The sequence below is a fragment of the Streptomyces sp. NPDC001108 genome, assembly GCF_053598535.1.
Window position 1 is genome coordinate 789,889 of the sequence record NZ_JBSFKL010000001.1, and the last position, 227,684, is coordinate 1,017,572.

The following is a 227,684-nucleotide window of genomic DNA, read 5'->3' on the forward strand; positions in this document are numbered from 1 at the left end:
CCGCCTCGCGCGGCGGTGGCGGAGGGCTGTTGTCGACGTAGCACTCCACCGCCACCGGCGGGCCCACCCGCTTCTTCACGATCTTCGACACGACCACGATCCGGTCGCGGCCCTCGTGCCGGAGCCGTACCTCGTCGCCGACGCGCACCGACTGGGCGGGCTTGGCGCGCTCGCCGGCGACCTTCACATGTCCCGCGCGGCAGGCGGCGGCCGCCTGCGACCGGGTCTTCGTCAACCGGACCGACCAGATCCAGGCATCGACCCGGACACTGCCCTCCGCCTGCGGCGCCTCACCGGAAACCATGGGTCCGACTCTAGAACGTCGGACCCCCTGGCGGGAGGATCAGCCGAAGTCGCTGATCACCTCGGACATGTTGTAGCTGTACACCTCGCGCTTGCAGGCCCCGCACTTGCTGCTCGGCGCGTGCTCGCTCAGCGACCACAGCTGCGGTGCGAAGCCGTCGCCGCGTCCGTGCGCCAGGTAGAGGTCCTCGGGGCCGAACGACGACGCCAGGGTCTTCGCGTTGCCGACGAGCTGGGACGTTCCGTCGACGGTGCCGGGCGTGGCCTGGAGCAGCCGGCCGTTGCTGTAGCCGTTGCTGCGGTGGAAGTACCACTTGCCCTCGTACCGGTTGACTCCCTGGATCTTGTGCCACAGGGCCTCGCCGTTGAAGGTGCCCCCGGCGGGCAGTCCGTACGCCAGGTCCGCCTCGGCGACGGTGCCGGGCGCGCCCTCGACCGCGGCGGTCAGCGCCGTCATCGGGTACGTGCCGACCCGGCCGGGGCTGGTGCCGCCGTTGTTGGTGTTGCAGTACTCGCCGAGGATCAGGTGGTCGGTACCGGTGCGGTCCAGCGAGATGTACGAGGCCTTGGGGCGGCCGGTCGCGTAGCACTGGTTGCCGCTGGTGGTCCCGCCGTTCTTGGCGGTGCTGAACTTCAGCGTGGCGACCTGCGGCATCACGTAGCGGTAGCCGTAGCCGTACCAGACGTTGTTCTGCCGGCCGATGCGCCGCTTGTCGACGACGTTGCTGGTGAGGCCGTCCGGCGTCTTGTCGTCGACGTCGGCGTTGTTGTCCGGGTTGAGGTCCATGATCTTGCGCAGGTCGAAGACGCGCATGCCGTTGGCGGTGTCGGCGACGTACAGGTAGTTCCCGTACCAGACCATGCCGCCCGCGTGGATGCCGTTCTGGGCGGCGCAGGACGGTGTCACCGTGCCGACGCACTTGCCCTCGCGGGCGTGCAGCGCGTCGAAGGAGATGTGGTCCTTGGAGTTCATGTACGGCCAGACCAGCAGGACATGGCGGTACATCTGGGTCGCCTGGTTGAAGAAGCTGACCCGGATGCCCTTCTCGTTGCAGGCGTCCGTCGTCGGGCTCGCCAGGCAGTTGCCGGCGCCGGAGGCGTAGTCGCTGCGGCCCGGGTTCTCCGCGTCGTAGGCGGCCACGGCGATCGGGTCGGAGTTGGACGTGCCCCAGTCCTCGTCCTCCTGCGCGTCCGAGACGCCGGTGATGGCCTGCGGCACCCACTCCGACGAGGTGGCGTCGTCGCTCTTCCAGCAGACGCGGTGGTTGACCGCCAGGTCGGGGCCGTAGATACCGGCGGTTCCGCAGGCGCCCTCCCATCCGGCGGGGCGGTTGGCCTGCTCCATCAGCTCGGTGAGGCCCTGCTTGGGCAGGGCGGCGTCGAGCTTGGTGACGAGGCCGGAGATGTCGCTGCCGGTGACCAGCTTGAAGTCCCCGGCACGGCCGGGAACGGGGGCGGCGGCGAGGGCGGCGGCGCTCGGGGCGGGGGTGGCGGTCGCGGCCCCGGCGCCCGTTCCCGTCCCCGCTCCCGCGAAGTCGTCCTGTTCGGACTCGGGTTCGTTCTCGAAGCCGTCGTCCGGCATGCCCTCGGTGGGCGTCGCGGGGTCCTCGGCGGCCCTGACCGAGGACGGCGTTCCGGAGACCGGTGAGGCCACCGCACCGGCGGCGGGGACAAGACCGGAAAGCATCGCTCCGGCCGCTGCTGCACAGACGACAAAACGTGTTCTACGGGTTGGTTTTCCCACGTGGAGGCCCTTCTTGGGGATGCTCTCGAACAACGGACAACGGTGTGCCCGCATTTGGATCGGACACACCGCGCGGTCACGTTAACAACGCATCTCACGACCGGATGAGCAGATTTGACCGACGCACATCAGGCCCGCACGCCATACGCACAGGACTTGTCCAGAGAGCCGCACCACCGAAGGGCCGGATCCGGCCGCTAACCTTACGTATCCGCCCTGGCCAGGGATCAATTCCGGCAGGTCGGACTTTTCCCCCACCCAACTGACGCGAAAGGCCTCGCCCATGGGCATTCGGAGCTTGCTGCGCAAGGTGTTCGGCCGTGACCGCGCGGAGCAGGACGCACCGACGGCAACGGTCCCGCCCCAGACCGAACGCATCGCGCCCACGGACTCGGAGCCGAAGGCGGAAGCGAAGGCGGCGGCGGCCGGACCCGCTGAGGACACGGCTGCCGGCACGACCGCCGATGCGGCTACGGCCACGGCTGACGAGCCGGCCGCCAAGGTCTCGGTACCGGCCCCGGCGGCACCGCGCTCCGGCGGTGACGACAGCGTCGTCGTCTCCGGCGACGTGGCCTCGGACCTGGTGGCGGCCGCCTTCGACCGGCCGTCCCTCGCCACGGTCCCGGCCCAGGGCTCGGCCCCGGAGCCGGAGTCGACGGAGCCGAAGGCGGAGAAGCCGAAGGTGGACGAGCCCGAGGCGGAGAAGCCGAAGGCCGACGAGCCCGAGGCGGAGAAGCCGAAGGTGGACGAGCCCAAGGCCGAGGAACCGAAGGCTGAGGAGCCCAAGGCGGAGAAGCCGAAGGCCGACGAGCCCGAGGTCGAGAAGCCCAAGGCTGACGAGCCCGAGGCCGTGGAACCCGTCGTCGAGCCGGAACCGGCTGCCGAGCCGGAGGCCGAGGCCACGCCCGCCGAGCCCGCGCCCGCACCCGTCGAGGCCGAGGCCGCCCCGGAAGCGACCCCGGAACCGGCCCCCGCACCCGTCGAGGCCGAAACCGAGCCCGTGAAGGAGCCCGCCCCCGAGCCGGCCCCCGAAACGCAGGCCCCGGCAGCCACCCCGGCACCCACCACCCCCGCAGCCGCCCCCACCAAGCCCGCACTCAGCCTCGCCAAGGTGAAGTCGCGCGCTCCCGGGCTGGCCGACGCGTACAAGGCCGCCCAGTCCGGGCTGAAGGCGCACGGGCTGACCGGGCTGCGCGCCACCGTCTACCTGGTCCTCGACCGCTCCGGCTCCATGCGGCCGTTCTACAAGGACGGCAGCGCCCAGCACCTGGGCGACCGGACGGTGGCGCTCGCCGCGCACCTGGACGAGAAGGCGGCCGTCCCCGTCGTCTTCTTCTCCACCGACATCGACGGCACCGCCACCGTCGGCCTCGCCGACCACGAGGGCCGGATCGACGAGCTGAACGCGGGCCTCGGCCGCCTCGGCCGTACGAACTACCAGGCGGCCGTCGGGGCGGTCGTCGCGCACTACGAGGGCTCCGGGGCCACCGGTCCCGCCCTGGTGGTCTTCCAGACGGACGGGCCGCCGGACGCCAAGCAGGCCGCCCGGCAGGCGCTGGCCGACGCGGCGCGGCTGCCGCTGTTCTTCCAGTTCGTCGCGTTCGGCGAGGAGGACGGCAAGGGCTTCGACTTCCTGCGGAAGCTGGACGCCCCGAACGCCGGGTTCTTCCACGCCGGCCCCGCCCCCCGCGAGGTCCCGGACGCCAGGTTCTACCGCGAGGTACTGGCCGCGCTCCCCGCCTGGCTCGCGGCCCGCGACGCCGACGCCGACACCGAGAGCGACGCCGGGACCGGCTCCGCCGCCGGGTCGGCCGAGACCGGCGCCTGATCCACCGGCAGCCGTACGGTCACGGCGAGCCCGCCCTCCGGGCCCGGCGCCGCCGTGACCGTACCGCCGTGCGCGACCGCGATGGAGCGCACGATCGAGAGGCCCAGCCCCGAACCGCGCCCCATCCGGTCCTTGCCCTCGCCCCGCCGGAACGGCTCGAACAGCCCCGGGATGTCCGCCGCGCCGACCACCGGCCCGGTGTTGCGCACGTCCAGCAGCGCCCCGCCCCCGGCCGTCACCAGGGACACGTCCACCGTCCCGCCCGGCACGTTGTACGTGACGGCGTTGGCCAGCAGGTTCGCCACCAGCTGGGCGAGCAGCATCCGGTTGCCGCGCACCACGCAGAAGTGCGTGTCGGCCCGCACGTCCGGGCGCCCCGGGCGGCCCGGATGCCGGGCGGCCTCCTCCTCCACGACGCCCGCCAAATCCACCACCTCCCGCTCGCCGTCCGCGAGCCCGCGCTCGCTGCGCGCCAGCACCAGCAGTCCCTCGATCAGCCGCTCGCTGCGCCGGTTGTTGTCCAGGAGCGTCTGCCGGGTCCGTACGAGGTCCTCCGGGGTCGGGTCGTCCAGGCCGATCTGGATCGCGGCGCGCTGGGTGGCGAGCGGGGTACGCAGCTCGTGGGAGGCGTTGGCGATGAACCGCCGCTGGCTGTCGAACGCCTTCTCCAGCCGGGCCAGCAGCGCGTCCAGCGTGTCGCCCAGCTCCTTCAGCTCGTCGTCCGGGCCGCTGGACGCGATCCGCTCGTGCAGATTGTGCTCGGAGAGCCGGCGCGCCTTCGCCGTCATGGCGTGGACGGGGCGCAGCACCCGCCCCGCCGTCCACCAGCCCACGCAGACCGCGCAGGCCGTCATCACCAGCAGCGCCGCCACGGACCAGATCATCAGCTGGTGGCCGGCCGCGTCGCTGACGTTGTCGGTGAGGTCGTAGACGGTGGGCGGGCCGAGGCTGCGCCGCGTGATCAGCGGGCCGTTCACCGCGTAGCCGGGCTGGACCACGGCCGCGGTGCGGGCGATGTCCCGCGCCCGGGAGTCCGTACCGGCGCGGGAGGCGAGGTTGACGGTGGTCAGCAGGGCCGTGCCGAGGATCAGGAAGACCCCGCCGTACACCAGGGCGATCCGGGCCCGGATCCGGGAGTGCTCCACCCCGGACAGCCGGTGGGCCAGCCGTTCGGTCAGCCGCTTCACAGGGCGTACCCCACACCCTGCACGGTACGGATCAGGGCCGGTTCCCCGAGCTTTCCCCGCAGCTTGCTCATGCAGACCCGGACCGCGCCGGTGAAGGGGTCGGCGTTGGCGTCCCAGGCCCGTTCCAGCAGCTCCTCGGCGCTGACGGTGGCGCCGTCCGCCTCCAGCAGCAGCTGGAGCACCGAGAACTCCTTCGGCGACAGGTCCAGCTCCCGCCCGTCCCGCGCGGCGGTGCGGCGCACGGTGTCGAGCTGGATGCCGTGCCGCTCCAGCTGCGGCGGGACCGGCCGGGCGCTGCGGCGGCGCAGCGCCCGGACCCGCGACACCAGCTCGGGGAACTCGAACGGCTTGCCCAGGTAGTCGTCGGCGCCGAGGTCGAGCCCGGCGACCCGGTCCTCCATGGAGACGGCGGCGGTCAGCATCAGGATCCTGGTCCGGGAGCCGGAGGCGACCAGTCCGCGCGCCACGTCGTCGCCGTGCACCCGCGGCAGGTCGCGGTCGAGGACGACCACGTCGTAGTCGTGCAGCCCCAGGTAGGCGACGGCGGCGTCACCGCTGTACACCGTGTCGACGGCGAAGCCGGCCCGGCGGAGCCCGGTGGCGACCAGCTCCGCCAGTATCTCCTCGTCCTCGGCGACCAGTACCCGCATCGTGATGTCCCCTGCCTCGTGCATGCGTGTCCACTCCCTCCCAGGATGCGTCTTTGCTACGGGAAGGGTTGTTTCGCAAAGGTCTCCGTGCCCCCGGGAGGGTTTATCGGTGTGATCCGGTCTCCCGGGGGCCGTTAGGATTTCGACCATGGCGGCCACTGGATCCGAGAAGCAAGGGGGCGACGACGTGAAGAGCTTCTACGTCTCGACCCCCATCTACTACGTCAACGACGCTCCTCACCTGGGCCACGCCTACACGACCGTCGCAGGCGACGTGCTCACCCGCTGGCACCGCCAGCGCGGCGAGAAGGTGTGGTACCTCACCGGCACGGACGAGCACGGTCAGAAGATCATGCGCACGGCCGAGGCGAACGGCGTCACCCCGCAGGAGTGGTGCGACAAGCTCGTCGAGGAGGCGTGGAAGCCCCTCTGGGAGCACCTGAACGTCGCGAACGACGACTTCATCCGTACGACGGAGAAGCGCCACACCGACCGGGTGCAGGAGTTCGTGCAGGACCTGTACGACAAGGGCGACATCTACAAGGGCGGGTACGAGGGCCCGTACTGCGTGGGCTGCGAGGAGTACAAGCTCCCCGGCGACCTCATCGAGGACGAGAACGGCGTCAAGCTGTGCCCGGTGCACAAGAAGCCGGTGGAGATCCTCAAGGAGGAGAACTACTTCTTCAAGCTGAGCGCCTACGGCCCGAAGCTGATGGAGTTCTACGCCGAGAACCCGGGCTTCATCCAGCCCGAGTCCGCCCGCAACGAGGTCGTGAACTTCGTCAAGCAGGGCCTCCAGGACCTCTCGATCTCCCGCTCGACCTTCGACTGGGGCGTCCCGGTGCCGTGGGACGACAAGCACGTGATCTACGTGTGGGTCGACGCGCTGCTGAACTACGCGACGGCGGTCGGCTACGGCGCCAACCAGGAGAAGTTCGACGCGACGTTCCCCGCCGACGTGCATCTGATCGGCAAGGACATCCTCCGCTTCCACTCGGTGATCTGGCCCGCCATGCTGATGGCGCAGGGGCTGCCGCTGCCCGGCAAGGTCGTCGCCAACGGCTGGCTGATGGTCGGTGGCGAGAAGATGTCGAAGTCGAACCTGACCGGCATCAAGCCGCAGGACCTGACCTCGCACTTCGGCGTGGACGCGTACCGCTGGTACTTCCTGCGCGCCATCGCGTACGGCAACGACGGCTCGTTCTCCTGGGAGGACTTCGCCGCCCGCTACACCTCCGAGCTGGCCAACGACTACGGCAACCTCGCCTCGCGCGTCGCCGCCATGGTCGGCAAGTACTTCGGCGGGGAGCTGCCGGAGGCCACCGCCCCGGGCGACGCCGAGAAGGCCGTCCAGGAGGGTCTGGCGAAGGCCGTCGCCACCGCCGACGAGAAGATCGGCGAGGAGCTGGACTTCCAGGCGGGCATCCTGGCGATCTTCGACTTCGTGAAGCAGGTCAACGGCTACATCACGGAGCAGGAGCCCTGGAAGGTCGCCAAGGACGACTCGGCCGAGGGCCGGGCCCGTCTCGCGACGATCCTCTACACGGCCGCCGAGTCGCTGCGCGGTGTCGCGGTGCTGCTGAACGCGGTGATGCCGGAGACCTCGCAGAAGCTGTGGGACTCGCTGGGCGCCGAGGCGTCCCTGGGCGCCCTGGCCGACCAGCGCGTGCAGGACGCCGGCACCTGGGGCCGTCTCCCGGCGGGCGCCACGGTGACGAAGGGCGCGGTGCTGTTCCCGCGCCTGGAGGAGAAGCCCGCGTAGGGCCGCTCACCCCCGGAGAAGCACGGCGAAGGGCCGGACCCGGCAGAGGGTCCGGCCCTTCGCCGTGGGTCAGCGGACCCAGTTCTTCAGCGGCTCGGTGTCCAGCTCGATGCCCACCGGGTCGGGCAGTTCGACAGTCTTCCCGTACGGCACCGTCACCACGCACTCGTACCGCACCCCGTCGGGCTGCGAGTGCACCTTGACCTCGCAGGTCTCGCGGTCGATGAGCAGGTAGACGGGGATGCGGGTCTCTGCGTACGCGCGCGGTTTCTCGACCCGGTCCCGGCGGTCGGTGTCCTCGTCGTACGACGTCACCTCGACGACCATCAGGACGCCGTTGGGGTCGGCCCATTCGCCCTGGCCGACGAAGGTGCCACTGACGGCGAGTGCCCCATCGGGCCGGGCGTTGCCCTTGCGGTACGTCTCGATGCGCAGGCCTTGTTCGGCGTAGAGCCAACGGCTCGGGTCAGCCTGCATGCATTGGCGGGTGAGCCATTCGATGATCCGCCCGTGGTCCCCGTCCGGCACTGCCTTGACCCCCATTTTCCCGTTCACGAACTCCAGACGCAGTGCCTCCTCGGCGCGTATGGCGTGGCGGGCGAGGTCCTCGAAGACCTCCTGGGTCAGCACATTCTCCTCAACCACGGTCATCACAGCCTCCTGGTACGGAAACGGGCTGCCATCAGCGTACGGGCCCGGTCCGTTACCCGTTGCCGGTTCAGCGTTCCAGGCCCTCGGCGTCGCCCATGACGACGACGGGCTTCTTCGCCGGGTCCAGGGCGGTCAGGAGTTCCCGCATGCGGTCGGCGGGGAGGGAGACGCAGCCCTGGGTGGGGCCGCCGTGGTCGACGTGGAGCCAGATGCCGCCGCCGCGTTCCTCGCCGAGCGGGCGGGTGCGGTCGAGGGGGGAGGTGCGCGGGGCGCGGTTGTAGTCGATGGCCACGACGTAGTCGAAGGCGCCTTCGAGGGGTTCGCCGTCGAAACCCTCGCCGTCGACCGTGAACAGCGGGTTGTGGTCGTAGGGGAAGGCGGTGCGGGGCGGGGCGAGGAGACCGCCCGCGTAGGTGAGGCCGTAGACGCCGACCGGGGAGCGGAGGTCGCCCTGCTCGTGGCGGTCGGTCCAGCCGTCCAGGGCGTTGTGGGCGGGCCAGGGGCCGGCGACGGGGCGCCAGCCCCGGGCCGGGTCGTCGCGGGTGTAGAGCACCGCGGTGGAGAGGCTGGAGTCGTAGTCGTCGCCGGTGACGACGAGGGCCTGCCGGGAGTCCGCCGGTATCCCGGCCCGGGTCCTGGGGCCCAGGTCGGGTATCTCGCGCGGGTGGGCGCGCGGTGCGTGCGGTACGGGGGCGGCCCGTACGCGGGCCCGGCCGGGTGGGCCGCCGACGCCTGGGGAGGCCGCGGTTCCGGGCCGTACGGCGGGGCGGGTGGCGGCGGGGCTGTCGGGCGGGGTGGTGCCGCAGCCGGTGAGGAGGAGCAGGGCGGTGGCACAGGTGCCTATGCCTATGCCCAGACCTGTGCGGGCGGGGGGCGGGGTGCGCCGGTGGACCGGCGGGCGGGACGGGGACACGGGGCCTCCTCGGCGTTCGCAAAGTGGCGGCGGGGCCGGGCCGGCGATCACCGTCGCCGCCCTGTGCCGCCACCGTCAGTCAACGCCGCGCCCCGCCGGGGCGAACCCGCACGAGGGCCATCCGGCGGTATCGCCCCGCCCTCCCCGGTGACGGCCTCTCACGCCGGCCCGCGCCCCGCCGTCGCCACCTCCCCGCCGTCGTCACCTCCCCAAAAACTCCGCGCATCCCAGCGGCCCCAGCGGCTCGCCCTCGGTCGGGCGGAAGGTGACCCGGACGTCGTCGGCCCGAACCATCGGGTCGAGCACCGACTGGGCACGGGCCAGGGTGCACACCAGTTGCCCGGTCGCCTGGTCGCGCCCCGACCCTCCGTACGGCCCCTCCGTCCGCACCGTGACCCGCTCGCCCGAGCCGGTCGCCGAGTAGCCGCCGAGGCGGACGAGGGAGACCAGCCCCTGGCCCGGGGGCGGTTCCGTCGCCCCGAGCAGCTTCAGCGCCCCGTTCAGGTCGTCGACCCGCCGGTCGATCAGCGGCACCGCGGTCAGCCCGCTCGGCGAGGCGAAGTACAGCCGCACTCCCCGGGTGAGTCCGGAGGCCGGCTCGCCCGCCGTCACCACCCCGGTCGGCTGGACCCCGCAGCCGGTCAGAGCGGCCGCGCCCAGCACGGCGGCCGCCACCGCTCGTCGCGTCCTCATTCCGTCCCCTCCTCGCCCGGCCCGGTATGCCGCAGCGGCAGCCGGAGCGTAAACACCGCGCCGCGCGGCGGTTCCCCGGCCGCATCCGCCACCTCGATCGTCCCGCCGTGCAGCCGGGCGTTCTCCAGCGCTATCGCCGTGCCGAGACCGCTGCCCTGGCCGCCGTCACCGGCACTGACACCCGCAGCGGCGTCGTTGCCGTCGCCGTCACCGTCGGTGGAACGGGTACGGGCCTCGTCCGCCTTGTAGAACCGGTCGAAGACCCGCCGTCCCGCGCCCGGCGGCAGCCCGGGGCCCCGGTCGGCGACCGACAGCACCGCCCACGGCGCACCGTCCGCCGCGCGGCACGTCCGCAGGGTGACCGTGACCGGCGGGGCGCCGTGCCGGAGCGCGTTGCCGACCAGGTTGGCGACGATCACGTCGACGCGGCGGCGGTCGACGACCGCCCGTACGCCCGGGGCCAGCTCCGTGCGGACCCGGTCCGTCCAGCCGCGCAGCGCCAGCGACGCCCGTACGGTGTCGGCGAGGTCGGTCTCCGCCGCGTTCAGCCGGGCCGCTCCGGCGTCGAAGCGGGAGATCTCCATCAGCTCCTCGACCAGCCGGGCCAGCCGGGCCGTCTCGGCGCCGACGGTCCGGGCGGCGCGGGCCGCGTCCGGCGGCAGCTGGTCGGCGTCCTCCTCCAGGACGGTCGCCACCATCGTCATCGCGGCGAGCGGGGTGCGCAGTTCGTGGGAGACGTCCGCCACGAAGCGGCGCGCCTTCGCCTCCTGTTCGCGCAGGTCGGCGTCGGACGCCTGGAGCGCGTCGGCGGTCTCGTTGAACGTCCGGGCGAGATCGGCGAGTTCGTCGTGCCCGGTGACGGCTACCCGGCTGCCGAGGTCCCCGGCGGCCAGCTCACGGGTGGCCCGGCCCAGTCTGCGCACCGGCCGCAGCACCGTCCCCGCGGCGAGCAGCGCCAGCACGGCGGCCAGCACCACCACCGGCACGATGCCCGCCCGCACCGAGTCCAGCAGGGCGGCGGTGTCGTCGCGCTCGGCGCGCAGATCGGTGATCGCGTAGACCTCAAGGCCGGAGGCGCCGCGGTCCCCGTCGGCGTACGCCACCGGCATGCCGACCACCAGATACGGCTCGTCCCGCCACCGCACCCGCTGGAACACCGCGTCGTCGCCGGCGCGGACGGCGGCGCGCAGCCCGGCGCCGATCCGGGACGCGGTGTCGGCGTACGGGTCGGAGGTGGCGGACAGGTCCCGGTAGCGGACGGCCACGATCCGGCCGCCGATGCCCTCGGAGACCCGGGCCGCGAACCGGTCCAGCGAGCGCTGGTCGGGCGGCAGGTCGAAGTCGACGGCCACCGCCCCGACCCGCGCCCGGACGTCGTTCACGGCCGTGTTCTGGGTGCGCTGGAGGACGGCGGTGCGGGCCTCCCGGTAGGCGAGCGCGGTCGCGGTGACGGCGCTGATCAGCGCGACGGCGACGAAGGTGGCGACCAGCCGGGTGCGCAGCCCGCCTACCGGATGCCGGGCGCGTGTCCAGGTTCGCTTCCGGGTCTTTTCCCCCGTCCGTTCCCGGTTCACAGCGGGCCGAAGCGGTAGCCGAAGCCGCGTACGGTCTGGACGTAGCGGGGCTTGGCCGGTACGTCCTCCAGCTTGGCGCGGAGTCGGCCGACCGCCGCGTCCACCAGCCGGGAGTCGCCCAGGAAGGTGTGGTCCCAGACGGATTCGAGGAGCTGCTCCCGGCTGAGGACCCGCCCCGGGGAGGCCGACAGCTCCAGCAGCAGCCGCAGTTCGGTGGGCGGCAGCGGGACCGGTACGCCGTGCTTGGTGACGGTCAGCCCGAGCCGGTCGATCACCAGCCCGGCGAGGTCACCGGGCCGGTGCGCCGGTGCCGAGGGCTCGGCGCGGCGCAGCGCGGCCCGGATGCGGGCCTCCAGGACGGGGGCGGTGACCGGTTTGACGACGTAGTCGTCGGCGCCCGCCTCCAGCCCCGTCACGATGTCGTGGTCGTCGCCGCGCGCGGTCAGCATGATGACCGGCAGGGTCGCCGAGCGGGCGCGGATGCGGCGGCACACCTCGAAGCCGTCCATGCCGGGCAGCATCAGGTCGAGCACGGCCAGTTCGATCCGGGCGCCTTCCTCGCCGGTGAGGGCGGCCAGGGCCTGTTCGCCGGTGGCGGCGGTCGACACCCCGTAGCCGTGCCGGCGCAGCACCAGCTCCATCCCGTCCCGTACGGACGCGTCGTCCTCGATGAGCAACACATGCGGCATGGGGCCGATTATGTGCATGCCCGGGGCCGTTCCGTCCGGGGTCCAGGGGGACGAACGCGCAGGCCGGGGGCATTGTTACGTTCCCATCATGTGGCCATGGACCGGTCATCATCCGCGACGGCCAACGTGCCGTGCATGAACCTTTCCCACCGGAAGACCACCCGGACCACCCGGACCACTTGGACCGGCAGGAGCCCCCGGACCACCGCCCGGCTCCGGGTCGCCGCGCTCGTGGCGCTGCCCGTGCTCGCCCTCTCCGTCGGCTGCGGCGGCGCGGACGACGGAGCGGACGGCACGCGGAGCGAGGCGATCGCCGATGTGCCGGACGGCCCGAAGGCCTCCTCCCCGCAGGAGACCGACAAGGCGAGCACCCCGCCCGCCGGCAAGAGCGCGTTCTACGACGCCCAGGTCAAGTACGTCCAGTGCATGCGCGCCAAGGGCGGTTACAAGGACTTCCCCGACCCCAAGCTCAGCGGGCACCTCGACTGGGACAAGGTCAACGAGATCGGTTCCCAGCCCGGCCGCAACGAGGGCATCAAGGGCGGCAAGGACGGTGCCTGCGTGCCCGAGCTCAGGGCCGCCCTGGACGCCGAACCCAAGCGCGACCAGCAGAAGTCCTACGAATCGATGCTGGCGCACGCCGCGTGCATGCGGGACCACGGCGTCTCCCGGTTCACCAACCCCACGATGAGCGACGGCAACGCCCAGCCCGGCGGCGACCCCAACCCGGCGTCCCCGAGCATCGACTGGGATTCACCGACGTACAAGAAGGCCCGCGAGGCGTGCCGGACGAAGCTGCTCGACGGCCTGGACGGCATGCAGTGAGGCGCTCCACCCTGCTGCTCGCGCTCGGCGCGGTGGCGGTGGCCGCCGCCGTCACCGGGGGGTGGCTGTTCCTCGGCGACGGCGACGGCGGTGCCCCCGGCCGGGCCGGCGACCTGCCGCCCGCCACCGCGACCGTGACCCGCGCGGACCTCGTACGGTCCACCACGGTCGACGGCACCCTCGGCTTCGCCCGGCGCCGTGCGGTCAAGTCCGCCGTCGAGGGCACCGTGACCGTGGCCGCCGCCGAGGGCCGCACCCTGACCAGGGGGCAGGCGCTGTACGAGCTGAACGACAAGCCCGTCACCCTGCTCTACGGACCGGTCCCGATGTTCCGCGAGATGAAGCTCGGCGACCGGGGCAGCGATGTGCTCCAGCTGGAGCGCAACCTGCGCGACCTGGGGTACGGGGCCGGGCTGTACGTCGACGTCCGGTACGACGCGGCCACCGAGGCCGCCGTCGAGCGGTGGCAGAAGTCGCTGAACCGGGAGCCCACCGGCCGGGTCGGCCAGGGGGACGTGGTCTTCCAGCCCGGCCCGGTCAAGGTGGTCTCCGCCGACGCGGCGCTCGCCGACCGGGTCGGCCCGGACGGGGCGGTCCTGACGATCGCCTCCACCGACCCGGTCGTCCGGGCCGAGCTCGACCGGAGCGAGGCCGCGCTCGCCGCACACGGCGCCCGGGTCGAGGTCACCCTGCCCAGCGGGAAGACCGAGAGCGGCCGGGTCACCGGAACGGCACGCCCCGGGGAGTCCGGGGAGGCGGAGGACCAGGGCGCCGGGGACGGCGTCGTCGTCGAGATCTCCCTGGACGGCGGGGCGCGTGCGGTCAAGGGCGAGGAACCCAGGGCCCCGGCGAGCGTGAAGTTCGTCAGCGAGGAGCACAAGGGGGTGCTCGCGGTCCCGGTCGAGGCGGTCGTGGCGCTCCGCGGCGAGAACGGCGGCTACGGGCTCCAGGTCGTCGAGGGAGCCACCTCACGGATGGTGCGGGTGGAGACGGGCATGACCGCCGACGGGCTGATCGAGGTCAGCGGGCCGGACGTGCGCGCGGGCCTGAAGGTCGGTGTGGCCGCCTCATGAGCCGCGTACCGACAAGCGGGCCGGTCCCCCCGTCCCCACCGGTCCCCGTGCCCCCGCCCGTCGACCCGTCGTCCGCCCCGGTCGTCGAACTGCGCGGCGCCACCCGGACGTATCCCGGCGGCGTCCACGCCCTGCGCGGGGTGGACCTCACCGTCGAGCGGGGCGAGCTGCTCGCCGTCGTCGGCCCGTCCGGCTCCGGCAAGTCCACCGTGCTCAACCTCATGGGCACCCTCGACCGGCCCACCACGGGCACGGTCCGGATCACCGGCCACGACGTCTCCCGGCTCGCCGACTCCCGGCTCTCCGCCCTGCGCTCCCGCCACATCGGCTTCGTCTTCCAGCACTTCCACCTGGCGGCGGGGCGCGACGCCGTGGAGAACGTCGCGGACGGGCTGCTCTACGCGGGCGTCCCGCCCCGGGAACGCCGGGCACGGGCCCGGGAGGCGCTGGCCCGGGTACGGCTGGACCACCGCCGCTCGCACACCCCCGACCAACTGTCCGGCGGCGAGAAGCAGCGGGTGGCCATCGCCCGCGCCGTGGTGGGGGCGCCCACCCTGCTGCTGGCGGACGAGCCGACCGGGGCCCTGGACACCGCGTCCGGCGCCATCGTCATGGAGCTGCTGCACGAGCTGAACGCGGCGGGCACCACGGTCTGTGTGATCACCCACGACAACGAGATCGCGGACGCGCTGCCGCGCCGGGTCCGCTTCAGGGACGGCCGGATCGTCTCGGACCAGCGCTCGGCGGCCGTGCCCGCGCCGCACCCATTTCAGAGCCCGCCCCCGCTCCAGAACCCGCCCCCGCGCCCCAGCCCGCACCCAAGCCCGTCCCCGAGCCCGGAGGAGGCCGCTCCATGAGCCAGAATCCGCGCCCCCTCATGAGACAGGACCTCCGGCCCACCCGCCTCGCCCCGGGCGACGTGCTCCGGGTCGGCGCGGTAGGACTGCGCGCCCGACGGGCCCGGGTGGTGCTCTCGGCGCTCGGTATCGCCATCGGGATCGCCACGATGGTCGCGGTGGTCGGGCTCTCCGAGTCGAGCCGCGCGGACCTGATGGCCCGGCTCGACCGGCTCGGCACCAACCTCCTCACCGCCGAGGCCGGCAAGGACGCGCAGGGCGGCCGGCTCAAGCTGCCCAAGAACGCGGTCGCGATGGTCGAGCGGATCGGCCCGGTACGCCAGGCCACCGCCTCCGCCGACGTGGACGCCCGTATCCGCCGCAGCGACGTGGTCCCCGAGGAGCGCACCGCGGGCGTCACCACCCAGGCGGTACGGACCGATCTGCTGGCCGCGCTCGGCGGCGAGGTGCGCACGGGCCGCTGGCTCGACCGGGCCGGAGAGCGGCTCCCGGTGACGGTGCTCGGCGCGGTGGCCGCGGAACGCCTCGGGGTCACCCGGCCCGGCGAGACGATCATGATGAACGACGTCCGGGTGGTCGTCGTCGGCGTCCTCGAACCGCTGGACCTCGTCCCCACCCTGGACCGGGTGGCCATGGTCGGGTTCCCCGCCGCCGAGCGCTGGTTCGGCTTCGACGGCCACCCCACCACCGTCTTCGAGCGCTCCACCGACGAATCAGTGGCGGACGTGCGGGCGGTCCTGGGCCGCACCCTCAACCCCGGCGACGGGGCGGGCGTCCAGGTCTCCCGCCCCTCGGACGCGCTGGCCGCCAAGGCCGCCACCGACGCGGGGCTGACCCGGCTGATGCTCGCCCTGGGGGCGGTGGCACTGCTGGTCGGCGGGGTCGGCGTGGCCAACACGATGGTCGTCTCCGTGCTGGAGCGCCGCCGGGAGATCGGCCTGCGCCGGGCGCTGGGCGCGACCCGGGGTGCGATCCGGCTCCAGTTCGTCACGGAGTCGCTGCTGCTGTCGGCGCTGGGCGGGACGGCGGGCGCGCTGCTGGGCTCGGCGGCCACCTTCGGTTTCGCCCGGGTCCAGGGGTGGACGGCGGTGGTCCCGCCCTGGGCCCTCGCGGGCGGGCTGGCCGCCACCCTGGTGATCGGTGTGGTCGCCGGGCTGTACCCGGCGGTCCGGGCCGCCCGGCTCGACCCGACGACCGCACTGAACGCGGCGTAGCACCCCGGCACGGAGCGGCACAGCGGCACCCCATGAGCGCCCGGCACCCGATACGCGAACAGCCCCCGGCCGACCCCGGCCGGGGGCTGTTTCACGTGAAACAGCGGGGTGACAGAGACCGGACTACTTCTCCGTCTTGGCCTCGTCCTTGCCCTTCGCCGCCGCCACCGGCTTGCGGAGCTGGATGTTCAGCTCGCGCAGCCGCGACTCGTCCAGTTCGGTCGGCGCGCCCATCATCAGGTCCTGGGCGTTGCCGTTGAGCGGGAAGGCGATCGTCTCGCGGATGTTGGGCTCGTCGGCGAGCAGCATCACGATGCGGTCGACGCCCGGGGCGATGCCGCCGTGCGGCGGGGCGCCGAGCCGGAAGGCGCGGAGCATGCCCGCGAACTCGTGCTCGACGGTCTCGCGGTCGTAACCGGCGATCTCGAACGCCTTGAGCATGACGTCGGGCTCGTGGTTCCGGATGGCGCCGGAGGACAGCTCGATGCCGTTGCAGACGATGTCGTACTGCCAGGCGAGGATGTCCAGCGGGTCCTTCTCCTCCAGGTCCTTCATGCCGCCCTGGGGCATCGAGAAGGGGTTGTGGGAGAAGTCGATCTTGCCGGTCTCCTCGTCCTTCTCGTACATCGGGAAGTCGACGATCCAGCAGAACCGGAAGACGTCCTCCTCGAAGTGGCCGGCCCGCTTGGCGGCCTCGACGCGGACGACGGACATGATCTTGGAGACCTCGTCGAACTCGCCCGCACCGAAGAAGACGGCGTGACCCGGCACCAGCGAGAGGCGCTCGGTGAGGGTCTTGACGTCCGTCTCGGTGAGGAACTTGGCGATCGGTCCGGCCAGCGTGCCGTCCTCGCCGACGCGGACCCAGGCCAGGCCCTTGGCGCCGTGCTGGACGGCGTAGTCGCCCAGACCGTCGAAGAACTTCCGGGACTGGCCCGCGGTGTCCGGGACCGGGAGGGCGCGGACGTGCTTGCCGGCGAAGGCCTTGAACTCCGAGTCGGCGAAGACGTCGGAGATGTCGACCAGCTCCAGCTTGGCGCGCAGGTCGGGCTTGTCGTTGCCGTACTTCAGCATCGACTCGCGGAACGGGATGCGCGGGAACGGCGAGGTGACGTGGCGGCCGCTGCCGAACTCCTCGAAGAGCTCGGTCATCAGCTTCTCGATCGGCTGGAAGACGTCCTCCTGCTCGACGAACGACATCTCGACGTCGAGCTGGTAGAACTCGCCGGGCGAACGGTCCGCGCGGGCGTCCTCGTCGCGGAAGCAGGGCGCGATCTGGAAGTAGCGGTCGAAGCCGGAGATCATCAGCAGCTGCTTGAACTGCTGCGGCGCCTGGGGCAGGGCGTAGAACTTGCCCGGGTTGAGGCGGGACGGCACGACGAAGTCACGGGCGCCCTCGGGGGAGGTCGCGGTGAGGATCGGCGTCGCCATCTCGTTGAAGCCGAGGGCCACCATCTTGGCGCGGATCGCGGCGATGACCGCCGAGCGCAGCATGATGTTGCGGTGCATGCGCTCGCGGCGCAGGTCGAGGAAGCGGTACTCCAGGCGCCGCTCCTCGTTGACCCCGTCCTCGGTGTTGATCGTGAAGGGCAGCGGGGCGGCCTCGCCCAGCACCTCGACCTCGGTGACCTCGATCTCGATCTCGCCGGTGGGAAGCTCCGGGTTGACGTTGTCGGCGCCGCGCGCCGAGACCTTGCCGTCGATCCGGACGACGGTCTCCTTGGTGAGCTTCGCCAGCGCCTCGTTGCCGGGGGTGCCCGGGCGGGCGACGAGCTGCACCAGACCGTAGTGGTCGCGCAGATCGATGAAGAGGATGCCGCCCAGGTCTCGGCGATTGTGCAGCCAGCCGCTGAGTCGGACGTCGGTGCCGACGTCAGAGGCGCGGAGCTCGCCGCAGGTGTGGGACCTGTACCGATGCATCGTCGTTCATCCAGTCTTCGCGGTTCGGGGTGGATTACAGCCATCCCAGGCTACCGCCCGCACCGGAACCGAATCATTGACATTGACACTTCAAGATCCTTCGGCGGCCCCCGCACGGGCACCCACGGTGGCACCCGGAGCGCAAATATTCTTAAAGTAGGGCAATGCGCACCGAGGATGTCCTGGCCACGACCGGTACCGGCCTGTGGAGCTGGGACAACGGCGCCGGGACCGTCACGCTCGACGCGGAGGCCGCCCGGCTGCTGGCGCTGCCCGCCGCGGCCGGTGTCTTCCGCGAGTCCGCGGTGCGCGCCCGTTTCCACCCCGTCGACTGGAACGAGATCTACGGCGTGGTCAGCCTCGCCCGCGCCGAGGGCACCCTCGCCGAGGCCCGACTGCGGATCGTGGACGCCGAGGGCCGGGTGCTGCGTACGGTTCGCAGCCGCTCCCGGCCGCTGCCCGCGGCCGACCGGGACTACGTGCTGGTCGGCACCCTCCAGGAGGTGCCCGAGCCGCAGTCCGGCACCACCGGCGCGCCCGTCCCCATCACCGGCGACTGGCGCCGTTCCCGCGAGGCGTTCCTGCTGGACGCCGGGCGGGCGCTGGCCGAGGCCCGGTCGACCGAAGAGGTGCTGCGGGTCGCCTCCTCGCTCTCCATGCCGGGCTTCTCGCCGGACGGGCTCGCGGTCTTCGGCATCGCGGGCGACCGGCTGACGATCGTCGGGCACCACGGACACGGCATCGGCGACGAGGGACCGTTCACCGACATGCCGCTGGAGACCGACTATCCGGCCGCCGAGGTCGTACGGACCGGGCGGGCGATCTATCTGCCCTCGCCCGAGGAGTACAGCCGCCGCTATCCGGTCACCTGGCCGCTCGCCAGCCGGTTCGGCCGCCGCTCCTGGGCCTTTCTGCCGCTGATCGTCGCGGGGCGCACGATGGGCGCCTGGATGGCCGGGTTCAAGCACCCGGTGTCCTTCTCGCCGGACGAGCGCTCGGTGCTCACGACCGTGGCACGGATGCTCGCGCAGGCGCTGGCCCGGGCCGGGGTCGCCGAGACGGAGCGGGAGCTGTCGCTGGGGCTCCAGCGCTCGATGATGCCGAGGCTCGGCCCGGGCATCCCCGGGATGACGGTCGCCGCCCGCTACATCCCGACCGGCGGCGGGCTCCAGGTCGGCGGCGACTGGTACGACATGATCCCGCTCCCCAACGGCCGCGTCGCCCTGGTCATCGGCGACGTCCAGGGCCACGACGTACGGGCCGCCGGGCTGATGGGCCAGTTGCGGATCGCCCTGCGCGCGTACGCCTCCGAGGGGCACCGCCCGGACGCGGTGCTGGCCCGCGCCTCGCGCTTCCTCTCCGGGCTCACGGACGCCTACGAGGACGGCACGGAGCCCGGCCCCCGCTTCGCCACCTGCCTGTACGCGGAGGTGGACCCGGCGACCGGCACCCTCGACATCGCCCGCGCCGGCCACCCCGACCCGGTGGTGACCACCGCCGACGGGACCGCGATGATCCGGCAGACCGAGGGCGGCCTGCCGCTCGGCGTCGAGGAGGACGCCGACTACCCGACGAGCCGGATCACCCTGGGGGCCGGCGAGACGATCATGCTCTGCACGGACGGGCTGATCGAGACCGGCGGCCACGACATGTTCTCCGGCTGGGACCGGCTGCGTCCGGTCCTGGAGGAGCACCCGGCCGATCTGGAGAAGCTGGCGGACGCCCTGGTCCAGACGGTGCACGGCCCCGCCTCGCACTACACCACGGGCCCACTCTCGGACCGCCGGGAGGACGACGTCGCGCTGCTCCTGCTGCGGCGGCACGGCGGCGGCACCGGCCGGCGGGCGACGGCCCGGCGCACCGCGCTGACCATCGCGCAGGCCCAGCCGGAACGGATCGCCGCGGCCCGGCAGCATCTGCGGGACCTGTTGCACGACTGGGCCGATCCGGAACAGGTCGACTCGGCGGTGCTGATGATCTCCGAGATGGCCACCAACGTCCTGGTCCACACGGACGGCGACGCGCTGATGCTGGCTCAGGCGACGGGGGAGCACGGCGAGCGGCTGCTGCGTGTGGAGGTGTCCGACGGCAGCGCCGAGCTGCCGCACAAGCGGCGCCCGGGGGAGATGGCCTCCAGCGGCCGGGGGCTGGTGCTGATGGAGATGCTCGCCGACGCGTGGGGAGTGGACCCGCGAGGGGCGGGCAAGTCGATCTGGTTCGAACTGCGGGAGTCGCCCCCGAGCACCGGACCGGCCGAACCGGAGGCCCAGGAGGCGCCCGAGGCCCCGGAGGCCCAGGGGACCCCGGGGGCCTGACCCGTCACTCCTGCTCCGGCGCGGCCGCCCCCCGGAACCCGTCGCGCAGCTCCCCGAGGATGCCGAAGGCCGCCGCGCAGAGCGGCACCGCGAGCAGCATGCCCAGCAGCCCGGCCACACTGGCCCCCGCGGTGAGCGCGATCATGATCATGGCTGGGTGCATCTGCACGGTGCGGCTCTGGATCACCGGCTGGAGCACATGCCCCTCCAGCACCTGCACCGCGAGCACCACCCCCAGCGCCCAGAGCGCGATCACGAAGCCCCGGTCGGCCAACGCGACCAGCACCGCGACGGTCCCCGAGACGAAGGCCCCCAGGTACGGGATGTAGGCCCCGACGAAGACCAGCGCCCCGAGCCCCACCGCACCGGGCACCCGCAGGACCAGCAGGCCCACGGTGATGCAGACGGCGTCGATCAGCGCGATGAACGTGGTGCCCCGCATGAAGCCCTGGACGGCCTCGAAGGCCCGCCGCCCCATCGCCTCCACCAGCTCGCCGGTGCCGCGCGGGGCGATCGCGTGGGCGAGGCCGGGGGCCCGGTCGGAGTCGCGCAGGAAGAAGAAGGTCAGCAGCAGGGCCAGGACGCTGGTGGCGGCGAGGGTGCCGATCAGGCTGATCCCGGAGAGCAGCCCGCCCGCGGCGCTCGCGCCGAACTTCTCGAAGAGCTTCTGCCCGCCCGCCGCGAGGTCGTCCACGTCGGTCTTCTTCCCGATCCCGAAGTGGTCGACGACCCAGTGGGCGGCGTCCTTCAGCGAACGGACGATCTGGTCGCCGCTGTCGATGAGCGCGGTGACGACGATGTACCCGGCGCCGCCGACCACCGCGACGAGCAGGACGCAGGTGAGCCCGGCGGCGAGCGAGCGCTGTACCCCCCGGTCGGTCAGCCGGCGATGCACCGGTCCGAGCAGCGCCGTTCCGAGCAGCGCGAGCAGCACCGGGGTGACCGCCGTCTTCAGCGTCACGCACAGCCAGACGGCCACCGCGGCGACCCCGGCGACCAGGAGCACCACACCGCACCAGGCGGCCGTGCGGCGCGCGGCATCGGGCAGGAGGGGCTTGTCGTTCCGCACCCTCCCACCCGATCACGGCACGGGCACTCTGTCCCGCCCGCGCCGCCGTACGAGTGACGAACCGTCACCCGCCCTCCGACTCACATCCCGTGGACCGCGGGCACGGTGCCGAGGCGGCCGGCCTGGAAGTCCTCGAAGGCCTGCTTCAGCTCGGCCTGGCTGTTCATCACGAACGGCCCGTAGTGCGCCATCGGCTCCCGGATCGGACGGCCGCCGAGGAGCACGACCTCCAGGTCCGGGGTGTGGCCGTCCTGCTTCTCGTCCGCCCGGACGGTCAGGGCGGAACCGGCGCCGAAGACGGCGGTCTGACCCAGGTGGACCGGGCGGCGCTCCGCGCCGACGGTGCCGCGTCCGGCCAGCACGTAGGCGAGGCCGTTGAAGTCCTCGCGCCACGGCAGGGTCACCTCGGCGCCGGGACGCACGGTGGCGTGGATCATCGTGATCGGCGTGTGGGTGATGCCGGGGCCCTCGTGCCCGTCGAGCTCACCGGCGATGACGCGGAGCAGCGCGCCGCCGTCCGGGGAGGCGAGCAGCTGGACCTGGCCGCCGCGGATGTCCTGGTAGCGCGGGTTCATCATCTTGTCGGCCTTGGGCAGGTTCACCCAGAGCTGGAGGCCGTGGAAGAGGCCGCCCGACATGACCAGCGACTCCGGCGGGGCCTCGATGTGCAGCAGGCCCGAGCCGGCGGTCATCCACTGGGTGTCACCGTTCTGGATGGTGCCGCCGCCCCCGTTGGAGTCCTGGTGGATGAAGCTGCCGTCGATCAGGTACGTCACGGTCTCGAAGCCGCGGTGCGGGTGCCAGGGCGTTCCCTTCGGCTCGCCGGCCGCGTACTCCACCTCACCCATCTGGTCCATCATGATGAACGGGTCGAGGTACTTGTAGTTGATGCCGGCGAACGCCCGGCGCACCGGGAAGCCCTCGCCCTCGAATCCGCTCGGCGCCGTGGTGACGGCGAGTACGGGACGGTCCGTCGCGTCGCCCGGGGCGGCGACCTTGGGCAGGGTCAGCGGGTTTTCGACAGTCACTGCGGGCATGGGGGCCACCTCCGGGGGAGTGTTCTGCCTTCAATTTAGTTGAATGGTGAACATCTTGCAAGGCCCGATCCATTCCCGGCCCCGTCGCACCGGCTCCCGGCACCCGTCACTCACCCGCCCGGAGCAACGCGAAGGGGCCCGCACCATCGGGTGCGGACCCCTTCCTGAGCCGGGGAGACCGGGGGCTCAGCCGTACATGCGACGCATCGCGAAGTCGACCATCTGCTCCACGGCCTTCGCGTCGAAGACCATGCGGTGCTCGCCCTCCATGTCGAGGACGAAGCCGTAGCCGGTCGGCAGCAGGTCGATCACCTCGGCCCCGGTGATCACGAAGTACTTGGACTCCTTGCCCGCGTACCGCCGCAACTCCTTGAGCGTGGTGAACATCGGGATCACCGGCTGCTGCGTGTTGTGCAGCGCCAGGAAGCCCGGATTGTCGCCGCGCGGGCAGTAGACCTTCGACGTCGCGAAGATCTGTTGGAAGTCCTCGGCGGAGAGCGAGCCGGTGGTGAAGGCCCGGACCGCGTCGCCCAGGGACGGCGGCGAGGGCTCGGGATACAGCGGCTGCTCGCCGTAGCCGCCACCCATCTGCTGCTGTGCACCAGGGTTCTGGTCGTAGCCGTACATGCCGCAAAGAGTAATCGGACACATCGGGGGCTTGAGGGGTTGCGCCTTATTACTGACGGGTAGCATCATCGTAGAGGTCAGCTGATATGCGCCTCGCAAGCTTGTCGCCAGCTCGTCGCCCGCCCGGCCCGCACCCCCTTCCCCGGGGGCCCCGCGCGCCACTGCTATTGATTACGGAGCCTTCCATGGGGCACTACAAGTCGAATCTCCGCGACATCGAGTTCAACCTCTTCGAGGTCCTCGGTCGCGACAAGACGTACGGCACCGGCCCGTTCGCCGAGATGGACGTCGAGACGGCGAAGAGCATCCTCGACGAGGTCACCCGTCTCGCGGAGAACGAGCTGGCCGAGTCCTTCGCGGACGCCGACCGCAACCCGCCGGTCTTCGACCCGGAGACCAACACGGCCCCGGTCCCGGAGACCTTCAAGAAGTCGTACCAGGCGTTCATGGACTCCGAGTACTGGCGTCTGGGCCTGCCCGAGGAGATCGGCGGCACCACCTCGCCGCGCTCCCTGATCTGGGGCTACGCGGAGCTGCTGCTCGGCGCGAACCCGGCCGTGTGGATGTACTCCTCCGGCCCGGCGTTCGCCGGCATCCTCTTCGAGGAGGGCAACGACGCGCAGAAGAAGATCGCCGAGATCGCCGTCGAGCGTCAGTGGGGCTCGACGATGGTGCTGACCGAGCCGGACGCCGGTTCGGACGTCGGCGCGGGCCGCACGAAGGCCGTCGAGCAGGAGGACGGCTCCTGGCACATCGAGGGCGTGAAGCGCTTCATCACCTCGGGCGAGCACGACATGTCCGAGAACATCATCCACTACGTGCTGGCCCGCCCCGAGGGCGCCGGACCCGGCACGAAGGGCCTCTCGCTCTTCATGGTCCCGAAGTTCCACTTCGACTGGACCACCGGCGAGCTGGGCGAGCGCAACGGCGTGTACGCGACCAACGTCGAGCACAAGATGGGCCTCAAGGCGTCCAACACGTGCGAGATGACCTTCGGCGACAAGCACCCCGCCAAGGGCTGGCTGATCGGCGACAAGCACGACGGCATCCGCCAGATGTTCCGCATCATCGAGTTCGCCCGCATGATGGTCGGCACGAAGGCCATCGCCACCCTGTCGACCGGCTACCTGAACGCGCTGGAGTACGCCAAGGAGCGCGTCCAGGGTTCGGACCTGTCGCAGTTCATGGACAAGACCGCCCCCAAGGTCACCATCACGCACCACCCCGACGTGCGCCGCTCCCTCATGACGCAGAAGGCGTACGCGGAGGGCATGCGCTCCCTGGTGCTGTACACCGCCACCATCCAGGACGCGATCCAGGAGAAGGAGGCCGCGGGCGAGGACGCCAAGGCACTGCACGGCCTCAACGACCTGCTGCTCCCGATCGTGAAGGGCTACGGCTCCGAGAAGTCCTACGAGCAGCTGGCGCAGTCGCTCCAGACCTTCGGCGGCTCCGGGTACCTCCAGGAGTACCCGATCGAGCAGTACATCCGCGACGCCAAGATCGACACCCTCTACGAGGGCACCACGGCGATCCAGGGCCAGGACTTCTTCTTCCGGAAGATCGTCCGCGACCAGGGCGCCTCGCTGAACACCCTCTCCGAGGAGATCAAGAAGTTCCTCGCCGGTGCCCAGGGCAACGAGGAGCTGGCCGGTGCGCTGGACTCGCTCGCCAAGGCCGCCGTCGACCTGGAGGCGATCGTCGGCACGATGATCACCGACCTCACCGCGACCGGTGAGGACGTCAAGAACATCTACAAGGTGGGCCTCAACACCACCCGCCTGCTGATGGCCTCCGGCGACGTCGTCGTCGGCTACCTGCTCCTCAAGGGCGCGGCCGTCGCCGGCGAGAAGCTGCGCGACGCCTCCCCGAAGGACGTGGCCTTCTACCAGGGCAAGATCGCCGCCGCGAAGTTCTTCGCCGCGAACGTCCTGCCGGGTCTCGCGACCGAGCGCGCGCTCGCCGAGTCCGTCGACAACTCCCTGATGGAGCTGGACGAGGCCGCGTTCTAGGACCTGGACCGCGCCCCGCCCTCGTACGTGTCGCCCCCGGAGACGTCTCCGGGGGCGACACGCGTTTCGGGTGCGCGGTGTGCCTCTTGCGACGGCGGTGAAGGCGGGCGGGCCGGTCTCGTTACAGTGAGGAACATGAGTTCCTCCCTCCGCTTCGACCGCGGGCACACCGACGACTTGATGGCCTTCCTGATGGCCTCCCCCTCCCCGTACCACGCCGTGGCCACCGCTGCCGCCCGGCTGGAGGCGGCCGGGTTCCGGCAGGTCGAGGAGACCGCGGCCTGGGACGGGAGCAGCGGCGGCAAGTACGTCCTGCGCGGCGGCGCGATCGTGGCCTGGTACGTGCCGGAGGGCGCGGCGGCGCACACCCCGTTCCGGATCGTCGGAGCGCACACCGACTCGCCGAACCTGCGGGTCAAGCCGCTCCCCGACCTCGGGGCGCACGGCTGGCGGCAGGTCGCCGTGGAGGTCTACGGCGGAACGCTCCTCAACACCTGGCTCGACCGCGACCTCGGCCTCGCCGGCCGGATCTCGCTGAGCGACGGCACGCACCGGCTGGTCAACGTCGACCGCCCGCTGCTGCGCGTACCGCAGCTGGCCGTGCACCTGGACCGGTCGGCCAACTCGGACGGGCTCAAGCTCGACCGGCAGAAGCACATGCAGCCGATCTGGGGGCTCGGGGACGTCGAGGAGGGCGACCTCATCCGCTTCGTCGCCGCCGAGGCCGGTGTCGACGCCGCGGACGTGACCGGCTGGGACCTCATGCCGCACGCCGTCGAGGCCCCCGCCTACCTGGGCCGGGACCGCGAGCTGCTGGCCGGGCCCCGGATGGACAACCTGCTCTCCGTGCACGCCGCGACCGCCGCGCTCGGCGCCGTCGCCGGACAGCCGGACGAGTCGCTGCCGTACATCCCGGTGATGGCCGCCTTCGACCACGAGGAGACCGGCTCGCAGTCCGACACCGGCGCGGACGGCCCGCTGCTCGGCACGGTGCTGGAACGCTCCGTCCTGGCCCGCGGCGGTACGTACGAGGACCGGGCCCGCGCCTTCGCCGGGACCGTCTGCCTCTCCTCCGACACCGGCCACGCGATCCACCCCAACTACGCCGAGCGCCACGACCCGACCCACCACCCGGTCGTCAACGGCGGACCGATCCTCAAGGTCAACGTCAACCAGCGGTACGCGACCGACGGCAGCGGCCGGGCCGTGTTCGCCGAGGCGTGCCGGAAGGCGGGCGTGCCGTGGCAGAACTTCGTCTCCAACAACTCGATGCCCTGCGGCACCACGATCGGTCCGATCACCGCCGCCCGGCACGGGATCCAGACCGTGGACATCGGCGTCGCGATCCTGTCGATGCACAGCGCCCGTGAGCTGTGCGGGGTGGACGACCCGTACCTGCTGGCCAACGCGGTGGCGGCGTTCATGGCGGGCTGATCCGCCCACCCCCGGGCAGTCCGGTGGGGCGCCGTCCGCCGTGGCGGCCGAGCGCCCCGCCGACCGGGTTCGACCCTTCGTCGGCCCCCCGGCACCCCCGATATCCTGGGACTTTCGCCGTGCCCGGCCCCGGGCGCATCCCGCCCGGAAGGGAATCCGCCCGTGGAGTTCCGGCTGCTCGGCACCGTCTCGGTCGACACGTTCACCGGACCGCTGCCGCTCGGCCCCGCCAAGCGCCGCAGCCTGCTCGCCGCGCTGCTGCTGTCGGCGAACACCCCCGTCTCCATCGCCAGGCTGATGGACTCGCTCTGGGACGACACCCCGCCCCTGCACGCCCGCAGCGTCATCCAGGGCCATGTGTCCCGGCTGCGCGCCCTGCTGGTCGGCGCGGACGCGGAGGCGTACGGGGTGGAGCTGGTCACGCTCGGCGACGCGTACGTGCTGCGGCTCCCGGAGACCCTGCTGGACGCGCAGCGCTTCGAGGAGCTGCTGACCCTGGCCCGGGAGCAGCGCAGCCCGGCCGACGCGGTGCTGATGCTGAAGGAGGCGCTGTCCCTGTGGCAGGGTCCGGCGCTCAGCGGCGCGTTCACCGGCCGCCCGCTCCAGGCCGCCGCGCACTCCCTGGAGGAGTCCCGGCTCGCGACGGTCGAGCAGCTGGCGAGCGCCTACGGCGAGCTGGGGGAGAACAACCGGGCGGCGGCGGTGCTGCGGGCGGAGGCCGTCGCGCACCCGATGCGGGAGTCGCTGGCCGCGGCCCTGATGACGGCGCTCTATCGGGCGGGGCGCCAGTCGGAGGCGTTGGACTGGTTCCACCGTACGCGGCGGCTGCTCGCCGACGAGCTGGGCATCGACCCCGGGCACGAGCTGGCCGACGCGTACGCGCTGATCCTGCGCGGCGACCCCGGTCCGGACACCGGCGCGGGGAGCGGCCGGAACGCGCCCACCGGGCAGGGCGCTCCGGCGCACGGACCGGTCCGGGGCGGCGGCCTCGCGAACGGCTCCGCGAACGGCTCCGCCGGAAACGGGGCCCGGGGGTCCGGGAACGGGAGTGCCCGGAACGGGTCCGTGCCCGCCGCCCGTCCGGACGCCTCGGCCCGCCCGGGCGCGGGGCGCCCGGTGCCCGACCGCTCGGCCGCCGACCGGCCGGTCGCGGCGGGCCCGGCCCCCGGCTCCGGACCGGCACCCGCGGCGGCTCCGCCCCCGTCCCCCGCCGGGTCGGCGATCCGGCCGCTCCCCGTGCCGGGCCTGGTCGGCGATCCGCACCCCACGGACCTGATGCCCCGCTCCCCCCGCGGCTTCCAGGGGCGGACCGCCGAGCTGGCCGCGCTCACCCGGGCCGCGGCGGGCGAGGCCCCGGTCTGTCTGATCACCGGCCCGGCCGGGGTCGGCAAGACCGCGCTGGCCCTCCAGTGGGCGCACCGCAACGCGGCCGCCTTCCCGGACGGCCGGCTCTTCGCCGATCTGCGCGGCTTCAGCGACACCGGCGAACCCGCGCTCGTCGAGGTGCTCCGCGAGTTCCTGCTGGCGCTCGGTGTCCCGCCGCGCCGCGTCCCGGAGTCGGCGGCGGCCGCCGCGGCCCTGTTCCGTTCGCTGACCGACCGGCGGCGGCTGCTCGTCGTCCTCGACAACGCCCGCCACTCCGCCATCGTCCGGCCGCTGCTGCCGGGCGGCACCGACTGCGTCACGCTGGTGACGAGCCGGAACCGGCTGGAGGGCCTCATCGCCTCGGACGCGGCCCGCCCCGTCCCGCTCGACGTGCTCGAACCCGCCGACAGCACCGCCCTGCTGGCCGGTGTCCTCGGCGAGGACCGGGTGCTGGCCGAACCGGTCGCGGCCCGGCGGCTCGCCGAGCTCTGCGGCGGGCTGCCGCTCGCCCTGCGGGTCACCGCGGCCCGGCTGGCCGGGCGCCCGAACCGGACGCTGGCCGGGATCGCCGACGAACTGGCCGACGAGCGCAGCCGGCTGGCCTATCTCGACGTGGACGACACCGGCGTCTCCGCCGCGCTCCGGCTGACCGTGCAGCAGCTCCCGCAGGATGCCGTCCACCAGCTCGCCCGGCTCGGCCACCACCCCGGCGGCCACTTCGACCCGTACACGGCCGCCGCTCTCGCCGGTACCGATCCGGTCGTGGCGGCGGCGGTGCTGGAGCGGCTCGCCACCGCCCATCTCGTCGCCGAGGTGGCGCCCGGCCGCTGGGTGCTGCACGACCTGATACGGCTCTACGCCCGCGCCATGGACCCGGAGGGCGGGGCCGCCTCGCTGGTCGGCGTGCTCGACCACTACATCGCCACCGCGCTCGCCGCCGCCGACACCGCCGAGCCGGGCGGCGAGCCCTGCTTCGTGCTGCCGGAGGGCTTCCGCCGCCCGCGCGCCGTGCGGGACTTCGTCGACCGGGCGGAGGCCATGGGCTGGCTGGCGGCCGAGCGCGACGAACTGGCCCTGGCCGCCGTCGCCGCCCGGACCGCCGGGTTCCACGACCGGGCGTGGCGGATCATCCTGCTCCAGTGGCCGCAGGTGGTGTGGCGGGTGCGGGACGGCTGGTCCCCGCTGCTGGAGCTGGCGCTGGACTCCGCCCGCACCGAGCGGGACACGTACGCCGAGTCGCGGGTGCTGAACCTGCTGGGCTGGGTGCTGACCGAGGAGGGCCGGACCTCCGAGGCCGTCGCCCTGCTGGAGCGTTCGCCCGGTCTGGCCCGGCAGGCCGGTGACCGGCTCGGCGAGGCGACCGCGCTGATCAACCTGGCCGTCGTGCAGGCGGAGCTGGGGGAGCTGGGTCCGGCCCTGGAGGGGTGCGAACAGGCCGTCGAGCTGGCCCGCGCGGAGCAGGACGCGCACACCGAGATGCTGGCCCTCCAGCACCTCGCCCGGATGCAGCTGACCGCGAACCTGCCCCGCGAGGCACTCTCGTCCGCCCGGACCGCGCTCGACCTGGGGCCGGAGCAGGAGGAGGTCGCCCGCCGGGTGCTGCTGCTGGCCACCAGCGGCGAGGCCCGGCTGGCGCTCGGTGAGGAGGACGAGGGCATACGGCTGCTGGACACGGCGGCGGCGGAGGCGGAGCGGACCGGTTACGACGAGGGCGCGGTACGGGCCCTCGAGGCGCTGCTGCGGGTCACGGCGGAGCCGGGGTACCGCAAGCGGCACGAGGAAGCGGTGCAGCGCCTCACCGAAAGCGGCTGACCGCCCGACGCCGCGACCGGCCGGCCCGCCTCCGGGCGCGGCCGGCCGGTCGCGGGTGGCGTGGCTCCGGCCCCAGGCCGGTAGGAGCGCGGGCCCGGGCCGGACCGCCTCAGCCCTGCTCGTCCATGCCCGCCAGTACGAGCGGGAGCCGGGAGACCCCCGCCGCCTCCACCGTGACCGGTACGCCCCAGTCCTGCTGGTGGACGTGGCAGGCCGGGTACTCGTTCGCCGGGTCGTCGTCGCAGGAGGCGGCCATCGCCGACACGTGCAGGACGCCCTCGGTGACACCGTCGGCGAGGACCAGGTCGCGGAAGAGGTCGCTGCCCGCGCCCGCGCCCTCGGCGAGCAGCTCCGGCGGGGTCGACGAGACCAGGAGCCGGGTCGAGGGCCCGTACCGGGTGTCGAGCTTCTGCCCGGCCGGCGCCTGGAAGACCACGTCGAGCCGGAGCGTGCCCGGGGCGATCCCGGTGGCCGCGCGCTGGGTGCGGTGGGCCCGGTCGGCGACGCGCACCGCCTCCTCGGGCAGCCGCAGCCGGGTCAGCCGGTGCCGGGCGGACTCGACGACCACGAGATCGCCGTCGACCAGCACGGCGCCGCTGGGCTCGCGCAGATCCGTGGCGAGGGTGGTGACCTCGTCGCCCACCGGGTCGTAGCGGCGCAGCGCGTGGTTGTACGTGTCGCAGACGGCGACCGAGCCGTCCGGCAGCGCGGTGACCCCCAGCGGGTGCTGGAGCAGGGCCTGACCGGCGGCGCCGTCGCGGTGCCCGAAGTCGAAGAGGCCGGTGCCGACGGCGGTACGGACGGCGAAGCCGTCCCCGTCCCGTTCGACGTACCGCAGCGCGGAGGTCTCCGAGTCGGCGACCCAGAGCCGCTCGCCGTCGGCGGAGACGGCGAGCCCGGACGGCTGGGCGAACCACGCCTCGGCGGCCGGTCCGTCGACCAGGCCCTCGTTGGTCGTGCCCGCCGCCACCTCGACGCGCCCGGTCCCCGGGTCGTACGTCCACAGCTGGTGGACGCCCGCCATGGCGATCCAGAGCCGGTCCGCGAACCAGGCCAGGTCCCAGGGCGAGGAGAGGTCCACCTCGCGGGCGGGCCCGGCGGTCGGCGAGCCCTGCCACCACTGGCGGCCGGTGCCGGCGAGCGTCGTGGTCTCCCCGGTGGCGGGGTCGAGGGCGCGGACGGCGTGGTTGACCGTGTCGGCGACCGCGATCCGGCCGTCCGGCAGCACGGCCAGCCCCTGCGGCTCGGAGAACCGGGCCTCGTCGGGGCCGCCGTCGGTGAATCCGCGGTCCCCCGTTCCGAGGTGGCGGCGGACCGTCTCACCGTCCCGTTCGATCTCGACCAGGCGGTGGCGGGTGGTGTCGGAGACCAGGAAACCGCCGTCCGGCAGGGACAGCGCCTTGCCGGGGAAACGCAGATGCGTGGCGACCGGCTCGGGCGGCACGTAGGGGCCGTCGCCGCGCCGCAGCGTGCCCTTCGCCTCGTGCTCCGCCTCCAGCTCCTCGACCAGCTTCTCGATGGCGTGCGCATGGCCCTCGCCCGCGTGCTGGGCGACGACATAGCCCTCGGGGTCGATGACGACCAGCGTCGGCCAGGCCCGTACGGCGTACTGCTTCCAGGTGGCCAGCTCCGGGTCGTCGAGGACGGGGTGGTGGACCCCGTACCGCTCGACGGCGTCGACGACCGCCCGGTGGTCGGCCTCGTGGACGAACTTCGGCGAGTGCACCCCGATGATCACCAGGGTGTCGCGGTGTTTCTCCTCCAGCTCGCGGAGCTCGTCGAGAACATGCAGACAGTTCACACAGCAGAAGGTCCAGAAATCCAGGACCACGATGCGTCCTCGCAGGTCGGCGAGGGTGTACTGCTGGTCGCCTGTGTTGAGCCAGCCGCCCTTGCCGACCAGCTCGGGGGCCCTGACGCGCGCACGTGTTGCCATGTGAACAGTCAACATCACCGTGGCATCCACGCATTCCGCGACCGGCTCGGGGAACCTGTGAGCCATGAGATTCCTGGTGCGTGAACGGCTCTTCGCCGTGGGTGACGACTACTGGATCGAGGACACGGAGGGCCGCAAGGTGTTCCTCGTCGACGGCAAGGCCCTGCGGGTGCGGGACACCTTCGAGCTGAAGGACGCGCAGGGCCGCATCCTCGTCGAGATCAAGCAGAAGCTGCTCAGTCTGCGCGACACCATGCTCATCGAGCGGGACGGCGAACGGCTCGCCACGATCCGGCGCAAGCGGCTCTCCCTGCTGCGCAACCACTACCGGGTCGACCTGGTCGACGGCACCGAACTCGACGTCAGCGGCAAGATCCTGGACCGGGAGTTCGCCGTCGAGTACGACGGCGAACTGCTGGCCCAGGTCTCCCGGCGCTGGCTGACCGTCCGGGAGACCTACGGCATCGACGTCGTAAGGGAGGACGCGGACGCGGCGCTGATGATCGCCGTGGCGGTCTGTGTCATCGTCCTGGCCGACAAGGAACGCGAACACGGCTGACCGCCGCCCGGGGCGGGAACGACCCGCCCGGTTTCACGTGAAACAGCCGCGGCCCGAAGACCGGCTCAGGAGCGGGGTCCTCCGCGGGACCCGTGGCGGACCGGCGCGGGCTCAGCGCCCCGGCGCGGCCAGGCCCAGCCGCCGGTCCTTGAGGGCCGGGAACTGCTCCCGGGTCTCGGCCACCTTCGCCGGGTCGAACTCCACGTCGAGCACCTCCTCGCCCGCGCCCGCCTCCGCCAGGACCTCGCCCCAGGGGTCGATGACGATGCTGTGCCCGGCCTGCTCGACCCCGGCGTGGGTGCCCGCGCAGCCGACCGCCAGGACGTACGACTGGTTCTCCACCGCGCGGGCGCGGGCCAGCAGCGTCCAGTGGGCGCGGCGCCGCTCGGGCCAGCCCGCCGCGACGACCAGCGTCCCGGCGCCCGCGTCGACCAGGCCCCGGAACATCTCCGGGAAACGCAGGTCGTAGCAGGTGGCGAGGCCGAGCGTGGTCTCCGGCAGGGCGACCGTGACCAGCTCCTCACCGGCGCCCATCATGACCGCCTCGCCCTGGTCGAAGCCGAAGCGGTGGATCTTCCGGTACGAGGCGGCCAACTCCCCGGCCGGAGTGAAGACCAGCGAGGTGTTGTAGAGGGTGCCGTCGTCGGCGCGCTCCACGAAGGAACCGGCGTGCAGCCACACCCCGGCGTCGGCCGCCGCCTTCGCCATGGCGTCGTGGGTGGGCCCCCGGAACGGCTCGGCCTCGGCCTCGAACGCCGTGTAGGCGAAGGCCCCGACCGGCCAGAGCTCGGGAAGCACCACCAGATCCGCGCCGCGCCGGCCCATGACCAGCGAGACCGCCCGCTCCCTGCGCGCTCCGGCGGATTCGTCCGGGTCTACTGCGATCTGGATGAGAGAGGCGCGCACACTACCACCGTCCTGGCATTCGGGCCCGTCAACACGGGCCTACGATCGTCACACGAAAGCACTGCCGGGGTGCCTGATCGCAGCGTAACTTAGCGATTGAACCTCCCACGCAGACCGCCGCCCGCGCCCAGCTTCTCCAGCCCATGCACCGCAGAACCGCACGAGGGGTCCAGTGACCGTCCATCCCAACCTTCAGACCTACGCCGATGCCTGGACCCACTCCATCGAGTCGATAGCCGAGCTGGTGAAGCCGCTCGCCGAGGCGGAATGGAACCGCCGGACGCCCTGCCCCGCCTGGTCGGTGCGCGACATCGTCTCGCACATCATCGGCATGGAGTCCGAGCAGCTCGGCGACCCGCGCCCGATCCACTCGCTGCCGCGCGACCTCTACCACGTACAGAACGACTTCGCCCGGTACATGGAGATGCAGGTCGATGTGCGGCGCCACCACACCGCACCGGAGATGACCTCCGAGCTGGAGTACACGATCATCCGGCGCGCCCGTCAGCTGCGCAACGAGTCGCGCGCCCCCGAGACCATGGTCAGGGCGCCGCTGGGCGCCGAGCAGACCCTCGAACTGGCCCTGCGGATGCGGGCCTTCGACGTCTGGGTGCACGAGCAGGATCTGCGCGCGACGCTGGGGCGGCCCGGCAATCTGGACTCCCCCGGCGCCACGGTCGTCCGGGACACCCTGCTGGAGGCGCTGCCGAAGGTGGTGGCCGAGGACGCGGGGGCACCGGCCGGTTCGGCGGTGGTCCTCGACGTGCACGGGCCGCTGGAGTTCCTGCGCACCGTCAGGGTCGACGCGGAGGGGCGCGGTTCGGTGGACGGCTCGCCCTCGCTCGGGCCCGTGGTGACGCTGGCGATGGACTGGGAGACGTACTTCCTGCTCGCCTGCGGCCGGGTGCGCGCGGCCTCGGTCGCCGAGCGGATCAAGATCGAGGGCGACGAGGACCTGGCCGGGGCGATCCTGCGCAACTTCGCCGTGACGCCCTGACCCCCTGCCCCCTGATGCCGCGACACCCCGGACCCTGACGCCCCGGGACCGGCGGCGCCCGTCGCAGGTACGAGGGACAGGCGCGCCGCCGGTCCGGCGCGGCGGAGGGCCCCGGACGGGTCCCGCACGGCTCACACCGGTACGTGCACGGCCTCCACCCGGCTGACCACGTGGTGGTCCCGTTCACGGTGCGCCGCCCTGGAGCGCAGCCGCAGGATCTGGACGATCCCGAGCGCCTCCAGCACGAAGACCGACGAGAACGCGATCCGGTAGTTGTCGCCGGTCGCGTCCAGCAGCACCCCGACGGCGAACAGCGTGGTCATCGAGGCGATGAAGCCGCCCATGTTGACGATCCCCGACGCGGTGCCCTGGCGCTCCGGCGGGTTGGCCGGACGGGCGAAGTCGAAGCCGATCATCGAGGCCGGGCCGCAGGCGCCGAGCACCACGCACAACACGATCAGCAGCCACATCGGCGCATGGCCGGGGTGGAAGACGGCCGAGGCCCAGAGGAGCGCCGTCGCCGCGACGGTGCCGAGGGCCAGCGGGGCGCGGGCCGTGTGGCGGCGGGCGATGACCTGCCCGTAGACCAGCCCGACGACCATGTTGGAGAGCACCACCAGGGTCAGCAGCTCACCGGCGGTGGACCGGCTGAGCCCCTGCGCCTCCACCAGGAACGGCAGCCCCCACAGCAGCAGGAACACCATGGCGGGGAACTGGGTGGTGAAGTGGACCCACATGCCGAGCCGGGTGCCCGGTTCGGCCCAGGAGGCGGCGATCTGCCGGCGTACGTAGGCGGCGCCCGCGTGCTCCGCGGGCGGCGGCTCGTGGCCCTCGGGGTGGTCCTTCAGGAAGAGCAGCAGCAGGACGAGGACGACGACCCCGGCCAGGGAGCTGCCGACGAAGGTGGTGGTCCAGCCGAAGCCGTGCAGGGCCCGGGCGATGAACAGCGTCGAGACGAGGTTGCCCGCCATCCCGAAGAGCGCCGCGATCTGGCCGATCAGCGGGCCGCGCCGGGCCGGGAACCAGCGGGCGCCGAGCCGCAGCACGCTGATGAACGTCATCGCGTCACCGCAGCCGAGCAGCGCCCTGGACGCCAGCGCCATGCCGTACGAGGGCGAGAGCGCGAAGCCGAGCTGGCCCAGGGTGAACAGGACGGCCCCGAGGGTGAGGACCTTCTTGGTGCCGAGCCGGTCGACCATCAGGCCGACGGGTATCTGCATGCCCGCGTAGACGAGCAGCTGGAGTATGGAGAACGTGGAGAGCGCGGAGGCGTTGACGTGGAACCGGTCGGCGGCGTCCAGCCCGGCGACGCCCAGGCTGGTACGGAAGATGATCGCGACGAAGTAGACGGCGACCCCGATGCCCCAGACCCACGCGGCACGTCGGCCGCCGGGCGGATCACCGGGCAGGGAGAGGGTGGGGGCGGCGGCGGAACTCACCGGTCCTCACCCCTGACCAGCACCTTGACCCGGCCGACATGGCGCCGCACGACCTGCGCGGCCCCCTCCGCGTCACCGGATCTGATGGCCTCCAGCAGCTCGGCGTGCTCGGTGATGTTGGCGGCGATCCGGCCGGGGTGCGCCTCCATCACGGCGACGCCCATCCGCAACTGCCGGTCGCGCAGCTGGTCGTAGAGGCGGGAGAGGATCTCGTTGCCCGCGTTGCGCACGATCTCGGCGTGGAAGCAGCGGTCCTTCACGGAGACGGCGGCCAGGTCCCCGGCCTCGGCCAGCTCCCGCTGTTCGGCGAGGAGCTCTTCGAGCCGGCCGATCAGCCGCTCGGAGGCGGGCACCGCCTTGCGGGCCGCGAACTCCTCGACCAGCAGCCGGGTCTCCACCACGTCCGCGATCTCCTGCGCGGAGACGGCGAGGACCAGGGCGCCCTTCTTCGGGTAGAGCTTGATCAGCCCCTCGACCTCCAGCCGCAGCAGCGCCTCGCGCACCGGCGTCCGGGACACCCCGACGGCCTCGGCGAGATCGCCCTCGGTGAGGAGCGTGCCGCCCTCGTAGCTGCGGTCCAGGACCGCCTCCTTGATGTGGGTGTACACCCGCTCGGCGGCGGGGGGCCGCTTGGCGGCCGACTTCGACGGCTTCACGGCCGAGGGCTTCACTACGGGGGGAGCGGCAGGCATGCACACAGCATAGATACAAGATGCGTGCATGACGAACCCGTTTCGCCATCCGGACGCGCCGGACCAGCACCGTTGCCCCCACTCCCGCCCCACCCGTGGCAGGAATCACCCACTTACCTGAAATTGCCTCGGAATTCGGCGCATCCATTCGCCGCCACCATGAGTCTCATCACCGAGCGGCACCTTCATGTGGCCGCATTCCAGGGGCATTTGGAGCATTCAAGTTGAAAATCGGCATTAAGGGCATAAGCCGCGCCACTGCCACGGCCACCGTGGCCCTCACGACCGGTGCCGTCATCGCGGGCAGCGTTTTCGCCTCCACCGCGCAGGCCGCCACGCCCGCCACCCCCAAGATCACCGCCGCCGGCGGTTTCACGATGAACAACGGCACCGCGAAGACCCTGTTCTCCAAGGCCGCGGACACCCGTCGTTCCACCGGTTCCACCACCAAGATCATGACGGCCAAGGTGGTGCTGTCGCAGAAGAACCTGAACCTGGATTCGAAGGTCACGATCCAGAAGGCGTACAGCGACTACATAGTCTCCAAGGGCGCTTCCTCGGCCCGCCTGATCGTGGGCGACAAGGTCACCGTCCGCCAGCTGCTGTACGGCCTGATGCTGCCGTCCGGCTGCGACGCCGCCTACGCGCTGGCCGACAAGTTCGGCTCCGGTTCCACCCGCGCGGCCCGCGTGAAGTCGTTCGTCGGCAAGATGAACGCCCAGGCCAAGTCCCTCGGGCTGAAGAACACCCACTTCGACTCGTTCGACGGCATCGGGAACGGCTCGAACTACTCGACGCCGCGCGACCTCACCAAGCTCGCCAGCAGCGCCATGAAGAACTCGACCTTCCGCTCGGTCGTCAAGACCAAGTCGACCAAGCAGAAGGTCACCACGAAGTCCGGCGGCTACCGCTACATGTCGTGGACGAACACCAACACCATGCTCAGCAGCTACAGCGGCGCCATCGGCATCAAGACCGGTTCCGGCCCGACCGCCAAGTACTGCCTGGTCTTCGCCGCGACCCGTGGCAGCAAGACCGTCGTCGGCACGGTGCTCGCCTCCACGAACGCGACGAACCGCACCGCCGACATGAAGAAGATCATGGACTACTCCTTCAAGAAGTAGCCCACCCGATCAGGGCGACACCCGGTCCCGGAAACGCCCGGTCACGGCGACATCCGACCGACGGCGAAGCCCTGACCGGCGCTGCGCATCGAGGGCCCCGCAGCCAACGCGGGGCCCTTCCGCGTTTCCGCGCCCCGGTCCGCTAACCGACCAGCTCCAGCCAGGCGTGGAACCGGCTGCCGAAGGGCTCCGCCCCCTCCCGCAGCGCCCCCGCGAGCCACTCCGCCGCCCCGGTGGCCCGCGCCACGACCTCCGGCGGATACCCGTACAGGACCCGGTGCGAGGCGAACTCGTCCTCGTCGTCGATGAACACGGCCCCCGTCTCCCGCAGCCGGCACACGTCGAGATCCAGGTCGACCATGGTGACCTCCGCCGGGCTCGGCCACTCGGACGGCGTGGTCACGTCGCAGTAGAACTCCAGCCGCGCGGGGGCCGCCAGGAAGAGCGCGGTCCACCAGGCGTCGCGGGGGAAGAGCATGACCCGCGCCTCCTCGGTCGCGTAGGCCGCCTCGGCGTTCCCCGTACCGATGACCGTGCCGGCCGGCGCCCCCAGCCACACCCCGTACGCGTCCTCCCCGAGCCGGACGAACGGCTGCTTCTTGTGCGGCCTTCCGTCGAACTTCCTTACGTCCAGAAGCACTTCAGAGCCTGTCATGCGCAGAAAGTTACCCCGCCGATTCCTCCGGCCACCGGACCGGACCGCGGATCGGATGCCTTTCCGCCCTGGGTACCGGGGCCGACTCCACCGCGTCGTACGGTTGCCGACGGCGCCGCGTACCGCTCCGCGTACATGCGCCAGCGCCAGGACGCCGGGTAGTCCGCCGGGAGCATGATGTCGTGGACTTGGACGAGCACCCCCGGCTGGAGACGGGGCAGCAGCTCGAAGAAGAACACCCTGACGTCGGAGCCCGTCCGGAGCCGGTGCGGGCCGTCGACGCGGGGACGACGCCCCGGACGCCGGTGATCCATTCCCGGACCCGGTCTCCGGTACCCGGGAAGTCAGCCGCGCGGGGACGGTTTCACGGAGACTTCGGTGACGGAACGCGTGCGGGTGGCGAACCGGGCCGTCCCGGGGACGGCGAGCACCCCGTACGTCGACACCAGCAGCACCACGGCCGCCAGCACCGCGAACGACGCCACGCCCACGAACCGGACGAGCACCGGCGTCACGGCGAGCGCGATGGGCTGGAGCCCGAAGCTGGCCAGCCCCTCCAGGGCGAAGACCCGGCCCTGCACCCGCTCCGGGAACTCGCGCTGGAGCGAGCTGTACCAGAGGACCATGAAGCAGCCGACCCCGGCCGACCCGGCCGCACCGGCCAGGCAGAACATCCACAGCGGCACGTCGACGGCGAGGCACACCGGTGTCAGCACGCACGGAGCCAGCGCGTTCATCGCCCACAGCCCCGGCCGGGACGAGGAGACCCGGCCGCCGAGCAGCGAACCGAGCACCGAGCCCGCGAGCGTGGCGGCACTGACCCAGCCGAAGGCGTTGAGTCCGTAGCGGGTCTGACTGACCATCGGAACCAGGATGTAGTTCGGCGCGAAGAGGAAGAACACCTGCACCGTGCCCTGGAGCATCAGCACCGACACCCAGGGCCTGCGACGTACCTCGACCAGCCCTTCCCGCGCCTCGGTCAGCATTCCCCGCAGCCCGCCCGGCTCGTCGTCCTGAGTGCCCCCGACGTCCCCCGCCTCTCCCGCGTCCACGGCGGCGCGGACCGGGGGAAGCCGCAGCCAGACCAGTGTGATCAGGCTGACCACGAACGTGGCGACGTCCACCAGCAGCGTCTTCGGCGGCGAGATACCGGCGAGCATGAGACCCGCCAGCAGGGCCCCGGCCATCGAACCGATCCGCTTCGTGGACACGTCCAGCGCGTACGCCTGCTGCCGCAGCTCCTCCGGCACCACCTGCGTGAGGGCCGCCCGGTGGGCCGGCTCGTACAGCGCCGCGCCCGCACCGGTGACCGCCGCGGCGACCAGCAGCGGCGCGAGCGGCCCCTCCGAGGCGAAGAGGAGAAAGCCCACGATCCCGGCCAGCCGGAGCACGTCCGCGACGGCCATCACCGTGCTGCGGGAGTACCGGTCGGCAACCACACCGCCGGCCAGCAGCAGCACCCCCATGACGGCGGACTCCACGGCCAGCACCAGGCCGAAGACGCCGGGGCCGCGATCCGGGACGACCAGGGCGGCCAGCACCACGACGGTGAGCTGGTTGCCCACCGTGCTGGTCACCTGCCCCAGCCAGAAGGCCAGGTAGCGCCGACTGCCTGACAGGGCACGCATGTCAGGTCGCACGACGTCTTCTCCCACCGTTCCCGATCCCGATCCCGATCCCAGAGAGGAGCAGGGCGTCGGCCACCGCTCCCCATGCCTCAACTCGCCTACGCCCAGATCGACTTCGGCGGTGCGGGAGTCTTCCGCACTTCCCACCAAGGGCACAACGTCTTTACGCTCCCGTCCCCGACGCCCGTGGCGCGGGGACGACGGCTTCCCTACGATGGGGCGAAACGCATCAACGCCCGTCCCCGGACATGAGCCGGACGGGCCGAGCGGGGGAAGAAAGGTGCGTGCCCGGTGTCCATCGGGCTCCTGTCCACGATCGCCTCCACGGTTGTCGCCGCGTTCTACGGGGGCACGGTCTCCGTACTCGCCCTGACCGCGACCTTCGCCCGCCGCCGCACCCTGCGCCGCGAGGCCCGCAGCACCCTCGCCCTGCTCGTACCGGGAAGGCCGGAGGAAGCCCGCGAACCGACCGGGTACCCGGGGGAGGTTCACCGGAGCGGGCCCCACGGAATGATCCCGTCATGACTGAGATCGTGCTGATGTCGGACCCGAAGGTCGCCGCCATACCCGTGGCCGAATGCGGTGAACGTCTTGTCGACGTCCGCCGGGACGGTTCCCTCCTGATCGATACGCGCGAGCAGGGGCCGGCGGATGCCTTCGCGTACCTGCGGGAGGGCGTGCTGGAACGGCTGGTCAGGGCCCAGACCTCGCTGCCCCGGGACGTACGGCTGCTGTTCGTCGAGGGGTACCGGCCGCCCTCTCTTCAGCGGGAGTACTTCGACGAGTACGCCGGTCAGCTGCGCGCCGCCCACCCCGGATGGTCCCCGGAAGAGATCCACTCGGCCGCGAGCCGGTATGTGTCACCACCCGGCATCGCCCCGCACAGTGCCGGGGCGGCTGTCGACCTCACCCTGGCCGATGCCGAGGGGCGCGAACTGGACCTGGTACCCGTATGAACGCGGATCCCGAGGAGAGCGAGGGCGCCTGCTACACCCACGCGGCCAACATCGGTGAGGAGGCCCGCGCCAACCGGAGACTGCTGTGCACCGTGCTCACGGCAGCGGGGCTGGTGAACTACCCCACGGAGTGGTGGCACTGGTCGTTCGGGGACCGTTACTGGGCCCTGGCCACGGGAAAGACCGCTGCCCTGTACGGTCCGAAGGAGGTTGCTCCCTCCGTCTGACCGCCCCCACCACGCGTCCAACCTCGCACCATGAACAGCCCTGCGGCGTCGGAGCGGGCGGGGTAGCCGTGGCCGTCCACCCACCGGATGCGCCCGTGAACCCCCGACAGGGCGCACGGGCGCACGGACACCGACCGGGTCAGTCGAGGCAGAACTCGTTGCCCTCGATGTCCTGCATCGTGATGCAGGACTCGTTCTCCTCGTCGGCGTGCTGCACCAGCAGGCAGACCGCACCGAGCTTCATCAGCCGGTCCCGCTCGGCCTCCAGCACGGCCAGGCGCTCCGCGCCGACGAGCCCGGCACCGGCCCGTACGTCGAGGTGCACCCTGTTCTTGACGACCTTGCCCTCGGGAATGCGCTGGAAGTACAGGCGCGGGCCCACCCCCGTGGGGTCGCTGCACGCGAACCACGCCCCCCGCTTCTCGGCCGGCAGCGAAGCGTTGTACTCGTCCCAGGTGTCGAACCCCTCCGGCGGCGACGGCGGCACGTACCCCAGTACCTCGCACCAGAAACGGCCGACGCGCTCGGGGTCCGCACAGTCGAACGTGACCTGAATCTTCCTCACCGATGCCATCCGGTCACCCTAACAGCGCCTATCCGCAGGTCACTTTCTCTTTACCCGCCGCGGCGAGCACGGGGGTCTCGCGGGTGCGCACGGGGGTGGCGAACCGGTCCGTGCCGGGGACGGCGAGCACGCCGTACGTGGACACGAACAGCACGACGGCGGCGACGGTCGCGAAGGGCGCCATCCCGATGAACCGGACGATCAGCGGCGTCACGGCGAGCGCGACGGGCTGGAGGGCGAAGCCGGCCATCCCCTCCAGGGCGAAGACCCGGCCCTGCACCTGCTCGGGGAACTCGCGCTGGAGCGAGCTGTACCAGAGGACCATGAAACAGCTGATGCCCGCGGAGCCCGCCGCACCGGCCGCGCAGAACACCGACAGCGGCACGTCGACGGCGAGGCACACCGGCGTCAGCACACAGGGAGCCAGCGCGTGCATCGCCCACAGCCCCGGGCGGGCCACGGAGACCCGGGCGGCCAGCAACGAACCGACCACCGAGCCCGCCAGGGTCGCCGCGCTGACCCAGCCGAAGGCGGCCACGCCGTACCGGGACTGGCTGACGATCGGCACCAGGATGTAGTTCGGAGCGAAGAAGAAGAACACCTGCACGGTGCCCTGGAGCATCAGGGCCGACACCCAGGGCCGCTGCCGCACCTCGACGAGCCCCTCCCGCGCCTCGGCCAGCATCGCCCGCAGCCCGCCCGGCCCGGCGTCCCGCGCTCCCCCGGCGTCCGCGGCGTCCAGGGCGGTGCGGACCGGCGGCAGACGCAGCCACACCAGCGTGGCCAGGCTGATCGCGAAGGTGACGATGTCCACCAGGAGCGCCTTCGGGGGCGCGATCCCGGCGAGCAGGACCCCCGCCAGCAGGGCCCCGCCCATCGAGCCGAGCCGCTTGGTGGACGCGTCCAGGGCGTACGCCTGCTGCCGCAGTTCCTCCGGCACCACCTGAGCCAGGGCCGCGCGGTGGGCGGGATCGTACAGCGCCGCCCCCGCGCCGGTGAGCGCCGCGGCGACGAGCAGCGGCCCGAGCGGCCCGTGCGAGGCGAAGAGGAAGAAGCCGACGATCCCGACCAGGCGGAGCACGTCCGCGACGGCCATCACGGCGCTGCGGGAGTACCGGTCGGCGAACACCCCGCCGACCAGCAGCAGGACTCCTATGACGGCCGACTCCACGGCCAGCACCAGCCCGAAGGTTCCCGGGCCGCGGTCCGGCACCACCATGGCGGCGAGCACCACGACGGTGAGCTGGTTGCCCACCGTGCTGGTCACCTGCCCGAGCCAGAAAGCCAGGTACTGCCGACTGCGCAGCAGCGCACGTATCTCGGGTTGCGACATGGTCCTTCTCGCGGGAGCGCAGGAGGCCGGAGATCTTCACGGCGACGCGGGATCTTCACGGCGACGCCGGGGATCTTCACGGCGATGCCCGGATTCTGTCGCACCGTCCGATAGCGCACCGCCAATTTTCGACAGCACGAAAAGGCCCGTTCACACCGCTTTTCGACGGCTCCGAAGAGGCGCGGTCAGCCCGTGTGGCGCCACCAGAACGAGGCTGGTCGGAAGTGGTCGGTCACGCCGGTCCGGCGCCAGAGCGGGGCGAGAATTCGCCGTAGTTCCGGGTCGGCGTGGACGAAGGCGTTCGGCAGTTGGACGTCGAAGCGCTGCGGGGCGGCGGTGAGCAGCGCGGCCAGGAGGTACTGCTCCGAGTACATGCGCCAGCGCCAGGACGCCGGATAGTCCGCCGGGAGCATGATGTCGTGGACCTGGACGAGCACCCCCGGCTTGAGGCGGGGCAGCAGCTCGAAGAAGAACACCATGACGTCGGAGCCCATCTGGAGCCGGTGCGAGCCGTCGACGAAGAGGATGTCGCCCGGCTCCAGTTCGGCGAAGACGCCGAAGTCGGCGTCCTGGAGCGGTAAGCGGACCACCTCGTCGCAGAGGTGGTCGATGTGGGCCCGGGGCTCCGGGTCGATGGACGTGATGCGAGTGCTCAGGCCGAGGTCCTGGATGGCCCGACGGGCGAACTTGGTGGAGTTCCCGGAGCCGATCTCGAGGTAGCGGGCCGGTTTCCCGGCGGCGAGGAAGCCGTAGAGCGAGGCGGCGTCCAACGGGGGCAGCCAGGTGTTGCCCCAGTAGGCGGTGGCCCCCTTCTCCACTCCGTCGAGGGGAATCCCGGCCAGGTGGTCGGCGTATCCCAGCAGGTCGGTGAGGTGCGAGGCGTACTGCTCCCGGTTCTTCTCCAGGAGTTCGCGTACGGCACCGAGTTCACCGCGCGGCTCGGGCCTCACCACATGGTCCAGGAAGACCGGCTTGGCCAGTCCGAAGGCCCACATGACCAGGCCGAACGCGGTGGGCCTGCGCTCCAGCCGGTCGAGCCCGCGGCGCAGTGCGGGGAGCCGTTCCAGCAGGGTGGGAGTGGGTTCGGGCATGGTGCTCGGGGGGTGCGTGCGCACGGCGGGAGAGCCTTTCGATCGGTGGGACGGCCGAGAAGGGCGAGCCATGGTTTCCACAAGCGCTGTTCGGCCGGAGCTGTCGGAGCCGGTGGATCGTCGGACGCGGGCGGGGCGCCGGACGCCGGTGATCCTTTCCCGGATCTGGGCTCCGGTACCTGCGGAAACCGCCGGGCGGGGACAAAAGGCCGGTATTCGCAGTGGGGCGACGCGGGGACCCGGGATCCACGGCGAAGCCGTACCCCGCCGACCGGCAGGGCAGTCCAGTGCGACGCGCGGCATCCGGCCCGGGCTCCGCCGCACGCTTGTCCTCGCCGTCTGCCTCCCCGTGCCCCCGACGGGCTGACCGCCCCCGAAGCGTCCGACCGGGACACGAAGGGCCCCGGGCACCGTGATGGCAGCAGGGGAGGACGTCACCGGCCCTGGGGTTCGGTCCCGCGCGTCCGGACGGCAGGCCGTCGCACCTCGTAGAAGAAGCACCCGTGCTCCAGCGCCCGTACGTGCACGAGCACCACGTCCGGGTCGCCGAACGCGTCGTCGAAGGCCGCGTCGAAGCCGTCCGTGGCGTCGGCCGGGATCTCCAGGAACCGGCCACCGGCGATATGGCCCCGGGCGTCGTAGCGGCGCACGGTGCGCAGCGCGCCGGCCCGGTCGAAGGGGTACCCGGCGCCCGGGGTGAACCCGGGGCACTCCTCGGCGTGGACGAAGACCGGGCCCTGCTCGTCGTACGCCCCCGGACGCGCCCCGGTCGCGGCGGCCCAGCGCCGCAGCGGGGCGTACGAGACGAGGGCGATCCGCTCACCGGTGGCGACGGGACGCAGACAGCAGCGCAGCGGGGAGCCCGCGTCGTCGTCGGTCGCGGTGTACGGGTCGCAGGGGCGTCCCGCGTCGTCGACGACCTGGAGTTCCTTGAGGACGGCGGGGTCGAGGGGGAGCACGGTGTACTTGGTCATGTCGCCATGCTGGTCCGGCGCACCTGCCCGTACCGGCGGAAATCGGACGTCGCGTTGGCGCGTACCGACGTGGGGCCGCAGCACCGGTCCGCCCTGCCCGCGCGGTGCTCCCAACTAGGCCCGCACCGCGCCCCTTCGGGCCTTGTTCCGGACACCGCGCGTGCCGTACCCAGGAAGCAGTAGCTGCTACGACACCGACGTGAGGGCCCCATGCGCGCACACGAACCGACGCGGACGCCGGACACGGGCAGGGCGCGCGCCAACTCCACGAGCCGGGCCGGAAGGCCTGCCGGCCCGGCCCGGCAGACGGAGGAACCCGCTCCGCTCGCGGGGGACCTCTCCCCGTCGGCCCTGCGCTCGCTCCAGCGCAGCATGGGCAACGCCTACGTCACCGGGCTGATCCAGCGCGAGCGGCACCGTCACGGGCCGGACCGCGACGACGACCGCGAAGGCGTCCCCGAGGGCGCCCGGCGGGACGGCTCCGCGGGCGGCCCGGTGGCCGGACCGGCCGTACAGCGCTCGACCACCGTGCACGAGGTGCTGCGCGGCAGCGGCCGGGCCATGGACGCGCCCCTGCGCCAGGAGATGGAGACCCGTCTCGGCGCCGACTTCTCCGACGTACGGCTGCACACCGGCGCCGTCGCCCAGCGGTCCGCCGCCGAGGTCGGCGCCCACGCCTACACCTCCGGGAACCACATCGTCCTCGGCCGGGGCGGGGACTCCAAGCACACGCTCGCGCACGAGCTCACCCATGTCATCCAACAGCGCCACGGCCCCGTCGCGGGCACCGACAACGGCTCGGGCCTCTCCATCAGCGACCCGTCCGACCGCTTCGAGCGCGCCGCCGAGGCCAACGCCAGCCGCGTCATGGCGAAGGCCCCCGGCGAACTCGCGGACCCGGCCCCCGACCCGCACGGCCCCGCACAGCGGCCGGGCGGGGCGGCGGCCGTCCAGCGCGTCATCCACCAGGAGCCCAGCTACCAGGCGAAGGTCGGCGACAGCACGTCGCTCACCAACCGCGGCGACATCGACGTCGAGGAGCACGGCGGGGAGCAGTTCGTCCGCGTCTACCAGACCGTCTACGCGCCGGTGACCGGCGGCGGCAACTTCAAGGACACCCAGCAGCGCGAGGACGGCTCGATCAACCTCATGCACCAGAAGGAGTCCGCCTGGCTGAACATGGGGAGGCCCTGGCGGTCCATGCACTACATGCGCACCTACCAGGACCAGAAGAACCGCAAGGCCCCCGACGGCAACGCCTCCCCGGCCGCGCAGGACTCCTCGATGGTGCGCTCGTTCCTGGTCCCGCTCTACACGTACCAGCGGGTCACGAGCAACGCGGTCAGCGAGAAGCAGATCGGCTCGGTCCTGGACCCGGAGAACACCAGTCAGAGCACCGACAAGGCCAAGGACACCGACCAGTACGAGATCCGCGGCGTCTGGCGGGACGAGGTCGCGGACACGGCCGTCCCGAACTCCCTGATCACCTACGTACGGGACGACCTGGTCGGGCAGCTGAGCGGCGAGACGGCCTACGGCGAGGTGCGCCCCATCAGCGACATGCTCGGCAAGCTGAGCATGCCGGACCTGAAGGACTTCCCGGAGTACCGCCCCGCCGACCAGCGCGACGACGGCCTCGTACTGCCCCTGAACAAGGGCAAGATGCCCGGCGCCCGCGAACAGGACGCGCACATCGACCGCCTCGCGGACCTGGTCGCCAAGGCGTACCCGAAGAACGGGGAGACCCATCTGAAGGACGCGAAGAACGCCCGCAAGGAACTGAAGAAGCTCGCCGGCCTCGACGCGGCCAAGGACCGGGACATCGACTGGGACGCCCTCAAGGAACGCATCCACCGCGCGATGAACTACGCGGGCGTCCCCGCCGTGCTGGCCGAGATCTACAACGCGGCGAAGGGCGCGTCCGGGGACGAGTTCAAGACGAAGCCCTTCGGCAGCAACAAGTAGCCGCGGCCTCACGCCGGACTACAGCCGGGGCTTCCCCACCTGCGGCCCGTGCCCGGCGAGGTACAGCCGCATGGCGCACTGGTCCTCGGCCTCGATGAACACCCGCTGCCCCCAGTAGTCACCGAGGCGGTGCGCGACATCGACCAGCCGCCGCCGCTCCTCCGGCGAGTACGCGGGAAACCGCACCCAGCCCCGTTCGGAGACGGCACGGCCCAGGTCGTTGAACAGCACGGTCCGCGCGCGCCGTTCCTCCTCCTCGGTCAACGGCGTGGGACCGTCCTCCGCGGGCTGCGACCGGACGTTGTACAGGTCTCGGACCATTGGCCAGTCACCTCTCGTCGGGTCTGTTCCGGGTTCCCGGAGAGACTCCGGAAAGGCTATCGGCGCCGCCCCGAGGCCGGTACCCGGCTCGAAGGCCCCTCAGGTCCCCGGGGCGGACGTACGGCGCGGGCGTCAGCGCAGGCCCACGAATGAGACGATCCACCCCATGCCCGGATGGATACGCCACGCGCCGCGCTGGGTGGTCGCACTCGTCTGCGTCATCGCCGCCTTCCTGCTCCTCGTCGGCACCTCCTCGCACACCGTCGACCTCGTCCGCCACGGCCTGCGCCCGTACGACTGGGCTCCTGGCTGGCTGAACCTCTACTGGTCGTCGCTGGCACTGTTCGACACGCTCGCCGCCATCCTCCTGCTCCTGGGCCGACGCCGGGGATTCGACCTCGCCTGTGCCGTCGTGGCGACCGACACCGCCGCCAACTGGTACGCGGTCCACGCCATCCAGCACGGCCACTTCGCCGCCGAACCCGGCCTCCAACGCCTGACCGTCTTCGCCGCACTCGTCCTGGGAACGGCCCCGTTCATCCGGCCGCGTTTGGCGAGTCGGACAGGCGGCCTTGTGCGGTCACGTCGCTTCTGACAACGCGGCCAGTTCCGTCGCGGAGGGCCTGTCTCCGGGAGAGGGCACCAGGCACATACGGATGGCGTGTTCGAACGGGGGAAACGACCACGGGCGGATCTCGTCGAGCGGAAGTGTCGTACCCGCGGCAATGGCTCGGAGTTTGTCCCCGCGCGGGACATCGTCCGCGTAGAGCACCGGCCGGTGCCCCGTCCAGCACCACATCAGTGATGCGCCCACTCCCCAGATATCGGCGGGCGGCTCCGCCCGGACATGGACGTCGGAGGCTGTGGCGAGGACAGCGGCGGCCGTTTCAGGCGCGGTGGTGTGGGTGAGCGCGCCGCGGTAGGGAAGCCGTGGCCCCTCGTCGGGGCCGCAAGCCAGCGCGTAGTCGATGCCCTCGGCCCGGCCGTCGCCCGTGATCAACGTGTTGGTGGGCTGCACATCCGCGTGGGCCCAGCCTGCGGCGTGCAGCCGCGCCAGCTGTCCGGCCCACGTCCTGGCGACGTGCAGAAGCCATGGGCGGATCTGCGCGCTGCCGCCTTCGGGATCGCGGGCCGGAGCGAACGCCCGCCACATCGGCACGCCGTCGATCCACCGGACCGCGAGCCACCGACCGACCGCCCAAGGACCGGCGCCGACCCGGTAGCCGGGATCCAGCGCTCCTGCGGCAGCCAGCCGGACGAGGTGGGTGTTCTCCTGCTCCATCTCGGCGGTCTTGTCGCGCGCGGTGTCGACATCGGGGTTGTTCGCCTTCAACGCGACGGCTCCGGCCGGGCCCGCGACCTTCCAGGCGCGCGAGCCACGCCGGTCGGTCAGGAGTCGGGTCGTGCGCGGCTCACCGACGTAGTCCCTGAGGAAGTCGAGGGCTTCGCCGGGAGGAAGTGCTTCGCCCATGTACGGATCTCCGTCCAGTCGCGGGAAAGTACTCGAAGACGTCACGGTCGTCGTCGATCATCGCGCCGAGCACGGCTGCCGGAGGCGCGGCCCACGCCGACGGATGGCGGTTCTCACGGAGAGGAACGAGAGCCGAGCGGCAGGCTCCTCCGAACCGCTCCAATGAGATGCTGCGCTTCGGCGCCGTACACGGCGGATCTCTTCAATGTTTCCCACGTACGCAGATACGTGCCAACGCTCGACTCGTCGTCGATCCACAGCTCCGCATGCCAGTTCTCGACGATGACCTGGCAGTCGTCGTAGATCCAGAACGCCGTGGCCGGAGGAATCCTGAGCTGAGCGGAGAGCGGGACGATACCCAACTCCACCGTGTCCAGGCCGATGACTCCCACGAGTCGGTCGAGTTGGGCCGCCAGCACGGACGGCGGGCAGATCAGAGCGTGGAGCGCGGCCTCCCACAGGACGAGGTGGAAGCGTTTCGACGAGTCGTACAACTCCTCCTGCCGCTTCATACGGGACCTGACCGCTTCCTCCGTGTCGGATCGGGTCCGTTGCAGCTCCGTGTACCTCGTGAAGATCGAGCGGGCATAGTCCGGGGTCTGGAGAATCCCGAAAACCATCGACGACTCCCAGCCCCGGAAGACGGAGGAGTCGGCATGGGCCGCCAGATGAGTGTCCTGGACCGCTTTGTGCCCCGAAGCCAGTTGCCGCCGCCACGATCGGATGTGGGACTCGAAGCCGCGTAGGCGTGCCAGCAGTTCGTCACAGGACTCGGGCCGCCCGGTCGCCCTCGCCCATGTGCCCAGATCATCGGGGGTGGGGGTCTGCCGGCCGTTCTCCAGCCTGCTGACCTTGGACTTGTTCCAGCCGCACCGCTCCGCGAGTTCCGTACCGGTGAGCCTGCCACCGGCAGCCGCGAGTCGGAGTTCACGCAGTCGTACCCCGAGTGCTTCTCGCGCCTGCTGGTAGTCCGTGCTCACTGGTACGTGCCCCGCCTACTCGTTTCGCGCGGCCCGTCCTGCCGCGAACTCCTCGTACGGCACAGCGTGGTGCAGCGCGGCGTCACGCGCCATGGCGTAGCGCAGCACGGACGCCGGTTCGGTGATCAATTCGACGTCGACCAGGTTGTCGGCGTCGTCGAAGTTGAGCAGCGCGACGAGTCGGGAGTCGAAGATCCAGAAGTCTTCGTCGGGCAGCCGGACCCGCTCGGCATCGGATCGTCGGAGGCCGAGGATCGTCTCGCCGACGGCGCTGTTGCGACGCGCGTTGTCGAGCAGATAGAGCTGTCCGGTCGTGGGCGGGGTGTCGATGACGCGGACGCGTTCGAAGCGTTTGCCGAGGGCTGTCTGCGCACGGCGCTCCGCGCACCACTCGGCATCTCTTCCCTCCCAGTCGACCGGGCGCCCTGCAATGAACTCGGCATAGGTGTCGGTGATTTCGTCGGACGCGTATCGGCGTCGGGTCTCCAGACGCCATGCCGTGTGCGCGAAGCGCGTGAAGAGCCGGTCGAACTCCTCCAGCGTGATGATGCTTCGTGCGCGGTCGGACTTCTTGGGCGCGAAGTCGACCAGAAGTTCACGCGGCACCACGACGGGCACTTCCCCCTCGCTCAGGTGCCGGAGCTGGGAAAGATCGTCCGGATCGGTGAGCACGGGACCATGCACGATCACCTCGCCGGTGTCGAGATCCTCATGAATGGACGGGCATCCGTTGACACCACTGCCTGTGCCGTTGAAACGAAGCCTCCTGGCCATCCTCATGTCCTTCCCTCGGGGCCTGGCCCCTCAAGCTTCCAAAGCATTGGATCCCCGCGCCTCGGGATGCGCCGGGTCGGATCAGCAACTTCGAGCAACCCTCGCCTCAACTGCCGCAACTCTGCGCAACCTCTGTGGCTGACCGGTGCGACCACTCCCTACCGTCACGTTGACCCAACGGCACAGCCTGCATCCGAAGGAGTGGCTCATGACTGTCGCCCTCGACCGGCCCGTTCGCCCGCGCTCCCGCACCCGTGATCCGAAGGAACTCCTCAACGCCGCCCAGCCCCACATCAGGCACCTGACGATCAACGTGCTGGACAGCGGAATGACGCTCTGGGAGCGCGAGGTAGCCCTGCTCCTGCGGGATCACACGATGGTCCGCGACATGGCAGAGCGCATCCTCGGCAACGCCGTCATGTACACCGTCGCGTGCATGGAGCACCCCGAGACACACCTCGGGGTGGGCAGGATCGTCGATATCGGCGTCCACCAATTGATCCTCGACACGCCCGTGTGGTGGGCGCTCTGTGACGCGTACAACGAAGGCCGGTACAAGCACCATGCCCCATTTATCGAACGGCGCCGCGACGGTCTGTGCCGACGCACGGCGGATTTCCTGAAGTCCATCGGCTTCGACATCGACAAGGAGCTGTGGGCGATCGACGAGCCGGAGTGCTCGCCGTGCGACAACAAGGTCCCCGACAGCCACTGAACACTCTCTGCCCGGCCGCCCGTCCCGGACTCCGAAGGACCGGGACGGGCGGCCCCTCCAGCGAAGGAACCGCCTTGCCCGCGCACCACGACATCGCCGCCGAGACCGAGCTCTGGAACACCTACGCCGCCTCCGCCTTCAAGAACGACATGGAGCCGGTCTTCCGCTGGACCCAGTACGCCGACCACGGCCCCGGGCCCGAGCTGCTCGGCGACCCGCGCTCGGTGCTGGAGATCGGCTGTGGCACCGGCCGCGCGCTCGCCCACCTGGCCCGGCAGGGCGTCGCCGCCCGGGGCGTCGACCTGTCCCCGGTCATGGTCGAGAAGGCCGCCGCGCGGTGGACCGGCAACGGTGCCGAGTTCGTGTGCGCGGAGGTCCTGGACCACCTGAACGCGGACCCGGACAGGTACGACGCCGTCTACTCCGTCTTCGGGGCCGCCTGGTTCACCGACCCCGGCCGCCTCTTCCCGCTCGTACGTCGACGACTCAACCCCGGCGGCGTCTTCGTCTTCTCCCAACCACCGGCGATCCCGGGCGCGTACGGCCCCCAGGGCATGTACAAAGGCGGCTTCGCCGGCCGGGCACTCTTCACCTACCGCTACAGCTACCGCCCCGCCGTGTGGGAGCGGCTGCTCACCCGCGCCGGTTTCGCCACGGCCCACGCCCGGGTCCTGGACGCCCCGCAGCCCGGGCACATCGGCACGTTGCTGGTACACGCCGTCGCGGGGCCGGACGCCTGACGCCCACGCTCACGCTCACCGGAAGGCGGCGCTGTTCTCCGTCGCCCACTGCCGGTACGTCCTGGCCGCGGCGCCCGTGACCCGGGAGACGGTGTCGCGGACCTTCAGCAGCTCGTCGTTGGTGTCCCCGCCCATCAGGTCGAGGACCGCGCTCGCGCCCCCGTCGCCCATGAACGAAGCCATCTCCCGGTGGGCCTCCTCGCGGCTGATCTCGTCGAAGGAGAGTTCCCGCCCCAGCGCCTCGGCCAGGGCCGCGAGCTGCTGCCGGGGTGTGACGCGTTCCGGCCCGGTCAGCGCATACGTCTGCCCCTGGTGCCCCGGTTCCGTCAGCGCCACGCGAGCCACGGCGGCGATGTCCGCAGGGTGGATGGTCGGCAGGCCGACGTCCCCGTACGGCGCCCGGACCACGCCCTGTTCGCGGATCGAATCCGTCCACCACAGGGTGTTCGAGGCGAACTGCGTGGGCCTGAGGACCGTCCAGGCCATGCCGCTGTCCTGGAGCGCCCGCTCGACGGCCAGGTTCGCGCCGGCCTGCGGGAGATGGGGATGGGTCTGCACGGTGATCGACGACACGAGCACCACATGCTCCACGCCCGCCTCCCGGGCCGCCGCCAGCACCTCCGCGTCCGCGCCCCTGCCCGCCGGAAGAAACAGCGAGCGCACCCCGCCGTCCAAGGCGTCCTTCAACGACTCCACCCGGGCGAGATCTCCCTCGACCGCTTCGACGCCCTCCGGGAACGAAGCCCGGCCCACGTCCCGGGTCAGCCCTCGCACGGGTACGTCACCTGCCTGGTGCAGTTCCTCCAGCAGAGCCCTTCCGATGTTCCCGGTCGCGCCGGTCACGAGGATCATCGCCATTCCTTCCTGCCGCCTGCCGTCGACTACGTGCACGCAACGCTAGGACCCCAACTCCGGTTGAGGTCAAGGAAGTAGGCGTCTCCGCCGATCAGCCCGACCGCCCCGGATCGACCGGACGCAGATACCGCGTCCAGGGCGACATCCACCCACCCGTCTCCGACAGAACCTCCAGGCGGGTGCGGTACGCGCCGACGTCCGGGCTGATGCTGTCGAACCAGTGGGTCACCGAGCGCCAGGCCGGGCGCGCCGGCTCGCCCTCCGCGATCAGCCAGACCGGCGGATCCGCCATGCCGAGGTCGGCCCCGTCGACGACGTGGAACGCGTACGCCTGGTGCGCGACCAGCACCAGCAGACCGGCCGGATCCCGGAGAGCAGCGCCGCCTCCGGGCACCAGGGCGGCCTGCGCGTACCGCTTCGCGTCCCCGCCCGACCGATAACACGGCGGCAAGGCTTAAACCGTGTCCTACATGGTGATCACTCGACGTGGAGCTGGATTGCTCCGGACGGGCTGTGGGAGATCGCGAAGCCGTTGATCCCACCGCCGACGGTGCGTCCGCAGGGCGGCGGGACACGGGACACACCTGATGAGACGCGGTACGCCCGCGATTGTCTACGTGCTGGTGAGCGGGTGTGCCTGGCGGGCCCTACCTCGCCATCTGGTCCAGAGCCGGTGTCTGGGGCCGCCTGCACGAAACGGTGCTCGCCCGCATCGACAAGTCCGGCCTGCTCGACCTGACCCGCGTGGTCCTCGACTCCGCCCACGTAGGGGCAAAAAAAGGGGCGCACTCACAGGCCCCAGCCCCGTGGACAGGGGTAAACCGGATTCCAAGATGCACGTCCTCCCGGACGCGGACGAACTGCCCCGGGTCGTCGGCATCTCCGCCGCCAGCACACGACAGCCAGGGCCTGAAGCCCATGATGGCCGGTCTCCAATCGAGACACGACCCCACCGCGGCTGGCTACCTGGCCTTCCTCGGCCTCGCCGCCGCCCTCTGCTGCTACAAACTCCTCCGCCGACTCACCACATAGGACACGGTCTCAGTCTTCGATCTTGATCACTTTGTAGGTGAGCACGTAGTGCGCCTCGTCGCTCAGATCGAATGTGAGCTCAACACCTGGTGGGGATTCCCTCGGAATATCCGCCCCCCCAAGCCGGTCATCCTCTCCGAAAGTGGTATCGCCGTAGAGGAAGACACTCATCCAGTCGCCGTGGAACGTATACCTCTCGTTGATGTCGCGGCTGTCACCTATGGCCATCGTGACGTAACCTTCCGGGTCCCCCGGTGGCCACCTCTTCACACCATCGATTTGCATTTTCACGTCATCGGTCGCGCCGCCAGCGGTTTGGACGCACTGAAGTCGCACGACCTTGAGGTCGTATGATGTCATGACCCAACTCCTCATTCCCGGTAACTTCCAGTGGACCCCTTCGGTTAGCAGCAGGCAAATGGACCTTGCTTTGCGCCTGCCGCCGAATAGGTCGAACTGCTCCGCTTCGTCGGGCACGGCGGGAAGGGGCGGCAGCTGCACCGGGCCCTCCCCGAGCCTCAGCACCCATCACGGGTTGCCGGTAGGAACGCTGTTCGCCGCTGTAGGTGGCGACGGCGTCCTTCCACGCCCCGGCGGCCGCCGGATACACGTCCAGCATCTTGGAGTCGACGAGCGTCCACCGCAGCTCATGGCGAGCGCTGCCCACCTGGTGCCCTTGGTTGCGGTGACGGCGCTTGCAGGCGTACCAAGCTCGGCGTCGACGGGCCCGCGAGTTCCCGTTCAGTCTTCGATCTTGATCACTTTGTAGGTGAGCACGTAGTGCGCCTCGTTGCTCAGATTGGCAGTGAACTCAACACCTGGTAGGGATTCCCTCGGAATATCCGCTCCCCCGAGTCGGTCATCCTCCCCGAAGGTGGTATCGCCGTAGAGAGACACATTCATCCAGTCGCCGTGGAACGTGTACCTCTCGTTGATGTCGCGGTAGTTGCCTACGGCCATCGTGACGTAACCTTCCGGGTCCCCCGGTGGCCACCTCTTCACACCATCGATTTGCATCTTCACGTCATCGGTCGCGCCGCCAGCAGTTTGGACGCACTGAAGTCGCACGACCTTGAGATCGTATGATGTCATGACCCAACTCCTCATTCTCGGTCACTTCCAGTGGACCCCTTCGGGAACCAGCAGGCAAATGGACCTTGCTTTGCGCCTGCCGCCGAAAGGACGGACCCTTCCCAGGGCTTTGAGAAGTGCCAAGGTGGGTGGGTTCGCTTGTTGAACACGGGGTGTGACAGCTTGTTGACTTCTGCCGAGCGGTGACCCTGGACGCCGAACAGGCATGGCCGCTGGTGATCATGTACTGGCATGGTGCGTCTGCCAAAGTCCGGCACACGAAACACACCGGGCTGCTTCCAACGGCTCGGTACGGTAGTCCTGGCCCACGCCGGAGCTACCGTACCGAGTCGGCCTACTGCAATGGGCAGTCCAGTGTCGGCAGGGTCCGATTCGAGGAGCAGCACACCAAGGCCAGAGAAAGGAACAAGGGTCGCTCCAGGTAGTACCCGTGCGACACATCCCCGCCCCAACCAATGCGCTCGTAAGCGGATTTGGTCATTTCCGTCATGCGGGCACTTTCGCGGTCCGGTGCGAAGGCGAAACGGGACTCGAACTCGGCAAGCCGTTGCCCGAACCACCCTGCTGCTTCCTCGGGCCGCTTCCAGGTTCCGCGCACCAGTTTGCTCGGCTTGATCAACCAGTGCGCCGTTTCAAGCGGCGGGAGGTCTACGACGGGAAACTCGGTCGCCACTTCCTTGTACCGCTGAACGAGCTCGGACTTGCCATGCGCCGGGGGTGGACCAGGATGAGGAGGCCGCCGAAGGGCCTCATCGTCGAAGCGGTGCTTGGAGCCGATCCAGAGATAGCCGTGATAGTGCAAACTACCTCCGCCCCCTCGCAAGTTGAAAGAGAGCCGCACAGAGACGTGGCACTCCTCAGGGCGTAATCGTGAATCGGGCCGGGTCGATGCCGGCGGCGTCCAGTTCGGCGGTGGTGAACCTCAGCGGCTCCACCCCGGGCTTCTTACTGTCACCCAGCGCCCATGCGTCTGAGCCGATCTTCGCCAGCGTGGCGCAGGACTCGCCGTCCGGATGCGTGTTGCCTCCACACGCCTTGAGGAACACAGCTTCAGTGATGGGCAGGTCGTACAAGTCTGTTCCGGTCATGAGTGTGCCTTCCCACTCCGTCGGTGACGCACCAGATGTGCCGATCGGCACGAAAAAATACTCGGACGATCGATGCCACAAATCCAGCTTTATTCACGTTACCGAATAAAGATCACCGCCTGAAAGACCAGTCCCACTCAGTCAACACGACTCGCGCTTCGTCACCAAAAAGAGAAAACGACTCGTACCCGGAGAATCTGTCCATGAGCAGGCGGACATATTTGGGGCTTCGGAACACTGCCGCGCCAAGGTCCGTCTCAATGGTTGCTAGGCGGTCGTCGTAAACAGTGAAAGTACTCAACGGAACATTACTGAATTTCACCCGCATGGGCAGCACACCGATCCGAATGTTTGGCTGGAGGGAAAGCGAAATAAGTCGGTCAACCTGCATGGCCATTGCGTCCGGCGCCAATAGCGGATACCTGACCGCTTGCTCGGTCAGGAGGAACGTGAACCGCTTGGTGCGATCAAAAAGAACAGTTTGACGCTCCAACTTCATCCCCACTGCCTTTGCCTGCTGCTTCGGCGGGGCATGACTAATGCTCTCCCTGATATATTCCGGCGTGGCCAGCAGACCGGTATTCATGGACAACAGGAAGTACCTAAACTCCTTGGTCACTGCTTCCAAGCCGGCCAGCTCGATTTGCTTTTTATCCAACCCTTTTCGATGCAGAGCCTTCCGGTCCTGCCATTCTGTCTGCGCCATTCGGGCTACGGCCATAACTTCGGACGCAACGTCCGGGGAGGCTTGGACTCCTGCCAGGATCTGCTCGACGTCCACCAAGGACGGTCGGATCTTGTTTCCTTCAATCCTGCTGCTCTTGGACTGGGAGATATTGCAACGCACAGCAAGCCGGGCTCCCGAGAGCCCGGCTTGTTTGCGCAGGTTCTTGAGCATGACCGCCAGTTCCAAACCGGACCGGTCAAGCCGGTCAGGCTCGAAGGCCACCGTTCATGTACTCCTCGAAGGGGACAGACTCAGTTATCGCGACTCTTTGATATTCGATGAATGAGGAGACATCCCCTTCGAACACCTCGCGACTGATCTGCCTCCCGTCTTCCTCATAGTTCATGAGCACGACTTCATTCTGGTCGAACATCCAGAAGTCCCGAACGCCTCCGAGAGGATTCGGCCGGTTCGTCACATCGAGAATTCGGATGTCGTCCCCCGCCCTGCTGTGTACCTCGTAGTACCGGACGAACTCGAATCGCAGGTAGTCGGAGAGCGGTTGCGTGACAATATGCACCCGCCCATTTCGCTTGCCTTCTGCACGTTGACGCGAAACTCGTTCCGTGTACGCGGAAGTCGCGTACGGAGCGATCACTCGACCCTCACGAAAGGCCGCGAACTCTTCTGCCTCGTGTGCCACAAGGTATTGCTGCAGCGTCTCGAGCCGCCAAGCCTCCTGCTTGATCTCCACAAACCGCCGACGCCACTCGTCACCATCCAAGAGCACGTACGGCCTCCTTCAGCACTTCTTCCGGAATCTCCGCCAATACTTCTCCGGACGGCGGCGTGAACGCCTTGGAGACGCTTCCCTGAACGACCAGAGTGCCATGCGACGTCCGATAGATGTTCGGGCAGTCCTCGTCGCCACAGGTGCCATTCCCGTTGCCAGTGAGCCGGGTCAGTTCCTCACGCGCCATAGCTGCTGAGCCCCCTTGCCTGGCCCCCTGCGGGCCGGTCGTCACGAAGCTACGGCGGGGCGGAAGGATCGTCCACATACAGGCGTGCCTTATGCGCGTAGTCGCATAAAGATCACTCCTGATGGAGCGCGTGCGCGAGTGCCGACCCCAACTTGGCGGCCCCAGCGTGGGCACGTGCAACGCCGGTGGGCCCGCACATGCGATGTGCGGGCCCACCGGCGTAAAAGGTGGAACGAGGAGTGCTACGCCCAGGTGATCAGGCGCTTCGGGTTCTCCAGGATGGCGGCGACGTCGGCCAGGACCTTGGAGCCGAGTTCGCCGTCGACCAGGCGGTGGTCGAACGACAGGGCGAGGGTGGTGACCTGGCGGGGCTTCACCTTGCCCTTGTGGACCCACGGCTGGAGCTTGATCGCACCGACCGCGAGGATCGCGGACTCGCCCGGGTTGAGGATCGGGGTGCCCGTGTCGACGCCGAAGACGCCGACGTTGGTGATGGTCACCGTGCCGCCCGCCATGGCGGCCGGGGACGTCTTGCCGTCCCGGGCCGTGGCGACCAGCTCGCCCAGTGCGGCGGCGAGCTGCGGCAGGGTCATGTCGTGCGCGTCCTTGATGTTCGGCACGATCAGGCCGCGCGGGGTGGCGGCGGCGATGCCCAGGTTCACGTAGTGCTTCTGGACGATCTCCTGGTTGGGCTCGTCCCAGGCGGCGTTGATGCCCGGGTTCCGCTTGATCGCGACCAGGAGGGCCTTGGCGATGAGGAGGAGCGGGTTGACCCGCACCCCCGCCATGTCCTTGTCCTCCTTGAGCTCCGCGACCAGCTTCATCGTGCGCGTCACGTCGACGGTGACGAATTCGGTGACGTGCGGGGCCGTGAAGGCGCTGCCCACCATCGCCTGCGCGATGGCCTTGCGTACGCCCTTGACCGGGATACGGGTCTCGCGGGCGCCCGCCGGGGCGGCCGCCTCCGCCGCGAAGGCGTCCACAGCGTCCGCGGCCTCGACGGCGGGGGCGGCGGGGGCCTGGACCTGCGCCGGTACGGGGGTGGCCACAGGGGCGGCCGCCGCGTGGACGTCCTCCCGGGTGATGATCCCGTCCTTGCCGGTCGGGACGACGGTCGCCAGGTCGATGCCCAGGTCCTTGGCCAGCTTGCGGACCGGGGGCTTGGCCAGCGGGCGCTCCTTGGGAGCCTCCGGCGCCACGGCCGTGGGCACGGGTGCGGCCGCGGGCGCGGCGCCGTGGCCGTTCAGCTCGGCCTGGACCGCGGCCGTGCCCTTGCGGGCCCGGCGCTTGGTCGAGCTCTCGGAGACGCCGTAGCCCACCAGGACCGGCTGGCGGCCCTTCGGGGCCTCCGGCTCCGCCTCGGCGGAAGGTGCGGGGGCCGACTCCGCGACGGGAGCCGGGGCCGCGGGGGCGTCGCCGCTGCCCGGGGCCACGTCCACCGCGATGATCACCTGGCCGACGTCGACGGTCGTGCCCTCGGGGAAGCGCAGCTCGTGCACCACCCCGTCGAACGGGATCGGCAGCTCCACGGCCGCCTTGGCCGTCTCGACCTCGCAGACGACCTGGCCGTCGGCGACGGTGTCGCCGGGCTGGACGTACCACTTGAGGATCTCGGCCTCGGTCAGTCCCTCGCCCACGTCGGGCATCTTGAACTCACGGAAGCGAGCGGCGTTGGAAGTGTCGGTCATCGTTGTCACGTCCCAGTCCTCAGTACGCCAGCGAGCGGTCGACGGCGTCGAGCACCCGGTCGAGCCCCGGCAGGTACTCGTCCTCCAGACGCGCCGGCGGGTACGGGGCGTGGTAGCCGCCGACCCGCAGCACCGGTGCTTCCAGATGGTAGAAGCAGCGCTCCGTGATCCGGGCGGCGATCTCGGCCCCGGAGCCGTAGAACACCGGCGCCTCGTGGACCACCACGAGCCGGCCGGTCTTCTCGACCGAGGTCTGGATGGTGTCGAAGTCGATCGGGGCCATCGAGCGCAGGTCCAGGACCTCGATCGACTTGCCCTCCTCCTCGGCCGCCGCGGCCGCCTCCAGGCAGACCTTCACCATCGGGCCGTACGCGGCGAGCGTGAGGTCCGTGCCGGTACGGGCCACCGAGGCCCGGTGCAGCGGGCCGGGAATGGCGTCGGTCTCGACCTCGCCCTTGTCCCAGTAGCGCCGCTTCGGCTCGAAGAAGATCACCGGGTCGTCGCTCTGGACGGCCTGCTGCATCATCCAGTAGGCGTCGCTCGCGTTCGACGGCGAGACCACCTTCAACCCCGCGACGTGCGCGAACAGCGCCTCGGGCGACTCGCTGTGGTGCTCCACCGCGCCGATGCCGCCGCCGTACGGGATGCGGACGACGACGGGCAGCTTGATCTTGCCGAGCGCACGGGCGTGCATCTTCGCGAGCTGCGTGACGATCTGGTCGTACGCCGGGAAGACGAAGCCGTCGAACTGGATCTCCACGACCGGGCGGTAGCCGCGCAGGGCCAGGCCGATCGCGGTGCCGACGATGCCGGACTCGGCGAGCGGGGTGTCGATGACCCGCTCCTCGCCGAAGTCCTTCTGGAGCCCGTCGGTGATCCGGAAGACGCCGCCGAGCTTGCCGACGTCCTCACCCATGATGAGGACCTTGGGGTCCGTGTCGAGGGCCCGGCGCAGCGACTCGTTGAGAGCCTTCGCGATGGACATCTTTTCCATGGCCATGGCTACTTGCTCTCCTCGGCGGTGTCTGCGAACGATGCCTGGTAGGCGGCGAACTGGGCGCGCTCCTCGTCGACGAGCGGGTTGCCGTCGGCGTAGACGTTGTCGAAGATCGCGATCGGGTCGGGGTCGGGCATGGCCCGTACCGCCTCGCGGACCCGCTTGCCGAGGGCCTCGCTCTCCTCCTCCAGCGCGGTGAAGAACGCCTCGTCGCCGGCGCCCACGTTCTCCAGGTACCTGCGCAGCCGCAGGATCGGGTCCTTGGCCTCCCAGGCCGCCCGCTCCTCGTCGGCCCGGTACTTGGTCGGGTCGTCGGAGGTGGTGTGCGCGCCCATCCGGTACGTGAACGCCTCGACGAGCATCGGGCCCTCGCCGCTGCGGGCGCGGTCCAGCGCCGCCCTGGTGACCGCCAGGCAGGCCAGGACGTCGTTGCCGTCGACCCGGACGCCGGGGAAGCCGTAGCCCTGGGCGCGCTGGTAGAGCGGGACGCGGGTCTGCTTCTCGGTGGGCTCGGAGATCGCCCACTGGTTGTTCTGGCAGAAGAAGACGACCGGGGCGTTGTAGACCGCGGAGAACGTGAACGACTCGGCCACGTCGCCCTGGCTGGAGGCGCCGTCGCCGAAGTACGCGATCACGGCGGAGTCCGCGCCGTCCTTGGCCACGCCCATGGCGTAACCGGTGGCGTGCAGGGTCTGCGAGCCGATGACGATCGTGTACAGGTGGAAGTTGTTGGTGTTCGGGTCCCACCCGCCGTGGTTCACCCCGCGGAACATCCCGAGCAGGTTGGTCGGGTCGACGCCGCGGCACCAGGCGACGCCGTGCTCCCGGTAGGTCGGGAAGACGTAGTCGTCGTCGCGCAGTGCCCGGCCGCTGCCGATCTGCGCGGCCTCCTGGCCGAGCAGCGAGGCCCACAGGCCCAGCTCGCCCTGGCGCTGGAGGGCGGTGGCCTCGGCGTCGAAGCGGCGGGTCAGGACCATGTCCCGGTACAGGCCGCGCAGCTCCTCTGCGGTCAGGTCGATCGCGTAGTCCGGGTGCTCGACGCGCTCCCCCTCGGGCGTCAGCAGCTGGACGAGCTCGGGCTCGGTGCCCTGCGGCGGCCTGGCAGCCGTCTTCGCCGCCCTTTTCGCGGGCGTCGTCCTCGCGGTCTTCTTCGCGGGCGTCTCAGCGGGCTTCTTCGCGTTCGACGCGCTCTTCTTCGCGCTCGTCGCGGTCGTCGCGGACTTCTTCGCGGCGCTGGTCCCGCTGCTGCGGCGCGATGTGCGCGCGGCAGTGCTCTCCACGGTCACGTGCGTGCTCCTCCGTCGGTCCGGCCCCCGGGGTCTGCCGGGAAAGCCAGTGCGGCTCGCCTGGGTCCGTACCCGTGCACGGGGTGGGTGCCGCTCGGTCCGGGAACAGGCGTGACAGGTGCCCCGGCGAGCGCCCTGTGAAAAGCACGTTACCCAGAACGCCGCATATCTGCGAAACCCCATCTGACCTGCGATTTTGCTTGGATTTCCAAGTAAATCGAAAAAGTCGGGAACTCTCGCTGGTCACAGCGCCGGGAACAGCCTCTCGGGCCACCGGAACAAGCGCACGTTATCCCGCCGTTCGGCGGCAGGGAAGAGGCGAGTGTGTGAGACTGCGTTTTGTGCGCGAACAAGGAAAAATCACCGTATTCCTTCTGGACGATCATGAAGTGGTCCGGCGCGGGGTCCATGAATTGCTCTCGTCGGAGGACGACATCGAAGTCGTCGGCGAGGCCGGTACGGCGGCCGACGCCCTCGTCCGGATTCCGGCGACCCGGCCCGATGTGGCGGTGCTCGACGTACGGCTGCCGGACGGCAGCGGGGTGGAGGTCTGCCGCGAGGTCCGCTCCCAGGACGATTCCATCAAGTGCCTGATGCTCACCTCCTACGCCGACGACGAGGCCCTCTTCGACGCGATCATGGCGGGCGCCTCGGGCTATGTGCTGAAGGCGATCCGGGGCAACGAGCTGCTGAACGCGGTACGCGACGTGGCGGCCGGGAAGTCGCTGCTGGACCCGGTGGCGACCGCCCGGGTGCTGGAGCGGCTGCGCGCCGGGAAGAAGGAGCGCGGCGAGGACCGACTCGCCAACCTCACCGAGCAGGAACGCAAGATCCTCGACCTGATCGGTGAGGGACTGACCAACCGGGTGATCGGCGAACGGCTCCATCTCGCCGAGAAAACGATCAAGAATTACGTCTCCAGCCTGCTCTCCAAGCTGGGCATGGAACGGCGCTCGCAGGCCGCCGCGTACGTGGCCCGGCTCCAGGCGGAGAAGCGCTGAGCCCGGACGGAGCAGCGCCCGGCCACTCCCGGCCACGGACACCACGGACACCCCGGACGCCCGGCGACGACGGCCCGCGACGACGTGGACCATCACCGTACGTGTCCGTATCGGGACTTTGGTCCCGCTTCAACCGGGGCCCCGGCCTCTGTCCGTGGGCCGGCGGGACACGGAGAGTGGAGAGCATGTCCCCCGAGGAACTCCAGGCGATCGAACTGCTCGGCCGCGTCCGCTACGGACGGCTGGCGACGAGCATGCGCGCCCTCCCGTTTCTGTCGGTGGCCCGCCATGTCGTGGTCGACGGCCATGTGATCCTGCGGATGCACAGCGGCTTCGGCTACCACAACGCCTGCGACGGCACGGTCGTGGCGTACGGCGCGGACAACTTCGACACCACCGCCACCGGGGGCGACTGCGAGCTGTGGGCCGTGCAGTTCACCGGCACCGCCCGGATCGTGCGCCCCTCGCCCGCCCAGTGCGCGTCGTTCGGCGAGGCTCCGGCACGGGTGAACGGGGAGCCGTTCGACGCCGCGTACCTCCGGCTCGATCCGCACTTCGTCTCTGTGCACACTCTTGACTTCCACGCAACTCAACCGATCGGGCACACAGCGTGATCTAACATCTGGCGAGTGCCGCGCTCATTTGTCGCTCTTCCGTCCGTTCCTTCGGCGGACGAGATCCTGTTCCCGTTCCCCTTACCGTTCCCGTCCGCCCCCGCCCCACCGGTGTCGCCGGTGGACCAGGTGCGGCTGCCCCCCGTGCCCCGGCCGGCCGCGCCGCCGGTGAGCCCGGTGCGGGCCGAGCCCCCGATACGGCCGGCCGCCCCCGCGCCCCCCGTACCGCCGGTGGACGAGGTGCTGCGCCGCTACCCGGACGCCGGTGCACCGCTCAGCTGCACCCCCATCACCCAGGGCCTGCTCAACCACGGCTACCGCGTCTCCACCACCCGCGGCCGCTACTTCCTCAAGCACCACCTCGACGACTCCACCGGCGACCGCGCCACGATCGTCCGCCAGCACCGCGCGACCCAGCGCCTCCAGTCACTGGGCCTGCCCGTCGCCCCACCCGTCCGGGACACCGAGGGCGGCACCGTCACCGAGATCGGCGGCCGCTGCTACGCCCTGCACCCCTGGGTCGACGGACTGCACCGGGCCGGCGCACAGCTGAGCACCGCCCAGTCCGGGCGGCTCGGGGGGCTCCTCGGGACCGTGCACACCGGGCTCGCCCAGGTCATGGGCGCGGACCCCGGGCTCGCCCGCCGGGCCGGTGGCCTCCGGAGCGCCGACCCCGCCGAGACCTCCGCGCTGATCGACGAGCTGCTGGCCGCCGCGCGCCGGCGCCGCCCCCGGGACGCCTTCGACGAACTGGCCGAGCACCGCCTCCTGGAACGGCGGGCCCTGCTGGAACGCCACGCCGACCGCAGGCCGCCCACCCCGGACGCCCCGGCCATCGGCTGGGTGCACGGCGACTTCCACCCGCTCAACGTCCTCTACCGGGGCCCGGAGCCGGTCGCGATCCTCGACTGGGACCGGCTGGGCGTCCAGCCGAGGGCCGAGGAGGCGGTACGGGCGGCCGCGATCTTCTTCGTGCAGCCGGCCGGGACGCTGGAGCTGGAGAAGGTCCGGGCGTACGCGCGCGCCTACCGCCGGGCGGCCGGTGCGGAGCCGGCGGAGCTGGCCGCGGCGGTGCACCGGGTGTGGTGGGAGCGGCTCAACGACTTCTGGATACTCAGCTGGCGGTACTGCCGGGACGACCGGAGGGCCGACCCGCAGTTCCCCGCGGTATCGGCCCTGGCGGTGTGGTGGACGCGCGAGTACGAAGCGGTGCGCGAGGCGTTCACGGCGTGATCCGGGCGGTTCCGGGGCGGAGCTGGGCCCGGACCGGGGGTCCGGGCGGCGGGCGGGCCACCGGGGGATCCCCTGGTCAGGGGCGCTGGGGGCCTCCCGCTCCCGATCCGGCCGCCGCGGACGTACCTGTGTTGGTGCTGCCGCCGTCCGTGCCCGTGCCGCCGTTCTCCGTACCCGTGCTGCCGCCGTCCGTGCCGGTACCGCCGTTCTCCGTACCCGTGCTGCCGCCGTCCGTGCCGGTACCGCCGTTCTCCGTACCCGTGCTGCCGCCGTCCGTACCGGTACCGCCGTTGTCGGTGCCGGGGGGCGGGCTGGTCGGCTGTTTCGTCGCCGGTTCGGTCGGCTCGGTCGGGGTGGTCGACGGCTCGTACGTCTGCTGCGGGGGCGGGTCCTGCTGGTTGCCGGTGGAGTTCTCCGGCTGCTGGGTGTCCTGGCTCGTGTCGTCGCTCGGGCCGGACGAAGTCCGCGTCGGGGACGGCGAAATGGACGTCTCGCCGGGCTGCTTCCGGTGGTTCGCGTCGTCGTTCTGCGCGGCGTTGACCGCGATGGCCACCCCCGCCCCGATCGCGATCAGCGCGAGCACCACGAAGAGCCACAACTTGCCGCGCCCGCCGCTGCCGCCGGGCTGACCGCCACCGTCGTAACCGCCGTCGTCCGGGTTCATCGGCGGCAGGATCGGGCCCTGCGAGGTGTCGCCGTGCTGCGGGTGGCCCATCGCCATCGTGGAGCCGTTGATGCCCATGGCCGGGGTGTTCCCGCCCTCGTGCACCGCGACCGGGCCGGTGTTCCACGTACCGGTGTGGCCGCCCTGCATCTGGAGCATCTGGAGCCCGTACTGGACCAGGCCTCGCATCTCCTCGGCGCTCTGGAACCGGTCGTCCGGGTCCTTCGCGAGGGAGCGCATGACCAGCCCGTCCAGCTCCGGCGGCACCGAACCCAGCACGTTGGACGGCGGTACGGGCATGTCCTGGACATGCTGGTACACCACGGACAGCGGCGTCTCGCCGGTGAACGGGGGCCGCAGCGCCAGCAGTTCGTACAGCAGGCAACCGGTGGCGTAGAGGTCGGAGCGGTGGTCGACCGCCTTGCCGAGGGCCTGTTCGGGGGAGAGGTACTGCGGCGTGCCCATGACCATGCCGGTCTGGGTCATCGTCGACTGCGCGCCGTGCAGCGCACGGGCGATGCCGAAGTCCATCACCTTGACCGCACCGGAGTTGGTGATGATGACGTTGGCCGGCTTGATGTCGCGGTGCACGATGCCGTGCTGGTGCGAGTAGGCCAGCGCCTCGAGCACCCCGGAGACGATGATCAACGCCTGCTCGGGCGGCGGGGGCTCGGCGGTGAGCAGCAGATCGCGGATGGTGCGGCCCTCGACCAGCTCCATCACGATGTAGGGGACGGTCTGCCCGCCCACGGTGTCCTCGCCGGAGTCGTACACGGCGACGATCGCATGGTGGTTGAGCCCGGCGACCGACTGCGCCTCGCGCGTGAACCGGGCCTTGGACACCGGGTCCTCGGCGAGGTCGGAACGGAGCAGCTTCACCGCGACGGTACGGCCCAGCCGTACGTCCTCGGCCGCGAAGACCTCCGCCATGCCGCCCCGGCCGAGACGGTGCGTCATCCGGTAACGCCCGTCGCCCACGACACCGTCGATGCCCCAGGAGTCGGTGCCATCCGAAACTCCGCCGCCGTTTGCTTCGGATTCGGGTGCCATCAGTCCTCGCCGTCGTATCTGTCCGCGCGTCCGCGGGTTCTCACGGTGTCGGGGTCCTCCGCGCCTTCCACCCGGCCCGGACGGGACCGGACCCCGCCGGGCCGATCTGCCACGCTGCACATCGGACGGTGCGGGCCGGACGACCCCACTGCATTGCCACGTCACGCTACAGGCTCCGGGGGACACCCCGTCGTCGAGTCCGGACCGGCCACCCCCTCCTGCCGGGCGGCTCGCCCGGTGGTGACGGACCGGCCATCGAACCGCCCTACACGCCGTCCACGCAAATTCCATGCGGTTCCTGTAACGCTTCCGGGACTCTTCTTGTGCGTACGGTCACGGAACGGGCACCTGGCTTGACGTGTCGTACCCCTCGGGCAGACTTGGCGCGTAATAGCGGGATGATCGCGGCAGTCGCGCCGAGGGGGAAGCAACTCATGAGCCAGGACGGCGCACAGGGCGCTCAGGGGCGCTACGCGGGCGGTTCGGTCGCCGGCGGGCGGTACCAGCTGCGCGACCTGCTCGGCGAGGGCGGCATGGCCTCGGTGTACCTGGCGTACGACACCGCGCTGGACCGTCAAGTCGCGATCAAGACATTGCACACGGAGCTGGGGCGCGAGCAGTCCTTCCGCGAGCGGTTCCGGCGCGAGGCGCAGGCCGTCGCCAAGCTCCAGCACACCAACATCGTCTCGGTCTTCGACACCGGCGAGGACGAGCTCGGCGGCGCGCTGATGCCGTACATCGTCATGGAGTACGTGGAGGGGCAGCCGCTCGGCTCGGTCCTCCACGCGGACATCCAGGCGCACGGCGCGATGCCCGCCGACAAGGCGCTGAAGGTCACGAACGACGTGCTGGCCGCGCTGGACACCAGCCACGAGATGGGCCTGGTGCACCGCGACATCAAGCCGGGCAACGTCATGGTGACCAAGCGCGGCGTCGTCAAGGTCATGGACTTCGGCATCGCCCGCGCCATGCAGTCGGGCGTCACGTCGATGACCCAGACCGGCATGGTCGTCGGCACCCCGCAGTACCTCTCCCCCGAGCAGGCCCTGGGCCGCGGCGTGGACGCCCGCTCCGACCTGTACTCGGTCGGCATCATGCTGTTCCAGCTGCTGACCGGGCGCATCCCCTTCGACGCGGACTCCCCGCTGGCCATCGCGTACGCGCACGTCCAGGAGGAGCCGGTCGCGCCCTCCAGCATCAACCGCTCGGTCACCCCGGCGATCGACGCGCTGGTCGCCCGCGCACTGAAGAAGAACCCGAACGACCGCTTCCCCAGCGCGGCCGCCATGCAGGACGAGATCGCCCGGGTGCTCTCCGCGGGCGGCGCCACGGGCGCCCCGGTGATCGTCGCGGGCGGCGGCGCTCCGGCGAACAGCGGCTCGGGCGTCGGCTCGGCGGTCTTCCCGCCGCTGGACCAGTCCGGTGCGGCCCCGCAGGGCGTCCAGACGCCGTACCAGCCGGGGCCGTACCAGTCCGGCCCGTACCAGTCGGGCGCGTACGGCCAGGCCACCCCTGCCCCGACCCCGGCGCCGTCGTACGGCTACCCGCAGGCGGCGCAGCCGTACCAGAGCCAGGCCCCGGCCCACCAGACTCCGCCGCCCTACACGGTCTCCTCCCAGACTCAGACCCAGTCGCAGTCCGGCTCGGGCGGCAACGGCTCGAAGCGGAACATGCCGGTGATAGTGGGCGCAATAGTCGTCTCCCTGGTCGCGATCGGCGGACTGGTCACGGCGCTCTCGCTGAACGGCAACAACGAGGAAGACCCGGATCCGACCAAGTCGACGGTCGCAGGCGAGCACAAGCCGCCGGAGCGGAACCGGACGATGGAGACCGAGAAGTGCACGGACGCCATGGAGAACAACGACGACCCGAACAAGGTCGACGCTCCCAGCTTCCTGTACAAGGACATCCTCTCCGCCCGGGCCTGCGCGGACGCGGCCGGCTGGACCATCAAGCCGATCAAGGTCCCGGGGAACGCGTACGCGGAGGACCAGATCATCGACCAGTTCCCGTCGGCCGGCACCGCCGTGCCGAAGCGGGGCGCCCACTTCGAGCTCCGCATCGCGACGGGCGACCCGGCCTGAGTTATTTTCGCCCGGATCAGGCTGCTCCCTGGCAGAGGCACGTCCTTGACCTACACGGCAGCAGGAGAATAACGAGCCCCCGCGCAGGCCAGGCTCTCTCGGGCTGGAGAACAAGCGCGGCCATGTGGGCGTGCCAGCCGGAAGAACAAGGCAATCGGTTGTCTGCAACCTGCGAGCACGATCGTCTTCCTCCAGGCGGAAGACGATCCCACGGCATCTTTGCCGGTAGAACCTCTCCTTCTGCTCGCCTCCTGCCGCTGCGAGCCGAGTAGGGCGAACCTGCGGGCCACGCCAAAACTACTTGGCCCTCCTCAGCCTCGCTGCAGCACTGTGCTGCTACAAGCGACTTCTCCGGCTCACCACGCAGGACACCGCCTTAGCAGCCGATCGCAAATTGCCAAAAGAGTACCCCCACAAGAAAATGCACCAACGCGCGACCATCTCTAACGAGGCCCACAAAGCAGGACAGACACCCATCCCAGCGAGCACCACAGTTGCAGTCAACCGAAATTCTCGAACCCACCCCTGCAAGCAATTTAACCATTTGTCGCATAGGGCACGAATCAGACCACCCGCAGGCGCGCCTTCGAGGCATGAAAAACCTTGACATGCACAAGCGATTCCATATCATGCACACAGATCAGCCGAACCAAGGAGTCTCGCATGCGTAAGAAACTAATGGGAATGGCCGCCGCTTGCATCGCGGCTGCAGTTGCCATACCGGCTACCGCATCACCAGCTGCCGCAGAGCCGGTGGGGGCGGCATGCAGCGTCACTGGCGCGTCAGGCAGCGGCTCATGGGAGTTCGTCAACGCCAACAGCCTGAAAAACGTAAATCTCACCGTCAAAGATACCGCCGCAGATGGCCACCATGTGGCAATTCGACTAATGACGGTGAATCGCAGCGGAGTATCCCACAACTGGCCCTTGCATCACTTGTACGACGGAAAGGGTTCCTCGCATACGTGGACAACGACAGCCACGGATACCAATGGAATCAAGTACGCCTACGTCGAAGTCTTCCTAATGGAGGGAAGTAACGATCTTCAAATGTGCAATGATCGCTCCATAATGAACCCGTACATCTAGCCAGACAGCAAGCTTCACACGACTGCGAACCGACGGAAGCGGGGGGTCATTGGTTCCTGCCAATGGCCCCCTCCCATGAGGTTCCACACGAACTAATATCCCCATCCAGCTCCCCTGCTCCTTGATATTTACGCTCCAGCATCTGTTGAGGCCGAACCAGCCATTCCCCTCCAGGGCTCATCCATCAGCATTAGACAGACCTTGCGTCTGCCCGGAAGCAATAGAGACTGAAGTACTGCACCGAGATGCCGAACATAACGTCACATGTGACTCTGAGGCCATGGCTTCAGGACTCCGCCCCTCACGGCCCACGAGATGCGTGGCCTGCCTCGTACTGACGGCGGGTGCGGCGCTGGGGGCTCTGGCGGGAGAGACGCCACAGGCAGGTCACACCTCACCGAGTCAGCCTCTGATGGGGCCGAAGGGATCCCCGGCTCCACCGTCCGCGCACACCTCGGCCCACACCTCCGTCCGGCCTTCCGGCGTCCCCGGTACCGGGCCGTCGGCCGAGAAAGCCGGGGGAGCCGGAGGAGCCGGGGAAGCCGAGAAACTGGTCACCCCCTCACCCGTACCGACGGCCGTTTCCCCGGATGGCCGACCGGCCGCCCACGCGCCTCCGGGATCTCCGCCGCCGTCCGCCCCAGCCTCCGGCTCGCCTGCGGGCTCCCCCGCCGCCTCCGCGACGGCCGGCCCTTCGGCAGCCCGTTCGACCTCACCGTCGCCCGCCGACGATGCCGGATCCGGGCACCGGTCCGATTCCGGGTCCGATGAGGAGCCGCCGACTCCGGATGCTCAGTCCCCGCTGGCCGGGCAGGGGGCCGGGGTGGGGCGCCCCCGGCCCGGGCGGCAGCTCTCGCCGGGGGAGATCGCGCGCGCGGACCGTCAGTACGACCGGACCACGGATCAGCCGACGGAGGACGCGCCGGAAACGCCGTCCGCCGCCGACGCGCTCCCCGGCACCGAACCCCACCCGGAACAGGCCCTGAATCCCGCGACCGTGCACCAGGTGAAACAGGTGTCGCTGGGCGGTGGGATCACCCTGATCGGACTGGGCCTGGCCTTCCTGGCGTACCGGATGCGCCGCACCGGGTGACCGGCCACGGCCGTAGAGACCCGGCGGACGCTCGACGCGTTCGACCAGGGCGGACGCAGAGGTCGGTCCCACCACTGGTCGACCTGCGCGGGGTGCCCGCCGCGACACACACCCGTACGCGCCTCACGTCGGCCCGGCGGGCGGAATGACCGTCGAGAGGATGGATCAGCCGTTTGCGGGGGCACCACAGTGCCGAACAAGAGGTGTGGGAGACAATGGCGCCATGGAGATGCCGAGGAATGAACGGTCGCAGGAGCACCCCCAAGTCCTCGTGGTGGGGCAGGACGGCATGGCGATCGGCGGCGGTGGCGGTGGCGCTGACGACGAATCGCGCGAGGTCCCGGTGACGGAGATGGTCGAACAGCCCGCGAAGGTCATGCGCATCGGCAGCATGATCAAGCAGCTCCTCGAAGAGGTCAGGGCGGCCCCTCTCGACGAGGCGAGCCGGGTCCGGCTGAAGGAGATCCACGCCGGTTCCGTGAAGGAGCTGGAGGACGGTCTCGCGCCGGAGCTGGTGGAGGAGCTGGAACGGCTCTCCCTGCCCTTCACCGACGATTCGGTGCCCTCCGAGGCGGAGCTGCGGATCGCGCAGGCCCAGCTGGTGGGCTGGCTGGAGGGCCTCTTCCACGGCATCCAGACGACCCTGTTCGCCCAGCAGATGGCGGCCCGGGCCCAGCTGGAGCAGATGCGCCGCGCCCTTCCGCCGGGCAGCATCCACGAGGACGACGACGGCAGCCCCGACCCGCACGGACCGGTCCGGACGGGCCCGTACCTCTAGACCTTTTCTTTCGGGACGGCTGCGTTGTCGGACGGCTGTGTCGTCGGCCAGTTCAAGCGCCGGACGGATGAAACGCCACAAGGCTGATGCGCCACAAGGCCCGGCGTGCCTGGTCTCCATGACCGGTGCGCCGGGCCTTGAGGGTGTCCGGGGCCCGTGCGGCCCCGTCCGGCATCAGCTCGTCGGGGCCTGGAGCAGGACCTTCCCGATGTGCGTGCTGGACTCCAGTACCCGGTGCGCCTCGGCGGCGTCCGGCATCGGCACCGTACGGTCCACGACCGGCCGTACGACGCCGTCCGCGATCAGCGGCCAGACGTGCTCGCGCACCGCCGCGACGATGGCGGCCTTCTCGGCGAGCGGGCGGCCGCGCAGCGAGGTCGCGGTGACGGCGGCCCGCTTGTTCAGCAGAGCGCCCAGGTTCAGCTCGCCCTTGACGCCGCCCTGGAGGCCGATGACAGCCAGCCGGCCGTTGACCGCGAGTGCCTGCACGTTCCGGTCCAGGTACTTCGCGCCGACGATGTCGAGGATGACGTCCGCCCCGGCCCCGTCGGTCGCCCGGCGGATCTCCTCGACGAAGTCCTGCTGCCGGTAGTCGATCAGGATGTCGGCCCCCAGCTCGGCGCAGCGCGCCAGCTTCTCGGGCCCGCCAGCGGTGACCGCGACCCGCGCGCCCACGGCCTTGGCGAGCTGGATCGCCATCGTGCCGATACCGCTGGACCCTCCGTGCACCAGCAGCGTCTCGCCGGGGTGCAGATGGGCCACCATGAAGACGTTCGACCAGACCGTGGCCGTCACCTCGGGCAACGCCGCCGCCAGGGCCGTTCCGACACCGTCCGGCACCGGCAGCAACTGGCCGGCGGGAACGGCGACCTTCTCCGCGTATCCGCCGCCCGCGAGCAGCGCGCACACCTCGTCACCGACCGCCCAGCCGGTCACCCCGGGCCCGACTGCCGAGACGCGCCCCGAGCACTCGAGGCCGGGGTACGGGGACGCGCCGGGCGGCGGGTTGTAGAACCCCTGCCGCTGCAGCACATCCGCGCGGTTGACGGCGCTGGCGACGACGTCGACGAGGACCTCGCCCTCACCGACCACCGGATCGGGCACTTCGGCCCAGACGAGCGCCTCGGGGCCACCGGGTTCGGGGATCGTGATCGCATACATGGCGGCAAAGCTACTCCGTGGCCCCATGGAGTCGGCGGAGCCGGTCGGGTCCGTTGGTCGGCCGGGTCGGCCGATGAGACCGACCCGGCAGACCGGGCAGACCGGGATCCGGCGGACCGGGCCGAGGAGTTCGGGAGACCGGACCGAGGAGTTCGGCCGAAGGCGTCAGTCGAGCGGGCGCTGCGTGGACATGGGCGGATGCTCGGGCGGCGTCTCGTTCGAAGCACGGACGATGGTGATCAACCGGTCCGTCAACTGGAGCGGGCTGGCCGCCGGGTCGTCGTAGCCCAGCAGCCGGTGCCCACGCAGAACACTGACCACGAGGTCGTCGGTCTCCCGGACGCTCTTGCCCACCTCGGCCTTTATCACCGGCCGTTCGACGAGATCGAGCCCACTGCCCTGCTGGATCAGGTCCTCCATCACCGTGCCCGCGCTCGGGCTGAGCACGGAGAGCCCCAGCAGCCGGCCGGCGGCGCTGGCGCTGGTGATCACCGCGTCGGCCCCCGACTGCCGCAGCAGCGGCGCGTTCTCCTCCTCGCGCACCGCCGCGACGATCTTCGCGCCACGGTTGAGCTGCCGGGCCGTCAGCGCCACCAGCACCGCAGTGTCGTCGCGCTGCGTCGCGATGATGATCTGCCGCGCCTTCTGGAGTTCGGCACGCAGAAGCACCTCGCTGCGCGTCGCGTCACCGACCACGCCGACGAACCCCTCGGCATTGGCGATCTCGATCACCTTGGTCGCCGGGTCGACGATGACGATCTGTTCCTTCCTCAGGCCGGTGGCACGCAGGGTCTGGATGGCCGAACGGCCCTTCGTACCGAAACCGACGACGACGGTGTGATCGCGCAAGTTGCTTCTCCAACGCTTCAGCCGGAAGTCCTCGCGGGTCCGTTCCGTGAGGACCTCGAGGGTGGTGCCGACCAGGATGATCAGGAAGAGCACCCGCAGTGGTGTCACGAGCACCACATTGGTGAACCGGGCGCCGTCCCCGTACGGGGTGATGTCGCCGTAGCCGGTGGTGGAGAGGGTGACGGTGGCGTAGTAGACCGCGTCCAGCAGGTCGACCTTGTCGTCGGCGGCGTCGTGGTAGCCGCCCCGGTCCAGCCAGACGATCAACACCGTGGCAGCAAGGACCAGGAGCGCCATCAGCAGCCGCTTGGCGACCTGCCGGGCCGGCCCGTCGACCACTCTGCGCGGAAGCAGTACCCGTGTCGGTACGACGTGCTCGTCCGCGCGCCTGGCCATCGCATCGTGGCCGGGAAGTTTCACGTGAAACACCCTTCCGTCCACGGCATCGCCGAGGCCCATCGGAGATCGAGGATCTCCACTTCGGTGCCGGACCGTACCCCGCCCGGCGGGACGACGGCCAGTCCATCGGCCGCGGCGACACCTCGAAGCATCGCCGGACCGTTGTAGCGCAGTGGTACGACGCACTCGGCACCGCCCCCGGTGTACGGGGCGGTTTCGGGGTTCCGAAGGGCCCCAGAGCTCCCAGCGCCCCCGGCACCCCCCGCGCCCGCAGCCGCTCCGGGCCCCTGGGTCCCGGCGGTACCCGCCCGGGTGACCACGGGCACCAGCCGGGTGTCGTGCGGGTGCCCCTGGACGTCCTCACCGGCGACGGTCCAGTACGGCGGCTCCGGCACCCGTCCGGCCAGCCCGCGGAGCAGGGGTTCGGCAAGGGTGAGGAGCCCGGAGACGGCGGCCAGGGGGTTGCCGGGCAGCCCGACGAGATAGCGGGCCCCGGCCCGGTCCGCCGTGCCCTTGCCGCCGAGCCGGGCCAGCAGCATCGGATGGCCCGGCCGGACCTCGGCCCCGTCCACCAGCAGCTCGGCACCGGCCTCGGCGAGGACGGAGTGGACGTGGTCGACGGGCCCCGCCGCCGTACCGCCCGTGGTGACCACCAGATCGGCGTCGGACGTGGCGAGGGCGTGACGCAGGGCGGCCGCATCGTCCCCGAGGCGCTGCGGGGCCGACACCTCGGCGCCCAGGGTGCGCAGCCAGGGGCCGATCATCGGGCCGAGCGCGTCGCGGATCAGCCCGTCGTGCGGCAGGCCGCCGGTCAGCAGTTCGTCGCCGAGCACCAGGACGTCGACGCGCGGGCGCGCCACCACGACGAGCGTGTCGTACCCGGCCGCGGCCGCCAGGCCGAGAACGGCGGGCGTCATCAGCGCCCCGGGAGGCATGAGCAGGTCGCCCGAGCGGCATTCCTGGCCCCGGGGTCTGATGTCCTGGCCGGGCAGTACCCGGTGCTCCGCGTGCAACAGCCCGGTGGCCCCGTCGGCATGGGCGTGTTCGCTGCGGATCACGGCGTCGGCACCGGGCGGAATGCGGGCGCCCGTGGCGATGCGTACGGCGGCCCCGTCGGGCAGCTCGGAAACGGCCCCCTGCCCGGCGAGGATCCCCGCGCCCCCGCCCGCCCCCTCGGCGCCCTTCCCGTTCGCGTTTCTTGTTCCGGCCCTGGCTCCGGTTCCGTTCGCGTTCCTGGTTCCGGTTCCAGTCCCGTTCCCGGTTCCGGCGGGCCCGTCCCCGGCTCCGGTTCCGGCTCGTCCGTCCTCGGCTCCGGTGGTCCCATCGACCCGCCACGGACCCGGCCCGGAGACGGCCCAGCCGTCCATGGCCGAGGTGTCGAAGGACGGCAGATCGGTCAGCGCGGTCAGCGGCTCGGCGAGTACGTGGCCGAGCGACCGGTCCAGCGGCACCCGGACGGTCCGGGCTCCGACGGCGCGACCCGCCCGCACCGCGCGCGCACGGGCCTCCGGCCAGGAGACCGTTCCCCGGCCCCGCGACGGGCGGGTGCCAACGGGCCGGTCCGCGGCGTGCGGGGCGCCGGACGACCGGCGGGCGACCAGCGCGAGGGCCTGCTCTAGGGCCCGCTCCGTCTCGTCCGCCCCTGAACCGGCGCCCGGCCTCTCCTCGGCCGCGGAGAACGAGCCTCCGCCCGGGGACGGGTCGGCCGCATCGCCGGGGCGGGTCACCGCGTCTCGTTCTCGTCCGCCCAGCGAAGGGCGAGCGCGGCGGCCTTCCGAGCGGCCTCGGCCACCGCCGTGGCGCCGTCGCCGCCCTCACCGGCGGCCTTCGCCGCCGCGTACCCCACCAGGAAGGTGGTCAGCGGCGCGGCGGGCCGGGCGACACCGTGGGCGGCGTCCCTGGCCAGGTCGAGCAGCATGGCGTTGTCGACGTCGAGCTCGATGCCGAGCTCGTTCTTGACTGCGGTCATCCATTCATCCAGCACGGCCCCATGCTCTCTGATGCGGGCACGGGCCACCGCGATGTCCTCCCAGGTGTCGCAGTCGAAGGAGGCCAGGGGACTGGTCGTCACCCGGGCAAGGTCGAGTCCCTCCGTCATCAGCCGCAGGGGGAGCCCGGACAGGCCACCGTGCTCGGCGGCGATCAGCGCGAGTTCACGGCGGAGCGGCTCGGCGCGGTAGACGGCGACGAGCGGCTGCTCCCGCCCCTGCGGGTCCACGCACAGGGCGCCTTCCCCCGGCTCTCCTCCCTGCCCGTCGCGCGGCCCGTTCCGTGGCCCCTCCCGGCGCCCTTCCGGTACCGCCGACAGAAGCGCCGCGACCGTGCCCGGCCCGAGGAACGGCAGGTCGGCGGAGAGCACCAGGAGACGGTCCGCCGTGGTCCGCCGGACCCCCGCGTCGAGCGCGGCCAGCGGGCCACCGCCCCGGGGCTCCTCGCACGTCCAGACCACCGGCCGGACGGTGGGCCGGCGCCCGCCCACCACGACGGTCGTCGAGGCGTCGGAACAGGCCGTGAGCACCCGGTCGAGCAGGGCGCGGCTGCCGACCCGGATGCCGGGCTTGTCGGCGCCGTCGAGCCGCTTGGCGGCCCCTCCGGCCAGGACGATGGCGTCGTACGCGGTCATGCGTCCGAGTATGCGTGCCACGGCCCACGGCCCCGGGCCGCGGGGCCCCGGTTTCCCCGGTCGCCCGGGAAGGGGCCCCGACCCGCCCCGGCCGGCTACAACGTGCGCAGCAGCACCGCCGGTTGCTCCACGCAGTCGGCCACGTAGCGCAGGAAGCCGCCCGCCGTGCCACCGTCGCAGACCCGGTGATCGAAGGTCAGCGAGAGCTGGACCACCTGGCGCACCGCCAGCTCGCCCTGGTGCACCCAGGGCTTGGGCACGATCCGGCCCACGCCGAGCATCGCCGCCTCGGGGTGGTTGATGATCGGGGTCGACCCGTCGACGCCGAACACCCCGTAGTTGTTCAGCGTGAACGTGCCGCCGGTCAGCTCGGCCGGGGTCAGCCGCCCGGCCCGCGCCGCCTCGGTCAGCCGGGCGATCTCCGCTCCGATCGACTCGGCGTTCCTCGCCTGCGCGTCCCGCACGACGGGAACGACCAGGCCGCGCTCGGTCTGCGCCGCGAACCCGAGATGGATCTCCGGCAGGCGCACGATCTCCCGCGCCTCCATGTCCACCGTGGAGTTGAGCTCGGGGAACCGGGCCAGCGCCGCGGTGCAGGTGCGGGCCAGCAGCGCCAGCACCGAAACCTTGGGGCCGCCGGACGGTCCTCCCGCGGCGTTCATCGCGGCCCGGGCCGCCATCAGCTCGGTGGCGTCGGCGTCGACCCAGCAGGTGGCGTCCGGGATCTCCCGCCGGCTGCGCGCCAGCTTGTCGGCGACCGCCCCCCGCACACCGCGCAACGGAATCCGCCGCGCTCCCTCCTCGGCCGTCGGCCGCACCATCTGTGCCGCCTGCGTCGACTGGACTGCCGGTGCGGGAGCGGAGTCCAGCCTCGGAAGCGTGGTCGCCGAGGAGACCGCCACCTCGTCCCGCGCCCTGATCGCGGCCTCGACATCGGCCCGCAGGATGAGCCCGTCCGGACCGGAACCCGCCAGGCTCCGCAGATCCAGCTCGTGCTGCCGGGCCAGCTTCCTCACCAGCGGCGAGACGACCGCCACCGGCCCCACGGCCACGTCCGGCACGGAGACGGAAACCGGTTCCGGAGCCGGGGCGGAATCAGCGACCGGGGCGGAAGCCGGGGCCGCGGCCCCCCGCCCGGAAGCTCCCGCCACGGCGGCAGGTCGTACCCGGCGACGCCGCGCCACCGGAGCGCCCGTCCCGTACCCGACGAGCACGTTCCCGGACGACTCCGCCGAGGCCCCCTCGCTCGCGCCGGAGCCGCCCCCGGCACCCGGCCCCGCCTCCTCGTCCTCCCCGACCGCTACCGTCAGCAGCGGTGCCCCGACCGGAAGTTCCGATCCCTCCTCGCCGAACCGCGCGGTCACCACGCCCCCGTACGGGCACGGCACCTCCACCATCGCCTTGGCCGTCTCGACCTCGACGACCGGCTGGTCGACGGCGACGACATCGCCGACCTCCACCAGCCAGCGGACGATCTCCGCCTCGGTGAGCCCCTCACCGAGGTCCGGCAGCTTGAACTCGCAGACCCGCGCCATCAGCTCTCCGCCTCCCACTGCAAACGGGCGACCGCGTCCAGCACCCGGTCCACGCCCGGCAGATGGTGCTTCTCCTGCATCGGCGGCGGATACGGGATGTCGAACCCGGCGACCCGCAGCACCGGCGCCTCCAGGTGGTGGAAGCAGCGCTCCGTGATCCGGGCCGCGATCTCACCGCCGGGACCGCCGAAGGCGGAGGACTCGTGCACGACGACCGCGCGCCCCGTGCGCCGCACGGACGCCACGACGGTCTCGTCGTCGAACGGCACCAGCGAGCGCAGGTCCACGACCTCCAGGTCCCAGCCCTCGTCGACGGCCGCCTGGGCCGCCTCCATGCAGACCGGCAGCGACGGGCCGTACGTGATCAGCGTGGCGCTGCGCCCCGGCCGGCGGACCACGGCCCGGCCTATCGGCTCCACGGAGACCGGCGCCTCGGGCGACCAGTCCGACTTCGACCAGTAGAGCCGCTTCGGCTCCAGGAACACCACCGGATCGTCGGACGCGATCGACGCCCTCAGCAGCCCGTACGCGTCCTCGACCGTCGCCGGGGTCACGACATGGAGGCCGGGCGTCGCCATGTAGTACGCCTCCGAGGAGTCGCTGTGATGCTCGACCCCGCCGATCCCGCCGCCGTACGGCACCCGGACCGTGATCGGCAACGGCATGGCGCCGGCCGTCCGGTTCCGCATCTTCGCGACATGGCTCACCAACTGCTCGAACGACGGATAGGCGAAGGCGTCGAACTGCATCTCCACCACCGGACGCAGCCCGTACATCGCCATGCCCACGGCCGCCCCGAGAATGCCCGACTCGGCCAGCGGGGTGTCCGTGCAACGGTCCTCGCCGAACTCCTTCGCCAGGCCGTCGGTGACCCGGAAGACCCCGCCGAGCGCGCCGACGTCCTCACCGAGGACATGCACCGCCGGGTCCTCGGCCATCGCGTCGCGCAGCGCCCGCCCGAGCGCCTGCGCCATCGTGGCGGGCCTGGCCTTCGCGGCCCGCTGCCCCGCCGTCACCGCCGCGGTGGTCATCGCCCCTCCTCCACTTCGTCCCGACCGGCTTCCAGCTCGGCCCGCAACAGGTCCGCCTGCTCGCGGAGCTGACTGGTCCGCTCCGCGTAGACATGGGCGAACAGATCCATCGGGTCCAGCACCGGATCGGCGTTCATCCGCTCGCGCAGCGCCGCCGCCATCCGCTCGGCGGCCGCCCGCGCCTCCTCGATCCCGTCGTCGTCGAGCAGCCCCCGCCCGGTCAGCTCCCGCTCCAGCAGCCGGATCGGGTCGTGCGCCCGCCAGACCTCCACCTCGCTGTCGGCGCGGTACCGGGTGGCGTCGTCGGCGTTCGTATGCGCGTCCATGCGGTACGTCACCGCCTCCACCAGCGTCGGACCGCCACCCCTGCGAGCCCGCGCCACGGCCTCGGTGAGGACCTGGTGCACCGCCGCCGCGTCGTTCCCGTCGACCAGCCGGCCCGGCATTCCGTACCCCACCGCCTTGTGCGCCAGGGACGGGGCGGCGGTCTGCTTCGCCAGCGGCACGGAGATCGCGAAGCCGTTGTTCTGTACGAAGAAGACGACCGGGGCACGCCAGACGGCCGCGAAATTCAGCGCCTCGTGGAAATCGCCCTCGCTGGTCCCGCCGTCCCCGACCATGGCGAGCGCGACCACGTCGTCGCCCTTCAGCCGTGCCGCGTGGGCCAGCCCGACGGCATGCGGCATCTGAGTGGCGAGCGGGGTGCAGAGCGGCGCGACCCGGTGCTCGCGCGGGTCGTATCCGGTGTGCCGGTCACCGCGCAGCAGTGTGAGCGCCTCGACCGGGTCCAGCCCGCGGGCCACCGCCGCGAGGGTGTCCCGGTAGCTGGGAAAGAGCCAGTCCCGCTCCTCCAGCACCAGCGCGGCGGCTATCTCGCAGGCCTCCTGCCCGGTGCTCGACGGGTAGACGGCGAGCCGCCCCTGCTTCGTGAGGGCGGTGGCCTGCGCGTTGTACCTCCGGCCGCGGACCAGCTCCGCGTAGAGCCGCAGCAGCAGCTCCGGATCGGCGTCGGCGGCGGCGTCCGTACCGAGCACGCGGTACGGCTCGGGGTCCGGGAGCAGCGGCGCGGGATCGGTGAGCGGCTTCCAGGCCGGGGGCGGCGTGGGCCGGTACGCGGCCGCGCCGGGCAGCTCTTGGACCGTCATGACAAGCACCTCCTGGCATCGAGGGGTTTCGAGCGGCGTCCGGCGGCACCGGGGGATCACCCAATGCCGGGGGTGTCGAAAAGCATCGAAATGTCGAGCACTGTCCGAGGCGCGGCTGTGGCCTGCCTCACCTACCGATTGTTCGGTCGTGAGCGCATTTTGGCTACAGGCACCTTCAGCCTGTGGACAAACGGTTCTCCACAGCCTGGGATGGGTGCAGGTCGTCCAGGGCGGGGAGGCGGGGGAACATGTCAGCTGAACAAATGGCCGACGGGAGCGAGGTCCCGGACCGGACACCCCCGCCCCGCCCGCTCGACGCCATCGACCGCGACATCCTCCGGCTGCTCCAGACGGATGGCCGCGCCTCGATACGGTCGGTGGCCGACCGCGTCCATGTCTCCCGGGCCAACGCCTACGCCCGGATCAACCGGCTCATCGACGACGGGGTGATCCGCGGTTTCGGCGCGCGCGTGGACCACGAGCGGGCGGGGCAGGGGGCGTCCGCGTACATCACGCTCAAGATCGTCCAGAATTCCTGGCGCACGGTGCGCGAGGAGCTTCAGGCGCTGCCGGGGGCCACGCACATCGCGCTGGTCAGCGGCGATTTCGATGTCCTGCTGCTGGTGCACACCCCGGACAACAGAACACTGCGCGAGCTGGTCCTGACGAAGATCCAGGCCATCCCGGAGGTGCTCTCCACCCGGACGCTCCTGGTGTTCGAGGAGACCGACCTGGCCCCGGGCTCGAACCGGCCCGCCGAACTCGACTGAGACCGCCCGGATCCCCGCCCGCCGGCCCGGATCCCCGCTCGCCGGCCCCGGGGGCTCAGCGGCTGGCCCGCACCCCTTCGAAGGCCACCCGTACGAGCGTGTCCGCCACCAGCTCCCCGTCGACCCCGCCGTCCGGCAGCGGCCGGTACCACTCCACCAGCGAGTTGACCATGCCGAAGAGCAGCCTCGTCACCAGGCGTATGTCCACGTCGGAGCGGAGGTCGCCGTCCGCGACCGCGGCCTTCAGCAGGTCGCTCACCCGCTGGTCGAACTCGCGCCGCCGCTCCATGGCCCAGCGTTCCGTCTTCGTGTTGCCCCGCACCCGCAGCAGCAGCGTGACGTAGGGCAGTTCGGCTATCAGCACGTCGACGGTGCGACGGGTGACGTACTCGACCCGCTCGATCGCCCGCCCCTGGGTGGCCCCCGGCTCGTCGAGAATCGCGAAGAGCCCGTCGAGCGCACGGCTGACCGCGCGGCGCAGGAGCTCCTCCTTGCCCGCGACGTGGTGATAGATGGACGACTTGGAGATCCCCGCCGCGCGGGACAGATGCTCCATGGACGTGCCGTCGTAGCCGCGCTCGTTGAACACGCGGACGGCAACGGTGAGCAGGGTCTCCGGGGTGTACGTGTCCCGCTTGGCCGTGGTCATGTCCGCGATCCTCCCCTACCGGTTGTCCACAGGTGTGGCGGGCCCCCTTGTCCCGACCGATCGTTCGGTTACTCTAACTCTGTCCACCTGTTCCTGCCCAGCTCGACGAGGAGTTGGTCCGTCATGGCCGCCGAGCTCTCCCCGCATCTGCTGTCCGAGAAGCACCGCCCCACGCTCGACCAGGCCCTCGACGCGATCCGTACGCGTGGCTACTGGTCCCCCCACCCCGAGCATCCGAAGGCGTACGGGGACGGGGGCGCGCCCGGCAGTCTGAGCGCCGCCGAGGGCAAGGCCGCGTTCGACGCCGTGCTGAACACCCGGATCGACCTCGGCCAGCCCGGCACCGACGGCTGGACGGGCAGCGAGGTCTCCCCGTACGGGCCGGCGCTCGGCGTCGAGTACCCGCACGCCGACGCGGACACGCTGCTTCCCGCGATGCGCGCCGGCATGCCCGCCTGGCGTGCGGCGGGCCCCGAGAGCAGGGCACTGGTCTGCCTGGAGATCATCGCCCGGATCAGCGCCCGGACCCACGAGTTCGCGCACGCCGTGATGCACACCAGCGGCCAGGCGTTCCTGATGGCGTTCCAGGCGGGCGGCCCGCACGCCCAGGACCGCGGCCTGGAGGCGGTGGCGTACGCGTACGAGGAGCAGACCCGCACGCCGCAGGGCGCCGACTGGTCCAAGCCGCAGGGCAAGCGCGACCCGCTCCAGCTGCGGAAGACGTTCACCGCGGCGCCGCGCGGCATCTCGCTCCTGATCGGCTGCAACACCTTCCCCACGTGGAACGGCTACCCCGGTCTCTTCGCCTCGCTGGCGACCGGCAACCCCGTCCTGGTCAAGCCGCACCCGCGCGCGGTGCTCCCGCTCGCGCTCACCGTGCGCGTGGCCCGCGAAGTGCTCGCCGAGGCGGGCTTCGACCCCAACCTGGTCGCCCTGGCCACCGAGCGGCCCGGCGAGGGCATCGCGAAGAGCCTGGCCCTGCGCCCGGAAGTCCGGATCATCGACTACACCGGTTCCACCGCCTTCGGCGACTGGCTGGAGGACCACGCCCGCCAGGCCCAGGTCTACACGGAGAAGGCCGGGGTCAACACGATCGTCGTCGACTCCACGGACGACTACCGGGGCATGCTGTCCAACCTGGCGTTCTCCCTCTCCCTGTACAGCGGCCAGATGTGCACGACCCCGCAGAACCTGCTGATCCCCCGTACCGGCATCACCACCGACACCGGCGACAAGTCCTACGACGAGGTGGTCACCGACATCGCCGCCGCGGTCACCGGTCTCCTGGGCGACGACGCCCGGGCGAACGCGCTGCTCGGCGCCCTGGTCAACCCCGATGTGAAGGCCCGCCTGGAATCGGCTCCGGAGCTGGGCGAGGTGGCCCTGGCGTCCCGCGAGGTGACCAACCCGGAGTTCCCCGACGCCGTGGTCCGCACCCCCGCCATCGTCCGGCTGGACGCGGCCAAGCCCGACGACGAGAAGCACTACCTTGCGGAGTGCTTCGGCCCGGTCGCCTTCGCGGTCGCGGTCGACTCGACGGCCGACGCGATCGAGCTGCTGCGCCGCACGGTGCGCGACCGGGGCGCGATGACGGTGGGCGCGTACACCACCTCACCGGAGGTGGAGCGCGCGGTGGAGGACGTCTGCCTGGACGAGTCGGCCCAGCTGTCGCTGAACCTGACCGGCGGGGTGTACGTCAACCAGACCGCGGCCTTCTCGGACTTCCACGGCTCGGGCGGGAACCCGGCGGCGAACGCCGCTCTGTGCGACGGGGCCTTCGTCTCCAACCGCTTCCGCATGGTGGAGGTCCGCCGCCAGGCCTGACCACGCCCAGCGGCACCCCGGGGCGTGCCCGACCGGACACGCCCCGGGGCCACGTCGCAGCACCACGCCCGGACGGCCCCACCGCCTCCGTCGCCGGTGCGCGCTCCATGACCCGTTGGGCGCTGCCCGTCGCCCGTGACCAGCCGGACTGGACCGGACCAGCGCTACGCGCCCGCCCCGGGGATCTCCGCGTACCGCTGCACCCACGCGTGCATGGCGATGGCGGCCGCGGCGCCCGCGTTGATCGACCGCGTCGATCCGAACTGCGCGATCGAGCACACCATCGCCGCGTGTTCCCGGGCCTCCTCGGTCAGCCCCGGCCCCTCCTGCCCGAAGAGCAGCACACAGCGGCGCGGCAGTTCGGTCCGCTCCAGCGGGACCGCCCCCGGCAGGTTGTCGATGCCGATGATCGGCAGGTTCTCGGCCTCCGCCCACGCGGTCAGCGACCGGGTGTCGGGGTGGTGGCGCACATGCTGGTACCGGTCGGTGACCATCGCGCCGCGCCGGTTCCACCGCCGCCGCCCCACGATGTGGATCTCCTTGGCGAGAAAGGCGTTCGCCGTGCGCACCACGGAGCCGATGTTGAAGTCGTGGCCCCAGTTCTCGACCGCCACATGGAAGTCGTGCCGCCGCAGGTCCAGATCGGCGACGATCGCCTCCCGCGTCCAGTACCGGTAGGCGTCGCCCACGTTGCGCCGGTCGCCGTGGGCGAGCAGTTCGGGGTCGTACCGCTCGTCCTCGGGCCACGGCAGCGGGTGCGGCCCGACGCCGATCTCCGGCCCGAAGCCGTCGTCGTACTGCGCCGGCTCCGCGTCGCCGCTGCCGTCCGTGCTACCGCTCTCGTTCCTGCTCACCCGACGAGCGTATGACCCCCGCCGTCGCGTTGCGGAGCCTCCTCGCCCTCGTCCCCCCGCCGCTGGCCGGGGACGCCGACCCTGCCGGGAAAGAGGCGCTGCCGGGCGAGGGCCGCCCGGGAGCCGACCCAGAGCAGGAAGGCGGTCGGCAGGAAGACGGCGTCCGCGGCGATCATCGCCATGGAGAAGAAGGGCAGTCCGAGCAGCAGGGCGATACCGGCGTGCTCGCACATCATGGCGACGAGCAGCACGTTCTTGACCCGCCGGTTGAACAGCGTGAACGGGAACGCGACCTGGACGGCGACCGTGCCGTACGTGATCAGCATCACCATGACGCCGTTGGCGGCGAGGAGGTCCGACAGCCAGGGCCAGGGCGTGAAGGAGTCGAGCTGGAGCGGGTAGTACAGCGCCGTGCCGTCCTGCCACCGCGAGCCCTGGATCTTGTACCACCCGGCGGTGGAGTAGATCAGACAGACCTCGGCCATGATCACGACGAGGGTCGCGTTGTGGGCGAGGTTGGCGATGACGTCGAGCAGGACGCGCGACTGGCTCCGCGGCGCGTAGCGGTTCACGAACCACCAGGCGCCCTCGCCGATCCACAGGATCCACAGGAGGGTCGGCAGCCACCAGGTGCCGCCGAGCCCGTCCGTCACTCCGGCGGCCATCAGCACCACGCCGAGCACGGCCCACAGGACCGGACCGGTCACGTCGCCCCGGATCCGTGCCGGTCGCCGAGGACCGTCCGCCGTCGCCTCGACGCCCTCGGTCTCGCCCGCCGTCCAGTCCGAACCCCGCGCTTCGGCGGCCTTCCGCTCCTGCCGTGCCGCCCGCCGGGCGTCCAGCGACCAGACCCGTGCGCAGCGCGTGAGCACCAGGTAGATCGCCATGATGTGGATGACGTTGTCGCCGCCGTCGCCCATGAAGATGCTGCGGTTCTGGACGGAGAGCACCCCGACCATGAACAGGACCGCCATCGCCCGGGTGTGCCAGCCGACCATCAGCAGCGCCGCGGAGACGAGCGTGACCGCGTAGACGATCTCGAACCAGACGGTGCTGTCCGACCACATGAGTACGGAGAACGCCTGGTTACTGGAGATCAACTGCTGCGCCATGTCCCAGCGCCAGGGGGCGTCGGGGCCGTACAACTCGTGGCGGTTCGGCAGTTCGCGCAGCAGGAAGAAGAGGTAGGTGGCCGAGAAGCCGATCCGGATGACGGCGCTCTGGTACGGCCCGAAGGAAGTGGACGTGACGCGCTGGATGGCGCGGGCGATCCGATGCTCGGCCCGGCGGCCGAGGGCGGGCGTGCTCACTTGTCCGCCTCCTCGGTGTTCGCGGGCAGGTCCGCGTCGGTCACCGTCCACCACGGCAGTACCCGGTAGGAGGGTTCGGTACTGATCCTCTCGTTGCTCCACGGGGGCGCCGGGACCGACCGGGTCTCGGAGCGGACCTGGATGCGCCGGACGGGGCCGCCGTAGTCGTGTCCGTCGAGGCGGAGCATCACGATGCGGCGGATGTAGCGCTCGGAGAGCTCACCGCGCAGGCCGTTGGGCCGGTCCTCGTTGTCGTGGGAGTTGAGGTAGAAGTCCCAGCCGCGACGGAGTTCGTTCTGATTGACATGGCTGGGCAGAGGATTGCCGCGGATCGCCTTGCTGTCCTCGGCCGAGAGGCTCATCCAGCGGGTCGTGCGGACGCCGTCGCGACCGGCTATCTCGGCCCTCACGTGCACCGCGATGTTCTGCTGGAGCGGATTGGGGGCGAAGAGCTTCCAGTTCTGCTCGAACTCGGGATAGACCCACTCGTCGACCGCCTCGCCGTGCCGCTTGGTCAGGGTGTTGGAGGGGGCGACGTGCAGAAAGACCATGGCCAGCTGCACGCAGGCGATCACCCCGATCACGGACAGCGCGAGCGCGGCGACGATCTGATACGGGAGGGAGAGGCCGGCCATCCCGCCCAGTGGCTCTGGTTCAGGCTCCTGACCTGCGTCGGAAGGGTCCTTCTCGCGCTGCTCCGGTTCCGGACCGGCGACCCCGTTCCCGCGCGCGGCGCCGCTGCCGTCGTACGAATCCATCCCGCCCCGATCCCCGTCGATCCCCGGTCAGTTATCCACAGGGTTGACACCCTACGGGCCGCCGACCCACCATTGAAGACATTGAACCGAACGATCGGTCGGTAGGGAGCCCGGGATGGCGGCAGTGGCTGCGGACCAGACAGCGCAGGCGGGAGCGGGCAATCCCGCTGGGGCGGACGAGGCCCTGGAGGCGGCGTTCGACGCCGCGGTGGCGGCGGACGAGCGCATCGAGCCGCGCGACTGGATGCCCGACGCGTACCGGGCCTCGCTGGTCAGGCAGATCGCCCAGCACGCCCACTCCGAGATCATCGGCATGCAGCCGGAGGCCAACTGGATCACGCGCGCGCCCTCGCTCCGCCGCAAGGCGATCCTGATGGCCAAAGTGCAGGACGAGGCGGGCCACGGCCTGTACCTCTACAGCGCGGCCGAAACCCTCGGCACGGGCCGCGGGGAGCTGCTCGACAAGCTCCACGCGGGCCGCCAGAGGTATTCGTCGATCTTCAATTACCCGACGCTGACCTGGGCGGACGTCGGCGCGATCGGCTGGCTCGTGGACGGCGCCGCGATCACCAACCAGGTGCCGCTGTGCCGCTGCTCCTACGGCCCGTACGCGCGGGCGATGGTCCGCATCTGCAAGGAGGAGTCCTTCCACCAGCGCCAGGGGTACGAACTGCTGCTCGCCCTCAGCCGGGGCACGCCCGCGCAGCACGAGATGGCGCAGGACGCGGTGGACCGCTGGTGGTGGCCGTCCCTGATGATGTTCGGCCCGCCGGACGACGCGTCGGCCCATTCGGCCCAGTCGATGGCCTGGAAGATCAAGCGTCACTCCAACGACGAGCTCCGGCAGCGCTTCGTGGACATATGCGTCCCGCAGGCCGAATCGCTCGGCCTCACCCTCCCCGACCCGGACCTCCGGTGGAACGAGGAGCGTGGGCACCACGACTTCGGTGCGATCGACTGGGCCGAGTTCCAGGAGGTCCTCAAGGGCAACGGGCCCTGCAACGAGCAGCGCCTGGGCCAGCGCCGCCGGGCGCACGAGGAAGGCGCGTGGGTACGGGAGGCGGCAGCCGCCCACGCCGAGAAGCACGCACCGGAACGGACAGCGGTGAGGACCGGAAGTCCCATCGTGAACGGGGAGGCGACAGCATGAGCAGCTCGACCGAATGGCCCCTGTGGGAGGTGTTCGTGCGTTCGCGGCGCGGCCTCTCCCACACCCACGCGGGCAGCCTGCACGCGCCGGACGCCGAGATGGCCCTGCGCAACGCACGCGATCTGTACACCCGCCGCTCCGAGGGCGTCTCCCTCTGGGTGGTGCCGTCGGCGCAGATCACGGCCTCCTCGCCGGACGAGAAGGACTCCTTCTTCGAGCCCGCCGGCGACAAGCCGTACCGGCACCCGACGTTCTACGAGATCCCGGAAGGGGTGAAGCACCTGTGACCGCGGCCCTCGCCCTGGGCGACGACGCGCTGGTGCTCTCGCACCGGCTGGGGGAGTGGGCCGGCCACGCCCCCGTGCTGGAGGAGGAGGTGGCCCTGGCCAACATCGCCCTGGACCTGCTGGGCCAGGCCCGGGTGCTCCTCTCCCTGGTCGGGGACGAGGACGAGCTGGCGTATCTGCGCGAGGAGCGGGCCTTCCGCAACGTCCAGCTGGTCGAGCAGCCCAACGGCGACTTCGCCCACACCATCACCCGCCAGCTCTACTTCTCCACCTACCAGCGGCTGCTGTACGAGCGGCTGGCATCGGGCGACGGCCCGTTCGCCGAACTGGCGGCCAAGGCCGTCAAGGAGGTCGCGTACCACCAGGACCACGCGGAGCACTGGACGCTCCGGCTCGGTGACGGCACCGAGGAGAGCCGTGCCCGGATGCAGCGCGCCACGGACGCCCTGTGGCGGTTCACCGGCGAGCTGTTCGAGCCGGTCGAGGGGATCGACATCGACTGGAAGGCGCTCGACGGCGACTGGCTGGGATCCGTCTCCGCGGTGCTGGAGCGGGCCACGCTGACCCCGCCCACGGGCCCCCGGTCCGGGGCGTGGACCGCGGGAGCGGGGCGCCAGGGCGTCCACACCGAGCCCTTCGGCCGCATGCTCGCCGAGATGCAGCATCTGCACCGCAGCCACCCGGGGGCGTCATGGTGACCGGGACGCCCCTGGAGGAGGAGCTGCGCCATCTCGCGGGCTCCGTCCCCGACCCCGAGCTGCCCGTGCTGACCCTGGACGAGCTGGGGGTGCTCCGGGGCGTGGAGGTCGTCGCCCCGGGCCGGGTCACCGTGCGCCTCACCCCGACCTACACCGGCTGCCCCGCCATCGAGACCATGTCCTGCGACATCGAGCGGGTGCTGCACGACCACGGCATACCGGAGGTCTCCGTGGTCACGGTGCTCTCACCCGCCTGGTCCACGGACGACATCAGCGCGGAGGGGCGGCGCAAGCTCGCCGAGTTCGGCATCGCGCCCCCGCGCCCCCACGGAGCGGCCGCCGCCGGCGGTCCGGTGCCGCTCGCTCTCTCCGTCCGCTGTCCGCACTGCGGGTCGACCGACACGGAACTGCTGAGCCGGTTCTCCTCCACCGCCTGCAAGGCACTGCGCCGCTGCGTGTCGTGCCGCGAACCGTTCGACCATTTCAAGGAGTTGTAGATGTTCCATCCGCTCCGGGTCCGCTCGATCGAACGGCTCACGGACGATTCGGTGGCCGTCACCCTCGCCGTGCCGCCCGCGTCGCGCGAGATCTTCCGCCACAAGCCGGGCCAACACCTCAACGTGCGGTACACGGCCGACGGCGAGGAGATCCGCCGTTCGTACTCGATCTGCTCCCCGGCCGCCGAGGAGCCGGACGAGCCGGTCCTGCGGGTGGGCATCCGGCTGGTCGACGGCGGCAGGTTCTCCACGTACGCCCTGAAGGAACTCGCCGTCGGCGACGAGGTCGAGGCGATGCCCCCGATGGGCCGCTTCGTGCTGACGCCCCGGCCCGGATCCTTCGCGGCGATCGTCGGAGGCAGCGGGATCACGCCGGTCCTGTCCATCGCCACCACGCTGCTGGCGCGGGAGCCCGAAGCCCGCTTCTGCCTGATCCGCAGTGACCGGACGGCGCTCTCGACGATGTTCCTGGACGAGGTGGCCGAGCTCAAGGACCGCTACCCCGACCGGTTCCAGTTGGTCACGGTCCTCTCCCGGGAGGAGCAGCAGGCCGGGCTGCCCTCCGGCCGACTGGACGAGGACCGCCTCGCCGCTCTGCTGCCCGCCCTGCTCCCGGTGGACGGGGTGGACGGCTGGTATCTCTGCGGGCCGTTCGGCCTGGTCCGGGCGGCGGAGCGGGCGCTGGGCGGCCTGGGCGTCGACCGGACCCGCGTCCACCAGGAGATCTTCCATGTGGACGACGGTCCGGGCGCGGACACCCGGCCCCGGGCCACGGCGCCCGCCCACAGCAGACTCACCGCCACCCTGGACGGCCGCTCCGGCACCTGGCCGGTGGAGGACGGCGAATCCCTGCTGGAGACCGTGCTGCGCCGCCGTGCCGACGCACCGTACGCCTGCAAGGGCGGGGTGTGCGGGACCTGCCGGGCCTTCCTCGTCTCGGGCGAGGTGCGGATGGACCGCAACTTCGCGCTGGAGCCCGAGGAGACGGACGCGGGCTACGTGCTGGCCTGCCAGTCGCATCCCGCCACCCCGGAGCTGGAGTTGGACTTCGACCGCTGACCGCTCCCCACGTGTTCCCTTCTCGTAGAACCTGTTCTATCTTGACGATCCGTCAGATCCAGGCAGGGCATCGGGCAGCGGGAGGCCGGGGCAGTGGACTTCACCTTCACCGAGGAGCAGCAGGCGGCCGCGGAGGCGGCGCGCGGGGTCTTCGCCGGGGTCGCGCCGGACGGGGTCCCCAGCCCCGCTCTCGTACCGGGCGCCGTGGCCGAGGACATCGACCGTCCGCTGTGGGCCCGGCTCGCCTCCGGCGATCTGCTGAGCCTCACCCTGTCGCCGGAACACGGCGGGGCCGGGCTCGATCCCGTCGTGCTCTGCCTGGTGCTGCGCGAGTCCGCCAGGGTTCTCGCCCGGGTGCCGCTGCTGGAGACCTGCGCGGTCGCGACGGCGCTCCAGCGGTACGGAGAGCCTTCGCTGGCCGCCGAGTTGTTGCCCCGGGTCGGCCGGGGCGAGCTGGTGCTCACCGTCGGCGCCAACGGCCGTTCGGGACACGAGCCGGCCGAACGTGCCGTCACGGCCCGCCCGGAGACGGCCGCGGCGGCCGACTCCGGTACCGAGGGCGCCCGGACCGGAGGTACGGATGCGGGCTGGGTGCTCGACGGGACCCAGACCGCGGTGCCCTGGGCCCAGGCGTCGGACTGGATAGCCGTTCCGGCCCAAACGCCCGAGGGCCGGACCGTCATCGCCCTGATCAGCCCCGGCCAGGACGGCGTCACCCTGGCCGAGCAGGTCTCCACCAGTGGCGAACGGCTCGCCGAGGTCCGGCTGGAGGCGGTACGCATCACCGGCCGCGCCCTGATGGACCACCCCGGTGCCTGGGCGTGGCTGCGCGCCCTCCTCACGACCGGCACCTGCGCACTCGCCCTGGGCCTGGGTGAGGCCGTGCTCGCCATGACCAGCGAATACACCGGGAAGCGCGAGCAGTTCGGTTTCCCCGTGGCGACGTTCCAGTCCGTCGCGGTACAGGCCGCGGACCGGTACATCGACCTGCGGGCCATGGAGGCGACGCTCTGGCAGGCCGCCTGGCGGATCTCCACCGGGGCCGACGGGACACTGCCCGCCGAGGGCGACATCGCGGTGGCGAAGATCTGGGCGTCGGACGGTGTCCGGCGGGTCGTTCAGACGGCGCAGCACCTCCACGGCGGGTTCGGTGCGGACACCGACTACCCGCTGCACCGCTTCCACGCCTGGGCGAAGCAGATCGAGCTGTCCCTCGGCCCGGCAGCGGCACACGAGGAGGCGCTGGGCGACCTGCTGGCCGCGCACCTTCTCGGCTGACGGCGGCGGGGCCCCGGCGCTCCTGCCCGGGACTCGGAACGCGGGCCCGAAGCACCATGCCCGGAGCAGGGACGCCGGAGCGCCGTGGCGGGAGCGCGGGGACCGGCGCCCCGTACTCAGAGCACGAAGGCCGGAGTGCCGTTGTCCGTGACCATCGGGCGCCCGGCACCGTCCCAGGCGAGCATCCCGCCGTCGACGTTCACCGCGTCGATGCCCTGCTGCACGAGGTACTGGGTGACCTGCGCCGACCTGCCGCCGACCCGGCACACCACATGCACGCGCCGACCGTCGCCGACTGCATCGGTCAGCTCACCGAAGCGCGCCACGAAGTCGCTCATCGGGATGTGCAGAGCGCCCTCGACATGCCCGGCGCCCCACTCGTTGTCCTCCCGGACGTCCAGCACGAAGCCGTCCGACGGGACCGCCGCGGCTTCCACCGAGGGCAGAGGGGCGAAATTCATGGGTCATGCCTTCTCTCGTACGTACGCGCCTGGGTCATCCGGAACGCTACTGCACCAGTGTCGCCAGCTCCGCCTCGCGCTGCGCGACCTCGCCCAGGAGCTGTTCGGCGATCTCGTCGAGGAGCCGGTCGGGGTCGTCCGGGGCCATCCGCAGCATGGACCCGATGGCGCTCTCCTCGAGCTCCTGGGCGAGCAGCGTCAGAAGCTCCTTGCGCTGGGTCAGCCAGTCCAGCCGGGCATAGAGCTCCTCGCTCTCGCCGAACCCCTTCTCCGGCGGAACCGGGCCCGCTTCCCACTCCTTCGCCAGCTCCACCAGGAGCTCCTCGTCGCCCCGGCCGTACGCGGCGTTCACCCGGGCGATGAACTCGTCCCGGCGGGCCCGTTCCGTCTCGTCCTGGGCCAGGTCCGGATGGGCCTTGCGGGCCAGGTCCCGGTAGAGCCTGCGTGCCTCCTCGGTCGGCCGGACGCGCTTGGGCGGCCGGACCGGCTGCTCCGTCAGCATCGCCGCGGCCTCGGGGGAGAGCCCGTCGGAGTCCATCCAGTCATGGAACAACTCGTCGACACCGGGCATCGGCATGACGATCGCACGGGCCTCCTGCGCCTTGCGGATGTCCTCCGGGTCGCCCGTTCTGGCGGCCCGGGCCTCCGCGATCTGCGCGTCGAGCTCGTCGAGGCGGGTGTACATGGGACCGAGCTTCTGGTGGTGCAGTCGCGAGAAGTTCTCGACCTCGATCCGGAAGGTCTCCACCGCGATCTCGAACTCGATCAGCGCCTGCTCCGCCGCCCGCACCGCCCTCGCCAGACGGGCCTCGGGCTGCTCCTCCTCGGCCCGGGCGCCCGCACTGCCGGCATCCGCGCCACCGGCGCCCGCAGCACCGGTATCCGCACCACCGGCATCCGCACCACCGGCATCCGCGTCTCCGGTCCCGGCGCTCCCGTCCTCGGCATCAGGCCGGGGACCGGCAGCGGCCGGCCCACCGTCCTGCTCGAACGGCTCGTCCTGCCGGTCGTCGTCGTTCCGGCCATCGTCGTTCGGGGAGGTCGGCACCCCGGCGGCTTCGTGGGTCACCCGTCCAGCGTATGGCCCCGGCCCGCCTCCCCCGTACGCCCGGTCGGTCCGGCGCGGCTCAAACGCCCAGCTCGGCGGCTATTCGCCCGGAACCTATCGCCCGTACCAACTCCGCGTGATCCGCCTCCGTACGGTCCGCGTAGGTCACCGCGAACGCAGCCACCGCCTCGTCCAGCTCGTCGTTCTTGCCGCAGTAGCCCGCGATCAGCCGCGGATCGGCGCTGTGCGCATGGGCCCGCGCCAGCAGCGCCCCCGTCATCCGGCCGTAGTCGTCGACCTGGTCGGCCGCCAGCGCGGCCGGGTCGACGCTCCCCTTGCGGTTCCTGAACTGCCGTACCTGGAACGGGCGTCCGTCCACCGTGGCCCAGCCCAGCAGGATGTCGCTGACGACCTGCATCCGCTTCTGCCCGAGCACCACCCGGCGCCCCTCGTGCACCGACCGGGGCACTTCGAAGCCGACAGCCGGCAAGTACGGCGCCAGCACGGACCGCCGCGCCTCCTTCACCTGAAGCACCAACGGCTCGCCCCGGTGATCGAGCAGGAGCACCACGTACGACCGGGTGCCGACGCTCCCCGTGCCGACCACCCGGAACGCCACGTCCTGTATCGCGTACCGGGCGAGAAGCGGGACCAGGTCCTCCGAGACCGTGCCCACGTACTCGCCCAGCGCGGACGCGACCGCGGCGGCCTCGCCGTCCGACACCCGCCGCAGCACCGGCGGTGCGTCGACGAAGCGGCGGCCGCCGTCGACGGACTCCTCCGTGGACTTCGCCGCGAAACGGGCGCTCGTGTTCTTCCGGGCCTTCTCCGAGACCCGCTCCAGAGTGCCGAGGAGGTCCCGCGCGTCCGTGTGCGAGACCAGTTCCTCGTCCGCGATGGCGTTCCAGGAGTCGAGCGCGGGCAGCTTGGCCAGCAGCCGCATCGTCCGCCGGTACGCCCCCACCGCGTCGTACGCGCCCCGCCGACAGGTCTCCTCGTCCGCCCCGGCCTCACGCCCCGCGAGCACCAACGAGGTGGCCAGACGCTTCAGGTCCCATTCCCAGGGGCCGAAAACGGTCTCGTCGAAATCGTTCAGATCGATGACCAAGCTGCCCCGCGCATCGCCGTACAGCCCGAAATTGGCCGCGTGCGCGTCGCCGCAGAGCTGCGCACCGACCCCGCTGACGGGCGTGCCCACCAGGTCGTGAGCCATCAGACCGGCCGAGCCCCGCAGAAAGGCGAAGGGCGTGGCCGCCATCCGCCCCACCCGGATCGGGGTGAGCTCGGGCACCCTGTCCCGGCTCGACTCCTCCACCGCCCGCACCGCGTCCGACCGCCCGGCCGGCAGGTCCAGGTCCGCGTGCGAGGACCGGGGCACCTGCCCGCGCAGCGCCTTGCCCGCGTCCTTCGGCAACCGCGCCGCGCCGTCTCCCGCCCGGCCCGGCCCGGCCGCCCGTCGCGCGAATCCGGGCACGGCCGGGATACGCGAATCCCCTGCCCCCGCCCGCCGGACCGGCACCGCCATCCCGCTGTCGCCCATGGCGCGCAGCCTCCCCCCGTACCCACCTGCGCTCCTGGCCGAATGCCTGTCGCAGATCAATTCCGACGAAGGTACCCCCGCCCGCCGAAAGCCGCTCGCCCCTGTGGAAAACCTGTCCGACCGCCTGTGGACAACGCCCCGGTCCCGGTCAGGAACCGTCGCCGTCAGACGCCGACGGCCTCCTCCAGCTCCTCCTCGACCTCTTCACTCCCGGCAGTCCCCGCAGCCCCCTTGGCCACTCCTGCCGCCCAAGCACCAGCGGCAGCACCAGTACCAGCGAGGGCACCGGCCTTCCGCCGCTTCGATTCGGCCATTCCCGCGAGTCCCACCATCACCAGGCCCACCACGAGCCAGAGTCCGAGCACCAGCACATGCCCGCCGAGCCCGTGTCCCTCGAAGTACACATGGCTGCGCACCCCCTCGACGAAGCCCGCCCCGTTCCAGAAGGAGTGCAGGGAAGCGAAGAAGCCCGGCTGCAGTTCGGGCCGGAAGATGCCCCCGGAGCTGGTGAAGTTGAGCATCACGAACAGCACCATCAGCCCCAGCGTCGTCCACCGCTTGAGGAAGGTGTGCAGTCCGACGCCGATCAGCAGGATGCCCGCGGAGTAGAGCCAGGCCATCGCCCACAGACCACCGAGCCCCTGGTCCACCAGCCCGAACAGCGGCCCCGCGAACACCACGCCGATCACGCTCACCACGAACGACGTGACAACGGCCAGTGCGGCCCTGATCCGCAGCGCCAGCACGGCCCCCGCGCCCCCGATGACCGCGACCGACGCGTACGAGCCGATGCTCAGCGCGACCAGGAGGAAGAAGATGCCCTGGCCGGTCGGATCGCCGTCCGCGGTCGGCGCCGTGTCCGTCACCTTCAGAGGGGCGCCCCGCTCCGCCGCGACCTTGGTGAAGACCTTCTCCACCACCGTGGCGCTGGTGTCGGAGGACGCGCTCGCCACCAGCAGCTCGGGGCGGCGGCCCGGCAGGTAGGCACCGTAACTCGTCTGCGTCCTCAGGTGATCCGCGGCGGTGGCGCGGTCCGGAACGGTCCGCACGCTCAGCGCCCCGTCGCTCCTGTCCTGGAGGTTCTGCGCGAGCACCTGGGCCCTCGCCCCCGACCCGACGACGTCCACCCGGAGATCGTGCGGCTCCGGGGCATGGAAGGCCCCGAGATAGGCCAGCCCCATACCGATGCACATCAGCAGCGGTGTGACGAAATGCCCCAGCACATGGCGGAGAGCGGCGGCGGTGGAGCCGGGGGCTCCTTCCGGACTTGCGGACATCCAGAACACTCCAATAGTTGTCTTTTACAACTCCAAACTCGTTGTACTATACAACCAGCATCAGGGAGAGCGAGACGGAGGCCGGAGCGTGCCGGACACACCCGAGGAACGTGAAGCATCACTGGACGTCATCCAGCGCGAGCTGACGGCTTTCGCACGCCGCGCACGCGCCACGGCGGCCCGCCTCCACCCGGAGCTTCCTCTGGTCTCGTACACCCTGCTGGCACACATCGAGGATCGAAACGGCTGCCGCGCGACGGATCTGGCCGCCCACTACATGCTGGACAAATCAACGGTCAGCCGACAGGTCGGCACCCTGGAGAAACTGGGCCTGGTCGAGCGCCACCCGGACCCGGACGACCACCGGATCCAGGTACTGCACCCCACCGAGGCCGGAACCCGGGTCCTTGCCTCCACCCACGCCAGCCGCCGCACCGCCTACCGCGAACGCCTCGCGGACTGGTCGGAGGAAGATCTCGCGCGGTTCGCGGAGTACCTGCTCCGCTACAACACGGTCGGCGACACCACCGCGTAGGCCGCAGAGACCGCAGAGTTCGCAGAGTTCGCCAACTACCGCAGGGGGTCCGAACCAGACGTTTCACGTGAAACGTCCGGAGAGAAGCCGGAGTCGGAACCGGTCCGCGAACCAACCCGGAAAGCAAAGCCGGAAGCGAGGCAGCGCATCGAGTCGCGAACCAAGTCGCATACCAAGCCGGGAACGAAGAAGCCCCACAGACCGTTGGGCCTGTGGGGCTTCTCTCTTGTGCGCGAGGGGGGATTTGAACCCCCACGTCCCTAAGGACACTGGCACCTGAAGCCAGCGCGTCTGCCGTTCCGCCACTCGCGCAAGAGTGGTGTTTCCGGGCTCCTTCACCGTTTCGGTGCGCTTGCCTGGCGACATCCGGAAGATTAGCACGCTATGCAGGGTGGATTCACATCCGTTGTTTCACCGGTCGACTGAAGGGAAGCGGGAACGCCGGGCGGCCGCCCCCACTCCTCCTGTGTGCACCCCGCGTGCGGGACACTGTGAGGAGGCCGCCTCTACGATCCGTGTGAGAGGTGACACTCATCCACAGGGCAGACAAGGGGAACCAGCCGATTTCCCGACGCGTGGATACGATCAGTAAGCAGTACAGGGACGACTACGACGGAGGAGGTGCCCCATGGGAGTCATGAAGCGTTTCGAGCAGCGTCTCGAGGGTCTGGTCAACGGCACCTTCGCCAAGGTCTTCAAGTCCGAGGTCCAGCCGGTCGAGATCGCCGGCGCCCTCCAGCGCGAGTGCGACAACAACGCGACGATCTGGAACCGCGAGCGGACCGTCGTCCCCAACGACTTCATCGTCGAACTCAGCACACCCGACTACGAGCGACTCAGCCCGTACTCCGGGCAGTTGGGCGACGAGCTCTCCGGGCTGGTCCGCGACTACGCGAAGCAGCAGCGGTACACCTTCATGGGCCCCATCAAGGTCCACCTGGAGAAGGCCGACGATCTCGACACCGGGCTCTACCGGGTGCGCAGCCGCACCCTGGCGTCGAGTTCGTCGCAGCAGCCCTCCCAGGGCGCGCAGGGCCAGCCGCCCCATCCGGGACCGGCCCGTCCGCAGCCGCCCGGCGGCGGCTACGGCTACCCGCCCAGCTCTCCCCCGCCCATGCCCCCCGGCCCGCCCCCGGGCGCCAGGCCCGGAGCGCCCAGCACCGACCGGCACCCGCCGGCCGGGCCCAGCCCCCTGCCCAACGCGCAGGTGCGACGCTGGATCGAGATCAACGGCACCCGCCATCAGATCTCCCGCCCGACGCTGGTGCTGGGCCGCAGCACCGACGCCGACGTGCGGATCGACGACCCCGGCGTATCGCGTCGGCACTGTGAGATCCGGACCGGAACGCCCTCGACGATCCAGGATCTCGGGTCTACCAACGGCATCGTGGTAGACGGGCAGCACACCACCCGCGCTACGCTCCGCGACGGCTCGCGGATCGTCGTGGGCAGCACCACCATCGTTTACCGGCAAGCCGAAGGGTGAAGCGGGGGCAATGTCAGAGCTGACCCTGACGGTCATGCGGCTAGGTTTCCTGGCTGTTCTGTGGCTATTCGTGATCGTGGCCGTACAGGTCATCCGCAGCGATCTGTTCGGAACGCGTGTCACGCAGCGCGGCTCACGCCGCACCGCGAGCGACGCACGGCCGGCGCAGGCGCGCCAGAACACCGCCGCGCCGCCGCAGCAGCGCCAGCAGTCCGGCCGCCAGCGCCGGGGGGCGCCCACCAAGCTGGTCGTCTCCGAGGGGAGCCTCACCGGCACCACGGTGGCGCTCCAGGGCCAGACGATCACGCTGGGCCGGGCGCACGATTCGACGATCGTGCTGGACGACGACTACGCGTCCAGCAGGCATGCCAGGATCTACCCCGACCGTGACGGCCAGTGGATCGTCGAGGATCTCGGGTCCACCAACGGCACGTATCTCGACCGGACCCGCCTCACCACCCCGACGCCCGTTCCGCTGGGTGCGCCGATCCGGATCGGCAAGACCGTCATCGAGCTGCGGAAGTAGTACGACAATGAGCGAGCGGAGCGAGCGAGCCGCGGCAGTCCGGGCATCGGACTCCGTCCGGCTCCCGACCGGAGGGTGGGCAGTGTGGCTCAGGACCGGCTGTACCCGGAGCCGACGGGCGAGGTGGGCATGAGTCTTTCCCTGCGCTTCGCCGCCGGATCGCACAAGGGCATGATCCGGGAGGGCAACGAGGACTCCGGTTACGCCGGTCCCCGCCTCCTCGCCATCGCCGACGGCATGGGCGGACAGGCGGCCGGTGAGGTCGCCAGCTCCGAGGTCATCTCCACCCTCGTCCAGCTCGACGACGACGTCCCCGGCTCGGACATCCTCACCTCGCTCGGTACGGCGGTCCAGCGGGCCAACGACCAGCTTCGTGTGATGGTCGAGGAGGACCCCCAGCTGGAGGGCATGGGCACCACGCTCACCGCCCTCCTCTGGACCGGCCAGCGCCTCGGCATGGTCCACGTCGGCGACTCCCGCGCGTACCTCCTCCGTGACGGCGTCCTCACCCAGATCACCCAGGACCACACCTGGGTGCAGCGGCTGGTCGACGAGGGCCGGATCACCGAGGAAGAGGCCACCACCCACCCGCAGCGCGCCCTGCTGATGCGCGCGCTCGGCAGCGGCGACCGCGTCGAGCCCGATCTCTCCATCCGCGAGGTCCGGGTCGGCGACCGCTACCTGATCTGCTCCGATGGGCTGTCCGGCGTCGTCTCCCACCAGACCCTGGAGGAGACGCTCGCCAGCTACCAGGGCCCTCAGGAGACCATCCAGGAGCTGATCCAGCTCGCCCTGCGCGGCGGTGGCCCCGACAACATCACCTGCATCGTCGCCGACGTCCTCGACGTCGACAGCAACGACACCATGGCCTCGCAGTTCAACGACACCCCCGTCGTCGTCGGCGCGGTCGCGGAGAACCAGGCCGCGCAGATGGCCGCCGCCGAGAGCACGGCCGCCATGCAGACCCCCGCCGGACGCGCGGCCGGCCTCGGCCGCCCCGTGGCGCCGCCGCCGGGGGGCTTCGGCCCGCCCGGCAGCGGTGACGCCGACGCGTACGGCGGGATGCCGGAGGGCTCCTTCGACTCGTACACCGACGACGACTTCGTCAAGCCCGGTGGCGGCCGCAAGTGGCTCAAGCGCTCCCTCTACACCGTGCTGGCGCTGGCCGTCGTCGGCGGTGGCGTCTACGGCGGCTACCGCTGGACGCAGAACCAGTTCTACGTGGGCGCCAACAAGGAGCACGTCGCGCTGTTCCGCGGCCTCAGCCAGGACCTGGCGTGGGTCTCGCTGTCGAAGGTCGAGAAGGACCACCCCGAGATCGAACTCAAGTACCTCCCGCCCTACCAGCGCAAGCAGGTCGAGGCGACGATCGCCGAGGGCGACCTGGCCGCGGCCCGCGAGAAGATCAGCGAACTCGGGATCCAGGCATCCGCCTGCAAGAAGGACGCCCAGCGGCGCGCGGCGGCGGAGAGCGACGCCCGCCCGGACCCGGAGAAGTCCGGAGGCATCGACGCGAACGCCCCCAAGACGTCCTCCACGTCCAAGGACACCAAGACCAAGCCGACCACCACGACTCCCACTCCTGGTCCCAGCCTCTCGGAGGAAGAGAAAAAGCTGGTCCCGCAGTGCGGTAAGCAGTAAAGCCGTAGGGGGCCTTCAGCACCATGAGCGTTGTCACCAATACGACCACGATCGGCGCGATCGACGCACCGAGCCGCCGCAACACCGAACTGATGTTGATGGCCTTCGCCATCGCCATCTCGGTGTTCGCCTACGCCAATGTCGGGCTCGCCCTCAACGGCAAGCTCCCTTCGGGCATGCTCGGATACGGGCTCGGCCTTGCTCTCCTGGGCGGCATCGGCCACCTCGCCGTCCGTAAGTTCGCTCCCTACGCGGACCCCTTGCTGTTGCCGCTGGCGACCCTGCTGAACGGACTGGGGCTGGCCATCATCTGGCGGCTGGACCAGTCCCCGAGGTTCCAGGCGACCCGTGACTTCGCTCCCGCCGCCTCCAAGCAGCTGCTCTTCTCGGCCGTGGGCGTCGCGCTCCTGGTGGGCGTCCTGCTGCTGCTCAAGGACCACCGCATCCTGCAGCGCTACACCTACATTTCCATGCTGGTGGCGCTGTTCCTGCTGATCCTGCCGATGTTCTTCCCCGCCGTGAACGGCGCCAAGATCTGGATCAAGATCCCCGGTGTCGGCACGATCCAGCCCGGAGAATTCGCCAAGATCATCATCGCGGTGTTCTTCGCCGGCTACCTCATGGTGAAGCGGGACGCGCTGGCCCTGGCCAGCCGCCGCTTCATGGGGCTGTATCTTCCTCGCGGCCGTGACCTCGGTCCGATCCTCATGGTCTGGGCCTTCTCCATCCTGATCCTGGTCTTCGAGACCGACCTCGGTTCGTCGCTGCTGTTCTTCGGCATGTTCGTCGTCATGCTGTACGTGGCCACCGAGCGCACCAGCTGGATCGTCTTCGGTCTGCTGATGTCCGCGGCGGGCGCCGTGGGCGTCGCGGCCTTCGAACCCCACGTTCAGCAGCGTGTGACCGCCTGGCTCGACCCGTTCGACGGCTGGGGCAAGCTGGCCGCCAGCGAGCAGATGGCCAAGTCCCTCATGGCCTTCGGCTCCGGTGGCACCCTCGGTACCGGGCTCGGCCAGGGCAACTCCGACCTGATCGGCTTCGCCGCCAACTCCGACTTCATCCTCGCCACCGTCGGCGAAGAGCTGGGCCTGGCCGGGATGATGGCCATCCTGCTCGTCTACGGATTGATCGTCGAGCGCGGTATCCGCACGGCCCTCGCCGCCCGTGACCCCTTCGGCAAGCTCCTCGCGATCGGGCTCTCCGGCTCTTTCGCCATCCAGGTGTTCGTCGTCGCCGGCGGTGTCATGGGGCTCATCCCGCTGACCGGTATGACCATGCCGTTCGTCGCGGCAGGCGGGTCGTCCGTGATCGCGAACTGGGCCCTGGTCGGCATCCTGCTCCGCATCAGCGACACCGCCCGGCGGCCCGCCCCGGCTCCCGCCCCCTCACCCGACGCCGAAATGACCCAGGTGGTCCGACCGTGAACAAGCCCCTGCGCCGGATCGCGATCTTCTGCGGGGTGCTCGTCCTCGCACTCCTGGTCCGCACCAACTGGCTCCAGTACGTCCGCGCCGACGAGCTGAACGGCAACGAGCACAACCGCCGCGTACAGATCGAGCGCTACGCCCACGAGCGCGGCAACATCATCGTCGACGGCAAGTCCGTCACGGGCTCCGTCGAGACCAAGGACAGCGACTTCAAGTACAAGCGGGTCTGGAAGAACGGCCCCATGTGGGCCCCCGTCACCGGCTACGCCTCGCAGGCGTTCGACGCCTCGCAGCTGGAGAAGATCGAGGACGGCATCCTCACCGGCAACGACGACCAGCTCTTCTTCAACCGCACCCTGTCGATGTTCACCGGCGGGAAGAAGCAGGGCGGCAACATCGTCACCACGCTGAACAGCGCCGCCCAGAAGGCCGCCTTCAAGGGACTCGGCAGCAAGAAGGGCGCCGTCGCCGCGCTCGACCCGCAGACCGGCGCCGTCCTGGCCCTGGTGAGCACCCCGTCGTACGACCCCTCGGTCTTCGCCGGGAACTCCTTCAAGGACTCCGAAGCCCGCCAGAAGCTCCTGAACGACAAGGACAAGCCGATGCTCAACCGGGCATTGCGCGAGACCTACCCGCCCGGCTCGACCTTCAAGGTCGTCACCGCCGCCGCGGCCCTGGAGAACGGGCTGTACAGCAACGTCGACGAACCGACGGACTCGCCGCTGCCCTGGCGGCTCCCGCTGAGCACCCAGGACCTGCCCAACGAGGGCAACATCCCCTGCAAGAACGCCTCGCTCCGGGAAGCCCTGCGGTGGTCCTGCAACACCGTCTTCGGCAAGATCAGCGATGACCTCGGCAACGAGAAGATGATGGCGGAGGCCGCGAAGTTCGGCTTCAACCAGGAGATCTTCATCCCGGTCCGCGCCGACGCCAGCGCCTACCCCAAGGACAACCGTCCGCAGAACGCCATGGCTGGCATCGGCCAGGCGTCCAACCGCGCGACCCCGCTCCAGATGGCCATGGTCGCCACGGCCATCGCCAACGACGGCAAGCTGATGCAGCCGTACATGGTCGCCGAGCGCCAGACCCCCAGCCTCGACGCGATCTACACCCACGAGAAGGAACAGTTCAGCCAGCCCCTCAGCGGTGAGAACGCGCAGAAGCTCCAGCAGATCATGGAGACCGTGGTCAAGACCGGCACGGGAACCAACGCGCAGATCAACGGCGTCACCGTAGGCGGCAAGACCGGTACGGCCCAGCACGGTCTGAACAACAGTGAGAAGCCGTACGCCTGGTTCATCTCCTACGCCAAGACCGACAGCGGCTCCCCGGTCGCCGTCGCCGTCGTCGTCGAGGACAGCCAGGCGGGCCGGGACGACATCTCCGGTGGCGGCCTCGCCGCCCCGATCGCGCGGGACGTCATGAAGGCGGTCATCGACAGCAAGCGGTGATGCCCGTCACATCGGGTGCCACATCTGCACATGGGGATACCGGTCGGGTATCAGGTCCGGACTACGGGCCGATCAGGTAGCCCGCGGCCGGTAGCGTATGCGCGAGCAGCACACCGCCGGACCACACACCGGTGTGGTCGGGACTGACGGAGAGGGCTGGAACAGTTATGGAAGAGCCGCGTCGCCTCGGCGGCCGGTACGAGCTGGGCTCGGTGCTCGGCCGTGGTGGCATGGCCGAGGTGTACCTCGCACACGACACCCGGCTCGGCCGCACCGTAGCCGTGAAGACGCTCCGGGCCGACCTGGCCCGTGACCCGTCGTTCCAGGCCCGGTTCCGCCGTGAGGCCCAGTCCGCTGCCTCGCTCAACCACCCGGCGATCGTCGCCGTCTACGACACCGGCGAGGACTACGTCGACGGGGTCTCCATCCCGTACATCGTGATGGAGTACGTCGACGGGTCGACCCTCAGGGAGCTTCTGCACTCCGGCCGCAAGCTGCTGCCCGAGCGCACCCTGGAGATGACCGTCGGCATCCTCCAGGCGCTGGAGTACTCGCACCGCGCCGGAATCGTCCACCGCGACATCAAGCCGGCGAACGTCATGCTGACGCGCACCGGCCAGGTCAAGGTCATGGACTTCGGCATCGCCCGCGCCATGGGCGACTCCGGGATGACGATGACCCAGACCGCCGCCGTCATCGGCACCGCCCAGTACCTCTCCCCCGAGCAGGCCAAGGGCGAGCAGGTCGACGCGCGCTCCGACCTCTACTCGACCGGCTGCCTGCTGTACGAGCTGCTCACCGTCCGGCCGCCCTTCATCGGGGACTCCCCGGTCGCGGTCGCCTACCAGCACGTACGGGAAGAGGCGCAGCCGCCGAGCACCTTCGATCCCGAGATCACGCCCGAGATGGACGCGATCGTGATGAAGGCGCTGGTCAAGGACCCCGACTACCGCTACCAGTCGGCCGACGAGATGCGGGCCGACATCGAGGCGTGCCTCGACGGCCGGCCGGTCGCCGCCACCGCGGCGATGGGCGCGGCCGGTTACGGCGGCTACGACGGGTACGGCAACGAACAGCCGACCACCGCACTGCGCCCCGCGGACCAGAACGGCGCCGCCACCTCCATGCTGCCCCCGGTCAACCCGGAGGACGGCAGCTACGACGACCGGCCGGACCGGCGCCGCCAGAAGAAGAGCAACACCTCCACGATCCTGCTGATCGTCGCGGGCGTCCTGGTGCTGATCGGCGCGATCCTGATCGGCCAGGCCGTCTTCAGCGACAACAAGAAGGACACCCAGGTCGACGCACCGAACCTGGTCGGCCTGACCGTCGACGCGGCGGAGCAACGCGCGGGGAACGCCGAAGTCGTCATGAAGGTCGGCTCGCGCAAGGAGTGCGAGGACCAGCCGAAGGGCAAGATCTGCAGCCAGACGCCGGAGGCCGACACTCCGATGGAGAAGCAGGACACCGTCACGGTCGTCGTCTCCACCGGTGCTCCCAAGATCGAGGTCCCGGACGTCACGGAGAAGTCCCAGGACAGTGCCCGGAAGGCGCTGGAGGACAAGGGCTTCACGGTCAAGGTCGTCACGGAGGAGTCCGAGAAGTCGCCGGACACGGTCATCCGGCAGGACCCCGCGGGCAACGCGAAGGCGGAGAAGAACTCCGAGGTCACGATCACCGTCGCCAAGCAGGCGGAGGCAGACCTTCCGGACGTTCGCAGCCGGACCATCGACCAGGCACTGGCCCAGCTCTCCCCGCTCGGGTTCACCAACATCTCCCAGCAGCAGGTGGATTCGGAGCAGCCCGCGGGCACGGTCATCGAGCAGAGCCCGGCCGGTCCGAGCAAGCAGCCGAAGAACACCCCGATCGTCCTGAAGGTCTCCAAGGGCCCGCAGGAGCCGGAGAAGGCCACCGTGCCGGATCTGCGCGGCAAGACCATCGGTGAGGTGAAGGGCCTGCTCGCCGGGGCGGGGCTCCAGCTCGGCCAGGTGCAGGGCCCGAGCGACGACAACGCGAGGGTCATCGGCTTCCAGCCGGGAGCCGGCCAGCAGGTCGACAAGAACAGCGCGGTCAACGTGCAGACCATGCCGGGCGGCGGTGACGGCAATATCTTCGGCGGCCCGTCCGGCTCACGCCGCTGAGCCGGTAGGTACGCCACCGCGAAGGGCCCCGGTCACCATCTGGTGACCGGGGCCCTTCGTCGTACGCGGGCGGCGGGTGCGCTCAGCGCAGCTCCGCCGGCTTCGTGCGGTCCTTGTCCACCTTCTCGGTGCGCACCAGCTCGCCCCACACGATGTAGCGGTACTTCGAGGTGTAGACCGGCGTGCAGGTCGTCAGCGTGATGTAGCGGCCCGGCTTCTTCGCGCCCGAGCCCTCCGGCACCGGCTGCAGGACGTCGACGTTGTACTTCGACGTCTCGGGCAGCTCCTTGAAGACCTTGTAGACGTACCAGGTGTCCCGGGTCTCGAAGACGACCGGGTCGCCGGTCCGCAGCTTGTCGATGTTGTGGAACTTGGCGCCGTGCCCGTCGCGGTGGGCGGCCAGGGTGAAGTTGCCCTTCTTGTCCCACGGGAGGGCCGACTTCACCGGGTCGGTGTAGTAGCCGGCGATGCCGTCGTTCAGGTTCTCGGTGTCGGTGCCCTTCTTGACCAGCACCTCGCCGTTCCTCATCGCGGGGACGTGCAGGAAGCCGATGCCGTCCTTGGTGTCCAGCGCGCCCGGCCCGCCCGCCCAGCGGTCGCGGACGGTGTCGCCCTGCTTGGTGGCCTCCCGGTCGGCGAGGACGTTCGTCCACCAGAGGGAGTAGACGACGAAGAGGCCCAGCACCAGACCGGCGGTGATCAGCAGCTCGCCGAAGAGACTGACCGCGGTCGCGACGGGATGCCTTCCCCGGCTCCGGGGCGGGGGCGGAAGCGGGGGTGCCGGCTCGCCGGTCTGCTCGTCATGCTCGGTCCTAGCCGTCACCGCACCCATCCCTGTCGTGATGTTGACTCAGCCCACGAGCGCGTCGGGCTTCCCCTTGCTGCGCGGCCGTTCGTCGATCATCTTGCCCCAGACGATCAAACGGTACGTACTCGTGAATTCCGGTGTACAGGTCGTCAGTGTGATGTACCGGCCGGGCTTGGTGAAGCCCGAACCGCGCGGGATCGGGTCGATCACCGAGACGTTGGACGGCGACGTCTGCGGCAGCATGCTCGTCATCTCGTACGTGTAGTACGCGTCCTGCGTCTCGACGACGATCTCGTCGCCGGGGTTCAGCCGGTTGATGTAGCGGAACGGCTCGCCGTGGGTGTTGCGGTGACCGGCCAGGGCGAAGTTGCCCTTCTTCGCCGAGGGCATCGCGGTACGGAGCGAGCCCTCGCTGTAGTGCCCGACCATGCCCCGGTCGAGGACCTTGTCCTTGCTGATGCCCTCGGCGATCGGGGCGACCACGTCCAGCTTCGGGATGTGGATGATCGCGAAGCCCTGACCGGCCTCGAACACGCCGGGGTTGCGGTCGCCCTTGGCCCAGTCGTCCTGGATCTTGTGGGTCTCCTTGCCCGCGTACTGGTTGGCGCGGACGTTCGTCCACCACAGCTGGTACGTGACGAACAGCAGCATCAGCACGCCGAGCGTGATGAACAGCTCGCCGGTGACCCGGCTGGCCACCACCGCGGGGCTGTCCTTGGCCGCGCGCGCCGCACGCCGCGCCTCGACGCGCGACATCGGCCGGCCGGACGGTGCGACGGGCGGCGCGGTCTCCTGGCGCGGCTCGGCACGGCGCCGCCCCCGCCCCTTGGCGGCGCGACGACGCTCGGCACGGCCCCCGGTACGCGGCTCGGGTTCGGTACGCGGCTCGGGATCCAGCAACGGAACCGGATCCTCCGGGTCCAGCCCGGAGAGCGGGTCCGGAACCCCGGAACCCATGCCCCCGGAGCCGAGGATCCCGGAATCCGCCGTCCCGGGACCCGCCATCCCCGAGTCCATGATCCGGGAACCCGGAGCGTCGAAGGCCTGACCGTCGAAGGCTGGAACGTCCGGTACCGGCGCCGCGGCGTCCGGGGGCCGGACCGGGTCGGGGGCCGCAGGGACCCGGGACAGGACCTCGGTGGCCTGGGCGCCGGGATCCGGCGCGGGCGTCTGCTGCCCGTACCAGTCCCGTTCGAAGCCCTCGGGGTCGTACCACTCCCGCGGGGTCTCCGCGGGGCTCTGCGCGCCGTACGCGCCCTGTGGCCGCTGCTCCGGGGCCCGGTGCTGGCCCGCCCCGGGAACGGCCTCCGGCCCCGACGGCTGGGCCGGGACGGTGTCCGCCCTGAACCACGGCGAGGAGTGCCGCCCCGGCAGCGGATCGGTCAGCGGATCCGCCAGCCCGTCGACAGCCGCCTCGAACGCGCCCGCGGCCCCGTGTGCGCCCTGCTCGTACGGGCCGTCCTGTCCGGCGTCCGGTCCGGGGCGGGGCGAGGTCACGCGACGGCCTTGCCCACCACCGGCGCGAGCCCCGCCGACCGCGCGACGGCCCCTGTGTCGCCGCACCGCACCAGCCAGTTGGCCAGCATCAGGTGGCCGTACTCGGTCAGCACGGACTCCGGGTGGAACTGGACGCCCTCCACCGGCAGCTCACGGTGGCGCAGCCCCATGATGATGCCGTCGGCCGTCCGCGCCGTCACTTCCAACTCCGCCGGTACGGTGTCCGGTTCGGCGGCGAGCGAGTGGTAGCGGGTCGCGGTGAAGGGGGAGGGCAGGCCGGCGAAGACCCCCGCCCCCTCGTGGGTCACCGGCGAGGTCTTGCCGTGCAGCAGCTCCGGGGCGCGGTCCACCACACCGCCGTAGGCCACCGCCATCGACTGCATGCCCAGGCAGACCCCGAAGACCGGGACGCCCGTCGCCGCGCAGTGGCGCACCATCTCGACGCAGACGCCCGCCTCCTCCGGAGTGCCGGGGCCGGGCGACAGGAGGACCCCGTCGAAGCCGTCCTGGGCGTGCGCCGTGGTCACCTCGTCGTTGCGCAGCACCTCGCACTCGGCGCCGAGCTGGTAGAGGTACTGGACGAGGTTGAAGACGAAGCTGTCGTAGTTGTCCACGACAAGAATGCGGGCACTCACCGGCCGCCTCCCGTCCCCGTCGCGCCGTCGACCGTCACGTCACCGAACGGAAGCAACGGCTCCGCCCAGGGGAAGACGTACTGGAAGAGCACGTAGACGACGGCCAGCACCAGCGCCAGCGAGATGAGCGCACGCACCCACGAGTTGCCCGGCAGATGCCGCCAGATCCAGCCGTACATGTCGTCCCTCCATTCGGTACGGGACCAGACTAAAGGGCCGCGGCGACGGCGTGGGTCAGCTGTGGAAAGCCGCGGGCCTGCCGTCCGCCACGGGCTGGGTGGCGTCCAGGTGGGCCCAGACGATCAGCCGGTGGCTGCTTCCCCACTCGGGGTCGCAGGTGGTCAGCGTCAGATAGCGCCCCGACCCGTCGAAACCGGACTTCCGGGGGACGGGGTCGATGACCCCGACATCGCTCGGCACCGTCCGGTACGGCGTACGTCCGATGCGGTACGTGAACCACGTCGTCCCGTCCGTCAGCAGCACCGCGTCGCCCCGTCGCAGCTTCGGGAAGTCCTTGAACGGGTCCCCGTAGGTGCGCCGGTGGCCGGCCACCGCGAAGTTGCCGCTCGCGCCGAGGCGGGCCGTCCCCGCGTAGTGGCCGAGACCCTTCTGCAGGGTCCTGACCTCGGTGTTCTCCAGGACCGGCCACTCCCAGCCCTTGCCGAAGCGGGGGATGTACATCATCGCGAACGGCTTGCCGTCGCGGTACGCGGGCGCGGCGGGCCGCTGCGGAGCGGCCGGGGCGGACGACGGGGTGGTCTCCGGGGCGGAGGCCGTTCCGCGGTCCCACTGGTCGTGGAGCGATTCGATCTGCCCCTCGGCTGCGCCCGCCGCCCGCACTCCCGTCCAGAACAGGACGTACACCACGAAGAGTACGATCAAGGCGCCGACGGTGAGGCAGAGTTCGCTGAGCGTCCTGACGACCAGTCGCACCGACACCTGCCGGCCTCCCCACAGCCGCTGGCTACTTCACGGGCTCCGCATAGTGGAGGTCCACTGTGCCCGAGTAGCCGGGAAGAGTCACCGCCTCGTGCTCGTCGACTTTCCAGCCGAGCCCGTAGGCCTTCACGTACAGCAGGTAGTTGCTGATCGCCGGGGAGTCGTTGAGCGCCTGCTTGAGCCGCCCCGGGTCACCGACCGCGGTGATCTTGTACGGCGGGGAGTAGACCCGGCCCTGGAGGATCAGGGTGTTCCCGACGCAGCGGACCGCGCTGGTGGAGATCAGCCGCTGGTCCATGACCTGGATGCCCCGGGCGCCGCCCTGCCAGAGGGCGTTGACCACCGCTTGCAGGTCCTGCTGGTGGATGACCAGGTCGTTGGGTTGCGGATCGGGGTAGCCGGGGCTGGCGGTGGCGTTGGGCGGGGCGTCGTCGAGCGTGACGGAGACCGAGCGGCCGGTGAGCTTCCTGGTGCCGGCGACGCGCTCCAGCGCACCCAGCCTGGCGGCCTCCGCCTTCGTGCTGCCGTCGTCCTCCCGGACCAGGGCGTCGATGTCGTCGCGCGCGACCGCGTTGACCTCGTCCAACTGGGCGTTCTTGCCGCTGCGCTGCTGGATGAGGTCGGAGAGCTTCAGCAGCGAGGAGTCGGTGCGGATGTTGGTGCCCTTGGCCGTGTTGGCGCTGGTCACGAAGATCAGCCCGGCGAGCGCGAAGACGGCAGCGGTGAGCACCCGGGCCGGGTGCCGGAACGTGCGCCGGACCGGGCCTTCTCGGGAGTCGGCAGAATTGCTCAACGTACCCTTATCTCCTTAGGCACCAGGGAAGCACTACGCTAACGGACGCCCGGGGGAGGCAGTATTCCCCCTTGAGCCCCACCCCGGCGCCCGACACAGTTCCCTGCGCGGTCACGCAGCGCATCGACAGGAGAGTTCCTCGTGCCGAAGTCACGTATCCGCAAGAAGGCCGACTTCACGCCGCCCCCGGCGAAGCAGGCAACCAACATAAAGCTGACCAGCCGTAGCTGGGTGGCGCCCGTGATGCTGGCGCTCTTCCTGATCGGGCTGGCCTGGATCGTCGTCTTCTACGTGACCGACGGCGACCTGCCGATCCAGGACCTGGGCAACTGGAACATCGTGGTCGGCTTCGGCTTCATCGCCGGTGGCTTCGGTGTCTCCACGCAGTGGAAGTAGCACCCTCGGCCCCCTTAGCCCACCGTTGTCCACACCGTTATCCACAGGCGGGGGAAAAGGTCAGACGATCTGTGGATAACTCCCCGAGAGTTGACGCCGGTGTGACTGCAGTCTCCCTCATCAGGGGACGACACGCCCCTTGTCCCGGCTGGAGAAACCCAGCTCAGCGACAAGGGGCACAGTTGTTCCCACCGAGTGCGCAAGATCCGGCACGCGCTGTGGACAAGTACGACTGCGGATGAGCCGTTCGGGCCGCCCGGGGCCGCTCAGGTCAGGGCGGCCGTTCTGCCGACGACCACGAGGACCACGGCCAGCAGGACCAGAGCACAGGTGCCGTACTGCACCAGCGAGCGCCGCTCGCGGGGGGCGTACACCATGCCGACGGCGATCACCATGCCCGCGATCAGCCCGCCCACATGCGCCTGCCAGGCGATCCCGCCCCAGGGGTTGAACGTGATGACCAGGTTCACCGCGAGCAGTACGAGGACCGGGCGCATGTCGTAGTTGAGCCGGCGCATCAGCACGATGGTGGCGCCCAGCAGCCCGAAGACCGCCCCGGAGGCGCCGAGCGAGCTCTGGCCGGGCGCGGCGAGCCAGTAGGTGAGGGCGCTGCCCGCCAGGCCGGAGAGCAGGTACAGCGTGAGGTACCGGGCCCGGCCGAGCGCCGCCTCCAGCGGGCCGCCGAGCCACCACAGCCCCAGCATGTTGAACGCGATGTGCCACACCTCCTGGTGCAGGAACATCGACGTCACCAGCCGGTACCACTGCCCCTCGGCGACGCCTTCGAGCGGGCCGCCGTAGTAGATCTGATGGCGGCCGAACAGCATCAGCCGGACGACCAGCTCCGTGCCCTGGGCCAGGACCGCCAGGTACACGGCGATGTTGATACCGAGCAGGATCTTGGTGATCAGGCGGGGATCGGCGGCGAGGGAGCCACCCGGGGCCTTGCGCGGCGCCCCGGGGGCGGGGACGTGTCCCGTACCCGACCCCTGGCCGGCGCAGTCGGGACACTGGAAGCCGACCGAGGCGTCGACCATGCATTCGGGGCAGATCGGCCGCTCGCAGCGGGTGCACCGGACGTTCGCCTCGCGGCCGGGGTGGCGGTAGCAGCCGAGCGAGCCGTCCACGGCGGGCGGCTCGCCGCCGCTCGGCGGCTGCTGCTGATCCATCGGTCCCATCGTTTCCCGTCCCCTTCCGGTCGTGGCCATGGCGGGCACGGCGCCGTGACGGGGGCGGCATGCACCCTGCCGCCCCGCTCGTCCACTATGTATCAATACGGACGAACGGGGCGGCAGGTTCCCGGTCCGGGGATCAATCCGTGACCGGGTGACGACCCGTGGTGATCATCGGGTCTCGATGACGACCGACTCGATCACGACGTCCTGCAGCGGACGGTCGGTACGGGGGTTGGTCTGGGTCTCGGCGATCGCGTCCACGACCTTCTTGCTGGCCTCGTTGGTGACCTCGCCGAAGATGGTGTGCTTGCCGGTCAGCCAGGCGGTCGGCGACACGGTCACGAAGAACTGCGAGCCGTTGGTACCCGGTCCGGCGTTGGCCATGGCCAGCAGGTACGGCTTGTTGAAGGCGAGATCGGGGTGGAACTCGTCGGCGAACTGGTACCCCGGCCCACCGGTTCCGTTGCCGAGCGGGTCGCCGCCCTGGAGCATGAAGCCGCTGATGACGCGGTGGAAGATGGTGCCGTCGTACAGCGGGGCACGCGTCGGCTGTCCGGTCTTGGGGTCCGTCCACTCCCGCTCGCCCTTGGCGAGTTCGACGAAGTTCTTGACGGTCTTGGGCGCGTGGTTCGGCAGGAGCCGGATCTCGATGTCGCCCTGGTTGGTCTTCAGGGTGGCGTAAAGCTGCTCAGCCACGATCTGCCTTCCGTGAGTCTTGCGTGATGTCGGCCGCCGGGGCATCGGACCCTCGGGGCCGCTCACCGGTTGTCCATCGTCAGTGACGCTCCATCGATCCTCGCACGGACCGCGCGCCCGGGCCGACCGCCGCCGCCCGGGGGGCGTGGCACTCACCTCCCTGCCGCATCACGGGACGAAGCGTGACATCACGCTACGGAGGTTCCCGCCGCGCCGGACCCCTGGAACGCCGGGGGGGTGCGCCCCACACGGCCGGGTACCCCGGATGCCCGCCCCGCATGCCGGACCGGAATCCGGCAGGCATGATCTCGGAATGGGTGGAAAGGCGGAGTATCGACCCGCCACCAAGGAGGAGGATCACGTGACCCGCATCGACAGCGTGCGCGCCGCAACCGACTCGGCGAAGGAGAGCGTGCAGCACGCCGCGGACGTGGTGGCGCCCTACGCCGACACGGCCAGGGAGCAGGCCGCGTATCTCGCGTGCGAGGCCCGCGCGCGGCTGGCGCCGAAGTTGTCCAAGGCGGCCCAGCAGGCCCGCGACCAGTACGGTTCCCATCTGGCGCCGCGGATCGAGCAGGCCCTCGCCCATGTGCCGCCCCGGATCGACGAGGCCGGCCGCCGCGCCGCGCTCCGTACCCGCCTGGCGGCCCGGTCCGCCGCAGAGTACACCGTGCCACGGGTCGAACAGGCGATGGCCGCGGCCCAGCCGATGGCCGAGGAGGCCACGGCGCGCGGTGCCGCCGCGCTGGCCGCCCTGCGCGGGCAGGTCACCGCGGACGAGATCCGACGGCTGGACAGGAGGCACGCGCGCCGGGCGAAGGCCGGGCGGCTGGGCCGGTGCTTCCTCGTGGCCGGTCTCGTGGCGGGCGGCGCGTACGCCCTCTGGCGCTGGTGGGACCGGCAGTCCGACCCCGACTGGCTGGTCGAACCGCCCGCCGCCACGGAGGTCTCCGGCCGTACGCCGCTGACCTCGGTCGACGGCAGCGGACCGGCCGAGCCCGACGAGGGGATGGCCGGTGGGTCGGACGGGCCGGAAGGACCGGACGGCGGGCGCTGAGCGCGGTCCGGTTCCGCCGGCGGTGCGCCGCGGAGGGCCCGGACCGGTGCGACGGACCCGTCCGGGCCCGGAGCGCCGCGTCAGGTGTGCGGCCCGGGCCCAACGGCCGTGCGGACGACGGCAGTACGAACCCGGCCACGCGAACTCGGGCCCGGGCCGCTCGCCGACAACTCCATGCCAGGGCGTCGGCATGGAAAAATCAGGACAGAAAAACCCCTCCGATCCTGTTCCCGCAGATCGGAGGGGTTGAAGGTGTGGAGCCTAGGAGATTCGAACTCCTGACATCTGCCTTGCAAAGGCAGCGCTCTACCAACTGAGCTAAGGCCCCGAAAACGGACAGCCACGGACACTTGCCCGTCCCGGCCACCGCCGCAGACCAGAGTACCGGGTACCCCCCGGAATCCTGCAAACAATATGGGGTCTCCCGGTCGGCGACCACGCTCCGTAAGATGCTCGGCGAGGTTCGCAGCAGCGAAGCCGCAGCGAAGGGGAGACGCCATGGACGCAGCGCAGCACGAGACAACGGCACGGGCCCGTGAACTCCAGCGCAGTTGGTACGGGGAGCCTCTCGGTGCGCTGTTCCGCCGGCTGATAGATGACCTCGGCCTCAACCAGGCCCGGCTCGCCGCCGTGCTCGGGCTGTCCGCCCCCATGCTCTCGCAGCTCATGAGCGGCCAGCGGGCGAAGATCGGCAACCCCGCGGTCGTCCAGCGCGTCCAAGCGCTCCAGGAGCTCTCCGGGCAGGTCGCGGACGGCAGTGTCAGCGCGGGCGAGGCCACCCAGCGCATGGAGGAGATCAAGAAGTCCCAGGGCGGATCCGTCCTCACCTCGACCGGCCAGACCACGACCACCGGCGGCGCCCCCACCGTCCGTCGCGTGGTCCGCGAGATCCAGTCGCTGCTGAGGTCGGTCGCGGCGGCCGGAGACATCATCGAAGCCGCCGACTCCCTCGCCCCGACCCACCCGGAGCTGGCAGAGTTCCTCAAGGTGTACGGCGCGGGGCGCACCGCGGAAGCGGTGGCGCACTACGAGGGACACCAGGGCTAGCCCTTCCCGTCGGGGGGACAGGGCGGATCAGGGAGCGGGCGCAGCGCTATGGGTGAGGTCTTCGCCGGACGGTACGAGCTGATCGATCCGATCGGGCGTGGTGGGGTCGGCGCGGTCTGGCGGGCCTGGGACCACCGGCGCCGCCGTTATGTGGCGGCCAAGGTCCTTCAGCAGAGCGACGCGCACACGCTGCTGCGCTTCGTCCGCGAGCAGGCGCTGCGGATCGAGCACCCGCACGTGCTCGCGCCCGCCAGCTGGGCCGCGGACGACGACAAGGTGCTGTTCACCATGGATCTGGTGAGCGGCGGTTCGCTGGCCCATGTCATCGGTGACTACGGTCCGTTGCCGCACCGTTTCGTCTGCACCCTCCTCGACCAGCTGCTGTCCGGCCTCTCCACGGTGCACGCCGAGGGGGTGGTGCACCGGGACATCAAACCGGCCAACATCCTTATGGAGGCGACCGGTACGGGCCGGCCGCATCTGCGGCTCTCCGACTTCGGCATCTCCATGCGCAAGGGCGAGCCGCGCCTCACCGAGACCAACTACGTGGTGGGAACGCCGGGTTACTTCGCCCCCGAGCAGATGATGGGCGCGGAACCCGACTTCCCGGCCGACCTGTTCGCGGTCGGCCTGGTCGCGCTCTATCTGCTCCAGGGGCAGAAGCCCGACGCACAGGCGCTCGTCGAGCACTTCGCCGCGTACGGCACGCCCTCCGCCCCGGAGGGCATACCCGAGCCGCTGTGGCAGGTCCTGGCGGGGCTGATCCAGCCGGACCCCCAGGCTCGGTTCCGTACGGCCACGGGTGCCCGCAAGGCGCTGCTGGCCGCGGTCGAGATGCTTCCGGAGCCGGGGCCGGACGACGAGCCGGTCGAGGTCTTCGACCAACTCGGGCCGCTGCCGCCGGGCTTCGGCCCCGACGGCCCGGTGAAGGCCGAGGAGCCCGCGCGGCAGCCGCCGCACGCCCGGCCGCCGGTCTCGATGTCGGAGACGGGCAGCTTCCACCTTCCGCCGCCCCCGCAGCAGCCCACGCCCACGTCCGCGCCCCAGCCCGTTCCCACGCCCGCCCCCGCGCAGCCCGGCACGCCGCACTCCACCGTTCCGCCGCAGCCCGCTCACCCGTACGCCGCGGCGTACGGGCAGGACTCCCCGCAGGACCTCTCGCAGGCGCCCACGGCCGCCGTACGGAACGAGCCCCCGCTCACCCGGGCGTACACCGTCGGCCAGCCGCAGACCCCGGCGCACGCCCCCGTCACGGCCGCCGCTACCGGGCGGCGCACGGGACCGTCCCCGAAGGTGGCGGTCCCGGTGCTGCTGGTGGCGCTGGTCTGCTTCGCGGTGGGCATCTGGGCGCTGACCCAGCCCTGACCGCCCCACGGGCCCGGAGACGGCTCAGAAGGCCTGCGGCGGGTTTCCGTACGGTTCGCCGCCGGCCGGAACCGCCGGGGCGGCGGCCGCGCGCCGCCGCGCCAGCAGGGTCCATCCGCCGAGGCCGAGCACCAGCACCGTCCCGGTGCCGATCCCGGCCACGCCGACCACCGTCATGGTGTCGCTGCGGGCCGCCTGCGGACCGCTCTTCCCGGAGTGCGCCAGGTCCTTGTCGTTCTTGGTGACCGAGAAGGGCCCGGCGTCGCCCGCGTACGGCGAACTGCCCGCCTTCCCCTCGACCTTGACCTTCAGGGTCAGTGGAATCGCCCGGTCCCCGTACGACTTCGCGACGGCCGGGCTCAGCGTCACCGACAGGTAGTACCAGCCGGCGAACCGCATCCCGGAGACGCTGCCCGAGAAGTCGAAGCGGTTCTCGTACGCCACCGGCGGCAGCGGGTCCAGCGAGACGGAGGCGGACTTCCCGGAGTACGAGAGCGGGGTCGCCGAGTCGACGTGGCCGTGCGCCGGGTTGTCCAGGGAGAGCGCGAGCGCGTTGCCGACGTACGCGTCCGAGGTGGTGCTGTTGCTCAGGTCGGCGGTGGCGAAGATCTGCTGGCCCCAGTCGACCGGCACCCGGTAGAAGAGGGTCTGCCCCGGCCGGATGCCGCCCTCCTCCTGCCACTCGCCGGTCTCCAGGCCGGTGGCGTCGTAGTAGCTGCTGCCGCCGGACCGCTTCTGCGGGGCGGCGGTGGGCGGTGGCGGCGAGGCCGACGGCCAGTTCTCCGGGGCCTCGGTCGGCATCGAGCCGGCCGCCTTCGGCTCCGGCTCCGCCACGTGGCGCAGCTCCAGGTCCCAGGGTTCCTGCGAGGAGCTGCCCTTGCTCTCCCGCTCGATCAGGACGTTGTACGTCCCGGCCTCCTGGCAGGTGCTGCCGTCCTTCTCCACCATCCGGTAGGCGTACGCGGCGATCGGCCGCGGGAACTCCGCCGACTGGAACCGCGCGTCCTCCGAGCTGCACCGCAGGTCCGTGCTGTCGCGGACGCTGACCGTGATCCCGTCCCCGTACGCGACCCGGCCGCCGCCCTTGGGCACGGCCACCGCCGAGACGTACGCGTTGGTCCGGGCGTCGAGATCGAGGCGGTAGTAGAGCTTCTCACCGGGCTTGATCGAGCTCCGGTAGACCGATCCGTCCTTCAGGGCCGGGGCCTGGGTGCTGAACTCGGCCCCCGCGACCCGTTCCGCCCCCGGATCGAAGGCGTACGCGGGAACCTCCCCGGCCCCGTACGCCTGTCCCGGCAGCGTCGCCGCCATCCACATCGCCGCGACCGCGGCCAGCGCCACCCGGCCCCTGCTGCGCCGCCTCATCACGCGCTTCCCCTCGTCGTCCGCCCCGCCCCGCGACGCCGTGCCGCCGCCCCGGGGACCCGGCCGTTTTGCTCAGGCAACGTATTGATGTGCTCCGACGAACTTCAAGAGCACGGCCGTCACGGTCCCGCAACAGCACGAAGCCCCGGCCGCTCGGCGACCGGGGCCCGCAATCAGGCTGTTCTGACTCACACACCCGAACCTGCGGGCACGGAGTCGGTCGCCTCCGTCCACAGATCCTGCTCGGCGCGATCCGCCTGGATCTGGCGGTACACGAGGAGCCCGCCGATGGCGGCCAGTGCGACCAGGAGAAACTTCTTCACCGCGCGACCTCGTCTTTCCTTGACGTAGGGGACTTCTGCCGCCCGACTATACACACCGGCCGATATCAACCGGTGACCTGCCTGTGGCCCAACTGGCGCCCGGGGAAAAGCGATCCTTCGGGGCGGCGGGGGACGGTGAAACCCGGCCCGGTCCGTGACCTGCGGCGGATCCGCCGGAGCCGGTTGAACCATACGAGTGGTGTTCATCCGAAGATCCGCGAATCGGTGGCGTCGGTCCAGGAAATCGGCGGTCCGATCCACATCATCGGAAAGGTAAGCAAACCGGACCACCCGAAAGCGAGGGGTCATGAACTCCTTCCAGCCCAGGAACATCTGGACCTCCTTCGTCACCGCCCTCTTCGCCCTCCTCGCCGCGCTGGGCTTCATGAGCGCCCCGGCCTCGGCCACGCAGCAGAGCGCCGCGGAGTCGGCCACCACGACCCACGAGCACATGGCCGAGACCACGGCGACCGCGACCACCCCGAGCGTGCGATGGACCCTTCCCCGCGACCGGGCCCTGCCACCCACGATGAAGCAGCGCATCCGCGCCGAGGCACACGGTTCCTCGCCCGCCACCCGCCATCTGTCCTCCTACGACGGAACGGACGCCGGGGAGACCAGGGGCGCCGCCCGCACCTCGCACGGGGCCCCGGCCGGGGACGCCTCCCTGCTGCCGCCCTGACGGCCGCACGACCGACACCTGAGCCCCCGGACCGGTTCGCACCGGACGGGGGCTTCTCCGTGCGCCCAGCGGCCTCTCCCCGCCGTCCCACACGGACCGCTCCAGCCACACCGACCGCACCAGCCACCGGGCGGTACGCCCCGGCTCCCGCGACGAACACGACCGGCGGCCCGCCCCCATGGCGAGGGATCAGTTCCCCCGGCGTGCGCCCGAGCCCGTCCCGCACGTCCTCGGCGCCACCACGCCCGCACCTACGCGCTCCCGCCGTACACACGACGAAGGCCCCCACCGTCTCCGGTGAGGGCCTTCGTTCTGGTGGGGCTAACAGGATTTGAACCTGTGGCCTCATCCTTATCAGGGATGCGCTCTAACCAACTGAGCTATAGCCCCGCCGCGCTGTTGTGTCGCGCTGACCTCTGAAGATTAGCGCACGTCGGGGCCAGTCCCAAAATCGGTATCCGGCGGTCTACTCGTCCTCGGCCAGCGTGAGCTCGACACCGCCCACGAAACCGGCCGACAGGTTGTAGATGAACGCGCCCAGCGTCGCCAGCGCGGTCGCCAGCACCACATCGATCACGGCGATGACCGAGGTGAAGATGAGGACCTTCGGCAGCGACAGGAACGCCTGCAGGTCGAAGCCGGCGCCGTCGCTGGAGCCGGTCGCCTCGCTTATCGTCCCGCCGACGGCCTCGAAGACGCCCATCGCGTCCATGACCATCCAGAGCACGGCGGACGCCACCACCGTGCAGATGCCGAGCGCGATGGAGAGCAGGAAGCTCACCTTCATCACCGACCACGGGTCGGCCTTGGCAACCCGCAGCCGTGCCTTGCGGGTACGCGGAGTCGTCCGCGCCCCCGTACGCGGCTTGCGCGCCGCCTGAGCGGCGCCCGCGCCCTGCGCGCCGCCGTGCGTACCGTGCTGGCGGCCGCCGCCCTGAGTACCGCCGGCAGGCGAGGGATACGCCTGCGGCGGGTGGTACGGCCCGCTCTGCCCCGGTGCGGGCTCGCGCTCACCGGGCAGCGGCCCGCTCGCGTAGCCCTCGTACTGGGGCTGAGGCCCCCGGGTGTCCGTCACAGTGCCCCCTCGGGAGTCCGTGGCGGGGCCACGGGCACCGTTCGCTCCTGCTCCGGAAGCGGCCGAACCGGCGCCCGTGGCTCCACTCACGCTCTACTCCTCGTGCTCCCCGGCCGAAGGCGACGTGCCTTCGACATTGCCTTCGACCGTGCTCTCGGCACCCTCCGCCTCGGCGGCCCCGGGGTCCTCGGACCCCTCGACCTCTTCGGCCTCGTGGCCGGCCTCGGCGTTACGGGCAATACCGACAACGGCATCGCGCTTGCCCAGATTGATCAGTTGGACGCCCATGGTGTCACGGCCCGTCTCCCTGACTTCATTGACTCGCGTACGAATCACACCGCCGCCGAGCGTGATGGCGAGGATCTCGTCCGTCTCCTCCACCACCAGCGCGCCGACCAGCGAGCCCCGGTCCTCGACGATCTTGGCAGCCTTGATGCCGAGACCGCCACGGCCCTGGACCCGGTACTCGTCGACGGGGGTCCGCTTCGCGTAGCCGCCGTCGGTCGCGGTGAACACGAACGTACCCGGGCGGACCACGTTCATCGAGAGCAGCTCGTCGCCCTCGCGGAAGCTCATGCCCTTCACGCCCGAGGTCGCACGGCCCATCGGACGCAGCGCGTCGTCGGTCGCGGTGAACCGGATCGACTGGGCCTTCTTACTGATGAGCAGCAGATCGTCCTCGGCCGACACCAGCTCCGCGCCGATCAGCTCGTCGTCGGAACCGTCCTCCATCTCCCGGAGGTTGATCGCGATGACACCGCCGGAACGGGGCGAGTCGTAGTCCTTCAGCGCGGTCTTCTTCACCAGGCCGCCCTTGGTGGCCAGGATCAGGTACGGCGCGGCCTCGTAGTCGCGGACCGCCAGGATCTGCGCGATCCGCTCGTCCGGCTGGAAGGCCAGCAGGTTGGCGACGTGCTGCCCGCGGGCGTCCCGGCCCGCGTCGGGCAGCTCGTACGCCTTGGCCCGGTACACCCGGCCCTTGTTGGTGAAGAACAGCAGCCAGTGGTGGGTCGTCGAGACGAAGAAGTGGTCGACGATGTCGTCTTCCTTGAGCTTCGTCCCGCGCACGCCCTTGCCGCCGCGCTTCTGCGAGCGGTAGTCGTCCGTCTTCGTGCGCTTCACATAGCCGCCACGCGTGATCGTGACGACGATGTCCTCCTCGGCGATCAGGTCCTCGATGGACATGTCGCCCTCGAAGGGCACCAGCTTGGAGCGCCGGTCGTCGCCGAACTTCTCGACGATGGCCGCCAGCTCCTCGCTGACGATCTTCCGCTGCCGCTCCGGCGACACCAGGATCGCGTTGTACTCGTTGATCTTCGCCTGGAGCTCGTCGTGCTCGGCGGTGATCTTCTGGTGCTCCAGCGCGGCCAGTCGGCGCAGCTGCATCTCCAGGATCGCGTTCGCCTGGAGCTCGTCGATCTCCAGCAGGCCCATCAGGCCCTCACGCGCCACCTCCACGGTCTGGCTGCGCCGGATGAGGGCGATGACCTCGTCGATCGCGTCCAGGGCCTTCAGGAGGCCGCGCAGGATGTGCGCCCGCTCCTCGGCCTTGCGCAGCCGGAAGCGCGTACGGCGGACGATGACCTCGATCTGGTGCGTCACCCAGTGGCGGATGAACGCGTCGATGGAGAGGGTCCGCGGCACCCCGTCGACCAGCGCCAGCATGTTGGCGCCGAAGTTCGACTGGAGGTCGGTGTGCTTGTACAGGTTGTTCAGGACGACCTTGGCGACCGCGTCTCGCTTCAGCACCACGACCAGGCGCTGGCCGGTCCGCGAGGAGGTCTCGTCGCGCACGTCGGCGATGCCGCCGACCTTGCCGTCCTTCACCAGGTCGGCGATCTTCTGCGCCAGGTTGTCCGGGTTGGTCTGGTACGGAAGCTCCGTGACGACCAGGCACTGCCGGTTCTGGATCTCCTCGACCGCGACCACCGCGCGCATCGTGATGGAGCCGCGCCCTGTGCGGTACGCCTCCTCGATGCCCTTGCGGCCCACGACCAGCGCGCCGGTCGGGAAGTCCGGGCCCTTGATCCGCTCGATCAGGGCGTCCTGGAGCTCCTCCTGGGACGCCTCGGGGTGCTCCAGGTACCACTGGGCGCCGTCCGCGACCTCGCGCAGGTTGTGCGGCGGGATGTTGGTCGCCATCCCGACCGCGATGCCCGCGGAGCCGTTCACCAGCAGGTTCGGGAAACGGGCCGGCAGGACCGTCGGCTCCTGGTTGCGGCCGTCGTAGTTGTCCTGGAAGTCGACGGTCTCCTCGTCGATGTCCCGGACCATCTCCATGGACAGCGGCATCATCTTGCACTCGGTGTACCGCATGGCGGCGGCCGGGTCGTTGCCCGGGGAACCGAAGTTGCCGTTGGAGTCCACCAGCGGCATCCGCATCGACCACGGCTGCGCGAGGCGGACCAGCGCGTCGTAGATCGAGGAGTCGCCGTGCGGGTGGTACGTACCCATGACGTCACCGACGACGCGGGCGCACTTGTAGAAGCCCTTCTCGGGCCGGTAGCCGCCGTCGTACATCGCGTACAGCACGCGGCGGTGGACGGGCTTGAGGCCGTCCCGCACGTCCGGCAGCGCACGCGAGACGATGACGGACATCGCGTAGTCGAGGTAGGAGCGCTGCATCTCCGTTTCGAGCCCGACGGGCTCGACGCGCATGCCCACACCGGTGACGGCGGGCTCCTCTTCGGGTGTCACAGGGGTGTTCTCGTCGGCCATTGCTGGTCAAAGTCCTTTCGAGCGGCGGCTTGGCTGGTACGGCCGACTCAGATGTCGAGGAAGCGGACGTCCTTGGCGTTGCGCTGGATGAACGAGCGCCGCGCCTCGACGTCCTCGCCCATCAGCACCGAGAAGAGGTCGTCGGCCTGCGCCGCGTCGTCCAGCGTGACCTGGCCGAGGACCCGGTGGTCGACGTCCATGGTGGTGACGCGCAGCTCCTCGGCGTTCATCTCGCCGAGACCCTTGAAGCGCTGGATCGAGTCCTCCTTGATCCGCTTGCCGCTCTGCTTGCCCAGCTCGACCAGGGCGTCGCGCTCCCGGTCGGAGTAGGCGTACTCGAAGTCGTCGCGGCCCCACTTGATCTTGTAGAGCGGGGGACGGGAGAGGTAGACGTGCCCGGCCTCGACCAGCGGACGCATGAAGCGGAAGAGGAAGGTGAGCAGCAGGGTGTTGATGTGCTGACCGTCGACGTCGGCGTCCGCCATCAGGATGATCTTGTGATAGCGGAGCTTCTCGATGTCGAAGTCCTCGTGGACCCCGGTACCGAAGGCCGAGATCAGCGCCTGGACCTCGGTGTTCTGGAGGATCTTGTCGACCCGGGCCTTCTCGACGTTCAGGATCTTGCCCCGGATCGGCAGGATCGCCTGGTACATCGGGTTGCGGCCGGACTTCGCCGAACCACCGGCGGAGTCACCCTCGACGATGAAGATCTCGCACTTCGTCGGGTCGTTGGACTGGCAGTCGCTCAGCTTGCCCGGCAGCGAGGCGCTCTCCAGGAGCCCCTTGCGGCGGGTCAGGTCGCGCGCCTTGCGGGCGGCCACGCGGGCGGTGGCGGCGGCGATGCCCTTGCGGACGATGTCGGCGGCCTCGTTCGGATTGCGGTCGAACCAGTCCGTCAGGTGCTCGTGGACGACCTTCTGCACGAAGGTCTTGGCCTCCGTGTTGCCCAGCTTGGTCTTGGTCTGGCCCTCGAACTGCGGCTCGCCGAGCTTCACCGAGATGATCGCCGTCAGACCCTCGCGGATGTCGTCGCCCGTGAGGTTGTCGTCCTTCTCGCGCAGCAGCTTCTTGTCGCGCGCGTACTTGTTGACCAGCGTGGTCAGCGCGGCGCGGAAGCCCTCCTCGTGAGTACCGCCCTCGTGCGTGTGGATCGTGTTCGCGAAGGAGTAGACGCCCTCGGTGTACTGCGTGTTCCACTGCATGGCGATCTCGGCCGAGAGGAGGCGCTCCTTGTCCTCGGCCTCGATGTCGATCACCGACTGGTGGATGACGTCGCCCTTGCGGGAGTTGAGGTACTTCACGAAGTCGACGATGCCGCCCTCGTAGTGGTACGTGACGGTCTTGACCTCGGCCTTCTCGTCCGCACCCGCCTCGTCCGCGCCGCTGGTCGCCTTCGCCGACTCGCGCTCGTCGGTGAGCCGGATCGTCAGGCCCTTGTTGAGGAACGCCATCTCCTGGAAGCGGCGCGCGAGCGTCTCGAAGGAGTACTCGGTGGTCTCGAAGACGTCCGGGTCGGCCCAGAAGGTGACCGTCGTACCGCTCTCCTCGACCTGCTCGTGCTTGGCGAGCGGGGCGGTGGGGACGCCGTACTTGTAGTCCTGCGTCCAGCGGTAGCCGTCGCGCTTGATCTCGACCGAGACCTTGGTCGACAGGGCGTTCACCACGGAGACGCCGACACCGTGCAGACCGCCGGAGACGGCGTAGCCGCCGCCGCCGAACTTGCCGCCCGCGTGCAGCACGGTCAGCACGACCTCGACGGCCGGCTTCTTCTCCACCGGGTGGATGTCGACGGGGATGCCTCGGCCGTTGTCGACCACGCGCACGCCGCCGTCGGCCAGGATCGTGACGTCGATCGTGTCCGCGTGGCCGGCGAGGGCCTCGTCGACGGAGTTGTCGACGACCTCCTGCACCAGGTGGTGCAGACCGCGCTCACCGGTCGAGCCGATGTACATGCCGGGTCGCTTGCGGACCGCGTCCAGACCTTCGAGGACGGTGATCGCGCTGGCGTCGTACGACGAGGCGCCCTCGCTCCCACCGGGTGTAGACGGAATGTTCTCGTTGGGGTTGCCGGAATCGGCCACGAAGCGCCCTCTCTGGCACAGCACAGGCCGTTCTCCGGGCAAACGGGAGCGGCTGCGTCGTTCGGCTTGTATCGACGACTCCCGCGGGACACGGGATTGTGCACCAGTCTACCGGTAGCGCTGACATCAATGGGGGTTTGCCGGTACCTGAGTACGCATGTGCCGCCCTGAATGAGCGGCTGACGACTCCCCATATTCAGGAAGGGCCCCCAGGGGGCTCACACCGGCCTTGAGCGCTTCGGCCTGTCAACCTCCCGCTACCGTGAGGGACGTCCCACTCACCGTGCACGGTTTCGCTCGCTGAACACACGTACGTCACAGCCGTGCGGGCACGCCGGAGGAGCGGCCCATCAGCCGCGAGGAGAGAGCAAAAGGCCAGGTCAGGGGTGTCAGCCGTAGGTGTCGCCCGGGCCGGAGCTGCCCGGTGCCCGCAGCGGACCGAACCTGCGCCGCGGACCGCCGGGCCCCAGTACCTTGATCAGCCGGACCGTGCCGTGCCCCAGGTCCGCGTTGAGCCGGGCCACCAGTTGCGGGGCGAGCAGCCGCAGCTGGGTCGCCCAGGCCGTCGAGTCGCACTGCACCGTCAGCACCCGCTGGTCCGGGTCCTCGTCGTACCGCAGCGGCACACAGTGGTTCGCCAGATCCTCGCCGACGATCTGCGGCCAGCGCCCCATCACCCCGCCGACCGCGGCCGGGGTCTCCCAGCCCCGTTCGGTGATCAGCCGGTCGATCGCGGAACCGAGCGGCTGCGGATCGCGCCCGTCCGCCCGCGCGCCCGAGCGCAGCCCGCCGCCCCGCCGGGCCTGCTTCCGCTGCTGAGCGGCGGCGCCCCGCGCCTTCGCCTGCTCCTTGGCCGCGCGCAGGGCCACCCGGGCCAGATCGACGCCCGAGGGCTCCGGGGCCTTGCCCGCACCGGCGCCGTCGCCCTCGCGGCCGGTCACAGCCGCTCCACCGCGCCGGCGGTGACCCCGTACCGCGCCCCGGCGAGCACCCCCGGGACGTCGTCGTCGACCGCGGCCGTCACCAGTACCTGCTCACCCGGGGCCACCAGCTCCGCCAGCCGCTCACGGCGCCGGGCGTCCAGCTCCGCGAAGACGTCGTCGAGCACCAGCACCGGCTCGTTGCCCTCGCCGCGCAGCAGTTCGTACGAGGCCAGCCGCAGCGCCAGCGCGTACGACCAGGACTCGCCATGGCTCGCGTACCCCTTGGCCGGCATCCCGCGCAGCCCCAGCAGCAGCTCGTCACGGTGCGGGCCGACCAGCGTCACGCCCCGCTCGATCTCCTGCTTGCGGACCTCCACCAGGGCTGCGATCAGCAGCTCGTACAGCTCCTCGCGGGTGTGCACGCCCCCCAGGTCCCCGGCCGAACTCCGGTACTCCAGGGAGAGCGGACCGCCTCCCGGCGCGACGTCCGCGTACGCCTTGTCCGCCAGCGGTTGCAGGGTGGCGATCAGATCCAGCCGCTGGGCCAGCAGCTCCGCGCCCGCGCGGGCCAGATGCTGGTCCCACACATCGAGGGTCGACAGATCCATCGAGCGGCCGCCGTGCCGCCGCGCCATCGCCGCCGACTTCAGCAGCGTGTTGCGCTGCTTGAGCACCCGCTCGTAGTCCGAGCGCACCCCCGCCATCCGCGGCGCACGCGCCGTGACCAGCTCGTCGAGGAAGCGCCTGCGCTCCCCGGGATCGCCCTTGACCAGGGCCAGATCCTCCGGCGCGAACAGCACCGTACGGACGATTCCCAGAACGTCACGCGGTCTGACCTGCGACGACCTGTTGATCCGGGCCCGGTTCGCCCGGCCCGGATTGAGCTCCAGCTCGACCAGTTGCGACCGCTCGCCCTGCGTCACCGCGGCACGGACCACGGCCCGCTCCGCCCCCATCCGCACCAGCGGGGCGTCGGAGGAGACCCGGTGGCTGCCGAGCGTGGCCAGGTAGCCGATCGCCTCCACCAGGTTCGTCTTGCCCTGGCCGTTGGCGCCCACGAAAACGGTGACGCCCGGATCGAGACCCACCTCGACCCGGGCGTACGAGCGGAAGTCGGCCAGCGAGAGATGCGTGACATGCATGGTGACGCCGACCTTCCCGGCTTCCTGCTCCGTGCCTCGTGGAGCGGACCGGCCGGCTGGGCCGACCCGCTTCCTCCTGCTGTTGTCGCTACTTCTTGTTCTCGACCGCGTGGCCGCCGAACTGGTTCCGCAGCGCGGCGATCATCTTCATCTGCGGGGAGTCGTCCTGGCGCGAGGCGAAGCGCGCGAAGAGCGACGCCGTGATCGCGGGCAGCGGCACGGCGTTGTCGATCGCGGCCTCCACCGTCCACCGGCCCTCGCCGGAGTCGGCGGCGTAGCCCCGGAGCTGGTCGAGGTGCTCGTCCTCGTCCAGCGCGTTGACCGCCAGGTCGAGCAGCCAGGAACGGATGACCGTGCCCTCCTGCCAGGAGCGGAAGACCTCGCGCACATCGGTGACGGAGTCGACCTTCTCCAGCAGCTCCCAGCCCTCGGCGTAGGCCTGCATCATGGCGTACTCGATGCCGTTGTGGACCATCTTCGCGAAGTGGCCCGCGCCGACCTTGCCGGCGTGCACGGAACCGAACTCGCCCTCGGGCTTCAGGGCGTCGAAGATCGGCTGGACCTTCGCCACGTTCTCGGCGTCGCCGCCGTACATCAGGGCGTAGCCGTTCTCCAGGCCCCAGACACCGCCGGAGACTCCGCAGTCGACGAAGCCGATGCCCTTGATGCCCAGCTCGACGGCGTGCTTCTCGTCGTCGGTCCAGCGGGAGTTCCCGCCGTCCACGACGATGTCGCCGGGCGAGAGCAGACCGGCGAGCTCGTCGATCGTGGCCTGGGTCGGGGCGCCGGCCGGGACCATCACCCAGACGACCCGGGGGCCCTTCAGCTTGCCCACAAGCTCTTCCAGGCTGTGGACATCGGAGACGTCCGGGTTGCGGTCGTAACCGATGACGGTGTGGCCTGCGCGGCGGATGCGCTCGCGCATGTTGCCGCCCATCTTGCCGAGACCGACGAGACCGAGCTCCATCAGAGATTTCCTTAAGCGTTGTGCCGATGCGTACCCACGGACGAGCCTACGCCCGGCGGGGGAGGCCGCGCCGGGCGTGCTCACGGGGCGAGCACGCCGGTACGGACCGTCGCGGCACCGGTTCCCGTCGTCCGCCCCCGCCCTGTGGCGCCACTGGCACCTGGGGCGGGGGCGGACGGCCGGGTCAGCCGGAGAGCCGCACCGGCATGATCAGGTACTTGTACGCGTCGTCCGCCTCGGCGTCCACGGCCGGGCGGCCGCTGAGCAGCGCGGGCTTGGTGGACGTCGTGAACGAGAGCTGGGCGACCGGGGAGTCGATCGCGCTCAGCCCGTCCAGCAGGAACGTCGGGTTGAAGGCGATCGAGATGTCGTCGCCCTCCAGCACCGCGTCGACCCGCTCCACAGCCTGTGCGTCGTCGCTGGAACCCGCCTCCAGGATCAGCACGCCCTGCTCGAAGCTCAGCCGCACCGGGGTGTTCCGCTCGGCGACCAGGGCCACGCGCTTGACGGCCTCGACGAACGGGGCGGTCTCGATCACCGCGACCGAGTTGAACTCGGTGGGGAAGAGCGTGCGGTACTTCGGCAGGTCGCCTTCGAGCAGCCGGGTCGTCGTACGGCGGCCCGCGCCCTCGAAACCGATCAGGCCCTCGCCCGCACCGGAGCCGGAGAGCGCCAGCGTCACCGTGTCACCGCTGGTCAGGGCCTTGGCCGTGTCCAGGAGCGTCTTGGCGGGGACCAGCGCGACGGCCGAGGCGTCCGGGTTCTCCGGCTTCCAGAGGAACTCGCGGACCGCGAAGCGGTAGCGGTCGGTGGAGGCCAGGGTGACGGTGTCGCCCTCGATCTCGATCCGGACGCCGGTCAGCACCGGGAGCGTGTCGTCGCGGCCCGCGGCGATGGCGACCTGGGCGGCGGCCGAGGCGAAGACCTCACCGGGGACGGTGCCCGTCGCGGTCGGCATCTCGGGAAGCGCCGGGTACTCCTCCACAGGAAGGGTGTGGAGGGTGAACCGGGAGGAGCCGCAGACCACGGTCGCCCGTACACCGTCTGTGGAAATCTCCACCGGTCGGTTGGGCAGGGCGCGGCAGATGTCGGCGAGCAGCCGGCCGGAGACCAGCACCGTGCCGTCCTCCTCGACCTCGGCGTCCACCGAGACCCGGGCCGACACCTCGTAGTCGAAGCTGGAGAAGCTGAGGGCCCCGTCCTCGGCCTTCAGCAGTAGGCCCGCGAGAACGGGCGCCGGCGGACGGGCCGGGAGGCTGCGGGCCACCCAGGCCACCGCCTCCGCGAGTACATCGCGCTCCACCCGGATCTTCACCGGAACCGCCTCCTGCTGTTGCTCGCTCGCCCTGCTGGCCTTCGTCTTCGGATCGGGTCCCCCGCCGTCGGGGCGGTCGGGACGCCGGGACCAGTCTGACGTACGCCACCGACACTCGGTGCTGCTCGGGGTCAAGTCGCGACAAGAGCCGCTGAGCGGTCCGGCGCCTAGTTGTGCACAGGCCCCACTTCGAAGCGGATTCCGGGCTAACTCTATGTGGCAGTAGTAGTAGGGCCTGTGGAAACCGTGGATAACGTCGTTTGCGCAGGTCAATCCCGGTTTTTTGTCCACTGGTCCTGTGGGCGGCACCGGTGGACAACACGGCGCTTCTGTGGACACAGGAAAGTTCTGCACACCCCATGCACAGGGCAGGGTGGTTTCTCCCCAGGGCTGTCCCCAGCTTTACCCCCGTTCCCCACAGCCCAACCCACGCCCCTGGTGTGACGCCTTTCACTCGGCACGGTGAAAGGCGCCCTCGTGTTGCCGAACAGTGGACAGAGATGTGGAGAAGCGGCGCGAAGCTGGGGACAAGGCGGCCGGGACTGTGGGTCGGCGGTGGACAACATCATCCACGCCCTGTGGACGAAGATTTTTTCCACAGCCTGTGGATTGTGGTTGGCCACAAATCCCCAGGTGCTTGACCTGGCCTGATGGAGTATCGGCAGTCGCCCCTGTGGACGCAATATGGACAACTTCCCGATCCCCAGGCTGTGGAAGGGGAAAACTCCCCAGATCTGTGGAGAACCGCTGGTCAGCGGGAGGTATTCGAACAGAGCCGCCGGGGCCGGGCGGTTCACGACGGTCGTCGAACGGCTCCGGACGCCCCGCGAACGCACTCGGGACGCCCTGCGAACGTCCTCCGGACGGCCCGCGAGCGCGCTCCGGGCTCCTTCCGGTCTCCCTCCGGACGACGTGTGGTCGGCTCTCGAACGCTCTCCGGGTGGGCTGCGGTCAGCGCTGAACGCTGTGGCGGGCGCCGTTCCGAGCAGGGCCGGGCGGCTCGGGGCGGTTGCCTCTGGCCGGACAACGGGAAGGGCGCCCGGAGAACCCCTTGCGGGGTTCTCCGGGCGCCCTTCGGCCTTGCGGCCAGGCCGTGGTGGCGGCCCGTCAGCCGTTCTTGATGCGGTTGGTGAGCTCGGTGACCTGGTTGTAGATGGAGCGCCGCTCCGCCATCAGCGCGCGGATCTTCCGGTCCGCGTGCATCACCGTCGTATGGTCCCGGCCGCCGAACTGCGCACCGATCTTGGGCAGCGAGAGGTCGGTCAGCTCGCGGCAGAGGTACATGGCGATCTGGCGGGCCGTCACCAGCACGCGGCTGCGCGAGGTTCCGCAGAGGTCGTCCACCGTGAGACCGAAGTAGTCGGCGGTCGAGGCCATGATGGCCCCCGCCGTGATCTCCGGAGCCGCGTCCTCACCGCCCGGGATCAGGTCCTTCAGCACATGCTCGGTCAGTCCGAGGTCCACCGGCTGCCGGTTGAGACTGGCGAAGGCCGTGACCCGGATCAGCGCCCCCTCCAGCTCCCTGATGTTCCGGGAGATACGGGAGGCGATGAACTCCAACACCTCCGGCGGGGCGTTGAGCTGCTCCTGCACCGCCTTCTTACGGAGGATCGCGATGCGCGTCTCCAGCTCGGGCGGCTGCACATCGGTGGTCAGCCCCCACTCGAACCGGTTGCGCAGCCGGTCCTCCAGGGTCACCAGCTGCTTGGGCGGCCGGTCGGAGGAGAGCACGATCTGCTTGTTGGCGTTGTGGAGCGTGTTGAAGGTGTGGAAGAACTCCTCCTGCGTCGACTCCTTGCTCGCCAGGAACTGGATGTCGTCGACGAGCAGGATGTCCACGTCGCGGTAGCGCTTGCGGAAGGTGTCGCCCTTGCCGTCGCGGATCGAGTTGATGAACTCGTTGGTGAACTCCTCAGAACTCACGTACCGCACCCGGGTCCCCGGGTAGAGGCTGCGGGCGTAGTGACCGATCGCGTGCAGCAGGTGGGTCTTGCCGAGCCCGGACTCCCCGTAGATGAAGAGCGGGTTGTACGCCTTGGCGGGGGCCTCGGCGACCGCGACCGCCGCGGCGTGCGCGAACCGGTTGGACGCCCCGATGACGAAGGTGTCGAAGAGGTACTTCGGGTTCAGCCTGGCCGCCGGCTCTCCCGCACCGGGCGTGGGCGCGGACTGCGATCCCATCGGGCCGGGCATGCCGGCGGGGCGGCCGGTACCGGCGCCCGGGCGGTGCTGCGGCTGGGCGTCCGGCAGGTCATGGGCGTCGGAGCGCTGCGGCTCGTACCCCTGCCGCTCGGGCTGCGGCTCGTAACCGGACCGCTCGGCCGACGGCGGCTCGTAGCTCTGCCGCTCGGGCTGCTGCGGCTCGTACCCCTGGCGCTCGGGCGGCTGCGGGCGGTAGTCGTGCTGGGGCCGCCCGCCGTACGGATCGCGCCACTGCTCCGAGGGGGCCTCGCGGTCCTGGAAACCGCCGAGCCGGGGCTGCTGCCAGGAGAGGTCCTCCCCGGTGCGCGGCCACGCTCCGGGCTCGGGGCGCTGCTGCTGGTACTCCGGATAGGCGGGGCGGCCGGTCGGCATGCCGTCGTCGGAGGGGCGGTGCCCGTAGCCGTCGTACGCGTCGCCGCGCTGGCGCTCGTCATGGGGGCGCTCATCGTGCTGCGGCCCCTGGTAGCGGTGCTGCTGGGGCTGGTGCATCGGGGGCGCGGGCGGGCTCTGCGGTTCCCCCGCGGAGTCGTCGACGGTGATCGCGATGCGGATCGGGCGACCGCACTCCCGGCTCAGCGTCTCGCTGATGAGCGGGGCGAGCCGGCCCTCCAGGACGCGCTTGCCCCATTCGTTCGGGACGGCGAGCAGTGCGGTGTCGGCGACCAGCGCGAGCGGCTGGCAGCGCTCGATCCACTGCTTGTCCTTCGGCTCGATCCCCTGTTGGCCTTCCCCGAGAAGATGCTCGAGCACGCGCGGCCACACTGCGGCAAGATCGGCAGGTACGTCAGCCACAGGGCACGCTCTCTCGCTGGTCCCACGAATATGTGGTTCTCGGGACGGGACGGGTGGGGACCGGCAGGCAGGAAGAAAAGACCGGAACTCAGCCACGGTAGTCAGGGCGACCCGCGTCGTTCAAGTTGTTGTCCACAGCCTGTGCACAGCGGAGGGTCCCAGGAGGCCGGTTTGACCGGATGGCGCCGCCGCGCGTACCGTGACCAGGTCGAGTTGTCGATGGCTGCTGCCGCCTGCCTCCGATGGGCAAAGATCACGATCTGTGATTGTGAAGCGGTGCACTAGAGCGTTTACGCGAGTCTCTCGTGGGCGCACGGTGACAGCCAGGCGATGTCCCGCCAACACACGAGTCATTTCTGGAGCCCCCTAGTGAGCAAGCGCACCTTCCAGCCGAACAACCGTCGTCGCGCGAAGACCCACGGCTTCCGGCTGCGCATGCGTACCCGTGCCGGCCGCGCGATCCTCGCGTCCCGCCGTGGCAAGGGTCGCGCCAACCTGTCCGCCTGATCGCTTTAACAGGTCATGACGTGCTGCCTACCGAGAATCGGCTGAGGCGGCGCGAGGACTTCGCGACCGCAGTACGCCGAGGACGCAGGGCCGGCCGCCCGCTTCTCGTCGTCCATCTACGCAGCGGTGCAACGGACCCGCACGCGACTGGGGAGATCGCTCCCCCGCCGCGTGCGGGTTTCGTTGTCAGCAAAGCCGTGGGTGGAGCGGTCGTACGCACAGCGGTCAAGCGGAAGCTTCGCCATCTGGTCCGCGAACGGCTCGCCATGCTGCCCCCCGGTAGCCTGGTTGTCGTACGAGCGCTGCCCGGAGCGGGCGACGCCGACCATGAACAGCTGGCCCGAGACCTGGACGCCGCTCTTCAGCGGCTGCTGGGAGGGGGCGCGCGATGAAGTACCCGTTGCTGGCTCTGATCAAGCTGTACCAGTGGACGATCAGCCCGCTTCTCGGGCCTGTGTGTCGTTACTACCCGTCGTGTTCCCACTATGGATTTACGGCGATCGACCGGCACGGAGCGATCAAGGGAACCGCGCTGACGGCTTGGCGCATCCTGCGGTGCAATCCGTGGTCACCCGGTGGCGTGGACTATGTTCCACCACGCAAACGTCCGCGTTGGCATGAGCTCCTGCGTAATGCCATGCGCGGTGGCAAGGGCGGGGACTCCGCCGCTGATGCGCCTGACCGGGGACCGGACTCCGAAACCCCGAGCAAGGCCGCAGAGACTTCGCCCAATGCTCAAGGAGCCTGATTAGTGGACACGATTGCCAGTCTGTTCAGCTTTATCACCTGGCCCGTCTCATGGGTCATCGTCCAGTTCCACAAGTTGTACGGGGCGATCTTCGGTCCTGACACCGGGTGGGCCTGGGGCCTGTCCATCGTGTCCCTGGTGGTGCTGATCCGGATCTGCTTGATCCCGCTGTTCGTCAAGCAGATCAAGTCGACCCGCAACATGCAGGTGCTCCAGCCGAAGATGAAGGCGATCCAGGAGCGCTACAAGAGCGACAAGCAGCGTCAGTCCGAAGAGATGATGAAGCTGTACAAGGAGACGGGCACCAACCCGCTCTCCTCGTGCCTTCCCATCCTGGCGCAGTCGCCCTTCTTCTTCGCGCTGTACCACGTGCTGTCGGCCATCGCCTCGAACAAGAAGATCGGTGTCATCGACCAGACGCTGCTCGACAGCGCCCGGCAGGCCCACATCTTCGGTGCACCGCTCGCCGCCAAGTTCATGAACAGCACCGAGGACGTCGCCGCTCTCGGTGCCTCCCTGACCGACGTCCGGGTCGTCACCGCGATCATGATCGTGATGATGTCGGCCTCGCAGTTCTTCACCCAGCGCCAGCTGATGACGAAGAACGTCGACCTGACGGTCAAGACGCCGTACATGAGCCAGCAGAAGATGCTGATGTACATCTTCCCGGTGATCTTCGCCGTCATGGGCATCAACTTCCCCGTCGGCGTCCTCGTCTACTGGCTGACCACCAACGTCTGGACCATGGGTCAGCAGATGTACGTGATCAACCAGAACCCGACCCCGGGGAGCAAGGCGCAGGACCAGTACCTGACCCGTCTGCTGAAGAGCGTCACCGCGCACGGAGAGGTCCGCGGCCGGACCCGGCGCAACACCATCAAGCGGATCGTGGCCAAGGGACCGGACCGCAACGACATCGAGCGGAAGTTCGTCACCGGGCTGGCCAAGCTGGGCCTCGTCGCCCAGGAGGACGGCACGGTGGCAAAGAGCGACACCGCGGCCGCCGAGGCGGAGAGCGGGGCGCAGCGGCGTCAGCAGCCCAAGCGCCAGTCCAAGGCCCAGCGCCAGACCGGTTCCGCGCAGCCGGGTGCCAAGGACGCGGGTTCCGCCACGTCCAAGACTTCCCTCCAGAAGCAGGACGAGAAGCCCCAGCAGGACGAGAAGCCCAGGACGCCGAGCAGGGCTTCGTCCGGCTCCTCACGCCAAGCCAAGTCCGGACAGCGCAAGGGCCCGCAGCGGCCCAAGCACCCGTCCAAGAAGTAAGAAGGAGTCCATCCGTGACGGAAGGCACCACCTCCACGGCCGCTGAGGGCAGCGACACCCTGACCCGCCTTGAGCAGGAGGGTGAGATCGCAGCGGACTACCTCGAGGGCCTGCTCGACATCGCCGATCTCGACGGCGACATCGACATGGACGTCGAGGCGGACCGGGCCGCGGTCTCGATCATCAGCGATTCGGCACGTGAACTGCAGAAGCTCGTGGGCCGCGACGGTGAGGTGCTGGAGGCGCTCCAGGAGCTGACGCGGCTGGCCGTCCACCGGGAGACCGGGGACCGCAGCCGACTGATGCTGGACATCGCGGGCTTCCGGGCCAAGAAGCGGGCGGAGCTCGCCGCGCTGGGCGCCAAGGCCGCGGACGAGGTCAAGAGCACCGGTCAGCCGGTGAAGCTGGACCCGATGACGCCGTTCGAGCGCAAGGTCGTCCACGACGCGGTCGCGGCCGCCGGTCTGCGCAGCGAGTCCGAGGGCGAGGAGCCGGAGCGCTTCGTCGTCGTCCTCCCGGCCTGACCGGACCCCGGTTCCGTCGGCCCCGTCTGTTCGCAGGCGGGGCCGATCTTTGTCAGCCTGATAGTCAGCCACCCACAGCGCGGTAGTGCGTATGGAAGGACGGTCCCCGTGACGACGGAAGTAGAGCTTCCCGAGGCACCCCCAGGGGCGCGGGCGGTTTTCGGTGAGTTCTTCCCGGAGGCCGTCCGGTACGCCGAGCTGCTGGCCGATGCCGGAGTGAAGCGAGGGCTGATCGGCCCGCGTGAGGTGCCGAGGTTGTGGGAGCGGCACCTGTTGAACTGCGCGGTGCTCTCCGAGGTCGTGCCCGAAGGGGTCACGGTGTGCGATGTGGGCTCCGGCGCGGGCCTTCCCGGCATCCCGCTCGCTCTGGTGCGCCCGGACCTCAAGATCACTCTGCTGGAGCCCTTGCTCCGGCGCACCAACTTCCTCCAGGAGGTCGTGGAGCTGCTCGGCCTGGACCATGTAACGGTGGTACGTGGTCGGGCCGAAGAGGTTCTGGGCTCGCTCCAGCCGGTACATGTGGTGACGGCCCGTGCCGTTGCCCCGCTCGACCGGCTGGCCGGCTGGGGTGTTCCGCTGCTGCGCCCGTACGGCGAGATGCTGGCGCTCAAGGGGGACACCGCCGAGGAGGAGATCAACGGAGCCCGTGCCGCCCTGAGCAAGCTCGGCGTGGAGGAGACCGAGGTGCTGCACGTCGGAGAGGGCGTCGTCGATCCGATGTCCACGGTGGTGCGGGTGGTCGTCGGCGAGAGCCCTGGCGGTGTGCGGTTCGCGGCGAAGCGGGCCAAGGCGGCGAGGACGAGCCGCGCGAGGCGCCGTCGCTGAACCGGCTGCGGAGTGTCGTGCCCCTGCGGTCTGGCCGCAGGGGCATCGTGTTTCACGTGAAACGTCGCTCTCTGCTGCAAGGGATCATCGGCCGCGGCGGCGAGACCGCCGCGCCTCGGCATCGCAGACCCGTTAGGGCTACGGAGTTGTCCACAGAAGTGGATTCATCCACAGAAGAGCGGGCCTCGCTGGTTCACGACCCCGAAAGCATGGCAGGCTCTCTTCATTGCGAGCCTGAAGTCGAGGAGAGTGAATCCTTGCGGTCCGACGCCAACATCGCGGGACCGATGACCGATCCGGTCCCCGGTCCCCGAACCGAATCGGCGGGGGACGGTGTTTCACGTGAAACACCGCCGCCGATGGACGACACACCCATCGGTCGAGCGGCCCAGCTGGCGGTCGAGGCCCTTGGCCGCGCCGGTGCGGGGCTGCCCCGCCCTGACCGGACGCGCGTCATGGTGGTGGCCAACCAGAAGGGCGGAGTCGGCAAGACGACCACGACGGTCAACCTTGCCGCTTCGCTCGCGCTGCACGGCGCCCGCGTTCTGGTGGTCGACCTCGACCCGCAGGGGAACGCCTCTACGGCGCTGGGGATCGACCACCACGCCGAGGTTCCCTCCATCTATGACGTGCTGGTGGACAGCAGGCCGCTCTCCGAGGTGGTCCAGCCGGTTCCGGACGTCGAGGGACTCTTCTGTGCGCCTGCCACGATCGACCTCGCCGGTGCGGAGATCGAGCTGGTGTCCCTGGTGGCGCGGGAGAGCCGACTCCAGCGGGCGATCCAGGCATACGAGCAGCCGCTGGACTACATCCTCATCGACTGCCCGCCGTCGCTCGGGCTGCTGACCGTCAACGCTCTGGTCGCCGGTGCCGAGGTACTGATCCCCATCCAGTGCGAGTACTACGCGCTGGAAGGGCTCGGGCAGCTGCTGCGCAACGTGGATCTGGTGCGGGGACACCTCAACCCCGACCTCCATGTCTCGACGATCCTGCTCACCATGTACGACGGCCGGACCAGGCTTGCCTCCCAGGTCGCCGAGGAGGTGCGGAGCCACTTCGGCAAGGAGGTGCTCCGCACCAACATTCCGCGGTCGGTGCGGATCTCGGAGGCACCCAGCTACGGGCAGACCGTGCTGACCTACGACCCGGGTTCCAGCGGATCGCTGTCGTACCTCGAAGCGGCACGCGAGATCGCCCTGCGGGGCGTCGGTATCCATTACGAGGCCCAGCATGCCCCGCCGGGCAGCGGAAACAGCCAGCAGAGTATTTCGGAGGGGATTCAGTGAGCGAGCGTCGAAGAGGGCTGGGGCGTGGGCTGGGTGCGCTGATCCCCGCTGCTCCGCAGGGGAACCAGGTGGCGTCCACCGGAGCGGGACAGGCCGCTGCGGGGACGGGGCCCACGATCACGGAGGAACGGGGCGCGGCTGCGGCGAGGCTGGCCGCGTTCGGCACTGTTCCAGTGGTGCCGGAGCCGAGCGCGCCGGTTCTGGATTCCGAAGCGGCCGCTGAGACGGTGGGACCGGCCGGGGCGTACTTCGCCGAGATTCCGGTGGGTGCCATCAGCCCGAATCCCCGGCAGCCCCGCGAGGTGTTCGACGAGGACGCGCTGGCGGAGCTGGTGACCTCCATCAAGGAGGTGGGTCTCCTCCAGCCCGTCGTCGTACGGAAGGTGGGGCCGGAGCGCTACGAGCTCATCATGGGCGAGCGGCGTTGGCGGGCCTGCCAGGCGGCGGAGCTGAAGCGGATTCCGGCGATCGTCCGGGCCACCGACGACGAGAAGCTTCTCCTGGACGCTCTCCTGGAGAACCTGCACCGGGCCCAGCTGAACCCCTTGGAGGAGGCGGCCGCGTACGACCAGCTGCTCAAGGACTTCAAGTGCACCCATGACCAGCTGGCCGACCGGATCGGACGTTCCCGTCCGCAGGTCTCGAACACACTGCGCCTGCTGAAGCTGGCCGCGCCGGTGCAGCGGAGGGTCGCGGCCGGGGTTCTCTCCGCCGGTCATGCGCGGGCCCTGTTGCCCGTTGCCGATTTGGAGGAGCAGGATCGGCTGGCCCATCGCATTGTGGCCGAGGGGCTCTCGGTGCGCTCGGTCGAAGAGATCGTGACGCTCATGGGCTCCGGCCCCGACAAGAGCCGGGCGAAGCCGAAGGGGCCGCGGGCCGGCGGCCGGGTTTCGCCCGCGCTCTCCGAGCTGGCCACGCGGCTGTCGGACCGCTTCGAGACGAGGGTGAAGGTCGACCTCGGTCAGAAGAAGGGGAAGATCGTCGTCGAGTTCGCCTCCATGGAGGACCTGGACCGCATCCTCTGCAGCCTTGCACCGGGCGAAGGGCGGGTTCTGGAACGGAGTCTCTCGGAGGAGTCCGTCGAAGAAGCCGCTGCGGAGAAGGCCAAGGAATCCGACGCGGACCTCACTGCGGAGGACGAGGGCTGATCCCGGCCGGTGAGCCAGGGGGCGGGCTGTGTGCCGGTGGTTACCGGACTGCGGCCCGCCCTTTGCTCTGTCTCGGTGTTGACTGCATCCGTGGGTGGATACGATGCGTTCTGGTATGGCCCATCCGAGTTGGTACACCTCGGCAGGGGCTGTGCACGCAGTGAACGGAGTGCACCGATGGTCGCACGCGACGCGGCGGGCGACGGAAGCGAGGAACAGCCTTCATGGGGCGCCGACTCGTACCGCTCACACTGGACAATCTCTCCGACCTTCCCAGACGCTGTCGCTCCTGCGTGTTCTGGGAGCTCGATCCGGTCAGCGGAGAAGCCGCGGTGAAGGCCGGCACTCCCGAACTGGCGAAGGAAGCCTGGATCTCGGCCGTTCTCCTGGAGTGGGGGTCGTGCGGCCGCGTCGTCTACGTCGACGATGTCCCGGTCGGCTTCGTCCTCTACGCGCCACCGGCCTATGTGCCACGGTCGACCGCGTTTCCCACCAGTCCCGTCTCCCCCGACGCGGTCCAGCTGATGACCGCCTGGATCGTCCCGGGCTTTCAGGGGCAGGGGCTTGGCCGGGTGGTGGTGCAGTCCGTCGCCAAGGACCTGCTGCGCCGGGGGTTCAAAGCGATCGAGGCCTTCGGTGATGCCCGGTGGGAGAGACCGGCCTGCCTGCTTCCTGCGGATCATCTGCTGGCGGTCGGTTTCAAGACCGTGCGGCCGCACCCTGTTCATCCGAGGCTGCGGCTGGAGCTGCGGACCACGTTGTCCTGGAAGGAAGACGTCGAGCTGGCCCTGGACCGGCTCCTGGGTGCGGTACAGAAGGAACCCGTGCTGCGACCGCTGTGACCGGGAAGAACGAGGAAACGTGAAACGGGTCCACCCCCGCGAAGGGGTGGACCCGTTTCACGTGAAACATCGCCCTTACTGGCCGATGAAGCTCTCCAGGTCGCGGAGGATCGCGGCCTTCGGCTTGGCACCCACGATGGTCTTCGCGACCTCGCCACCCTGGTAGACGTTCAGGGTCGGGATGGACATCACGCCGTACTTGGCGGCCGTGGCCGGGTTCTCATCGATGTTGAGCTTGACGATCTCGATCTGGTCGCCGTACTCGGCGGCGATCGCCTCCAGGGACGGCGCGATCTGACGGCACGGTCCGCACCAGGCGGCCCAGAAGTCCACCAGCACGGGCTTCTTGCTGTTGAGGACGTCCTCGTCGAAGGAATCGTCGGTCACGTTCTTCAGGGCGCCGGCCACGGCGTCCTCCTTAACTGCTTGGGGTGTGTGGGGTAAGAGGCGTGGTTCAGGCGGTGGCCGCGGCGGCCTTCTCGTCGTCGGCGAGCGCGGCGAGGAAGCGCTCGGCGTCAAGAGCGGCGGAGCAGCCCGTGCCGGCAGCGGTGATGGCCTGCCGGTAGGTGTGGTCGACGACATCACCGGCGCCGAAGACACCGGTCAGGTTGGTGCGCGTCGAGGGGGCGTCGACCTTGAGGTAGCCCTCCTCGTCGAGGTCGAGCTGGCCCTTGAAGAGTTCGGTGCGCGGGTCGTGGCCCACGGCGATGAACAGTCCGGTCACCGCGAGCTCGGAGGTCTCACCGGTCTTGGTGTTCCGGAGGGTCAGACCGGAGAGCTTCTGGTCGCCGTGCACCTCGGCCACCTCGCTGTCCCAGGCGAACTTGATCTTCGGGTCGGCGAAGGCGCGCTCTTGCATCGCCTTCGAGGCGCGCAGCGTGTCACGACGGTGGACGATCGTGACCGACTTGGCGAAGCGGGAGAGGAAGGTCGCCTCCTCCATCGCCGTGTCTCCGCCACCGACCACGGCGATGTCCTGGTCCTTGAAGAAGAAGCCGTCACAGGTGGCGCACCAGGAGACACCCCGTCCGGAGAGAGCGTCCTCGTTGGGCAGGCCGAGCTTGCGGTGCTGGGAACCGGTCGTCACGATGACGGCCTTGGCGCGGTGGACCGTACCGGCCGTGTCGGTGACCGTCTTGATGTCGCCCGTGAGGTCCACGGCGACGACATCGTCGGGGACGAGCTCGGCGCCGAAGCGCTCGGCCTGGGCGCGCATGTTGTCCATGAGCTCGGGGCCCATGATCCCGTCCTGGAAGCCCGGGAAGTTCTCCACGTCGGTGGTGTTCATCAGGGCGCCACCGGCGGTGACGGCACCCTCGAATACCAGCGGCTTCAGTGAGGCGCGGGCGGTGTAAAGGGCGGCCGTGTAGCCCGCGGGGCCGGAGCCGATGATGATCACGTTACGGACGTCGCTCACGGGTTTCTTCCTCGTCTCTGCAGACTGCCTACTGTCCACGCCTACTGGGGCCGGTTCAACGACTCTCACCCCACCCAACGGATCCTACGGGGGATGCATTCCCACCGTGCCGAGGTGGCGTTCGTGCGCTGTTCAGGGGCGCGCGTATGTATGGGTCAGCAGGAGTGTGCCCCTGCGCGTGGGCGCGTCGTGGACACAGGAGGCGTCCACCACGTACGCCTGCACTTGGTCGGCGTCGGACGGATGGGGCAGGACCACCAGGAAGGCGGCCGTTCCTTCGTAGGTTCCTTGCTCCAGGGCGAGCGCCGGGGCATTGCGCCCGGTGCCCTGCTCCACGCAGGGAGGAACGGGGACGGTAGAGGCGCGCAGCGGCGTCTGGGTCGTTGCCCGGGACTCGCCGGACGGCGCCTTCTTCCCGGAGTCCGAACCCTCTGCCGACTTCGGCTGTTCCGCGGCGGAGCTCCGCAGAAGCGACTGGACCCGGCCTTCGAGCGTGGACTCCGAGAAGTCGCCACTGGCGGCCTTTCCAGGCTCGGTCCGGTGGTCAGCCGCTTTGACCGCCGAGGAGTCAGGGGACGACTGGACGCTCTGCAGCATCAGGACGCTCACACCGACCACGGCTGCCCCGAGCGCAGCGCCGAGTACAGCACGGCGACGGCGCCGCACGGGGCGGCGGCCGGGGCCGGTGGTGGCCCGGGGGCGGCCTGCGGGACGGTCCGTGGGAGCTGTCTCCCCCCTCTGCTTCTGGCTCGCCGGTAGCTCTGTTTCACGTGAAACAGAGGGTTTCGTTTCACGTGAAACATGTGTCGCCTCCGCGGCGAGCGCAGCATCGATACGGGCGGCGACATCATCCGGCATGCGCGGCGGTGCCGAGACGGCGCCGAGTAGTTCGCGGATCTCGGTGAGGGAGGTGTGGACCTCGCCGCACAGCTCGCAGCCGTCGACGTGGTCGCGTACCTCCGCCGCGCGTGGCTGAGGGAGCAGGCCCTCGGTCAGGTCGGAGATCTCCGTGACATCCGGATGCTGGGTCGTGCCGGTCGTCGATGTCATGTTCGCCCACCTCCGCCCTTCACTACAGCGGGATCGCTTGTGTCCGCGTCTCTCGGCCCCGATGGCGGTGGGACGGCGGAGCACGCCGTCCGGTTCCTTCTCGTCGCGGTCCCGTCGCTTCCCGAGACCTCGCTGCGCAGGTGGGACAGGAGCGGAGCCAGCCGGGCCCGACCGCGGGCGCAGCGGCTCTTCACGGTGCCCGTCGGAACGTCGAGGATGCGGGCAGCCTCGGCCACCGGATAGCCCTGCATGTCGACCAGGACGAGCGCGGCCCGCTGATCGGTGGGGAGAGTGGCGAGCGCGGCCAGCAGCTCACGGTGGAGGTCCTGACGTTCCGCCGGTGCCTCTGCGGATTCGTGCGGTTCGAGAAGCTGCTCGAACCGTTGGGCGTCGTCGACCGGGGCGGTCCGGCGGGTGGCCGCCTTACGGGCCCGGTCCAGGCAGGCGTTGACGGTGATGCGGTGCAGCCAGGTGGTGACGGCGGACCGGCCCTGGAAGGTGTGGGCGGACCGGAAGGCGGAGACCAACGCGTCCTGGACGGCGTCCGCGGCCTCCTCCCGGTCGCCCAGGGTCCGTATCGCCACGGCCCACAGCCGATCACGGTGGCGCCGTACGAGCTCGCCGAAAGCGTCCGGTTCTCCGGCCACATGGCGAGCGAGGAGGTCTGAGTCGCTGAGTGGTTCCGACGGCTCGGCGGCCACCTCCCCTCCCTCCCTTTCACTGCGTCACGGTGCGTCTGTCTATCACGATTCGAGAAGGCGGGGCAGGGTGCGGAAGAACACCGACCGGTACGGAGCAAAGCGGGGTTGCCGGAAGCCCGGACACGCGAAAGGCCGGTGAGACATGCGCTCACCGGCCTTCGTGTCACTTGAGTACGGAGATCTCCGAGATCCCGCCGCGGTAACCACCCGTGCCGTCGGGCGGCAGCTCGGTGATGTGGACCAGGACGTAGCGGGTCCGTACCGGCTTGTCCAAGGTCTGCTTCAGCTCGCTCCCCGTGGATCCCAGCGGCGTGAGGCGCTGGGGGAAGTCCGCGAGGGCCGAGGGAGCGGAGGCGTCGGCACCGGCCGCGAGCACCTCCGCCTTCTGCCCGCTGCGGTACATCCGGACCTCGACGGCGGAGACGTCCTGGACGCTGCCGAGGTCGACGACTATGCCGCTTCCGTCCTTGCGGGCCGGCAGGTTCCCGAAGTTCGCGAAGCCCTGGTAGCGATAGGTCACCCACGCGGTGCCGGCGTCGCCGTCGATGGCCTTCGGGGCATCCTCCTGCTTCATCCCCGAGCCGTTGGGCATGAACTCCGTCGCACTCGCGATCCGCAACGGCTTGGGCGGGGCCGGGGCCTTCTCGCCGCCGTCCTTGGGCGGGGTCTGCGTGGTCTCGTCGGCGCCCGAACCCTTGATGCGGCTGATGAGCGTCTCGGCGAGCTGCCAGCTGCCGAGGCCCAGCGCGGCGATGAGCAACGCGGACACGGCCCACTTGAGGACCTTGCCGCTGCGGCTCTGCAGCGGCGGGGGAGGCACGGTGACAGGCGCGGGCGCGGCTGCGGGGCCGGTCTGCGGACGGCCGTAGGTTCCCTGCTGGTAAGCGGTCCGCTGGTACTCCGGGGGCGCGGTGAAGACCGGCTCCGGCGGACGGATGCGGGGCATCGCCGCCACGGCCTTGGCCAGCTCGTCCGGCGTGGTGCAGGGCTGCTCCTGCCGGGAGGCGGTGGCGCCGTCGTTGGCGAGTGCGCGCATCGCCAGCTCGGAGAGACCGCGGTGAACACCGGCCCGTACCTGGTCGGGAGCGAGTAGACCGACGCCCTTGGGCAGCCCGGCCATGCCGTACGCGTCGTTCTCGTACGGCCAGCGGTGGGTCAGCGCGGCGTAGAGCAGCGCGCCGATCGCCTCGGTGTCGGTCCGCTGGGGGCGCTCGGCGGTGATGCCGCGCAGGGCGGCGTTCACCGCGAGGCCACGGATCCGGTACTGGCCGGTCGAGCTCCGCAGTACCGCCCCGGGGGTGAGCCTCAGATGGGAGAGGCCCTCGCGGTGCGCCGCAGCCATGGCCTGGGAGACCTGGCTGACGAGCTGGTAGGCGTCGTGCGCGTCCATCGGGCCCGCGGCCAGCAGCGAGGTGAGCTCGGTGGCGTCGGGCAGCCATTCGTGGACGACGTAGACGAGGTCGTCCTCCTCGACCGCGTCCAGCACCTGCACGAAGCGCGGGTCGCCGAGCAGTGCGGCGGAACGGGCCGCGGCCAGCACGGAGCGGGCGCGGGAGTGATCGGCGGGGAGCAGGTGGACGCCCACCGCACGACGAAGCTTCTCGTCGACGGCACGCCAGCTGCTGAATCCGTCCAGCCGGGTGACGCACTCCTCCAGCCGGTAGCGCTTGGCGAGCTTGTGCCCGCTGTGCAGATCGGGGGCGTCCAGGGAGGTCTCGGAACCGACTCGTTCACCATCCGTGTCCTGCGGCTTCGCGCCTGCGGTGTCCTGGGCTTCCGTCGTCCCGTCGGCCGTGGTTTCGTCCGCCTTGGCGGCCAACGGCTCATCGCCGCTGTTGTCGGCCACGTCGACGGCAGCCGTGCTACGTTCCGCCACCGTCGTTCCTGCCTCCCCATCCGTTGCGCGATGCCAGCCAGCTCTGCACAGTTACGCCAATTGTGCCCACACTCCGGCGCTATGCACGACACGCCAGGGGCGGTGATGGTTGTGCGGCCGGTGTCCACTCAGCGGCCGAGCCGCCCCCTGACCATGCCGACCATGCCGTTGATCTCCTCGATCCGCATCCGCTTGGCGGCGACGAAGAAGACTCCGAGCAGCACGGCTCCGCCGAAGATCAGCGCGGCCAGCGAACCGAGGGCCCCGTCGCCGAGCCCGGCCAGGACGGCGAAGCCCGCCCCGCCACCGAGAACCGCTGCCGGGACCGCCGCCAGGCACAGCCGGGCGTAGGTCCGTACGACATGGGCGCCGTCCAGGTCCCCGCCCAAGCGGTTGCGCAGCCGCCGCCAGGCGACACCCACGCCGACGGCGTAGGCGAGCCCGTACGCGGCAGCCATCCCGACCACGGCCCAGCGGGCCGGCAGGACCACGTAGCAGAGGGCCGAGACGGCGGCGTTGACCGCGGCCACGATCACTGTGTTGTAGAAGGGCGTGCGGGTGTCCTCGTACGCGTAGAAGCCGCGCAGGACCACGTACTGCACGGAGTACGGGATCAGGCCGAGGCCGAAGGCCATCAGGATGAAGCCCATGGAGCGGGCGGCCTCGGTTCCGGCGGAGGCGTACAGCAGGGTGCACATCGGCAGGCCGAGCGCGAGGAAAGAGAAGGCCACCGGCACGATCGCGACGGCCGAGTTCCGCAGTCCCTGCGAGATGTCGTCCCGGACGGCGCCGGGATCGTTGTCATGGGCGGCGCGGGAGATCCGGGGCAGCAGGGCGGCCATGACCGAGACGGTGATGATCGCCTGCGGCATGCCCCAGATCAGCTGGGCGTTGGAGTAGGCGAGGAAGCCGGTGCCGTCCTTGCCGGACAGCTTCCCCGCCGACGTCGCGAGCTGCGTGACGACGATCACGCCGGCCTGGTTGGCCAGCACGAACAGAACGGTCCACTTGGCGAGCCTGACCGTCTTGCCGAGCCCGTGGCCCTTCCAGTCGAAGCGCGGACGGAACCGGAAGCCGGCCTCGCGCAGGTACGGAATCATCGCCAGGGCCTGGACGACCAGTCCGAGCAGGGTGCCGATGCCCAGCAGCCGCACGCCCTCCGGCGGGATGGTCTGGACGCCCATCCTGGATTCGGCGGACGTTCCGTAGACCCAGATGAACATGCCGAACGTGAAGATCATCACGATGTTGTTGAGGACCGGGGTCCACATCATCGCGCCGAACTTGCCGCGGGCGTTGAGGATCTGGCCCATGACGACGTGCACGCCCATGAAGAAGATGGTCGGCAGGCAGTACCGGGCGAAGGTCACGGCAACACTGTCGGCCGCCGCGTCCTGGGCGATCGTCGGCGACATCATGTGGATCAGCCACGGAGCGGCGAGGACCGCGATGCCGACGATCACCCCGAGCGTCACCATGACCAGGGTCAGCAGGCGGTTGGCGTACGCCTCGCCGCCGTCCTCGTCGTCCTTCATGGAGCGGACGAGCTGAGGGACGAATACCGAGTTCAGACCGCCGCCGACGGTGAGGATGTAGATCATCGTGGGCAGGGTGTAGGCGATGGTGTAGCTGTCGCCGAGCAGCGCCGCACCGAGCGCGGCGGTGATGACCAGGCTGCGGACGAAACCGGTGAGGCGGGAGACGAGCGTGCCGGCCGCCATCAGGGCGCTCGACTTCAGTATCCCGGAGGCCCGTCCGCCGGACTTGGCCGGAGGGGGCGCCGGAGCGGGCTCGGGCTCCTGGGGAACGGGAGCGGGGCCGGAGGGGCCCTCCTGGTCCCGGAAGAGGTGCGCGAAGGCGTCCGGCTGCTCGTCGTTCCGCGAGGCCTGGCTGACCAGGTCGTCCACCCCGACGAACTGGGTGGACGCCGGACGGTCGCCGTACGGCAGGTGCCGCGAGGGACCGTCGGGCTCGGGAGGAGGCGTCTGGGCCCAGAGCCGCGGGTCGGGCGGGTACTGGGCCGCGGCCGGCTGCTGGTAGAGCGGGTGGGGCTGCTGGTACGTGCCGGGGGACGGCGGCGGGTGCGCGGCCCGGTCGTACAGGGCCTCGGCGACCGGGTCCTGGGCGGTCAGGTCCTGGGCACGATAGGGGTCGCGGTCGTAGGCGTCCTGCAGGTACGGGTCGGGCGGCGGGGCCTGGCCGGGGCCCGGAGGAGGCACCGGGGGCCCGCCGGAAGCCCCGGCTCCGCCCGCACCCTGACCGCGGTCACCGTCGTACGGCGCGTTCATCGAAACCCCACCTCATCGTCCCCGGCCGACCGGCCACGACAGACATCGCTCAACGTTCCACTTTCTCACCCGAGGACGACGGCTCCCCGCTTTCCGGACCGGTGTCCGGAGTCGGGTCACTCGGCTGCTCCGGTTCGCCGCCGTCGTCACCGGGTGCGCCGCCCGCGTTGGCGCGCTTGCGGTGGGCGTACATCCTGATGCCCGCGAGAACCAGCAGCAGCAGCCCGCCCGCGATGACCAGCAGCACGGTCGGGGTGAGCTCGGACACCTTCACGGTGAAGGTCATCGCGCTGCCGTACGGGGTGCCGTCCTCGGTGTAGAGCTGCGCCGTCATCTGCACCTGGCCGTTGACGTTGGCCGCCGCGTCGAACTTCACGGACTGGCTGTGGCCGGGGCCGATCCGGATCGGCTGCTCCGCCACCGCTCCGTCGTCGTTCAGCCTGAGCCGTGTGGCGTTCTCCGACCTGAGCCGCAGGACCAGACCGTCCACACCCTGCAGCAGCCTGTTCTGCACGGTCACCGGGATCGTGGCGCTGCGGCCGGACAGGGTGACGTCCGACTTCGAGATGAGCTGGACCTCGTTGACGAGGTCCTGGAGGTAGCCGCGCACCGAGTCCCGGTACAGCTGGGCCTCCAGCGGCCGACCGCGCCAGGACGTCGACATGGAGCGGTTGAGCGCGTTGCCGAAGGGGGTCACCACCCGCTCGGGCTGCGTCAGGATGACCTGGAAGTTGTTGAGCGAGGTCTGAGTGGACTTGATGTCCTGGAAGGCCTGGGTGGGCAGCTCCTGGCGGCGGAGCTTCTTCGGGTACTGGGAGGCCCGGGGGACGCGCGTCGTCGCCCCGGCGTCGGGCGTCGCGTCGGCCGCGTCGACCAGGCCCAGCGGCTGGGTCCAGCGCTCGTCGCCGAGCGCCTGGAGCGCGCGGGCCATCGACTGGGCCTGGGCCACCGAGGGCGTCCGCTGCGGCGCGACGACGATGCTCCGCTCCTCGTCGGTGTCCTGAGCGGTCAGCGCGAGCGTCTGGGCGAGGAACTTCTGCACGGCGAGGGTGGACTTGCCGGCCTTCGCCATGTCGCCCTGGAAGGCCGTGGAGAGTCGGGCGTCCGCGACGACCGCGGTGGTGCCGTTGCCGATCGGCCGGGCGGCCGTCGGCGTGTACGGCAGGTTGTCGGTCTCCCGGAGGTTGTCGCTGCGGGCGATCACCTTGTGGGCCCCGGCCGAGGTGGCGACATCGACGATCGACGGGTCGACGGCTCCGTCGACCGGCCAGGCGAAGTCGGTCGACGGCTTCACGTGGAGGATGGTCTGCACGGTCGTCCCGGCCACTTCGGTGGCGGTCTGCAGATGGCTCAAGGTGCCGGAGACGTTCTTCGCGCGGTGCGCGATGGAGGCCAGATCGGGGTCGGCGAACGGCAGCGCGACGACCTTTCCGTCCGCCACCGCGGCCTCCAGGGCGGTGAGCCACTTCTTGGCGACGGCCTGGTTGGTCCCGGGGACGGTGGTGTCGCCGGCCTTGACCCGGTAGTTCCCCGTCATCGCGTCGACACTGGCCAGCAGGTCCGGATCGATGACCCAGGTCACCGGCAGCTCGCTGCCCAGCGAGACCATCTGCTCCAGCCGCCCGCCCGGGGCCAGCTCGTCGGCCAGGCCGTCGTCCGAGAACACCGGTGTCTGCTGATCGTCCGTGCCCGTCTCGGCGGTGACATGGGCCGAGGCGATCAGCGGCCAGAGATAGGTGAGCTTCGTCCTGCTGTCGCGCTCCTCCTCCTGCCAGGGCAGGAAGGTGCGCTCGATCCCCAGCACCTGCTGGTACGGAGCACGGGAGGTCTGGCCCGACAGCGACACACCGAGCTGGTAGACCCCGTCGTCGCCGAGCCCCAGTTTGCCGACGGGGACGGACAGCGTGAAGTCCTGGCTGATGCCGGCGCGGAGTTTCGCGACCTTCACCGTGTACGCGCCGCCGAGCGGGGCGGGATCGGCGCCGAACGTGAATCCGGTGCGTCCGGCGGTGTTGTCGATCTCCGTCCGGCCCAGGAGCCGCGGACCCACCCGCAGGTCGACCTCGGCGTCCGTGATCGTGTCCTTGCCCCGGTTGGTGAGGGTGCCGGAGACGGTCAGGGTGTCCCCCTTGACCGGCGCGCTCGGAGCCAGGGTGTCCAGGGACACGTCCACCGTTCTGGACCCGGTGGGGGTCTTCGTGGTGCTGCCGGCGGGCGTGGCCGACGCGGTCGGTCCGGCCAGCAGGGCCGCGATGAGAGGTGCGCCGGTGACCAGCGCGGCTGTGCGCCGCAGCCACCGGCGAGCAGGAGAGGGAGCGATCCCCTGATTGTCTGCCGCCTCGGCCACGCGCCTACCCGTCCCTCGTCGTCGTCAGCTGGTGTCGATGCTTGTCGGTTGTTGCGTCCACGCATGGTAACGATGTACGGGGGTGCCAAGTGCTGGGGAGTTCGCTACATGATCGGAAGAGTCTCGCAGGGCGGGTTGTAACCAGGGCGACCGGGCCGGTCCGGGCACGTACCCTTTTCTGTTGTGTCGAACGCCAATGAAGACAGCTCCCGTGCCCTGACCGAGGTACAGCACCGTGCAGTCAGCGAACTGCTGCGGGTGTCCCCGGTCGCCGACGACCTCGCTCGCCGATTCCAGGACGCCGGGTTCGGTCTCGCGCTGGTCGGCGGATCGGTCCGGGACGCCCTCCTCGGCAGGCTCGGGAACGACCTGGACTTCACGACCGACGCCCGCCCCGAGGACGTGCTGACGATCGTCCGGCCGTGGGCCGACGCGGTCTGGGAGGTCGGGATCGCCTTCGGCACCGTGGGCGCCCAGAAGGACGGCTACCAGATCGAGGTCACCACATACCGGTCGGAGGCGTACGACCGGACCTCGCGCAAGCCCGAGGTCTCCTACGGCGACTCCATCGAGGAGGACCTCGTCCGCCGGGACTTCACGGTCAACGCGATGGCCGTCGCGCTTCCGCAGAAGGAGTTCGTCGACCCGCACGGCGGCCTCGACGACCTGGCGGCCCGCGTCCTGCGCACCCCCGGAACGCCCGAGGAGTCGTTCTCCGACGACCCGCTGCGGATGCTGCGCGCCGCCCGCTTCGCGGCCCAGCTCGACTTCGACGTCGCCCCCGACGTGGTCGCCGCCATGACGGAGATGGCCGGACGCATCGAGATCGTCTCCGCCGAGCGGGTCCGCGACGAGCTCAACAAGCTGCTGCTCTCCTCGCAGCCGCGCAAGGGTCTGGCCCTGCTCGTCGATACGGGGCTGGCCCAGCGGGTGCTGCCGGAACTCCCCGCCCTGCGGTTGGAAAGTGACGAGCATCACCGTCACAAGGACGTCTACGAGCACTCGCTGACCGTGCTGGAGCAGGCCATCGACCTGGAGCAGGACGGCCCGGATCTGACGCTGCGGCTGGCCGCGCTCCTCCATGACATCGGCAAGCCGCGGACCCGGCGCTTCGAGAAGGACGGCCGCGTCTCGTTCCATCACCACGAAGTGGTGGGGGCCAAGATGGTCAAGAAGCGGATGACCGCGCTCAAGTACTCCAACGACATGGTCAAGGACGTCTCGAAGCTGGTGGAGCTGCACCTGCGCTTCCACGGCTACGGCGACGGTGAGTGGACGGACTCCGCGGTCCGCCGGTACGTGCGGGACGCGGGCCCGTTGCTGGACCGGCTGCACAAGCTGACCCGCTCGGACTGCACCACGCGGAACAAGCGCAAGGCCGCGGCACTCTCCCGGACCTACGACGGGCTGGAGGAGCGCATCGCACAGTTGCAGGAGCAGGAGGAGCTGGACGCGATCCGCCCCGACCTGAACGGCAACGAGATCATGAAGGTCCTGGACATCGGCCCTGGACCGGTGATCGGCAAGGCGTACGCGTTCCTGCTGGAGCTGCGGCTGGAACACGGCCCGCTGGAGCGCGACGCGGCGGTCGAGAAGCTCAAGGAGTGGTGGGCCACGCAGAGCTGAGACGGCCGTACGGGAGGGCGAGCCGTGTTTCACGTGAAACACGGCCGTGATCCGTAGGGCAAGGCCGCTGTTTCACGTGAAACAGCGGCCTTCACGCGTGGGTTCCTGCGCCCGGGCCCACCGGGAGAGCAGAGCGGCGACGACCGCGTAGACGACCGCCACACCGACCACCACCGGGGCCGAGCGCCCGTCCGGCGGCAGCAGCAGGGCGGCCACCGCGGCAGCGCCCACGAAGGCGACGTTGAACAGCACGTCGTAGAGGGAGAAGACGCGTCCGCGGAAGGAGTCCCCCACCGAGGTCTGCACCACGGTGTCCGTCGCGATCTTCGCGCCCTGGGTGACCAGTCCGAGGACGAAGGCCGCGATCAGCATCGGCAGCGGAACGAACCAGAGCCCCAGTGCGGGCTCCAGGACGGCCGCACCGGCCGCGCACATCGCCATCCAGCGGAGCCGCCCGAGCCGCCCGGCGGCCCAGGGCGTCAGCACGGCCGCCGCGAAGAACCCTGCCCCCGAGACCCCCACGGCCAGCCCGAGGAGGGCCAGGCCCTCGGTCTCACTCCCGGTCCAGGCGTGCCGGCACAGCATCAGCACCGTCACGGTCAGCGCCCCGTAGCAGAAGCGCATCGCGGTCATGGCGGCCAGCACCCGGCTCGCCGGCTTCCGCTCCGCGAGGTGGCGCAGGCCGGCGGCCAGCCCCCGTGCGGTGGTGGCCAGAGCCTCGCGCAGCCCGGCGCGTGGCCCATGCCGGTCCGGGCCGAGCAGTTCGGTCTTCAGGGTCAGGGAGGCCAGTGCAGAAGCGAGATAGAGCGCCGCGCCGAGCAGGACCACCGCGGCGTCGGAGTCCGCGAGCAGCAGCCGTACGACGAAGGCGAGGCCGCCGCCCGCGGTGGCCGCGAGCGTTCCGGCGGTCGGTGAGATCGAGTTGGCCAGCACCAGCCGGTCGCGGTCGACGACGCGCGGCAGCGCGGCCGAGAGCCCGGCCAGGACGAAGCGGTTGACGGCGGTGACGCACAGCGCCGAGACGTAGAAGAGCCAGTCGGGCACCGAGCCGAGTACGAGGAGCGCGGTGCAGCACGCGAGCGCGGCCCGCAGCAGGTTCCCGTACAGGAAGACCTGGCGCCGTGGCCAGCGGTCCAGCAGGACGCCGGCGAAGGGGCCGATGAACGAGTAGGGCAGCAGCAGCACCGCCATCGCGGAGGCGATGGCACCTGCCGAAGCCTGTTTCTCGGGTGAGAAGACGACATGGGCGGCCAACGCCACCTGGAAGACGCCATCGGCCGACTGGGAGAGGACACGTACCGTCAGCAGGCGGCGGAAGTCCCGAAGGCGCAGAAGAACACGCAGATCACCGACGACGGCCATGCGATCAAGAGTCACATACGTTGAGGGTCCCCGGGCAGTCTGCCCGGGGACCCTCAACGGTACGGAGCCTCAAGGAGCGTTGCCGCCCGGCGGTGTGCCGTGCGTCCGCTCCCTGTCCGGCTGCGTCAGTTGGCGACCTCGCCGCGGATGAACTTCTCGACGTTCTCGCGGGCCTCGTCGTCGAAGTACTGAACCGGCGGGGACTTCATGAAGTAGGAGGACGCGGAGAGGATCGGGCCGCCGATACCGCGGTCCTTGGCGATCTTCGCGGCGCGCAGGGCGTCGATGATGACACCGGCGGAGTTCGGGGAGTCCCAGACCTCGAGCTTGTACTCCAGGTTCAGCGGGACGTCACCGAACGCGCGGCCCTCCAGGCGGACGTAGGCCCACTTGCGGTCGTCCAGCCAGGCCACGTAGTCGGACGGGCCGATGTGGACGTTCTTCTCACCGAGGTCCCGGTCGGGGATCTGGGAGGTGACGGCCTGCGTCTTGGAGATCTTCTTGGACTCCAGGCGCTCGCGCTCCAGCATGTTCTTGAAGTCCATGTTGCCGCCGACGTTCAGCTGCATCGTGCGGTCCAGGATGACGCCCCGGTCCTCGAAGAGCTTCGCCATCACACGGTGCGTGATGGTGGCGCCGACCTGCGACTTGATGTCGTCACCGACGATCGGGACACCGGCCTCGGTGAACTTGTCCGCCCACTCCTTGGTGCCGGCGATGAAGACCGGGAGGGCGTTGACGAACGCGACCTTGGCGTCGATGGCGCACTGCGCGTAGAACTTCGCGGCGACCTCGGAACCGACGGGCAGGTAGCAGACCAGGACGTCGACCTTGCGGTCCTTGAGGATCTGGACGATGTCGACCGGGGCCTCGGTGGACTCCTCGATGGTCTGGCGGTAGTACTTGCCGAGACCGTCGTGGGTGTGGCCGCGCTGGACGGTGACACCGGAGTTCGGCACGTCGCAGAGCTTGATGGTGTTGTTCTCGCTGGCACCGATGGCGTCCGCGAGGTCGAGACCGACCTTCTTCGCGTCGACGTCGAAGGCGGCGACGAACTCGACGTCCCGCACGTGGTAGTCGCCGAACTGGACGTGCATCAGACCGGGCACCTTGCCGGCCGGATCGGCGTCCTTGTAGTACTCGACGCCCTGGACCAGCGAGGCGGCGCAGTTGCCCACGCCGACGATGGCTACGCGAACCGAACCCATTCCGGTTGCTCCCTGTGTGTTTTGGATGTTCCCGATGAGGACCCGCGGAACTGCGGGGGCCTCACTTTGAGGTGTCGTCGGACGGATCCGGCGGGGTGTCACCCCGGCGCCGGGGCAGGCCGTCCGTCTCTCCTGCGGTGTTCTGCTGAGCTTCGCTCCCGGGCGAGGACCGTCGCTGATCCCGTCCCGACCGCTCGCTCTCGATGAGCTCGTTCAGCCAGCGCACTTCGCGCTCCACGGACTCCATACCGTGCCGCTGCAGCTCAAGCGTGTAGTCGTCGAGGCGCTCGCGGGTGCGGGCCAGCGAGGCCCGCATCTTCTCCAGCCGCTCCTCCAGCCGGCTGCGCCGGCCTTCCAGCACCCGCATCCGCACCTCGCGCTCCGTCTGCCCGAAGAAGGCGAAACGGGCCGCGAAATGCTCGTCCTCCCAGGAGTCGGGGCCGGTGTGCGAGAGCAGCTCCTCGAAGTGCTCCTTACCTTCCGCCGTCAGCCGGTAGACGATCTTGGCGCGGCGGCCGGCCAGCGACGACGCGGGGGCGACCGCACGGCCGGTGGCGGGCGGTGCGGCGGCAGGGGCGGCACCCGGCTCCTCGACCAGCCAGCCGCTGGCGACCAGCGCCTTGAGGCAGGGGTAGAGAGTTCCGTAGCTGAAGGCGCGGAAGATTCCCAACGAGGTGTTGAGGCGCTTGCGCAGCTCGTAGCCGTGCATCGGGGACTCGCGGAGCAGACCGAGAACGGCGAATTCGAGGATGCCCGAGCGTCTGCTCACCTGCGCCTCCTCCATCTCCGAGTGCTGCCGATACCTCTGCGAAGCCCTGTGCCGAGCGGGTGTATCGAGCTGATGTGCCGAGCGGATGTATCGACTCGATACATCCCGACGATAGATCGGTACCCGCGATGCGACAAGAGGGGGCATCGTGAACGGCGTCACATCGCGAATTCGTAGGCACCGACTTGCGTTGTTTGGGGTGAAGTTCGGTCCTAGGAGGGTTTTGACCGTGCGTAGTCTGTGCGGCATGCAGACCACCGGGAACCGTGTGACGCGCCCGCGCGTCAGTCTTCGCGGGCCAGCCGGACGCATGGCGGACGAGCCTGCCGGAAGGCTGGTCCGCAATTCGGGGGACCGGATCTCAACTGCCGCTTCCAGGCGCTCTCGCCTGCCCGAGGAGTAGTCGTTCGATGAGCGAGCACCGTCGCAAACCGCCCCAGCCGCAAGGTGGCGGGCGCGCAGCGGCCAGACGAGCTGCCCAGCAGTCCTCAGGACGCCGCGCCGCACCGTCACGCGGAGTAACTTCCGAGTCACATTCAGGGTCGCACAGCGGGGGTGCTCCGCAGGGCGGACGCGCCGAAGCGCGTCGTGCGGCCCAGCGCGGCGGCGCCGGCCGCGGCGGTGGCGGAGGAGGACGCCGCCGCGGCGGCGGTGGCGCAGGGGGCCACGAAGAACCCGGCAGGGGCCGGGGCCGTAACGCACGCCGTCCCGCCAAGAAGCGTTTCATCGACTATCCGCGCGCGGAGAAGGACGGCCTCCGGCGCTGGCTCCCGTCGTGGAAGCTGGTCACGGGGCTGTGCATCGCCTTCCTGGGCGTACTCATGGGCATCGGCACCATCGCGTACGCGATGGTCGGCAAGCCCAATGTGAACGAGGCGGCGGAGGCTCAGAACAACGTCTACCTCTGGGACGACGGCTCGCAGATGATCGCCACCGGCGGTGCGGCCAACCGCCAGATCATCGACTACGCGCAGATCCCCGAGGCGATGCGCAACGCCGTCATCTCGGCCGAGAACAAGTCCTTCGACACCGACAGCGGCATCGACCCCATGGGCATCGCCCGCGCCCTGTTCAACATGGCCACCGGTGGCGAGACCCAGGGTGGTTCGACCATCACCCAGCAGTACGTGAAGAACTCGCGCCTCTCGCAGGAACAGACGCTGAGCCGTAAGTTCCAGGAACTCTTCATCACGCTGAAGGTCAACAACAGCATGAAGAAGAGCGAGATCATCGCGGGCTACCTGAACGTCGCGTACTACGGCCGGGGCGCCTCCGGCATCCAGGCGGCGGCCCGCACGTACTACGGCAAGGACGCCGTCGACCTGAACCCGAGCGAGTGCGCCTTCCTGGCCTCGCTGCTGAAGGGCGCCTCGTACTACGACCCGGCGGGTGCCCCCGAGGTCGATCCCAAGCAGGCCACGGCCGAGCTGAACACCGAGCGGGCCAAGAAGCGCTGGAAGTGGATCCTCGACGAAGAGGTGAAGGACGGCCGCCTCTCGAAGACGGAGCGCGACAAGTACACCGAGTTCCCGATGCCCAAGAAGCCGAAGCCGAACGGGCAGCTGGGCGGCCAGATCGGTTACATGGTCGAGCTGGCCCGCAAGTACTTCCTCGCCAACAACACCCAGGGTGTCACCGCGGAGATGCTGGCCCGGGGCGGCTACCAGATCCACACGACCTTCAACAAGGACCGGGTCAACAAGCTCGAGAAGGCGGTCCAGAAGGTCTACAAGGAGAAGATCGACCCGAAGGTACGCCCGAAGACGGACACCCATGTCCAGTTCGGTGGCGGATCGGTCGACCCCAAGACCGGCGCCATCGTGGCTATCTACGGCGGTGAGGACGCGACCAAGCACTTCACCAACAACGCCAACCCCACCGGCGCCCAGGTCGGTTCGACCTTCAAGCCGTTCGTGCTGGCGGCGGCGATGGAGTACGGGAAGCGGAACCCGGCGCTCGGTCCGGAGCAGGGACCGGCGGAGCGCACGAAGGTCTCGCCGCTCAGCATCTACAACGGCGACAACCTGCTGCAGATCAAGAACTACAACGGTCAGATCTGGACCGACGAGAAGGGCGAGGGGTGGCGTCAGGCGAACGACGGCGGTGAGTCGGCGGGCGACATCACCCTGCGCGAGGCGATGCGGCGGTCGGCCAACTCCCCGTACGTACAGCTCGGTATGGACGTCGGCACCGACAAGGTGAAGAAGGTCGCCATGGCCGCCGGTCTGAAGGACGACGGCAGCCTGGCGAACGCGACCGTGCCGTCGTTCTCCATCGGTACGTCCTCGCCGAGCGCGATCCGGATGGCCGGCGCGTACGCGACCTTCGCGGCCAGCGGCCAGCAGCGCGAGCCCTTCTCGGTCCTGAAGGTGGAGTCCCGCGGCAAGACGGTCTACCAGCACGAGAACGAGAGCCGTCAGGCCTTCGACGCCTCGATCGCGGACAACGTCACCGATGTCCTGAAGCACGTCGTCGAGAAGGGCACGGGTACCCCCGCGCGGCTGCCCGGCCGGGATGTCGCGGGCAAGACGGGTACGACGGACGACAACAAGTCCGCCTGGTTCGTCGGCTACACGCCGCAGCTCTCCACGGCCATCAGCATGTACCGGCTCGACGACGACGAGAAGAACAAGGACCGCAAGTTCGAGAAGATGTACGGCACGGGTGGTGAGAAGACCATCCACGGTGCGTCGTTCCCGGCCCAGATCTGGCACGACTACATGGCGGGCGCGCTGGAGGGCAAGCCGGTCCTGACCTTCCCCCAACCGGAGCCGATCGGCGACACGGTCTACGGCGGCGGCGCGCAGAGCCCGACGCCGACGCCCACCGAGACGACCGATCCGTCTCCGACCGCCTCGGAGACCGAGGAGCAGCCGGAGACCACGCCCCCGGCGTCGCCCGATCCCACCGAGACCTGTGGCCGATGGGACTGGGACTGCCAGCACAACAACGGCGGGACCAGCGACGGAGCCACCGGCGGCGACGCGAACGGTGGCAACGCCACCGGCGGCGGTGACCCGTCGACGACCCCCAACCCGCCGAACGGCGGGAGCTGGAACGGCGGGAACGGCAACGGCGGGAACGGCAACGGGGCCAATGGCACCGGCACCGTCTTCGGCGGACCGGCCGGATAGCGCCGGTCCGCCGGGCCGGACCATGAGGGCCGCCGCATCCCACGGGGTGCGGCGGCCCTCGTCGTCTCCACAGCCCCGTACGGCAGGATGTGCGGCATGCCAAGCGCAGAAGACACCAGCGTGCACCAGCACCAGGAACGGTCCGTCGTGCGGCCCACGCACCAGGACGAGGTCGCCGCGGCCGGCAGCGAGCTGATCGGCGGGCCGTCGGGGCGCTGGGCCCGCGCGGGCAGCGCGGCGCTCCCTCCGGTGGCCGTCGTCGCCCTGGTGGCCCTCGGGACGTTCGCGCTGGGCATGGTGCAGAAGCTGCCCTGCTACAACTGGGCGTGGTTCAGGGGCGCGGGCTCGCAGTACACGCACGCCTGCTACTCGGACATCCCGCACCTCTTCGTGGCGCGGGGCTTCTCCGACGGGCTGGTGCCCTACTTCGACCGGCTGCCCGGCGACATGCAGTACCTGGAGTACCCCGTCCTGACGGGGCTCTTCATGCAGGTGGCGTCCTGGCTGACACCGGGCGGGGAGGTCCAGTTCCGCGAGCAGATGTACTGGTTGGTCAACGCGGGCATGCTGATGGTCTGCGCCGTGGTCATCGCTGTCTGCGTCGCGCGTACGCACCGGCTCCGCCCCTGGGACGGGCTGCTGGTGGCCCTCGCCCCCGCCTTCATGCTGACCGCGACGATCAACTGGGACCTGCTGGCCGTCGCGCTGACGGCCGCGGCGATGCTCATGTGGTCCCGCGGGCGGGCGCTCGCCTTCGGCGTGCTCATCGGGCTCGCCACGGCCGCCAAGCTCTACCCCGTGTTCCTGCTGGGGCCGGTGTTCGTCCTGTGCTGGCGGGCGGGCAAGTGGCGGGAGTTCGGCACGGCCACGCTCGGAGCGGTGGTGTCCTGGCTGGTGGTGAATCTGCCGGTGATGCTCCTGGCCCCGGAGGGCTGGAAGAAGTTCTACACGTTCAGCGAGGAGCGGGGCATCGACTTCGGCTCCTTCTGGCTGATCATCACCCAGCGCACCGGTGAGGCCATCGACGTCGCGACCGTCAACACCGTCTCGACCCTGACGACCGTCGCGCTGTGCGCGGCCATCGGCGCGCTGACCCTGATGGCACCGCGCAGGCCGCGCTTCGCGCAGCTCGCCTTCCTCGTCGTCGCGGCGTTCATCCTGGTCAACAAGGTCTACTCGCCGCAGTACGTGCTCTGGCTGATCCCGCTGGCCGCGCTGGCGAGGCCGCGCTGGCGGGACTTCCTGATCTGGCAGGCCTGCGAGGTCATGTACTTCCTGGGCATCTGGATGTACCTCGCGTACACGACGAGCGGCGACAAGCACCAGGGACTGCCCACGGAGGGGTACCAGCTGGTGATCGCCCTGCACCTGCTGGGCACGCTGTACCTCTGCGCCGTGGTCGTACGGGACGTGCTGCTGCCGGAGCGGGACGTGGTGCGGCGCGACGGCTCGGACGATCCGTCCGGCGGGGTGCTCGACGGGGCCCCGGACGCGTTCGTGCTGAGGCGGACGGCACGGCCGGAGCAGCACGCGGTCGAGGGGCCGCGGGTGGAATGGGGCGCGGAGCGGGAACCGGTCGCGGAGTGAACGGGCCGGGCCGCCACCCCGTTCGGAGTGGCGGCCCGGTCTTCGCGGTGGACGTACGGCTCAGTGGTCGACGAGACGGTCGAACTGGGTCGTCGTGTGACGCAGGTGGGCCACCAGCTCGTCGCCCACCTTCGGCTCCTGGGCGTCCGACGGGACGAACAGGATCGACACCTGCATGTGCGGCGGCTCGGCGAACCAGCGCTGCTTGCCCGCCCAGACGAACGGCGACAGGTTGCGGTTGACGGTGGCCAGGCCCGCTCGGGCGACCCCCTTGGCCCGCGGCATCACGCCGTGCAGGGCCTTCGGGGCCTCCAGCCCCACCCCGTGCGAGGTCCCGCCGGCGACGACCACCAGCCAGCCGTCCGACGCCGCCTTCTGCTGGCGGTAGCCGAACCGGTCGCCCTTGGTCACGCGCGTGACGTCCAGCACGGAGCCCCGGTACTGCGTCGCCTCGTGGTCGCCCAGCCACAGGCGGGTGCCGATGCGGGCGCGGAAGCGGGTCTGCGGGAACTGCTGCTGGAGCCGGCCCAGCTCCTCGGCGCGCAGATGGCTGACGAACATGGTGTGCAGCGGCAGCCGGGCCGCGCGCAGCCGGTCCATCCAGGCGATGACCTCCTCGACCGCGTCCGAGCCGTCCGTGCGGTCCAGCGGGAGGTGCAGGGCGAAGCCCTCCAGCCGCACGTCCTCGATGGCGGCGTGCAACTGCCCGAGCTCCTCCTCCTTGACGCCGTGGCGCTTCATCGAGCTCATGCACTCGATGACGACCCGGGCGCCCACCAGGGCGTGCACACCGTCCACGGAGGACACGGACCGCACGACGCGGTCGGGCAGCGGGACCGGTTCCTCGCCCCGGCGGAACGGGGTGAGGACGAGGAGGTCGCCGCTGAACCAGTCCTTGATGCGGGCCGCCTCGTAGGTGGTGCCGACGGCGAGCATGTCGGAGCCGAAGCGGATGGCCTCGTCGGCCAGCCGTTCGTGGCCGAAGCCGTACCCGTTGCCCTTGCAGACCGGGACGAGGCCGGGGAACTGGTCGAGGACGGACTTCTGGTGCGCCCGCCAGCGCGCGGTGTCGACGTACAGGGAGAGCGCCATGGCCGGTCCGGAACCCTTCTGGTGCAGCGGTGTGGGAGGTGTGTGGTGCCGAAGCCCCATTGAAACCAATGAAGCCGGTTTCGTCAGCGGGGCGGGAGGTGTCGGCGGAAGCGGATCAGAGGCGTACCAGTGGCGTACGGGCGGCGCATCGGCGGCCCGGACGCGTACCGGCGGACGCGTCCGACGCGCGTCAGCGGCGCGACATGTAGATGTCGAGCGCCTTGTGCAGCAGCTTGTTGAGCGGGAAGTCCCACTCGCCGAGGTACTCGGCCGCCTGCCCGCCGGTGCCGACCTTGAACTGGATCAGCCCGAAGAGGTGGTCGGTCTCGTCCAGCGAGTCGGAGATGCCGCGCAGGTCGTAGACGGTGGCGCCCATCGCGTACGCGTCGCGCAGCATCCGCCACTGCATCGCGTTCGACGGCCGGACCTCGCGCTTGTGGTTCGCGGAGGCGCCGTACGAGTACCAGACGTGTCCGCCGACGATCAGCATCGTCGCGGCCGCGACGTTCTCGCCCTCGTGCCGGGCGAAGTAGAGCCGCATCCGGTTGGGGTCCTCGGTGTTCAGCGCCGTCCACATGCGCTGGAAGTAGCTCAGCGGACGAGGCCGGAAGCGGTCGCGCTCCGCGGTGATCTCGTACAGCCGCTGCCATTCGGCGAGCTCGGTGTAGCCGCCCTGGACGACCTCGACGCCGGCCTTCTCGGCCTTCTTGATGTTGCGTCGCCACAGCTGGTTGAAGCCCTTGTGGACGTCTTCGAGGGAACGGTTCGCCAGCGGCACCTGGTAGACGTAGCGGGGCTGCACGTCACCGAAGCCGGCGCCGCCGTCCTCGCCCTGCTGCCAGCCCATCTTCCGCAGCCGGTCGGCCACCTCGAAGGCGCGCGGCTCGATGTGGGTGGCCTCCACGTCGCGCAGCCGCTTGACCTCGGGGTCCTGGATCCCGGCCTTGATGGCGGGCGCGTCCCAGCGGCGGATGATGACCGGCGGGCCCATCTTCACGGAGAAGGCGCCCTGCTGCTTGAGGTGCGCCAGCATCGGTCGCAGCCAGTCGTCCAGGTTCGGCGCGTACCAGTTGATGACCGGGCCCTCGGGGAGGTAGGCGAGGTACCGCTTGATCTTGGGGAGCTGGCGGTAGAGCACCAGGCCGACCCCGACGAGCTGCCCGTCCTTGTCGAACCAGCCGAGGCTCTCCGAGCGCCACTCGGCCTTCACGTCCGCCCATGCCGGGACCTGCATGTGACTCGCCGCGGGCAGGTTCTGGATGTACGCCAGATGCTGCTCTCGGCTGATGGTCCTCAGGGTCAGGCTCATGCGGGGCGCTCCTCGGCAGGTGTGTCCCCATCGGTCAGGGGCTCCGGCTCTCGCGCCGAAGCCTACTGTGACCGCCGCGCACGCTGTCTGGCCCCTTGTGCCTGTTCCCTGGCGCGGAACGGTGCGGGACCCCTGGACGGAGTCCCGCACCGTTCCGCCGGCTCTCGTGCGTCGGCCCACCGGATTGGTGGATCAGCCCACGATGCCGCCGAAGAGACCGCCGTGCGCCACCCCCAGGAACAGGCCGAGACCGGCCGCGCCCATGCCGATGACCAGCAGGAACCGTTCACGCGTGGTTTCCGAGATGTACTGCCCGTAGGCGCCCGTGAGGATGCCGATGAGTCCGGCCCACGAGCTGAGCAGATGCAGGTTGTGGAACATCGCCGTCACGAAGGCGAGCACGCCGAGCACCAGTGTCACCGTCACCAGGGCCTGCTGGGTCGGATGGCTCCTGCCGTCCGTGGCGAGCAGGGAGACGGGGGGACGGGGTCGTATTGCCTGTGCCATGGAGTACCTCCTGGCCGAACGGGGCGCTTCGTGGCGCCGCTCACACCCGATGTGTCCAGATTGCGTCTCCTGACCACCGGATTTCAACCGGAAGCCGGTCAGCGGGTACTCTGTACGGTCTGCACCGGTGTCTGCCCAGGCCAGCCCGGCGGCCCCTCTCCATGGAGGGTGTTGTCGGCGGGGCCGCTCGACGCGGCGACATCGGCGCTCACGCATCACGACCCTCCTGCCACGGAACGACCGTGGCCGCTGAGTCCAAAGGAGGTGGGTTCCACATGCGTCACTACGAGGTGATGGTCATCCTCGACCCCGATCTGGAGGAGCGCGCTGTCTCCCCCCTGATCGAGAACTTCCTCTCCGTCGTCCGTGAGGGCAACGGAAAGGTCGAGAAGGTCGACACCTGGGGCCGTCGTCGTCTCGCTTACGAGATCAAGAAGAAGCCCGAGGGCATCTACTCGGTCATCGACCTGCAGGCCGAGCCTGCGGTCGTCAAGGAGCTCGACCGCCAGATGAACCTGAACGAGTCGGTCCTCCGGACCAAGGTCCTCCGCCCCGAGGCCCACTGAGCTTCCGGCTCAGCGGTCATCGGGTCCGAGTAGTAGCAGCAAGCAGCCAGAAGCAATCCCGCCGAGAGGTTCACCCATGGCAGGCGAGACCGTCATCACGGTCGTCGGCAATCTCGTCGACGACCCCGAGCTGCGCTTCACCCCGTCCGGTGCGGCGGTCGCGAAGTTCCGTGTCGCGTCCACTCCCCGCATCTTCGACCGGCAGACCAACGAGTGGAAGGACGGCGAAGGCCTGTTCCTGACCTGCTCGGTCTGGCGGCAGGCGGCGGAGAACGTCGCCGAGTCGCTCCAGCGCGGCATGCGTGTCGTCGTGCAGGGCCGGCTGAAGCAGCGGTCGTACGAAGACCGCGAGGGCATCAAGCGCACGGTCTACGAGCTGGACGTCGAGGAAGTCGGCCCCAGCCTGAAGAACGCCACGGCCAAGGTCACCAAGACCACGGGTCGCGGTGGCCAGGGCGGCCAGGGTGGATACGGCGGCGGTCAGCAGGGCGGCGGCAACTGGGGCGGCGGTCCCGGTGGCGGTGGCCAGCAGGGCGGTGGCGGCGCTCCCGCCGACGACCCGTGGGCCACGAACGGCCCGTCCGGCGGCCAGCAGAGTGGCGGCGGAGGCGGCTGGGGTGGAAACTCCGGCGGCTCCGGCGGCGGCTACTCGGACGAGCCCCCCTTCTAGGGGCGGCTCGACCCCCACTTCTTGATCACACAGGAGAAACATCATGGCGAAGCCGCCTGTGCGCAAGCCTAAGAAGAAGGTCTGCGCGTTCTGCAAGGACAAGACCCAGTACGTGGACTACAAGGACACGAACATGCTGCGGAAGTTCATTTCCGACCGCGGCAAGATCCGTGCCCGCCGCGTGACCGGCAACTGCACGCAGCACCAGCGTGACGTCGCCACGGCCGTCAAGAACAGCCGTGAGATGGCGCTGCTGCCCTACACGTCCACCGCGCGATAAGGGAAGGGTGACCGAATCATGAAGATCATCCTCACCCACGAGGTCTCCGGCCTCGGTGCTGCGGGCGACGTCGTCGACGTCAAGGACGGGTACGCCCGTAACTACCTGGTTCCGCGTGGCTTTGCCATCCGCTGGACCAAGGGTGGCGAGAAGGACGTGGCGCAGATCCGCCGCGCCCGCAAGATCCACGAGATCGCCACGATCGAGCAGGCCAACGAAATCAAGGCCAAGCTCGAGAGCGTGAAGGTCCGCCTGGCCGTTCGCTCCGGCGACGCCGGTCGGCTCTTCGGCTCCGTGACCCCGGCCGACGTCGCCTCGGCGATCAAGGCCGCCGGTGGCCCCGACGTCGACAAGCGTCGCGTCGAGCTGGGCTCGCCGATCAAGACGCTCGGCGGACACCAGGTGTCCGTGCGTCTGCACCCCGAGGTCGCTGCGAACCTCGGCATCGAGGTCGTCGCTGCCTAAGGGCACGGCCCACTTGAGCAGATGAAGGGCCGCACTCCTCTCGGGGTGCGGCCCTTCGTCGTTTCACGTGAAACCCGGTGTTTCACGTGAAACTCGCGATTTGGATGAACACCCCCGGTTTGGATGAACACCTACCGTTTGGCATGAAACCCGCTGTTTCACGTGAAACAGCGGGCCGGTGAGCCCACTCAGCGGGTGGCCCCGGTGATCGCCCACTTGCCTGAGCGGACGCGGAGCCAGAGCGTCGCCAGCCGGACCGCCATCATCAGCGTCATCGCCCACCACAGGGCCGTCAGCCCACCGCCCGCCGCCGGTACCAGCAGGGCGACCGGAGCGAAGACCGCGAGGGTGACGAGCATGGCCCAGGCGAGGTACCGGCCGTCACCGGCGCCCATCAGCACCCCGTCCAGCACGAAGACCACACCGGCGATCGGCTGGGAGAGCGCCACCACCAGCAGCGCGGGGACCAGGGCGTCCTGGACGGAGGTGTCACCGGTGAACAGCGGGACGAACAGGGGCCGGGCCAGCACGATCAGTGCTCCGAACACCACTCCGGAGACAGCGCCCCACTGCACCATGCGGCGGCAGGCCTCGCGTGCGCCCTTGGCGTCGTCGGCCCCCAGGTACCGGCCGATGATCGCTTGGCCCGCGATGGCGATGGCGTCCAGCGCGAAGGCCATCAGGCTCCAGAGCGAGAGGATGATCTGGTGCGCGGCTATCTCGGTGTCCCCGAGGCGGGCGGCGACGGCCGTGGCGATCATCAGGACGGCGCGGAGCGAGAGCGTACGGACCAGCAGCGGGACGCCTGCCTGGGCGCTGGCCCTGATGCCGGCGGCGTCCGGGCGGAGCGAGGCACCGTGGCGTCGTGCTCCGCGTACCACCACGACCAGATAGGCGAGGGCCATCGAGACCTGTGCGATCACGGTGCCCCAGGCCGACCCGGCGATGCCGAGACCGGCGCCGTAGACCAGCCCGGCGTTGAGCGCGCCGTTGGCGGCGAAGCCCCCGATGGCGACGTAGAGCGGGGTCCTGGTGTCCTGCAGGCCGCGGAGCACGCCGGTCGCGGCCATCACCACGAGCATAGCCGGGATGCCGAGGCTGGAGATCCTCAGATATGTGGTCGCATAGGGGGCGGCCGTGTCGGAGGCTCCGAAGACGTTCACCAGCCATGGGGCGGTGGGGAGGGTGACGGCGATGACGGCGATGCCGAGCAGGAGCGCCAGCCAGATGCCGTCCATGCCCTGCCGGATCGCCGAGGCGAGATCGCCCGCGCCGACCCGTCGTGCCACTGCGGCTGTGGTGGCGTAGGCGAGGAAGACGAAAATGCTGACGGCAGTGGTCAGCAGGGCGGCGGCGACGGCCAGTCCGGCCAGTTGCGGAGTGCCGAGATGGCCGACGATGGCACTGTCGACCATGACGAAGAGGGGCTCTGCCACGAGCGCGCCGAAGGCCGGAACGGCGAGTGAGATGATCTCGCGGTCGTGGCGACGGCGGCTGGACGACGAGGGGGCCGGGACCTGGGTCATAGGGGTCAATCTAATCTTCCACAGGTAATAGATCCAATGCCCTATGAGTCCTTACATTCGTTGCGTCCCGGCGTTCTCTTCCGCGGCGCCTCCCGTGATCTTGCGGCGAGCGGAAAAGTTTTTCTCCCCCACAGCCCGTGGACGGCGAAAGACCAGGTCAGCGCGGTAATGGCGGAATGGCTATGAGTTTGTCCACAGTGCTGTCCCCCGATCCGTGCACAGGTTCTGCGGGGTTCTCCACAGCATCTGGTCCGTCGTCCACATGGCCTGTGGATAACCAGATTGGCTGACGGTGCCGAGCGGCCTACCGTGGACCGGCGCCCGCACTCCGTTCTGGTCCTGGAACCACGCAGAACTTGACGCGCCGGAACCGGAGTCGGGCGTCTTGTTTGTCGGTGCTGTGCCGTAAGAAGGAGTGGCATGGCGAGGTCCGCGGAGCGGACGGGAGGAGGAGGCCCGGTGAGTATCCCCGAGCCCTTGGACGACCCCTGGGCCGAGTCCGGTCCCAGTGATCGTCTGCCTGTTTCCCGGCAGCGCCGTGCCGGTGACCAGAGCCGTGGCGAGCAGCACGAACGCGGGCGGGAGAGCGGCGGCTGGGACGGAGGTTCCTCCGGTTTCGAGCGGGTGCCGCCGCAGGATCTCGACGCGGAGCAGTCCGTCCTCGGCGGGATGCTCCTGTCGAAGGACGCCATCGCCGAGGTCGTGGAGGTCATCAAGGGCCACGACTTCTACCGCCCCGCGCACGAGACCGTCTTCCAGGCCATCCTCGACCTGTACGCCAAGGGCGAGCCGGCCGACCCGATCACGGTCGCGGCCGAGCTGGTCAAGCGCGGCGAGATCACCAAGGTGGGCGGCGCGCCGTACCTCCACACCCTGGTCCAGTCCGTGCCGACCGCGGCCAACGCCTCGTATTACGCGGAGATCGTCCACGAGCGGGCGGTGCTGAGGCGGCTCGTCGAGGCCGGTACGAAGATCACGCAGATGGGATACGCGGCCGACGGCGATGTCGACGACATCGTGAACTCCGCGCAGGCCGAGATCTACGCCGTCACCGAGCAGCGCACCAGTGAGGACTACCTGCCGCTGGGCGACATCATGGAGGGCGCGCTCGACGAGATCGAGGCGATCGGTTCGCGCAGTGGCGAGATGACCGGTGTGCCCACGGGCTTCACCGACCTCGACGCTCTCACCAACGGGCTGCACCCCGGCCAGATGATCGTCATCGCGGCCCGTCCGGCCATGGGTAAGTCGACGCTCGCCCTGGACTTCGCGCGAGCGGCGTCGATCAAGAACAACCTGCCGAGCGTCATCTTCTCCCTCGAAATGGGCCGCAACGAGATCGCCATGCGTCTGCTGTCCGCCGAGGCCCGGGTCGCCCTGCACCACATGCGGTCCGGCACGATGACGGACGAGGACTGGACGCGGCTGGCCCGCCGGATGCCCGAGGTGTCGACCGCGCCGCTCTACATCGACGACTCCCCCAACCTGTCGATGATGGAGATCCGGGCGAAGTGCCGACGGCTCAAGCAGCGCAACGACATCAAGCTCGTGATCATCGACTATCTCCAGCTGATGCAGGCCGGCGGTTCCAAGCGCTCCGAGAGCCGCCAGCAGGAGGTCTCGGACATGTCCCGAAACCTCAAGCTCCTGGCCAAGGAGCTGGAGGTCCCGGTGATCGCGCTCTCGCAGCTGAACCGTGGCCCCGAGCAGCGCACGGACAAGAAGCCGATGGTGTCCGACCTGCGTGAGTCCGGCTCCATCGAGCAGGACGCCGACATGGTGATCCTGCTGCACCGCGAGGACGCGTACGAGAAGGAGTCCCCGCGGGCCGGCGAGGCGGACATCATCGTCGGCAAGCACCGAAACGGCCCCACGGCCACCATCACCGTCGCCTTCCAGGGCCACTACTCCCGTTTCGTGGACATGGCACAGACCTGACCGTGCCCTGCTGCCAGGAACCCGGGACCGGCAGGTCGGGCCGCCCGGATGTGTTGCTCGCCGTTGCGGCGATCGTCCCGCCGCACGTCCCGGGCCCGCAGGCGAACGTCAGCGGCCGGCCCGTGGGACGGCGGGAAGACGCTCAGCGCCTCGTCTCGTACCTGGTCATGATCACGCCGTCGGGCAACGCGCGCGTTTCCACCAGGTTCAGGTTCACCCAGCTGTCCAGAGTGGTGAAGAACGGCGTGCCGCCGCCGACCAGGACCGGATGGGTGGCGATCACGTACTCGTCGATCAGTCCGGCGCGCATGGCCGCCCCGGCGAGTGTCGCGCCGCCGATGTTCATGGGTCCGCCGTCCTCGGCCTTGAGCCGGGTGATCTCGGCGATCGCGTCGCCGTTGACCAGGCGGCTGTTCCAGCCGACCTCGTCGATCGTCGAGGAGAACACCACCTTCGGTGTGTCCCGCCAGTTCCGCGCGAACTCGATCTCCGCCGGGGTGGCGTGGGGCTGCTGGTCGCCGGTCGGCCAGTAGGAGCTCATCGTCTCCCACAGCTTGCGCCCGTACAGCGACAGTTCGTTCGCCTGCTCGTGTTCGAGCCACCACCGGAACAGCTCCTGGCTCGGCGGTCCGCTCCAGCCGATGTCGTCACCGGCGGCGGCGATGTAGCCGTCCAGGGTCAGGTTCATGCCGTAGATCAGTTTCCGCATGGTCAGCCTTTCGTCCGGAGTGTCCGGCGTATGGACCGGCGTGGCGCGGGAAAGTCATCGGTGCGCGATCCGGGCTCGCCGCTGGTCCTCGTACTCGGGCTTTTACCCTGGCTCAGTCCTGGCTCTGCGTGGCGTGCTCGACCGGCCCGCTCGCCCTCGCGGGGAGCCGGGAAGGGGCGTACGGTGCCGGTCGGAAGATCCCGAGGATCCAGGACTCAGCCGTTCTGGGACGGTGCCCAGCCAGGGGCCGGATCCTCGGTGAGCAGGGGCCGGAGCGCGCCGAGAACCGCGCCGACGCAGATGTCCCGCAACTGGGTGCGGGTGCAGGTCTCGTGGGTGAGCCAGTCGACGCAGAGGACCTGGACGAAGACCAGCCAGCTCCTCAGGACGCCCGAGACCGCCTCGCGCGCGCCCTCGTCGGCGAGAGGCAGTACGGCCAGCAACCGGGAGCGGAGCGCGTCCAGTTCGTTCGTCATGATCGTCTGGATCACGGGGTCGCCCGCGAGGACCCGGTTCGCGGCGAGGACGGCGTGGCGGTTGGCCACGAAGTAGTCGAGATGGACCTCCATGCCCTGGACGAGCTGTTCCACCAGGGAATCGGCGGGGTCGAGCCGGGTCTCGGCCAGCAGCTGATCCGCGGCCTGCTGGTAGACGGCCGCGAAGAGCGCGTGCTTGGTGGGGAAATGGCGGTACAGCAGGGCACGGGAGACGCCCGCCGCTTCGGCGACCTCCTCCATCAGGACTTCGTCGTACGGATGTGTCGCGAAGAGCCGTGACCCGACTCCGAGGAGCTGGGCACGGCGGTCGGCGGGGTCGAGCCGTTGGCGGGGAGGCACGGAGGAAGGCTACTTGACATGTGTCTACTAGCGCATCCAGTCTAGTAGACACATGTCAACTAGACGCATGCCGATCGGGCTGGACCGGCAGGGTTCGGAGGGGTCATGGCGAATGTTCTGCGCGTGCTGACGCGGTTGATGGGCTGGTCCTGCGTGGCGATCGGTCTGTATCACGTGCTCCTGGGGAACGCGGCGATTCCCGGGGCCGGCTCGGCCGGTCCGACGATCGACAGTTGGGGCCGGTTCATGGGGGCCAGCTTCGTCGGCTACGGATTGGCGTGGCTGTGGGCCGCGCGACAGCGCCCTGTTCCGGCCCGTGCGGTGCGATGGCTGGCGGGAGTCTTCCTGCTGGGTGGCGTGGGGCGGCTGCTCTCGCTGGCCGAGCACGGCCGGCCGCACTGGTTCCAGATCGTGCTGACCGTGCTCGAACTCGCCCTGCCCCCGGTCTTCTTCTGGCTGGCCGACGCGGAGGAGCGGCCCCGGCACGGCGGGCCGGAGGTCGCGGCGGCCGGGCGGTGAGCGGCGTGCGCGTACGACCGCCGGGCCGACCCTGTCGCGTGGCCGCGCCGATCCGCAGGGCCGTTCCAGCGGCTTGACCTCAACCATTGTCGAGGTTGTTGGGTGGGTGAGGGCGCCGGACGCCGCCACCACCTGAACGATGTCGATACGGAGAGGACACCGCCATGACGAGCGGCATTCTTGTAGTGGGGACGATTTCCACCGAGGACCAGGACGCGGTGATCGGTGTGGTGAAGGGCCTGGAGGAAGCGTTCAACGCGAAGGACCCGGTCGCGCTGGGCGGGCAGTACACCGAGCGCACGTCCTGGACCAATGCGAAGGGCACGCGCCTCGACGGCAGGGAGGAGATCGCCGAGTTCAGCGCTGTGGCGATGAAGAGCTTCCTGAGCGACTCCTTCGCCCGGTACGACGTGGTCAAGATGCTGGCGGTGGCCCCGGACGTGATCGCGGTGAATGTGGTGCAGACCCCCCTCGACAGCGCGGGCGACGCTGTCGACGGCCCCGGGGGAGCGGCGCTCTACGTGGTCGCCAAGCGGGCCGACGGCTGGTACATCGCGGCGGGCCAGAACATGGCCGTCGACCGTACGGGGTGACCGCCGGACCGGGGCCGGTTTCCGGGGGAGTCGGCAACAGGGTTCAGGAGCCCGTCCCCGCCTCGGCGCGCAGCCAGTAGAGGCCGTCCGCCCGGTCGACGATGTCCAGCTCGACCAGGTAGCGGCGGATGGCCACATGGTCGGTGCCGGAGCCCTCGCTCCACTGGCGCAGGATGTCGTTGACCGCCTGCTCGGGGTAGCGCTCGCCGGGGCGGAAGGCATGCTGGGCGAGGTGGGTTAGAACGGCGCGGCGGCGGCCGATCCGGGAGGGGAGGCCGAGCAGCCGGTCGCCGTCGACGAAGGTCCGCAGCAGGGAGTCCGTACCTCGATTCGGTTCGTCCGACGCGTCGCTCGTCGTCCTCGTCCATCGCGTGCAGTGTTGTCGACGAGGGAGAGGCGCAGGTACTCGTTTTCGTGCTCCGCGGCGGGCTCGGCGCCGGGCCCGCCGCCCTGCCGCCCCTGGCCGAAGCAGCGGTGGGGAACCGTCGTGCACAGCGTGATCGTCAGATCCAGATGTGACTGAAGTGACGCCAGTGCTGACCGATGACCATAGCGAGCTGATCTCCGACCTGTCCGGAATCGTCTGCGACTATCCCTACGTCGATCCGGAGGAGGCCCTCATCGCGCTTGTCGGGGACGCGGCGGAGGCGGTCGGCCGCCAGGACACCCCCGAGGGGCGCCGGGAGCGGACCGGGTACGTGATCCTCCTCTACGCGACCTGCTGGTACGCCTCGGCCAGGGTCTTCAACAAGTCCCTCTTCACGTCGTACACGGAGGTCCTGGACGGCTTCCGCGACACGCTCGACCCCACGGTCTGTACCTGCCAGGCCGGGGCCCACCCCACCGGCCTGGACTCGGAGTACGGGGTCGAGGCCGGGGTCAGTCTGCTGACCGGGGCCGGGCGGTCGGTCCTCGCCGAGGACTACGACCTGGAGGACGAGGACCTGGCGGTGTTCGACTGCGAGGGCCTCCTCGCGGAACTCGCCGACCGGGCGGCCGACCGGATGAGCGAGGCGTACCAGGAGATCTTCGGCAGCATCGATGTCTCCTCTCTCGACGCGCGGTTCCTCGGTGAGGGCGGCGGTATCGACATCGTCGCCATGCAGGAAGCCATCCAACGTACGTGGGAGGGCAACGCCGGCCCGGTCGCGCTCTGGTCGGCCCGGCGCCTCCTCTCCGGACAACTGCGGGACACGGAGCGGCTCGGAGTGTTCCTGTGCCTGTGGATGGGGGTCGCCCAGTCGTACGGGGGACTGCCACCGTCCTACGCTCGGGACCTGGCCGCCGCTTTCGCCACCGTCGACCCGGACGTCAGCTGCGACCACCCGAAGCACCCCTGGTCCGCCGTGGACAGCACCACCCGGAGCCGGTCCCGCGCGGTGCTCCACCTGTACGCGCCGGACGATCACCCGGACACTCCCGTTCCGGCCGAGCTGTCCCTCCGTGAGCTGTGGGAATGCCCGGTGCAGTACGCGGAGTTGGCGCGCAGCGCACTGGCGGACATCGCAGGCTGGCGCGGCATGCGCGGCGGTGACGGGGAGGACTGGGAGGACTGAACACCTCTGCCGGGCCCGGGGACGCTCCGGAGCCCCGTCCCGGGCCGGGGTCGATCCGGGGCCGACCCCGGCTGATTTCCGGACCGGTCCCGTCCCGGGCCCGGAACGGCAAATGAGGTCGCCACCGCTCGGTTCTCCAGGTAGTTCTTGACCATGATCTCCAAACCCGAACAGCTGCTCCCCGGTACGCGCCGCGCCCTGCTGCACCGCATCGCCGTCGCACAGTCGGAGGGCCGCGCGCCCTCGCTCGTCGCCGCCGTGCAGCGGCAGGGGCAGGTCGTCTGGAGCGGCTCCCGAAGCTGCGTGGACGGTCATGCCCCGGACGGCGACACCCAGTTCAGAATCGGCTCCCTCACCAAGACCTTCACCGCGGTGCTCGTGCTGCGGCTGCGCGACGAAGGTCTGCTCAACCTGGACGACCCGCTGGAGAAGCACCTCCCGGGCACCGACGTCGGTAACGTCACGGTCCATCAGCTGCTCGGCCACAGTGCGGGGCTCGCTGCCGAGTCCCCCGGTCCCTGGTGGGAGCGGACGCCGGGCGCCCTGCGTCCCGAACTGCCCGATGTGCTGGGCGAGCAGACCCGTATGCACGTCCCGGGCCACCGGTTCCACTATTCGAACCCCGGCTACACGCTGCTGGGCTCCCTGGTCGAGGAAGTCCGCGGAACGAGCTGGGAGCAGGCGCTGCGGAACGAGATCCTGGAGCCGCTCGGTATGCACCGCACGAGTCTCCAGCCGGAGGCCCCGCACGCGGGCGGCTGGGCCGTGCACCCCTGGGCCGATGTCATGCTGCCGGAACCGGCCGAGGACCTCGGGCTGATGGCCCCGGCCGGGCAGCTCTGGTCCACGACGAACGACCTTCTGCGCTTCGCGGCCTTCCTGATGGAGGGGGACGACCGGGTCCTCTGCGCCGACTCCGTGGAGGAGATGCGGAAGCCGTCCGCGCCGACCGGGCCAGGTGACTGGCAGTCCGGTTACGGTCTGGGGGTCCAGCTGGCCCGGGACGGTGACCGCACGCTCTTCGGGCACACCGGCTCACTGCCGGGGTTCCTGGCCACGCTGTGGATCAGCGCCGAGGACGATGTGGCGGCCGTCGCGCTCACCAATACGACGGCGGGGCTGGCGATCGGCGAGGTTGCCGCCGAGCTCGTCGGGATCGTGGCCGAGGCCGAGCCCCGTATCCCGGAGCCCTGGCGCCCGCTGGCCGAGTCCGAGGTGGACACCGATCTCCTGGCGCTCACCGGCCCCTGGTACTGGGGCACGCGCGCGAACGTGCTGCGGCTGACGCCGGGCGGCGGGCTGGAGATCGCACCGATGCGCGGTGCCGGTCGCGGCGCCCGGTTCGTCCCCGAGGGCGACGGCACCTGGACGGGGCTGGACGGCTACTACGCGGGGGAGATCCTGCGGGTGGTCCGGAACGACGACGGCAGCGTCAACCATCTCGACCTGGGGTCCTTCGTCTTCACCCGGGAGCCGTACGACCCGGCTGCGGCCGTTCCCGGCGGCGTGGACGCGAGCGGATGGCGCGGCCTGGGCGACTGATCGCGCGTTTCACGTGGAACGCTCTGTTTCACGTGAAACGGGAGTCCTGTGCCGAGCCCGGCCGTACGGGGCGGTGCCCGGCCAGGCGTTCCGCGACGACGGATCCGCAGGCTTCAGGAGGTCAACTCCCGCTCCAGCGGGGTTCGGAAGCGCGGTGTGATCCGCGCCGGGCCCACCCACCGGGAGAACCGGGATGCTTCGGCCTCGATCGCGGCGGAAGCATCCCGGCCGACATCGGAGAGCAGCCGCCAGACCGGCTCACCGTCGGCCCGCTGGGCCCAGCCGCCCACGATCCGACCGTTCCACCACACGGACGGGCCGATATTGCCGGACCGGTCGAAGAGGGCTTCCCGGTGCTCGGCCGGAAGATGGAATCCCCGGTCGGCCCAGCCCATCGCGCTCGGGTCGAGAGCCGGGAGCAGCGCGGCCCAGGGCTCGGTGGCCGGTTCCGGGTCCAGGTCCTCCGGCAGTACCCATCCCGTGGTCCCGCCGTCCAGGAGGACCCGCTCGGCATCGACGGCTGCCAGGGCCGTGCGCACCTGACCCAGGGACCAGCCCGTCCACCACTTGAGGTCGGCCTCGGTCGCCGGGCCGTAGGAGCGGAGCCAGCGCCGTGCCAGCTCCGCCCGTGCCTGCTCGGGCTCCTCGACGGGCCAGGGTTCGGACACCGTCCAGCGGAACTGGCTGGAGGTCCAGGAACCGCGTGGGCGATCCCGGCGGATGCGCCCCTCGGCTGCCAGGACCCGGATGACACGGGAGGCGACCCCCTGTACGGTCTCCGCCCTCTTGCCCGGAAAGATGGTGATCTTCGTACGCAGCACGGTGACGGCGGCGGAGAGTTCGGAACCGGTGGCGGTCCCCCGGTCGGCGAGTGCGGCGAGGGTCTGCCGCTCGGCATCGGCCAGCCAGCGCTCGTCCAGGCCGTTCCCGTCGTCCGCCAGGTGCTTGAGCAAGGTCCTGCGCTCCTTGGCGGCCACCATCCGGGCGTTCGTGGCGTCGACACAGGGGGCGAGTTCCCGGTCGACGACGAAGAGCGTGTTCCGCATGGAGAGCTGGCGGACCAGTGAGACGTCCTCGTAGAGGGCCTGCTCCACCGGGGCCGTGCCCGCCTCGGCCAGCCGCGCACAGGCGGAGAGGTAGACGGTGGCGGCGTCGGTGGCGTGCAGCGCGACGACCGCCCTGGCCACGGACACGGGGGAGGCGGCCCGTGCGGACGTGGCCAGAAGGTGGCGCCGGCCGAGCCGGATTCTGCGTTGCTCGTCGCTGATGCGGTACACGGCCGGCCTCCCGGGTCGACGGACGGAGTCAGAGGGCGAGCTTGAACCCCACGTGACTGCCGGTGAAGCCGAGCCGCTCGTAGAAACGATGGGCATCGGTCCGCTTCGCGTCCGACGTCAACTGGACCAACTGGCAGCCCAGACGCCGGGATTCCTCCACTGCCCATTCGATCAGCAGGGTACCGAAGCCGCTGCCGCGCTCGTCGGCGCGGATGCGTACGGCCTCGATGATCGTGCGGGTCGCGCCGCGCCGGGAGATTCCGGGGATCAGCGTCAGTTGCAGGGTGCCGACCACCCGGCCCTCGCGTACCGCGACGACGAGCCGCTGGTTGGGGTCGTCCGCCAACCGCTGGAACGCGGCGAGGTAGATGCCGAGGTCATCCGGTGACTCACGCTGCTCGCCCAGCGGATCCTCGGCGAGCATGGCGACGATCGCCGGAATGTCGTCGGATGTGGCGGGTCGTATGTCGAGTTCGGTCATGATCGGCAGGGTACGCAGGTCACGCGGGCGGGGCTGGACGCACCGCCCGCGTGGACGTCGATGGATCAGCCCGTCGCCACCGTCAGCGGGGCGTATCGGCGGGTCCAGTCGCCCGGAAGATCCGGGGCTCCGAGCGTCATCAGCGTGGTCGCGGAGGAGGGCAGCAGTCCGCGCCGCTCCAGTCGGTCCAGCAAATCGCCGTGGCGTGCGTCGATGTCCGCGCGCAGCGGCAGATCCGTGGCCGCAGCGAGTGCGGCGACGAGCGCCTCGGCGGTGTCCGTGTCGGGGGCGATCAGTGGCCCGACCACATGGACCCGGCCGCTCGGCCAGAGCGCCGCGTACCCGACGATCTCTCCCCGCACCCGTGCGACCCGGATGTGGTCGGCGAAGGCCGGGAGCCGGGCGAGGAGATGGGTCCGGTCGGTACCGAAGACCTTCGAGTCCAGCTCGATCATCGCCCGCAGGTCCTCCGCCGTGGCCGGGAGAACGGTCGCGTCGCAGGGTTGCTCACCGCCCGGCAGATAGCGGCCGGTCACGCGCTGGGCGCTGCCCACGACCGCGAAGCCCAGCTGTTCGTAGAGCGGCTGTCCCGCAGTGGTCGCGTAGAGGCTGAGCGGCGTGCTCCCGTGCTCGGCGAGCACCCGGTCCATCAGATGCCGGGCGATTCCCTGCCGCGCGTACCGGTTCGCCACGAGCAGCATGCCGACGGCGGTCAGGTCCGGGCCGTAGGAGGTCACCACACAACTGGCCATCAACCCCTCGCCTCCGGGGTCGTCCATCCCGTAACCGGTTCCGGCGGCGAGGAGCAACCCCCACCTCCGCTCGTCACGTGCCCAGCCGCGGTCTTCGCAGAGATCGGCACAGGCGACCAGGTCGCTCCGGGTGAGGCGCCGGACGGGCAGTTCGGCGAGCGGGCGGGGCAGTGAACTGGGCATGAGGGCCAGGCTTACCGACGTGGCATCCGCGCGTCCACCCCTTTACCGGTTCCTGGTGATTGAGCCGTTTCACGTGAAACAGGCAGCTTGGAACGTGCGGCGGGCGCCTGGCGGTGGACGTCGCCGTGCGTACTTCCCGGCGCCGCCGCTCCTTCGGCCGGAGGATCAGGCGCTTGGCGTGCTCCGGCCGGGACACGCCAGGCGCTGACCGGAGCCCCGGCCGGAGCATCCGCTGCGACCGCCCCGGCGGATCAGCGGCCCTCGGAGCATCAGCCCAGGTCGGGCGCGTGCATGGCGCGTACGCCCTCGATGTTGCCGTCCAGGTAGTGCCGCAGCGACAGCGGGACCAGGTGGACGGCGGCGATCCCCATCCGGCTGAACGGCACCCGGACGATGTCGTACTCACCGCAGGGATCCTCGATCTCGGGGCCGTGCCGCCGGGACGGATCCATCGACTCCAGCCGGCAGACGAAGAAGTGCTGGACCTTGACGCCCTTCACCCCGCCGCCCTCGATGTGCTCCACCGTGTCGACGAAGCAGGGGACCACATCGGTGATCCTCGCGCCGAGCTCCTCGTCCACCTCGCGGTGCAGGGCGTCGACCACGGTGGCGTCCTCGGGCTCGACCCCGCCGCCCGGTGTGAGCCAGTACGGATCGACCCCCGGCTTGGTGCGCTTGATCAGGATCAGGTCATCGCCGTCGAGCAGGATGGCGCGTGCGGTGCGCTTGACCACAGGGCGTTCGGTCATGGCAAGAGAGTGGCCCGCCCGACCGGTTCTGAAACACCGGGGGTGATGCCGTGCCGCCCGCCCGATGTGCGGCAGGGCGAGCGAGCCGGCCCGCGCGCGGCCAGGAAGCGGGTCCGCAGCAGAGGCAGGCTCACGCCCCGCCCTCCCGTCCACGCGACGCTCCAGGCCCGTCCACGGGCGGATGTCTCAACCGGCCTGTGTCGCCTGCGGCAAGTGCGCCGGTGGAGGGGCGACCAACCTTGTCCATACGGCTCTTCCCCGGGGAGCCGGGGCGGCCCGAGCGATGAGGGGAGAGGCTCGGACCCGCCCGTGCTCGCCTATCCCAACGCGATGTCCAGCGCCCGCTGTACGTCCGCGATCAGGTCCGGAGCGTTTTCGGCACCCACGGAGAAGCGGATGAAACCCTCGGGCACGGCATCACCGCCCCAGCGGGCGCGGCGCTCGGCGGTGGAGCGCAGGCCACCGAAGCTCGTCGCGTCGTCGACCAGGCGCAGCTCGGCGAGAAAGCGCTCGGCCCGCTCGCGGTCGGGCAGGACGAACGACACCACGGAACCGAAGCGTCGCATCTGCCGGACCGCGTTCGGATACGAGGGGTCGGTGGGCAGCCCGGGATACCGCAGCCCGGTCACGCCGGGCCGGTCGCCCAGCACCTCCGCCAGGGTCAGCGCGGTGGCGCACTGCCGGTCGACGCGCAGCTCCAGCGTGGCCAGTGACCGGTGCGCCAGCCAGGCCTCCATGGGGCCGGGGATCGCGCCGACCACCTTGCGCCAGCGCCGCACCCCCGCCGCCAGAGCGGCATCGCGGCAGGTCACATGGCCGAGCAGGATGTCCCCGTGCCCGGTCAGCCCCTTGGTGTCGCTGGCCACCGAGAAGTCCGCCCCAAGCTCCAGCGGGCGCTGACCGAGCGGAGTGGCGAGCGTGTTGTCGACCGCCACCAGCGTGCCGGCCGCATGCGCCGCTTCGACGAGCCGACGCACGTCGCAGACATCGAGGCCCGGATTGGACGGGGTCTCGATCCACAGCAGCTTCGCCCCCTCGAGAACGGCCAACTGGGCATCGCCGCCGGTCGGCGCGGTCCGCACCTCGACGCCGTACGCCTCCAGCTGCTCCCGAACCAGCGGCAGGGCCTGGTAGCCGTCGTCCGGCAGCACGACCACGTCGCCGGTACGTGCCTGGGAGAGCAGTACGGCTGAGATCGCCGCCATCCCGGAGGCGAAGACCGTGGTCTCGACGGACTCCCCCGGCGCCTCCAGCTCGCCGATGGCCCGCTCCAGGAGGGTCCAGGTCGGGTTGGTGTCCCGGCCGTAGGTGTACGGGCCGACGGGCTCGCCGGAGAGGTGGAAGTGTGCGGCGAAGACCGGGCCGGGCAGGGTGGGCTCGAACTGTTCCGGCTCGGGGAGGCCGGCCCGTACCGCTCTGGTTCCGTCGCCTGTGCTGTCCATTCCGCTTCCTCGTTCCTCGTGCGTTTCTCCCCGATGGGACAGTGGCCGCCCGCTGCCGGACGGGGCCGGCTCAGTCGTCGTCGGGAAGGATCATGTTCAGGGCCCACGAGACGATCGAGATGATCAGACCGCCGAGTACGGCGGTCCAGAATCCCGAGACGTGGAAGCTCAGGTCGAGCTTCCCGGCCAGCCACGAGGTCAGCAGCAGCATGCACGCGTTGACCACCAGCGTGATCAGCCCGAGCGTGAGGATGAACAGGGGCAGGGTCAGCAGCTTCACGATCGGCTTGACCACGAAGTTCACCAGGCCGAAGAGCAGCGCGACCAGGATCAGGGTCAGTGCCTTGCGTCCGGTGCTGCCCCCGGACAGCGTGATGTCCTGGAGCAGCCAGATGGCCACGGCCAGCGCCCCTGCGTTGGCGATCGTCTTGACTACGAAATTCTTCATGTGTCTGATCGTGGCAGACGAGATCGGTGGCGGACACCGGCAGCACAGAGGCAAGGGGCACATCGGCCATGAAGGCATTCAGACTGGACGAGCTGGAGGCGGAGCGCGCCGCGAACGACGGCGCGTATCTGCAGTTCGTGAAGGAACGCAACATGTCCGTCGGTCTGTACGCGCTGAACGCCGGTGAGATCGACCCGCAGTTGCCGCACCAGCAGGACGAGGTGTACCTCGTCGTCAGTGGCCGTGGCTCGATCACGGTCGGCATGGAGACCACACAGGTGGGCCGGGGCAGCGTGGTCTACGTACCGGCCGGGGTCGCCCACAAGTTCCACCACATCACCGAGGACCTCCGCGTGATGGTGGTTTTTTCCCCGCCGGAGAGCTGAGCCGGGGAGCCGGGCCGCAGGGCCGGGCCGCAGGATCAGGGCCCGGAGCCCGGCCCGGAAACGGTTTCGGAACCCGGCCGGGGCAAAACGGGGAGGTCACGGCCCGGGGGCCGGTCTCAGGGATCCCTCAGGGATCGATCAGGGGACTTCAAGGGCCGTGGCCCCTCTGGCAGCCCCGTCCGCGCCTCTAGCATCGGAAGCAGGAAATCCGAGGAGAAGAGGTAGGGACGATGGCCATGCGGGAGATCTTCGCGGGAATGCCCTGGTGGGTGAAGTGGATCGCGGTACCGGTGATCGCGATCGTCGTGTTCGGCGGACTGATCGCCAGCGTGATCGGATTCGTGATCGGTCTGCTCTTCAAGATCCTGATCTTCGTGATCCTGGTCGGCGGGCTCGTCTTCGTCGTACGCAAGTTCATGTCGTCCTCCTCGCGTGGCGACTGGTAGGACGATCGGAGACCGGCCGGGATGTTAGCCCAGGTGAGCTAAGTAGCGAGCGAATGAAACATCCCTCGCGGACCCGGCCTATACAGTGACAATTCGCTGTCGCCACCGGTGAGTCAACAGCCCGTCACCACACTGAATCAGTGGGTTCGTACGACGTTCGGCCCCCGGACTCCAGCCGTGCGGCAGCCCGTGGGGGCGGCCCCCACAGGCGGGACGACCACCCGTCACCATGCCTGGGGGTGACTGTTGACCACGGCATCGAGGGCTGCTGCCCCGACGCTGATCGGATCGGTGCAGCGAGCGCTGAGACTGCTGGAAGCCGTGGTCGCCCACCACGGCGGGGCGCCCGCGAAGCAGCTGGCCAGAGAGGCCGGACTGCCCCTCCCCACGGCCTACCACCTGCTGCGGACCCTGACGCACGAAGGCTACTTACGCCGGGAGAACGGCGTCTTCGTCATCGGGACCGCGGCCCAGCGGCTGATCGGCGTGGAGACCCGGCAGGGCCGTCGCGGCAAGATGGCCGAAGCGCTGGGGCGTTGGCGCGACATCATCGGAGCACCGGTCTACTGCGCCGTCTACCGCGAGGGCGAGATCGACCTCGTCGCGGTCGCCGATTCCCCTGACGCCCCCGCCGTCGCCGCGTCGGGGTCCTTCCGGGAGACCGGCCATGCGCATGCGATCGGCCAGTGTCTGCTGAGCCGACTCGACGAGAAGACCCGTGAGGACTACCTGGATCGTCACCCTCTGCGTCCGCTGACCCGCTACTCGTTGCGGGACCGCGCGTCCTTCCTGGAACGGCTCCGGTCGCTGGAACGGATGGAGCCCGTCATCGAACGGCAGGAGTACGCGCTGGGGACGGTCTGCGCGGCGATCCCCATCGCCGCGGGATTCACCGCTGCGGCGATGGCGATTTCCTTACCACTGGAGCAGGAAAGCCGGTTGCTCCCCGCAGTCGAACAACTACGTGGCGAAGTCGCCAACCTCTTGCGTTCGTTCGTGTTCTCTATCAGTATCTGAAAAATCACTCCTTGTGATCTGCTATCGCGTGCACCACGATGGCGTCAAGAGGGCCACGGGGGATCATTCCTGGCCAGATTCACCTACTGCGGGGTTGAACGATGCGCGAGTCGGTTCAAGCTGAGGTCATGATGAGTTTTCTCGTCTCCGAGGAACTCTCTTTCCGGATCCCGGTGGAGCTCCGGTACGAGGTCTGCGATCCATACGCGATCCGGATGACCTTCCATCTGCCCGGTGACGCCCCCGTCACCTGGGCTTTCGGCCGTGAGCTGCTGCTCGACGGCCTCAACAGCCCCAGTGGGGACGGCGATGTGCACATCGGCCCCACCGAGCCCGAGGGGCTCTGCGACGTACACATCCGTCTTCAGGTCGGCGAGGACCGGGCGCTCTTCCGGGCCGGGACGGCACCACTTGTGGCCTTTCTCGACCGGACCGACAAGCTCGTGCCGCTCGGGCAGGAGTGCACGCTCGGTGACTTCGAGGGCAGCCTGGAGGACGCCCTGGGCCGGATCCTCGCCGAGGAGCAGAACGCCGGCTGACGAGGAGCACCGACGCGGACCGGTCCGTCGGCCGGACGCGGGCCCCCGCCGGACGGGTGAACTGCCCGCCCGAGGGGCGGTCACGGCTTCGCCCTTCGGCGACGGCCCCTGCCCGCTCCCGCCCACGCGGGCGTCGGAGCCCCGGCTTCCGCGCTCGGCCCCGCACGGTCCGCCGAGACGACCAGTGCGGCGAGCGCCGTCGTCACCGGAACCGAGGCGACCAGCCCGATCGAGCCGACCAGCGTCCGAACGATCTCCTCCGCCACCAGCTCGCTGTTGGCCACCGTCCCCATGCTGCTCTGCGCGACGGTGAACAGCAGCAGCAACGGCAGGGCCGCGCCCGCGTAGGCGAGCACCAGCGTGTTGACGACCGAGGCGATGTGGTCGCGGCCGATCCTGATCCCTGCCCGGTAGAGGTCCCGCACACCCAACGTCGGGTTCGCCTGGTGGAGTTCCCAGACCGCCGACGTCTGGGTGACGGTCACGTCGTCGAGCACGCCGAGCGAACCGATGATGACACCGGCCAGCAGCAGCCCGCTCATGTCGATGTGCGGGTAGAGGCCGTGGATGAGACCGGTGTCGTCATCGGTGTTGCCGCTCAGGCTCGCCCACCCGATGAAGAGCGACCCGAGCAGCCCGATCAGCAGCAACGAGACCAGCGTGCCGACCACCGCGACCGAGGTGCGGGCGGTCGGGCCGTGGCACATGTAGAGCGCGATCAGCATGATCGCACTGGACCCGACCACCGCGACGAGCAGCGGATTCGAACCCTGGAGTATGGCCGGGAGGATGAAGAGGGTCAGCACGGCGAACGACACGGCCAGCGCGATCAGCGCCATCACCCCGCGCATGCGCCCCACCGCGACCACGACCAGCGCGAAGACCCCGGCCAGCAGGGTCATCGGGAACTTCCGGGCCACGTCCGTCACGGAGTACTGGAGCTCGTGGGGCGCGTCGGGGGCGTACGCCGTCACCACGCCCTGCCCCTCGCGCAGTTTGCGCGGTGAGTCGGGCTGGACGATCTCGGTGAAGGTCCGTCCCTTGTCCCGGCCGGTCGTCACCTCGATCGTCGCCTTCTCGCAGAGCCCCCGCTCCTTCCCCGCGGCCGGCGCGGTGGAGCCGTCGAGCGGCGTCTGAACAGCGTTCACGTCCTTGCAGTTCACCTTGGTGACGGTCACCACCTTTCCCTGCTGGGTCTGCCGGTCGAAGCCGACGCCGGTCCGCTCGTGCGGCGGCGTGCCGCCCGGCCAGAGCGCCACCAGACCGACGAGAACGGCGGTGGCGAACGGAATCAGTACGGCCGCGATGACCTTCCGCAGATGCCGGGAACCAGGTGCCGCGGGGCCGTGGCCGTGAGAATGGCCGTGGGAGTGGTCGTACGCGGATCCGGGCGGCTGGTCGTTCGTTCGGCCGTGCGTTCTGTCGTGGGGTACGCCCTGAGACCGGGCCTGTGGTTCGTGGTCCGTGTGGGGAGAGGTCACCGGCCGATCATCGCAAGAACGGCCGGGCCCTCTGTTCATCGCGCCGGACGGGGCGCTAGCGTGGAGGAACCTTTGCACACGCGGGAGCTCGGAGCACCGGGCTGAGAGGGCGCTGACATCCGTACGTCCGTACGGGACAGGCTGCGCCGACCGCCGAACCTGTTACCGGGTAATGCCGGCGTAGGGAGTAGGTCTCATGACCACATCGGACGCACGCACGCCTGCCTCGGACCAGAGCGTCGAGGCCGGGAAGTCCATCGGCTGGCACAAGGGATACGTCCAGGGCTCGCGCCCGGACCTCCGGGTGCCGGTCCGCCAGGTGCACCTCAGCAACGGCAAGGCCGTGACGCTGTACGACACGTCGGGTCCGTACACCGACCCCGCGGTCGACACCGAGGTCCGTCGCGGACTCGCACCGCTGCGGGAGAACTGGATCATCGCCCGCGGCGACACCGAGGAGTACCCCGGCCGCCCGGCCCGTCCCGAGGACGACGGGCTCAAGCACACCTCGCCGCGTGGTGGGCTGCGCAACCTCGACGCGGTCTTCCCCGGACGCCCGAGGCTGCCGCGCCGCAGCGGCACGGGCCGCCCGGTGACCCAGCTCGCGTACGCCCGCCGGGGCGAGATCACCCCGGAGATGGAGTACGTGGCCATCCGGGAGAACGTCGAACCCGAGGTGGTGCGCGAGGAGATCGCGGCCGGCCGGGCCGTACTGCCGGCCAACGTCAACCACCCCGAGACCGAGCCGATGATCATCGGCAAACGGTTCCTGGTGAAGGTCAATGCCAACATCGGCAACTCCGCGGTGACTTCCTCCATCGAGGAGGAGGTGGAAAAGATGACCTGGGCGACGCGCTGGGGCGCCGATACCGTCATGGATCTGTCCACCGGGCGCAACATTCACACCACCCGTGAGTGGGTTCTCCGTAATTCACCCGTTCCGATCGGTACCGTCCCGCTCTACCAGGCACTCGAAAAGGTGGACGGTCGAGCGGAGGAGCTGACCTGGGAGATCTACAAGGACACGGTCGTCGAACAGGCCGAGCAGGGCGTCGACTACATGACCGTCCACGCCGGCGTACGCCTCCCGTACGTACCGCTGACCGCGCGCCGCAAGACCGGCATCGTCTCCCGCGGCGGGTCGATCATGGCGGCCTGGTGCCTCGCGCACCACAAGGAGTCCTTCCTCTACGAGCACTTCGAGGAGCTCTGCGAGATCCTCGCGAGCTACGACGTGACGTACTCGCTGGGCGACGGCCTGCGGCCCGGCTCCATCGCCGACGCCAACGACGAGGCGCAGTTCGCCGAGCTGCGTACGCTGGGTGAACTGAACGCCGTGGCCAAGCGGTTCGGCGTACAGACCATGATCGAGGGGCCGGGCCATGTCCCGATGCACAAGATCAAGGAGAACATCGACCTCCAGCAGGAGATCTGCGAGGAGGCGCCGTTCTACACGCTCGGCCCGCTGACCACCGACATCGCGCCGGCGTACGACCACATCACCTCGGGCATCGGCGCGGCGATGATCGCGTGGTGGGGGACGGCGATGCTCTGCTACGTCACGCCGAAGGAGCACCTGGGCCTGCCGAACCGGGACGACGTGAAGACCGGCGTCATCACGTACAAGATCGCGGCGCACGCGGCGGATCTCGCCAAGGGGCACCCGGGGGCGCAGGACTGGGACGACGCGCTCTCGGACGCCCGTTTCGAGTTCCGCTGGGAGGACCAGTTCAACCTGGCCCTCGACCCGGACACGGCACGGGAGTTCCACGACGAGACGCTGCCGGCCGAGCCCGCGAAGACGGCCCACTTCTGCTCGATGTGCGGGCCGAAGTTCTGCTCGATGAAGATCTCCCAGGACATCCGGCGTGAGCACGGAGGCACGGCGGAGGAGATCGAGGCGGGCATGGCGGAGAAGTCCAAGGAGTTCGCGGCGAGCGGGAACCGGGTGTACCTGCCGATCGCCGACTGACCGCCCGCTGAACCGTCGTGCTCCGGGCGGCTGCCGTCCGGAGCACGACGTGTTGCCGCCGCAGTTCCCCCGTCCGGTGGCGGGGCTCGGCGCGGGCCCCGGGGACGGACGGGCCGAAGAGCGCGCGGACTGATCCCTGCCCGCCGGCCGCCGCCCGCCGCCCGGCGATCAGTCCAGCTCGTGGTCGGGGCCGCCGAAGTCGGGGCTGGTGAAGTCCGGCGAGGTGAAGCTCGGGCGGGGGCTCGTCGTCGAGACGTCGTCGGGGCTGGAGAACCCCGGCGCGATGTGGCCGACCTTGGGGATGCGGTTGGCCGAGCGCCGGGGTGTGCGCCGGGCGCGCCCGGCTTCCGGGTCGGCGAGCGCGTCCCGGAGGAACGGCAGGATGCCGCGCTCCAGCAGGGCGTGGCGCCAGGCCTCCCGGGCCCGTGCCACGTCCTCCGGCAGCTCCTCCTCCAGCTCTTCGACGGGCTGCGGCTCCGACGCGTCCCGCAGCGCGGTGACCATCAGCCCGATGGCGGCCACCACGATCGCGACGGCCATCACCACCGCGAAGAACCATCCCGCCGTGATCAGGGTGGAGGCGATCCGCGGCGGGTCGTCGAGCATCCGCAGCAGGTAGCCGATCAGCAGGAGGACGAGGGCGGCGGTACCGGCGAGGACCGGCGCCAGGACCGTGAGGGCGGCGCCCACTCCGGCGCTCGCGCCGGGGCGCCGCCCCTGCTCGGGCGGAGGCGCCCCCTGCCCCGTCCCGTCGTCGCCGCGCAGCTCGGCGCGGGCCCGTACGTAGTGCGCATACTCGGTGGCGGCGGTGGCGGTGATCATCTCCGTGGCGTCCAGCGCCATGGTGCGCAGCTGGACGGCGTTGAGCAGTTCACCGACTTCGGCCAGATCCGGTCGTTGGTGGGCGTGGCGCAGTGCGTCGTCGAGGATCCGCTCGTACTCGGGTCGGTCCTCGGCCAGCAGGTGCGGAGCGCTTGTCATCTGCATCCCCCGATGCTCCGTCGGGCCTGACTGCCTGCTCGACGCGGGCAGTTGGGCGGAAACGGAGGAGAGCCTGCTACTGATACGCCGATGGTAGAGCGCCCACGGCACGGGGTGACAGGGGGTTTCCGTAAATAGGCCCGGTGGTCGGCGTGGTCAGGTCGTGGATGCGTCTGCCCGAAAGAGCGTCAGTCATGCAGAGGCAGTTGGACGACCAGTAGCTTTCCGGCCATGGTCACTCCGCCGTCCATGGCGATGGCGAGCCCGTCCGCGTAGACGTGCGGGCCCTCGACCACGGGGCCGGAGCTGTCGTCGCCGTCCTCCGAGCCGACTTCGCCGAGGAGGTAGGGAATGGGGCTGTGGCCATGGACGATGCGCTGTCCGCCGTAGGCCGCCATCAGCTCGCGGACGGCCTGCGGACCCGCCTCGTCGCGGAAGGCGAACCGCTTGGTGAACTTCCGGAAGAGGTCCCAGCACTCGTCCGCGTCATTGCGGGTGAGGATGGCGTGGACGTTCTCGTTGACGTCCTCGATGGTGGCGCCGTACTCCAGGTAGGCCGTCGTGTCGGAGTGCATCAGCAGATGCCCGTCCTCCTCGACGATCGCGTCGAGCCGGGACATCCACTGGAGGTGGACGTCCTGGAGCCGCTCCATGTCGTTCTTCTGGCCGCCGTTGAGCAACCAGGCGGCCTGGAACGTGGCGGTGCCCGCGCCGGAGTTGACCGGGGTGTCGTTGAACCGCTTGGCGCCGAGGAGCAGCAGCTCGTGGTTGCCCATGAGGGCCTTGCAGTAGCCGCCGGCGGCCGCGGCCTCGGCGGACAGGCGCATCACCAGATCGATGACCCCGATGCCGTCGGGGCCCCGGTCGGTGAAGTCGCCGAGGAACCAGAGCCGGGCGTTGCCCGCCGCCCAGGTGCCGTCGGCGTCGATGAGGCCCTGTTCGGTGAGGGCGGCCCGCAGCTCGTCCAGATAGCCGTGGACGTCGCCGACGACGTAGAGCGGACCGCGCCCCTGCTCCTGGGCGGGGCGCGGCGCGGGCTCGGGTGCGGCGACGGGGACCTGGAGGGTGTCGCCGCGGTTGATCACGGGCAGATCGCGTTCGGTGGGCGTGTAGCCCTCCGGCGGCTCGTCGGCCGGCACCGCGTCGCCCGGATGCGGCGACGGCGCCGGCGGCGGCACCGGGGTCTGGGCGTAGGGCGGTACGCGGAAGTCGCGCAACGTCGCAGTCCGCACCACGGGTTCCTGATCGGCCCCCTGTGTCATCGACCCCTCCACCACCGTCGCGCCGCCGTACACCTGACGGGCCCTGCTGGTCGGGCGGTCCGCGGTGTCGTGCGCCCATCATAGGAATGCGGATCGTTCTCTGTGACGCACCAGGGGTGGTGAATCCGGACGCACGTCGGGTTCACCGGCCGATTGGTCCGAAATCTCCGGATCAATCCCTTGTCGGTGAGCGTGGCGCGCTGACCGTCGTGCGGGGTGGACGGCGCTGCGAGGAGGTCCGCACGATGAGCTCGGTCGGTATCACCTGCTCCACCGGTCCGTCCTGGGCCACGCCCTCGATGGCGTCGATCAGGAGCTGGACCACAGCCGTACCGATCCTGCGCGGCTTGAGCGAGAGGGTGGTGATGGGCGGTTCGGTCGTCGCGTACACGGTGGATTCGCTGCAGCAGACCAGCAGCAGGTCCTCGGGGACGCGCAGACCGTACCGGCGCGCCGCGGCCAGCAGATCCGTGCCGTTGGGGTCGAAGAGGCCGTAGACGGCGTCGGGGCGGTCCGGTCGGGCGAGCAGCCGGTCGGCCGCGACCGCGCCCGCGCACGGGTCGTGGGCGGGGTACGACTCGTACACCGGGTCCTGGCCGACGCGCTCGCACCAGTGGAGGTACGCGCTGGTGGACAGGCGGGTGTACGTGTCGGTGGTGGTGCCGGTGAGCAGGCCGATCCGGCGGGCCCCGGCGGCGGCCAGGTGGTCGAGGAGGTCGAGCACGGCGGCCCGGTGGTCGTTGTCGACCCAGGCGGTGACCGGGAGCGTGCCGGCCGGGCGTCCGTCCGAGACGACGGGCAGTCCCTGCCGGGCGAGCTCGGTGACGACCGGGTCCTGGTCCGAGGGGTCGATCACGACGGTGCCGTCGAGCGCGACGTTGGACCAGACGTCGTGGCGTGAGGTGGCGGGCAGGATGACGAGGGCGTAGCCGCGGGCGAGCGCGGCGGAGGTGGCGGCTCTGGCCATCTCCGCGAAGTACGCGAACTCGGTGAAGGTGAAGGGTTCGTCCCCGTAGGTCGTCACGGTCAGGCCGATGAGGCCGGACTTGCCGGTACGGAGGGTGCGGGCCGCGGCGGAAGGGCGGTAGCCCAGGCGCTCGGCGACTTCGCGGACATGGCGTCGGGTGGCGTCCGGGAGCCTGCCCTTGCCGTTGAGCGCGTCGGAGACGGTCGTGATGGAGACCCCCGCGGCGGCGGCCACGTCGCGGATTCCCGCTCGTCCCTGCCTGCCGCCGCGCCGGGGCGTGTCCGTCCGGCTCACCTGGTGCTTCCCTGCTGCTGTCATGGCGTGCCGATAGTAGGGCTCAACCGGGAGCCCGACCTGATCGCATATGCGCGCGTTGACGGGCACGTTTTTGCATGATCATCTGATAGCAAATGCCTTGGAAATAAAGGTAGTTGCTGGTCCAAGCCATGATGTGTCACATGCCGGAGTCGTTGGGCCTACTAAATGGTCGAAGTCTCGAAGCCGTCTCATCTCACCACTTCGGGGGACGCGCGCCACGGCGCGAGCCACTGGCGCGCACCGGTATGAAGAGCGCTCCCCCTCTCCCCGGACGTATCGGGGAGACCGCTTCCCGGCCGCATCGGACATCGGACGCTCCGGCCATTCGCAGCGGCGCCCAATCCTCATAAGGTGAGCAGTATTGATGTGTACAGACGGTCGAGGAGGACCTGCGGTGAGCGAGACGAGCCCCAAGCTGCGCGCCGAGCTGGACGGCGTTCCCGCCTATGTACCGGGCAAGCCGGCCGCGGCCGGCGGACCGGTCGCCTTCAAGCTTTCCTCCAATGAGAACCCGTATCCCCCGCTGCCGGGGGTGATGGAGTCGGCGCTGGCCGCGGCCGCGCATTTCAACCGGTACCCGGACATGGCCTGCACCGGCCTGATGAACGAGCTGTCCGAGCGGTTCGGTGTGCCGCTCTCGCACCTCGCCACCGGGACCGGCTCGGTCGGGGTGGCGCAGCAGCTGCTTCAGGCCACCTCGGGCCCGGGCGACGAGGTCATCTACGCCTGGCGGTCCTTCGAGGCGTACCCGATCATCACCCAGATCAGCGGTGCGACCTCGGTGAAGGTGCCGCTGAACGACGGGGACGTGCACGACCTCGACGCGATGGCGGACGCCATCACGGGCCGCACCCGGATGATCTTCGTCTGCAACCCGAACAACCCGACCGGCACCGTGGTGCGCCGGGAGCAGCTGGAGCGGTTCCTGGACCGGGTGCCGGGCGATGTCCTGGTGGTGCTCGACGAGGCGTACCGGGAGTTCATCCGGGACGTGGAGGTGCCGGACGGCATCGAGATCTACCGGGACCGGCCCAATGTCGCGGTGCTGCGGACCTTCTCCAAGGCGTACGGGCTGGCCGGGCTGCGGGTCGGTTTCGCGGTGGCCCACGAGCCGGTGGCGGCCGCGCTGCGCAAGACGGCGGTGCCCTTCGGGGTCAGCCAGCTCGCCCAGGACGCGGCGGTCGCCTCGCTGCGGGCCGAGGACGAACTCCTGGGACGGGTGGGGTCGTTGGTGTGTGAGCGGCAGCGGGTGCTGCGGGCGCTGGCAGGACAGGGGTGGACCGTCCCGGACTCCCAGGCGAACTTCGTCTGGCTGCGGCTCGGGGACCGTACCGCCGACTTCGCCGCGGTGTGCGAGCGGGCCGGGGTGGTGGTCCGGCCGTTCGCGGGTGAGGGCGTGCGGGTGACGATCGGGGAGGACGAGGCGAACGACCTGTTCCTGAAGGTGGCGGAGTCGTACCGCAAGGAGCTGTAGTCGCGCGCACGCGGAGTGCTCCGGGGCCCGTACCTCTCGTCGGCGAGGGGTGCGGGCCCCGTGCGTTGCCGGGCGGCGGCCGTCTGGCTTCGGGGGGATTGATCGGAACGTCCGTAAAGGGGTACCCCGGCCTGTCGTCCCGAAAGTCTGTGCGCCATAATGCTTGTGAATGTGAACGCGTTCACAAGCGTGTCCTGTTCTTCCCGTGATCAGTCGAATTTAAAGGGCAAACTGCCGGAATGATCACGGCGACGTAAGGAGAAGACGACGTGGAGCTGGCTCTGGCGCCCGAGACGCTGGCGCGATGGCAGTTCGGTATCACTACCGTCTACCACTTCCTTTTCGTCCCCCTGACGATTTCGCTGGCCGCGCTCACCGCCGGCCTGCAGACCGCATGGGTCAGGACGAACAACGAGAAGTATCTGAGAGCGACGAAGTTCTGGGGCAAGCTCTTCCTGATCAACATCGCCATGGGCGTGGTCACCGGGATCGTCCAGGAGTTCCAGTTCGGCATGAACTGGTCCGACTACTCGCGGTTCGTCGGTGACATCTTCGGTGCCCCGCTCGCGTTCGAGGCACTGATCGCGTTCTTCTTCGAGTCCACCTTCATCGGGCTGTGGATCTTCGGCTGGGACAAGCTGCCGAAGAAGATCCACCTCGCCTGCATGTGGATGGTCTCCATCGGCACCATCCTGTCCGCCTACTTCATCCTGGCGGCGAACTCCTGGATGCAGCACCCGGTCGGCTACCGGATCAACGAGGAGCGCGGCCGGGCCGAGCTGACCGACTTCTGGCGCGTGCTCACCCAGAACACCGCGCTCACCCAGTTCTTCCACACCATCACCGCGGCCTTCCTGGTCGGCGGCGCGTTCATGGTCGGCATCGCCGCCTTCCACCTGGCGCGCAAGAAGCACATCCCGGTGATGCGGACCTCGCTCCGGCTCGGCCTGGTCACCATCGTCGTCGCCGGACTGCTCACCGCGATCAGCGGCGACCAGCTCGGCAAGGTGATGTTCAAGCAGCAGCCGATGAAGATGGCCGCGGCCGAGGCCCTCTGGGAGGGCGAGGAGGGCGCGCCGTTCTCGCTCTTCGCCGTCGGTGACGTGGCCAAGGGGCACAACACCGTGGAGATCTCGATCCCCGGGATACTGTCCTTCCTCGCCGACGACAGCTTCACCTCGTACGTCCCCGGCATCAACGACATCAACAAGGCGGAGCAGGAGAAGTTCGGCCCCGGCGACTACCGGCCCAACATCCCGGTCGCGTTCTGGAGCTTCCGCTGGATGATCGGCTTCGGGATGGCGTCCTTCGGGCTCGGCATCCTCGGACTGTGGCTGACCCGGAAGAAGTTCATGCTGCCACCGGCGCTGCGGACCGGTGAGGACGAAGTGCCCCACCTGGTCCTCTTCAAGAACAAGGCGCTCAGCCCGAAGTTCGCCAGGTGCTACTGGATCCTCGCGCTCTGGACGCTGCTCTTCCCGCTGATCGCCAACTCCTGGGGCTGGATCTTCACCGAGATGGGCCGCCAGCCCTGGGTCGTCTACGGAGTGCTCCAGACCCGCGACGCGGTCTCCCCCGGGGTCTCGCAGGGCGAGGTGCTCACCTCGATGATCGGCTTCACCCTGCTCTACGCCATTCTCGCGGTGGTCGAGGTCAAGCTGCTCGTGAAGTACATCAAGGCAGGCCCGCCGGAGCTCACGGAGGCCGACCTCAACCCGCCCACCAGGATCGGCGGCGATCACGACGACGCCGACCGGCCGATGGCCTTCTCCTACTGAGGGACGAGGAGCTGAGAGATGGAACTCCACGACGTCTGGTTCGTACTCATCGCCGTCCTCTGGACCGGCTACTTCTTCCTGGAGGGTTTCGACTTCGGGATCGGTGTCCTGACCAAGCTGCTGGCCCGGGACCGCAAGGAGCGGCGGGTCCTGATCAACACCATCGGGCCCGTCTGGGACGGCAACGAGGTGTGGCTGCTCACCGCCGGCGGCGCGACCTTCGCCGCCTTCCCCGAGTGGTACGCCACCCTGTTCTCCGGCTTCTACCTGCCGCTGCTGATCATCCTGGTCTGCCTGATCGTGCGCGGGGTCGCCTTCGAGTACCGGGCCAAGCGGTCCGGGGAGCGGTGGCAGGCCAACTGGGAGCACGCCATCTTCTGGACCTCGCTGATCCCGGCGCTGCTCTGGGGCGTGGCCTTCGGGAACATCGTGCGCGGGGTGAAGATCGACGCCGACATGGAGTACGTCGGCAACTTCTGGGACCTGCTCAACCCGTACGCCATCCTCGGCGGACTGGTCACGCTCTCCCTCTTCACCTTCCACGGCGCCGTGTTCGCGGGGCTCAAGACGGTGGGGGACATCCGGCGGCGGGCGGGCCGGCTGGCGCTGAAGCTGGGGATCGTCACCGCGGTGCTCGGGCTCGGCTTCCTGGTCTGGACCCAGGCCGACAACGGTGACGGCTGGAGCCTGCTCGCGATGATCGTCGCCGTGGTGGCCCTGGTCGCCGCGATCGCGCTGATCGCGGTGGGGCACGAGGGCTGGTCGTTCGCCTTCTCCGGGGTGACCGTCGCGGCGGTGGTCGCGATGCTCTTCCTGACGCTCTTCCCGAACGTCATGCCGTCCTCGCTGAACGACGCCTGGGGCCTCACGGTCACCAACGCCTCGTCCACCCCGTACACCCTGAAGATCATGACCTGGTGCGCGGGGATCGCGACCCCGCTCGTCCTGCTGTACCAGGGCTGGACGTACTGGGTGTTCCGCAAGCGCATCGGTACGCAGCACATCGCCGAAGCGCACTGACCGCATCCGGGATCCCTCCGGCGGACCGGGCCGGGCACCTCGCCGGCCCCGGTCCGCCGACCGAGCTCGCTAGGGGCTGTTTCACGTGAAACCGATCGACCCGCGGCTGCTCCACCACGCCCGCGCCACCCGCCTCTTCCTGGCAGCCGTGGTGGCGCTGGGCGTGGTCGGGGCGGCGTTGGTCATCGCCCAGGCCATGCTCGTCGCCGAGATCGTGGTCGGCGGGTTCGAGGACGGACTCACCGCCGCCGGGCTCCGGACCCCGCTGATCCTGCTCGCCGGGGTCGCGCTGGGGCGGGCGCTGGTCTCCTGGCTGACCGAACTGGCCGCGTACCGGGCCAGCGCGGCGGTCAAGTCCGAGCTCCGCGGCCGGCTGCTGGAGCGGGCCGCCGCGCTCGGCCCCGGCTGGCTCACCGGTCAGCGCACCGGTTCCCTGGTGGCGCTCGCGACCCGGGGCGTCGACGCGCTCGACGACTACTTCGCGCGCTATCTGCCGCAGCTCGGCCTCGCGGTGGTCGTCCCGGTGGCGGTCCTCGCCCGGATCGTCACCGAGGACTGGGTCTCCGCCGCGATCATCGTGGTGACGCTGCCGCTCATCCCGCTCTTCATGATTCTCATCGGCTGGGCCACCCAGTCGCGGATGGACCGCCAGTGGCGGCTGCTGTCCCGGCTCTCCGGCCACTTCCTCGACGTGGTCGCCGGACTGCCGACCCTGAAGGTCTTCGGGCGGGCCAAGGCACAGGCCGAATCCATCCGCACGATCACCACCCAGTACCGCCGGGCGACCCTGAGGACCCTGCGGATCGCCTTCCTCTCGTCCTTCGCGCTGGAACTGCTGGCGACGCTCTCGGTGGCCCTGGTGGCCGTCACCATCGGCATGCGGTTGGTCCACGGCGAACTCGACCTCTACACCGGGCTGGTGGTGCTGATCCTGGCCCCCGAGGCCTATCTGCCGATCCGCCAGGTCGGCGCCCAGTACCACGCCGCCGCCGAGGGGCTCTCCGCCGCGGAGGAGATCTTCGCGGTGCTGGAGACCGAGCCGCCCACGAGCGGGACGGCGGACGTTCCCGGCTCGCTGCGGCTGGAGCTGGAAGAGGTGACCGTACGCCACGAGGGCCGCGGCACCCCCTCCCTGGACCGGGCCTCGCTGGTGGTGGACGAGGGGGAGACCGTGGCGCTGGTCGGCCCCAGCGGCGTCGGGAAGTCCACCCTGCTCGACGTGGTCCTCGGCTTCACCCGGCCGGACGAGGGACGGGTACGGGTCGGCGGCGTCGACCTGGCGGAGCTCGCGCCCGAGCGGTGGCGGGAACGGATCGCCTGGGTGCCGCAGCGCCCGTACCTCTTCGCGGGCACCATCGCCGAGAACGTACGGCTGGCCCGGCCGGACGCCGACGACCGGGCGGTGGCGGCCGCGCTGCGGGACGCCGGGGCCCAGGACTTCGTCGCGGCGCTGCCCGAGGGGGCGCGGACCCGGATCGGCGAGGACGGCGCCGGGCTCTCCGCCGGACAGCGGCAGCGGCTCGCGCTCGCCCGGGCCTTCCTCGCCGACCGCCCGGTGCTGCTGCTCGACGAGCCCACCGCGAGCCTGGACGGCGAGACGGAGGCGGGGATCGTCGAGGCGGTGCGGCGGCTGGCCGAGGGCCGGACCGTGCTGCTGGTCGTGCACCGCCCGGCGCTGCTCGCGGTGGCCGACCGGGTGGTGCGCCTGATCCCGGACGCCACGGCGCTTCCGGAGCGGGCCGGGGCCGCCGGGACCACCCGGGCCGCCGGGACCGCGCAGAGCCGGACGGAGAACGCCGCCGGTGCCCCGGACCCCGGGGCGTCGCCGGACACCCCGGCGGCCCGCCCCGGGCACGTCCTGCGCCGGGTCCGGAAGGCGGCGGGGGCGCGCCGCGGCCGACTGGCGCTCGCACTGCTGCTGGGGAGCCTCGCCGTGGGCTCCGCCGTCGGGCTCATGGCGGTCTCCGGCTGGCTGATCGCGCGCGCCTCGGAACAGCCCCCGGTGCTCTACCTCATGGTCGCGGTGACGGCGACCCGCGCCTTCGGCCTGGGCCGGGCCGTCTTCCGCTACGCCGAGCGCCTGGTCTCGCACGACGCGGTGCTCGCGATGCTCGCCGATCTCCGGGTCGCCGTCTACCGGGGCCTGGAGCGCGTCGCCCCCGCCGGGCTGCGCCGGACCCGGCGCGGGGATCTGCTCTCCCGGCTGGTCGCCGACGTCGACGCGCTCCAGGACTACTGGCTGCGCTGGCTGCTCCCGGCCGGGACCGCCGTGGTCGTCGGGACGGCGACGGTCGGCTTCGTCGGCTGGCTGCTCCCGGCGGCGGGTGCGGTGCTGGCCGCCGGGCTGCTGCTTGCTGGTGTGGGCGTACCTCTGATCAGCGGCGCCTGCTCCCGGCAGGCGGAGCGCCGGCTCGCCCCGGCCCGCGCCGAACTGGCCACCCGGGTCACCGACCTGCTCGGCGGGACCGCCGAACTGACCGTCGCGGGCGCCCTGCCCGCCCGGGTGGAACGGACTCGGGAGGCCGACGGCGTGCTGACCCGCATCGCGGCCCGCGCCGCCACCGCCACCGCCCTCGGCGGCGGCCTCTCCACGCTGATCACCGGACTCACCGTCGTCGCCACCGCGCTCGTCGCGCTGCCCGCCGTACGGGACGGCCGGCTCGCCGGGGTGGAGCTCGCGGTGCTGGTGCTGACCCCGCTGGCCGCCTTCGAGGCGGTGGCCGGACTGCCGCTCGCCGTGCAGTACCGCCGCCGGGTCGAGCGGAGCGCGGAGCGGGTGTACGAGGTCCTGGACGCTCCCCTGCCGGTGCGCGAGCCCGCCGAACCGGCGGAGGCACCCGCCTCGCCCTTCCCGCTGGAGCTGCGCGGGGTGTCGGCGCGGTACGCGGGCGCGGACCGCGACGCCCTCGACGGTGTCGACCTGACGCTGACCGCCGGCCGGCGCATCGCCGTCGTCGGGCCCTCCGGCTCGGGAAAGACCACCCTCGCGCAGGTCCTGGTCCGCTTCCTGGACGCCCGGGCCGGCACGTACCGGATCGGCGGGGTCGAGGCCGTTGCGCTGGACGGGGACACGGTGCGGCGGTCCGTGGGGCTGTGCGCCCAGGACGCCCACGTCTTCGACAGCTCCGTACGGGAGAACCTGCGGCTGGCCCGTACCGGCGCGACGGAGGCGGAGCTGCGGGCCGCCCTCGACCGGGCGCGGCTCCTGGACTGGGCCGACGCGCTGCCGGACGGGCTCGACACCCTGGTGGGCGAACACGGCGCCCGGCTCTCCGGCGGGCAGCACCGCCGCCTCGCCCTGGCCAGGGCGCTCCTCGCCGACTTCCCCGTACTGGTCCTGGACGAGCCGGCCGAGCACCTCGACCTGGCGACGGCGGACGCGTTGACGGCGGATCTGCTGGCGGCGACCGAGGGGCGTACCACCGTACTGATCACCCACCGGCTGAAGGGGCTCGACGCCGTGGACGAGGTGCTGGTGCTGGACGCAGGCCGGGTCGTGCAGCGCGGCCCGTACGCCGAGCTGGCCGCCGTCGAAGGCCCGCTGCGCCGGATGCTGGACCGCGAGCGGGAGTCCGAGGCGATGCCGGACGAGACGGCCAGGGTACCCGCGTGAGCCCTGGCAAAGCCGACTTTCCCTGTCAATAGGTACTAACTACGCTCGGGGTATGCCGGAGGAGCAGGACCCGAACGAGTCACTCGAAGCGGCCACCCGGGCGACGCGCAGTCTCCAGGGCCTGTCGGCCGAGATCACCGCCCGCATCCCGCAGTTGCTGGAGGCCATGCGGTCCGTCGGCGCGGGGCTGGAACTGCACTCCACCCTCGACCGGATCTGCGAGACCGCCGCCGAGCTGGCCCACTCCCGCTACGCCGCGATCGGCGTCGTCGACGCGGAGGGCGAGGGCCTCTCCGACTTCGTCACGTATGGGGTGCCGGACGAGACGGTGGCCCGGATCGGGCGCCGCCCGGACGGGCACCGGGGGCTGCTGGGCGCGCTGATCCACGATCCGGTCCCGGTGCGGCTCGCCGATCTGACGGCCGATCCGAGGTTCGCCGGGTTCCCGCCCGGCCATCCCCCGATGCGGACCTTCCTCGGCGTCCCGATCCGGGTGCAGGGCGAGATCTTCGGCAATCTGTACCTGGCCGAGAAGGAGGGCGGCGGCGAGTTCAACGACTACGACCTGCACATGGTGCGGGTCCTCGCCACGGAGGCCGGGATCGCCATCGGCAACGCCCGGCTGTACGAGGCGGCGCGCCAGCGCGAGCGCTGGATCGACGGTTCGGTGGCCGTGACGACCACCCTGCTCTCCGGCGGGGACGCCGATGACGCGCTCTCCGTCGTCGCCGAACAGGCCCGCCGCCTCGCCGACGCCGCCGCGGGGGTGGTGCTGCTGCCCACCGGGGACGGCGGTCTCGAAGTCGTCGCCGTCTCCGCGGACGACCCCGCCTCCTCGCTCGGGGTGGTCATCGGCCCGGAGAGCCCGATCGCGGCGAGACTGCTGGAGGGCGAACCGGTCTTCGTGGACGACTCGGCCACCGACCCCCGGATGGTCACCTCACTGGCACCCCGGTACGGCCCGAGCATGCTGCTGCCGCTGCAGAGCGGCGGTCGGGTGCTGGGCGCGCTCGCCACGCCCCGGACCCGGGGTGGCCGTCCGTTCTCGGAAGCGGAGCGGACCCTCGCCACGCAGTTCGCCTCGCAGGCCGCGCTCGCTCTGAAGATGGCCGAGGCGCAGCGGGACCGGGAGCGGCTGGCGGTCTACGAGGACCGCGACCGGATCGCCCGCGATCTGCACGATCTGGTGATCCAGCGGCTGTTCGCCACCGGGATGATGCTGGAGAGCGCCCAGCGCCGGTCGTCCGTGCCCGAGGAGCGGAACGGGATCGGCCGGGCGGTCGACGAACTGGACGTGACCATCCAGGAGATCCGCACCGCGATCTTCGCCCTCCAGCAGGAGCCCGCCGAGGCCCCGTCGGGGCTGCGCACCCGCGTTCTGCGCGAGATCAACACGGCGGCGGTCCCGCTGGGCTTCAAGCCCTCGCACCGCTTCCTCGGCCCGGTCGACTTGCTGGTCGGTGAGCTGACCGGCAAGAACCTGATCGCGGCGTTGCGGGAGGCGCTGTCCAACGCCTTCCGGCACGCCGACGCGTCCGTGATCGACGTGGTCGTCGATGCCACGGCGACGCTGCCGGACGGGCGGGCGGCGGTACGGCTGTCGGTCGCCGACGACGGGGTGGGCATCCCCGAGGGCGGCCGCCGCAGCGGCTTGCGGAACCTGGCGCGCCGGGCGGAGTCACTGGGTGGGGCCAGCTGGTTCGGCCCCGGCATCGGGGAGGACGGCGGCGGGACGACGGTGGTGTGGGAGGTCCCGGTCTGAGCGGACGGGGCCGGGTCCGGGGCGGGGCCGGGTGGGGCCGGTGTGACCGGGCGGGCGTCAGGGCACCCGGCCCGGGGTCCGGCGCTCGGCGATGATCCGCTCGATGACGAGGGCGACACCGTCCTCGGCGTTGGTGGCGGTGCGGCCGGTGGCGGCGGCGAGCGCGGCCGGGTGGGCGTTGCCCATCGCGTACGAGGTGCCTGCCCAGCGCAGCATCTCCACGTCGTTGGGCATGTCGCCGAAGGCGACGACCTCGGCGGGCGAGATGCCGCGCTCGGCGCAGCACAGCTCCAGCGTGCTGGCCTTGGAGACCCCCGTACCGCTGACCTCCAGCAGGGCCGTCGGGCTGGACCGGGTGAAGGCCGCCCGGTCCCCGGCCGCCGCGAGGGCCAGGGCGAGGAACGCGTCCGGGTCCAGCTCGGTGTGGTGGGCGAGGAGCTTCAGCATCGGGATGCCGGCGCCGGGCCTCTCCTCGTCCAGCAGCTTCTCGACCGGGGCGACCGTGGCGTTCGGGTCCAGGTGGAGGGGCGGGTACGCCGGCTCGTAGTGGATGCCGGTGGCCAGCTCCACGGCGAAGGAGGTGCCGGGGGCGGCGGCCCGCAGCGCACGGACCACGTCCAGGGCGCCGGACCGCTCCAGCGGACGGATCTTGACCAGCTCGCCGCCCGCGTGCAGATCCGCCACCGCCGCGCCGTTGGCGCAGATCGCCAGGCCGTGACCGTGCACATGGTCGCTGACGACCGTCATCCAGCGGGCCGGGCGCCCGGTGACGAAGAAGACCTCGATGCCCTCCTCCTCGGCGGCGGCGAGCGCGGCGACCGTGCGCGCGGAGACGCTCTTGTCGTCGCGGAGCAGGGTTCCGTCCAGGTCGGTGGCGATCAGCCGGACAGCGGCGGGCGAGGGCGAATCGGAAGCTGAGGTCACCCGTTCATTCTCCCGTACGAGCGTGCACGGGCGTGCGGAGGGGCGCACATCTGAGGATGTACGCCCCTGACCAGGTGGGCATGCCTGAGGCATATGCCAGCAGTGCTGACCGCGCCCCGGATTCCGGTGGTCGGGGCCGGGCGGGCGGTCAGCGGCCGAGCTGGGCCAGTCCTTCGGTGGCGATGCGCTCGAAGACCTTCTCGTCCGCCGCGAAGTCGGAATCGGGGATCGGGGTGTGGATGACGATTTCCGTGAAGCCCAGTTCGAAGTGGGTGCCCGCGAAGTCCACGAAGGCGTCGAAGGACTGGAGCGGGCGGTCCGGGGTGAATCCGGTGAGCAGGATCCGGTCCGGTTCGGAGGCGTCCCGGCCGACGGCCTCGCAGGCCGCGTCCAGCTTGGCGATCTGCTTGCGGATGGCCGCCACGGACTGCTCGGGGGTACCCGTCTCGTAGAGCTTCGGGTCGCCGGTGGTGACCCATGCCTGTCCGTACCGGGCGGCGAGCTTCATGCCGCGCGGGCCGGTGGCGGCCACCGCGAACGGCAGCCGGGGCCGCTGGACGCAGCCGGGCACGTTCCGGGCCTCGTTCGCCGCGTAGAACGTACCCTCGTACGTCACCGAGGGCTCGCGCAGCAGCCGGTCGAGCAGCGGTACGAACTCGTCGAAGTGGTCCGCCCGCTCGCGCGGGGTCCACGGCTCCTCGCCGCTCCGGCGCAGCGTCGTGGCGTCGAACCCGTTGCCCCCGGCACCGATGCCCAGGGTGATGCGGCCGTCGCTGACGTCGTCCAGGGTGATGAGGTCCTTGGCGAGCGTGACGGGGTGCCGGAAGTTGGGGGAGGTGACGAGGGTGCCCAGCCGGATGCGCTCGGTCGCCGTGGCGGCGGCGGTGAGGGTAGGGACGGCACCGAACCAGGGGCCGTCCCGGAAGGACCGCCAGGCCAGGTGGTCGTATGTGTACGCGGCATGGAACCCGAGTTCCTCGGCCCGCTGCCAGATCTTCTGTCCTTCCGCCCACCGATGGATGGGGAGGATCACGGTGCTCAGACGCATGCCCCGACGATACGTGGGCTCTCCCGGCCGCCCGGGAGGAAGCGACGGACGGGTTCTGCCGCCGCGCTTCCGGCCAAGCGGTGCCGTTGGTCAGCCGCGCAGCCTGAGGAACGGCGGCGGTACGGCGTCGGTGAGCCAGACGCCGTTGGCGCTGACGTGGAAGGTGTGGCCGGCGCGGTGCATCGCGCCCGCGTCCACCGACAGCACGACGGGACGGCCGCGCCGGGCGCCCACCCTGGTCGCCGTCTCCCGGTCGGGCGAGAGATGGACATGTGTGCGGTTCATGGGGCGCAGCCCCTCGCTCCGGATCTGGTCCAGCACCCGGCCCACCGTGCCGTGGTAGAGGTACGCGGGCGGTTCGGCGGGCGGCAGACCGAGGTCCACCGGGACGGTATGTCCCTGGCTGGCCCGGATCCGGTCGCCCTCCACGGCGAACCGCCGCTTGTCGTTGCTGGCGACGACATGGTCCAGCTCGGCGCGGGTGAGCGGGACGTTGTGCCGGGCCAGGGCGCGCAGCAGCGTGTCGATCGGCACCCAGCCTTGGGCGTCGAGGGTGATGCCGATGCGCTCCGGCTGATGGCGCAGGTGTTTCGAGAGGTATTTGGACACCTTGACGGTGCGTCTTTCGTCCATGCCGCCAGAGTGCCCGCGGCGCTCCCTCCGACGCACCCGGGTTTCGCCCGCACCGCGACGCACTGCTCAGCGACGTTCCGAGGCGTTCCGAGGTGTTCCGAAGCGCTCCGGAGAAACTGTGCATCCATAGGTTTGATCCACAGTCAGGACGACTTATCCACAGGCGAATTGGCGATTCTGTGGACAACCACTTTGCTTTTTAGGTGGTTTGATCAACTTTGTCTATTTCTGGGGATGGTGAAACAAGAGAGTCCAAGGTCCTTTTCTGTACCTCGCGTTCGGCGGCCGCAGCGACGAACGCCGCCACGTTCTCCTCGCCAACCAGCCGCTGAACGGCCCGGATCGTCTGGGGTGGCAGCTCCACCGGAAGCGCGGCGATCGGAAGGACGTCACCGCCGAGCGGGGTGTCGGCGCCGAGGTGGTGGTGCAGATGGCGGGTCGCGAACGTACGCATGGCACGGGCCAGTTCCGCGTCGACCGTCTGCTGGGCGAGCGGCCGCAGCCGGCGCACCATGGCGGCCGCCTCGGCCGCGTCCGAGTCGGTCGGCGGCCGATGCCCCAGATAGCGGGCGAAGACGTGCTCGGTGGTGAACTCCAGGAAGCGGGAGGCGATCTGCTCGACCTGGCCGCGAAGTTCCCGCAGATGCCCGGAGATCGCGATGAGCGGAACCCCCGCCGCGTGCAACTCCACCGCCACGGCGAGCTCCTGGGGGCTCGGCACCAGGAACTCGTCGTCCTTCCCCGGGACCGGTTCGAGGACCCCGAGCTCCACGGCCTCGGCCACCGCCTCGTCGTCCGGTACGCCGCCGAACGCGTCGACCAGTTCGGCCAGGGTGATCCGGTCGGCCTGCTCGTCCGTCCAGGGGCCGTGCACCTCGGCGACGAGCCCGAGCACCCCGCCGAGGCCGCGGCCGGTGTCCCAGGCGTCCAGGAGCTCCTTGATGCTGGCCAGGGTGTAGCCCCGGTCCAGCAGGTCGGCGATCTGCCGGAGCCGGGCGAGATGGGTCTCCCGGTACACGTTGGCGCGGCCGCGCCGCTCCGGCGTCGGCAGCAGGCCGCGGTCCTGGTAGGCGCGGATCGTCCGGACCGTGGCCCCGCTGGCGTGCGCCAGGTCCTCGATCCGGTACTCGGCGGCGGACGGCCGGTCCGCCGCCGTGGCCGGACGCGCGGTGCCGGTCACAGCGGCGGCTTCAGCCGGGCGATCCCGCGCAGCACACCGGGGCCGAACCGGGAGAGGAGCCGGGCGCCTCGGGCCTCCGGGGTCACCGGCACGACGGCCTGGTTGCGCACCACCGCCTTGAGCACCGCGTCCGCGACCCGCTCCGGCGGGTAGTTGCGGAGCCCGTACAGCCTGCTGGTCCGCTTCCGCAGCCTGGTCTCCTCGGCGGCGTCGGCCCCGGCGAAATGCGTCGTCGCCGTGATGTTGGTGTTGACGATGCCGGGGCAGATGGCGCTGACCCCGATCGACCGCTCGGCGAATTCCGCCCGCAGGCACTCGCTGAGCATCAGCACCGCCGCCTTGGACGTGCTGTACGCGGGCAGCGCCCTGGACGGCTGGTAGGCGGCGGCGGAAGCGGTGTTGACGATGTGGCCGCCCTGGCCGCGCTCGGCCATCTGCCTGCCGAAGATCCGGCAGCCGTGGATGACCCCCCACAGGTTGACGTCGAGAACGTTCTTCCAGTCCTCGCTGGTGGTGTCCAGGAAGGAGCCGGACAGCCCGATCCCGGCATTGTTGACCAGCACGTCGACGATGCCGTACTCGGCGGCCACCTTCTCGGCGAGCTTCTCCATCGCCTGCTCGTCGCTGACGTCGGCCACTTCTCCCCAGGCGTCCTGGGCGCCGATCAGCCGGGCCAGCTCCGCGGTCCGGGCCGCCCCCTCCGCGTCCCGGTCCACGGCCACCACCCGGGCGCCCGCCTCGGCGAACGCGAAGGAAATGGCTCGGCCGATACCCCCGGCCGCCCCCGTCACCAGGACCAGCCGACCGCCGAACCGGTCCGCGTACACCCCGGTCGGAGCGGCTTCCAGGACCGGGGCAACCTCCCCGGACGCCTCGTTGGCGGCGACGAACTCGCTTATCCAGGAGGCGAGTTGATCCGGCCTGGTGCGCGGCACCCAGTGCTTCCCTTCGAGCGACCGGCGCACCAACCGAGGTGCCCACAGCTCCAGCTGGTCGTAGAGCCGCTCCGAGAGGAAGACGTCGCCGGTCGGCGTGATCAGCTGGACCGGCACGTGCGCGTAGGCGTCGTCGCGGGGCCGGCCCAGCCGGGCGCGGACGTTGTCGCGGTAGAGCCAGGCGCCGTGCGCCGCGTCGCGGGGCAGCGAGGCCGTCGGGTAGTCGCCCGCGGGCACCTTCTCCAGCCGCTCCAGGATGCGCGGCCACCGCTTGCCGAGCGGCCCGCGCCAGGCCAGCTCCGGCAGGACGGGCGTGTGCAGCATGTACACGTACCAGGACTTGGCGCCCTGGCCGAGCAGCTGACCCACCCGGCGCGGGGTGGGCCGGGCCATCCGCTGCTTGATCCAGTGCCCGAAGTGGTCCAGGGAAGGGCCGGACATCGAGGTGAACGAAGCGATCCGGCCCTCGGTCCGCTCGACCGTGGCGAACTCCCAGGACTGGACCGACCCCCAGTCGTGCCCCACGAGGTGCACCGGCCGGTCGGGGCTCACCGCGTCGGCGACCGCCAGGAAGTCGTCCGTCAGCTTCTCCAGGGTGAACCCGCCGCGCAGGGGTTTCGGCGCGCTGGACCGGCCGTGCCCGCGCACGTCGTACAGCACGACATGCCACCGTTCGGCCAGCTGTGCCGCAACGTCGGCCCAGACCTCCTTGCTGTCCGGATAGCCGTGGACCAGGACGACCGTCGGCCGCGAGGCGTCGCCCAACTCCACGACGCACAGATCGATTCCACCCGTACGCACCCGGCGCTCGCGCGCACCCGGCAGGCTCGGCAGGCTCATGCCGCCACCCTTTCCTCGGCCCAGCGCCGCACGTGCGGCAGATCGTCGTCCAGCCAGAAGGCGCTCTGCTCGGGGTTCTTGGAGTCGGTGACCACCAGGATCTCCTCGAACTTGGCACCCGTGCCCCGGAATCCGAGATGGGGCTCGACCGCCCACAGCCCGGGCTGCGGCGGGTGGTCGGAGAAGTGGTAGGGGCTCCACAGCGGGGACCAGCCGTCCCGGTGCCCGTGCAGCGCGTCGCCCAGCAGCCCCTTGAGGGACTGGGTGCCGAAGCCGAAAACATGGGGGGACCAACGCCGTTCGGCGACGCGGTCGACCTTGTGCGCGATGACCCCGAAGGGGTAGGCGCGGTGCCGGTTGGCGTATCCCTGCCGGACCATCAGGCGGTCCACGTCCTCGTATATCTCGCGCAACGAGCGCCGCTCGCGCACCTCGCGCAGTATCAGCGCGCGGTGCGCCTCCAGGTCGGCGAGGAGCTTGTCGTGCAGCGGGTTGGGGCCGAGGCAGCCGGAGTAGCCGATGTCGGCGGTAAAACCCTTGAACACGGGCGCCATGTCGAGGATGAACGGCATCCCCGTCTCCAGCTTCCGGTTGCCCGGGAAGAACTGCAGCGGCACCTTGAATCCGGTGAATGCCGTACGGTCGCCGAACCAGGCGAACGGGAGATGGAACCAGTCCCGCACCCCCCGCTCACGCAGCCAGTCGCGCTGCATCCGGGCCGCCTCGCGCTCGGTCACCCCCGGTTCGAGCCGGGCCGCGACCGCCTCCGCGCAGGCGTACGCGAGGCTCTGCACCTCTCTGAACCCCCGCAACTCCGGGGCGTGTACGTCCTTCACCACCGAATGCATGCCACCGTCCGTTCCCTGCCGTGTGCGGTACGCGCCCGTAACGTGACACTGATGAATGTGACAATGTCCGACGGCTACGTCAAGAGGTGTGTGGGCGCCTGTGGAAAACCGGCCGGGCCCGCCCCGGTGCCGGGATGTCGTCCGCCATGACGGCTCCCCTACGGGTACGTACGTCTGGAGTCGGACGCCGATCCAGCCGCCAGGGCTGACGACCGCAGTGAGCCGTGCCACTACGTTCGATATGTGACTGTGATCGCGACTGAGCGCCTGACTATGCGGTTCCCCCGGGTGACCGCGCTTGACCGGCTCTCCCTGGACATCGGCCCCGGCGTGACGGGGCTGGTGGGTTCCAACGGGGCCGGCAAGTCCACATTGATCAAGATCCTGCTGGGGCTGTCCCCCGCCACCGAGGGCCGGGCCTCCGTGCTCGGCCTCGACGTCGCCACCGAGGGCGCCGCCATTCGGGAACGGGTCGGCTACATGCCCGAGCACGACTGCCTCCCGCCCGACGTCTCGGCCACCGAACTCGTCGTCCACATGGCGCGGATGTCCGGGCTGCCCCCGACCGCCGCCCGCGAGCGCACCGCCGACACGCTGCGGCACGTGGGCCTCTACGAGGAGCGCTACCGGCCCATCGGCGGCTACTCGACCGGCATGAAGCAGCGCGTCAAGCTGGCGCAGGCGCTCGTCCACGACCCGCGTCTGGTCCTGCTCGACGAACCGACCAACGGCCTGGACCCGGTCGGCCGCGACGAGATGCTCGCCCTGATCCGCCGCGTCCACACCGACTTCGGCATCTCGGTCCTGGTCACCTCGCACCTCCTGGGCGAGCTGGAACGCACCTGCGACCACGTCGTCGTCATCGACGGCGGCACCCTGCTGCGCTCCAGCTCCACCAGCGACTTCACCCAGACCACCGCCACCCTCGCGATCGAGGTCACCGACAGCGACGTCCACCCCGACGGCACCGACGCGCTCCGCCGCGTCCTCACCGAGGCCGGGGTGAAGCTGCTCGGCCACGACGGGCGCGACACCCAGGGCCTCCCCGGCGCGGGCCACATCCTGCTGATCGAGGCCGTCGGCGAGGAGACGTACGACACCGTGCGCGACAGCGTCGCCGGGCTCGGGCTCGGCCTCGTACGGATGGAGCAGCGCCGCCACCACATCGCCGAGGTCTTCCGCGCCGAGGAACCCCACGCCGCCACCGCCCCGGCACCCGGCGCCTCCGCGTCGGCCGCCCGTACAGCAGAAGGGGAGCGGTCGTGATGAGCAACGGGACCGGGACCACGGCCGGGAGCGAGACCTCCCGCATCCACAACATCGGCTACCGCTCGTACGACGGCCCCCGGCTGGGCCGGGGCTACGCGCGGCGCTCGCTCTACACGCAGTCGCTGCGCGGAGCCTTCGGACTGGGCCGTTCCGCCAAGTCCAAGGTGCTGCCGATGCTGCTTTTCGGCGTGATGTGCCTGGTCGCGGCGATCATCGTCGCGGTCGCGGTCGCCACCCCGGGCATGAAGGCGCTGCCGCTGAAGTACACCGACTTCGCGATCTTCCTCCAGGCCGTGATCGGTCTCTTCCTCGCGTCCCAGGCGCCGCAGTCCGTCTCCAGGGACCTGCGCTTCAAGAGCGTGCCGCTGTACTTCTCGCGGCCGATCGAACGGGTGGACTACGTCGTGGCCAAGCTGGCCGCCATGGCGTCCGCCCTCCTCATCCTCACCGGCGTGCCGCTCGTCATCCTCTACCTGGGCGCGCTCCTCGCGAAGTTCGACTTCGCCGAGCAGACCAAGGGATTCGGACAGGGCATGGTCTCCGTCGCGCTGCTCTCCGTGCTGTTCGCCGCGCTCGGCCTGGTGATGGCCGCGCTGACCCCGCGCCGCGGCTTCGGCGTCGCCGCCGTGATCGCGGTGCTGACCATCACCTACGGGGCGGTCTCCACCGTCCAGGCCATCGCCTGGTCCACGGGCTCCTCCGGGGCCGTCGAGTGGCTGGGGCTGTTCTCCCCGATCACCCTGATCGGCGGCCTGCAGACCGCCTTCCTCGGCGCCAACTCGGCCTTCCCCGGAGGGGAAGGCCCGGGGGCCGGGACCGGCCTGGTCTATCTGATCGTGTTCCTCGCGCTCGTCGCCGGCAGCTACGCCGTACTGATGCGCCGCTACCGGAGGGTCGGGCTGTGACCACCATCGAGATCGACCACACCTCGCGCTGGTTCGGCAACGTGGTCGCCGTCAACGACGTGAGCATGACGGTGGGGCCGGGCGTCACCGGACTGCTCGGACCCAACGGCGCGGGCAAGTCCACGCTGATCAACATGATGGCCGGATTCCTCGCCCCGTCGACCGGCACGGTCACCCTGGACGGCCGGCCGATCTGGCGCAACGAGGACGTCTACCGGGAGATCGGCATCGTGCCGGAGCGGGAGGCCATGTACGACTTCCTGACCGGCCGCGAGTTCGTCGTCGCCAACGCCGAGCTCCAGGGGCTCGGCGACGAGGAGGCGCGGCGGGCGCTCGCCACGGTCGAGATGGAGTACGCGCAGGACCGCAGGATCTCGACGTACAGCAAGGGCATGCGCCAGCGGGTCAAGATGGCGTCCGCGCTGGTCCACGAGCCCTCGGTGCTGCTGCTCGACGAGCCGTTCAACGGAATGGACCCGCGGCAGCGGATGCAGCTGATGGAGCTGCTGCGACGGATGGGGGCCGAGGGGCGCACGGTGCTCTTCTCCTCGCACATCCTCGAAGAGGTCGAGCAGCTCGCCTCGCACATCGAGGTGATCGTGGCCGGACGGCACGCGGCCTCCGGCGACTTCCGCAAGATCCGCCGACTGATGACGGACCGCCCGCACCGCTACCTCGTACGCTCCAGCGACGACCGCGCCCTCGCCGCCGCCCTGATCGCGGACCCGTCGACGGCCGGCATCGAGGTGGACCTCGGGGAACGGGCCCTGCGCATCCAGGCGGTCGACTTCGGACGCTTCACCGAGCTGCTGCCCAAGGTCGCACGGGAACACGGAATTCGCCTTCTGACCGTTTCGCCGTCCGACGAGTCCCTCGAATCGGTCTTTTCCTATCTCGTATCGGCCTGAGTAGTGGCCTGAAAGGAGCTGTGAAGCGTCATGTACGAACCCACAGTCGCCCGGCTCACCTACCGGGCCCTGCTCGGCCGACGCCGGGCCGCCATCCTGTTCGTCCTGCCGGTGCTGCTGGTGATGATCTCCGTCGCGGTGCGGATGTTCGCCGGCTCCGACGACCAGGTGGCCTCGGACGTGCTGGGCGGTTTCGCCCTCGCCACGATGGTGCCGTTGATCGGCGTGATCGCCGGGACCGGGGCCATCGGCCCCGAGATCGACGACGGCTCGATCGTCTACCTGCTGTCCAAGCCGGTGAAGCGGCCGACGATCATCTTCACCAAGCTGATCGTCGCCATCGCCGTGACCATGGTCTTCTCGGCACTGCCCACGCTGGTCGCGGGCCTGATCCTCAATGGCAACGGCCAGCAGATCGCGGTCGCGTACACCATCGCGGCGCTGGTCGCCTCGATCGCGTACAGCGCGCTGTTCCTGCTGCTGGGCACGGTCAGCCGGCACGCGGTCGTCCTCGGGCTCGTCTACGCGCTGGTGTGGGAGGCGCTGTTCGGCTCGCTGGTGCCCGGGGCGCGCACGCTCAGCGTCCAGCAGTGGTCCCTGGCGGTGGCCGAGAAGGTCGGCGGGACGGGCCTGATCACCGCCGACGTCGGGCTGACCACCGCGACGATCCTGCTGGCGGCGGTCACGGTCGTGGCGACCTGGTACGCGGGCCAGAAGCTCCGGACGCTGAAGCTGGCCGGAGAGGAGTGACCGGGGCCTCGGCCCCGTACGCCCCGGCATCCGTCGGCCCTCGCCCTCCGGGGCGGGGGCCGATGTGTTTCCGGCTGGTTTCCGCGTAACTGTGTGGTTATCGGTTCGTTGGGCGGGGTGCGTGGAGGCAATGAGGATCCGTGGCGTCGTGGCTTTCGTGAATCAGGGGAATGCCGGTGCCGGCGGGGCAGTAGCCGCCGGGCCGGTCATCGAGTGAGTGGCAACCGTGAGCGTCCTCCACCCTTCGAGCCCGGGACAGGGCTGTCCATCACCCGCTTCACGACAGGAGGTCATGCCCATGCCCACGGAAGTCGCCCTGCTGGAATCACGCGCGCTGCGTGTCGAACAGATGGGGCGCGTCGATGTCCTCGACAAGGTGAAGAGCCTTGTCATGCTCCCGGACGGAATTCACGTTCGCACAGAGGATGTGGCGCGTTACTTCGAAGTATCCACAGAGGCCGTCAAAAAGGTCACGCAGCGGCATCGCGACGAGGTGGTGGAGAACGGCCTCATCCTGATGCGCGGCGATGAGCTGCGGAAATTCCATAGGGACATGTTGTCCCTATGGAGCGGGCAGGGGGCGGAAAGTTATCCACAGGCTGCCACGCAACTCACTCTCTACACCCGCAGGACCGTCCTCAACATCGCGATGCTTCTTCGCGACAGCGACATCGCCCGATGCGTCCGTACGTATCTGCTCGACGCCGAGCGGGACCTGCGGGCGGGCTACGCCGCTCTCGAGCACCGCGTCACCCGGGTGGAGAGCTGCCTGGCCGGGGTCGGGTCCGCGCTCCAGGAGCTGGGGCCGGTCCTCGGCCGGATGTCGTACCGGCTCGACAGCCTCGACCGGAGGCTGGATGCCACACATCAGGTCGTCGGTGCGATGAGCGTGCGGCTGGGGCACGTCTCGGAGAACGTCGTCCGGATCGACGCCAGGACGGACGAACTCGCCCACAACCTGAAGGATCTGAGTCGCCGCGTCCGCAGACAGCGATGACCCGTTGAGAAGGCCGGGAGCGGGGGCTGTCCGCCCCCGCTCCCGGCCGTTCCCGCTACGGGGAAAAGAGACTACGAGGACTGGAGGAGCCGCTCCAGGACCACGGCGATGCCGTCCTCCTGGTTGGAGGTGGTGACCTCCTGGGCCACACCCTTCAGTTCCTTGTGCGCGTTGGCCATCGCCACGCCGTGCCGCGCCCAGGCGAACATCGGGATGTCGTTCGGCATGTCACCGAAGGCCAGGGTGTCCGCCCCCTTCACGCCCAGTCGGCGCGCGGCCAGGGAGAGCCCGGTCGCCTTGCTCAGTCCGAGCGGAAGGATCTCCACTATCCCCGGACCGGCCATGACCACGTCCACGAGACTGCCGGCGGCCGCACGTGCCGCCGCCGCCAGGGCGTCGTCGTCCAGCGCGGGGTGCTGGATGTAGACCTTGTTCAGCGGCGCGGCCCACAGCTCGGCCGGATCGTCCACGACGACGGCCGGAAGCGGTCCGTCCTGCACGCGGTAGCCGGGGCCGACCAGGACCTCGCCGTCGAGCCCGTCACGGCTCGCAGCCATGGCCAGCGGGCCGACCTCGGCCTCGACCTTGGACAGCGCCAGGCCGGCGAGCTGCCGGTCCAGCGTCAGCGAGGTCAGCAGCCTGCGCTCGCCCGCGTGGTACACCTGCGCGCCCTGGCCGCAGACCGCGAGCCCCTCGTAGCCCAGGTCGTCCAGGATGTGGCGGGTCCACGGGACCGACCGGCCGGTGACCACGATGTGCGCGGCACCGGCCGCGGCGGCCGCGACCAGTGCCTCACGGGTGCGCTCGGAGACCGTCTCGTCGTTGCGCAGCAGCGTGCCGTCGAGGTCGGTCGCGACGAGCTTGTACGGGAAGGTCACTTGGCGACCGGTTCCAGGACCTCGCGTCCGCCCAGGTAGGGCCGGAGCACCTCGGGCACCCGGACCGAACCGTCGGCCAGCTGGTGGTTCTCCAGGATCGCCACGATGGTGCGCGGTACGGCGCAGAGCGTGCCGTTCAGCGTGGCCAGCGGCTGGAGGACCTTCTTGCCGTCGCGGTTGTCGCGCATCCGGACGGAGAGGCGGCGGGCCTGGAAGCCGTCGCAGTTCGAGGCGGAGGTCAGCTCGCGGTACTTGCCCTGGGTCGGGATCCACGCCTCGCAGTCGAACTTCCGGGAGGCCGAGGCGCCCAGGTCGCCGGTGGCCACGTCGATCACCTGGAAGGGCAGCTCAAGACCGGTCAGCCACTGCTTCTCCCAGTCCAGGAGCCTGCGGTGCTCCGCCTCGGCGTCGGCCGGGTCGACGTACGAGAACATCTCGACCTTGTCGAACTGGTGCACCCGGAAGATGCCGCGGGTGTCCTTGCCGTACGTGCCGGCCTCGCGGCGGAAGCAGGGCGAGAAGCCGGCGTAGCGCAGCGGGAGCTGCTCGGCGTCGATGATCTCGTCCATGTGGTACGCGGCGAGCGGGACCTCGGAGGTGCCGACCAGGTAGTAGTCGTCCTTCTCCAGGTGGTACACGTTCTCCGCGGCCTGGCCGAGGAAGCCGGTGCCCTCCATGGCGCGCGGGCGGACCAGCGCGGGGGTCAGCATCGGGACGAAGCCGGCCTCGGTGGCCTGCGCGATCGCCGCGTTGACCAGGGCCAGCTCCAGGAGCGCGCCGACGCCCGTCAGGTAGTAGAAGCGCGAGCCGGAGACCTTGGCGCCCCGCTCCATGTCGATGGCGCCGAGCTTCTCGCCGAGCTCCAGATGGTCCCTGGGCTCGAAGCCCTCGGCCCCGAAGTCACGGATCGTGCCGTGCGTCTCCAGGACGACGAAGTCCTCCTCGCCACCGACCGGCACGTCCTCGTGGACGATGTTGCCGATCTGCAGCATCAGCCTCTTGGCCTCGGCGTCCGCCTCGTCCTGGGCCGCGTCGGCAGCCTTGACGTCGGCCTTCAGCTGCTCGGCCCGCTTGAGCAGCTCGGTGCGCTCCTCGGGCGATGCCTTGGGGATGAGTTTGCCGAGCGCTTTCTGCTCGGAGCGGAGTTCGTCGAAGCGGACACCGGACGACCTGCGCAGCTCGTCGGCGGAGAGCAGGGCGTCGACGAGGCCGACGTCCTCTCCACGGGCGCGCTGGGAGGCGCGAACACGGTCGGGGTCCTCACGGAGCAGGCGAAGGTCAATCACCCCTCCAGGCTACCGGTGGCCCTTCCCCCGCTCGAACCGATATGGGCGAGCGTGTCACTTTGCCCAGATTGCCGGAATTAGTGATGCTGGGGGAGATTGTGTGGCCGGAGGGGATTCCGGCTGTCAATAAGGAGCATCTATTCGCCCGAATGGGGCAGATGGCTTCACTCTCTTGACGCATCATCCTTGCTCGGAGCGGTAGTTGGCCCTCGCTTGTCCACAGGGTCCGGGGTTCCCGAAAGTTATCCACAGGCTGTGAGGAAGTTCTGTGGATTCCGGAGGGCGGTATTCCGGGAGCACCGGGAAGGGGTGCGGGTTCCTGTCGTCGACTCGCCTTGAATCCGCTTCAAACCCGCTTCGGGCGCTCGTTCGGGTGAGAATTGGCCGTCTTCGCGAGTTGATCAATGGAATTGGCCGATGCGTGACGTCTGGGACGTCCTGGCGGGCTGTGGACGCGCCTGGCCCGCCAGGGATGATTTGTCGACCATGTCGCATCCGACTGTCGACTTGTCCCCAGGTCCCCGGTCGCTCCTGTGGATAACTCGGTGGATAACTCTGGGGACGGGAATCGTCGGATAGTGCGATGCCGTCAGCCCCGGCCGTCCAGGTTCCTGGCCAGCCAGTCGGAGGCCTCGGTGAACTCCGTGTCCGACGTTCCGGGCCGCAGCGGGCCCACGTCCTCCGGCGCGACCCCTGCCCGCGGATACGAACCCAGGAACCGCACCTTCGGGCAGATCCGCTTCAGCCCCATCAGCGCCTCGCCGACCCGGCGGTCCGCGATGTGGCCCTCGGCGTCCACCGCGAAGCAGTAGTTCCCGATGCCCGCTCCCGTAGGCCGTGACTGGATCAGCATCAGGTTCACCCCGCGCACCGCGAACTCCTGGAGAAGTTCGAGCAGGGCACCGGGACGGTCCTCGCCCATCCAGATGACCACCGAGGTCTTGTCCGCGCCGGTCGGGGACGCCGGGCGGGCGGGCCGGCCCACCAGGATGAAACGGGTCTGCGCGTTCTCCGCGTCGTGGATCTCGGTCACCAGCGGGACGAGGCCGTAGGTGGCCGCGGCGAACTCGCCGGCGAAGGCGGCGTCGTACCGGCCCTCCTGGACCAGCCGGGCCCCGTCCGCGTTGGAGGCCGCCGACTCCCACACGGCGTCCGGGAGGTGGGCGGCCATCCAGTTGCGCACCTGGGGCTGGGCGGCCGGGTGGGCGGTGACCGACTTGATGTCGGACAGCTCGGTGCCCGGCCGCACCAGGAGCGCGAAGCTGATGGAGAGGAGTACCTCGCGGTAGATCATCAGCGGTTCGCCGCTGGTCAGTTCGTCGAGCGTCGCGTTGATGCCGCCCTCGACCGAGTTCTCGATCGGCACCAGGGCCGCCGCGGCGGCCCCGGTCCGTACGGCGTCGAGGGCGGCCGGTACGGAGACCATCGGGACGAGCTCGCGGGTGGCGGCTTCCGGGAGCGTACGGAGGGCGACCTCGGTGAAGGTGCCTTCGGGGCCGAGATAGGCGTAGCGCGTGGCGGACATGTCCGTCACCCTAATGGGCCTTCCGGCCCCCGGGGCTCAGGATTCGAGCAGCCGCTGCCCCACGTACTCCCCCTCCGCCGCGCCGCCCGGCACCGCGAACAGCCCGCTCGCCTCGTGCCGGATGAACGGGGACAGGGCATCGCCCCGGTCCAGCTTCCGCTGCACCGGAACGAAGCCGCGCAAGGGGTCCGCCTGCCAGCAGATGAACAGCAGGCCGGCGTCGGGGGTGCCGTCCGCCGCGATGCCGTCGTGGTACGAGAAGGGGCGCCGCAGCATGGCCGCGCCGCTGTTCTTCCCGGGCGAGGAGATCCGGGCGTGGGCGTTGTCCGGGATCAGGAGCTTGCCGTCCGGGCCCGCCCGGTCGAGGTCCATCGGTGTGGTCTCGGTGCCGCCGCTCAGCGGGGCGCCGTCCTTCTTCCGGCGCCCTATGACCTGCTCCTGCCGGGCCACCGGGAGCTTCTCCCAGTCGTCCAGCAGCATTCTGATCCGGCGCACGACCGCGTACGAGCCGCCCGCGAGCCACTCGTACGCGGTGCCGGTTCCGGCGGGGACGAAGACCCGGCGGTCGAAGTCGCTCTCGGTGGGCTTCGGGTTGTTGGTGCCGTCGACCTGGCCCATCAGATTGCGGGCGGTCATCGGCGTGGCCGTGGCACCGGGGGACCGGTTGAAGCCGTTCATCTGCCAGCGGACCCGGGCCGCCGGGGCGGCCGCACGCTGCACGGCCCGCAGTGCGTGGAAGGCCACGAGCGCGTCGTCCGAGCCGATCTGGACCCAGAGGTCACCCTCCGAGCGCTTGGCGTCGAGGTGGTCGGAGGAGAACGGCGGCAGCGGGTCGAGCCCCGGCGGACGGCGGTCGGTCAGCCCGGTACGCCCGAAGAACGTCCGGCCGAAGCCGAAGGTGAGGGTCAGCGAGGACGGCCCGGCGTCCAGCGCGATCCCGGTGTCGTGGTCCGGGCCGTCCGCCGCCCCGGTCCCGGCGGACTCCCCGGCCATCAGCCGCCCGGCCAGCTCCGACCAGCGGCGCATCAGGACGATGGCCTCCTTGCGACCGGCGCCGGGCACCAGGTCGAAGGCGACGAGATGGCCGCGGGCCTGAAGCGGAGTGGTGATCCCCGGTTGATGTTTCCCGTGAAACATCGCCCGGGTCGCGCCGACCGTGGTCAGCGCGGCGGGCTCGTCGGGGCGGGTCGCGGCGTAACCGGCCGCACCGCCCGCCGCCCCCAGCACCAGCCCGGCCGCACCGGCCGCGCCGACGCCGCCGATCAGCCGCCGCCGGGAGACGCCCGCGTCGGCGCGCGTGCTCCCGTCGGCGGGCGGAGCCCCGCCCGCGTCGGCCGTACCGTTCCCCTTCGCGGAGGCCGCACGACCTCCCTGCGCCGGGGCCGTGCGGTTCCGTGTCCTGCTGCCGCTGCTCTTCGTGCTCACGATCCTGCTCAGCCGATCTTCGTGGTCTTGTCGACGGTCGTCTGATCGATGTCCGAGGTGCGGACGGTCACGGCGACCTTCCAGGTGCCCGCCACCGGGATCTGGACGGCGGAGGCCGTCCAGTGCCCCTCGGCCAGCCTGGTGGGAACGGCGGGCAGCGGGCCGAGCTTCTGGGCCTTCAGCGTGAAGGAGACCTTCACCTCGGGGACGTCCATCGGCTTCCCGTCGGTGCCGTTGATCCACAGGTGCAGCTCGTTGGCGCCGGTACGGGCCGGGGTGATCTCCAGCCGCACCGTTCCGCTGCCCTTCTCGCCGCCGGTGTCGAAGGGCAGCTCCATGGTGACCGGGCCGCTGGTCACCGGGGTGGACGCCGCCGTCGACGCGCGGGACGCCTCCTCCTCGGTACGGGCCGGCTCGGTCGAGGTCAGGACCGTCGTCACCGCCAGCAGGACCACGGCGACGCCCACCTCCGCCAGCACCGAGCGGCGCAGCCCGGACCGGCCGGGGTCGGCGTCGCGGACCCGCTTCTTCTCGGCGGTTGCCACGGCGGCCCGCTGGCGGGCGAGCTGGGCCGCCCGCTCGGGATCGACGTCCCGCGCGGACTCCTCCGCCGGCGCCCCGGAGTCCTCGGAGGCCCCGGCACCGGGGGAACCCCCGGATTCCCCGGCGTCGGGAACGTCCTCCGCCGGCCCGTCCGTGTCCCCGCTCCGGCCCGTGCCCAGCCGGGCCGTCCAGCGCCGGGACGTCCAGGCGAGCGCGACCATGACGGCGACCAGCACCACCTTCGCGATCAGCAGCTGCCCGTACTCGGTCCCGGTCAGCGCGGACCAGGTGCCGACCTGGCGCCAGGACTGGTAGATCCCGGTCGCGACGAGGACGACCACACTCCCGAACGCCATGGCGGAGAAGCGCCGTACGGCCCCGGCGTCGAGGTCGTCGGTGCGGTACAGGGCGACCAGCAGGGCCACGAGGCCGCCGAGCCAGGCGGCGACCGCCAGCAGGTGCAGCACGTCGACCGGCATGGCGATGCCCGGCTGGAGTCCGGCCGAGGCGTGCTCGGCGAGGGCCCACGTACCGGCGATCCCGGCGGCGACCACCGTTCCGCCGATGGCCAGTCCGAAGGCGAGGTCCTTCTGCTCGCGCCGGTCCTCACGCCGGGCGTAGGTGCCGAAGAGGACGGCGATGAAGAGCGCGGAGGCCCCGAGCAGCAGCAGCCGGGAGACCAGCGCGGCACCGGGCTTGGTGTCCAGCACGGCCTTCAGACCGTCGAGGTCGAAGGCGTCCGCGAGCTTCCCCGACCCGGTGTACGGGCTGCGCAGCAACAGCATGGCCAGGGTGGCGACGGTCAGGGTCATCCACCCGCGCACCACCAGCCGCTGGAGCGGACGCGCCCCCGCACCACGCTGCCAGCAGGCCAGTACGAAGGCGGAGCCGCCGACCAGCAGGATGAACCCGGCGTACGCGGCGTAGCGCGCGATGTCGTAGAGGACGCCGACGAGTCCGCCGCCGACCTCCTGGTCCGGCAGGGCCGCGGCGGTCTGCGAGGGCGCGCCGATCGAGAAGGTGAAGGCGCCGGAGACCGGGTGGCTGTCCGCGGACACGGCCTGCCAGGCGACGGTGTACGTCCCGTCGGCCAGCCCGGTGCGCAGCGCCACGGCGTACCGTACGGCGGATTTGTCCGACAGGTCGCGCGGCTCGGCGCCGGTGTCGGCGCGTTTGCCGTCCGGGGCCAGGACGCGGACGGAGCCCTTGCCGAGGGCGACCTGCTCGGAGAAGGAGAGCGTGACCTCCTTGGGAGCGGAGGTGACCACCGCCCCGTCCTGCGGATCGCTCCCGGTCAGTGCCGCGTGCGCGGCCGCCGGGCCCGCGCCCGTCAGCAGCAGTCCGAGGACCATGCCGACGAGGACGGCGAGCAGCGGGGCGACGGCGAGCGGACGGCGTGGCGCGGGAATGGCCGGGCCCCGGGGCCGGGCCGGTCCGAAGTGCGGGGCGGTGGCTGTCATGGCGAGTCAGTCCCTCACTGCGTCTTCGGGTTGTAGGTGGTTTCCTTCACGGGAAGGTCGACCTTTATCGGATCGGCCTTCTCGAAGTGCAGCTCCACGGAGATCCTGTCGCCCTGCGCGGGCCGCTGCTTGAGCTTCATGAACATGATGTGGTTGCCGCCGCGCCGCAGATCCAGCTCGCCGCCGGCGGGCACGTCGAAGGACGTCACCATGCGCATGGCCTGGTTCTTCGTCTCGTGGATCGTGACGTCGTCGGAGAGCGGGCTGGTGACGGAGGTGAGCCGGTCGGAGGTCCCGCCGCTGTTCTTCACGACGAGGAATCCGGCCGCCATGTCGCCGACTGGCTGCGGCATGAACGCACCGCTCACCGTCAGGTCCGGCGCGCTGTCCGAGGACGAGCAGCCCGCCAGCGTCAGCCCCGCGGTGAGGGCGACGACGCCGGCGAGCGCGGTGCGCCGGTTCACGGGTTGGCCCCCGTCACGATCTTCGGGAGGTCCTTGGTGTAGTCGTCCGGCGAGGTGTCCTCGCTGTAGACGAGGTAGCCCTTGTCGGTCTTCGGGGAGAACGCGATGACCTGCGAGCCGTGCATCGAGACGACCGTGCCGTCCTTCTCCTTCTTCGGCGCGTCGATGCCGATGCCGATCTGGCGCGCACCCGCCTGGATGGCCGGGAAGGCGCCGGTGAGGCCGATGAAGGACGGGTCCTGCGCCTTGAGCCACTTGCCGAGCGAGGACGGGGTGTCCCGCTCGGGGTCCGTGGTCACCATGACGACCTGGAGCTTCTCCTGGTCGGCCTTGGGCAGCGCCTTCTTGGCGATGGCGATGTTGCTCATGATGAGCGGGCAGACGTCCGGGCAGTTGGTGTAGCCGAAGTAGATCAGCGTCGGTTTGCCCTTGGTCCGCTCGCGGAGGTCGAACTTCTTGCCGTGGGTGTCGGTGAGGACGAGATCCGGCTTGGTGAACGGCTGGTCCAGGACGGTCGCGGCCCCCGTCTTCGGCTGGACCGACACGTCGGCGAGGGGCTTCTTGGCGTTGTCGTCACCGCTGCCACAGGCGGACAGGGTGAGCGCGGCCGCGGCGACGAACGCCGCGGCCAGCACCGTTTTCTTGTACATGGAGCACTATTCCTGGTGATCGATGGGGCGGGTGTGGCAGTGGATCAGGAAGCGCGGCGGCGGCCGGCGAGCACGCCGAAGGCCACTCCGGCCGCGCCGACGACGATGCCGACGATGCCGAGGACCCGGGCCGTGGTGTCGCTGTCGGAGACGGCGGACGCGACCGGCGTCTCCTTGGCGCCGGCCTTGTCATCGGCCTTGGCGTCAGGCTTGCCCTCGGCCTCGGCGTCGGTCAGCGCGAGGACGGGCGCCGGGCTCTCGGGCTCCTCGGCACCGGGCTTCTGCTCCTCGATCCAGCGGACGACTTCCTTGTTGTCGTAGGTCTGGACGGCCTTGAGGACCAGCTGGTCGGTGTCGTCGGGGAGCTGGCCGAGGGAGAGCGGGAACTGCTGGAAGGTGCCGGGGCGGATGCCGCGCTCGTCCTTGGCGCCCTCGGCGGTCCAGGTCACCTTGGAGACGGCCTCGTTGATCTTCTGGCCGTGCATCTCCAGCGGCTTCGCCAGCTTGGCCCTGGTGACCTCGACGTTCCAGCCGGGGATGGCCTGCGGCATGACGGAGACCAGCGGGTGGTCGGTCGGGAAGTTGACCTCGACCTTGGTGGTCGCGGCGTCGTCGCGCTCGTTGGGGACCTTCACGTTGACGGTGGCGTAGCCGCCCTTGGCGGCCTCGCCCACCGGCTGCACGCTGACGTGCGCGGAGGCGGTACCGGCCAGGAGCAGGACGGTGGACGCGGCGAGGCCGCCGGTGAGGGCGATGCGGGAAACGTTCATGACAGGAATCACTCCATGAGGCACGAGGCGAATGGCGGTCCGGCGCGCGGATGCGCGGCGGTATGCGCGACACCTCTTCTCTCCTCGCCGACGGCAGGCGTGTGCCGGGAAGGCGGGCCCGGCACGGAACAGGGCGTTCCGTGCACCGGGCGGAGGGGGTGTCGCGTCAGGCTGCGAGCGCGTAGGCGGCCGGAGGGCCGCGCCTGATCACCTGGTGCTGCAAGGGGTCCTCGGTGGCGGGCGCCGGTGCGTCGACCGCCGTACGGGCGAACCTCGGCCCGGTCGTCGGACCGGACAGCCCGGACCGCACCGCGTCGACGAGGGCGAGCGCCGCGCGCAGCGCACGCAGCCGGGCCCCGGCCGCGATCTGCCGCGCGCCGTACGAGGACAGCCGGACCAGCCGGAAGAGGGCGACCTCGCCGCGGCGCAGCAGCCAGCCGGTGGCCAGCGCGGCCAGCAGATGGCCGAGGAGCATGGGCAGGTCGGGCAGCAGGGCGCCGGAACCCATGCCCGGCATCGCCGAGGCGGCGACGTCGGGCCGTACTCCGGCCACCACGGCCGCCGGGTCGATCCCCGCGGTGGTGACGATGCGGTGGGCGTCGGCCGCGTTCAGCTGGGCCGGTCCGGCACCGCAGACCAGGCTCGCCGCGAACCGGATCAGCGCGTCGTCGCCCGCCGCGGCGGCGTCCGCCGCCGTACCGTGCGCGCCCAGGCCGAACAGGGCGTGCAGAGCGAGCTGCCCGCCCGCCAGCGCGGCGGTGATGGACGGCAGCGTGCGCTCGCGCCCGGCGAGCGGCGCGGCCACCGCGAACACCCCCAGGAATCCGGCGAGCAGGGTCCACCAGGGGACCGCCGCACAGGAGGCCAGGGCATGACCGGCCGCGGACAGCGCGACGCAGACCGCGGCGAACACCGCGGTCCTCAGGAGCCGCAGACCGGCCCCGGCGCTTGCGACGGGCATAGACATGGCGGGGCCATCATCGCACCGGCCCGCCGTCACCGGAACGGCAGGTCCGGAAGGCCGAATTCCCCCTGGAGAGCGGCCGGCCCGCCCGGAGGGGACGAGTGCACGCCCGCGCGCGGCGCCTCCCAGGGCCCATGCGCACGCGCACCGGGCGCCGCCTTGGCTCCCGCACCCCGGCTCCGGACTCCCCTCGTGCCCCGGCACGCCCTCCGCGTACACGACGCGCCCCCTCGCACATGCGACGCGCCCCCGCCCGCCCGACGGGCCCGGCCGCCTCGGCATACACGGGCGCACGGACGGCTGGCTATCCGCCGAATGAGCGGCGTCACATCGGGGGTGCGCTTACGGAGAAGGCCGCGCGGTAATACGTATCGGTATGTCGAGCCGCAGCCAGGAGGCTGGAGCATGAGCATCTGGTGGTCCCTCCATCTGCGGCGCGAGGCCGCGAGCGTTCCGCTCGCCCGCCGCTTCCTGCTGGGCACCATGGAGACCGCGGGGGTCGACCCCGACATCTCCTTCGACCTGTCGGTCGCGCTCACCGAGGCATGCGCGAACGCCGTCGAGCACGGCGGCGGCCACCCGGCCGCGACGGACCCCGAGGGCGCCCAGGGGTGGGAGGAACGGCCGGACCGGTCCGCGACCGTCCCCGGTCGGTACCGGGTCACCGCCTATCTGGACGGTGAGCGGTGCCGTATCGAGGTCGCCGACTCGGGCCCCGGCTTCCCCGCCCGGAGTCCGCTGCCCGCCTCCGCCCAGCAGCCCGGCGGCGATTCGTACGCCCCCCGGCCCTGCCCCCCGACCGACGCCGAGGACGGGCGGGGGCTCTGTCTGATCGAGCAGCTCGCCGACCATGTGCACTTCGGCAACCGCCCCGGCAGCGGGGCGGTCGTCAGCTTCGACAAGATCCTGAAATGGCGGAAGGACGCCCTGCTCATGGTGTCCTGAGCGGGGCGCCCTTCCGGCGGGTCGTTCCGGGGTCAGCCCTTGAGCGAGGCCATCCACGCCTCGACCTCGTCGGCCCGGCGCGGCAGCTTGGCGGAGAGGTTCCGGTTGCCGTCCTCGGTGACGAGGATGTCGTCCTCGATCCGGACGCCGATGCCCCGGTACTCCTCGGGCACGGTCAGGTCGTCGGCCTGGAAGTACAGACCGGGCTCGACCGTCAGGCAGACGCCCGGCTCCAGCGTGCCGTTGACGTACGTCTCGGTGCGCGCGGCGGCGCAGTCGTGGACGTCCATGCCGAGCATGTGGCCGGTGCCGTGCAGCGTCCAGCGGCGCTGGAGGCCCAGCTCCAGGACCTTCTCCACGGAGAGGTCGCCCAGCAGCCCCCACTCGACGAGCTTCTCGGTGAGGACCCGCTGCGCGGCGTCGTGGAAGTCGCGGTAGTCGGCGCCGGGCTTCACGGCGGCGATGCCCGCCTCCTGGGCCTCGTACACCGCGTCGTAGATCTTCCGCTGGAGCGGGGTGAACGTGCCGTTGATCGGGAGGGTGCGGGTCACGTCGGCGGTGTAGAGGTCGTTGGTCTCCACGCCGGCGTCGAGCAGCAGCAGGTCGCCGGAGCGCACCGGGCCGTCGTTGCGCACCCAGTGCAGGGTGGTGGCGTGCGGACCGGCCGCGCAGATCGAGCCGTAGCCGATGTCGTTGCCCTCGATGCGGGCGCGCAGGAAGAAGGTGCCCTCGATGTAGCGCTCGCTCGTCGCCTCGGCCTTGTCCAGGACCTTCACGACGTCCTCGAAGCCGCGCGCGGTGGCGTCGCAGGCCTTCTCCAGCTCGGCGATCTCGAAGGCGTCCTTCACCAGCCGGGCCTCGGAGAGGTAGACGCGCAGCTCCTCGTCGCGCTCCGCGGTGACCTTGTCGGTCAGCGCGGCCTCGATCCCGGCGTCGTGGCCGCGCACGTTGCGGACCGGGCCGGTGGCCTCGGCCAGCGCGGCGGGCAGCTCGCGGACGTCCTTCGCCGGGATGCCCAGCAGCTGCTCGGCCTCGGTCAGCGAGTGACGGCGGCCGACCCACAGCTCGCCCTGGCCGTCGAGCCAGAACTCGCCGTTCTCGCGGTTGGAGCGCGGCAGCAGGTGGATGGTGGCCTCGTGGCCGTCGGCGGTCGGCTCCAGGACGAGGACGCCGTCCTGGGTCTGGTCGCCGGTCAGGTACGCGTACTCGGTGGAGGCGCGGAAGGCGTACTCGGTGTCATTGGAGCGGGTCTTCAGGTTGCCCGCCGGGATGACCAGCCGCTCACCGGGGAACCGCGCGGACAGCGCGGCGCGGCGCTCGGCCGTGTGCGCGGCCTGGGCGATCGGTTCGAGCCCGTGCAGCTCGGTGTCGGCCCAACCCGACTTCATGTTCGCGGCGAGTTCGTCGGAGACGCCCGGGTACAGGCCGTTCTTCCGCTGCTTGACCGTTTCTTCTTCCTCGGTCTCCGGGTTCTCCGGGGTGAGCTCCTCAGCCACGATTTGTCTCTCCTTGATACGACACTGGACCCCGTCCATCGTACGGGCGTGCGCATAGGGGGCACAGGGCCGGAGGACCTGTTACGCGAACACCCCGCTACCGAACCGCCGGTCAGTCGAAACGGGCGGCCAGGACGACCACGTCCTGAGTGGCGTCGCCGCGGTCGAGACCGTCCGGCAGCATGGCGTGCAGGACGTGGTCGGCGACGGCCCCGGCGTCGTGGCGCACCGCCCCCGGCACGGACGCGGCCGCCGCGTGGAGCCGGGCGAAGGCCCGGTCCGTCGGCTCGCCGGTGCGGCGCAGCAGCCCGTCGGTGCAGAGCAGGACGGTTTCTCCTCGTGCCGGGGCGATCTCCACACTGGGCGCCTCCCAGCAGGCCAGCATGCCCAGCGGCGCGGAGACCGAGGTCTCGACGAACTCGGTGCGCCGCTCGCCGATCACCAGGGGCGGGGTGTGGCCCGCGCCCGCCAGCAGGATCCGGCGCCCGGCCGGTTCGCAGTGGGCGAACAGCGCGGTCGCGGTCCGGGCCGGCTCGGTGAGCCGGAGCAGCAGCTCCAGATCGGAGAGGACGGCGACCGGGTCCTCGCCCTCCATCACCGCGTACGCCCGCAGCCCGGCCCGCAGCCGGCCCATGGCGGCCAGCGCGCCCGGCCCGGAGCCCTCCACCGAGCCCACGGCGAGACCGAGCGCGCCCTCCGGCAGCGCCAGCGCGTCGTACCAGTCGCCGCCGCCCTGCGGTCCGCGGTGGTGCCGGGCCGCCAGCTGCACGCCCGGGACCCGGGGGAGCCTGCTGGGCAGCAGCTCCTCGGTGACGGTGGCGACGTCCGCCCGGGCCCGCTCCAGCTCCACCAGCCGGGCCAGGTGCTCACCGGCGTACCGGGCGTAGAGGCCGACGAGATGGCGGCGCCGCTCCAGCGGTTCTGCGGGTTCGTCGTACAGCCAGACCGCCGCACCGAGCGGACCGGTCGTCCCGGTGGTGAGCGGTACGGCATAGCTCGCGGCGTAGCCGAGCAGCGCGGCGACCTCGCGGCGGCGGGGGTCGAGTCCGGTGTCGCCGAGCAGATCGGGGGTGGCCGGCGCGGCCTCCGTGTCCGGGAACCCCTCCAGGATGCGGCCGTACGAGGTGGCGGCGCGCGGCACCGTCTCGATCAGCCCGAGCTCGGCGTGGCTGAGCCCGAGGCCGACGGTGCGGACCGGGCCGCGGCGGTCGGAGGGTTCGAGGACGACCAGGCCGCGGCGGGCCCCGACCAGGGTGGCCCCGGCACCGAGCAGTTCGTGCAGGGCGTCGTCGAGGGCGGCGGTCCCGGCCAGCCGCTCGGTGAGTTCGTGCAGCGCGGTGAGATCGGAGATCCAGCCGGCGAGCCGGTCCTGGAGGAAGGTGCCCGGAGCGGGCGGAACGTCGGGCAGGGGCCCGGCAGTGTGCGCTGAAACCGAAACATCAGGATCGATTCCAGCCACTTTCGGAAGGTGCGGGGCACTCATGGCTTCCGGCTTTCCGACCAGCTCTTTCTATGGAATAGCATCGCAAACCCCCATGTCATTCTGCGCCGCTATCTGCGGGTCCAGATGGACACGCAGCACCACATGTACACGTACATGTAAGGCGATGTCCAGCATTGTCCCCACGGGAAATATGGTGTCCAAGGGATCGTCAAGTTGGCTAAAAATTGCAGCTTACGGCCGTCAATTGCGGTCGACTGGGCGTGCTCGACCAAGAGGTGTTACTCGGGTGAAGTCCCGGAGAGAGCGTCATTTCGGGCATGCTGGGTACGTAATCGACGAAGGCCAGGGGCAGTTCCGATCGCCCCGGAACCCGGCAGGCGGCTCGGGCGTCCTCTCTGATGACGGCCACGCCCCCACCCCCGAGTGGCGGGGTTCGCACTTTGGACCGCGGGCGCGACAGATGCGCCGCTCCTCGCCATGCGTGTCCGGACCGCCCGTCCGGGCCCGTCCCGCACCTGCTCGGCCCATGCTCGGTATCGACGTACCACCTGTACCGCAGACCCGAAGAGCATGTACGCACAGTGAAGCACGGCATACGTACAGCAATGCGCACGTGGTGTGATGTGGACCCTCGGCGTTCAACGGAAAGGAACGAGCGCTCATGCGCGAGATCCTCGGAAGGCGACGCAGGCCCCGGCGCGGGGGAAGGTCCGCCCCGCTCGACGCGGCCCTGACCTGCGCCACCGCATGGCGGTGGCCCGTACTGCCCGGAGTGGGGCCGCGAGCGGGCGGCGGCTGCGGCTGCCCCGACCCCGAGTGCGCCGTGCCCGGCGCGCACCCCTTCGACCCCGGCCTCCTCGCGGCGACCACCGACGAGCGGATGGTGCGCTGGTGGTGGACGAACCGGCCGGGTGCCCCGATCGTCCTGGCCACCGGCGGGCGCGCCCCGTGCGCGCTGAGCCTGCCGGCCGCGGCCGCCGTCCGGGCGCTGGCCGCGCTCGACCGGATGGGCGTCCGGCTCGGTCCCGTGGTGGCGACGCCGACGCGGTGGTCGATCCTGGTCGCCCCGTACGACCTCGAACGGCTGGGGGAACTGCTGTACGCCCAGGACTGGGTGCCCAGTTCGCTGCGGTTCCACGGCGAGGGCGGATACATCGTCCTGCCGCCGTCCGCGGTCGGCGCGGGGGAGGTCCGCTGGGAGCGGCCCCCCGTCCCCCGCACCCGGTCGCCGCGGGTACGGGGCCGGGGTGCGCAGGGGGGCGCGGCCGCCGTCGCCCCGTGGCTGCCGGACGTCGGGACGGTGCTGGACGCGCTGGTCGAGGCGAGCACCGAAGCGCCCGACGGCGGCAGCAGACTCGCGTACTGACGGCCGCCCCGCGTTCCGTTTCCCGGCCCGGATACGCGCTCAATGTCTCCGGCCGGAGACCTCGCCCGGCGGTGTCTCCGGGCGGACTTCCCGACCGGGGGCGCGACGGGGAAGTCCGGCCGGGATGCGACGGGAAGTTTGGCCGGGGAGCGCCCGGAATCATGGCTCGGGCTCGAATCCCGGTCGAATCCCCGGTGAATCCCGGCCTCGAACGCACTGCGCAAAGTCTGCCGCTGCAAAGACCGGCTTCGGAAGTGCGTCTGATGGGCTTTCCGTAGATCATCCCGCAATGCGCCACCTGGATTTGATCGAATGATCATTCGAGTATTCCGGGTGAGGAAAGGGGCTCGGGCCGGATTGTGGAAGCCCCTCCGGGGTACGGGTACCTGCTCTTGTCTCTCTGTCGCCGAATACCCGTCGTCCGATATTCGACGTCTACCATCCGCTGTCCGGGCGGCAGCCGGGTCGGGGTGGCCGGTGTACGCCGCGCGGGCATCGTCCCTGGACGGCAGGGGTGTTGGGGGAAAGCGGAGGCTGCTGCCGGACATCCGGCGGGCGAGGGCGAAGAGGCCGGGGCGGCGTCGGTCCGGGATGTGGCGGGCGATGATCGCAGAGCCCGAAGGGCGTTCGGGGGGCGCGGGAAGGGATTGCACGCGGGCCCGCGCTCCGGCATCGCGCGCTGTGCGCCGTACCCGGAAATGAGGATGCCCGATCGCTGGCGACGGGGGATGCACCAGCGACCGGGCTTCTAGAACGGTAACAAGAGATCTGCCGTTCGCAAATTCGATCTCGCGTATTCGGACAGGGATTTACCTGTGGGTACGGGTCTTTGTGACGCGAGTCACTCGGTGGCCCCCGGTGGCGCCGGGGGCCACCGCCGTCAGTTCAGGGTCACCTGGCGGTTGGTGAGCCCGCCGCGGGCCCGGCGTTCCTCGGCGTTGAGCGGCGCGTCCGAGGCGAGCGCACCGGCCAGCCGCTCGGCGAACTCGGCCGCGGGCTTCTCGCACTCCTCGGCCCCCATCGAGCTCGGCAGATCCCAGACCGGGACCATCAGACCGTGCGCCCGGAAGGAGCCGACCAGCCTGGTTCCCTCGCCCAGCGAGGAGGTCCCGGCGGCGTGCAGCCGGGCCAGCGCGTCGAGCAGCCGCTCCTCGGCGTGCGGCATGACCCAGCGCAGGTGGTTCTTCTCCGGCGTCTCGCACCAGTACGCGGCGTCCACCCCGGCGAGCCGGGTCGTGGGGATCGCCGCCTCGTTCGCCCGTTCCAGGGAGGCACTCACCTCGGGAGCGGCGTTCTCCGCGTCCGGGACCCAGAACTCGAACCCGCTGTGGACGACGGGCTCGAACGCCGCGCCCGGGTCGAGCAGGTCCTGGAGCCGAGGGCCGTCGGCCGGGGCGCGACGCGCCGTCACCGGCGAACCGGGCTCGGCGTCCAGCGCCTGGCGCAGCGTGTCCGCGAGGTCCCGGCTGAGGTCACCGGAGGGGGTGTCGTTCTGCAGGGCGAGCAGCACCGAGCCGTCGTCGCGGCGCAGCGCGGGCCAGGCCATCGGAAGGACGGTCGCGAGCGACACCGAGGGAACGCCCTCGGGCAGCCCGTCCTTGAGGGTCAGCTCGACCGTCGCGGCGGGCACCAGCTCGCGCAGCGCGACCCAGTCGCACTCGCCGGACAGCCCTTCGAAGGGGCGGTGGACGAGCTCGGTCACGGCCTGGGCGGCGGCGCGGCCGTGACAGGCCTTGTAGCGGCGGCCCGAACCGCAAGGGCAGGGCTCGCGGGCCCCGACCACCGGGATCTCGCCGTCCTTGAGCTGCGGCTTCCCGGCCTTGGACTGAGGGCGCTTCTTGGCCATGGTGGGCTTTCTCCCGAGTGCGACAGTGCGGTCTGGGCCGCGAGCCTAGCCGCCCCCGGCGGATACCGAACACAGGCGCCCGTTCCCGTGTGCGCCGCACCCCGCACCGGCGCCTCCCGGGTCGGTGAGGGCGCCGCCCGCCGTGCCCGTAGCCGCATTGCCCGCCCGTACCCGTGCCCGTAGCCGTGTACGGGCACGGGTGCCGCCCGCCGTACGGGAGCCGCACCGGCGTGGGCGGCGCCCAGCTCCTTGTGGGGGTGTCCCCGTGGGCGTCGGAGGGTCAGCCCACGTCGTCGAGGAGGTCCGGGAAGCCCAGCCCGTCGAGCGACATGCCGGGCCCCGGGGAGATCGGCGCGGCCGGGCCGCCCCGCAGCCCGGACGACCGCCCGTTCCCCTCGTTGACCAGCACCCAGACGGTCACCTCGCCGGACGAACTGTCACGTACGCCCCACTCCTCGGCGAGCGCGCTGATGATGTTGAGTCCCCGCCCGCCGCGCGCCGTCACCGACGGTGTGGACGGAACGGGACGCGTCGGTCCGCCGCCGTCCGTCACCTCGACGGTCAGCCCTCCGGTCCGGTCCACATGCCATGCGGCGCGGACGTCGCCGTCCCCCACTTCTGCGTGCCGCCCCAGCGGCCTGCCGTGCCGGCAGGCGTTGCTGAGGAGTTCGGAAAGAATCAGTACTGCATCGTCGACGACCGAATCCGACACCCCGTGACTGCGCAACTGCTCGCGCATCCGGTGCCGCGCCTGGCCCACGCCCGCAGGGCCATGGGGTACGGCCATGCTCGACGACGTGGGCACCTTCTGTGCCACCACCAACGCCACCCCCGAGACCTCCTTTGCCCCACGCCACGGTGTGGATGCCCCCCTGAGCTGGACCGGAAACCGGCCGATGGACGGCCGGTGACGCACTCGTAACGATCGAATACCGTTCGAATGCGCCGGTGCACTCCGTGTAACTGACGCTAAGAGCGCCCCAGTTGTGACAAGACCTGTTTCGGGCGGTTCGTGATGATTGCGTCGACACCCAGGCCGACGCAGAGCTCGACGTCCTCCGGCTCGTTCACCGTCCAGACGTGCACCCGGTGCCCCGCGCGGTGCAGCCGCTCGACGTAGCCGGGGTGGTTGCGCACGATCCGTACCCCCGGTCCGGCGATCCGGGCCCCGGCGGGCAGCCGTCCGTCGCGCATGCGGGGCGAGACGAACTGCATCAGGTACACGGTGGGCAGGGTGGGGGCCGCGGCCTGGACGCGGTGCAGCGAGCGGGCCGAGAAGCTCATCACGCGCACCGGGGAGGGCCCCTCGGCCGGCGGGGCGTCGAGACCGAACCGTTTCAGCAGGTGCAGCAGCCGCTCTTCCACCTGCCCCGCCCAGCGGGTGGGGTGCTTGGTCTCGACGGCGAGCTGGAGCGGGCGTCCGGCGGCCCGGGTCTCGACGACGAGTTCGAGCAGCCGTTCGAGGGTGAGTACGGAGGTGAGCTCCCCCGGCACCGGATCCCAGTCCGGGGACTCCTCGACCGGGGACCCCGACTCCTCGCGGGCCTTCCAGGACCCGAAGTCGAGGGCGGCCAGCTCGGCGAGTTCCAGCGCGGAGACGGCGCCGCGCCCGTTGGACGTACGGTTCACCCGTCGGTCGTGCACGCATACGAGGTGGCCGTCGGCGGTGAGCCGTACATCGCACTCCAGGGCGTCGGCGCCGTCCTCGATCGCCTTCCGGTACGCGGCCAGGGTGTGCTCGGGGGCGTCGTCGGAGGCGCCCCGATGGGCGATCACCTGGATGGACTGGTGGGTGGATTGCTGCCGTGCGTGGGTCACCGCGTCATGGTGTCACCGAGCGGAGGCCGCCGTACGCACCCCGGACGGCGGACGGGGGCGCTCCGCGGTGCGGGCGGGGCACGCGGGGGTACGCGGGGCGCGCGTGGTCGTGGTGCGTCATGCGCCCAGTGTGCGTTTTGCCCGATGTAAAGGTTGGTGTGCGGATGCACAGGTCCTGTTTACAGTGGCCTGACGTGTCGTGGGAAAAGCTGTTACCGGACACCTACACAGCGGATCTCTTGCCGAACTTTGATGTGGAACCCGAGGAGTAAAGAGCTGTGAGCACAGAGAACGAGGGCAACGAGGGCACTGCGGCCGAGGCCGTTCCGTCCGCACCTCCCGTGCCGGCCGAAGCTCCTCAGGGACCGGCCGGGACCGGACCGGCCGCCGCCCCGGCGGCGCACGACGCTCCGCCCGCCTCCGCCGCGGCGACGCCGGACACCCCGCCCGCCCCGGCGGCGCCGCCGCAGATGCCTCCCGCGCCCCAGGCGCCGCACACTCCCCTGTCGGCCGCCGAGGCGAACTGGCCGCCGCCCGCCGTCCCCGCGTACGCCTCCGCCGGTGCGGGCGGTGCCGGTGCCGGTGGTGCCGGGGGCGGCGGCCAGGTCTGGGGCGCCCCGTCCCAGCCGTACGGTCCGGAAGCCCCGCGCAAGCGGCGCGGGTCGGGCGGCCTGGTCGCGGCGGTGGTGGTCGCGGCGCTGGTCGCCGGTGGCATCGGCGGCGCCCTCGGCTTCTGGGCGGCCGACCGCAACGGCGAATCCGGTTCGACGACGGTCGCGGCCTCGTCCAACCCGCAGAGCCTGAAGCGCGATCCCGGCACGGTCGCCGGGGTGGCGGCCAAGGCGCTGCCCAGCGTGGTCACCATCGATGCCCAGAGCGGCGACGGCGAGGGCGGCACGGGCACCGGCTTCGTGTACGACAAGGAAGGCCACATCCTCACCAACAACCATGTGGTGGCCTCCGCCGCGGACAGCGGCCAGCTCACGGCGACGTTCTCGGACGGCAAGAAGTACGACGCCGAAGTGGTCGGCCGGGCCCAGGGGTACGACGTGGCCGTCCTGAAGCTCAAGAATCCGCCGTCGGGCCTCGCCCCGCTGTCCCTCGGCAATTCGGACCAGGTCGCGGTGGGTGATTCCACGATCGCGATCGGGGCCCCGTTCGGTCTGTCCAACACGGTCACCACGGGCATCATCAGCGCGAAGAACCGCCCGGTCGCCTCGGGCGACGCCTCCGGCGGCAGCAACTCGTACATGAGCGCCCTCCAGACCGACGCCTCGATCAACCCGGGCAACTCCGGCGGTCCGCTGCTCGACGCGCGCGGAGCGGTGATCGGGATCAACTCGGCCATCCAGTCGACCGGCAGCAGCATGGGCCAGAGCCAGGCCGGCTCCATCGGCCTCGGCTTCGCGATCCCGATCAACCAGGCGACCAACGTCGCCCAGCAGCTGATCAAGACCGGCAAGCCGGTCTATCCGGTGATCGGCGCCACGGTCACCATGACCGAGAAGACCGGCGGCGCGGTCATCTCCGACCGGGGCGCGGGCGGCACGGAGGCCGTGGCGAAGGACGGCCCCGCGGACCGGGCCGGCCTCAAGGCGGGCGACGTCATCACGAAGTTCAACGACACCGTGATCGACAGCGGCCCGACCCTGATCGGCGAGATCTGGACCCACAAGCCCGGCGACCGCGTGACCCTCACCTACAAGCGGGACGGCCGCACGGAAACGGCCCAGGTGACCCTGGGAGAGCGCAGCGGCGACAGCTGATGACCGGCCGACCGTGATGCCCCGCCGCATTCGATCAGCCGGTAGGCTGTAGGCCCCCGCCATGGGTGGGGAGGGGTGGGTTGCCCGAGCGGCCTAAGGGAACGGTCTTGAAAACCGTCGTGGCAGCGATGTCACCGTGGGTTCAAATCCCACACCCACCGCCGCAGCTCGGAGAAGTAACAGTACAGAGGGCGGGCCCCGGGTTCCGGGGCCCGCCCTCTGCGTTCAGGCCGTCTCGCCCTTACTGGCCCGCATCTCGACCCCGACCAGTGCGTGTGGGCCAGGCGTGGGCCACGCGGCGGTGAGCCTCCCGTGGTTCTTCCCCGCATCGCTGCGGCCGGCCCCTTCCGATCGGTCTCGAACATCGCGGGGAGGGGCATGACCGGGGCGGGGCCGGCCGGTCAGGTGGCGGGGTCGACTTCGGGGTGGGTGAAACGCACGGGCTTGCCCAGGGACCGGGCGTAGGCGATTTCGGCCCGGGTGCTGTCTCCGATGTAGTCGCCGACCACGAGCACCTCATCAGCGAGCCGGATCTTGGCCC

At 70.6% G+C, this 227,684-nt stretch carries 205 protein-coding genes, 4 tRNA genes and 3 pseudogenes (2 of these 212 only partly in view); 88 read left to right on the forward strand and 124 right to left on the reverse strand.

The annotated features are described in order from the left end of the window. Both ACWC97_RS03520 and ACWC97_RS03525 read right to left on the reverse strand, forming a co-directional pair. Window positions 1-304: the 5' portion of an RNA-binding S4 domain-containing protein gene (locus ACWC97_RS03520; RefSeq protein WP_352274161.1), read on the reverse strand. The gene continues 104 nt to the left of window position 1, outside the view; the window shows 304 of its 408 coding nt (coding positions 1-304); the start codon lies at window positions 302-304; the stop codon falls past the left edge of the window. 39 nt (window positions 305-343) lie between these two features. Then, on the reverse strand, window positions 344-1,990 hold the full coding sequence (locus ACWC97_RS03525) for a hypothetical protein (RefSeq protein WP_450647194.1): 1,647 nt from the start codon (window positions 1,988-1,990) through the stop codon (window positions 344-346). 340 nt (window positions 1,991-2,330) lie between these two features. Here ACWC97_RS03525 and ACWC97_RS03530 point away from each other — a divergent pair, with 340 nt between their 5' ends. After that, window positions 2,331-3,875 carry a VWA domain-containing protein gene (locus tag ACWC97_RS03530; protein WP_450647196.1) on the forward strand — a complete coding sequence of 515 codons (1,545 nt, stop codon included), beginning with the start codon at window positions 2,331-2,333 and terminating at the stop codon, window positions 3,873-3,875. On the opposite strand, the gene ACWC97_RS03535 is transcribed toward ACWC97_RS03530, so the two are convergent. Further along, window positions 3,758-5,062: a sensor histidine kinase gene (locus ACWC97_RS03535; RefSeq protein WP_450647198.1), complete on the reverse strand. Its 1,305-nt coding sequence runs from the start codon at window positions 5,060-5,062 to the stop codon at window positions 3,758-3,760. The genes ACWC97_RS03530 and ACWC97_RS03535 overlap by 118 nt on opposite strands. Continuing rightward, window positions 5,059-5,712 carry a response regulator transcription factor gene (locus tag ACWC97_RS03540; RefSeq protein WP_352274235.1) on the reverse strand — a complete coding sequence of 218 codons (654 nt, stop codon included), beginning with the start codon at window positions 5,710-5,712 and terminating at the stop codon, window positions 5,059-5,061. Before ACWC97_RS03540 ends, ACWC97_RS03535 begins: the two co-directional genes overlap by 4 nt. Before the next feature lie 148 nt (window positions 5,713-5,860). Between ACWC97_RS03540 and metG the strand changes: the two genes are divergently transcribed. Beyond that, window positions 5,861-7,474: a methionine--tRNA ligase gene (metG, locus tag ACWC97_RS03545; protein WP_352274157.1), complete on the forward strand. Its 1,614-nt coding sequence runs from the start codon at window positions 5,861-5,863 to the stop codon at window positions 7,472-7,474. A 69-nt stretch (window positions 7,475-7,543) separates the two neighbouring features. On the opposite strand, the gene ACWC97_RS03550 is transcribed toward metG, so the two are convergent. The 5 genes from ACWC97_RS03550 to ACWC97_RS03570 form a co-directional block, all read right to left on the reverse strand. Then, entirely contained in the window at window positions 7,544-8,125 is a 582-nt protein-coding gene (locus ACWC97_RS03550) for a Uma2 family endonuclease (protein ID WP_450647200.1), read from the reverse strand. Window positions 8,126-8,192: 67 nt separating this feature from the next. Continuing rightward, window positions 8,193-8,948: a L,D-transpeptidase family protein gene (locus tag ACWC97_RS03555; RefSeq protein WP_450647465.1), complete on the reverse strand. Its 756-nt coding sequence runs from the start codon at window positions 8,946-8,948 to the stop codon at window positions 8,193-8,195. A 291-nt stretch (window positions 8,949-9,239) separates the two neighbouring features. Continuing rightward, window positions 9,240-9,731 (reverse strand): GerMN domain-containing protein, encoded by a 492-nt coding sequence (locus tag ACWC97_RS03560; RefSeq protein ID WP_450647202.1) that lies wholly within the window; start codon window positions 9,729-9,731, stop codon window positions 9,240-9,242. Beyond that, a complete protein-coding gene (locus ACWC97_RS03565) occupies window positions 9,728-11,305 on the reverse strand; it encodes an ATP-binding protein (RefSeq protein ID WP_450647204.1) in 1,578 nt (525 codons plus the stop codon). The genes ACWC97_RS03560 and ACWC97_RS03565 overlap by 4 nt, the downstream gene beginning before the upstream one ends. Further along, window positions 11,302-11,994, reverse strand: coding sequence for a response regulator transcription factor (locus tag ACWC97_RS03570; RefSeq protein WP_352274153.1), 693 nt, complete (start codon window positions 11,992-11,994; stop codon window positions 11,302-11,304). Before ACWC97_RS03570 ends, ACWC97_RS03565 begins: the two co-directional genes overlap by 4 nt. Before the next feature lie 135 nt (window positions 11,995-12,129). Here ACWC97_RS03570 and ACWC97_RS03575 point away from each other — a divergent pair, with 135 nt between their 5' ends. The 4 genes from ACWC97_RS03575 to ACWC97_RS03590 are packed head-to-tail and all read left to right on the forward strand — an operon-like array spanning window position 12,130 to window position 15,963. Next, window positions 12,130-12,819: a hypothetical protein gene (locus ACWC97_RS03575; RefSeq protein ID WP_352274152.1), complete on the forward strand. Its 690-nt coding sequence runs from the start codon at window positions 12,130-12,132 to the stop codon at window positions 12,817-12,819. Next, window positions 12,816-13,892, forward strand: coding sequence for a peptidoglycan-binding protein (locus tag ACWC97_RS03580; RefSeq protein ID WP_450647206.1), 1,077 nt, complete (start codon window positions 12,816-12,818; stop codon window positions 13,890-13,892). Before ACWC97_RS03575 ends, ACWC97_RS03580 begins: the two co-directional genes overlap by 4 nt. Next, window positions 13,889-14,749: an ABC transporter ATP-binding protein gene (locus ACWC97_RS03585; protein WP_450647208.1), complete on the forward strand. Its 861-nt coding sequence runs from the start codon at window positions 13,889-13,891 to the stop codon at window positions 14,747-14,749. The genes ACWC97_RS03580 and ACWC97_RS03585 overlap by 4 nt, the downstream gene beginning before the upstream one ends. Continuing rightward, window positions 14,746-15,963 (forward strand): ABC transporter permease, encoded by a 1,218-nt coding sequence (locus tag ACWC97_RS03590; protein ID WP_450647210.1) that lies wholly within the window; start codon window positions 14,746-14,748, stop codon window positions 15,961-15,963. The genes ACWC97_RS03585 and ACWC97_RS03590 overlap by 4 nt, the downstream gene beginning before the upstream one ends. Window positions 15,964-16,086: 123 nt before the next feature. Here the strand turns inward: ACWC97_RS03590 and aspS are convergent, their stop codons facing one another. Further along, complete coding sequence (aspS, locus tag ACWC97_RS03595) at window positions 16,087-17,883, reverse strand: aspartate--tRNA ligase (protein ID WP_450647212.1); 1,797 nt, start codon at window positions 17,881-17,883, stop codon at window positions 16,087-16,089. 164 nt (window positions 17,884-18,047) lie between these two features. Here aspS and ACWC97_RS03600 point away from each other — a divergent pair, with 164 nt between their 5' ends. Next, window positions 18,048-20,198: an ATP-binding SpoIIE family protein phosphatase gene (locus tag ACWC97_RS03600; RefSeq protein WP_450647213.1), complete on the forward strand. Its 2,151-nt coding sequence runs from the start codon at window positions 18,048-18,050 to the stop codon at window positions 20,196-20,198. A 4-nt stretch (window positions 20,199-20,202) separates the two neighbouring features. Here the strand turns inward: ACWC97_RS03600 and ACWC97_RS03605 are convergent, their stop codons facing one another. The 3 genes from ACWC97_RS03605 to ACWC97_RS03615 all read right to left on the reverse strand — a co-directional run bounded on the left by ACWC97_RS03605 (window position 20,203) and on the right by ACWC97_RS03615 (window position 22,931). After that, entirely contained in the window at window positions 20,203-21,267 is a 1,065-nt protein-coding gene (locus ACWC97_RS03605) for an AI-2E family transporter (protein WP_352274147.1), read from the reverse strand. A gap of 80 nt (window positions 21,268-21,347) precedes the next feature. Continuing rightward, entirely contained in the window at window positions 21,348-22,304 is a 957-nt protein-coding gene (locus tag ACWC97_RS03610) for a pirin family protein (RefSeq protein WP_352274146.1), read from the reverse strand. Window positions 22,305-22,490: 186 nt separating this feature from the next. Further along, entirely contained in the window at window positions 22,491-22,931 is a 441-nt protein-coding gene (locus ACWC97_RS03615; RefSeq protein WP_148836880.1) for an SseB family protein, read from the reverse strand. Window positions 22,932-23,116: 185 nt separating this feature from the next. On the opposite strand from ACWC97_RS03615, the gene ACWC97_RS03620 reads away from it, so the two are divergent. The 3 genes from ACWC97_RS03620 to ACWC97_RS03630 all read left to right on the forward strand — a co-directional run bounded on the left by ACWC97_RS03620 (window position 23,117) and on the right by ACWC97_RS03630 (window position 29,554). Beyond that, window positions 23,117-24,943 (forward strand): acyl-CoA dehydrogenase, encoded by a 1,827-nt coding sequence (locus ACWC97_RS03620; protein WP_352274145.1) that lies wholly within the window; start codon window positions 23,117-23,119, stop codon window positions 24,941-24,943. Window positions 24,944-25,078: 135 nt separating this feature from the next. Then, window positions 25,079-26,377 (forward strand): M18 family aminopeptidase, encoded by a 1,299-nt coding sequence (locus ACWC97_RS03625; protein ID WP_352274144.1) that lies wholly within the window; start codon window positions 25,079-25,081, stop codon window positions 26,375-26,377. Between the two features lie 162 nt (window positions 26,378-26,539). After that, the gene (locus tag ACWC97_RS03630; RefSeq protein ID WP_352274143.1) at window positions 26,540-29,554 is read left to right on the forward strand and encodes an AfsR/SARP family transcriptional regulator; all 3,015 of its coding nucleotides are present in this window, start codon (window positions 26,540-26,542) and stop codon (window positions 29,552-29,554) included. Window positions 29,555-29,663: 109 nt separating this feature from the next. Here ACWC97_RS03630 and ACWC97_RS03635 read toward each other — a convergent pair whose 3' ends face one another. Beyond that, window positions 29,664-31,490 (reverse strand): NHL domain-containing thioredoxin family protein, encoded by a 1,827-nt coding sequence (locus ACWC97_RS03635; protein WP_352274142.1) that lies wholly within the window; start codon window positions 31,488-31,490, stop codon window positions 29,664-29,666. A gap of 64 nt (window positions 31,491-31,554) precedes the next feature. On the opposite strand from ACWC97_RS03635, the gene ACWC97_RS03640 reads away from it, so the two are divergent. After that, window positions 31,555-32,049, forward strand: coding sequence for an LURP-one-related/scramblase family protein (locus tag ACWC97_RS03640; protein WP_352274141.1), 495 nt, complete (start codon window positions 31,555-31,557; stop codon window positions 32,047-32,049). 111 nt (window positions 32,050-32,160) lie between these two features. On the opposite strand, the gene ACWC97_RS03645 is transcribed toward ACWC97_RS03640, so the two are convergent. Continuing rightward, the gene (locus ACWC97_RS03645; protein ID WP_352274140.1) at window positions 32,161-32,955 is read right to left on the reverse strand and encodes a carbon-nitrogen family hydrolase; all 795 of its coding nucleotides are present in this window, start codon (window positions 32,953-32,955) and stop codon (window positions 32,161-32,163) included. Window positions 32,956-33,127: 172 nt separating this feature from the next. Here ACWC97_RS03645 and ACWC97_RS03650 point away from each other — a divergent pair, with 172 nt between their 5' ends. Continuing rightward, window positions 33,128-33,952 carry a maleylpyruvate isomerase family mycothiol-dependent enzyme gene (locus ACWC97_RS03650; RefSeq protein ID WP_352274139.1) on the forward strand — a complete coding sequence of 275 codons (825 nt, stop codon included), beginning with the start codon at window positions 33,128-33,130 and terminating at the stop codon, window positions 33,950-33,952. A 131-nt stretch (window positions 33,953-34,083) separates the two neighbouring features. Here the strand turns inward: ACWC97_RS03650 and ACWC97_RS03655 are convergent, their stop codons facing one another. After that, window positions 34,084-35,391, reverse strand: a complete 1,308-nt coding sequence (locus tag ACWC97_RS03655; protein WP_352274138.1) for an MFS transporter — start codon at window positions 35,389-35,391, stop codon at window positions 34,084-34,086. Then, window positions 35,388-36,083: a GntR family transcriptional regulator gene (locus tag ACWC97_RS03660; RefSeq protein ID WP_352274137.1), complete on the reverse strand. Its 696-nt coding sequence runs from the start codon at window positions 36,081-36,083 to the stop codon at window positions 35,388-35,390. The genes ACWC97_RS03655 and ACWC97_RS03660 overlap by 4 nt, the downstream gene beginning before the upstream one ends. Window positions 36,084-36,307: 224 nt before the next feature. Here ACWC97_RS03660 and ACWC97_RS03665 point away from each other — a divergent pair, with 224 nt between their 5' ends. Then, window positions 36,308-37,207 (forward strand): D-alanyl-D-alanine carboxypeptidase family protein, encoded by a 900-nt coding sequence (locus ACWC97_RS03665; RefSeq protein WP_352274136.1) that lies wholly within the window; start codon window positions 36,308-36,310, stop codon window positions 37,205-37,207. A 142-nt stretch (window positions 37,208-37,349) separates the two neighbouring features. On the opposite strand, the gene ACWC97_RS03670 is transcribed toward ACWC97_RS03665, so the two are convergent. Then, a complete protein-coding gene (locus tag ACWC97_RS03670; protein WP_450647216.1) occupies window positions 37,350-37,862 on the reverse strand; it encodes a DUF402 domain-containing protein in 513 nt (170 codons plus the stop codon). A 344-nt stretch (window positions 37,863-38,206) separates the two neighbouring features. Next, window positions 38,207-39,490, reverse strand: a complete 1,284-nt coding sequence (locus ACWC97_RS03675; RefSeq protein ID WP_450647218.1) for an MFS transporter — start codon at window positions 39,488-39,490, stop codon at window positions 38,207-38,209. A 291-nt stretch (window positions 39,491-39,781) separates the two neighbouring features. Between ACWC97_RS03675 and ACWC97_RS03680 the strand changes: the two genes are divergently transcribed. After that, the gene (locus ACWC97_RS03680) at window positions 39,782-40,015 is read left to right on the forward strand and encodes a hypothetical protein (protein WP_450647220.1); all 234 of its coding nucleotides are present in this window, start codon (window positions 39,782-39,784) and stop codon (window positions 40,013-40,015) included. Then, window positions 40,012-40,673: pseudogene (locus ACWC97_RS03685) on the forward strand (M15 family metallopeptidase). The gene ACWC97_RS03680 and the pseudogene ACWC97_RS03685 overlap by 4 nt, the downstream one beginning before the upstream one ends. 139 nt (window positions 40,674-40,812) lie before the next feature. Here ACWC97_RS03685 and ACWC97_RS03690 read toward each other — a convergent pair. The 4 genes from ACWC97_RS03690 to ACWC97_RS03705 all read right to left on the reverse strand — a co-directional run bounded on the left by ACWC97_RS03690 (window position 40,813) and on the right by ACWC97_RS03705 (window position 44,636). Next, window positions 40,813-41,247, reverse strand: a complete 435-nt coding sequence (locus ACWC97_RS03690; RefSeq protein ID WP_352274128.1) for a VOC family protein — start codon at window positions 41,245-41,247, stop codon at window positions 40,813-40,815. Between the two features lie 19 nt (window positions 41,248-41,266). Then, window positions 41,267-42,571, reverse strand: coding sequence for an MFS transporter (locus ACWC97_RS03695; protein WP_450647223.1), 1,305 nt, complete (start codon window positions 42,569-42,571; stop codon window positions 41,267-41,269). Between the two features lie 185 nt (window positions 42,572-42,756). Then, a complete protein-coding gene (locus tag ACWC97_RS03700) occupies window positions 42,757-43,662 on the reverse strand; it encodes a class I SAM-dependent methyltransferase (protein WP_450647225.1) in 906 nt (301 codons plus the stop codon). A 434-nt stretch (window positions 43,663-44,096) separates the two neighbouring features. Continuing rightward, window positions 44,097-44,636 carry a DUF1203 domain-containing protein gene (locus ACWC97_RS03705; RefSeq protein WP_450647227.1) on the reverse strand — a complete coding sequence of 180 codons (540 nt, stop codon included), beginning with the start codon at window positions 44,634-44,636 and terminating at the stop codon, window positions 44,097-44,099. Window positions 44,637-44,846: 210 nt separating this feature from the next. On the opposite strand from ACWC97_RS03705, the gene ACWC97_RS03710 reads away from it, so the two are divergent. Then, on the forward strand, window positions 44,847-46,601 hold the full coding sequence (locus tag ACWC97_RS03710; protein ID WP_450647228.1) for an eCIS core domain-containing protein: 1,755 nt from the start codon (window positions 44,847-44,849) through the stop codon (window positions 46,599-46,601). A gap of 18 nt (window positions 46,602-46,619) precedes the next feature. Here ACWC97_RS03710 and ACWC97_RS03715 read toward each other — a convergent pair whose 3' ends face one another. After that, window positions 46,620-46,922 carry a hypothetical protein gene (locus tag ACWC97_RS03715; RefSeq protein WP_450647230.1) on the reverse strand — a complete coding sequence of 101 codons (303 nt, stop codon included), beginning with the start codon at window positions 46,920-46,922 and terminating at the stop codon, window positions 46,620-46,622. Between the two features lie 166 nt (window positions 46,923-47,088). On the opposite strand from ACWC97_RS03715, the gene ACWC97_RS03720 reads away from it, so the two are divergent. Further along, window positions 47,089-47,517: a hypothetical protein gene (locus ACWC97_RS03720; RefSeq protein WP_450647232.1), complete on the forward strand. Its 429-nt coding sequence runs from the start codon at window positions 47,089-47,091 to the stop codon at window positions 47,515-47,517. On the opposite strand, the gene ACWC97_RS03725 is transcribed toward ACWC97_RS03720, so the two are convergent. From ACWC97_RS03725 to ACWC97_RS03735, 3 genes are all read right to left on the reverse strand, one after another. After that, complete coding sequence (locus ACWC97_RS03725) at window positions 47,503-48,393, reverse strand: protein kinase domain-containing protein (protein ID WP_450647234.1); 891 nt, start codon at window positions 48,391-48,393, stop codon at window positions 47,503-47,505. The two genes, ACWC97_RS03720 and ACWC97_RS03725, sit on opposite strands and share 15 nt — an antisense overlap. A 113-nt stretch (window positions 48,394-48,506) precedes the next feature. Beyond that, on the reverse strand, window positions 48,507-49,373 hold the full coding sequence (locus ACWC97_RS03730) for a helix-turn-helix domain-containing protein (RefSeq protein ID WP_450647236.1): 867 nt from the start codon (window positions 49,371-49,373) through the stop codon (window positions 48,507-48,509). Window positions 49,374-49,388: 15 nt separating this feature from the next. After that, entirely contained in the window at window positions 49,389-50,147 is a 759-nt protein-coding gene (locus tag ACWC97_RS03735) for a DUF6879 family protein (protein ID WP_450647238.1), read from the reverse strand. 208 nt (window positions 50,148-50,355) lie between these two features. Here ACWC97_RS03735 and ACWC97_RS03740 point away from each other — a divergent pair, with 208 nt between their 5' ends. Both ACWC97_RS03740 and ACWC97_RS03745 read left to right on the forward strand, forming a co-directional pair. Continuing rightward, window positions 50,356-50,862 (forward strand): hypothetical protein, encoded by a 507-nt coding sequence (locus ACWC97_RS03740; RefSeq protein WP_352274118.1) that lies wholly within the window; start codon window positions 50,356-50,358, stop codon window positions 50,860-50,862. A 74-nt stretch (window positions 50,863-50,936) separates the two neighbouring features. Then, window positions 50,937-51,602 (forward strand): class I SAM-dependent DNA methyltransferase, encoded by a 666-nt coding sequence (locus tag ACWC97_RS03745; RefSeq protein WP_450647240.1) that lies wholly within the window; start codon window positions 50,937-50,939, stop codon window positions 51,600-51,602. 15 nt (window positions 51,603-51,617) lie between these two features. Here the strand turns inward: ACWC97_RS03745 and ACWC97_RS03750 are convergent, their stop codons facing one another. Both ACWC97_RS03750 and ACWC97_RS03755 read right to left on the reverse strand, forming a co-directional pair. Then, window positions 51,618-52,454 (reverse strand): SDR family oxidoreductase, encoded by an 837-nt coding sequence (locus ACWC97_RS03750; RefSeq protein ID WP_450647242.1) that lies wholly within the window; start codon window positions 52,452-52,454, stop codon window positions 51,618-51,620. A gap of 94 nt (window positions 52,455-52,548) precedes the next feature. Beyond that, window positions 52,549-52,908: a hypothetical protein gene (locus ACWC97_RS03755; protein WP_450647477.1), complete on the reverse strand. Its 360-nt coding sequence runs from the start codon at window positions 52,906-52,908 to the stop codon at window positions 52,549-52,551. Between ACWC97_RS03755 and ACWC97_RS03760 the strand changes: the two are divergent. Further along, a pseudogene (locus tag ACWC97_RS03760) lies at window positions 52,894-53,489 on the forward strand (transposase). The gene ACWC97_RS03755 and the pseudogene ACWC97_RS03760 overlap by 15 nt on opposite strands. 9 nt (window positions 53,490-53,498) lie before the next feature. Here the strand turns inward: ACWC97_RS03760 and ACWC97_RS03765 are convergent. From ACWC97_RS03765 to pdhA (ACWC97_RS03810), 10 genes are all read right to left on the reverse strand, one after another. Further along, window positions 53,499-53,849, reverse strand: coding sequence for a hypothetical protein (locus tag ACWC97_RS03765; RefSeq protein WP_450647244.1), 351 nt, complete (start codon window positions 53,847-53,849; stop codon window positions 53,499-53,501). Window positions 53,850-54,230: 381 nt separating this feature from the next. Then, a complete protein-coding gene (locus ACWC97_RS03770) occupies window positions 54,231-54,581 on the reverse strand; it encodes a hypothetical protein (RefSeq protein ID WP_450647245.1) in 351 nt (116 codons plus the stop codon). A gap of 334 nt (window positions 54,582-54,915) precedes the next feature. Then, window positions 54,916-55,383, reverse strand: coding sequence for a hypothetical protein (locus ACWC97_RS03775; RefSeq protein WP_450647246.1), 468 nt, complete (start codon window positions 55,381-55,383; stop codon window positions 54,916-54,918). 55 nt (window positions 55,384-55,438) lie between these two features. Beyond that, window positions 55,439-55,669 carry a DUF397 domain-containing protein gene (locus tag ACWC97_RS03780; protein WP_450647247.1) on the reverse strand — a complete coding sequence of 77 codons (231 nt, stop codon included), beginning with the start codon at window positions 55,667-55,669 and terminating at the stop codon, window positions 55,439-55,441. A 112-nt stretch (window positions 55,670-55,781) separates the two neighbouring features. After that, window positions 55,782-56,618, reverse strand: a complete 837-nt coding sequence (locus tag ACWC97_RS03785) for a Scr1 family TA system antitoxin-like transcriptional regulator (protein WP_450647249.1) — start codon at window positions 56,616-56,618, stop codon at window positions 55,782-55,784. Beyond that, entirely contained in the window at window positions 56,602-57,126 is a 525-nt protein-coding gene (locus tag ACWC97_RS03790) for a DUF6879 family protein (RefSeq protein ID WP_450647251.1), read from the reverse strand. The genes ACWC97_RS03785 and ACWC97_RS03790 overlap by 17 nt, the downstream gene beginning before the upstream one ends. Further along, window positions 57,110-57,316: a hypothetical protein gene (locus tag ACWC97_RS03795; protein WP_450647253.1), complete on the reverse strand. Its 207-nt coding sequence runs from the start codon at window positions 57,314-57,316 to the stop codon at window positions 57,110-57,112. Before ACWC97_RS03795 ends, ACWC97_RS03790 begins: the two co-directional genes overlap by 17 nt. Window positions 57,317-57,558: 242 nt before the next feature. Then, window positions 57,559-59,013: a dihydrolipoamide acetyltransferase family protein gene (locus tag ACWC97_RS03800; protein ID WP_450647255.1), complete on the reverse strand. Its 1,455-nt coding sequence runs from the start codon at window positions 59,011-59,013 to the stop codon at window positions 57,559-57,561. 10 nt (window positions 59,014-59,023) lie between these two features. After that, window positions 59,024-60,004, reverse strand: a complete 981-nt coding sequence (locus ACWC97_RS03805; RefSeq protein ID WP_352274109.1) for an alpha-ketoacid dehydrogenase subunit beta — start codon at window positions 60,002-60,004, stop codon at window positions 59,024-59,026. A 2-nt stretch (window positions 60,005-60,006) separates the two neighbouring features. Continuing rightward, window positions 60,007-61,287: a pyruvate dehydrogenase (acetyl-transferring) E1 component subunit alpha gene (gene pdhA, locus ACWC97_RS03810; protein ID WP_352274108.1), complete on the reverse strand. Its 1,281-nt coding sequence runs from the start codon at window positions 61,285-61,287 to the stop codon at window positions 60,007-60,009. Between the two features lie 341 nt (window positions 61,288-61,628). Between pdhA (ACWC97_RS03810) and ACWC97_RS03815 the strand changes: the two genes are divergently transcribed. The 3 genes from ACWC97_RS03815 to ACWC97_RS03825 all read left to right on the forward strand — a co-directional run bounded on the left by ACWC97_RS03815 (window position 61,629) and on the right by ACWC97_RS03825 (window position 64,135). Beyond that, on the forward strand, window positions 61,629-62,288 hold the full coding sequence (locus tag ACWC97_RS03815; RefSeq protein ID WP_352274231.1) for a response regulator transcription factor: 660 nt from the start codon (window positions 61,629-61,631) through the stop codon (window positions 62,286-62,288). A 185-nt stretch (window positions 62,289-62,473) separates the two neighbouring features. Continuing rightward, window positions 62,474-62,902, forward strand: a complete 429-nt coding sequence (locus ACWC97_RS03820) for a pyridoxamine 5'-phosphate oxidase family protein (RefSeq protein WP_450647257.1) — start codon at window positions 62,474-62,476, stop codon at window positions 62,900-62,902. A 240-nt stretch (window positions 62,903-63,142) separates the two neighbouring features. Next, window positions 63,143-64,135: a phosphotransferase gene (locus tag ACWC97_RS03825; protein ID WP_450647467.1), complete on the forward strand. Its 993-nt coding sequence runs from the start codon at window positions 63,143-63,145 to the stop codon at window positions 64,133-64,135. Between the two features lie 76 nt (window positions 64,136-64,211). Here ACWC97_RS03825 and ACWC97_RS03830 read toward each other — a convergent pair whose 3' ends face one another. Further along, window positions 64,212-65,849, reverse strand: coding sequence for a protein kinase domain-containing protein (locus ACWC97_RS03830; protein ID WP_450647259.1), 1,638 nt, complete (start codon window positions 65,847-65,849; stop codon window positions 64,212-64,214). 434 nt (window positions 65,850-66,283) lie between these two features. Between ACWC97_RS03830 and ACWC97_RS03835 the strand changes: the two genes are divergently transcribed. From ACWC97_RS03835 to ACWC97_RS03850, 4 genes are all read left to right on the forward strand, one after another. Continuing rightward, window positions 66,284-67,933, forward strand: coding sequence for a protein kinase domain-containing protein (locus ACWC97_RS03835; protein ID WP_450647261.1), 1,650 nt, complete (start codon window positions 66,284-66,286; stop codon window positions 67,931-67,933). A 663-nt stretch (window positions 67,934-68,596) separates the two neighbouring features. Beyond that, window positions 68,597-69,022 (forward strand): hypothetical protein, encoded by a 426-nt coding sequence (locus ACWC97_RS03840; RefSeq protein ID WP_450647263.1) that lies wholly within the window; start codon window positions 68,597-68,599, stop codon window positions 69,020-69,022. Between the two features lie 823 nt (window positions 69,023-69,845). After that, a complete protein-coding gene (locus ACWC97_RS03845; protein ID WP_450647265.1) occupies window positions 69,846-70,115 on the forward strand; it encodes a hypothetical protein in 270 nt (89 codons plus the stop codon). Between the two features lie 223 nt (window positions 70,116-70,338). Next, window positions 70,339-70,893 carry a bacterial proteasome activator family protein gene (locus ACWC97_RS03850; protein ID WP_450647266.1) on the forward strand — a complete coding sequence of 185 codons (555 nt, stop codon included), beginning with the start codon at window positions 70,339-70,341 and terminating at the stop codon, window positions 70,891-70,893. 174 nt (window positions 70,894-71,067) lie between these two features. On the opposite strand, the gene ACWC97_RS03855 is transcribed toward ACWC97_RS03850, so the two are convergent. From ACWC97_RS03855 to pdhA (ACWC97_RS03885), 7 genes are all read right to left on the reverse strand, one after another. Beyond that, complete coding sequence (locus ACWC97_RS03855) at window positions 71,068-72,054, reverse strand: NAD(P)H-quinone oxidoreductase (RefSeq protein WP_450647268.1); 987 nt, start codon at window positions 72,052-72,054, stop codon at window positions 71,068-71,070. Between the two features lie 165 nt (window positions 72,055-72,219). Beyond that, the gene (locus ACWC97_RS03860) at window positions 72,220-73,362 is read right to left on the reverse strand and encodes a potassium channel family protein (protein ID WP_352274101.1); all 1,143 of its coding nucleotides are present in this window, start codon (window positions 73,360-73,362) and stop codon (window positions 72,220-72,222) included. Further along, window positions 73,320-75,029: a molybdopterin molybdotransferase MoeA gene (locus ACWC97_RS03865; RefSeq protein WP_450647270.1), complete on the reverse strand. Its 1,710-nt coding sequence runs from the start codon at window positions 75,027-75,029 to the stop codon at window positions 73,320-73,322. The genes ACWC97_RS03860 and ACWC97_RS03865 overlap by 43 nt, the downstream gene beginning before the upstream one ends. Continuing rightward, window positions 75,026-75,925, reverse strand: a complete 900-nt coding sequence (locus tag ACWC97_RS03870) for a DUF6457 domain-containing protein (RefSeq protein WP_450647272.1) — start codon at window positions 75,923-75,925, stop codon at window positions 75,026-75,028. Before ACWC97_RS03870 ends, ACWC97_RS03865 begins: the two co-directional genes overlap by 4 nt. 95 nt (window positions 75,926-76,020) lie before the next feature. Next, window positions 76,021-77,460: a dihydrolipoamide acetyltransferase family protein gene (locus tag ACWC97_RS03875; RefSeq protein WP_450647274.1), complete on the reverse strand. Its 1,440-nt coding sequence runs from the start codon at window positions 77,458-77,460 to the stop codon at window positions 76,021-76,023. Then, the gene (locus tag ACWC97_RS03880) at window positions 77,460-78,491 is read right to left on the reverse strand and encodes an alpha-ketoacid dehydrogenase subunit beta (protein WP_385202842.1); all 1,032 of its coding nucleotides are present in this window, start codon (window positions 78,489-78,491) and stop codon (window positions 77,460-77,462) included. Before ACWC97_RS03880 ends, ACWC97_RS03875 begins: the two co-directional genes overlap by 1 nt. Then, entirely contained in the window at window positions 78,488-79,636 is a 1,149-nt protein-coding gene (gene pdhA, locus ACWC97_RS03885; RefSeq protein ID WP_352274096.1) for a pyruvate dehydrogenase (acetyl-transferring) E1 component subunit alpha, read from the reverse strand. The genes ACWC97_RS03880 and pdhA (ACWC97_RS03885) overlap by 4 nt, the downstream gene beginning before the upstream one ends. Before the next feature lie 263 nt (window positions 79,637-79,899). Between pdhA (ACWC97_RS03885) and ACWC97_RS03890 the strand changes: the two genes are divergently transcribed. Next, complete coding sequence (locus ACWC97_RS03890) at window positions 79,900-80,406, forward strand: Lrp/AsnC family transcriptional regulator (protein ID WP_352274229.1); 507 nt, start codon at window positions 79,900-79,902, stop codon at window positions 80,404-80,406. 55 nt (window positions 80,407-80,461) lie between these two features. Here ACWC97_RS03890 and ACWC97_RS03895 read toward each other — a convergent pair whose 3' ends face one another. After that, window positions 80,462-81,055: a TetR/AcrR family transcriptional regulator gene (locus ACWC97_RS03895; RefSeq protein ID WP_352274095.1), complete on the reverse strand. Its 594-nt coding sequence runs from the start codon at window positions 81,053-81,055 to the stop codon at window positions 80,462-80,464. Between the two features lie 123 nt (window positions 81,056-81,178). On the opposite strand from ACWC97_RS03895, the gene paaN reads away from it, so the two are divergent. Beyond that, on the forward strand, window positions 81,179-82,879 hold the full coding sequence (gene paaN / locus ACWC97_RS03900; RefSeq protein ID WP_450647276.1) for a phenylacetic acid degradation protein PaaN: 1,701 nt from the start codon (window positions 81,179-81,181) through the stop codon (window positions 82,877-82,879). 164 nt (window positions 82,880-83,043) lie between these two features. On the opposite strand, the gene ACWC97_RS03905 is transcribed toward paaN, so the two are convergent. The 3 genes from ACWC97_RS03905 to ACWC97_RS03915 are packed head-to-tail and all read right to left on the reverse strand — an operon-like array spanning window position 83,044 to window position 85,801. Further along, a complete protein-coding gene (locus tag ACWC97_RS03905) occupies window positions 83,044-83,733 on the reverse strand; it encodes a TrmH family RNA methyltransferase (protein WP_352274093.1) in 690 nt (229 codons plus the stop codon). Next, window positions 83,730-85,043, reverse strand: coding sequence for an HTTM domain-containing protein (locus tag ACWC97_RS03910; RefSeq protein WP_352274092.1), 1,314 nt, complete (start codon window positions 85,041-85,043; stop codon window positions 83,730-83,732). Before ACWC97_RS03910 ends, ACWC97_RS03905 begins: the two co-directional genes overlap by 4 nt. Then, entirely contained in the window at window positions 85,040-85,801 is a 762-nt protein-coding gene (locus ACWC97_RS03915) for a DUF5819 family protein (RefSeq protein WP_352274091.1), read from the reverse strand. The genes ACWC97_RS03910 and ACWC97_RS03915 overlap by 4 nt, the downstream gene beginning before the upstream one ends. A gap of 115 nt (window positions 85,802-85,916) precedes the next feature. On the opposite strand from ACWC97_RS03915, the gene paaA reads away from it, so the two are divergent. The 6 genes from paaA to ACWC97_RS03945 all read left to right on the forward strand — a co-directional run bounded on the left by paaA (window position 85,917) and on the right by ACWC97_RS03945 (window position 90,770). Further along, window positions 85,917-86,951, forward strand: coding sequence for a 1,2-phenylacetyl-CoA epoxidase subunit PaaA (paaA, locus tag ACWC97_RS03920; protein ID WP_450647278.1), 1,035 nt, complete (start codon window positions 85,917-85,919; stop codon window positions 86,949-86,951). Further along, entirely contained in the window at window positions 86,948-87,238 is a 291-nt protein-coding gene (gene paaB, locus ACWC97_RS03925) for a 1,2-phenylacetyl-CoA epoxidase subunit PaaB (RefSeq protein ID WP_352274089.1), read from the forward strand. Before paaA ends, paaB begins: the two co-directional genes overlap by 4 nt. After that, window positions 87,235-87,936 carry a 1,2-phenylacetyl-CoA epoxidase subunit PaaC gene (paaC, locus tag ACWC97_RS03930; RefSeq protein WP_352274088.1) on the forward strand — a complete coding sequence of 234 codons (702 nt, stop codon included), beginning with the start codon at window positions 87,235-87,237 and terminating at the stop codon, window positions 87,934-87,936. Before paaB ends, paaC begins: the two co-directional genes overlap by 4 nt. Next, window positions 87,930-88,433 (forward strand): 1,2-phenylacetyl-CoA epoxidase subunit PaaD, encoded by a 504-nt coding sequence (gene paaD, locus ACWC97_RS03935; RefSeq protein ID WP_392279782.1) that lies wholly within the window; start codon window positions 87,930-87,932, stop codon window positions 88,431-88,433. Before paaC ends, paaD begins: the two co-directional genes overlap by 7 nt. Further along, window positions 88,434-89,492 (forward strand): 2Fe-2S iron-sulfur cluster-binding protein, encoded by a 1,059-nt coding sequence (locus ACWC97_RS03940; protein WP_450647281.1) that lies wholly within the window; start codon window positions 88,434-88,436, stop codon window positions 89,490-89,492. A gap of 93 nt (window positions 89,493-89,585) precedes the next feature. Further along, window positions 89,586-90,770 (forward strand): acyl-CoA dehydrogenase family protein, encoded by a 1,185-nt coding sequence (locus tag ACWC97_RS03945; RefSeq protein WP_450647283.1) that lies wholly within the window; start codon window positions 89,586-89,588, stop codon window positions 90,768-90,770. A 116-nt stretch (window positions 90,771-90,886) separates the two neighbouring features. Here ACWC97_RS03945 and ACWC97_RS03950 read toward each other — a convergent pair whose 3' ends face one another. From ACWC97_RS03950 to ACWC97_RS03965, 4 genes are all read right to left on the reverse strand, one after another. Next, window positions 90,887-91,231, reverse strand: coding sequence for a rhodanese-like domain-containing protein (locus ACWC97_RS03950; protein ID WP_352274084.1), 345 nt, complete (start codon window positions 91,229-91,231; stop codon window positions 90,887-90,889). Between the two features lie 46 nt (window positions 91,232-91,277). Then, window positions 91,278-92,300, reverse strand: a complete 1,023-nt coding sequence (locus tag ACWC97_RS03955) for a J domain-containing protein (protein ID WP_352274083.1) — start codon at window positions 92,298-92,300, stop codon at window positions 91,278-91,280. Window positions 92,301-92,358: 58 nt separating this feature from the next. Further along, the gene (locus ACWC97_RS03960) at window positions 92,359-93,819 is read right to left on the reverse strand and encodes a DUF2252 domain-containing protein (protein ID WP_450647285.1); all 1,461 of its coding nucleotides are present in this window, start codon (window positions 93,817-93,819) and stop codon (window positions 92,359-92,361) included. Window positions 93,820-93,983: 164 nt separating this feature from the next. Further along, complete coding sequence (locus ACWC97_RS03965) at window positions 93,984-95,096, reverse strand: hypothetical protein (RefSeq protein ID WP_450647287.1); 1,113 nt, start codon at window positions 95,094-95,096, stop codon at window positions 93,984-93,986. Between the two features lie 88 nt (window positions 95,097-95,184). On the opposite strand from ACWC97_RS03965, the gene ACWC97_RS03970 reads away from it, so the two are divergent. Further along, entirely contained in the window at window positions 95,185-95,631 is a 447-nt protein-coding gene (locus tag ACWC97_RS03970; RefSeq protein WP_352274080.1) for a MarR family winged helix-turn-helix transcriptional regulator, read from the forward strand. A gap of 229 nt (window positions 95,632-95,860) precedes the next feature. On the opposite strand, the gene ACWC97_RS03975 is transcribed toward ACWC97_RS03970, so the two are convergent. Next, window positions 95,861-95,943, reverse strand: a tRNA-Leu gene (locus tag ACWC97_RS03975). 316 nt (window positions 95,944-96,259) lie between these two features. Here ACWC97_RS03975 and ACWC97_RS03980 point away from each other — a divergent pair. The 6 genes from ACWC97_RS03980 to pknB all read left to right on the forward strand — a co-directional run bounded on the left by ACWC97_RS03980 (window position 96,260) and on the right by pknB (window position 104,303). After that, the gene (locus ACWC97_RS03980) at window positions 96,260-97,117 is read left to right on the forward strand and encodes a DUF3662 and FHA domain-containing protein (RefSeq protein ID WP_352274079.1); all 858 of its coding nucleotides are present in this window, start codon (window positions 96,260-96,262) and stop codon (window positions 97,115-97,117) included. A 10-nt stretch (window positions 97,118-97,127) separates the two neighbouring features. After that, window positions 97,128-97,643 (forward strand): FHA domain-containing protein FhaB/FipA, encoded by a 516-nt coding sequence (locus ACWC97_RS03985; RefSeq protein WP_352274078.1) that lies wholly within the window; start codon window positions 97,128-97,130, stop codon window positions 97,641-97,643. Window positions 97,644-97,772: 129 nt separating this feature from the next. Further along, the gene (locus tag ACWC97_RS03990; protein WP_392279787.1) at window positions 97,773-99,284 is read left to right on the forward strand and encodes a PP2C family protein-serine/threonine phosphatase; all 1,512 of its coding nucleotides are present in this window, start codon (window positions 97,773-97,775) and stop codon (window positions 99,282-99,284) included. 23 nt (window positions 99,285-99,307) lie between these two features. Beyond that, window positions 99,308-100,708: an FtsW/RodA/SpoVE family cell cycle protein gene (locus tag ACWC97_RS03995; protein ID WP_385202796.1), complete on the forward strand. Its 1,401-nt coding sequence runs from the start codon at window positions 99,308-99,310 to the stop codon at window positions 100,706-100,708. Then, window positions 100,705-102,162 (forward strand): peptidoglycan D,D-transpeptidase FtsI family protein, encoded by a 1,458-nt coding sequence (locus ACWC97_RS04000; protein WP_450647291.1) that lies wholly within the window; start codon window positions 100,705-100,707, stop codon window positions 102,160-102,162. Before ACWC97_RS03995 ends, ACWC97_RS04000 begins: the two co-directional genes overlap by 4 nt. 167 nt (window positions 102,163-102,329) lie before the next feature. Next, window positions 102,330-104,303: a Stk1 family PASTA domain-containing Ser/Thr kinase gene (gene pknB / locus ACWC97_RS04005; protein WP_352274074.1), complete on the forward strand. Its 1,974-nt coding sequence runs from the start codon at window positions 102,330-102,332 to the stop codon at window positions 104,301-104,303. Window positions 104,304-104,385: 82 nt separating this feature from the next. Here the strand turns inward: pknB and ACWC97_RS04010 are convergent, their stop codons facing one another. Genes ACWC97_RS04010 through ACWC97_RS04035 form a run of 6 tightly spaced genes read right to left on the reverse strand, consistent with a single transcriptional unit; the run spans window position 104,386 to window position 108,975 of the window. Next, entirely contained in the window at window positions 104,386-105,126 is a 741-nt protein-coding gene (locus ACWC97_RS04010) for a class E sortase (protein WP_352274073.1), read from the reverse strand. Between the two features lie 27 nt (window positions 105,127-105,153). Beyond that, window positions 105,154-106,608 carry a class E sortase gene (locus ACWC97_RS04015; RefSeq protein ID WP_450647294.1) on the reverse strand — a complete coding sequence of 485 codons (1,455 nt, stop codon included), beginning with the start codon at window positions 106,606-106,608 and terminating at the stop codon, window positions 105,154-105,156. Continuing rightward, a complete protein-coding gene (locus ACWC97_RS04020) occupies window positions 106,605-107,243 on the reverse strand; it encodes an aminodeoxychorismate/anthranilate synthase component II (protein ID WP_352274071.1) in 639 nt (212 codons plus the stop codon). The genes ACWC97_RS04015 and ACWC97_RS04020 overlap by 4 nt, the downstream gene beginning before the upstream one ends. Next, window positions 107,240-107,422, reverse strand: a complete 183-nt coding sequence (locus ACWC97_RS04025; protein ID WP_352274070.1) for a hypothetical protein — start codon at window positions 107,420-107,422, stop codon at window positions 107,240-107,242. Before ACWC97_RS04025 ends, ACWC97_RS04020 begins: the two co-directional genes overlap by 4 nt. Before the next feature lie 55 nt (window positions 107,423-107,477). Continuing rightward, the gene (locus ACWC97_RS04030; protein WP_450647296.1) at window positions 107,478-108,182 is read right to left on the reverse strand and encodes a class E sortase; all 705 of its coding nucleotides are present in this window, start codon (window positions 108,180-108,182) and stop codon (window positions 107,478-107,480) included. Between the two features lie 25 nt (window positions 108,183-108,207). After that, window positions 108,208-108,975, reverse strand: coding sequence for a DUF881 domain-containing protein (locus ACWC97_RS04035; protein WP_352274068.1), 768 nt, complete (start codon window positions 108,973-108,975; stop codon window positions 108,208-108,210). Between the two features lie 141 nt (window positions 108,976-109,116). On the opposite strand from ACWC97_RS04035, the gene crgA reads away from it, so the two are divergent. Then, window positions 109,117-109,371, forward strand: a complete 255-nt coding sequence (crgA, locus tag ACWC97_RS04040; protein WP_352274067.1) for a cell division protein CrgA — start codon at window positions 109,117-109,119, stop codon at window positions 109,369-109,371. A gap of 266 nt (window positions 109,372-109,637) precedes the next feature. Here crgA and ACWC97_RS04045 read toward each other — a convergent pair whose 3' ends face one another. Then, entirely contained in the window at window positions 109,638-110,540 is a 903-nt protein-coding gene (locus tag ACWC97_RS04045) for a rhomboid family intramembrane serine protease (RefSeq protein ID WP_352274228.1), read from the reverse strand. Window positions 110,541-110,714: 174 nt separating this feature from the next. Further along, entirely contained in the window at window positions 110,715-111,242 is a 528-nt protein-coding gene (locus ACWC97_RS04050) for a peptidylprolyl isomerase (protein WP_352274066.1), read from the reverse strand. A gap of 361 nt (window positions 111,243-111,603) precedes the next feature. Between ACWC97_RS04050 and ACWC97_RS04055 the strand changes: the two genes are divergently transcribed. After that, on the forward strand, window positions 111,604-112,299 hold the full coding sequence (locus ACWC97_RS04055; RefSeq protein WP_450647298.1) for a DUF5324 family protein: 696 nt from the start codon (window positions 111,604-111,606) through the stop codon (window positions 112,297-112,299). A gap of 255 nt (window positions 112,300-112,554) precedes the next feature. Here ACWC97_RS04055 and ACWC97_RS04060 read toward each other — a convergent pair. Next, window positions 112,555-112,627, reverse strand: a tRNA-Ala gene (locus ACWC97_RS04060). 170 nt (window positions 112,628-112,797) lie between these two features. On the opposite strand from ACWC97_RS04060, the gene ACWC97_RS04065 reads away from it, so the two are divergent. Next, complete coding sequence (locus tag ACWC97_RS04065) at window positions 112,798-113,346, forward strand: helix-turn-helix domain-containing protein (protein WP_385202767.1); 549 nt, start codon at window positions 112,798-112,800, stop codon at window positions 113,344-113,346. A gap of 48 nt (window positions 113,347-113,394) precedes the next feature. Continuing rightward, on the forward strand, window positions 113,395-114,711 hold the full coding sequence (locus ACWC97_RS04070) for a serine/threonine protein kinase (RefSeq protein ID WP_352274063.1): 1,317 nt from the start codon (window positions 113,395-113,397) through the stop codon (window positions 114,709-114,711). A gap of 24 nt (window positions 114,712-114,735) precedes the next feature. Here ACWC97_RS04070 and ACWC97_RS04075 read toward each other — a convergent pair whose 3' ends face one another. Next, the gene (locus ACWC97_RS04075) at window positions 114,736-116,076 is read right to left on the reverse strand and encodes a hypothetical protein (protein ID WP_352274062.1); all 1,341 of its coding nucleotides are present in this window, start codon (window positions 116,074-116,076) and stop codon (window positions 114,736-114,738) included. Window positions 116,077-116,264: 188 nt separating this feature from the next. Beyond that, window positions 116,265-116,399 carry a DLW-39 family protein gene (locus ACWC97_RS04080; RefSeq protein WP_312002983.1) on the reverse strand — a complete coding sequence of 45 codons (135 nt, stop codon included), beginning with the start codon at window positions 116,397-116,399 and terminating at the stop codon, window positions 116,265-116,267. Window positions 116,400-116,706: 307 nt separating this feature from the next. Between ACWC97_RS04080 and ACWC97_RS04085 the strand changes: the two genes are divergently transcribed. Continuing rightward, window positions 116,707-117,081 (forward strand): DUF6344 domain-containing protein, encoded by a 375-nt coding sequence (locus tag ACWC97_RS04085; RefSeq protein ID WP_352274061.1) that lies wholly within the window; start codon window positions 116,707-116,709, stop codon window positions 117,079-117,081. A 313-nt stretch (window positions 117,082-117,394) separates the two neighbouring features. Here the strand turns inward: ACWC97_RS04085 and ACWC97_RS04090 are convergent. The 9 genes from ACWC97_RS04090 to dnaA form a co-directional block, all read right to left on the reverse strand. After that, window positions 117,395-117,471, reverse strand: a tRNA-Ile gene (locus ACWC97_RS04090). Between the two features lie 76 nt (window positions 117,472-117,547). Continuing rightward, the gene (locus ACWC97_RS04095; RefSeq protein WP_450647301.1) at window positions 117,548-118,156 is read right to left on the reverse strand and encodes a DUF3566 domain-containing protein; all 609 of its coding nucleotides are present in this window, start codon (window positions 118,154-118,156) and stop codon (window positions 117,548-117,550) included. 93 nt (window positions 118,157-118,249) lie between these two features. After that, complete coding sequence (gene gyrA / locus ACWC97_RS04100) at window positions 118,250-120,874, reverse strand: DNA gyrase subunit A (protein ID WP_385202756.1); 2,625 nt, start codon at window positions 120,872-120,874, stop codon at window positions 118,250-118,252. 47 nt (window positions 120,875-120,921) lie between these two features. Then, the gene (gene gyrB / locus ACWC97_RS04105; protein ID WP_352274058.1) at window positions 120,922-122,979 is read right to left on the reverse strand and encodes a DNA topoisomerase (ATP-hydrolyzing) subunit B; all 2,058 of its coding nucleotides are present in this window, start codon (window positions 122,977-122,979) and stop codon (window positions 120,922-120,924) included. Window positions 122,980-123,344: 365 nt separating this feature from the next. Further along, window positions 123,345-123,896 carry a DUF721 domain-containing protein gene (locus tag ACWC97_RS04110; protein ID WP_352274057.1) on the reverse strand — a complete coding sequence of 184 codons (552 nt, stop codon included), beginning with the start codon at window positions 123,894-123,896 and terminating at the stop codon, window positions 123,345-123,347. After that, window positions 123,893-125,020 (reverse strand): DNA replication/repair protein RecF, encoded by a 1,128-nt coding sequence (recF, locus tag ACWC97_RS04115; protein ID WP_385202750.1) that lies wholly within the window; start codon window positions 125,018-125,020, stop codon window positions 123,893-123,895. The genes ACWC97_RS04110 and recF overlap by 4 nt, the downstream gene beginning before the upstream one ends. 88 nt (window positions 125,021-125,108) lie before the next feature. After that, window positions 125,109-125,987: a phosphogluconate dehydrogenase (NAD(+)-dependent, decarboxylating) gene (gnd, locus tag ACWC97_RS04120; protein WP_352274055.1), complete on the reverse strand. Its 879-nt coding sequence runs from the start codon at window positions 125,985-125,987 to the stop codon at window positions 125,109-125,111. Between the two features lie 184 nt (window positions 125,988-126,171). Continuing rightward, on the reverse strand, window positions 126,172-127,302 hold the full coding sequence (dnaN, locus tag ACWC97_RS04125; protein WP_072487582.1) for a DNA polymerase III subunit beta: 1,131 nt from the start codon (window positions 127,300-127,302) through the stop codon (window positions 126,172-126,174). 1,107 nt (window positions 127,303-128,409) lie between these two features. After that, window positions 128,410-130,296, reverse strand: coding sequence for a chromosomal replication initiator protein DnaA (gene dnaA / locus ACWC97_RS04130; RefSeq protein ID WP_450647306.1), 1,887 nt, complete (start codon window positions 130,294-130,296; stop codon window positions 128,410-128,412). 369 nt (window positions 130,297-130,665) lie between these two features. On the opposite strand from dnaA, the gene rpmH reads away from it, so the two are divergent. From rpmH to ACWC97_RS04175, 9 genes are all read left to right on the forward strand, one after another. Further along, complete coding sequence (rpmH, locus tag ACWC97_RS04135; RefSeq protein WP_030930485.1) at window positions 130,666-130,803, forward strand: 50S ribosomal protein L34; 138 nt, start codon at window positions 130,666-130,668, stop codon at window positions 130,801-130,803. Window positions 130,804-130,823: 20 nt separating this feature from the next. Beyond that, a complete protein-coding gene (gene rnpA, locus ACWC97_RS04140) occupies window positions 130,824-131,195 on the forward strand; it encodes a ribonuclease P protein component (RefSeq protein ID WP_352274053.1) in 372 nt (123 codons plus the stop codon). Further along, on the forward strand, window positions 131,192-131,551 hold the full coding sequence (yidD, locus tag ACWC97_RS04145) for a membrane protein insertion efficiency factor YidD (RefSeq protein WP_352274052.1): 360 nt from the start codon (window positions 131,192-131,194) through the stop codon (window positions 131,549-131,551). The genes rnpA and yidD overlap by 4 nt, the downstream gene beginning before the upstream one ends. Before the next feature lie 3 nt (window positions 131,552-131,554). Continuing rightward, a complete protein-coding gene (gene yidC / locus ACWC97_RS04150) occupies window positions 131,555-132,814 on the forward strand; it encodes a membrane protein insertase YidC (RefSeq protein WP_352274051.1) in 1,260 nt (419 codons plus the stop codon). A gap of 14 nt (window positions 132,815-132,828) precedes the next feature. Continuing rightward, complete coding sequence (locus tag ACWC97_RS04155) at window positions 132,829-133,338, forward strand: Jag family protein (protein WP_352274050.1); 510 nt, start codon at window positions 132,829-132,831, stop codon at window positions 133,336-133,338. A gap of 108 nt (window positions 133,339-133,446) precedes the next feature. Further along, window positions 133,447-134,163 carry a 16S rRNA (guanine(527)-N(7))-methyltransferase RsmG gene (rsmG, locus tag ACWC97_RS04160; protein WP_352274049.1) on the forward strand — a complete coding sequence of 239 codons (717 nt, stop codon included), beginning with the start codon at window positions 133,447-133,449 and terminating at the stop codon, window positions 134,161-134,163. A gap of 209 nt (window positions 134,164-134,372) precedes the next feature. Continuing rightward, window positions 134,373-135,449 carry a ParA family protein gene (locus ACWC97_RS04165; protein ID WP_352274227.1) on the forward strand — a complete coding sequence of 359 codons (1,077 nt, stop codon included), beginning with the start codon at window positions 134,373-134,375 and terminating at the stop codon, window positions 135,447-135,449. Then, window positions 135,446-136,597 carry a ParB/RepB/Spo0J family partition protein gene (locus ACWC97_RS04170; protein ID WP_450647310.1) on the forward strand — a complete coding sequence of 384 codons (1,152 nt, stop codon included), beginning with the start codon at window positions 135,446-135,448 and terminating at the stop codon, window positions 136,595-136,597. The genes ACWC97_RS04165 and ACWC97_RS04170 overlap by 4 nt, the downstream gene beginning before the upstream one ends. Before the next feature lie 224 nt (window positions 136,598-136,821). Beyond that, on the forward strand, window positions 136,822-137,439 hold the full coding sequence (locus tag ACWC97_RS04175; RefSeq protein ID WP_352274047.1) for a GNAT family N-acetyltransferase: 618 nt from the start codon (window positions 136,822-136,824) through the stop codon (window positions 137,437-137,439). A gap of 75 nt (window positions 137,440-137,514) precedes the next feature. Here the strand turns inward: ACWC97_RS04175 and trxA are convergent, their stop codons facing one another. The 7 genes from trxA to ACWC97_RS04210 form a co-directional block, all read right to left on the reverse strand. Beyond that, the gene (gene trxA, locus ACWC97_RS04180) at window positions 137,515-137,847 is read right to left on the reverse strand and encodes a thioredoxin (protein WP_352274046.1); all 333 of its coding nucleotides are present in this window, start codon (window positions 137,845-137,847) and stop codon (window positions 137,515-137,517) included. Window positions 137,848-137,893: 46 nt separating this feature from the next. Further along, window positions 137,894-138,856, reverse strand: coding sequence for a thioredoxin-disulfide reductase (trxB, locus tag ACWC97_RS04185; RefSeq protein ID WP_352274045.1), 963 nt, complete (start codon window positions 138,854-138,856; stop codon window positions 137,894-137,896). A gap of 132 nt (window positions 138,857-138,988) precedes the next feature. Further along, window positions 138,989-139,906, reverse strand: a complete 918-nt coding sequence (locus ACWC97_RS04190) for a hypothetical protein (RefSeq protein ID WP_450647313.1) — start codon at window positions 139,904-139,906, stop codon at window positions 138,989-138,991. Further along, on the reverse strand, window positions 139,903-140,607 hold the full coding sequence (sigM, locus tag ACWC97_RS04195) for an RNA polymerase sigma factor SigM (RefSeq protein ID WP_450647315.1): 705 nt from the start codon (window positions 140,605-140,607) through the stop codon (window positions 139,903-139,905). Before sigM ends, ACWC97_RS04190 begins: the two co-directional genes overlap by 4 nt. Window positions 140,608-140,770: 163 nt before the next feature. Next, the gene (locus tag ACWC97_RS04200) at window positions 140,771-142,483 is read right to left on the reverse strand and encodes a protein kinase family protein (protein WP_352274042.1); all 1,713 of its coding nucleotides are present in this window, start codon (window positions 142,481-142,483) and stop codon (window positions 140,771-140,773) included. Window positions 142,484-142,611: 128 nt separating this feature from the next. Next, window positions 142,612-144,771, reverse strand: coding sequence for a murein biosynthesis integral membrane protein MurJ (gene murJ / locus ACWC97_RS04205; RefSeq protein WP_352274041.1), 2,160 nt, complete (start codon window positions 144,769-144,771; stop codon window positions 142,612-142,614). Between the two features lie 49 nt (window positions 144,772-144,820). Next, window positions 144,821-147,118, reverse strand: a complete 2,298-nt coding sequence (locus ACWC97_RS04210) for a DUF6049 family protein (RefSeq protein ID WP_352274040.1) — start codon at window positions 147,116-147,118, stop codon at window positions 144,821-144,823. Between the two features lie 183 nt (window positions 147,119-147,301). Here ACWC97_RS04210 and ACWC97_RS04215 point away from each other — a divergent pair, with 183 nt between their 5' ends. Beyond that, window positions 147,302-148,744 carry a CCA tRNA nucleotidyltransferase gene (locus ACWC97_RS04215; RefSeq protein WP_352274039.1) on the forward strand — a complete coding sequence of 481 codons (1,443 nt, stop codon included), beginning with the start codon at window positions 147,302-147,304 and terminating at the stop codon, window positions 148,742-148,744. Between the two features lie 72 nt (window positions 148,745-148,816). On the opposite strand, the gene ACWC97_RS04220 is transcribed toward ACWC97_RS04215, so the two are convergent. The 3 genes from ACWC97_RS04220 to ACWC97_RS04230 form a co-directional block, all read right to left on the reverse strand. Further along, window positions 148,817-150,106 (reverse strand): MFS transporter, encoded by a 1,290-nt coding sequence (locus tag ACWC97_RS04220; protein WP_450647469.1) that lies wholly within the window; start codon window positions 150,104-150,106, stop codon window positions 148,817-148,819. A 125-nt stretch (window positions 150,107-150,231) separates the two neighbouring features. After that, window positions 150,232-151,314: an inositol-3-phosphate synthase gene (locus ACWC97_RS04225; RefSeq protein ID WP_352274038.1), complete on the reverse strand. Its 1,083-nt coding sequence runs from the start codon at window positions 151,312-151,314 to the stop codon at window positions 150,232-150,234. Window positions 151,315-151,375: 61 nt separating this feature from the next. After that, window positions 151,376-152,083 (reverse strand): helix-turn-helix transcriptional regulator, encoded by a 708-nt coding sequence (locus ACWC97_RS04230; protein ID WP_450647318.1) that lies wholly within the window; start codon window positions 152,081-152,083, stop codon window positions 151,376-151,378. A gap of 410 nt (window positions 152,084-152,493) precedes the next feature. Here ACWC97_RS04230 and ACWC97_RS04235 point away from each other — a divergent pair, with 410 nt between their 5' ends. Both ACWC97_RS04235 and ACWC97_RS04240 read left to right on the forward strand, forming a co-directional pair. Further along, complete coding sequence (locus ACWC97_RS04235; protein WP_450647320.1) at window positions 152,494-155,217, forward strand: transglycosylase domain-containing protein; 2,724 nt, start codon at window positions 152,494-152,496, stop codon at window positions 155,215-155,217. Between the two features lie 96 nt (window positions 155,218-155,313). Beyond that, on the forward strand, window positions 155,314-156,804 hold the full coding sequence (locus tag ACWC97_RS04240) for a glycosyltransferase family 87 protein (RefSeq protein ID WP_450647322.1): 1,491 nt from the start codon (window positions 155,314-155,316) through the stop codon (window positions 156,802-156,804). Between the two features lie 60 nt (window positions 156,805-156,864). Here ACWC97_RS04240 and ACWC97_RS04245 read toward each other — a convergent pair whose 3' ends face one another. The 3 genes from ACWC97_RS04245 to ACWC97_RS04255 form a co-directional block, all read right to left on the reverse strand. Continuing rightward, the gene (locus ACWC97_RS04245) at window positions 156,865-157,896 is read right to left on the reverse strand and encodes an alanine racemase (protein WP_352274034.1); all 1,032 of its coding nucleotides are present in this window, start codon (window positions 157,894-157,896) and stop codon (window positions 156,865-156,867) included. 190 nt (window positions 157,897-158,086) lie between these two features. Continuing rightward, on the reverse strand, window positions 158,087-159,205 hold the full coding sequence (locus ACWC97_RS04250) for a lipid II:glycine glycyltransferase FemX (protein WP_352274033.1): 1,119 nt from the start codon (window positions 159,203-159,205) through the stop codon (window positions 158,087-158,089). Between the two features lie 192 nt (window positions 159,206-159,397). Beyond that, window positions 159,398-159,712 (reverse strand): hypothetical protein, encoded by a 315-nt coding sequence (locus ACWC97_RS04255; protein ID WP_352274032.1) that lies wholly within the window; start codon window positions 159,710-159,712, stop codon window positions 159,398-159,400. A 275-nt stretch (window positions 159,713-159,987) separates the two neighbouring features. On the opposite strand from ACWC97_RS04255, the gene rpsF reads away from it, so the two are divergent. From rpsF to rplI, 4 genes are all read left to right on the forward strand, one after another. After that, a complete protein-coding gene (gene rpsF, locus ACWC97_RS04260; protein ID WP_030115097.1) occupies window positions 159,988-160,278 on the forward strand; it encodes a 30S ribosomal protein S6 in 291 nt (96 codons plus the stop codon). 76 nt (window positions 160,279-160,354) lie between these two features. Then, window positions 160,355-160,948, forward strand: coding sequence for a single-stranded DNA-binding protein (locus tag ACWC97_RS04265; protein ID WP_352274031.1), 594 nt, complete (start codon window positions 160,355-160,357; stop codon window positions 160,946-160,948). Window positions 160,949-160,991: 43 nt separating this feature from the next. After that, window positions 160,992-161,228, forward strand: coding sequence for a 30S ribosomal protein S18 (gene rpsR / locus ACWC97_RS04270; protein WP_003967857.1), 237 nt, complete (start codon window positions 160,992-160,994; stop codon window positions 161,226-161,228). A gap of 18 nt (window positions 161,229-161,246) precedes the next feature. Further along, window positions 161,247-161,693 carry a 50S ribosomal protein L9 gene (gene rplI, locus ACWC97_RS04275; RefSeq protein ID WP_352274030.1) on the forward strand — a complete coding sequence of 149 codons (447 nt, stop codon included), beginning with the start codon at window positions 161,247-161,249 and terminating at the stop codon, window positions 161,691-161,693. A gap of 188 nt (window positions 161,694-161,881) precedes the next feature. Here rplI and ACWC97_RS04280 read toward each other — a convergent pair whose 3' ends face one another. Continuing rightward, on the reverse strand, window positions 161,882-163,219 hold the full coding sequence (locus ACWC97_RS04280; RefSeq protein WP_450647326.1) for an MATE family efflux transporter: 1,338 nt from the start codon (window positions 163,217-163,219) through the stop codon (window positions 161,882-161,884). Between the two features lie 459 nt (window positions 163,220-163,678). Here ACWC97_RS04280 and dnaB point away from each other — a divergent pair, with 459 nt between their 5' ends. Beyond that, window positions 163,679-165,157: a replicative DNA helicase gene (gene dnaB / locus ACWC97_RS04285; protein ID WP_385202691.1), complete on the forward strand. Its 1,479-nt coding sequence runs from the start codon at window positions 163,679-163,681 to the stop codon at window positions 165,155-165,157. Between the two features lie 142 nt (window positions 165,158-165,299). Here dnaB and ACWC97_RS04290 read toward each other — a convergent pair whose 3' ends face one another. After that, window positions 165,300-165,866, reverse strand: coding sequence for a dihydrofolate reductase family protein (locus ACWC97_RS04290; protein ID WP_450647328.1), 567 nt, complete (start codon window positions 165,864-165,866; stop codon window positions 165,300-165,302). A gap of 215 nt (window positions 165,867-166,081) precedes the next feature. After that, window positions 166,082-166,702: a TetR/AcrR family transcriptional regulator gene (locus ACWC97_RS04295; protein ID WP_450647330.1), complete on the reverse strand. Its 621-nt coding sequence runs from the start codon at window positions 166,700-166,702 to the stop codon at window positions 166,082-166,084. Window positions 166,703-166,807: 105 nt separating this feature from the next. Here ACWC97_RS04295 and ACWC97_RS04300 point away from each other — a divergent pair, with 105 nt between their 5' ends. Next, a complete protein-coding gene (locus ACWC97_RS04300) occupies window positions 166,808-167,221 on the forward strand; it encodes a DUF4345 domain-containing protein (RefSeq protein ID WP_450647332.1) in 414 nt (137 codons plus the stop codon). A gap of 164 nt (window positions 167,222-167,385) precedes the next feature. Continuing rightward, a complete protein-coding gene (locus ACWC97_RS04305) occupies window positions 167,386-167,814 on the forward strand; it encodes an SgcJ/EcaC family oxidoreductase (RefSeq protein ID WP_450647333.1) in 429 nt (142 codons plus the stop codon). Window positions 167,815-167,857: 43 nt separating this feature from the next. Here ACWC97_RS04305 and ACWC97_RS04310 read toward each other — a convergent pair whose 3' ends face one another. Continuing rightward, a complete protein-coding gene (locus ACWC97_RS04310; protein WP_450647335.1) occupies window positions 167,858-168,307 on the reverse strand; it encodes a DUF2087 domain-containing protein in 450 nt (149 codons plus the stop codon). A 40-nt stretch (window positions 168,308-168,347) separates the two neighbouring features. Between ACWC97_RS04310 and ACWC97_RS04315 the strand changes: the two genes are divergently transcribed. Both ACWC97_RS04315 and ACWC97_RS04320 read left to right on the forward strand, forming a co-directional pair. Next, window positions 168,348-169,370 carry a hypothetical protein gene (locus tag ACWC97_RS04315; RefSeq protein ID WP_450647336.1) on the forward strand — a complete coding sequence of 341 codons (1,023 nt, stop codon included), beginning with the start codon at window positions 168,348-168,350 and terminating at the stop codon, window positions 169,368-169,370. A 153-nt stretch (window positions 169,371-169,523) separates the two neighbouring features. Then, window positions 169,524-170,912 (forward strand): serine hydrolase domain-containing protein, encoded by a 1,389-nt coding sequence (locus ACWC97_RS04320; RefSeq protein ID WP_450647338.1) that lies wholly within the window; start codon window positions 169,524-169,526, stop codon window positions 170,910-170,912. 113 nt (window positions 170,913-171,025) lie between these two features. Here the strand turns inward: ACWC97_RS04320 and ACWC97_RS04325 are convergent, their stop codons facing one another. The 6 genes from ACWC97_RS04325 to ACWC97_RS04350 all read right to left on the reverse strand — a co-directional run bounded on the left by ACWC97_RS04325 (window position 171,026) and on the right by ACWC97_RS04350 (window position 176,244). After that, complete coding sequence (locus tag ACWC97_RS04325; RefSeq protein ID WP_450647340.1) at window positions 171,026-172,189, reverse strand: winged helix DNA-binding domain-containing protein; 1,164 nt, start codon at window positions 172,187-172,189, stop codon at window positions 171,026-171,028. A 28-nt stretch (window positions 172,190-172,217) separates the two neighbouring features. Further along, window positions 172,218-172,670 (reverse strand): GNAT family N-acetyltransferase, encoded by a 453-nt coding sequence (locus ACWC97_RS04330; protein WP_352274019.1) that lies wholly within the window; start codon window positions 172,668-172,670, stop codon window positions 172,218-172,220. Window positions 172,671-172,735: 65 nt separating this feature from the next. Continuing rightward, complete coding sequence (locus ACWC97_RS04335; RefSeq protein WP_352274018.1) at window positions 172,736-173,605, reverse strand: GNAT family N-acetyltransferase; 870 nt, start codon at window positions 173,603-173,605, stop codon at window positions 172,736-172,738. A 269-nt stretch (window positions 173,606-173,874) separates the two neighbouring features. After that, window positions 173,875-174,354 carry an NUDIX hydrolase gene (locus tag ACWC97_RS04340; protein WP_352274017.1) on the reverse strand — a complete coding sequence of 160 codons (480 nt, stop codon included), beginning with the start codon at window positions 174,352-174,354 and terminating at the stop codon, window positions 173,875-173,877. 317 nt (window positions 174,355-174,671) lie between these two features. Continuing rightward, complete coding sequence (locus ACWC97_RS04345; RefSeq protein WP_450647343.1) at window positions 174,672-175,796, reverse strand: cystathionine gamma-lyase; 1,125 nt, start codon at window positions 175,794-175,796, stop codon at window positions 174,672-174,674. A 70-nt stretch (window positions 175,797-175,866) separates the two neighbouring features. After that, a complete protein-coding gene (locus tag ACWC97_RS04350) occupies window positions 175,867-176,244 on the reverse strand; it encodes a phage holin family protein (protein ID WP_352274015.1) in 378 nt (125 codons plus the stop codon). A gap of 68 nt (window positions 176,245-176,312) precedes the next feature. On the opposite strand from ACWC97_RS04350, the gene ACWC97_RS04355 reads away from it, so the two are divergent. The 4 genes from ACWC97_RS04355 (at window position 176,313) to ACWC97_RS04370 (ending at window position 178,632) form a co-directional block, all read left to right on the forward strand. Beyond that, window positions 176,313-176,630 carry a cupin domain-containing protein gene (locus tag ACWC97_RS04355; protein ID WP_450647345.1) on the forward strand — a complete coding sequence of 106 codons (318 nt, stop codon included), beginning with the start codon at window positions 176,313-176,315 and terminating at the stop codon, window positions 176,628-176,630. 236 nt (window positions 176,631-176,866) lie between these two features. After that, the gene (locus ACWC97_RS04360; RefSeq protein WP_352274013.1) at window positions 176,867-177,076 is read left to right on the forward strand and encodes a DUF5326 family protein; all 210 of its coding nucleotides are present in this window, start codon (window positions 176,867-176,869) and stop codon (window positions 177,074-177,076) included. A gap of 246 nt (window positions 177,077-177,322) precedes the next feature. Beyond that, the gene (locus ACWC97_RS04365) at window positions 177,323-178,093 is read left to right on the forward strand and encodes an IclR family transcriptional regulator (RefSeq protein WP_385202650.1); all 771 of its coding nucleotides are present in this window, start codon (window positions 177,323-177,325) and stop codon (window positions 178,091-178,093) included. Between the two features lie 101 nt (window positions 178,094-178,194). After that, entirely contained in the window at window positions 178,195-178,632 is a 438-nt protein-coding gene (locus tag ACWC97_RS04370) for an SsgA family sporulation/cell division regulator (protein ID WP_352274011.1), read from the forward strand. A gap of 80 nt (window positions 178,633-178,712) precedes the next feature. Here the strand turns inward: ACWC97_RS04370 and ACWC97_RS04375 are convergent, their stop codons facing one another. Further along, complete coding sequence (locus ACWC97_RS04375) at window positions 178,713-180,152, reverse strand: YibE/F family protein (protein ID WP_450647347.1); 1,440 nt, start codon at window positions 180,150-180,152, stop codon at window positions 178,713-178,715. 157 nt (window positions 180,153-180,309) lie between these two features. On the opposite strand from ACWC97_RS04375, the gene thiC reads away from it, so the two are divergent. Beyond that, complete coding sequence (gene thiC, locus ACWC97_RS04380) at window positions 180,310-182,085, forward strand: phosphomethylpyrimidine synthase ThiC (RefSeq protein WP_450647349.1); 1,776 nt, start codon at window positions 180,310-180,312, stop codon at window positions 182,083-182,085. A 168-nt stretch (window positions 182,086-182,253) separates the two neighbouring features. On the opposite strand, the gene ACWC97_RS04385 is transcribed toward thiC, so the two are convergent. The 3 genes from ACWC97_RS04385 to ACWC97_RS04395 all read right to left on the reverse strand — a co-directional run bounded on the left by ACWC97_RS04385 (window position 182,254) and on the right by ACWC97_RS04395 (window position 185,613). Then, on the reverse strand, window positions 182,254-183,072 hold the full coding sequence (locus ACWC97_RS04385; protein WP_352274008.1) for a hypothetical protein: 819 nt from the start codon (window positions 183,070-183,072) through the stop codon (window positions 182,254-182,256). 182 nt (window positions 183,073-183,254) lie between these two features. Further along, window positions 183,255-184,328, reverse strand: a complete 1,074-nt coding sequence (locus ACWC97_RS04390) for a metallophosphoesterase (protein ID WP_450647351.1) — start codon at window positions 184,326-184,328, stop codon at window positions 183,255-183,257. A gap of 172 nt (window positions 184,329-184,500) precedes the next feature. Then, the gene (locus tag ACWC97_RS04395; RefSeq protein ID WP_352274006.1) at window positions 184,501-185,613 is read right to left on the reverse strand and encodes a LacI family DNA-binding transcriptional regulator; all 1,113 of its coding nucleotides are present in this window, start codon (window positions 185,611-185,613) and stop codon (window positions 184,501-184,503) included. 394 nt (window positions 185,614-186,007) lie between these two features. Here ACWC97_RS04395 and hisC point away from each other — a divergent pair, with 394 nt between their 5' ends. The 5 genes from hisC to ACWC97_RS04420 all read left to right on the forward strand — a co-directional run bounded on the left by hisC (window position 186,008) and on the right by ACWC97_RS04420 (window position 195,260). Then, window positions 186,008-187,087 carry a histidinol-phosphate transaminase gene (gene hisC / locus ACWC97_RS04400; RefSeq protein WP_450647354.1) on the forward strand — a complete coding sequence of 360 codons (1,080 nt, stop codon included), beginning with the start codon at window positions 186,008-186,010 and terminating at the stop codon, window positions 187,085-187,087. Between the two features lie 269 nt (window positions 187,088-187,356). After that, entirely contained in the window at window positions 187,357-188,865 is a 1,509-nt protein-coding gene (locus tag ACWC97_RS04405; RefSeq protein WP_352274004.1) for a cytochrome ubiquinol oxidase subunit I, read from the forward strand. 18 nt (window positions 188,866-188,883) lie between these two features. Beyond that, on the forward strand, window positions 188,884-189,885 hold the full coding sequence (gene cydB, locus ACWC97_RS04410; protein ID WP_450647356.1) for a cytochrome d ubiquinol oxidase subunit II: 1,002 nt from the start codon (window positions 188,884-188,886) through the stop codon (window positions 189,883-189,885). Between the two features lie 85 nt (window positions 189,886-189,970). Then, the gene (cydD, locus tag ACWC97_RS04415) at window positions 189,971-193,498 is read left to right on the forward strand and encodes a thiol reductant ABC exporter subunit CydD (protein WP_450647357.1); all 3,528 of its coding nucleotides are present in this window, start codon (window positions 189,971-189,973) and stop codon (window positions 193,496-193,498) included. 52 nt (window positions 193,499-193,550) lie between these two features. Continuing rightward, window positions 193,551-195,260, forward strand: a complete 1,710-nt coding sequence (locus tag ACWC97_RS04420; RefSeq protein WP_450647359.1) for a GAF domain-containing sensor histidine kinase — start codon at window positions 193,551-193,553, stop codon at window positions 195,258-195,260. A 57-nt stretch (window positions 195,261-195,317) separates the two neighbouring features. Here ACWC97_RS04420 and ACWC97_RS04425 read toward each other — a convergent pair whose 3' ends face one another. The 6 genes from ACWC97_RS04425 to ACWC97_RS04450 all read right to left on the reverse strand — a co-directional run bounded on the left by ACWC97_RS04425 (window position 195,318) and on the right by ACWC97_RS04450 (window position 201,668). After that, window positions 195,318-196,184, reverse strand: coding sequence for a Cof-type HAD-IIB family hydrolase (locus tag ACWC97_RS04425; protein WP_450647361.1), 867 nt, complete (start codon window positions 196,182-196,184; stop codon window positions 195,318-195,320). A gap of 148 nt (window positions 196,185-196,332) precedes the next feature. Next, complete coding sequence (locus ACWC97_RS04430) at window positions 196,333-197,232, reverse strand: LLM class flavin-dependent oxidoreductase (protein WP_352273999.1); 900 nt, start codon at window positions 197,230-197,232, stop codon at window positions 196,333-196,335. A 90-nt stretch (window positions 197,233-197,322) separates the two neighbouring features. Then, window positions 197,323-197,865, reverse strand: a complete 543-nt coding sequence (locus ACWC97_RS04435) for an RNA 2'-phosphotransferase (protein WP_352273998.1) — start codon at window positions 197,863-197,865, stop codon at window positions 197,323-197,325. Between the two features lie 199 nt (window positions 197,866-198,064). After that, window positions 198,065-199,045, reverse strand: a complete 981-nt coding sequence (locus ACWC97_RS04440; protein WP_450647363.1) for a MerR family transcriptional regulator — start codon at window positions 199,043-199,045, stop codon at window positions 198,065-198,067. Then, entirely contained in the window at window positions 199,042-200,820 is a 1,779-nt protein-coding gene (locus ACWC97_RS04445) for an SDR family oxidoreductase (protein WP_450647365.1), read from the reverse strand. The genes ACWC97_RS04440 and ACWC97_RS04445 overlap by 4 nt, the downstream gene beginning before the upstream one ends. Beyond that, window positions 200,817-201,668: a M24 family metallopeptidase gene (locus ACWC97_RS04450; protein ID WP_352273995.1), complete on the reverse strand. Its 852-nt coding sequence runs from the start codon at window positions 201,666-201,668 to the stop codon at window positions 200,817-200,819. Before ACWC97_RS04450 ends, ACWC97_RS04445 begins: the two co-directional genes overlap by 4 nt. Before the next feature lie 273 nt (window positions 201,669-201,941). Between ACWC97_RS04450 and ACWC97_RS04455 the strand changes: the two are divergent. From ACWC97_RS04455 to ACWC97_RS04475, 5 genes and pseudogenes are all read left to right on the forward strand, one after another. Then, window positions 201,942-202,938: pseudogene (locus ACWC97_RS04455) on the forward strand (ABC transporter ATP-binding protein); the annotation flags it as partial. Then, on the forward strand, window positions 202,934-203,842 hold the full coding sequence (locus tag ACWC97_RS04460; protein ID WP_352273994.1) for an ABC transporter permease: 909 nt from the start codon (window positions 202,934-202,936) through the stop codon (window positions 203,840-203,842). The pseudogene ACWC97_RS04455 and the gene ACWC97_RS04460, both read left to right, overlap by 5 nt. After that, window positions 203,839-204,750, forward strand: a complete 912-nt coding sequence (locus ACWC97_RS04465; RefSeq protein WP_366288385.1) for an ABC transporter ATP-binding protein — start codon at window positions 203,839-203,841, stop codon at window positions 204,748-204,750. The genes ACWC97_RS04460 and ACWC97_RS04465 overlap by 4 nt, the downstream gene beginning before the upstream one ends. A 30-nt stretch (window positions 204,751-204,780) precedes the next feature. Further along, a complete protein-coding gene (locus tag ACWC97_RS04470; RefSeq protein WP_352273993.1) occupies window positions 204,781-205,500 on the forward strand; it encodes an ABC transporter permease in 720 nt (239 codons plus the stop codon). A gap of 298 nt (window positions 205,501-205,798) precedes the next feature. Further along, on the forward strand, window positions 205,799-206,497 hold the full coding sequence (locus tag ACWC97_RS04475; RefSeq protein ID WP_352273992.1) for a hypothetical protein: 699 nt from the start codon (window positions 205,799-205,801) through the stop codon (window positions 206,495-206,497). A 71-nt stretch (window positions 206,498-206,568) separates the two neighbouring features. Here ACWC97_RS04475 and ACWC97_RS04480 read toward each other — a convergent pair whose 3' ends face one another. The 9 genes from ACWC97_RS04480 to ACWC97_RS04520 all read right to left on the reverse strand — a co-directional run bounded on the left by ACWC97_RS04480 (window position 206,569) and on the right by ACWC97_RS04520 (window position 216,465). Beyond that, window positions 206,569-207,375: an HAD family hydrolase gene (locus tag ACWC97_RS04480; protein ID WP_352273991.1), complete on the reverse strand. Its 807-nt coding sequence runs from the start codon at window positions 207,373-207,375 to the stop codon at window positions 206,569-206,571. Beyond that, window positions 207,372-208,661: a serine--tRNA ligase gene (gene serS / locus ACWC97_RS04485; RefSeq protein ID WP_385202604.1), complete on the reverse strand. Its 1,290-nt coding sequence runs from the start codon at window positions 208,659-208,661 to the stop codon at window positions 207,372-207,374. Before serS ends, ACWC97_RS04480 begins: the two co-directional genes overlap by 4 nt. 589 nt (window positions 208,662-209,250) lie before the next feature. Beyond that, window positions 209,251-210,186, reverse strand: coding sequence for a prephenate dehydratase (pheA, locus tag ACWC97_RS04490; RefSeq protein WP_450647368.1), 936 nt, complete (start codon window positions 210,184-210,186; stop codon window positions 209,251-209,253). Between the two features lie 36 nt (window positions 210,187-210,222). After that, entirely contained in the window at window positions 210,223-211,611 is a 1,389-nt protein-coding gene (gene efeB / locus ACWC97_RS04495) for an iron uptake transporter deferrochelatase/peroxidase subunit (protein WP_352273988.1), read from the reverse strand. Window positions 211,612-211,619: 8 nt separating this feature from the next. Continuing rightward, window positions 211,620-213,614: a copper resistance CopC/CopD family protein gene (locus ACWC97_RS04500; RefSeq protein ID WP_450647370.1), complete on the reverse strand. Its 1,995-nt coding sequence runs from the start codon at window positions 213,612-213,614 to the stop codon at window positions 211,620-211,622. Window positions 213,615-213,628: 14 nt separating this feature from the next. After that, window positions 213,629-214,078: a copper chaperone PCu(A)C gene (locus ACWC97_RS04505; RefSeq protein WP_352273986.1), complete on the reverse strand. Its 450-nt coding sequence runs from the start codon at window positions 214,076-214,078 to the stop codon at window positions 213,629-213,631. Next, window positions 214,075-214,728 (reverse strand): SCO family protein, encoded by a 654-nt coding sequence (locus tag ACWC97_RS04510; RefSeq protein WP_352273985.1) that lies wholly within the window; start codon window positions 214,726-214,728, stop codon window positions 214,075-214,077. Before ACWC97_RS04510 ends, ACWC97_RS04505 begins: the two co-directional genes overlap by 4 nt. Window positions 214,729-214,772: 44 nt before the next feature. Then, window positions 214,773-215,498 carry a YcnI family copper-binding membrane protein gene (locus tag ACWC97_RS04515; RefSeq protein WP_450647372.1) on the reverse strand — a complete coding sequence of 242 codons (726 nt, stop codon included), beginning with the start codon at window positions 215,496-215,498 and terminating at the stop codon, window positions 214,773-214,775. 166 nt (window positions 215,499-215,664) lie between these two features. After that, window positions 215,665-216,465: a hypothetical protein gene (locus ACWC97_RS04520; RefSeq protein WP_352273983.1), complete on the reverse strand. Its 801-nt coding sequence runs from the start codon at window positions 216,463-216,465 to the stop codon at window positions 215,665-215,667. A 402-nt stretch (window positions 216,466-216,867) separates the two neighbouring features. On the opposite strand from ACWC97_RS04520, the gene ACWC97_RS04525 reads away from it, so the two are divergent. Beyond that, window positions 216,868-217,407 (forward strand): ATP-binding protein, encoded by a 540-nt coding sequence (locus tag ACWC97_RS04525; RefSeq protein WP_352273982.1) that lies wholly within the window; start codon window positions 216,868-216,870, stop codon window positions 217,405-217,407. Between the two features lie 32 nt (window positions 217,408-217,439). On the opposite strand, the gene ACWC97_RS04530 is transcribed toward ACWC97_RS04525, so the two are convergent. Continuing rightward, window positions 217,440-218,903 (reverse strand): aminopeptidase P family protein, encoded by a 1,464-nt coding sequence (locus tag ACWC97_RS04530; protein WP_450647374.1) that lies wholly within the window; start codon window positions 218,901-218,903, stop codon window positions 217,440-217,442. 112 nt (window positions 218,904-219,015) lie between these two features. Beyond that, window positions 219,016-220,362, reverse strand: a complete 1,347-nt coding sequence (locus ACWC97_RS04535) for a PP2C family protein-serine/threonine phosphatase (protein ID WP_352273980.1) — start codon at window positions 220,360-220,362, stop codon at window positions 219,016-219,018. A gap of 646 nt (window positions 220,363-221,008) precedes the next feature. Between ACWC97_RS04535 and ACWC97_RS04540 the strand changes: the two genes are divergently transcribed. Further along, a complete protein-coding gene (locus ACWC97_RS04540) occupies window positions 221,009-221,713 on the forward strand; it encodes a bifunctional DNA primase/polymerase (RefSeq protein ID WP_450647376.1) in 705 nt (234 codons plus the stop codon). An 880-nt stretch (window positions 221,714-222,593) separates the two neighbouring features. Here the strand turns inward: ACWC97_RS04540 and ACWC97_RS04545 are convergent. Beyond that, window positions 222,594-223,559, reverse strand: coding sequence for a DUF5926 family protein (locus ACWC97_RS04545; protein WP_352273978.1), 966 nt, complete (start codon window positions 223,557-223,559; stop codon window positions 222,594-222,596). A gap of 280 nt (window positions 223,560-223,839) precedes the next feature. Continuing rightward, window positions 223,840-224,388, reverse strand: coding sequence for an ATP-binding protein (locus tag ACWC97_RS04550; protein WP_450647378.1), 549 nt, complete (start codon window positions 224,386-224,388; stop codon window positions 223,840-223,842). Between ACWC97_RS04550 and ACWC97_RS04555 the strand changes: the two genes are divergently transcribed. Next, window positions 224,345-224,470 (forward strand): hypothetical protein, encoded by a 126-nt coding sequence (locus ACWC97_RS04555; RefSeq protein ID WP_352274241.1) that lies wholly within the window; start codon window positions 224,345-224,347, stop codon window positions 224,468-224,470. The genes ACWC97_RS04550 and ACWC97_RS04555 overlap by 44 nt on opposite strands. A 58-nt stretch (window positions 224,471-224,528) precedes the next feature. Here the strand turns inward: ACWC97_RS04555 and ACWC97_RS04560 are convergent, their stop codons facing one another. After that, the gene (locus tag ACWC97_RS04560; protein WP_385202575.1) at window positions 224,529-225,377 is read right to left on the reverse strand and encodes a glycerophosphodiester phosphodiesterase; all 849 of its coding nucleotides are present in this window, start codon (window positions 225,375-225,377) and stop codon (window positions 224,529-224,531) included. A gap of 278 nt (window positions 225,378-225,655) precedes the next feature. Here ACWC97_RS04560 and ACWC97_RS04565 point away from each other — a divergent pair, with 278 nt between their 5' ends. Continuing rightward, window positions 225,656-227,143, forward strand: a complete 1,488-nt coding sequence (locus tag ACWC97_RS04565) for a S1C family serine protease (RefSeq protein ID WP_450647380.1) — start codon at window positions 225,656-225,658, stop codon at window positions 227,141-227,143. A 74-nt stretch (window positions 227,144-227,217) separates the two neighbouring features. After that, window positions 227,218-227,304: transfer RNA gene (locus ACWC97_RS04570), tRNA-Ser, on the forward strand. A 240-nt stretch (window positions 227,305-227,544) separates the two neighbouring features. Here the strand turns inward: ACWC97_RS04570 and ACWC97_RS04575 are convergent. Then, window positions 227,545-227,684, reverse strand: the end of a protein-coding gene (locus ACWC97_RS04575) for a hypothetical protein (protein ID WP_450647382.1). Its footprint extends 292 nt past the window's final position; the window shows 140 of its 432 coding nt (coding positions 293-432); its start codon lies beyond the right edge, outside the window; its stop codon occupies window positions 227,545-227,547.

Excerpts from the sequence above, each read along its gene's own strand:
- ACWC97_RS03550 (WP_450647200.1), bottom strand. The coding sequence starts at position 8,125 with ATGACCGTGGTTGAGGAGAATGTGCTGACCCAGGAGGTCTTCGAGGAC.
- recF (WP_385202750.1), bottom strand. The coding sequence starts at position 125,020 with ATGCATGTCACGCATCTCTCGCTGGCCGACTTCCGCTCGTACGCCCGG.
- ACWC97_RS03740 (WP_352274118.1), top strand. The coding sequence starts at position 50,356 with ATGACTGTCGCCCTCGACCGGCCCGTTCGCCCGCGCTCCCGCACCCGT.
- ACWC97_RS04475 (WP_352273992.1), top strand. The coding sequence starts at position 205,799 with ATGCCCACGGAAGTCGCCCTGCTGGAATCACGCGCGCTGCGTGTCGAA.
- ACWC97_RS04255 (WP_352274032.1), bottom strand. The coding sequence starts at position 159,712 with ATGGCACAGGCAATACGACCCCGTCCCCCCGTCTCCCTGCTCGCCACG.
- ACWC97_RS03575 (WP_352274152.1), top strand. The coding sequence starts at position 12,130 with ATGAACCTTTCCCACCGGAAGACCACCCGGACCACCCGGACCACTTGG.
- ACWC97_RS03895 (WP_352274095.1), bottom strand. The coding sequence starts at position 81,055 with ATGACCACGGCCAAGCGGGACACGTACACCCCGGAGACCCTGCTCACC.
- ACWC97_RS03585 (WP_450647208.1), top strand. The coding sequence starts at position 13,889 with ATGAGCCGCGTACCGACAAGCGGGCCGGTCCCCCCGTCCCCACCGGTC.
- ACWC97_RS03700 (WP_450647225.1), bottom strand. The coding sequence starts at position 43,662 with ATGCCCGAACCCACTCCCACCCTGCTGGAACGGCTCCCCGCACTGCGC.
- ACWC97_RS04450 (WP_352273995.1), bottom strand. The coding sequence starts at position 201,668 with ATGCATTCGGTGGTGAAGGACGTACACGCCCCGGAGTTGCGGGGGTTC.
- ACWC97_RS03795 (WP_450647253.1), bottom strand. The coding sequence starts at position 57,316 with ATGGCGCGTGAGGAACTGACCCGGCTCACTGGCAACGGGAATGGCACC.
- ACWC97_RS03850 (WP_450647266.1), top strand. The coding sequence starts at position 70,339 with ATGGAGATGCCGAGGAATGAACGGTCGCAGGAGCACCCCCAAGTCCTC.
- rplI (WP_352274030.1), top strand. The coding sequence starts at position 161,247 with ATGAAGATCATCCTCACCCACGAGGTCTCCGGCCTCGGTGCTGCGGGC.
- rpsR (WP_003967857.1), top strand. The coding sequence starts at position 160,992 with ATGGCGAAGCCGCCTGTGCGCAAGCCTAAGAAGAAGGTCTGCGCGTTC.
- ACWC97_RS03820 (WP_450647257.1), top strand. The coding sequence starts at position 62,474 with ATGTCCCCCGAGGAACTCCAGGCGATCGAACTGCTCGGCCGCGTCCGC.
- ACWC97_RS04525 (WP_352273982.1), top strand. The coding sequence starts at position 216,868 with ATGAGCATCTGGTGGTCCCTCCATCTGCGGCGCGAGGCCGCGAGCGTT.
- ACWC97_RS04085 (WP_352274061.1), top strand. The coding sequence starts at position 116,707 with ATGAACTCCTTCCAGCCCAGGAACATCTGGACCTCCTTCGTCACCGCC.
- ACWC97_RS03670 (WP_450647216.1), bottom strand. The coding sequence starts at position 37,862 with ATGACAGGCTCTGAAGTGCTTCTGGACGTAAGGAAGTTCGACGGAAGG.
- murJ (WP_352274041.1), bottom strand. The coding sequence starts at position 144,771 with ATGAACGCGCCGTACGACGGTGACCGCGGTCAGGGTGCGGGCGGAGCC.
- ACWC97_RS04360 (WP_352274013.1), top strand. The coding sequence starts at position 176,867 with ATGCGGGAGATCTTCGCGGGAATGCCCTGGTGGGTGAAGTGGATCGCG.
- ACWC97_RS03695 (WP_450647223.1), bottom strand. The coding sequence starts at position 42,571 with ATGTCGCAACCCGAGATACGTGCGCTGCTGCGCAGTCGGCAGTACCTG.
- ACWC97_RS04070 (WP_352274063.1), top strand. The coding sequence starts at position 113,395 with ATGGGTGAGGTCTTCGCCGGACGGTACGAGCTGATCGATCCGATCGGG.
- ACWC97_RS03560 (WP_450647202.1), bottom strand. The coding sequence starts at position 9,731 with ATGAGGACGCGACGAGCGGTGGCGGCCGCCGTGCTGGGCGCGGCCGCT.
- ACWC97_RS03870 (WP_450647272.1), bottom strand. The coding sequence starts at position 75,925 with ATGACCGCGTACGACGCCATCGTCCTGGCCGGAGGGGCCGCCAAGCGG.
- ACWC97_RS03715 (WP_450647230.1), bottom strand. The coding sequence starts at position 46,922 with ATGGTCCGAGACCTGTACAACGTCCGGTCGCAGCCCGCGGAGGACGGT.
- ACWC97_RS04470 (WP_352273993.1), top strand. The coding sequence starts at position 204,781 with ATGTACGAACCCACAGTCGCCCGGCTCACCTACCGGGCCCTGCTCGGC.
- paaD (WP_392279782.1), top strand. The coding sequence starts at position 87,930 with ATGGTGACCGGGACGCCCCTGGAGGAGGAGCTGCGCCATCTCGCGGGC.
- ACWC97_RS03705 (WP_450647227.1), bottom strand. The coding sequence starts at position 44,636 with ATGACCAAGTACACCGTGCTCCCCCTCGACCCCGCCGTCCTCAAGGAA.
- rpsF (WP_030115097.1), top strand. The coding sequence starts at position 159,988 with ATGCGTCACTACGAGGTGATGGTCATCCTCGACCCCGATCTGGAGGAG.
- gnd (WP_352274055.1), bottom strand. The coding sequence starts at position 125,987 with ATGGAGCTCGGTCTCGTCGGTCTCGGCAAGATGGGCGGCAACATGCGC.
- ACWC97_RS03960 (WP_450647285.1), bottom strand. The coding sequence starts at position 93,819 with ATGGGCGACAGCGGGATGGCGGTGCCGGTCCGGCGGGCGGGGGCAGGG.
- ACWC97_RS04510 (WP_352273985.1), bottom strand. The coding sequence starts at position 214,728 with ATGTACAAGAAAACGGTGCTGGCCGCGGCGTTCGTCGCCGCGGCCGCG.
- ACWC97_RS04320 (WP_450647338.1), top strand. The coding sequence starts at position 169,524 with ATGATCTCCAAACCCGAACAGCTGCTCCCCGGTACGCGCCGCGCCCTG.
- ACWC97_RS04385 (WP_352274008.1), bottom strand. The coding sequence starts at position 183,072 with ATGCAGATGACAAGCGCTCCGCACCTGCTGGCCGAGGACCGACCCGAG.
- ACWC97_RS03765 (WP_450647244.1), bottom strand. The coding sequence starts at position 53,849 with ATGACATCATACGACCTCAAGGTCGTGCGACTTCAGTGCGTCCAAACC.
- ACWC97_RS03780 (WP_450647247.1), bottom strand. The coding sequence starts at position 55,669 with ATGACCGGAACAGACTTGTACGACCTGCCCATCACTGAAGCTGTGTTC.
- ACWC97_RS04375 (WP_450647347.1), bottom strand. The coding sequence starts at position 180,152 with ATGAACAGAGGGCCCGGCCGTTCTTGCGATGATCGGCCGGTGACCTCT.
- ACWC97_RS04350 (WP_352274015.1), bottom strand. The coding sequence starts at position 176,244 with ATGAAGAATTTCGTAGTCAAGACGATCGCCAACGCAGGGGCGCTGGCC.
- cydB (WP_450647356.1), top strand. The coding sequence starts at position 188,884 with ATGGAACTCCACGACGTCTGGTTCGTACTCATCGCCGTCCTCTGGACC.
- ACWC97_RS03855 (WP_450647268.1), bottom strand. The coding sequence starts at position 72,054 with ATGTATGCGATCACGATCCCCGAACCCGGTGGCCCCGAGGCGCTCGTC.
- ACWC97_RS04370 (WP_352274011.1), top strand. The coding sequence starts at position 178,195 with ATGCGCGAGTCGGTTCAAGCTGAGGTCATGATGAGTTTTCTCGTCTCC.
- ACWC97_RS03725 (WP_450647234.1), bottom strand. The coding sequence starts at position 48,393 with ATGGGCGAAGCACTTCCTCCCGGCGAAGCCCTCGACTTCCTCAGGGAC.
- ACWC97_RS04335 (WP_352274018.1), bottom strand. The coding sequence starts at position 173,605 with ATGCCCAGTTCACTGCCCCGCCCGCTCGCCGAACTGCCCGTCCGGCGC.
- ACWC97_RS03660 (WP_352274137.1), bottom strand. The coding sequence starts at position 36,083 with ATGCCTGCCGCTCCCCCCGTAGTGAAGCCCTCGGCCGTGAAGCCGTCG.
- ACWC97_RS04240 (WP_450647322.1), top strand. The coding sequence starts at position 155,314 with ATGCCAAGCGCAGAAGACACCAGCGTGCACCAGCACCAGGAACGGTCC.
- thiC (WP_450647349.1), top strand. The coding sequence starts at position 180,310 with ATGACCACATCGGACGCACGCACGCCTGCCTCGGACCAGAGCGTCGAG.
- ACWC97_RS04435 (WP_352273998.1), bottom strand. The coding sequence starts at position 197,865 with ATGGACGAAAGACGCACCGTCAAGGTGTCCAAATACCTCTCGAAACAC.
- ACWC97_RS03940 (WP_450647281.1), top strand. The coding sequence starts at position 88,434 with ATGTTCCATCCGCTCCGGGTCCGCTCGATCGAACGGCTCACGGACGAT.
- ACWC97_RS03675 (WP_450647218.1), bottom strand. The coding sequence starts at position 39,490 with ATGCGTGCCCTGTCAGGCAGTCGGCGCTACCTGGCCTTCTGGCTGGGG.
- ACWC97_RS04460 (WP_352273994.1), top strand. The coding sequence starts at position 202,934 with ATGAGCAACGGGACCGGGACCACGGCCGGGAGCGAGACCTCCCGCATC.
- ACWC97_RS03600 (WP_450647213.1), top strand. The coding sequence starts at position 18,048 with ATGCGCACCGAGGATGTCCTGGCCACGACCGGTACCGGCCTGTGGAGC.
- yidD (WP_352274052.1), top strand. The coding sequence starts at position 131,192 with ATGAAGTACCCGTTGCTGGCTCTGATCAAGCTGTACCAGTGGACGATC.
- aspS (WP_450647212.1), bottom strand. The coding sequence starts at position 17,883 with ATGCATCGGTACAGGTCCCACACCTGCGGCGAGCTCCGCGCCTCTGAC.
- ACWC97_RS03995 (WP_385202796.1), top strand. The coding sequence starts at position 99,308 with ATGAGCGTTGTCACCAATACGACCACGATCGGCGCGATCGACGCACCG.
- ACWC97_RS03750 (WP_450647242.1), bottom strand. The coding sequence starts at position 52,454 with ATGATCCTCGTGACCGGCGCGACCGGGAACATCGGAAGGGCTCTGCTG.
- ACWC97_RS03950 (WP_352274084.1), bottom strand. The coding sequence starts at position 91,231 with ATGAATTTCGCCCCTCTGCCCTCGGTGGAAGCCGCGGCGGTCCCGTCG.
- ACWC97_RS03590 (WP_450647210.1), top strand. The coding sequence starts at position 14,746 with ATGAGCCAGAATCCGCGCCCCCTCATGAGACAGGACCTCCGGCCCACC.
- ACWC97_RS03990 (WP_392279787.1), top strand. The coding sequence starts at position 97,773 with ATGAGTCTTTCCCTGCGCTTCGCCGCCGGATCGCACAAGGGCATGATC.
- ACWC97_RS03890 (WP_352274229.1), top strand. The coding sequence starts at position 79,900 with ATGGCCGACGGGAGCGAGGTCCCGGACCGGACACCCCCGCCCCGCCCG.
- ACWC97_RS03835 (WP_450647261.1), top strand. The coding sequence starts at position 66,284 with ATGAGCCAGGACGGCGCACAGGGCGCTCAGGGGCGCTACGCGGGCGGT.
- ACWC97_RS03540 (WP_352274235.1), bottom strand. The coding sequence starts at position 5,712 with ATGCGGGTACTGGTCGCCGAGGACGAGGAGATACTGGCGGAGCTGGTC.
- ACWC97_RS04355 (WP_450647345.1), top strand. The coding sequence starts at position 176,313 with ATGAAGGCATTCAGACTGGACGAGCTGGAGGCGGAGCGCGCCGCGAAC.
- ACWC97_RS04220 (WP_450647469.1), bottom strand. The coding sequence starts at position 150,106 with ATGGCCGTCGTCGGTGATCTGCGTGTTCTTCTGCGCCTTCGGGACTTC.
- ACWC97_RS04445 (WP_450647365.1), bottom strand. The coding sequence starts at position 200,820 with ATGAGCCTGCCGAGCCTGCCGGGTGCGCGCGAGCGCCGGGTGCGTACG.
- pdhA (WP_352274096.1), bottom strand. The coding sequence starts at position 79,636 with ATGACGGTCCAAGAGCTGCCCGGCGCGGCCGCGTACCGGCCCACGCCG.
- paaB (WP_352274089.1), top strand. The coding sequence starts at position 86,948 with ATGAGCAGCTCGACCGAATGGCCCCTGTGGGAGGTGTTCGTGCGTTCG.
- ACWC97_RS04065 (WP_385202767.1), top strand. The coding sequence starts at position 112,798 with ATGGACGCAGCGCAGCACGAGACAACGGCACGGGCCCGTGAACTCCAG.
- ACWC97_RS04430 (WP_352273999.1), bottom strand. The coding sequence starts at position 197,232 with ATGCGTCTGAGCACCGTGATCCTCCCCATCCATCGGTGGGCGGAAGGA.
- ACWC97_RS04300 (WP_450647332.1), top strand. The coding sequence starts at position 166,808 with ATGGCGAATGTTCTGCGCGTGCTGACGCGGTTGATGGGCTGGTCCTGC.
- ACWC97_RS04290 (WP_450647328.1), bottom strand. The coding sequence starts at position 165,866 with ATGCGGAAACTGATCTACGGCATGAACCTGACCCTGGACGGCTACATC.
- ACWC97_RS04500 (WP_450647370.1), bottom strand. The coding sequence starts at position 213,614 with ATGACAGCCACCGCCCCGCACTTCGGACCGGCCCGGCCCCGGGGCCCG.
- ACWC97_RS03620 (WP_352274145.1), top strand. The coding sequence starts at position 23,117 with ATGGGGCACTACAAGTCGAATCTCCGCGACATCGAGTTCAACCTCTTC.
- ACWC97_RS04075 (WP_352274062.1), bottom strand. The coding sequence starts at position 116,076 with ATGAGGCGGCGCAGCAGGGGCCGGGTGGCGCTGGCCGCGGTCGCGGCG.
- ACWC97_RS03985 (WP_352274078.1), top strand. The coding sequence starts at position 97,128 with ATGTCAGAGCTGACCCTGACGGTCATGCGGCTAGGTTTCCTGGCTGTT.
- ACWC97_RS03915 (WP_352274091.1), bottom strand. The coding sequence starts at position 85,801 with ATGGATTCGTACGACGGCAGCGGCGCCGCGCGCGGGAACGGGGTCGCC.
- ACWC97_RS03980 (WP_352274079.1), top strand. The coding sequence starts at position 96,260 with ATGGGAGTCATGAAGCGTTTCGAGCAGCGTCTCGAGGGTCTGGTCAAC.
- paaN (WP_450647276.1), top strand. The coding sequence starts at position 81,179 with ATGGCCGCCGAGCTCTCCCCGCATCTGCTGTCCGAGAAGCACCGCCCC.
- metG (WP_352274157.1), top strand. The coding sequence starts at position 5,861 with ATGGCGGCCACTGGATCCGAGAAGCAAGGGGGCGACGACGTGAAGAGC.
- ACWC97_RS03840 (WP_450647263.1), top strand. The coding sequence starts at position 68,597 with ATGCGTAAGAAACTAATGGGAATGGCCGCCGCTTGCATCGCGGCTGCA.
- ACWC97_RS03570 (WP_352274153.1), bottom strand. The coding sequence starts at position 11,994 with ATGCCGCATGTGTTGCTCATCGAGGACGACGCGTCCGTACGGGACGGG.
- ACWC97_RS03770 (WP_450647245.1), bottom strand. The coding sequence starts at position 54,581 with ATGACATCATACGATCTCAAGGTCGTGCGACTTCAGTGCGTCCAAACT.
- pheA (WP_450647368.1), bottom strand. The coding sequence starts at position 210,186 with ATGTCCGCCACGCGCTACGCCTATCTCGGCCCCGAAGGCACCTTCACC.
- ACWC97_RS03710 (WP_450647228.1), top strand. The coding sequence starts at position 44,847 with ATGCGCGCACACGAACCGACGCGGACGCCGGACACGGGCAGGGCGCGC.
- ACWC97_RS04280 (WP_450647326.1), bottom strand. The coding sequence starts at position 163,219 with ATGACCCAGGTCCCGGCCCCCTCGTCGTCCAGCCGCCGTCGCCACGAC.
- ACWC97_RS04190 (WP_450647313.1), bottom strand. The coding sequence starts at position 139,906 with ATGACATCGACGACCGGCACGACCCAGCATCCGGATGTCACGGAGATC.
- ACWC97_RS03635 (WP_352274142.1), bottom strand. The coding sequence starts at position 31,490 with ATGGCAACACGTGCGCGCGTCAGGGCCCCCGAGCTGGTCGGCAAGGGC.
- ACWC97_RS03965 (WP_450647287.1), bottom strand. The coding sequence starts at position 95,096 with ATGTCCGCAAGTCCGGAAGGAGCCCCCGGCTCCACCGCCGCCGCTCTC.
- ACWC97_RS04340 (WP_352274017.1), bottom strand. The coding sequence starts at position 174,354 with ATGACCGAACGCCCTGTGGTCAAGCGCACCGCACGCGCCATCCTGCTC.
- ACWC97_RS04345 (WP_450647343.1), bottom strand. The coding sequence starts at position 175,796 with ATGGACAGCACAGGCGACGGAACCAGAGCGGTACGGGCCGGCCTCCCC.
- ACWC97_RS04545 (WP_352273978.1), bottom strand. The coding sequence starts at position 223,559 with ATGGCCAAGAAGCGCCCTCAGTCCAAGGCCGGGAAGCCGCAGCTCAAG.
- ACWC97_RS03735 (WP_450647238.1), bottom strand. The coding sequence starts at position 50,147 with ATGGCCAGGAGGCTTCGTTTCAACGGCACAGGCAGTGGTGTCAACGGA.
- ACWC97_RS04555 (WP_352274241.1), top strand. The coding sequence starts at position 224,345 with ATGCTCGACGACGTGGGCACCTTCTGTGCCACCACCAACGCCACCCCC.
- ACWC97_RS04520 (WP_352273983.1), bottom strand. The coding sequence starts at position 216,465 with ATGTCTATGCCCGTCGCAAGCGCCGGGGCCGGTCTGCGGCTCCTGAGG.
- ACWC97_RS03860 (WP_352274101.1), bottom strand. The coding sequence starts at position 73,362 with ATGGGCCTCGGCGATGCCGTGGACGGAAGGGTGTTTCACGTGAAACTT.
- ACWC97_RS03525 (WP_450647194.1), bottom strand. The coding sequence starts at position 1,990 with ATGCTTTCCGGTCTTGTCCCCGCCGCCGGTGCGGTGGCCTCACCGGTC.
- ACWC97_RS04330 (WP_352274019.1), bottom strand. The coding sequence starts at position 172,670 with ATGACCGAACTCGACATACGACCCGCCACATCCGACGACATTCCGGCG.
- ACWC97_RS03625 (WP_352274144.1), top strand. The coding sequence starts at position 25,079 with ATGAGTTCCTCCCTCCGCTTCGACCGCGGGCACACCGACGACTTGATG.
- ACWC97_RS04305 (WP_450647333.1), top strand. The coding sequence starts at position 167,386 with ATGACGAGCGGCATTCTTGTAGTGGGGACGATTTCCACCGAGGACCAG.
- ACWC97_RS04025 (WP_352274070.1), bottom strand. The coding sequence starts at position 107,422 with ATGTACGGCTGGATCTGGCGGCATCTGCCGGGCAACTCGTGGGTGCGT.
- ACWC97_RS04390 (WP_450647351.1), bottom strand. The coding sequence starts at position 184,328 with ATGACACAGGGGGCCGATCAGGAACCCGTGGTGCGGACTGCGACGTTG.
- ACWC97_RS03610 (WP_352274146.1), bottom strand. The coding sequence starts at position 22,304 with ATGCCCGCAGTGACTGTCGAAAACCCGCTGACCCTGCCCAAGGTCGCC.
- ACWC97_RS04265 (WP_352274031.1), top strand. The coding sequence starts at position 160,355 with ATGGCAGGCGAGACCGTCATCACGGTCGTCGGCAATCTCGTCGACGAC.
- ACWC97_RS04175 (WP_352274047.1), top strand. The coding sequence starts at position 136,822 with ATGGGGCGCCGACTCGTACCGCTCACACTGGACAATCTCTCCGACCTT.
- ACWC97_RS03875 (WP_450647274.1), bottom strand. The coding sequence starts at position 77,460 with ATGGCGCGGGTCTGCGAGTTCAAGCTGCCGGACCTCGGTGAGGGGCTC.
- ACWC97_RS03830 (WP_450647259.1), bottom strand. The coding sequence starts at position 65,849 with ATGGCACCCGAATCCGAAGCAAACGGCGGCGGAGTTTCGGATGGCACC.
- ACWC97_RS03880 (WP_385202842.1), bottom strand. The coding sequence starts at position 78,491 with ATGACCACCGCGGCGGTGACGGCGGGGCAGCGGGCCGCGAAGGCCAGG.
- ACWC97_RS04395 (WP_352274006.1), bottom strand. The coding sequence starts at position 185,613 with ATGACAGCAGCAGGGAAGCACCAGGTGAGCCGGACGGACACGCCCCGG.
- ACWC97_RS04225 (WP_352274038.1), bottom strand. The coding sequence starts at position 151,314 with ATGGGTTCGGTTCGCGTAGCCATCGTCGGCGTGGGCAACTGCGCCGCC.
- pknB (WP_352274074.1), top strand. The coding sequence starts at position 102,330 with ATGGAAGAGCCGCGTCGCCTCGGCGGCCGGTACGAGCTGGGCTCGGTG.
- ACWC97_RS04245 (WP_352274034.1), bottom strand. The coding sequence starts at position 157,896 with ATGGCGCTCTCCCTGTACGTCGACACCGCGCGCTGGCGGGCGCACCAG.
- gyrA (WP_385202756.1), bottom strand. The coding sequence starts at position 120,874 with ATGGCCGACGAGAACACCCCTGTGACACCCGAAGAGGAGCCCGCCGTC.
- ACWC97_RS03530 (WP_450647196.1), top strand. The coding sequence starts at position 2,331 with ATGGGCATTCGGAGCTTGCTGCGCAAGGTGTTCGGCCGTGACCGCGCG.
- ACWC97_RS04165 (WP_352274227.1), top strand. The coding sequence starts at position 134,373 with ATGGCAGGCTCTCTTCATTGCGAGCCTGAAGTCGAGGAGAGTGAATCC.
- ACWC97_RS04515 (WP_450647372.1), bottom strand. The coding sequence starts at position 215,498 with ATGAACGTTTCCCGCATCGCCCTCACCGGCGGCCTCGCCGCGTCCACC.
- ACWC97_RS03805 (WP_352274109.1), bottom strand. The coding sequence starts at position 60,004 with ATGGCCATGGAAAAGATGTCCATCGCGAAGGCTCTCAACGAGTCGCTG.
- ACWC97_RS03690 (WP_352274128.1), bottom strand. The coding sequence starts at position 41,247 with ATGGCATCGGTGAGGAAGATTCAGGTCACGTTCGACTGTGCGGACCCC.
- ACWC97_RS04540 (WP_450647376.1), top strand. The coding sequence starts at position 221,009 with ATGCGCGAGATCCTCGGAAGGCGACGCAGGCCCCGGCGCGGGGGAAGG.
- ACWC97_RS04045 (WP_352274228.1), bottom strand. The coding sequence starts at position 110,540 with ATGGATCAGCAGCAGCCGCCGAGCGGCGGCGAGCCGCCCGCCGTGGAC.
- ACWC97_RS03615 (WP_148836880.1), bottom strand. The coding sequence starts at position 22,931 with ATGTACGGCTACGACCAGAACCCTGGTGCACAGCAGCAGATGGGTGGC.
- ACWC97_RS03640 (WP_352274141.1), top strand. The coding sequence starts at position 31,555 with ATGAGATTCCTGGTGCGTGAACGGCTCTTCGCCGTGGGTGACGACTAC.
- paaA (WP_450647278.1), top strand. The coding sequence starts at position 85,917 with ATGGCGGCAGTGGCTGCGGACCAGACAGCGCAGGCGGGAGCGGGCAAT.
- ACWC97_RS03720 (WP_450647232.1), top strand. The coding sequence starts at position 47,089 with ATGCCCGGATGGATACGCCACGCGCCGCGCTGGGTGGTCGCACTCGTC.
- ACWC97_RS04420 (WP_450647359.1), top strand. The coding sequence starts at position 193,551 with ATGCCGGAGGAGCAGGACCCGAACGAGTCACTCGAAGCGGCCACCCGG.
- ACWC97_RS04235 (WP_450647320.1), top strand. The coding sequence starts at position 152,494 with ATGAGCGAGCACCGTCGCAAACCGCCCCAGCCGCAAGGTGGCGGGCGC.
- ACWC97_RS04250 (WP_352274033.1), bottom strand. The coding sequence starts at position 159,205 with ATGAGCCTGACCCTGAGGACCATCAGCCGAGAGCAGCATCTGGCGTAC.